Below are 230,686 nucleotides of genomic sequence, written 5' to 3' on the forward strand. Positions count from 1 at the left end.
GACGCAGCCGGGACAAGTCCCAATCCGCCGCATTTTCCGGTTTGTACTGGGCCAGAAAAAATTTATACCCGAAATTGGGTGAGCAAGTCTGGGTAACCTTATGCTCCGACGCTTTCTTCATCCACAAAGACGGGCGCCGGATAAACAGCGCGGTCGGCATAATAAGCTGCCTGGTGTTGGACATGACGCAGGTCAGGTGAAAAGCGATCAATCCCATGTCATGCGTGAGCGGCATCCAGCCGAGATAGGCATCCGTTTCGTCCATCTCCGTTTGAACGGCCATGTCCCTCGTGTTATAAATCAGATTTTCATGGGTCAGCATGACCCCTTTCGGATCTCCCGTCGAACCTGACGAAAACTGGATAAACGCCAGATCGGACGCCTTCGCCTCATGAATAACCCCCTTATCCCCAGTGGAATAATGTACTTTATCCGTAAAAAGAGACACCTCTCTGACCTTTTCGAACACCTCCTCTTTTCCGTTTTGGAGGGCATATTTCTCCAGATTGTCCAGTGCTTTTCCTTCGGTGATCAAGTAAGGATTGTTCAGGGTATCCCATATTTTAAACAGTTTCATCTTGTGCTCGTCATTATTGCCGACCGTTACCGGTACCGGGATAATTCCCCCCAGCAGGCAGCCCCAGAACACATTCAGAAAAGACCTGTTATCGTCGATTTGCATAAGAAGCTCGTCGCCCGCTTTCATGCCCGAGCTTTGGAGATGGTGAAGAACGCCAAGCGCGTCTTCAAGCAGCTCTCCGTAAGTAATACTTTCTTCGTTCTGGTCACCGTTAATAAAGATTATTCCGCTGGACTTCTTGTCTCCCCTGTCCCGGATAACGTCAATCAGTGTCAGAAATTGTTCCACGTTCATCCCTCCGCAGTTATCCCCTTGTCACAAGCTTTTTGTAAAAGAGTCCGTAAACAACCGGCGAATCGTCTCGTCTTGTTCCTTCTCGGATATCTTCTTAGTCCGAAGCACTTGCCGGACGCTTTCCTGTACATCTTGCCTCAGACCATAGGCATCCCGGACGGAACCGTTCATTTCCGTGTATGAACTCAGCATTTCACGCACGCGTCTGACAGGCTCAAGCACTCCCTGCGCATACTCTTCCTCGTTCCAGTTCGCATTGGGCGCCGAAACCGCGGCAGAGAATCCTGCCTCGATAAACTGCCGGACCGGAAACAAGTCCGCCAAACTCTCCGCATCCGCTTCCCGGTCGTAAGCGTAAGGCCGGATCTGCCCTGAGCTATCCCGGGTCAAGTTTTTCAGAACCGTTCTCGGACCCAGTTCAACGGCCAGTTCAACGCCTTCTTCCGCTAAAAACCGAACGGTTTGCAACCACTTCACCGGTGTGGTCATCTGATCGACAAGCCCCCGGCGGATAGCCGCAGCATCCGGATAAGGAAGCGCCGTGGTATTGGAAATGACCGCCCAGCGGCCCTCCTTGAATGTGACCTTGTTCAGCGCTTCTTCCAGGCTTTCCGCTGCGGGCTGCATAAGCACGCTGTGAAACGGTCCGCTGACCGCGAGCCGGGTCACTTCGATGCCGAGCCGCTCCAGTTCCTCCGCGGCGCTTGCCACTGCGTTCCGGTGGCCGGAAACGACCAATTGGCTGCCGGAATTGTACCCGGCAATGGCCGCCGGCTGCCCGTCGGAAGAATGCCTGCGGCACAGCTCCTCCAGCATAAGCTGATCGGACGTGCGGACAGCGATCATGGAGCCGAGGCCGGCTTCCGCCGCCTCCTCCATAAACTTGCCCCGCTGGATGACCAGTCCGAGCGCCTCCGCAAATGTGAGGACGCCGCTGCTCACGAGCGCGGAGTATTCACCAAGGCTGTGCCCGGCCGAGTATCGGGGTTCGATCCCGATCTCGTGCAGGTATACCCGGCTTGCCAAAACGCTTACCGTCAGCAGCGCCGGCTGTGTAAAAGACGTTCTGGAGAGCTGGGCGGCGCTTCCTTCGAAACATAAAGATTTCATATCGTAGCCGGCCAGATCACTTGCTTCTTCGAACAATGCTTTCGCCCCGTCGTAACGGGCGTACCAGGCGGCCCCCATGCCGACATACTGGGAACCCTGCCCGGGAAATAACCAGGCGGTAGTAACCATGCCCCGCTCCTTTCTTACGCGTACAAAGATGAGTAACGGATTCCCAGGGAAGCGTGCAGGATATCCACGATTTCTTTCTGGAAGTCATTGATAAAAAAATGCCCGCCGTCAAACGAATGAGCCGTAAAAGCGCCCGTCGTATGACGCCTCCAGTCGAGCACATCCGTTTCCCGCATCGTATCCCGCTTCCCTGCCAATACCGTCATGGCGCAGTCCAGCTTCTCCGCTTTCTCGGCGTAAGCGTATGTTTCGACAAGCCGGAAATCCGCCCGGAGAAGAGGTAAAAACAAATTCATTAGTTCTGAATTTTCAAATAATTGAGGAGGGGTTCCCCCCAAATCCGCAATTTTCGTTTTGAACAATTCCGGCTCCATCCCGTGCAAAGGAGGCTCTGTGCGCTGTATATGAGGAGCCATCCTGGCAGCCGCAAAAAAATGCAGCGGGTTTTGTCCGTGCTTCTCCCTAATGCGGTGGATGAGTTCAAAGGCAATCAGGCTGCCCATGCTGTAACCGAAAAAAGCAGCCTGACCTTTGTCGAGATAAGGTTCCACTACGGGCAGAAGATCATTTACGGCCTCGTCCACATTTTCGTAGAAAGACTCGTTAATGCGCCTTCCCCGGCCCGCCAGTTCCAGCGGCACCAGCTCAATGCCGGAATCCAGCAAGGGCTTCCACCTTGTGTAAATCACCGACGACCCGCCCGCATAGGGCAGACAAAACAAGAATATCTTTTTCATCCTGTCACCTGCCCCATTCGTAACCATTTTGTAAAAGCTTGCGGAAGGCGGTTAAAAATCAAACCGGCTCAAGCGTCGCTTCCTTGCGGGCGGAAAGTCCCGCCTGCTCGAAATAAGCGGCAAGCGCTTCTTTGACGATCTTGCAGCCCTGCTCCAGCAGCTCGGAATCAATCGTCAGGGCAGGCATCAGTTTCACGACTGTATCATTTCTTCCGGACCGTTCGATAATGAGACCCTGGTCGTAGCAGCGGGACGCCACGAATTTGGCTGCCTGCTCGCCGCCTTCCAATCCGCCCAGATCGATTCCCCAGATCAGGCCGAGTCCGCGGACTGTGATGGCCGGGTGCAGGGGAACGATTTCTTTTTGCAGATAGTCGCTGACCCATGCTTCCTTCTCTTTCACCGATTCCTCCAGGTTCGAAGAAATTCTGAACTCCAGCGCCGCCGTCGCACCGACGAAAGCAAGCTGGTTTCCGCGGAACGTACCGTTATGTTCGCCCGGTTGCCATACATCCAGCTCCGGCTTCAGGAGAAGAAGCGACATCGGGAGACCATAACCGCTGATCGATTTCGACAGCACGACAAGATCCGGCCGAATTCCCGCCCGTTCGAACGAGAAGAAAGATCCCGTACGTCCGCAGCCGACCTGGATATCGTCGACGATAAGCAGAATGTCATGCTCTTTGCACAGAGCGCTCAACCGCTGCAGCCACTCCGCCGGAGCCACGATTACGCCGCCTTCGGCCTGAACGGTTTCAAGAATGACGGCAGCCGGCTTCTCGATACCGCTGTTCGCGTCCGTAAGCACATTCTCCATATAGCCGATCGTGTCGAAAGACTCATTGAACCCGTAAGGATATGGCATGAACGTCACGTTGTGCAGCGGAGCGCCTGCGCCCCCGCGGTTGTACAAATTACCCGTTGCGGCCAGGGCGCCGTAAGACATGCCGTGAAAACCGCCGCTGAACGAAAAGATGCCTGTCCGTTTCTTCGCCTTTCTCGCCAGCTTCAGTGCCGCTTCGACCGCATTTGTGCCTGTAGGCCCACAGAACATCAGTTTGTAGTCCAGCCCTTTCGGCGCCAGAATCAGTTCGTTGAACGTTTCGATAAAAGTCCGCTTGGCCGTCGTGTACATATCCAGACCGTGAACTACCGCATCGGACCCGATATATTCCAGCAATTTCCCTTTGATAAAATCGGGATTATGCCCGTAATTCAAAGCCCCCGCTCCAGCGAAAAAGTCGAGAAAGCATTTGCCTTCTTCCGTAAACATCATGGAATTTTTAGCCGTGCGGAACACATCTCCAAATACCCTGCTGTAGGATCTTACATTTGACTCCAAAAGTTCGAACGAATTCATCATTTCATCCTCCATCTGTGTTTTTTTGCAGGACAAATAACCGCTGATAAAGCAGCATTTTAAAAAAATGCTCGAGGTCAGCTTCAATCCGAAAAGCTATTCAGGCAGTTCATGATGAGGGCAGAGCTTGTTCCAGTAATGTGGGCTGGGTTCTTGAGGTGTCCTTAGTCCAAACGCCCGACTAAACGCGAGACTAACGAATCATCTGAGGAGTTCTTGGAGGTCTAAAGTAGCAAAAGAAAGTCGAATTTACCAATTCTTTCATAAATTATGATAGAGTAGGTTTACAAATGTTGTCAATGCATTTTCAAATAATAAAAAATTGAAATTATTGTTACTTATTTTGTCTTTTAATTATTTAATTTTAAATTATAATTTTTTGGTAAATATGGTTTTTAGTTATAGACATTTCCATATTTCCTGTGTATACTTTTTCTTGATATCTTGGTTATTTTGCTAATATTTGTTAGATTTGAGGTGGCCGACATCCTACTTTCAATGAGCAATATCGGTAAGCAGTACCAGGAAAATGTATGGGGGCTCCGCCATGTCGATTTGCAGGTACAGCCCGGCATTCTAGGCCTACTGGGTCCTAACGGAGCCGGGAAATCTACTTTAATGCGGCTATTAGCCACCATTTCGGAGCCTTCCGAGGGCACCATTACGTGGAACGGAGTCGGCATTCGTGAAAATCCCGAAGAAATTCGCCGTATTCTCGGCTATCTTCCGCAAGATTTCGGCGTCTATCCGCATCTCAGCGCCCATGAATTTTTGAACTATATGGCGGCGGTAAAGGGAATAAGCGGCAAGGCCGCGGAGAAACGCATCGACGAACTCCTCGGACTGCTGCATTTGTATGACGTGCGCAAGAGAAGAATCGGCAGCTTCTCGGGCGGCATGAAACAGCGAATCGGCATCGCTCAGGCCCTTCTTAACGATCCCAAGCTGCTTATTATCGACGAACCCACAATCGGGCTGGATCCCGCCGAGCGCCTATCGTTCCGCAATCTGCTGACCGACCTGTCAGGTGAACGTCTTATTATTTTCTCCACTCACATCGTATCGGACATTGAAGCGACGGCGGACAGAATCGCCATCCTCTCCAAAGGCCGGCTCATCAGCGACTCCAATCCCGGGGAGCTTCTGCGGCATGTACAGGGAAAAGTATGGAACGTGGTCATACCCGAAAGCCAGCTCCAGGAAGCCCGCGCCAAGTGGCTCATCAGCGCAACCGTCCGTCGCGAAGACGGGCTCCTGCTCCGCGTGGTGTCGGAGACTCCGCCAAACGAGCAGGCGACAGCGGTTCATGCGGGAATTGAAGACGCCTACCTCTATTTGAGCGCAGGATAAGGAGGCGTGACGCGTGATGAACGCATGGAACATTACTTATCAGGTAGCCCTGGCGGATTTTCTGGAAAGAACACGGCGGTTCAGTTTTCTCGTTACGCTCGGTTTAACGATTCTAGCAGCTTATCTGTTCGTGCCTCCCTCGGATGCCGGATACGTTACGCTGTATTTCGAAGAATTCCGGGGGATCTATAACTCGGCTTGGGTGGGCGGAACAACGGCGGTTTCGACCTCCTTGTTTTTATCCTTCTTCGGCTTCTTTCTGGTCCGAAACGGCATCGAGCGCGATAAAAGAACCCGTGTGGGCCAGATCATCGAAGGCTCCTCGCTGAAAAAATCCCATTATCTGCTCGGAAAAGCACTCAGCAATTTTCTGGTTTTGGCGGTGATTGCCGCCGTTGTCATTCCCGTCGCGATCTGTATGCAGTGGGTCCGGGGCGAAGACTACACGCTTCACCTGGGTGCTTATTTGGCCCCGTATCTGTTTGTTGTAATTCCTGCCCTGGCGGTTGTTTCAGCCATGGCCGTCCTGTTCGAAACCCGTCCGGTGCTCAGGAGTCCGTTCGGCATCGTGCTATATCTGCTTTTGTTTACCGGCGTTACGATGTCCACGCTGTATTCGGGCATGGGAAACGACGTCATCACCAAGGCGATGCGCGAAAAGCTGCTGCTCACTCACGCCGATTATGAAGGTACATACGGGCAAGGAATTCTATTCCTGGAAAGTCCGCTTAAGCTATTCGTCTGGGACGGCATAAGCTGGACCTGGGACGTTGTGATCAAACAAGCGGCTCTGCTGCTTGTCGCGGTCCTGATCTGCCTGCTGGCCTCCCGCCTTTTCCGCGGCTTCAAGGAAAGCCCGGTCGTCGTCCAAGGGCCCAATGCCGGCACCGCCGCCGGTCAAACCGTACCGGCCCGTTCCCGCGGCGGCAGAGCGCCAGCCCCGGAGCAGGCGAAAAAAACGCCGGCGGAACCCGCTGCGGCGAAAAGTCCCGCCCTTGCATCGGCAGCCGGGCTGACGCCTGTGCGGGTGAACAACCGGTTTCTCCCCCTCGTCGGAGCGGAGTTCCGGCTTCAGTTCGCCGCTTTTCCACCCGGCTGGTATGTTGTGGCGGTGATTCTCGGTCTTCTGTGCCTGTTCCTTCCCTTTACGACGGCACTGAGATGGATTTGGCCGCTTGCCTGGATCTGGCCGATTTCACTCTGGTCTTCGATGGGCAATCGCGAATACCAGTACGGCACACTGTCCGTCCTCGCTTCGTCACCCGGCTATGTCAGAAGACAAATCCCTGCCGTGTGGCTGTCCGGTTTCCTGGCCGTGCTCCTTACAGGGAGCGGGATGCTCATCCGTTTTATCGTAACGGGCGATGTGGTCCATCTGATTTACGCTGTCGCGGCGGCGTTTTTCGTACCGAGTTTTGCCCTTGCTTTGGGCATATGGACGGAGTCCAAACGCCCCTTTGAACTTATTTACATGCTCCTGTGGTTCCTGGGTCCTTTCAACCAACTGTATTATGCGGATTTTATGGGCACCGCAGTACCCGCCGGCTCCGCCAACCATCTTACTTCCGCTTCCCTGCTTATTATTGGCGTTCTTTTGGCGGCATCGGTTCTGCTTGTTTTGGCGACGTATTCAAAACGGAAATTAAAGGTTAAATAAAATTGTTAACCTCACCCATATTTTGAAGGGGTATCCTTTTGGAGGTCGTCTAAGGGTTAAGAAAATAAAAAGAAGTAAGTGAAGGAGGCGTTTGAAAATGGCCGCATATATTTTCCGGTTTTTAAAGCCGTTTGTTCTGCTGGGAGTCATTCTTGGGGTTATCGTGTTTATTTTGAACGTGCTGGGTCTGGAAATTCCAATGGTCGTCGGAACTACGACCTACCGCGGTACAGAGGCTGCCATCATGGAGCTGATCGGAATTCCGGTCGCCCTCGTACTGTTGGGTACTATCATCGGGTCAATCGCTTATATGTCCAACAACAGCCAAAAATACTAGACACCGCCTCTCAAAGTTGGTGGCAAAAAAAAGCCTGGGAACCAGGCTTTTTTTGTTTGTTTTATTTTGGGACCGACGCGCTGCCGTTGATCCAAGCCGCGATATCTGCGATAACGGTCTCCGGTACACTCGCGGGAATTTTGTAATTCCCAATGCCGTTCTCCAATTTGCCTTCCGTAAACAAATGCGTCAACTTCGGGTACGTTTTATAAGTCACGGCCGGGTTCCCCGCGTATACTTCCTTCCACCCCTTCAGGCTCGCCAGCGGCACCTGGAAATCTTCTTCTCCCTGCAGTACCAGCATAGCGGCGCTGCGGAGTTTGGCTTCATCGGCCGGTGAATAACCGCGGATATCGTGCCACCAGTAAGGATTCGGCGGCAGCTCGAAAGCGGCTGGAGGCGACTTTGGATCGAATGAATCGGCCTTCACCAGCTCCAATTGCTTACGGTAATAGGCCAGCTGTTCTTTCGGAATCATCCCGCCGAGTTCTTCGTGCTCGTAAGAATCGATCTCCGTATAGCGAGGATCGGCTCCAGCCAGCACCACAGCTCCTTTGATAAGCGAGTCCGTGTCCTTTGCCAGCAGCCGCGGTATCATCCAGCCCCCTCGGCTGTGGCCTGCCGCGTATATTCGGCCGGGGTCGACGTCCGGATCTACACGGGCCGCCTTGACCGCCTCAAGTACCGGTTCCACGAACTCGTCTCCGATCGTATAATGACTGTTAAGCTGCGCGAAATGCTCCCGGGTCGTTTTGTCCATCCGGAGTGTCGCTACCTGGTCGTTTGCCAATCCGACGGCGAGATCCCGGAACGGCTTTTGGGCGAACACCGTGCTGTCCCGGTCCAGTTCCCCGTCGCCCTGCAAGAGAATCACCAGCGGAAACGGACCCTTTCCGGCCGGAACGGTTAAGGTGCCTTCCACGGCATGATCGCCGGTCCCGATAACCATTCTGCGCTCCTTATAAGCGTCGGGCTTGTCGTACGAAGGCCGCTGGTACCCTTCAAAAGCCATTCCGGCATAAAAATCGTCCACGCAGCCGTCTTTGTCGAACCGGATCTCCAGATCAAAATTCATCTTCGGGCTTTCAGAGGTGAGGATGACAGTCCGGTGGACTGCGTTGCTCTCGATCCGTTCTCGGGTGATCGGAAACTGTGCAAGCTGTTTGACCAGCTGGACCGTCCCTTCCGGAAGTCCGGCTTCCTTGAATGCATCGTTCGTCAGGGCGTCCGTGCCTGCACGGTTGTTTTTTTGAAGCTGCGTCACAAAGGCTCGGGCTCTTGCGGCGAGATCACGGGCGGGAATCTCCAGCTTTCCGCCGCACCAAGCCGCTTCAATGCCAAACGCTTTAACGGCAGTTTCCCGTTTAATATAGGCGGTGCTGTCAAGCAGGATCACTTCATCCGGTGCTAAAGATATGCCTTCCAGGTCGGCCGCCGGCATACCGGATTTCGCAAGAACGAAACTAAGAATATGCTTGTCTTTGGCGGCGGTTACGGTCCGCTTGGCTTCGTCCCAATGAATGGGAATGCCTACCCATTCGCAAAGCGCGCGAAGCGGCAAGTAGTCTTCTCCGGCAGCCGAAGCCTGTGAAGCGAGTGTCTGCGGGATTTTTCCGTCCTGGGAAGCCATGGCGGCTGCAGGCATGCAGCTGCCGATAATGGCGGCTGACAAGAAGATAGTAAGCATACGCGGTGGTTGTGATTTCATCGCTGACTGTACCCCTTTACTGGTATCGTGTTGCTTCCAGTGTAACGGATTCCAGAGGCAGGTCCCATCGATTTCCATGACAAAATACTGGGGGCAGCTTACAAAATTGTAAGCTGCCCTTTTGGGTCACTAAACAGCCAAAAACCTGCCGGATAAAGCCGGCAGGCTGCGAGACGATTTATTCGAGGATTTTAAACATGCGGTAATAGCCCGGGACAGGCACATAACCGAGCTTCCGGTTAATGGCAAGCATCGGCGCATTCTGGGAATCGTTGTTCGTCCGGATATAGCCGTAGCCCCGCTCTTTTGCCAAAGAGATAGACTTGCGTTTGAGCGCGAGAGCGATGCCTTTTCCCCTGTAATCCCCGTCCACACATGTATAGAGATTGTAAACGCTGTTGGTTTGCTTCATTTCATACAGCTCGGCGGCTCCGACCGGTTTGTCTCCGTCCAAAGCGAGCAGAAACAGCGACGGATCGAAGCTTTCCCGTTCCAGATTCTCTTTGCGCCACTGGCTGTACCACATAAATTCTCCCTCGGAGCCGGGAATGTCGGGGTGGGTTTTCCGGTAGAGCTCATAGACCCGCTTCTCCATCTCTTCTCCGGGAACTTGCGCCAGCGTGGTCAGCGTGATCCCTTCCGGCGTGTCTGCCGATCTGCCATCTGTCTCAGCCGCCAACCCGTCTAATTCGATGAGGGATTCAAACTGGTGACGGTCCCTGACAAAACCGCGTCCTGACGCGTAAGCTTGAGAATCCCGATCGTTATCGCGGACTTCGCCTACGATTTTACTGGCTCCGTTTTCGTCCGCATAGGCATCCAGCTTCGCGTAAATTCCGCGTCCTATGCCGTTTTTCCTTTCCGCCGGATCGACGAGGACCTTTTGGTACAACGTACCCGGAGCCGTCCAGGGAGCCCGCCAGGAACAGCCGTAGCCGATAATTTTACCCGATTCGTTTACGGCCACAAGACGCTGACGGTCATGACCGGTCAGTCTTCCGTTCTCGTCACGTGTCAACTCGCCCTTCTGCGGACTCGCGGCATCCTCTTCACGCATGCGCTGTACCGTAATCGGCTCGGAATAAAATGTGCTAAGCAAAACGGCCGTGCCTTCGTAGTCTTCAGGTATACACATGTTTCGGATCGTAATAACCATACCATTTCTCCTTAATGACTATTTTCCCAAATCATACCACGGCCATCGGCAAAAAAACGGGTGAATTTGATTTTACATAAAGTTTACTTAGGATGGGGGATTTCATAAAAAAAGCCTCTCTTCCGGATGAAGAGAGACTTTTTGCCTGATGGTACGGGGAGGCAATTTTCTTATTTAAACGAGGCGTACCCTTGGTCGACCATGACTACGCTGCCGTTAATGGCATCCGCTTCTTCCAGCGAAAGCAGGTAGACGGAGTTTGCTACCGTTTCCGGCTTCGTCAGCTCGCCGCCCATCACTTTCGCTTTCATGCTTTCGAGCATGCCGTTATCTTTGAAGCCTTGGATGATCGGTGTATCCACCGCGCCCGGCGCTATCGCAATGACACGGATGCCGTGAGGAGCAAGCTCGAGTGCCGCCGATTTCGACATCATGATAACGGCGCCTTTGGTCGCATGGTAGGCGAAGGTTCCGGGAGAAGCGAGGAAACCGAAAACCGAAGCGGTATTGATGATCACACCTTTGATGCCGAGCTCTTTCATCTTGTTCCCAGCGGCCATAATACCGTACGCGACCCCGTGCTGATTGACCGCGATCGTTTTGTGATACAAATCCATATTTTGAGTCAAAACGGGTCCGGCACCGCCGATTCCCGCATTGTTGAACATCACGTCGATACGGCCGAACTTGGCAACCGCTTCATCCACGAGAGCTTGTACGCTTTCTTGACTGGAAACATCGACTTTGACAAAAATCGCCTCTCCGCCTTCTTTTTTTATGTGCTCTACGGTTTCCATACCGGCCGCTTCATTGAAGTCCGCTACGACGACCCGGTCGCCTTTGCGGGCAAATTTTAAACAAGTTTGACGGCCGATACCGCTTGCGCCGCCTGTGATTACTGCTACACGTTGAGTGGTTGTCATATAAATTCCGCCTCCAAAAAAATCTTGTCTGGTATATATGTCGGTGGTGTGCGCTTTGTCACACGTTGACCTTGATTAGATCGTATCATATACTCAAGATTAATTATATTTCATATTAATTAACTAACCTTAACTTAAAGTTAATATCAAGGAGTCGTTAAAATGAATCTGGAACAGCTGGAATTCATCGTAGAGGTAGCCCGGGCGGGAACGTTGACCCAGGCTGCGCAAAATAAACATATGACAGTTGCGGGAATCAGCCGTTCGATATCTTTCCTGGAGAAAGAACTCGGCGTACGCATCTTCATCCGGTCGCGTACTGGGGCGGTTCCGACACCGGAGGGGCAAATGATTCTCGGTAAAGCGTCGGCCATTCTAAGTCAGGTCCATCAGCTGCAAGCGGAGGCGAACAGCTACGGAAAGCTGCAAAACGCGAGGCTCCGCGTGGCCACGATCCCGGGTCCTGTCTCTCTGCTCGTCGATACGCTGACGGAACTTAAAAAAGATTTTCCCGGCATCCGGCTGGAAATGATCGAGAAAGGCACCAAAGAAATTATCGACGATGTGCGCCATAACCGCGTCGATATCGGATTTGTTTTGTTCCCGGATACGATTCTGGAAAACGCGTGCCTGCATGCCGAACCGCTTGTCGAAGGGCGCATGGTCGTCGGCGTGAGCCGGCATTCCGCATTGGCCGCGGCAAAATCACTTTCGCTGAACCAGTTGGCCGCTCATCAGCTTGTGCTTTACCATGACGAGTATATTGCCCGCTTTATCGCCACGCTCGGCGATTCTGTGAACGTTCTGTTCACGAGCAACAATATCGACGCGATCATCAAAGCGGTCCGGGAGGGAATCGCCGTCACTCTCGGAACGGATTACACGTTTTACGGGAACCCGGATTACGAAAACGGCGATATTGTGATGGTTGACGCGGAGCTTCCGGGCGAGCAGCCCTCGTACCTTTGGTGCGTACATCCCAAAGAACAGCCCTACTCCCAAGCCGCCCATCTGTTCGTCAGTCGGCTCAAAATGCAGCTTAAAAGACGGCGGTAGGATCCCCGTACCCCGTACGATAAGAGACTTCCTGTTCAGCAGGACCATTCGCAAAGAGAATCAATCTTTCTTGAGGAAGTTCCGACTTTTCCGAGTAAAAAAAGACCTATGTCTATAGACATAGGTCTTTCGGTGTATTTCGGTTTACTGCCGTTTGCGAAGAACGCGTCCGAACACGAACAGAATGGGCAGCAGCAGGACCGCCGCGGTCGTAAGCGACGCCCGGACGGACAGCCGGTTGCCGATCCAGCCTACGAACGGACCGCCCGCGGTTTGGCCGAGCGCATCGGATTGGCTCATCATAGATAGCACCGTCGCCCTCGCCCGGCTCTCAATGTTGAGATTGAGCCAAGTTTCGAAAAGCGGGGCGCTCACCGTACCGATGACTCCTACGGCGAGAAGGGAGACCAGAGCCCAGCCGAAATTCGGCGAGAAGGCAAACGACAGAACGGCTGCGATTCGCAGCGCCGTCAGCACGAACATGCTTTTGAACACGATGCGTTCATCCGTCGTATCCAGCCGCTTCTCGGCGATCCACATCGCGAGCATGCTCAGCAGAATCGTCAGGACGGAGATGAGCCCGAACCAGAGGGCGGCGGATATGGGCAGTTCGGCCGGAAACTTGATTTCCTTCAAAAGATGCGCTTCCCACAGCCGGTCGTAGCCTTCGGATGCCGCCCCGCTGAATACGGTCACAGCCAACATCATCAGCAGGATGGGCCGGGAGGAAATCTCTCGGGCACCGGTGAGCCAGGTAGACTTGAGTTCCGTCCAAGGTCCGCTTCCCGGCGGCCTCTCTTGACGGACGAACTTGGTCTCCTTCATGTGCAGGAGAAGGTAAACCCCCAATACGGCATACAAGAGGCCGCCTGCCAGAAACGGCAAGTTCGCAGCCAGCGTAGAAAGTCCCACGCTGATTCCGATTCCGAACAAAGCCGCAGTCAGCGTCCACCTTTTCGCACGCATAAAGACCGGTCCCGCATGCTCTTCACCGACTTCGTCGACGAACCAGGCGGTATCCGCGCCGCTGAGGAACGTTTCTCCGAATCCGCGGATAGCCTCGGAAATAAGCACCCAGACAAACAACGAGATAACGGGCACGACCGCACCCGCCCCTATCACGCTGCCTTCCAGGAAAAAGCTGCCGCTCATCACGAACATCCCGAGGATGACCGATTTCCTGCGGCCGTACGTATCCGCCACTACCCCGGTAATTCCTTCGAACAGGAGCACAGTCAGCTCCAGAACGGTTCCGACGAGCAGGAGCTGCAGCGGTGTCAGGCCCAGTGTCTGGATAAAATACACCGCATACGTTGTAAACATGACACTGTTGGCCAGTGCCAAGCCGAATTTTAATCTTAAATAAACTTGTGACGCGTGTACATTCATGAATAAGTCCGCCTTTCAGGCAGACGGCACGTCACGTTTTGTATCCACTTATCCGCTCATCGGCAAGCTTATCGCACGTGCCGTCTTCCCCACTTTTTGGTTTGTTCTTTTCTGCTCGGGGTTTCATTTGAGCTTTGTTGCATGAACGACACCTCCTGAATAGATTGTGTTCTATTTTATAGGGCATTTAACCAAAAGTAAGGCTAAAGTTTGATTATAATTAAAAAAGCCCGCCGGATTTAGGCGGACTTTTTCCATAGCTTATATGATAAGGGGCGCTGCGTGTCCGATTGTCTACGGTTCGTTTAGTTGCGATCACGCTGGCGGGCTCTTGCTTCGCCGCCTTTGCGACCGGCTTCTTCACGGCTCATTTTGCCATCGCCGCCGCTGCTACCGTTGTTTCCGTTGTTGCCGCGTGCTTCGCCGCCTTTTTGACCGATCTCCTGGTAGAAATCTTTGTCATGATTGCGGGAAGTGGCTTCGCCGCCCTTTTGACCGATTTCCTGATAAAAGTCTTTATCATGATTTTTTGAGGTTGTTTCTCCACCCATACGTCCTGCTTCTTCACGGCTCATTTTGTTGTCGTCATTACGTGCCATTTTGAATCACTCCTTACAGGTATTGAATTTTTTTGGCATTGTGGCGTTGCCTATGTCTTATTTACCCTCGGTCAATTTTTTGAAACAAGGTTTCTGTTTTCGACCGCACGGTGTTTCACCGGAACAAACATTTTCCCGGCAAACCAGCCGTAAAAGGAATAGTTGCCAATCCGCCGACTTTCTCCGAAAAGCAAAAAAGCAGGCCCGCAACCGCCTCCTGCTCCAATTTGCCCCGATATTCTATAAGCGGAAGCGATAGCCCGCGCCCCATACGGTTTCGATATACTCAGAATTCGAAGAGTCCAGCTCGATTTTCTCCCGCAGCTTTCGGATATGGACCGTAACCGTCTGAGAATCGCCGAGCGAATTCATGCCCCACAATTTCTCGAAAAGATGATCCTTGCTGAACACCCGGTTGGGATTGCGCGCGAGAAACCAGAGCAGATCGAATTCCTTCGTCGTCAGCGTAATTTCACTGCCGCGCAGAAAAACCCGGCGGGAATCGAGCTGGATGACAAGCTCCCGAATGGACACTTCCTCCTTGCTTTTAAGGGGACCGATCAGCCGCTCGTAACGGGACAAATGCGCCTTCACACGCGCGACGAGTTCGGCGGGTTTGAAAGGCTTGGTGATGTAATCGTCGGCCCCGAGGCCCAAACCCCGGATAATGTCGATGTCTTCTTTTTTAGCCGTGACCATCAGGATCGGAATGTCCTTTTCTTCCCGGATTTTCCTGCACACCTCAAACCCGCCGATGCGGGGAATCATGAGATCCAGGAGGATCAGATCGTAATTTCCGGTCAAGGCGAGACGCAGTCCGTTCTCCCCGTCCTCCGCGATATCGACTCCGAACCCGTGAACCTCCAGGTAATCTCTTTGCAGCTCGGCTATCAGACGCTCGTCTTCCACGATCAATATGGATTTCATACGGAATCACTCTCTTTATTCGTTCGGATCGGAAGCACGATCGTAATGCAGCTGCCCTCGTCCGGAAGGCTGCTTGCCCGGATCGTGCCCCCGTGGCCGTCGATAATCTGCTTGGAAATGGCAAGGCCCAGGCCACTGCCTCCGGTATCGCTGTTGCGCGACGGATCGGCCCGGTAAAATCGCTCGAAGATATGCGGAAGAGATTCGGGATCGATGCCCCGTCCGTTATCGGATAGTTCGATCCGGACCTCCTCTCCGGTTCCCAGAACCTTCAGCCCGATCTGTTTATCGGGTTTATTCATATATTTGACGCTGTTGTCGACGATGTTTACGAAAACACGCTTGATTTTATCCCGGTCTATCGCCAGCTCCGTGTGCGGTTTCAGCCTGATATCGGCCGAGTACCGGATGCCTTGTTTACCGAGCTCGAACTCCAGCTCCGAAGATAAATCTTCGATAAACGCATACAGATCGACTCTCTCGAAATTGAACGGAACACGATTTAAATCGAGTTTGGAGTATAAAAACAGCTCGTCGATCAGGTGATCCATCTCCTCCGCTTTGGTGGTAATGATGCCGATGTATTTCTCCCGTTTCTCCTCGGTATCCGCAATTCCGTCCCCGAGCCCTTCAACGTACCCCCGTATGGCCGTTAGCGGAGTCCGGATATCGTGAGAAATATTCGAAATGAGCTCTTTTCGGTTTTCTTCATATTGCAGCTGCGTCTGGATGGACGCTTTAAGCTTCATCCTCATCTGCTCGAAGGCCGCGCTGAGCTCCCCGATTTCATCCCTGCCCGAAGGCACGACCCGGGAATCGAGATCGCCGGCCTCTATCCGTTTCATGGCGGCTTTCAGCGTATTCAGCGGTTTAATGATGCTTCTGGAAACGAAATAAGTCAGCAGCGTATGCGTAAGAATGAGAATGACGATTAAAGCGATAAACAAGATCGGGAAAAATTTCCGGGCGAAAGTGACGAACGGGCTTACGGCCGTCACGACGAACAGGCTGCCTTTCTGACCGTCTTCAAAGTTGAAATCCGCATGAACGACTTCGACAAGCTGTTTGCCGATCCGCTCGGATTTGGACATCTTCACGTATCCCGGCTTCTCATATGCCGGCAGGTTCTTAAGAAGCTGCGGATAAGGAAAGGAGGCTGCCGCATAAACAATTTCATCGCCTTTGCGCAGGATCAGATTGGACTGGTTCCGCTGCAGCTCCCCGTCGATTTCCGCCAGGTAGGACGCATCTGTCAAAGCCGCGGGATCAATTTCCGTGGTGCGTTTGATTTCTTTGAGCAGCCGCTCGATGCCGTGATTCTCGAAGCGGCCTTCGCCTTCGCCGTACTGGTCTTTGATCGACTGCAAATCCCCGCGGAACACCACGACGAGAAGCATCGCCGTTATGAGCATCATAACAAGCGGGATAACGAGCATTGCGGCATACGAAAGCAGCAGTTTGAAACGGATAGACATAGGCTTTTCCCCGATCACACTTCTTTTCGATCAAATTTATAATAACCGAAGGCAAAAAACAAGAGGCTGCTGGAAAGCAGAAACAGAGAAGCCGTTATCCGTCTGCCCGCCGGAACCCCGTCATTCAGCCAAAGCAGATGCCAATCCGTGTAAGACACGGGCGAGAACGCCGGGAAAGATTGGACGAAGAAAGGAGCCAGCTTGGCGGCCGCATACAAAGCGATACCGAAGACGACGAATCCGCTGGCGCTTTTGAAAAACTGCGCGGCAAAAACAAATACGGCCGACAGGGCAAGCATGGAGGCAAACGCGGCCGCATACGCTTTGGCGGCTGACAATCCTTCGGCTAAGCCCAAGGGCGTTCCCGTGAACATCGCGCACAGCAGCGTAACCGCAAAGAGCAGCGCCAGCAGGACAGCGACGGCGGTTCCCTGGGCAGCCACCTTCGCGGTGAATATGTGAAAGCGTGTATGGGGACGCAGAAAAGCAAGTTTAAGCGTCCTCGAGGCAACTTCGTGAGGAAACTGGTCGCCCGTAAGCGTCAAAATAAAGAGGGGAATCCACAGCGCCGTGTAGAAACCGAGCATCTGGATCGGAAAAGAGCCGCCGACCGCCAGCAATCCAAGCACAGGCTCGAGCGCCTGTAACGAGACGGCAAACAGAATCGGAAGCAGGATGGAGACCGCCCCGAAGATGCCGGCCTTTTTCCGGTACAACAGCAAATAAAGCTCGTTCACGTAACCCGCTTTCCATCTATGCACCTTGAAGCTCCCCCTTCTCCCGGATTTGTTTCATGTAAAAATCTTCGAGCGTCCCGCCTTCCAGTACCAAACCGGAGACGTCCGCTTCTATCTTCAAACTGCCGCCGGCCAGAACCCCCGCCCGGCTGCAAAGCTGCTCAAGCTCGTGGATCATATGACTGGAAATAAGGAACGAGGTCCCTTCTTCCGCCGACATCCTGCGGATCAGACTTCGGAACATCACCGTTCCCTCGATATCCAGACCGTTCGTAGGTTCATCCAGCAGAACAAGCTTCGGCCTCGGCAGCACAGCGGCCGCCAACGCCAGCTTTTGTTTCATACCCGCCGAGAAGCCTTTGATTTTCTCCTGGCGAACCCCAAGCAATCCGACGGTATCCAGCACCTCCTCCATCCGTTGTTCCGTCACCTGCGGATAAAAGCGTGCGGACTGCCGGAGATACTGCCAGGCCGTCAGAAAATCGGGAAAATCGGCCGATTCGATCATACAGCCGACATTCGCCATCGCCTGCTCGTGATGGAGGCTCCTGTCGACGCCGAACAGGGTAACCGTGCCGCCATCGGCCCGGATCAGCCCCGTGATCAGCTTCAGCAGCGTCGTCTTTCCCGCTCCGTTCGGGCCGAGCAGACCATAGATGTCACCTGCCTCCAGCCGCAGGCTGACCTCTCTTATTCCGCGTCCGCTTCCGCGGTATAGCTTCGTTAAGCTGCTGACCTCCAAAATAGGTTGCATCCGTATCACCTCTTCCTTTTTCGTCCGGCAGCCGGCGGACGACGGTAACCCGCGTCCATCCGCTGCGGACGAAACAATATGCGGCCCGTTTAGCCGTTTTTGCCCTGCCATTTGTTCCGGTGCTTGGACTCTATCGGCTGTACGTTCTTGCCGTTCAGATCCACCGTATCCGGCGTGGTGCTATCGTATCCGGACAAATCCGCCTGAAGATGTACGACAACTTGATGAGTCTTGCCGCCGGCATCCTTGCCGGATACGGTCAGTTCCGCCTCCTGATGCTGAATATAGTTGGAAGGACTGATCGTCGCGTTAACGGCCACCTTCTCCAGGCGAATAGCATCGGTCAGCTCGGGTGCGGCTCCTTTCAGAAAATCATTGCCGAACGGGTTGGCCGCGGTGTCAGCTTTCTTTTTCTCCGGCTCTCCGTGCTCCTTGGCTCCCTGCTTGATGACAATCGGCGCAATCGCCTGAACGACAGCCGGCAGTTGAGCGCCGTCCAGCTCCGCTGATACGCGTTTGCTCCCGTCCTCTTTCACATCGATGGCGACATAATCTTTCAGATTGCCGACCAACGCGTCGACCACGGTTTCCACTTGCTGCGGCATTTCTTTGTCCGCGGAGCCTTTAAAGCGCTTATGCGCTTCGGCCGCCGCATCTTTTACATAATACACATCGCCGCTTCCCGGTTTGAAAATCGCTTGGTCCCCCTGCTTGTAAAATTGAAACGATTGTTTCACGCCGCTCGCAGAAATTTCACCCGAACCGCTTGCCGAGCCGCCTTCCCGGCTCATTTTAAACGTGCCGTTTGCACTCAGGGCCACATTCCCGTTATCCTGCAAAGATCCTGCCGCCTGAACGGTCACACTTTGCACGGTCTTGGTGTTCTTCAACGCGGACTTGTAGGCGTCATACCCTGAAGTTCCCGCCATGGCGCTAATTCCCGTCGTGACCATCATGAGACTGCTGATTCCGATTACGCTTCCCAGCACAAGCCATTTCTTGTTCATCTTCTTCCTCCTGAACCCTTCGTATTTTACTGCCACTGTCATCATAGGCAAAAAAAATAAACCCCTTATGAAACATCTATTAAAACTTTCTTAAATCACTTCTCTGTGACCAATTTCAGCTTAATCGCATAAAAAAAGCCCCTTTCGCAGGGGCTCATTTTATTCCTTCCATCCAGTCAGGCGGCTCTTATCGGCGCTGTTCAAAATCGGATCGGAAAAGAAGGGTTATTTTTTATGTACTTTATCGGGATATAACCCTTCCGCCAGCGTCTGCAGAGCGATCGGGGCGCGGATTCCTTCGGAAGCGGCCGACAGAGGAAGAACGAGCAGCCGCTTGTTCTTAATCGCCGGAATATCGGCCAGCTCCCTTTTACCGAGGAGAAGCTCTTTCTTCTTGTCTACCGGCGTATCGCCGTAATCCATAATGACAATCACGTCCGGGCTGCGGCTGACTACCTCTTCCCAGCTGACTTCGACCCAGCTTTTCTGAATATCGTCGAAAATATTTTTGCCGCCGATCATGTTGATCAAGCTCGTAATGTAGGTGTTGGCCGCCGTAAAAGCTTTGTCTTCACCGTTGTCGTAGATGAACACCTTCTGAGGAGTCCCGACCGTGCCGATTTGCTCTTGAATGTCTTTCAAGCGCTGCTTCATGCCGTCCACAAGCTCATTCGCTTTGGCCTCCACCCTGAAAATGCGGCCGATGTTCAAAATATCCTGGTACACATCCTCTAAGGTCGGAGCGGCTTTATTGGAAGATTCCTGCACATAGGTCTGAATCCCCTGTTTGGCGAGTTCTTCCCGGGTGCCCAGACTTTTCTCCGTAAACGCGCTTTTCCAGCCCGCATAGGCAAAATCCGGAGCGGCCTCCGCGAAAACTTCCTTGGACGGATACGTTTTGGCGAGAACGTGAACTTTCTTGTACGCCTCCTGCAGCTCCGGCAAGATCTGATCGTCCAGGTATGCGGTGCCGGCCATATTTTTCTCCAGGCCAAGCGCAAGCATCACTTCCGTAGCATGCTGATTTAAAGACACGGCCCGTTTGGGCGCTTCCGAAAAATGAAGCTTTTGTCCCATATTATCAAGTTCTACGGCTGCCGCCGGTGTTCCCGCCGACTCCGCAGCCCCTCTCGGTACAAGTTCTTTGGTTGAATCGGCAGCGGAGCAGGCGCTTATAGCGGCCATGCAGACAAGAGCCAGGCATACGAATAAAGAAAGTTTAAGAGATTTCATAAGGTTCAAAAGGATTCCTCCGTCTGTTTTAGTCCTTCGTTATAAAAAGATTCCGGCAAGTATGTAATGACAGGCTTGCCTGTCAGGGCATGCAGGTTCACCTCGGCGTGAACGCCGAATATGTCCCGGAGAACAGCAGGGACGAGAAGCTCCGCAGGCGTTCCTTCCGCCGCAATCCTTCCCTCGCTGATGATGTAGAGACGGTCGCAATAGTAAGCCGCCATATTCAGATCGTGAAGAGCGGCCAGCGTCGTGATCCCCAGCGAGCGGACCAGTTCCATGATCTGGAGCTGGTAGCGGATATCCAGGTGGTTCGTCGGCTCGTCCAGAATCAGAAACTTCGCCTGCTGAGCCAGCGCCCGGGCGATAAGCACCCGCTGCTTCTCTCCGCCGGACAAGGTCGCGAAGCTGCGTTCTCCGAAGTGTCCGAGTCCGACCGTTTCCAAGGCCCGGAGGCATATTCCCCGGTCTGCCTCCGTATCACTTTCGTACCATTTCTTGTGGGGATATCTTCCCATCAGAACCATGTCCGCCACGCTGAAATCGAACTCGACGGAAGATTCCTGGCTGACGACGGCCATCAGCTCGGCCGCTTTTTTGTAAGGCAGATTCAGCAGCTCCCGCTCATCCAAAAACACCTGTCCCGCGTCGGGCTTAAGCTCGCGGTAGACCGTTTTGAGCAGGGTCGATTTCCCGCTCCCGTTCGGGCCGATCAGGCCGATAAACTCGCCTTCGCGAACGTTCAGGGTTACGGAATCGAGTATTTTCTTGGCCCCTATGCTCAGGGAAAGATGATTCGCTTCCATGTTCATTTTGAAGTTCCTCCGAACGCGTATGAGCTTCTGCGGAGCAGCCAGATGAAGAACGGGCCGCCGCATATCGCGGTGACGATGCCGATCGGCAGCTCTTCCGGCGCAAGCGCGAGCCTGGCCAGCACATCGGCCCATATGACGTAGACCGCCCCGAAAAGGACGCTGACCGGAAGCACCTTGCGATGGTCGGAGCCAAGCACCAGCCGGACGATATGAGGAATCATCAGGCCGACAAAACCGATGGAGCCGCTGACGGACACGATCGTTCCCGTGATGAGCGCGGTCACGATCACCAGACAGGTCCGGAACGCGGGCACATTGACCCCCATCGTTCCCGCTGCGCCTTCCCCCACGAGAAGAGCGTTCAACGACCGGTGCTGAAAGAGCAGGAAAAGGATACCGGACACCACGATCAGAGCCGGTGCGGTGAGGTATTCCCACTTCGCGCCGGCCAGGCTGCCCATCAGCCAGTAAACGACGGAGCGGATGCCTTGGGCGTTCGGGGCCATCGTGACGATAAAGCTCGTAAACGCCGACATCATACTCGCAACGGCTGTTCCCGCAAGCAGCAGCCGGGTGGTCGAAATGCGGCCTCCTACCTTGGCGAAGGTAAAGACAAGCGCCATCGCGACGAGGGAGCCGATAAAGGCCGAAACCGGCAGCGCGTAAGCGCCAAGAAACGAGAAGCCGCCGAATAGCAGAACGAGGGTAGCCGCAACCGACGAGCCCGACGATACCCCGAGTATGTAAGGATCGCCGAGCGAATTGCGGATCAGCGCCTGGATCGTCACTCCGACCGCGGACAGGCCCGCTCCTACGACAAGACCGAGCAGGACGCGGGGAAAGCGGATGTTCCAGATAATTTGCTCCTGCGCTTTCGTCCAATCCCGCTCGATCAGGCTGCCGATTCCCGGCATATGAGACAGTGCGATCTTCCAGACCGTGACGGGCTCGATCCGCACGGAACCGAGCATGACGGCTGCCGTTACGGAGATCACAAGGAAAAGCGACAAGCCGCCCAGGAGGAGCGGAAAAGCGGTTAAAGCGCGTGCCTTTCCGTATTTTTTGGCAGATGCGGAGCGTGCGTCCCCGATCTCCCGTACCGATTCTTTATTGCAAACCGACTGCAAGTCCTCACCTCGATCCTTGATATATTTAGGACTGACCATGCAAAAAAGCGCCTCCCCCTTCGTTTGCAGACAAAGGGAAAGACGCTCGTAATTTCAGTACGGAACGCATCTAACACCTCCCTATCTCCCGTAGGTTGATCGTGTTACGGATACAGGCAGGTCTCCTGGCTATCAGCGTCATCATCGGCAGCAGTCTTCCCGGTACGGATACCAGTGACTATGGTTGCTGCGACTCTTCTGTTACAGTGGCGGGACCGCGCCGGCATTGCACCGGACTTCCCTATTAAGCTGTACCGCGGCAAAATCTCTGCGGCAAGCACCTGTACCGAGTTATTCAATTCATCGTCCGGCCGTATTTTACACGAAATACGGAATGTGAACCGGAAGCATCTTGTCTATCATAGCGGATACGACAGAAATCGGCAACATCTTCCATCCCGCTTAATCCGGCAGCAGGCCCCGGATTTGCTCTCTGATTGCGGGATTGTCCAAATCAAGACCGAGAACGGACACCATGCCCCGGTCGTCGCGTGACCGGATTAACCGCCCGATGCCCTGCCTCAGTCGGAGCAGCATGTACGGCATGTCCACGTCTTCGTACGGCTGAGCCGAATCTTTCCGCTTGGCCGCAAAGACGGGATCGTTCGGAGGAAACGGAAGCTCCCAGACGATAACATGGGACAAGGAGGGCCCCGGAATATCTAATCCTTCCCACAGCGTTACCGCACAGAGGACGCTTTCCTCGTCGTTTTGAAACGACGAGATGAGGTGACTGATTTCCGCCGAGCCTTCAAACAAAAACCGGTAATCGGCAGATTCGGGATACAGCGCCAAGCTCCCTCTGAAAGTTCCCAGCGCCTCGCGGGACGGGAACAGAATAAGCGCACGTCCTTCGGATTGCTTGAGCAGTTCCAGAACACGACCGGTCTTATCCTCCTCCGGCTTGTCAGGATACAGGTTCGCCTTCATCTGGGTGCTGTAATCGTAAGGCGAAGGAACGGAGAACGAAAGGAAGCTCTCGATACCGAGGCTGCCCGCCATGTAGTCAAAAGAACCGTTGACGGATAAGGTCGCCGATGAGAACACGACCGGCATTTTTTTCGAGAACACGCGGTCTCTTAAAATCTCCTTGACCATTTTCGGCATGATGACCAGGGTGATGCCGTCGGAATCCTCCGTAACCCATGAAATGAGCTGGCCGGGCTTATCGAACAAGCTCAAAGCAAGCTGAATCATTTCCAGATGCTCCTCGACGATTTTGAGCTGGTAATCATCCAGTGTGGACAGTCCGCTCTCGAATACGAGCTCTTCCTCGATCACGTCGATCAGCTGCCGGAACCGGCTTACTTCCCGTTTCAACTCTTCGCTCCAGGCGAATTCTTTCCGGTCCGAGGCCGGGACGGAATAGCTGCTCTCATCCAGCACGCGGAACAGCGTTTCACTCTGGACGATGGCTTCCTCGATGGCCAGGGCCAGCGTTTCTCTGATCTCGCCTTCCAGAAGCCGGATGACGATGCTTTCGAACACCGCATGCTTCAATTTGTACGTGAGCGCGTTCTGAGCGGCCGTTTCAAGCAGATGCCCTTCGTCGAAAACAACGGAGCTGTGCTCCGGCAGCAGAGGAAGCTGGCCTTCCCGCTTTCGGGCCTCGTAGGTCCAGACATGTTCCATGTAGAAATCATGGGAACAAATAATCAAGTCGGCGGACTTGCGGTAATGCTCGCGCGACAACGTCTGGCCGCAGCGATGCCGCTGGCTGCAGACGAGGCAGTCCTGGAACACGTCCCAGCCGATTCGTTCCCACTGCTCGTCCGTCAGCTCAGGGTACTCCTTACGGTTGCCGTACGGATAGAAGGACTGGAGCGTGTCCGGATAGTGGACGAACGAAGGAAGGCCGTGATAAATCTCGCTGAAGACTTCCTCGTCGTCAGAACCGCCGCCCCGGGTGTCGTCCAGCTTATTCAGGCAAATGTATTGATGCTGCGACTTGCCCATCCGGGCGTCAATCGTCAGATCGAGATGCCGGGCGAGCTTGGCGATATCCCCTTCGGGTTTGACCAACTGCTCGATCAGCGACTCGTCCGCACAAGCGATAATCGCGGGTTTTCTTGTATATCGCGCATACGTAAGAGCGTAGAGCAGATACACCAGCGTTTTCCCGGTTCCCACTCCCGCTTCCGCAAAGATGGTCTGTTTCTCCTGGTAAGCCCTCTCCAATTGAAACGCCATATAAATTTGTTCGTCTCTCACTTCAAAACCGGCTTCCGGCAGAAGCTCGTAAAACACGTCGGCAATCCAGTCGCTTGCCTGCTGAATAAAAGGTTTCGTCGGATCAAATGCAAATGGATAATTTCTCAATCTGGCCGTGCCTCCACATCATCGTTACGTACATCTGTCCATTATACCGCAAAAGATCCCCGTGCGAATCCTCCTTTTCTTAGAAGCGCAAAATAAAATCCGCCCGGAGGCGGATCTCGTAATTCTAACTTGCCGGCTCAGTCATTGAAGCTTTTGGTAAACAAGCTCGGAATCGATCACATATTCCTCACCGGCCGCTTGCAGATCCCCGCCCGACAGATCTTTCGTTTCGGTGGTCCGGACCTTTTTCGACGCGATGTCATACGCGGTTATGGTCACGCTGCCTTTGGCATAGTCGGTTTCCGCCCAGAGCAGCTTCGATTCAGAGGCCGGGAGCAGCTTCACAGGCCGCGCGGAATTCGTCTCGTCACCGACAAGCGTATACAGGGCGCTCCCTGCATCCACCAGCATGAGCGCACCAGACTGTCCCAGGACGGGCTGCGGATTATGCAATTCGGCAAGCTTCGCCTCGCTTAGCTTCGTCAGCTTCCCGGTTGCGGGCTGAACGAGATGATAGACCGAGTCCGTTTTCCTCGGCTCGCGGTCTTCCGCTCGCTCCAGGGTATAGCTGCGAAGAATAGCCGCGTTGGGGCTGCTGCTTCTTTCGGCGTTAGCGGTGCTACCGGCGCTCAGGGCGCTGCCGATGCTTTCGCCACTGCCGCCGATCCAGCCGCGAAGCTCCAGCCGATCCCCGTGCTTCAGCTCGCGCGCATCGGTACTCCACACCGGTTTTCCGTCCCGGCCGAAAATCTTGATCCCCTGCGGAGCAATCACCTTGCGATCTTCTCCGCCTATCACGTTCTCATCGCTTTTCGTGAACGTATAATCGTAAGCGGCGTAGCGGCTCTCCGGGCTCCATTTGAACGCCGGGTTCGAATGCAAACCGGTATCCGCCGGCAGATCGGCCAGCTTGACGCCTTTACCGTCATACAGCCGGTAGCCGTCCTTCTCATACCAGAAGCGCTCCCCGTCCGGCGATTTGAACAAACGGAACACCGGCCACGTGTGGCTGAAAGTACCATCGAGCGCTTTGACGCCGCCGCCCGCAAGGTCCGCGATCCACAGCTTGCCCCCGCGGTAGCTGTTCAAGTACAGCTTGCTTCCGTCCGCGTTTAACCAGCCGGATGCCAGAAAATCCGGGGACAGATCGGGAGGGACGTTAGCCGCCAGCTCACGAAGCCGTCCGCTGCCGACGTCCAGCGACACGATCCGGTAGCCGATTCCCGCTCCGCCCGCCTTCCCGACAGGCTGGATCATAACGACATGAGAATCGTCTCCGAAGCCGTATCCCATGGCCAGCGTATCGGTCGAATAAGTGTCTCCCATTTGCAGATCGGCAAACGAAAACACCTTGAACGTCTTCTTCGCAGGCTGCATGGCTACGAGATCGAGCCGGTACCGGATTCCTCCTTCGGCCGGGGATGTCCTGCGGACGAGGTGCAGGACGGTTTTTCCGCTATCGGGAGAAACGAGAGACTGCATCACAGTTGCCGTCGTATTCTTCTCTTCAGCCAGTTTTAGCCGAAATCCTCCCTTTTTCTCTTCCAGGGTTACGTTGAGAGAACTGGAAACTCCAGTGGTTTCCGAAGCTGACACGCCGGATTCCTGAAAAGACGGATGAGGAAGCTGCCTCGCTTCCAACGCGACGGGAAGTTCGCGCAAACCGCTTTCGGAAGCCTCGATTTCGGACAAGCTCAGCAGCTTGCCACTGGATGCGTCGATGTAATAGACTTCCTTGTTTCCGGATTCGAATTTCGCTTCCGCCTTCCAAACCTTTCGTTTCTCCGTGCGTGCCGCAGACGATCCGCTTTGTCCGGCTTCTTCTCCAAACAGCTCGGGAGGATACTGCGTTAAGCCGACCTTCCATTCCGCCTTCCGGTCCGAAACATGACTTTGGGCGATAGATAATGCCTGCTTGGAGCTTATTCCCGAAGCCGATTCCGGAACGGATGTGGAGATCGTGTTAACCGCAAGAAGGAAGACCAGCAGAAACGCCGTTTTCATTGTGATTTTCCACCTTTCCTAAATCCTACCATTTAGACTCTATAAGTTGGAAAAAGTTGCATGACAAAGGCGGATACAATGTCTTTAACACGACCCTAAAAAGGCAGCCGAATGAATAGCGTTCACGCTTGCAGCAAAAAAAACCTCCCGTCGCCGGGAGGCTTTCTTTCTATACCTGCATGATTTTAATCAAGTTCGTCGTTCCCGTCTTGCCGATCGGCACTCCCGCCGTGATGACGGTGTAATCGCCGCTTTGGAGCAGCCCCTGCGCAGTGCCGCTGGATACCGCGGCCTTGAACATGTCGTCGGTCGTCTGGACAAACTCGCCTTTCACAGGAAAGACACCCCACAGCAGGCACAGCTTGGTCAAAACTTCGTCGCTCGGCGCAATCGCGATGATCGGCGCCTTCGGTCTGTGCTTGGACACCATCCGCGGGGTGTACCCACTCATCGTCGGCGTCAGAATCGCTTTCGCTCCGATTGCCTCCGAAGCGCTGACGGCCGCCTGACTGATAATCTCCGTCACGTTGACCTCCGCGGGAACGCCCGCTTGCCGGCGGCTCGCCTCCGCCATGTATAGCCCCTCGGCTTTCTTGGCAATCGTAGCCATCGTGCGCACCGACTCGACCGGATACTTGCCGGCCGCCGTCTCTCCCGACAGCATGATCGCGTCGGAGCCTTGCAGAACGGCGTTCGCGACGTCGCTGACTTCGGCCCGGGTCGGGCGCGGGTTGACCTGCATCGAATCGAGCATTTGAGTGGCGACAATAACCGGCTTGCCCGCCCGGTTGCAGGATTCGATCATCACTTTCTGGATGACCGGGACATCTTCGACCGGAATTTCAACCCCCAGGTCCCCGCGGGCCACCATGATTCCGTCCGACGCTTCCACGATAGCTTCCAGCTCGTCTACGCCTTCCTGATTTTCGATCTTGGAGATGATCTGGATATGACCGCATCCTTGATCCTCCAGAAGCTGCCGGACCGTAAGCACGTCTTCCGCTTTACGCACGAAGGACATGGCGATAATCTCAATCTTTTCGCGAATGCCGAATTCGATATGGCGGATGTCCCGCTCCGTGACACCGGGAAGCGTCGTATGCACGCCCGGCAGGTTTACCCCTTTGCGCGGCTTGATGACGCCGCCGTTAATCACTTCGCACGACACTTCCGTTCCCGCCGCCGAAACGACTCTCAGCTCGATCAGACCGTCGTCGATCAAAATTTTGTCCCCAGCCTTCACGACCTGCGGCAGTTCCGCATAATTAACCGAAATGCGTGTGCTGTCTCCCGCGATTTCTTCGCTTGTCAGCGTGAGGGATTCCCCCGTTTTCACTTCGCACGACGCTTCCTTAAGCAGGCCGATCCGTACTTCCGGTCCTTTGATGTCCATCAGCACCGGTACGATGGCGCCCATTTCTTTCGCCGCCTGGCGGATCCGGCTGATCTGCAGGCTGTGATCTTCCAGCTCTCCGTGAGCCATGTTAATTCTTGCCACGTTCATTCCGGCTGCGATCAATTCCTTCAATACCTCGACGGAGCGGCATGAGGGCCCCATGGTGCAAACAATTTTCGTCTTCCGCATATGATCGGTCCTTCCTCTTCTTTGGTTGTCCCTATTGTAATTCGTTTCCGTTCGGGAGAAAATGAATTATAGTATTGCAATTGTACTATAGTATGTTTTATGAAGAGGGAACCATGATCAAATTGACAAATATCCGGCACGACCGGCTGGCGGAATGGTACGAGGAAAGCGGGCCCGGCGGCAATACGGCCGCTTCGCTGATCATGCTGAGCTACGGCCGCTGCCTGTACTGGATCGAAAACGACAAAATTATGCTGGAGAAAGGCGACCTGCTCCTCATTAGAGAGGGTGTAACCTACTACGGCAAAAGCATTCCGACCTTCCTGCACAACAAATATGTCGCAAGCTTTCATCTTACGGATACGGGTCACGAGCTGCCGCTATTGAGTAAACCATGGATAAAAATCCGCTCCGGCATGGCTGAATTTTTGCTTGAACGGACCCGTAAGTGCTACTCCGATTGGAAGGAGAACGAACCGTACGCGGCAATTCGCGGACAAGCCATTCTCCTGGAAATGCTCGCTCTGCTGAGCCGTGAAGCGGATCAAGCGGCGGTATCGTCCGAAACGGGAAAACATGCGGAACGGATGAAGCAGTATATCCGCGACCATTACCGCGAGAAAGTGACGAAAGACGAGCTCAGTGAGTTCATCTCGAAAAGCCCCAATTATACCGCCGCTCTTTTCAAAAAAGTAACGGGGCAAACGATCAGCGAATATGTCCATTCCGTACGGGTGAAGAAGGCCGTCTATATGCTGATGGATTCGCTCCTGACGATCGCCGAAATCGCCGAATTTGTCGGGTACGAGGATGTTTCGTATTTTCAGCGGATTTTCAAAAAAACGACCGGCCGCACCCCTTCCTCCTATATGAAGGAAAGGCCGCCGAGGAATTGACCCGCACGTGCGGAAGCGTATACGGATAAATCGAATGTTCACGGCGGGTGCCGACCGGTAAATGTGCCGCGCTCCAACAAAAAAAGCCCCCGAGGGGCTTGGGATATTTATGCGTTCCGGCCGATTTTTTCACAGATAGAGGGCCGTGCTGTTGAACTTGTTTTACTGACCCAGGTTCTGGATCTTCTCGGTAAGCTGCTTCATTTCGTTCACCTGCTGAATCACCGGGGACTGGAGAAGCGATTGATAATCGAGCACCTGGCTGTTAAGCTGCTCCAGATGTCCGTTAATCGTGCCCAGCATCGTTTCGTTATATCCGACGATCTGCTTATGCAGGTCTTCGGCAAAGCCCGGCGCGTCCAGGCCGTTAAAACTGGAAATATTCTCTCTCATCGCTTCCAGTTCTTTTTTCACTTTCTCTCCAGCCTGGGGATCGGTTGCGGCATCGCGGGCGGCGGCGGGCAGATTTTCGGCGAAAGCGGCCGCTTCCTGGAGATACGTTTTCGCTTCTTCCCCATAGTTCAAGGTACTGTTTACGCCTTCCAGAAGCGAACAGCCCGATAGCATCAAAACGGTCAAAACCGCAAGGACAAGTCTGATTTTCATGAATCGAAAGCCTCCTTTTGTTTCCGTTTATACGGTAATACCGTTTTGAGCGGGATTCGGTTTCACTATGCGGAGATTCTTACGTGCATGCCTTGATCTGTTTTAAACAAAAAAAGAGCTGCACAACGCAGCTCTTGGTATATAGACGGCTGATTCCGGACATTCTTTCCATTCTTTTTGTCCGCCTCTTTAGCTCTGGCACGCCGCTTCGCACACGGGAGATGCCTTTCGGTATATCCCGTTCCGCGTTCTTCGTTGACACGACACGATGACTTCCCTATTTTCCAAGCACAATGCCAATCCGGCCGTCCTTAATTTCCAGTTCGTATTTCTTGACCCGGGTCCGGTCGCTGAACAAGGACTTCCCGGTTTTGATATCGAATTCCCAGCCGTGCCAAGGGCAGCGCACAATTTCACCTTGGCGGCTGTAATCGTATTCGTAGACGTCCGACGGAAGATTCGTCCCGGAAACAAGCCCCGCGCACATCGGCGCCCCCTGGTGCGGGCAGTAATTGTGAAGCGCGTAAAATTCCCCGCCGATCCGGTAAATGCAAATTTCCCGCCCCTCCACCTCGACCAGGACACCCCCGCCTTCGGGAACGTCTGCCGCATCCAGCACATCGTGTACCGCCATAATCAAACGCCCCTCCGTTTACGTTAAGTTATAGAGCTTTTTCGCGTTCTCGTAAAAGATTTTGCGCCGGGCTTCCGGCTTCAGCTTGCGCAGAATCATATCCGGCGCATCGAAGTCCCAGTGCGGATAGTCGCTGGAATAGAGAATCATGTTCTCCGCGTCGAACATGTTGAACAAGTCGACCAGATGCTGCGGATTGTCCGGCTCCTCGATCGGCTGCGTCGTCAGGAAGCAATGCTCCGCGACGTATTGACTCGGCATCTTCGTCAACCACGGAACGGTGGAGCGGAGCGCCTTGTAGTTCTTGTCGAGCCGCCACATCAACGGCGGCAGCCAGGCGATGCCGCCCTCGACGAGCACAACCTTCAGGCGGGGGAACTTGGCGAATACCCCCTCGCATACGAGGCTGACCAAATGGGCCATGAACATTTGGGACAAGCACGTATGCCACTCGATGTATCTCGCCGGATACCCGGCCGCCGTAGGCGCGGTCGAGCTGCCTCCTCCTTCGGCACCCGGATGGATGGCGACGGGCAGGCCGTGCCGCTCCGCCGCTTCGTAGATCGGGTGATAGAAGCGGTGCCCCAGCGGCCAGCGTGCGGCGCTGGAGATGATCACTTCGACGATGTCGGGATGATCCCCGACCCGGTCGATCTCTCTGGCGGCGAGCTGCGGGTCGAGCGTCGATACCGCCAGGGCGCCCTTGAACGCCTTATGCTTGCCGAGCCACTCGGCGATAAGGAAGTCGTTGTAGGCGGAGCAGATAGCCGCCGCGTAATCCGGGTCGTGCGTCGTCGAGATGTTGTAGACGACGCCCGTCAGGACGGCGTACTCGACGTTGTAGCCTTCGATAAGCTGCTTGATCATGAAGTCGGGATCGGAACCCGCTTTGTCTCCTCCCGGCGGAATCGAGTCCTTCTTCATCACGCCGATCGGCGAGTAATAACCGGAGCCCGAGTAACCGATGCCCGTTGCCGCGACTCTGGATTTCCATGGCTCCGGCAAATACGGAATCAGGGCCGAGTCGTTCTGTTCGTTGTGAACGTCGGTATCGATGACTTTCAGCTTTTCCGCTGCTGCCACAGCTTTCCCTCCTTCGTAGTGATGCTGTCCTTGTACTCGGCTCAAAGTCTATTTCTTGCCGTACGTCCGGGTATAGGCCGTATTGTACATGTTCAGCAAATCGTCGGCTCCCATCTTCTTAACCTGATCCAGGAATTGCTGGTAAGTCGTATCGTTGATCGGTGTTTTTCCGATGACGAACTCCGTTAATTTCTGTTCCAGGAATTTGTTCAGGTTGTTCAGCTTCGATTTTTCCAGTTCCAGCTCTTCCTCCGTTTTTACGATCTGTTTCGGGGACGGCACGATAAACGGCTCATACCGCTTGTTGATATCCTTGCTCTTGTCGCTCAGCCCTCGTTCCCAAACTTCACGCGATTTCGCATTGTCCAGGGTGATCAGGTCGTACCAGACGCCCCAGTCCTTGCGCAGCGTATTGAACGGAGAAGCGCCGAATTCTTTCATATAAACGGGCTTGCCGTTTTCCATCGTGTAGGTTTTGCCCTCGATTCCGAGGGACAGGTAGTTCGAGCCTTCCTCGCTGACGAGATAATCCAGAAACTGGACCGCCCGGTCCTTGTCTTTGACCTTTGCGGAAATCGCTCGCCCGACGGCTCCGATTACGGGACGGGAGAACTGGTAATTTTTGATACCCTCCGCGGCAAATTGCGGGATCGCATCGAGCTCGAAGGTGGAGGTGCCCGCTTTACGGCCTTTGTCCGTCAACGATTCCAGATCCGCTTTCCAGAAGTAGGTCACGAGCGACTTGCCTTTCAGAATGCGTTCCTCCCACTGGGCCTGGGTAAGCAGGGAGTACTCGGGATCGAGCAGCTTTTCGGTATACAGCTTATTCAGGAAAACGAGCGAGTCTTTGTAGCCTTTGTGATACGGGGCGAACGCATATTTATCGGTCGTCGGGTCGATGTTGAAGAAGCCCTGGATGCCCGTAAACGCCCGGCCGAACACCGTATACAGCCCTGTATCGCCCACAATCGCATTGGGAATGAGCGGATACGAGCTCGGTTCTTTTTCCTTATAGGACTTCAGGAACTGGTAAAATTCATCCAAGTTTGTCGGCGGCTTCAGCCCATACTTATCCATGAGATCTTTGCGGGTGTACCAGATGAAGTTAAAGCCTTTGCCCTCGGCGTCCCCTTCGATTACGGGCACCGTATAAATGCCGCCGTCGGCTCCGCTCGCGACCGCTTTCGCTTCCGGGTATTTCTCGTAGAACGCTTTCAGATTCGGCGCTTTGTCCAGGTAGTCCTTCAAGTTCAGAAACACTTTGTCGGGACCGTGCTCCCTGCCCTCCTGGGTGCTCACCTGGATAAAATCCGTGACGGAGTTCGTGGCGATCATGATCTGTCTTTTCTCGGTGAGTCCTTCCTGGCTGACAATCTGGAAATCGACGCTGACGCCTGTCTTTTTCTCGATTTCTTTGAAAATTTCCCAGTCCTGCCGCACTTTTCCCTCTACCCGGTCATACGCCAGCCATGAAAATTTAACGGGTTTCTTGGCGTCCGATCCTCCGCCATCCCCCGGTGAAGCCCCCTGATCCTTGCTGGAACATCCCGCCGCAACGACACCGGCAAGCAGAGCGACAGTCAATATCACGGCAAACGGTCTTTTTTTCATTTCCAAACCTCCCCATAATGGTAGCTTCTGGTCTGCTGGCTAGCTTTACTGGTCACGCTGGTCCTTTTAGTCCTTTTAGTCCTACTAGTCCTGTTGGTTCTGTTGGTCTTGCTGGTCACGCTGCCCGTACCGGAAGCACGAGCGCTGCCGCAGTTGGCAGGGCGAACTGTACTCATGTTTTTTGCTGCTGCCCCGCGGATCGCAGACTTTACTCTATAGTCATGAATTCCGACGGGAATTCAGAACTATCTCCATATCCGTCTAGCCTTTGATGCCGCCGATCATGCTGCCCTGAACGAAATATTTCTGGATAAACGGATACACGCACAAGATCGGAAGGGTGGCGATCATGATCATGGCGTATTTGAGCGTCTCCAGGTGATTCAGATCTCCTTCGCCCTGAACGCTCGTTCCGGCGATAAGAATATTGCGCAGCATAATCTGCAAGGGATACATGCTCCTGTCATTCAGGTAAATCAGCGCGTCGAAGAAAGCGTTCCACTGATTAACCGCGGTGAACAGGCCGATCGTGGCCATAACGGGCATGGAAAGCGGCAGAACGATCCGCAGCAGCACCTGAAAAGAACTGCAGCCGTCGATTGTGGCGGCATCTTCCAGCTCCTCGGGCAGCGCTTCGAAAAACGTCCGCATGATAAACAGGTACCACGTCGAAATCAGGGACGGCAGGACGATGGCCCAGACCGTATCGAGCATGCCGAGCTTTTGAACGACCAGGAAGGTCGGAATCATCCCCCCGCTGAACAGCAGCGTAAACGCGGCCAGGAGCAGAATGGTCCTGCGGCCCGGAAGCCATTTTTTCGATAAAGGATAAGCCATCGCCGCCGTCACAATCAGGGTAAGCGCCACATGAAGAACGGTGTAACGGATCGTATTCCAGTAGCTGATCCACAGATCGGGATTGGTAACGAGCCGTTCGTAGGCGACCAGCGTGACCTGCTTCGGAAAAAGCAGCACCTCTCCGCTTGCCACCAGGGCGTTATTCGAAATCGACGCCGAAAACACGTACACCATCGGGTAAATCATAACGACGACGAGCAGCAGCATCAGAATGATGTTGAGTGTGTCAAACACTCTGGAGCCCAGGCTGGTTTTGATTTTCATCACGGTCCTCCTCCTACCACAGACTCGTTTCGGAATATTTGCGGACGATCCGGTTGGCCGTTACGACCAGGATAAGCCCGATGATGGACTGGAATAGGCCGACAGCCGTCGCGAAGCTGAAATCGGAATCGAGAATACCCCGCCGGTACACGAAGGTGTTGATGACATCCGATGTTTCATAGTTCATCGAGTTGTAGAGAAGCAAAATTTTCTGGAAGCCCGTCTCCATAAAGTGACCGAGCGTCAGGACGAACAGAACGATCATGACCGGCAGCATGCCGACGAGCGTAATATGGCGAATCTGCTGGAACCGGTTCGCTCCGTCCATTTTGGCCGCTTCGTACAGCGTGGGATCGATGCCGGCGATGGACGCCAGGTACAGAATCGTTCCCCAGCCGATCTTCTGCCAAATTTCGGAGCTTACGTAAATTGTCCGGAACCACTCGGGGATGCCCAGGAACATGACGGGTTCCGCTCCGAATACCTTCACGAGAAAGTGGTTGACGACCCCGGTCGTCGGAGACAGAAACGTCACGAGAATGCCCGCGATCACTACCGTGGAGAGGAAGTGAGGCATATAGCTGACGCTCTGGACAAATCCCTTGAACCATTTGTTCCGCAGCTCGTGGAACAAAATGGCCAGCACGATCGGAGCCGGGAAATGGAACAGCAGATCGTACACGTTGAGCATGACCGTGTTGCGTATCAGCTTCCAGGAATCCGGCGTGACGTAGAAGAATTCGATAAAATGCTTCAGCCCTACGAATTTGCTTTCGAGAATGCCCCGGCCGATGGAAAAATCCTGGAAAGCGATGATGATGCCATACATGGGCACGTACTTGAAAATGATATAGTACAAGATCCCCGGAAGCATCAGCAGGTAGAGCGCTTTGTGTTTTCTGACGAGATACCAGAAGCGGGCACTCTTCGTCATGGCCTCTTCCTCCTTTCAAGTAAGCGCTTGCAAAGTGGTGATGGCCTAACTATAAAGAACCCGCTCTTTCCGGTAAAGCGTACATATTTTGGCCCGGGTACCGTTTCCTCTCTGCCTTGAGAACCGTGGCTTTCCGGGTATGTTCAGGAAAAAAAAGAGACTCCGGAAAATTAGGAGTCCGGCCGCATTCACTGATGAATCGTCCGGTATTTCGCGGGGGTAATGCCTTCGTATTTCCGGAACATCCGGATAAACGAATTCCTTCCCCAGTAACCGACTTTTTCGGCGATATCGTCCATTTTCAAATCCGTTTGAAGAAGCAGTTCTTTTGCTTTGACCAGCCGGTATTTGGCGATGTACTCCACGTATTTCTCCCCGACTTCTTCCTTGAAGGTCCGGCTGAAATGACCCACGGACATATTCATGGAATTCGCAAACTGTTCGATCGACAGCTCTTCATCGTAATGCTCATGAATATACGCCAGGATGTCGGTAAATTTGCCGGCCCGCTCATCCCCCTTGGCAGGCTGGAAAAGCAGCTCGTGAAACTCCCGGAAGCAGCGCTTCACTTCCTCCAGCGTCATGCAGGCGTTGACCTTATCGAACAGCCCCGCATAAAAAGGCACGTTGAAATCTTTGCGTTCGGTTTCCACCGCCCGCACCCATGTATTTAAAATGTCCGTGCACAAATATTTGATCTGAACGGCCGTGGCGTTTTTGCGTACGGCTTCTTCCACCATTTCGTATGCCGATTGGAGCAGCTTGTCGTAGTCGCGCGTTTTGCAGCGGTTCAGAATGCGCCCCACCTCCTGCACGCTCAGGAATGTATCGCACTGGGTCGAGTCCAGCGCGCTCTGCCCGCTGCAAATTTCGACGTTGGCGTTCAGTCCGCGGCGCTGCAAAACCGACACGGCCTGCTCGTAGGACAAGTGAAGCTCCTCAATGCCGTATACCGTCCTGCCAATGCCAATCGTCGCTTTAAAATAGCTGCCGTACAGCTGCAGAGCCGCCCGGATCAGGTTCGCCTCCTCCTCCGGGCTCCGGCTGAGGAATGGATCCTTTTGAATAACGCAGACGAGCAAGTCAGACTTGATTCCGCACAGCCAAATCGTCGAGGGCACGAGCTGGAGAATGCGCTCTTTCAGCTCCGCCATCAGGAACGATTTGGACGTCTCCGAAAGCCGGCCGTACACGTCCGGATCGTAATGCAGCGCTATGCCGAGCACGGTCCGCGCCGCTTTTTTCGTATAAGTAAAACCGATTTCCCCGGCGTACGTCTCGATGGAGAGGGCGTCCCTGTATTCACCCAGCAAAATTTTGGTCACAAAATGCTCCTGCACGATCGGAAACATGCCCGTCACCCGCTGGTTAAGCTGTTTGTTTTCCGAAATGATCAGCTGCGAAAACCGTTTGATCACATCGTAATCGTTCCCGTCGCTTCGCATTTGCAGCACCTGGGCAGAACGGTGCGATTTGAGGCCCTCTTTGATCTCCAGGATGGGCCGGTACATGCGGCGGCTCAAATAATACGAGACGAAACTCCCCACCACAATGAAAAAGGCAAGAAAAATCCAACTGATAAGCCGCGTAAGATGGGCAGGTTTCATGAGCGTAGGCAAATCGACAAGGCTCAAATAATAGGACGTGTCATCAAAACCCGATTTGACCAGCGAAATCGCTTTGTCATTCGTAATCAGAAATTTGGACTCGCCCGAGTCGGCCGCCAGCGGCGACGGAATCCGGCTGATACCGTCCGACACAACCCCGTTCGAGCTGATGATTTCTCCCCGGCTGCCCACAATCGCGGTACCGGCCACCCAGTTTTCCCGTATGTTGATCAGCCGCTGCAATTTATCCCTGCTCACGTCCACCACCAGATACACTTCGGGAACATTTGTATTAAACGGGTAGCTCATCAGGGCGGACAAGGCCGAGCCATCCGGCTTCGGTTCCGTAAATTCCATCATTTTTTTGTTTGTAAACTTGGCCAGGTATGCCGCCTTCTCCTCCGCCCCCATCGGATAGCGGAAATCGAAATAGTACGACTTATCGGTATACGTATCCACATCAATGACAAGATCATGATGAGCGAACACCAGATACGCTTTCGTCACCAGCTCATCCGATTGCAGCTTAATCAGCTGCTCCCGCAGAGCGTGGATCAGCTCCATACGCTGGGTGTTCTCGCCGGACAAATCGCCGGCTTCTTTAAGCAGGCTGCGGATATTGGAGGTGCTAAGCATGTTAATCATATTCGTTTTCAGGGAATTAAAAGCGGTATCCGTCTGTTCGGAAAAACGGCTCATAATGACGCGGTTTAATTTCTGCGCGTCCTTCTCGATCAGGGAAACGACGAGGAAATGGGCCAACGTGCAGGCGACGATAACGGGAATCAGAATGACGACGAAATAGTTGGCGAAATGACGCCAGAACAAGGCGATACGGAAAGAACGCGGTCTCGGAATCGGAATCATAGTCTGCCTACCACCTTTTCACGGAAGGTTGAAAGAAAGGAATACAGGAGAGAAAACGGGGACAAGAAAGCACGGGGGACGAAAACCCGCATCACCGGAAACGGTCAGATAAAGGTACGGCATCCCGGCAAGATTGAATGAAAGCGTTCTCACAATTCCCTTTAGTTGTATTATAGTGGGGGTGAAATAATAATTCTACAATTTTGTGAATTTTGAAATATTATTTTTTGTGCAACCTGAAAAAACCTATTTCCTCCGGGGGAAATAGGTTTTTATGCGTACCGTCAGGCTATTCGTTTTGCTGCTGCGACAGACATGTCATAAAGGAAGGGTCATCGTAATCGTTCTCGGAGCGAAGCCCAGCGACTCATACAGATGAAGCGCATGATTTCCGGCATACACGCTGAGGCGTACTTCGGGATAGCCCAGACTTTTGAGCTGCTCCACCGCTTCCTGCATGAGTTTTCTGGAGACGCCGCGTCCTCTGAAATGTTCGAGCACATAGAGCTCGTATACAAACCCGATAACCCGGTCGGTAAACGAATCTTTGCTCTCCCCAATCAGCACCCATCCGGCCAGCCGCTTCTCTTCCGCAGCGATCAGATAATAGCAACCTTTTTTCAGAAGGGGATCTACAAGCTGCCTCACTTTGTCCCGGTCCGGTTCGGCCTTTCCAAGCGTTCCCTCCGATAGGGCCTGCGGCGAAAGCCTCCGAATCTGCTGAATCTCCTCCGGAATCGGTTTGCGGATTTCCATCTCGTTCGCTGCCCCCTTTGCGGTCCCTTTTGTCGGGTTCCTTCTCTTCCCTACGTTATAACATACGACCCCGCAGAGCGAGTTCCTTCTTTTAAACGTAAAAATCGAGCAGTCTGCGCACGTTGAGCTCCAGCGTATCCCCATTCGTACGGATAACCAGCTCCGGATTTTCCGGTACTTCGTAGGGGTCGCTGATGCCGGTAAAAGCCGGGATCTCGCCGTTTCGCGCCTTCGCGTACAGCCCTTTCACATCCCTGCGCTCGCACTCCTCAAGAGGACAATCCACGAACACCTCGATGAAACGCGGCAGGTTCTGCCTGGCGTACTCCCGCATTTCGCGGTACGGGCTGATCAGGCTGACCACGGTCGTGATGCCGTTGCGGTTAAGCAGACCGCTTATGAACACGGCCCGCCGGACATTCTCCATCCGGTCTTCCCGGCTGAAGCCGAGGCCCGTTCCGACCTGCCGCCGGAGCTCGTCCCCGTCCAGGCATTCGACGGCGTGCCCCAGGGCCGCAAGCTCCGCGGCAAGAGCCTTGGCCGTCGTGGTCTTGCCCGAACCGGAAAGTCCCGTCAGCCAGTAAGCGAGGCCGGCCGGTGCTGTTTTGTTAAGCGTGTGCGTCACAACTCTCCACTCCTTCTTCGTAAACGCGCGGCATTCGCCTCTGTGAGCCGGCTCCTGCGATGCGTTCGAGCAGCCCGTCGCCATACCGCTTGCGAAGCTGCAGGTCCGGCATATGAATGTAGCCGATATAGCAGTCGCAGCAGTCCATCCCGCACGGGCGCGGCTGAGAAAGCGCGTCCAGGCCGTCCCGGTACAAATGGCCGATGACCCGGCGGTCTTTGTAGCAGCGCTTCACTATGCCGGGACCCTGCACGTAGAAAACGTCGAAGCCCGTACCGCACGCCCGTCCCAGGCTTTCGTAATCCTCTGCGTTCAGGTCGAAAAGCGGATCGAGGCTCCTCAGGAAAGTCCGGTCTTCATCCGTGTAATAATCCCGCTTGTCTTTGAACGCATTGACCCACATATACACGTCGGAAGGCAGCGAACGGCGTAGCGACTCCAGCCGGCCGAAGGCGCTTTTGACTCCTACCGATCCGACGCTGAACGGAATGCCTCTGCGGTAAAGCTGCAGAACCTGCTCCAGAAATTTCTCTTCCGTCGTCTGCCCGGGATGATACGTGACCCAGAAGGCGGTCTTCTTCGGGTTCAGTTCACCGGTCCAGGCAAGACCGGCGGACAAATTCGTCTGGATCGCCACTTTATCCACGTGCTCCATGTGCGAGAGCCGGACCATGGCCTCCTTGTACCAGCGGTGAGTCAGCCCTTCCCCGTAAGGATTGAAGAAAACCGACAGGCGATGGCCTTCGGCTCCCTGGCTCTCTGCCCAGTCCGTAAAAGTTTCAACCTGCCGCCGGTCCTTCGCCAGCGTGGCGGCACTGTCCTTGTTCTTGCTGAACGGGCAGTACGGGCAGTCGTAATTGCACGATGACAGGCTCCCCCGGTAATACAGCGTCGCCTTCATCTGAAGGTGTATCCTTCCATCCGGGCGCGGGTCTCCGGGGAGATGAACCAGTCTCCGATGGAATCGGAGAGGGCGATCCCGTCGTCCGTCAGCCGGAAGAGGCTGCCGTCTTCGCCTGCCCCGGTCCCCGGGACATGCTCGGCCAGCCCCGTCTCCGTCAGCCGGTTCAGCTCCGGATAGTCCTCAAGCGCCTTCGTGCCGAACCGGCGGGCGTAGGACGCGAGCTCCAGCCCCTCGCGGTGGAGGAGCGCTTTCAGAATAAAGCGCCGCTTCCGCTCCCCTTCGTCCAGAACGAAGCCGTAATCGATGAGGTCATGACGCTCCGCAGCGACATAGTCGGCGATAATGCCGGCCGTCGCGCTGCGGCTCACCGCATAGCGGGTCGCGTAGTGGACGTTCTGCGTATACGAGCGTGCGCCGCAGCCGAGACCGACCATGCCTTCTTCCTGGCAGCCGTACGGCAGAAGCGTTTTGGGCGACGAGGCGCTCGCTCGCGCGAACCTCCTCATCGAATACTGCGTATACCCTGCGGCCAGGAGACGGTCGCGCGCCGCCGTGTAGCAGGCCATGCGGATATCCGCTCCCCGCTGCCGGATCTCTTCGGGCTTGACGATCGTATGCTCGCGCGTATACAGCGGGTAGATGAAGATTTCCTCCGGCTCGTAGGCAAGCGCCCGTTCCAGGGAGTAAAGCCAGGTGTCCACGGTCTGGCCCGGCAATCCGTAAATAAGATCGAGATTGAGAATCGGAAACTTGTACCGCTTCAGCTGCTCCAGCGCCTTCTCGACCACCAGGGGCATTTGCGGACGGTATATGGCCGCAGCCTCCGCATCCACAAAGCTCTGGATACCCATGCTCACCCGATCCACCCGGTGAGCCTGCAAAATATCCAGGCGCTCTGCGGTGACCGTCTCCGGCGAAGTTTCGACCGAGATGGAAGCTTCTCCGCTGTCCAGCCCCATAGCGTCCTCCGCGATTCGGAAAACGCGGTCCAGCAGCGCCGGTTCCAACAGCGTAGGGGTTCCTCCTCCGACGGCAAACCGCGCGAATTTCTTGTGCGCGACATGTGGAGCCCACTCGCGGGCTTGACGTTCCAGCGCATCCACATACTGCTCGTGGGCGCCGGTGCGTTTATCCGGCAGGGTAAACAAATTGCAGAAGCCGCAGCGCGCCCCGCAGAACGGGATATGCATATATAAGAAGAAGGTTTCCGCCGGCTCGTCCGTCCACAGCTCCTGCAGCGGGATTTTTCTGTCCAGCTCGCGGTAAGCCGTCTTGTGCGGATAGGAATACAAATACGAGCGGTATGGCGCCGAACGAAGATTTTCTTCCCAAGCGGAAACGGACATTTCTTCATCTGACTGCACCGGTTGGTTCCTCAATTGAGAAGAGGTCATCGGCCGTTCACTTCCTTTACGTCAATTTACAAAACAAACTCGCGGTAAGGCACGTTCCAGACCGCTTCATGCGCGAGCCGGTGGCCTTCATAGCCGTCTTCGCCGTAGCACGTTCCGTGGTCGGAGAAAGCCAGACAGAATACGGGCCGCTCCCGCTCTCTCATCGCTTCGAACAGACGGCCCAACTGGCCGTCCACGTAACGAAGCGCGGCCCTCTGGCTCTCGACCGAATCTCTTTTCGCGCCGGGAAGGAAATAATGATTGGGCCCGTGAATCGCCGAAACGTTCAGGAACATAAACAGCTTCTCGCTTTGTTCCGTCCGTTCGAGAAGCTTGAGGGCATGATTGACCTGATGCTCGGTCGAGCGCGGGTTCGTTACCCCGAAGGTCATCCGCCAGTAGCTTTCCTGGAAATAGCCGGGGAGTACCCTGGCAAGCGGAACTTTTTTCGTAAAAAAAATTACACCCCCGATACAGATCGTCCGGTAGCCTTCTTCCTGAAGACCGGACACCAGATCGGGTGTGTCGAAGAGCCATGTATGGGGATGGGTTTTAAGCCCCGTGTTCTTGGAGTGAAAAAGCCGGATATGCTGCGATTTGTCCGTTGTCGCCGGAGTCGGCAGAAAGCCTCCGAAAAAAGCGTGATGCGCCGCATACGTAAAGCTGCCGGGCGTGTGGCGCTTCTCCCAGGAGCCGCCGCCGCACAGATTCGGGCAGTTGGCTTCCTCCAGCACGGCGGCGTCGTAACGCAGCGTATCCAGCGTGATCATCAGGATATCGTGGGTGCCCACGATTTCGTTCATATTCATCGTAGCGTTCCTCCCTCGCCCGGAGATCCCGCTGCGCCTCCCGGTTTCCCGGAATTCCCGGCTTCGGAAAATCCGGCGGAAGCGGCGGAACCCGTAGGGTCGGCAGCCCCGGAGGCTGCGGACCTTGAGGACTCTTCCGCAGCTTCAGCCGTACCGCCTGTGAGCCGGCTCATCTGCCATTCGTAAGGGTCCATTCCCTTGTGAACGACCCGGTACAGCAGATCTCCGAACGGATTCATGTCAAGTATGTAAGGCGCATGCGTCGCGCTGTCGAGCAGAACATCGACTCCCGCTGCAAGGGAGCGCGTAAAAGCGGCCAGCGCTTTTACGGCGCAGGCCGCAGCTTCTGCCCGGATGCCCGGCGCCAGACCGAGGTCATCCACGCTCACCCTTTCGCTGCGCAGGTGCAGGTTCGTGATCGGCGTCCGGCTGACCCGGGCGATGCTGTGGCAAGCTTCTCCCGCCACGACAAGCTGACGGATATCGAACGTCCGGTCGCCGTAAGCAGCTTTGGCGATCCACTGTTCGACGTGGGCGCCGTGTCTCAAGAGCCAGTTCAGCACCTGGCGGATCGCGGATTCGTCCGTGTAACGCCGCAGCTTCATCGCGTTATAGAACACCGGGGCGCGGGCGCCGTAATTCTCGACGCCCACGGTCGTAACCGCCTGCTCCGCGCCCGTACGCGGGTTGATGCGGTAAGCGACGACGCCGCAAGCGCCGGAGCCGGAAGCGAGCTTCACGAAGACCCGGTGAACCCGCCGGGAGAGCATCAGATCGCGAAGCGCCTCGTAGCCCGCGATCTCCTCCGGCGGAGCCAGGAGGCGGGGCACCGGCACGCCGGCAGCGGACAGGACGCGGTGCGTCTGCCGCTTGTCGAACATGCCGGCGATGTCCTCCGGCGCGTTCGTCCATTGCGGCTGCGGCCACAGCTCCACCGCTTCCCGCCGCAGCCGGGCGAGCAGCCGCGCAAAGCCGCGGAACCATTGGGACGGGTGGTACTGCCGTCCCTCTTGCTCCGCGAGCGCGAGCGCGGACCGCACGGAGAGCGGCTGCGGATCGCTGCGGTGCCCGAACGGAAGCAGGCGGTCGCCGTGCGCCGCCTCTTCGTGGTCGGGAGCGCCGAGGGCGATTAGCCCGCGCTCCACCGCGAAGAGCTCGCCGGGTGCGTCCAACCGCAGCAGCGGGGCCGGTTCGCCCGCCGGCTGCGACGGCGCCCCGGCGAGGCTTGCGGCCTGCGCGAGCGAGGCTGTGCCGTCCAGCAGCCCGGCGTACGGCAGCACGACGGCCGGGGGCAGCCCCAGCTTCGCCCGGGCGTTCTGCAGCCCCGCCGTGCGGCGGTTGTCCGGGTTGCCGATCAGGATCATCCTCTGCGGCACGGCCGTTATTCCGTAAGCGACGGGTACCGGTAATCGTCGTCTTCGTCCATATCCTGCTGGTCGTCCGTGTTCACGTTAAGGCCGGACGATTTCCAGCGGTTTACCATTTCATCGGACATATAATGATGGCTTAAGTCCAGATATTGAAGTTTCTTCACTTTTTCGCTGTTTAAGAGCGCTTCCGCCCCGGTATCGGACAAAGTTCCGTCGGACATGTCGAGCGTGTGCAGCCCGTCCAGAATCGGCGCATCGGCCAGCGCGATCGCCAGCTCGTCCTGAATTTCGCTGTTTTTGAGACCAAGGTAAGTGAGTTCCGGGAATTTGCCGGGCTCCGTCAGCTTGAGCACATCTTCCAGGCCGCCGTCGAACCCGTATTCGTCCACGCCGAGATACAGTTCCAGCTTTTTCAGACGAGGGAAAGACCCTTCGTAAATTTGATGAATCACGTCCTTGCCGAGGCCGCCGCAAATAATGGTCAGCTCCTCCAGGTTTTCGTGGCGGGCCGGGTTCAGATCCAGTCCCGTGCTTCCTTTGATCGTAAACGACCGGAGTGCCGGGTAAGCCTCCAGCAGAGGAGCCAGGTTAGTCTGCATAATCCAGGACACTTCGCATTCCTCGAAGCTCATATCGCCGATAAACAGACTCGTCAGTTTCGGAAACCGGCCTTTCAGCGCGACAAGCGTCTCGACGGTTTCTTCGGAATCGTTTTCGTAAGCACCGCCCCAATCGCCGATAATGAGGCTTGTCAGTTCCCCGCTTTGCGGGCTGTTCGCAAGTTCCTCGAGCAAATCTTTCATTTTCTTGCCGTCTTCATACTGGTCGTAATCGATTGATAGTTTAACTTCGGACATCTAAGTCCCTCCCATGTCAACTTTTTCCTTCTATGTACGATATAATCCTTACTATATACGATACTAAAAAAGACTTGCAAACATTTCTGGGCAACCGTGCACGTCTCCCGTCTTGTTTTCCTTTCGTTTTTTAAGGTCGATTTCGTATGGAAGCCCCACCAGATGCCGGTTTTGAGCGATGGATAACTTCTTCTTCTCCTGGATCTATTCGTAAAAAAAAACGCCGTGTGGAGTGCACGGCGATCGAATGGACTGCCGGGCGAAAAGACAGTAGCCGCACCGACAGGCAGCAGCTCCCCCGAGAAACCGGTAACGTTACGGTTTGCTTTTCTTAGGCGCCAGCCCGTCTTTTTCCGTCAGTACCTCGATCTTGAAGCCGTCGGATATAAGCGGAATATTTCCGTTCAGCCCGGTGGAATACACGTTTACGTTTTTCTTTTCCAGCCGCTCCTTTAAGTTCGGACTCTGGAAATTCCTCTGGATCATAACTACGATTTTCGGGGAGACGGCCGCACGATTGGATGAAGATAATAGAGGTTAACCCGACAAAAAGTATCGCCGCAAAATAAAAAATCCGCTCCCTAGCGGATTCCAAAACATTCACTAAAATGCTAAGAAAAAGGCTAACGACCTTATCGGCAGCCTTTTTCCATAGCCTTTCGGCTCCTTTATTACACGGCCTTTAACTCCGAAACCGCACCTTCTTCCGCATTTTTCTTCTGGAATATCATCCCTTTATCCTTGAAGAACAGGAAGAACACCAGCGCGACGACAGCCGCCACGACAGCGGGGTAAATCCAGAACTGCTGCCACTGCTTCAGTGCAGCCGCCCCTTGATCCACGACCGTATGATTGAAGATATAACCTGTGACCGAAGAAGCGAACAACAGCCCTAGCCCGTTCGAGATCATGAACTTCAAGCTCTGTGCCTGCGCTTTAATCGTCACGTCCGCTTTATTGTCCACATAGATGTCTCCCGCCGTGAAGAAGAAATCCCAACAAATCCCTTGCAGTGCCAGCGCAATGACGATGACGAGAATGCCTGCATCGACTGCCGCGAAGGAGAACAACAACGAACGAAGAACCCACGTGATCGCGCCCCACAGGATAATCTTTTTAAATCCGAATTTGAAGAGAAACAGAGAGAGTAAGAACATAAAGATAACTTCCGTTGCAATACCGATTTGCATAATTGTAGCTGCATTATTAAACCCTAGCGCGCCCAGGAATACCGGCACATAAGCACTGTAAGCTGTTTTAGGAATCATCAAGAAAATCGTACAGCCCATGAATACCGTAAAGTTCTTATCCTTGAACAATGCGAGCGCATCAAGACAGAGCAGGTCCTTTATCAGGAACTTCTTACCCTTGCCGGCTGCCGGTGTATTCGGAAGCGTGAAGCAATAGATCCCGAGCACAATGGCAGAGATTGCCGCAATTTTGAAGGTCATAATACTGCCCGAGAAGCCCATCTGTCCGAGCAGGAACCCGATCACCATAAAACCGAATGTTCCGAACACCCGAATCACCGGAAATGTTTTAGCGCCGTGAATATGTCTGAAGCTGATGCTATTCGACAGTCCCGTCGTAGGATAGAACAACACACCGACGATAAAGAGCAATACGAGGAACATCGTCGCGTTGCCCGATTGAATCTGAGCCGGAATCGCTAACAACACACAAGCATTAACAATATGCAGGATGCCCATAATTTTCTGGGAGGCGATGAACCGGTCCGCGACCATCCCGATGAACAGCGGCGACAGAATCGTCGCGATGCCGAGCAATGCATAAGAAGTACCGATGATGGAAGATAAGCCCGATGTGCTGAGAACTAATCCTAAAGTCATATTCCAAGCGCCTTGGACGAAATATTGCAGAAACATCATAATTAATAGTCTCGGAACGATAGTAGTCTTCATGTGTAATATCCCCTATTAAATAAATTTGATGAGACCGTCGTAAGCCACTTCGATACCGTGAGGCTTGAATATGTCCACAAGCTCGTCATGCATGAAACCGCTGTTATGAGATAAATGCGAGACGATGATCTGGCTCGTTGCCGAGTGAATGCCGCTATCCAGCAATCGCTTCTGTGTCTCCAACACTGTCTCAATGCTCATATGCCCATCGGAATGCGGATTCTGATTGTAACCATGTGTGCATTCGAGTACCGTCAGATCGATATGCTTGTCCGCAAGCCACGACCACGTCAATTCCGGAAACCATCCTGAATCATGACCATACAGCAATGTCTTGCCTTCCTTTTCGATAAAATAGATCAGACACGTCTCCCACTTCGCATGATTGGCGAGAAGCGGCGTAATGCGCGCTCCGCTGGACTCTACTGTCACGAATGGAATCATCCGAGTGAATTGAAACCGCTCCGGACTATAACCGGACAACACATCCAGACAACCATTAACAGCACGATCATTCCCGAAAATATGCAGCGGATGCGTAACGTGGTGACCATACCCTTCCATCCGACTGAACAAATCTCCTGCGTTAAAATGATCGGGGTGCGTATGCGTGAAGAGCAGTTCCGAAATACGAGTAACACCCACATCATCCCGCATGACTTGGTAGCTGTATTCTGGCGGGAAATCAATCTGCATCGTATCATCAACAATCGCAGCTGACCGCGTTCTTATATTCTTCCCTTTCTCGCTTCGCGTCTTCTCGCAAACCTCGCATTTGCAAAATGGATTCGGTATCCCTTCCGACGCGGCAGATCCTAGAAAATGAACTTTCATACAAATATCTCCTTTTCGATTCGCAGATATGCAGGAATTCAGATACATTCTTTCTCTTGTTGTTTCCTGGCGGCATCATTGCCGCTTCTTGATTTCCGATCATCTCCCGGGTTGTTCATCGGAAGAAATCGACTGATTCTTGCGAGGAAAAAAGTTAAGACGACGGAGAAAATAACGATGCCGTAATACCCCGCTCCAATGCCAATTCCGACTCCGCCTGAGAAAAATATCATGGCCGCCGATGTTAACCCCTTAACCCGTTCCCCATCCTTAAGAATGACTCCCGCTCCGATAAATCCTAAGCCGGATACGATTTGAGCCGTTAGCCGCATCGGATCGGCGCGCATGAGTTGACCCGCTTCATTGTAATGACTGGCGGTAGAGATGGAAATAATCGTAATTAATGTACAAGCCACTGAGGTATAGGTATACGTCTTCATACCGGCGGGCTTATGTTTATGTGATCGATCCCAGCCAATAAACAGGCCCATCAATGCACTCGCAAGGATTCTGACATACATCTCCCAATGTCCGAACATCTGGCCATATTGGATTGGATCCACAGCGTTCCTCTCCCCCTTAATCATGATGTCGTGAAAATCTTGATCAACCGCGCTGACAAACGATCAATCCATATGGGATGTTAACGCTTTCTTGAATAGAATTCTAACATATTTTTGGAACGTGTCAATAAATATTTAAGAGTTTTTTCACTGTAACGCAATGTATATGCATAAAACACCATAAAAACAATCCTTTAACGTTTGTTCGGGACACTTTTAAATATTGGAACGTGTCAAAATTAGTGGGTGATGGCATGTCAACAGAAGACCCGATATAATTAATTTATCCAAATATCATCAAAAAGGGGTAGGATGAAGCATGCCTACGATCAAAGATATCGCCAAAGCTGCGGGGGTGTCGCATGGAACGGTATCGAATGTGCTGAACGGAAGAGGAAATGTAAGTCTGGAGAAAATCAATCTCGTGGAAGAAGCCGCTCGTAAAATGGGTTACCAGATCCACGCGCGGGCTAAATCTTTACGTGAAGGAAGCACGACAACCGTCTCCCTCATCTTGCCTAACATTTCATCGGATTCCTACAATAAGCTATATATCGCAATCCATAGCACCCTTCTCCGTGTGGGGTACACGACAAATTTATATCTCACACAAGATCAGAAAGAAAATGAACAAGCTCTTCTGCAAGAAATTGCTGCTAATCGAGACTGCGCTGTAATCACGGTCTCCTGTTTGGACGATGCCATGGAATATTATGACCTGCTCGGCATTCCACGGGAGAACATCATTTTTGTCTATCGTAAATTGCAAAACACAATGAAATTCGCCAGCTTCGATGCAGATGCATCCGGACGAGCGATTGCTCAGAAAATAAAAGAAAAAGCGCATCGGAAGATCGGAATATTCACCGATTTGCTCCGATATTCCTGTGATCGGGATTTTAGAAATGCCATCATGGAAGAACTATCCCCTCAGGATTTGCGCATACATACGATTGCTGCCGCGCAATCTACGGCCTATAATCATGCATTTGATTTCTTTGCGGGGGATGGCTTCGATTGCATTGTGACCAGTGATCTGGAACGTGCACGCTATATCAAAAATGCTCATTTCTTAGGGAGTACGGGCCAATGTCCGGAGATATACAGCTTAGCCGATTCGGAGTTTTTAACCGAGGATTTCATTCACAAGTATCACATCAATTATCAGTGGCTGGGCAAAGAAATTGCCGAGACGATACTACGTCATGAGACGACGGACCAGCGTGACGGAGCCCCGATCATCGGGTTGAATAGAGGGTTTATGTTTGAGGACCAAGCGCTCGGTCATCCAACGGCGAACAAAACGCTGAACATTCTGACGATCCCGAGTCCAACCACGGATGCGCTCAAGAAATTAGCGCCGCATTTTAAGAAGACGACCGGTATTGATCTTCGACTTGCTGTCTATTCGTTCGAAGAAATTTACGACATCTTATCCGATATCGACAACCATAAACATTACGATATCATTCGTGTTGATATGGCCGGGCTATCTTGGTTCGCGGGCCGAACTTTAAAGCCGTTAAGCCCGGAGATGCGGGAGCTGCTGAGGAATTATCCTCCACAGCTTATTGATCGGTATGCTTATGTGAACGAGATCCCTTACGCCGTACCTTTCGATCCGAGCATTCAAATGCTCTTCTACCGTAAGGATATTTTCGAAGATACCAAAGTGCGAAGAATGTTCTATGAGCAGTATAAAGCCGAACTGCGAACACCCTCAGACTTCGAAGCGTTCAATCGGGTTTCTGCATTCTTCTCTCGAGCGAGTAACCCCGAGTCGCCTTTATCCCATGGATCCTGCGTAACGACGGGAAATTCAGAGATTATCGCTTCCGAATTTTTAGTCAGGTATTATGCCGAAGGCGGACATTTGATCCAAGAAGACAACAAGCTGGCTCTATTCAAAGAGATTGCGATTAATGCCTTTCATAGCTATATCGATCATTTATCCATAGCTAAGAACTTACCTGCCAAATGGTGGGACGAGTCCATCTCGTTATTCGAAGACGGTCAGATCGCGATGCTCATCGTGTATATGAACTTATTCTCGAATATCGCCCACAGCGAGATATCCCCGCTCGTTGGGTTCGCAGAGGTCCCGGGCCAACAGCCGCTGCTCGGCGGAGGCTCGCTGGGCGTATCAAAATATTGCCGGAAAGACGACGAAGTCTCCGCCTTCTTCCGTTGGTTCTATGATCATGAAATTGCCGAGCAAGTCACGCTGCTCGGCGGCGCTTCGGTCAACGATTTCATCTACAGCAACCAGAATGTCATGGATCAATATCCTTGGCTGAAGTTCGCCAAAGACTTGGAGTACCGCGGGGTTCGAGAATCCGCCTTCCCGACGGGACATAACTTCAATCTGCGGAAAGTCGAGAAGATTATCGGTCTCGGCGTGAAAAATGTGATGAATCAGATGATGAGCATCGAGGAAGCGATTGATTATATTAATGCAAGGTTATCCGAAAAAGAGTTTCTTGCTCTATAGGAGATGCAGCTCTTAAAAACAGGAAGAAGACAGGTCAATGATCGCCGCGATATGGTTATCCCCCGTCAAGTAGACGCGAATAAAAAGACATGTCATTAAGCATCAGCCGTTTCCCGCTATTCAACCGGGGAGCGGTTGTTTAATTTTTTCTGAAAACGACCATTATTGTAAAACAACTCTAAAATTATGGCAAGCAGTAACAGCAGCTAACCCTTCAAATGCACCTCTTCCCTTCTATGATGTTAATGTAGTCCATTGCAATTGCTCATAATGACTAATCTGTTCTTCTTCGCCGTCACTAGCTTGTGTTCTTTCCAGACCAATTCGAACGATGCCGGCAAGCCTCGCCTCCCGGGCCATTTGAATATCGGCTTTCGTATCGCCGAACATGAGTGTGCGCTCCGGTGCAATCTGAAGCTTAGCGCAGGCCGCAATAGCCAAATCCGGATGCGGCTTCCCATTTACATGGCCGTCACTGCCAAGAATAACCTGGAAATGTTTGCGCATCCCAAGCCACTCCAGATGCTTTACAGCGGCTTCGGTATCATCCGATGTGACAATTCCGATCGGAACACCCTCCCGGCTCAGCTGTTGTACGAACGAGAAAACACCAGGCATAGCCCGAACTGGACGCAGCTCGTCGATCTGTGTGGATACATGCTTCATATCGGTCAATACTGCCGTAATCGCCTCATTCCATGCCAGGCCGGAAAGGTACAAGTGTCCTGCAAGCAGAGCCGCGATTTCCCGGTTGGAACCCATCGCAAGCGGGCCAAGAGGGTCGTAATGAAATTTCTCCCCGTCACGACACAAGCCAAGAACAGTCTCCCAATTTACACCCAGCGCCCTGTGACGTAATCGGTCCATTAGCAGACTGCTCCAAGCCCCCCAAAGATATGCAAAATCAAGCAGTGTTCCATCCTTGTCAAACAGAACCCCATCCACCTCCCACGATGATGCCCCGCATTGAATTCGAATACTCATAGCTCTGCGTTCACTTCCTCCCACGTCAATGAAGAACATCCGATCGGATTGGCATAAATGGGGTTGATAAAAGCTAACAGTGTCCCATATTCTGATCTGAGCTCCACTCTTAACCAGCGATAGGCTTCTCCCGTCCATTCTGTCTCATATACGTAAGGTCCATCCTCATTAACAACCGCTTCAAATACGGGCAAACCATTCAATAACCAGATCAACTTACCTTTCTCCTTTATACCTTTTACAGCAATGCTATAGCGGATCGGGACTGCCGCTTGTGCATCAATACTTACTTGATCTCCCGGCAGTATTTGCCTTCCTCCGCTATAAATGCGGGGCTCAAGCTGCGGTCCTCTAGATACGATACAGCGCCCTTTCTTTACAGCGTCCAATAGCTGAACTTCGCTTAGCTCGTCACAGTACACGTAAGTGGCCGGATCGCCTACCAGAGAAGGAGGTCCTCCTTCCATGTAGCTTTCATGCGGCAACAGATGCGTATCACTGCCTCCGATCCCTGCCAGACGCAGTCCTCTCGCCCAGCAGGCGTCCCACAGCATCAATGCGCGTTCTGCCGCTTCGGCGTTGCCTTCATAGGTCGGATCATTCCATATTTCAATCGCGTGGAACAAGCTCAGCTCCGCCCTTCCGAAACGCCAATCCCATGGAGCCAAATAAGGATGATTCAAGCTGCATACCGCGCCTTGCTCGCGCGCTGCGGCGATAATTCGATTCATTCCTTCGGCGTCTTCCATTGTAAGAGTCCCCTTCTCATCATACAAAGGAAGCCAATCCGTGATTCCCAGTACATTCCAGTGGCCTTGAGTCGCCGTCACTTCCATTCCCGGCAGCGCAAGGAGTCTGTCATGTGAAGGCCACGCCGTATGCCGATGGTTATGCTCAGTCACTACGATGAAGTCCAACTGCTGCCTCAATGAGGATTCCATCAATTGCTCCGGAGACTGCTTGCCGTCAGATAACGATGTATGCATATGGAAATCGCCTTTATACCATCTTGCGCCGCAGTTGAGCCGCTCCTGCTCATACCGAGCATCACCGTCTAACGTTACCCAAGGTATCCCGATTGCAATCGGGACGGTAGACGATTCCGCCGACACGCCTTTTCCGTGCATCCATTCCAGCTTGAACATGCTATCTTCATCTCTAGCATAGGCAATCACCTCTGCCTTCCAGGTTCCCGCTCCAACATCTCCCGGTACAGAGCCGATAGAGCAATTCTCTTGCAGCCTTCCTAGCAAAATTCGTTCCGCCCGCTTCTTGCCCGTATATTGCATTCGGATGAATCCACCAGGGTCCTTCACGAATACTTGCATCCAATCCAACTTCTCATACGTTATAACAAGAGAAATCCAATCCATCGGCTCTTTCATGCTAAATGAATATGTCAGCAAGGAAGGACCGGGAAGCAGGCTTGCTTCCCGGACTTCAGTGCAGATTACCGTACTCATCATCGTGTTACTTCACTCCTGTCACTTTATCGAGTTCTTCCTGCGCTTTTTGCCGTGCTTCCTTCAGCGCATCAGCCGCAGGAACATTCTCGATTTGCACTTTATCTGCTGCGATCTTCAGCGCATCATCAATTTTGCCGCCTGTCTGGTCAATAAAGGCGCTGCTTGCTGATTGCGCCTGCATCAGCGGCACTTTGATTTGCGGGTTTTGCTCGCTGAACGCTTTGTAGTCCGGATCTTCAAGTGCAGAGGAACGAACTGAGATATATCCTGTGTTAATGGACCATTTGGCGGTATTCTTCGTATTCGAGAAGAAGGTCAGCCATTCATAAGCAGCCTGCTTCTGTTTATCTGAAGCCAGAGCCGGGATACCAGCCATCAGCGCTCGTGCCATAGGCGCTGGTGCACGGTTCGCCCAGCCAGGCTGCGTATGCGCAGCTACAACATTGAAATCCAGATCACCTTGGTCGCCGCTAGAACCTGTATAGCCTGCAGCTCGTCCCTGCATAACGTCATCGATAGTTTTGTACCAATATTCCCAGCCCTGACCACCGGAGTGGATCCCCATAATTTTTTCTTCATGAATCCACTTTCGGAATTGCTCCCATGTTTCGATCCATTCCGTGCTGTCAATCATTACGGTTTTGCCGTCTTCACTCAAAATTCTGCCGCCGCGGCTCAATGCCGCGTCCATCATATTCTCGCGGCCCCACATCGGCATCCAGCCGAATACCTTCGTTGTATCGCCTTTCTTTACCGTCATCTTAGCTGCTGCATCTGCCAGAGTCTCCCATGTATTAAACACATCTTCCGTCAATCCAGCCTTCTCCAACATATCCTTGCGGTAATACAGTACCTGCGTCGTGCCATACATCGGCAGGAAGAACTGCTTATCATCCACAACACCTTGCTGCAGAAACGCCGGAATGAAATCGTCCTTGTTAAAATCGACATCAACCGTAATATAGTCGTCTAATGCTGCAAAGTAACCTTTGCGGGCCCAGTCATTGTTTTGTGTCAATACAGCCGCAGGCACTTTCTTCGAGGCAATAGCCGCCTGCAGCTTCTGTTGTGTCTCCTCATAGTTGCCTTGCGCTACACCTTTAACAATGACGCCATCCTGAGATGCGTTGAACTCCTTAATCAACGCTGCTACATTCTGGCCCAGCTTGCCGCCGAGTGCATACCAGAATTCAATTTCGACTGGCTCTTTCGCTGCCGTCTCTGCATTCACCGGCTTCACATTCCCGTTGTTTGCGTTTTTGCCACTATTGCCGTTTTCGCACGCCGCCAAGAACATTATTACGATGGCGGTCATCAGCAGAATTCTACCTTTTTCCCATGTCTTTAGCATGCTTCTTTCCTCTTTCTTCTCTCATAAATTTTTAACATCAACCTATATTGCCTTCTCATTCAAACTAGCCTTTATTGACGCCGTAAGACTGGCTCACCCCCTTCATAATGAATTTTTGAGCGAATATAAACAGGATAAGCAGCGGCAAAATAGTAAATGAGCTGGCCGCCATCACCTGCGCCCAATTCATCCCGTAAGCCCCGCCTTCGATGAAGAAGCTGCGCAGCCCGGCAGACACAAGGTATAGATCGGGATTATGGGTAATTAGCGACGGCCACAAATAGTTGTTATACATTTCAATAAAAGTAATAAGACCCGTCACAACAAAATACGGTGCAGTCAGCGGAATCACCATAGTCCAGAGAATTCGCCGGTGGGGAGCGCCGTCGATTTTCGCCGCTTCCACCACCTCCCTCGGAATTTGCCGGAACGCTTGATAGATCATGAAGATCGTGAATACACTCACCGAGTTGGAAATAATGAGCCCTCCGTACGTGTCGATTAATCCGAGATTCGATAAAATGATGTAACCCGGCAAGTAGGTCGCCGCACCCGGCAGCATATAGCTAACAAGAATGATTGCCAGCAGCGGCCGTCCCAATGGGAAACGCATATGGACAAGTGCGTAAGCCATCATCGCGGAATTCACCGTCTGAATCAATACGATACATACCGATACGAATACGCTGTTGAATACATAAAGATCGAAAGGCGCCGCATGCCATGCCTTCGAAATATTCTCCCACAGCAGCTTGTCTGGAAGCAGGACAGGCGGATAAGCCCAAATCTCATCATTCGTCTTGAACGCACTGGTGATCATCCATATAAAAGGAAACGCCATAATAAAGCTAAATGCAGCAAGTATGACATGATGCAGCGGGCGCACTATCATTGATCCGACTCTCATTTGGAATTCCTCCTATTGCAAATAATGAACGGAGCGGCGGCTCATCGTCACGGAAACTAAAGAGAATAAGGCAGAGATGAACACCAGCACAAGCGCAACCGCCGAAGCTTCTCCGACATTAAAGCTGTCAAAAGCAGATTGATAATACATATACAACAGCGTGCGCGTGGAGCCGGATGGTCCTCCTTGAGTCAGAATGCTGATCTGATCATAAGCCTGGAACGACTGCAGCCACAAAATAATAAATAGGAAGAAGGAGGTCGGCGAGATCAACGGCAGCGTAACACTTTTGAAGATGCTCCATTCGCCGGCGCCATCCATGAAAGCTGCTTCCCGCAAATCCTTCGGCACCCCTTGTAATGCAACCAAATAAAAAACCATTGCCCAGCCGACATATTTCCACACGCTGACAATAATGACGCAAAGAAGCGCCCACTTCGAGCTTTGCAGCCAGGGCAGACCGTCAGCCCCCAGTCCAATCAAGATCGAATTCGCTAAGCCTGATCGCGGTTCGAAGATCCATGACCATACAATCGATACGGCTACCGTCGGTGTAACCCATGGTGAGAACAAAATTGCCCGGTATACGCCGGCCCCTCTTCCTTGCCTGCTAAGAATAAGAGCCAAAGCTAATCCCCCGGTCATTGTCGGAATGACCATCCCAAGACCGAATAGCAGCGTCACCTTTAATGCTTTATAAAACTCTTCATTCGCAAACAATTCCTTATAGTTTTCAAATCCTACCCAAGTCTTCACTGGACTCATAAAGTCCCAATCCGTAAAGCTTAAATAAACGATATACACCATCGGAGCCAGCCAGAATAAAGTGAGCGGCACCATAGCAGGCAGCACGTAGAAGTAAGCTGCAGGTTCACCCCATCGCTTAAATTTTTTCATAGCAACCTCACTTTTGTTCAATTTTATTTGAATATAGTTTATTTTTTGATATTTTACCTTGTTTTGAATAATGTTCTGGTGATGTAGGTCTAAAGATAATTTATCCCAAGGAATAAAATGGATTCGCTCGTTTTGATATTCAGTTTCGCCATAGTAAAACTCTAAAGGAACCTCTTCAAAGTTGTTTTTCACAGCGATTATTAGTTTGTTTATAATCTCTCGTAGACGTTTTATTTGGATTGTATCTGAAGTGAACTTGTGCGCGGATTCTGGGAAGTAAGGGGGCCACTGCTGAAGTTTCATCTTTTCTCGTTTTTTGTGCAGATTCTATGGCATTCTTTCTTGCATCATAATCACGATTATCAAAAGGAAAATCAGGAAGTGTGTATTTAGAAAAGTAGCTCTGTTCTTCAATTGACAATTTAGATTTTATCCATTTTGTAACATTAAACACAAAAGATCTATAGTAGGTTACAAAAGTCTGTCTCTGTTGAGATGAATGATCATGGTGTACTTCACCATCCAAATATTTGTTAATATGAACATAGCTCATTTCGCCCATCGTTTTTATTTCTAACGCTGTAAAAATGTCACGGAACCTTGCATTCAATGCAGTCAACATATTAAATATTGATCCAGGAGATAGATCTCTGTCCGTTAAGCATATTAGAGCCAGAGCAAAATGGTTGGACCAAGGAGTCTCACAACAATATTTCAGAAAGTACCGTACAGATACTTCGTCAAGTACATCCCAGAAATAAAGTTCATTAAAAAGTGCTCATACACTAATTAAATTTCAGAAAGGTTCTACAGTACTTTTTAGTTGAGTCCGTAAATTTTTTTGTAAAATATCTTCTCCCAATAAATGAAGAGAGCCATATTCAAACTCCTCAAGTTTGTCGAGACAACAAACTAGTGAGGTAGATTTGAAAATGGCTCAATATCAGATTAGCGCAGATTCGAATATTTTGCATTTATTTGCCCGATACCAACGTAGCGAGCAAACTTTTGTATTTGTTGAATTCGTTTTTTTCATTCAGTTCATTTATTACAGGAATGGATCCTATCCTACTTTGTTATTATCTTATCTTTCAAACTGACATGCTGGACAATCTGAATCCATCTTGAAAACAACGATTGAATATAATCCGAATTGAGGGTACGATTTAAAATCTTTGCCTCAAAATAAACAGCTTCTTCATTCATAGTAAAAGAGAATGAGAAATCACAGTATTCCGTATAGCCTTTATCTCCTGTGAACTGATATAAAAACATCGGAAATAACCCATTTTGCTTGTAATCAATAATAAATTTCGCTTGTGTACATTTTGGAGCTGCTTGCTCCTTGTTTTTTACGTTCTCCAACAATACATTCAAATCGTCGTGATTACTGATCTCGAACGATGCAAAAGTATTATTCGCCCCATAGCAAACCGACAGCTCCTGCTGACCTGTCGCCTCGATAACACTATAGGTGTACAGAAACAATAGCCACGACTCCAGTGCTGTCTCGCTCTCTGATTGCATTTCCTTCAGTGCATGAAATAAATCACGATTATCTTGGAAATGGAATACGAATACCTTATTCCTACTACCTAACAGATACGAATCTGGGAACGGAACTTGTGCACATCTCATTGCCGTTTGACTGCTTACATCAATGAACGTTGCCAGTTGAGCGATAGTAGAATTTGCGAATATATCGCCCACTTTTACAATCCCCGGGTACCTTTCTTCGATTCGTGCCAACATACTCATGATTAATAATGAATTTCCGCCTAGTTCAAAGAAATTATCATGAATGCCGATTTGCTCACTCGCAAGAATATCACGCCAAATAGTTACAAGTTCCTTCTCCCTATCGTTTTGCGCGGCAACAAATGTATCGTGTCCCATAAGGGCACGCACGTTTGGCAAAGGCAACCGATGTTTATCCACTTTCCCTGAGCGTGTGACAGGAATTTGCTCCAATTGCATAATAAACGATGGAATCATGTATGACGGAAGGATCTTCTTTAAGTGTTGTTTAATCTCAAATGGATCAACCACTGTATGAGATACTATATACCCACATAACGATTGGATTTCATGATTATTAGTTGCAATTACAACCGCATCTTGGATCCCTTCCAGTTGCCGCAGCGCATTTTCCACTTCTCCCAGCTCTATCCGGAATCCCCTGATCTTCACTTGGTCATCCATACGGCCTAGATAAGCTATGTTCCCGTCCGGCAGCCATTTGGCTAAGTCTCCCGACCGGTACAATTTCCCCTCCCCGTATGGATTCTCAATAAACTTCTCTGCGGTTAGTGCCGGAAGGTTCAAGTATCCTTTTGCCACACCGCTGCCTGCAATGCATAACTCCCCTGGTACACCTATCCCGCATAGCTTCATGCCATCCATAATATAAATCTGCGTATTGCTCGTTGGTTTCCCAATAGGTACAGGATAGGGAATGTCACTCTCTCCATCGTATTCCCAACCAGTTGCCAATACTGTACTTTCCGTCGGTCCATAGGCATTGATATATAGTGTACCGCTCCCTGCCTTTTTGATCATTTCCGCGTTTGCTGCCGATCCCCCAGTCGTCAGTACCCTTAGTCCGCTTATATCCGTCTGCAGATAGTATTGCGGCGGGAGCAACGTCAACGTGATTCCGTTTTTCTTAATAAAGGCGTTAAAGCTGCTCACATCCGATAGAACCCCTTGGGACACGAGGGTTAGCTTTGCACCCAGCAAAAGCGACAGGGTCATCTCCCATACGGAGGCGTCAAATATATAGTTGGCAAACTGAAGCACGTTATCACGCTTCGTCACTTCATACTTCTCCTGCAGGTAACTCCTCATCGCAACTACGCCGCTGTGCGCTAACATCACCCCTTTCGGCTGCCCCGTCGTTCCGGATGTATAGATAATATAAGCCAAATCATCGGGGCCGTTGACTTGCTCCGGATTCTCGTCTTGCCCTTCCCAGAGCTTATCGGCCGCCAGATTAATCGTCGGCAAATCCGTTTCAATCGTAGTTTTATACACAAGCACTGCCTTTGGTTTGCAGTCATTTAGGATAAACCGCATACGCTCTGCCGGAATTGTAGGATCGACGGGCACATACGCACCACCTGCCTTGATGATGCCATACATCCCGGCAATCATCTCCACGCTTCGCTCTGCCACGATCACCACGCGGTCATCAGGTTTAATGTGCAGTCTGCGAAGCGCCCATGCCACTTGGTTGATTTTTCTGTTTAACGCGTCATACGTCACATGGTTGTCTTCATAGACAACGGCGGTTGCATCCGGTCTGTTAGCAACCTGCTCTTCCCATAATGCTGGAATCGTTTTATCCTTTGCATACGGTAAGTACGTGTCATTAAATACACCTAGTATCTGTTCTTTTTCTTCCTCTGTTATTGTCTCAAGTTCAGATAACTTCATTTCTGGGTTTGCTGCTAAGGCATGCAACACATGTTCTAGCCGCGCAAGCATTTGTACAATGTCCTCATTCGCATACACATTCGGATTGTAAAGTATTTCACAGACTATTTTCTCTCCCGACTCGTATGCGCATAACGTCAAGTTGAACGGGGGTTGGTCGCGGGATGACGTAATCTCGTACGTGAAATCTGTTAGCTTATCCTCATCCACATAATAGTTTTCAAACGCATAGAGCACTTGAATCAAGTGCTGTTTCTGCTCCGTCTGTGCTTGAATCTCTGCAAGCGAACAATAGGCATATTGTTCACTTTCCGACCCTTGCTGTTGCATTTCTTTGAGCAGCCTCATTACACTCATGCCTTCTTTGCTCGCTACACGCACGGGGATCGTATTAATAAACAGACCGACGATATCTTCTATTCCACGCACATCGCTTTGCCGTCCAGATGTTACTTTCCCGAATACCACATCTTTTTGTCCGCTGTATGCTTGCAAAACAACTCCCCAGGCCGTTTCCACTATATTACTCACCGTCATTTGATGGGCGGATGTCAGTTCTTTTATCCGCAATCTGTCCTCGGGAGTTAATGTGATCGCTAGGCGCTGTACTTGCTGTTCGCTTTCTTGCGGTGTATACACCGGTTTAATCTCGGCAACTTCTTCATACCCTGCTAATACGTCTGACCAGTAAGACAGCCCTTTTTGTTGATCTTGTTTTTCTAGCCAATTAATATAATCTTCGTAGGATGTCTGATCCTGCTTGTCCTTTATTACCTGCTTCTTTAGATCAGATGTCAAAGCACCTTTTTGCAGCGCTGTATAGAGTCGGTTGAACTCTCCGTATACCGTTGATAGGCACCAACCATCCATAATAATGTGATGAAAATTCCAGATCAATTGATAACAGTCTTTTGACAGTACTACGTGATGTACACGCAATAACGGGTCTTGTGCTAGGTCAAAACCTCGCTGGATTTGACCGTGTGCGATCGCCTCCACCATTTCTGCCTGCACGACTGCTTCTACTCCCGTTAGGTCCGTTCTTTCGTATTCCACTTCCCTCTCTCGGATCACGACTTGTTTCGGCATCGATATATCTTTATGAATAATCGCCGTACGCAGCACTTCGTGCCGTATCGCAAGAAGCCCTAGTGCTTGCTTCACCATGTGCTCATCGGCATAGCCTTGCCCTATAAAAATATTCTGGTTTCTATAGGCTGTCGATTCTGGTTCGGCGATGCTATGGTATAGCATCCCTTTCTGCAATGAAGTGAGTCCGTATATTCGCTCTACCTGAGATGAATCCCCGACTGTTTGTTGAATGACCGATAAATCCGTTCGGGTTAAATCCGCTGCCCGGTAGTCAGACGGTGTCCGAACCGATTCTTTTATCGCTATACAGTGGTCTTTTACCGCAAGTAATGCTGCCATGTATCGTTCACTAAAGGATTGCATCCGATCACTGGATAGATAGGACCGGTTATACCCGATCACCAGCTGCAGCTTTCCATCCAGGATGCCCCCGTTGACGATAATCTTGCGGAAGACGGTATTTTCATCGGCTGACCCTTTGCCCGAACTAAAAAAGTGTAGTTTTCTCCCCTTCGCCTCAGCGTCCATTTGTCCCATGTAGTTAAACATGACTTCAAGCGGTCTGACCGGCAATTGTTCCTGTAATAGACCATATCCAAGGCCTCGGTTCGGGATTTTACGCAGCATCTCTTTGGTTGTAATGATACTTTCTGCTATCTCCTCATGACACGGTACCACCACCGGATATATACTTGTAAACCATCCGACCGTCCGGTCGATATCGATCCGCTTATGAATCGGCTCTCTTCCGTGTCCTTCCATGCCTATCGTTACATCCCTTGCCCCTGTCAGCTTCCTCACGGTCATTCCCAGGGCGCTGATGAGCAAGTCATTGATCTCGGTATTATACGCTCGACTTGCCTGGTGGATAAGCTGTGCGGTTTCTTCCTTATTTAAATGGATCGTGCAGCTGCCATACCCGCTTTCCCCCGTCTGTTCGTCCATCCTTAGTTCGCCTGCCGCCATCTGCGCGGCCACTTGTTCCCAGTACGGCCGTTCTTTTTGCAATAGATGGCTGTCCTTATATTCTGCCAGTGCTTCTGCCCATGCCTTATAGGACGCTGTCTTTGACGGGAATTGGATCTTTGTCCCCTCTTTTACTTGCCGGATGGCTGTGCTGATATCTTCCTGCAGGATACGCCACGATACACCGTCCACCACAAGATGATGGATCCCTAGAAACAGCAGGTTCCCTGCCACTGTCCGGAACATCGCTGCCTTCACCAGCGGCCCTTCTTCTAAGTTAATGCTGCTATGCAGATCCGTACATGCCGCTTCCATGAGCTCTGCTGCTGCTTGTTCTTCGCTATAGTCATACACCTTCAGCTCATACGCTTTGCTGTCTCTCACCTTTACGATCTCTAGCTGACCTTCCCGGTAGACCGATCTCAGGATATCATGATGCGCCATAAGGGCATCCAGCACTTCCCGAAGCTGCTTCTCCTCTTCCAGCTCAATCTCCATCAGCATGTCCTGATTGAAGTGGTGCGGCTTAAGAAGATTCCAGGATGCAAACTCCCTGATGATCGGCGTCAGCGGTACGATGCCACTCACTTCAGCTTGCTCGTACTGTTCCTCTAGGGCAGACTTTTGCGCCGCGTAGCTGATTGCCTCAACCGTATACTTTTGCATAATATCTTTGATTGCGATATGGTACCCTGCGCTTCTTAACTTCGATACGATACGTATCGCCTTGATCGAGTCTCCGCCCAGCTCAAAGAAACTGTCCTGCGTGCCGACCCGCTCTACGCCTAGGACTTCACTAAAGATACTGCACAGCTGCGCTTCAAGTTCGTTTTTCGGAGCCGTGTATGCCTTCTCGCTTACTGCCACGATCTCCGGCAATGCCCGTTTATCCAGCTTGCCATTGCGCGTCACCGGCAGTTGTTCGATCTGCATCATATACGCTGGTACCATATAAGCCGGCAGCACTTCCTCCAAGTCCCGTCTCACCGCTTGCAGCTGGACGACATCTTTCGATATGAGGTAAGCAAACAGCGCTTTCTCTCCATCATGGGTGTCCCGCACGATGACCGCCGCATCTTGGATTCCTTCCAGCTGCCGTAGCGCATTTTCCACTTCTCCCAGCTCTATCCGGAATCCCCTGATCTTCACTTGGTCATCCATACGGCCTAAATAGGCGATGTTCCCGTCCGGCAGCCATTTGGCTAAGTCCCCCGACCGGTACAATTTCCCCTCCCCGTATGGATTCTCAATAAACTTCTCTGCGGTTAGTGCCGGAAGGTTCAAGTATCCTTTTGCCACACCGCTGCCTGCAATGCATAACTCCCCTGGTACACCTATCCCGCATAGCTTCATGTCATCCATAATATAAATTTGCGTATTGCTCGTTGGTTTCCCAATAGGTAGAGGATAGGGAATGTCACTCTCTCCATCGTATTCCCATCCAGTTGCCAATACTGTACTTTCCGTCGGTCCATAGGCATTGATATATCGTGTACCGCTCCCTGCCTTTTTGATCATTTCCGCGTTTGCTGCCGATCCCCCTGTTGTCAGTACCCTTAGTCCGCTTATATCCGTCTGCAGATAGTATTGCGGCGGGAGCAACGTCAACGTGATTCCGTTTTTCTTAATAAAGGCGTTAAAGCTGCTCACATCCGATAGAACCCCTTGGGACACGAGGGTTAGCTTTGCACCCAGCAAAAGCGACAGGGTCATCTCCCATACGGAGGCGTCAAATATATAGTTGGCAAACTGAAGCACGTTATCTTGCTGCGTCACTTCATACTTCTCCTGCAGGTAACTCCTCATCGCAACTACGCCGCTGTGCGCTAACATCACCCCTTTCGGCTGCCCCGTCGTTCCGGATGTATAGATAATATAAGCCAAATCATCGGGGCGGTTGACTTGCTCCGGATTTTCACCTTGCCCTTCCCAGAGCTTATCGTCCGCCAGATTAATCGTCGGCAAATCCGTTTCAATCGTAGTTTTATACACAAGTACTGCCTTTGGTTTGCAGTCATTTAGGATAAACCGCATACGCTCTGCTGGGATTGTAGGATCGACCGGCACATACGCACCACCTGCCTTGATGATGCCATACATCCCGGCAATCATCTCCACACTTCGCTCGGCCACGATAACCACCCGGTCATCAGGTTTAATGTGCAGTCTGCGAAGCGCCCATGCCACTTGGTTGATTTTTCTGTTTAACGCGTCATACGTCACATGGTTGTCTTCATAGACAACGGCGGTTGCATCCGGTCTGTTAGCAACCTGCTCTTCCCATAATGCTGGAATCGTTTTATCCTTTGCATACGGTAAGTACGTGTCATTAAATACACCTAGTATCTGTTCTTTTTCTTCCTCTGTTATTGTCTCAAGTTCAGATAGCTTCATTTCTGGATTGTTGGCGAAAGAGAGTAAGACAGCTTGTAAGCGCAATAACATGGCTTCTATTTCCCTTGATCCATAATGATTTGACGCATACTGCATCTGAAAACGCAAATACCCGTGTTCATTATTTACGATTAAGACTAAATCATAATTAGTTTGCTCCCGATAAGCTTCTATTTTTAACCCAAGTCCCTCACTGTGCTGTGTCAATAAAGTCTCATCAAGCTCATAATTTTCAAAGGCATATAAGTACTTAATCAACTCTGATTTTTGCTTCGTTAAACTCATAATCTGTTGTAAGGGACAGTAAGAATAAGCTGTACTTTTCGTCCCTTGTAGCTGCGTGCTGCGCAAAACTTCAACAACCCTATCCTCTTCTTTATACCTGATTCTTGCGGGAATCGTCACGATAAATGGACCCACAATTTTTTCAATTCCTCTGATTGCAACATGCCTGCCTGAAATTACCTTGCCATAAACAACATCTTTGGCACCAGTATACGCTTGCAGTACAATTCCCCAGGCTGTTTCCACAATCGTATTCATTGTAATATGATGGGTCGCAACGAGATTTTGCAAACTTGCCGTCTGTTCTTTAGATAATTTCATTTCACTCAAAGAAACGGTTTCCACCTCTAATGGCGTTTGCTCCATTGACTTTATATCCGCTGTTCCATCATAGTCAGATAATAATTGTTCCCAATACGCAATTCCTTCACTAGCATTTTGCTGCTCCAGCCACTTCACATAATCTCCATATTTTTCGATTCTCTTCTTGTCAGTTTCCACTATCGACATGATAGATGGCAAGCTCTTTCCATTTTCAAGCATGTCATAATACGTTTTGAAATCACTGAACAAAATAGATAAACTCCAACCATCAATAATGATGTGATGAATAGTCCATAACATCTTATATTGGTTTGCTCCAAAATGAACGAGCTTAACCCTTAATAAAGAATCGCGTTGTAGATCAAACCCGCGCTTCACATCAAGTTGCGCAATCATATCCATTTCATTGTTTCGATCATATGCCGCAATATCCGATAAATCTATCCGTTCATATTCTATTGTCCGGTTCTTGAGTATAATTTGTCTTGGCATAGTCAATTTCTCATATACGATGGAGGTTCTTAAAACGTCATGCTTCATCGTTACAAGTTGTATTGCCTCTTCTACCTTTTGTTCATTAATCAGACCGTTCAGTTCAAAACGATGCTGAACGACATAAGCGGTAGAATCACCATTCGCCAGCTTATGATACAGCATCCCTTCCTGTACTGGGGTAAGAGAGTAAATATTTTCAATATTAGAACCTAAAACCATTTTTGAACTCATGTCCGCTCTCCACCTTATAATAGATTTATTCTAGATCGAATAGCTCATTTATCACCTGGAGATCGTCTGCAGCCAAATCTGTGGCATCCGTATCCGAGATCGTGATGGCAACCTCCTCCTGTGATGCACAAAATTGAATCGTAGCCATTAAGCAATCATGGAACGTTTCAATAAATAGTTGTATCTTCCCAGCAGACAACTTGCTCTTGTCATAGACAAAACTGAAATGCAACTGTTCTTTTAGCAAGCTTCCGTTAATATTGACTTTACGGTATACAATATTTTCATCGGCTGATCCTTTGCCCGAACTAAAAAAGTGTAGTTTTCTCCCCTTCGCCTCAGCGTCCATTTGTCCCATGTAGTTAAACATGACTTCAAGCGGTCTGACCGGCAATTGTTCCTGTAATAGACCATATCCAAGGCCTCGGTTCGGGATTTTACGCAGCATCTCTTTGGTTGTAATGATACTTTCTGCTATCTCCTCATGACACGGTACCACCACCGGATATATACTTGTAAACCATCCGACCGTCCGGTCGATATCGATCCGCTTATGAATCGGTTCTCTTCCGTGTCCTTCCATGCCTATCGTTACATCCCTTGCCCCTGTCAGCTTCCTCACGGTCATTCCCAGGGCGCTGATGAGCAAGTCATTGATCTCGGTATTATACGCCCGACTTGCCTGGTGGATAAGCTGTGCGGTTTCTTCCTTATTTAAATGGATCGTGCAGCTGCCATACCCGCTTTCCCCCGTCTGTTCGTCCATCCTTAGTTCGCCTGCCGCCATCTGCTCGGCCACTTGTTCCCAGTACGGCCGTTCTTTTTGCAATAGATGGCTGTCCTTATATTCTGCCAGTGCTTCTGCCCAAGCTTTATACGACGCTGTCTTTGACGGGAATTGGATCTTTGTCCCTTCTTTTACTTGCCGGATGGCTGTGCTGATATCTTCTTGCAGGATACGCCACGATACGCCGTCCACCACAAGATGATGGATCCCTAGAAACAGCAGGTTCCCTGCCACTGTCCGGAACATCGCTGCCTTCACCAGCGGTCCTTCTTCTAAGTTAATGCTGCTATGCAGATCCGTACATGCCGCTTCCATGAGCTCTGCTGCTGCTTGTTCTTCCCTATAGTCATACACCTTCAGCTCATATGCTTTGCTGTCACTCACCTTTACGATCTCTAGCTGACCTTCCCGGTAGACCGATCTCAGGATATCATGATGCGCTGTGAGGGCATTCAGCACTTCCCGAAGCTGCTTCTCATCCTCCAGATCAATCTCCATCAGCATGTCCTGATTGAAGTGGTGCGGCTTAGGAAGATTCCAGGACGCAAACTCTCTGACGATCGGCGTCAGCGGTACGATGCCACTCACTTCAGCTTGCTCGTACTGTTCCTCCAGGGCAGACTTTTGCGCCGCGTAGCTGATCGCCTCGACCGTATACTTTTGCATAATATCTTTGATTGCGATATGATATCCTGCGCTTCTTAACTTCGATACGATACGTATCGCCTTGATCGAGTCTCCGCCCAGCTCAAAGAAACTGTCCTGCGTGCCGACCCGCTCTACGCCTAGGACTTCACTAAAGATACTGCACAGCTGCGCTTCAAGTTCGTTTTTCGGAGCCGTGTATGCCTTCTCGCTTACTGCCACGATCTCCGGCAGTGCCCGTTTATCCAGCTTGCCATTGCGCGTCACCGGCAGTTGTTCGATCTGCATCATATACGCTGGCACCATATAAGCCGGCAGCACTTCCTCCAAATCCCGTCTCACCGCTTGCAGCTGGACGACATCTTTCGATATGAGGTAAGCAAACAGCGCTTTCTCTCCGTCATGGGTGTCCCGCACGATGACCGCCGCATCTTGGATTCCTTCCAGCTGCCGCAGCGCATTTTCCACTTCTCCCAGCTCTATCCGGAATCCCCTGATCTTCACTTGGTCATCCATACGGCCTAAATAGGCGATGTTCCCGTCCGGCAGCCATTGGGCTAAGTCTCCCGACCGGTACATCCGCTCCCCGGGTACAAAAGGGTTCGCTACGAATTTTTTATTCGTTAGCTCCGGTTTGTTAAGGTAACCTCTTGCGACGCCGACGCCTGCCACGCACAATTCCCCGGGCACACCAATCCCGCATAGCTTGTCCCCATCTAATATATAGATCTTGAGAGTAGGAAGCGCCTTACCGACGTCGTTTCCATCTAGCGCAATATCTTCTGCGGTGATCGCTTTGTACGTTACATGGACAGTCGTCTCTGTGATACCGTACATATTTACGATGTCCATCTCCGGATACTTCGCCTGCCATGCCTTTAATTTCCCTACCTGCAGCGCCTCTCCGGCAAAGATCAGATGTTTGACGTACAGTCTCTCCCCTGCTTCTGCCAGCTCTACTTGCATCAGATTATAAAAAGAGGACGGAACTTGGTTCAGTACCGTCACCCTTTTTTCGCGTAATAGATCTAACAAAGCATAGCTGTCCTTTTTGACGTCGTTGGGTATGACGACAAGGTGACCTCCGTATAATAGAGCCCCATACATTTCCCATACCGATACGTCAAAGTTGTAGGCGGCAAACAGGCTCCATACATCCTCTTCATGGAAATGAAACGGCATGTCATCGTTATGCATCAACCGGACGACACATTCATGTTCGATTACCGTTCCCTTCGGCTCACCGGTCGTGCCTGACGTATAGATGATATATAGCGCATCTTGCGGTGCGACGGCTACATCTGGATCAGCTTTCAGTTCTGCCCCCCATGCCGCATCCGGTTCATCCGAATACAACTGCTCTATCGCATACACATTTCCTTGCGGAAGTGATACCCGATGTTCTTTTCCTTGATTGACGAGAAGCAAGCTTGCTCCACTGTCTGCCAGCGTATACTGGATACGGTCTTGCGGCGCCTCCGGATCGATTGGCACGTAGACATATCCGGCCTTCACGACCCCGAGTATTCCGATGACCATATCCATATTACGCTCTAACAGCAGCGCTACCATCGTTTCGCCTTTGCCTGCTTCGCTTCTGACTTTAGCCGCAAGCAGCCGATTGGCAACGATGTTCGCCTTCGCATTTAACTCCGCATACGTCAGTTGCTCCGTCCCGCAAGATATCGCTATCCGATCCGGTGTTTTCTTCACCTGCGCCTCAAATAAGTTTTTGATCGATTCCTTGTGCGGATATTGGGTTGGCTTGGTTTGAAACGCACCTAGTATCTGCTCTTTTTCTTCTTCTGTTGTCGTCTCGATTTCAGATAACTTCATTTCTGGGTTTGCTGCACAGGACAATAATACATTTTGTAGCTTTGACATAATATTGACAATGTCTTCTGCTGCCAGCTTTCTAGGATCATACAATACATCAACATGTAGCTGACTGATATCAAGATACGCTTTAAACGTGGTCGTATAATTGGTTTGCTCCCGTCCATCCTCTACGGTAAACCGAAAAGCTGAAGTTTCACTTTGGCGTACTTCATCCCATGAATCATCGTTATCAAATGTAAACAAAACTTTAACTAAATCGGTGTTCTGTTTGGTCAGTCGTTGTACTTTGGCAAAAGAACAATGTCCATGCTGATCACTTAGTATCGCTTGTTCTTGAGTTTTTCTCCAAATATCGCATATGTGCATTTCATCATCACAACAAATACGAATGGGAATGGTGTTAACAAATATTCCGGCAATATGCTCTATCCCTCTTAAATCAGCATTTCTTCCGGAGACCACCTTGCCAAAGACAACATCTTTTATGCCGCACAATTCCTGTAATACGATACCTAAGGCCGTCTCTATCATAGTATTCAGCGTAATATTGTACGTTGCAGCCGTATTAAGAAGTTGTCTGGTTACATCAACAGGAAGTTTATGATTAATTCGCTTCATCTCGCTAGATGTTTCTTCAGGTTGACGGAGCGGCTTAATGTCAGCAGACTCTTCATAGTCTAGAAGGAGCTCTCTCCAGTATAACAAGCTCCTTTCTTCATCTTGTTTTTCCAACCAGTTAACGAAGTCCTTGAAATTTAAGCTCTTTTCCTTCTCTTCCTCTAACCCTTGCTCAAGCTCCACAACAGACAAGCCTTGTTGCAGCTTTTCGCATAGTTGAATAAAGTCATTAAATATAACGTTGTCTGACCACCCATCCGAGATGATGTGGTGAGAACTCCATATTAATTTCCCTTCTGTTCTACTTAACATGATATTGGTAACCCGTAACAATGCTTCTTGCTGTAGATCAAAACCCCGTTGCAGTTCAGAATCAATCCATGTAGAAATATGAGAAGCTTGTTCTGCACGATCCTTGCCCGACCAGTCCAAAACTGCATATTCGATTTCACGACTACGCAAAAGAAGTTGTCTAGATTTATCGCCATGGTCATATACAATTGCAGTGCGAAGTACTTCATGTCGTTTCGTTAGCAATTTCAGCGCTACCTCAAACGTATGTTCACTTTGATTACCGTTATAGTGATACACCATTTGTGTAACATAGCTGGTTGATTGCCGATTCAATAAATAATGGTATAAGATTCCTTCCTGCATCGGAGTTAGCGTATAAATATCATCAAGATCCTCTTTATCAGCAATGAACTCCTGGATCCGTACTAATTCATCACTCGTCAAGTCATCGCAGGAATAATCAGAAGCCGTCTTCACCGGTTTGTCTTGTACACAGCAATAGGTGATAATGTCGCTAAGCTTTTCCTTATATAATGCCGCAAAACGCTCTACAGTCTTCCTATTATATTTACTGCGGTCGTAGCGGATTATAAAATGTAGCATATTTTGTACAATATACCCGTTCATATCAATTGCGCCTTCGGTACTATTCGAATTCGCTATACTCTTGTTGTTCGTAAACAGGGTAGCATCCGATTCTGTATCCAACTGCCCTAAATAATTGAAGTAAATATCGGACTCAATCGCCAAATAATCACCTTGCAATAAGCCAAATCCCAACCCGCGTAAAGGTACTTTCCGTAACATTTCTTTTGTCTCAATTATACTCTTCCGTAAATCATCATGACACGGAACACTAATTGGGAACTTAACCGTAAACCATCCTACAGTACGATCGATATCTACTTTCTTGTGTATCGCTTCTCTTCCATGGCCTTCCAGACAAACCGACACTTTGGATTGTTTCGTCAACGCATGTGTTGCAGCGCCGATTGCACTTATAAGTAAATCATTGATTTCGGTACCAAACGCTTTTCCTGCTTGCCTTATGAGCTGTTCTGTCTTGTCCTTACGGAACGTTATTGTCACATCTTCAAACCCATGATCATGCGGATCGTCATCTATAAACAGTTTCTCTTCCTGCATGGCCGCAATGATTGTATTCCAATAATTCGCTTGGGTAGTAATCTCGTTTGTGTTTTTATATTCTTCTAATGATTCCGCCCAGTCTTTAAAAGCAAGCGTTTTTGATGGTAACTTTATTTCCTTCCCGTCTTTAAGCTGCTGGAGAGCAGTCTCTAAGTCTTCAAGCAAAAATTGCCATGATACTGCATCAATGACAAGATGATGAATACACAAGAAAAGATAATTGGCAGACTCGGTTTTGAAGAGTGCCGCTTTCATCATAGGACCTTTGTTAATATCCATGCTTCGATGAATGATAGCGGAAGCGTTTTCAATCCACGTCGAACCGTTAAGATCCGCAGGAACCTCAAACACTTGTAACTCATAAAGTTTACTGTCCGTACTACTTAAAATTGTCAGACTGCCATCCCGGTAAATTGCCCGTAATATATCATGGTGAACAGCAACAGCTTTCAAGGCTTCATGAATGTGCGACTCATTATCCGTTCTAACCGTCAAAAGAGCATCTTGATTATGATAGTTAGGATTAGCGTAATTTCTTGCACAAAAATCATGTAAGATCGGTGTATTCAGGACCTGACCCGTAACTTCGCCCTGATCATACTGGATCTCTGATTCCCTGCCTACTGTGTATGCAATCTTTTCAACTGTGTATTGACTTAAAATATCCGGTACCGAAATAAGATAACCGGCGCTTCTCATCTTCGATACAATCCGGATAGCTTTTATGGAGTCTCCGCCAAGTTCGAAGAAACTATCTTTTATACTAATGCGTTCAACACCAAGTACCTCTCGGAAAATATTCGCAAGCACCGATTCGGTTTGATCTCTCGGAGCAACATACTTATTCCCCCTCCCCTTACGATCTGGCTCAGGTAGGCTGCGGCGGTCTAGTTTCCCATTATTCGTAATAGGAAACTGCACCAGTGGAACGATGTATGCTGGGATCATATAATCAGGTAAAACTTGGCGAATATCTTCTCTAATTGCTTCAGTATCCAATGTCACTTGATCATTTGGCACCACATAGGCGCATATATAATCGTCCCCTACCGCATCTTCTCTAACCATCACAACAGCATTCAGCACGTCAGGTTGTTTTCGCAGGACATGCTCAATCTCGCCCAGTTCGATGCGGTAGCCTCTAACCTTTACTTGATCATCGATGCGGCCAACATATTCAATATTACCGTCTGGAAGCCAGCGGGCAAGATCACCCGTGCGATACATCCGCTCACCCTGCAAAAATGGGTTGTCAACGAATTTCTCTGCGGTAAGATCACTCCGATTAAGATATCCCCTGGCAACACCCGCTCCGCTGATACAAAGCTCACCTGCCACACCGATCGGAAGCGGAAATCCGTACGAATCTAATATAAATACTTGTACATTGACAATCGGTTTTCCAATCGTAACTTTATCATGTAAATGAATTTCAATCCCAGTTGCGTCTACCGTTGCTTCCGTCGGACCATACACATTGAACAAACGAATATTCCAATTTTCAAGCAAAGCGGTAGCCAAATCATCCGTTAATGGCTCTCCGCCGACAACAATTACTTCCAAACCATGTAATGGATGAACATCCCGAACTTCATCCATAAGCATCTTCATCCGCGTCGGTGTCCCCTTCATGATGTTCACGTCATATTGCTCAATCAATTGCAAGAGTAACTTTGGATCGTGTTGTGCCTCCTCATCGGCAATTATAATCTGCATTCCTTTGAGCAAGGCAAATAGTGTCTCATAGACTGTGCCGTCGAAAGAAATATTCGATACACATAACATTGTTTTCATCGAATCCAAGTTTTGTAGCTGATTTAGACCTGCAATCAAGTTACTAATCGAACGATGTTCCACCATTACCCCTTTTGGTTTGCCTGTAGAGCCTGAAGTATAGATGATATAAGCGATATCGGTTGCGTCTACAATCGTATGCAGATTATGACTAGGTTCATCACACCCATCTTGATCCACATGAATGCGTCTTACATGGGAAGGCAGCTCGATCGTGTCATCGTATTGCCTCTGAGTCAATACGGTCGATAACCCGCTATCTTCCACCATATACTGAATCCGCTCCAAAGGATATGTCGGATCTATTGGCACATAAGCCGCGCCTACCTTTAACGTTGCGAGTATTCCAACCATCATTTCTATACTGCGACCGAATAAAATACCGACAAAATCTCCGCGGCGCGTACCATGAAGTAGCAGTGTTCTCGCAAGCTGATTCGCTCTCACATTTAACTGTTCGTATGTCAGAGCCTGATCTCGAAAGCGTAGAGCTGTTTTCGCCGGCATAGCCTGTACGATCTGCTCAAATTGTTCATGAATGGGTGTCGTCACATCATAAACACAGGACGTATCGTTAAATGAGGTTAGAATGTGCTGTCTTTCTGCTTGCGTCATCATTGGCAATTGACATATTTCAAGTTTAGGGGATTGCGTAACTGCTCCCAACAACGTTTCATAATGTTTCACCATTCGGCGTACGCTTTCTTCCTGGAACAGACTTGTTGCATAGCGTACTTCGATGCGGTAGCCACTTGCCATTGGCGTCACTTCTAATGTTAAATCAAATTTAGCCGAACTGTGCTGTAAACTATATTCATCATGAACATTCGTACTGTTTATGCCATAAAAATCAAAGTCTGCTTCTTCATTATTCTGTAATACAAACAACACATCAAAAAGCGGATTCCGGGACATATCCCGGTGCAAGCCCATAAGATCAACCAGATCTTCGAGCGGAAATGCTTGATGCTCTATCCCTTTTAGACATACTTCTTTCATCTCCGACAGAAAATCCACGAAATTCTTCTTTCCCGATGGTTTTCCACGTAATGCAATCGTATTCACGAACATACCGATTACAGGCTCTGTATCATAATGTAAACGTCCATTAACAGGGCAACCTACGATAATATCTTCCTGACGGCTATATTTACTCAACAAAATCATCCATGTGCTCAGTAGTATCATATACTCGGTTGCACCCGACATCCGGCACAATGCTGTTACAGCTTCCCGTAACTCTACATGACTCACGACTGCTTTCCCTGTATACTGTTGTACTTGCGGACGTGTAAAATCTGTTGGTAAATTCAGTACCGGTAGTTCACCTTGCAACGAGTTCAACCAATACGTCTCATGTCCCGTCATGTCTTGAGTCTGCAACCATTCGCTATAATCTTTATATTGAATCGGCATTGCCTCAAGGGGTTCGCCATTATATAGCTTGGACAAATCCTGCATTAGATTATTAATCGATGTCCCATCAGAAATGATATGGTGCATATCGAAGGCCAGGAGATAACCATCTTCTTTTTGATTGATTACTTTAACACGTATTAATGGTGCTTGAGACAAATCAAATGCACGCACAAACCCTGTAACATCATCATCTTTTTCCTCAGTAATCAGAAGCGTAAACGGCACATGGTCATGAATACGCTGTATTGCTTCTCCGTTCTCCATATGAAAGCTTGTTCTTAAGCTTTCATGCCGTTGTATGAGTTGCTTCAGTGCTAGCTGAAGTCGTTCACTATCAAGGTCTGCATCCATTCTGCGCAATAACGTCATATTATAAGCCGTACTATGCTGATCCATCTCTTGAATCGCATAAAGACGCTTTTGAGCGGAAGACATCCGATATGTTTCTTTCTGCATAGCATGCGGGATGGGTTCAAACACAGCCTTCGGATATAAGGTATTGTGCGAGGTATTCCCCTCACTGATTAGTTCAAGGTGCTGACTGAGCGCTTTAATATGCGGATTCTCAAACAATGTTATTATCGGTAAACGTATTCCAATCATCGCTTCAATCTGATTTATAACGCGTACAGCATGTAACGAGTGACCTCCTAGCGCAAAGAAATCATCATAAATACCGACACGATCAACAGAAAGTATATCGCCGAATATCTTACAAAGGATAAATTCCTGTTCAGTCGTGGGAGCCGTGTATTGCTGCTCATGCACGATTTGTATTTCAGAAAGCGTTCGCTTATCTACCTTTCCGTTTCGTGTCATAGGAACTTTCTCAATCTGTACCATATGCTGCGGCACCATATAAGCAGGAAGTGTCTTACCAAGAGAATTCCGAACATTATGCATCTGAATCTCTGTGCTAGATACCAGGTATGCATATAGTTCATTTTCACTTCCATCTTGTTCACGGGCGATGACGATCGCATCTTGGATACCTTCTAATTTTTGAAGAGCATGCTCTACCTCGCCCACTTCAATCCTGTACCCTCGAATTTTCACTTGGTCATCAATACGTCCAATATACGCAATATTTCCATCCGGCAGCCACATCGCAATATCTCCGGTACGATACAGCCGCTCACCAGGAATAAGCGGATTCTCAATAAACTTCTCCACAGTAAGTTTTGGTTGGTTCATATATCCTTTCGCTACGCCGTCGCCGCCTACAACAAGTTCCCCTGGAACACCAATACCGCATAGCTGCATCTTTCTATCCAAAATATACGCTCTACTATTGCTGATTGGCTTCCCGATGGGGATATTGAAGTAATCCGTTTCTATTGCATACGTAACGGAAAAGGTCGTATTTTCTGTTGGACCATAACCATTAGTCACTCTGAGTGTCGGATGCTTTTCCCTTACCGCTCTGATATGTTTCGCCGATAACCTTTCTCCTCCCACCAATAAATACTGTAATGGTTGAAAAACTTCGCATCTAGTATCTACCATATAATTGAAAAGCTGTGCAGTCATCCACATCATCGTAATCTGGTGCTCGTATATCAACTTTCCTAACATGTTCCCGTCTGTTATGTTTTGCATATGGGCTAACACTAATTTCCCGCCATTGAGAAGCGCACCCCATATTTCAAATGTCGACGCATCGAAGGAGAGTGCTCCGGTTAACAAAATATGTGCCCCATTTAAATCAGCATAGTTCGTTTGCTTCACAAGCCGTACGACATTTTGATGTGTAACACAAACACCTTTCGGATATCCTGTCGTACCGGATGTATACATGACATACGCCATATCATCTGCCCTTACTAAGGCACGCTCTGTCATAGCCGCATAACTTCCATTTAGATCAATGACGGTGCAGTACTCTTGGAGGACATTAATCATATCCCCTTTTACATCACCGCACAGTACGATATTCAAATCGCAATCTTCCAAAATAAAGCGCAGGCGGTTATCCGGTTCATCCGTATTAATTGGTACATAGCCACATCCTGCCTTGAGTATCCCCAGCAGCCCTACAATCATGTGCACGCTTTTCTCACATACGATGCCAATTAATTGACCTGATGATACCCCCCTTTTTCGCAATTCGGTGGCAATACCTTGCGCGGCCTTGTCTAATTGTTGATAGCTTAATTGTTCCTTATCACATACCACACAAATTTGATCGGGCGTAAGTTGAACCTGTTCTTCAAATAAATCTGGAATAGATTTATGTTTCGGATATGTGCTTGCCGTATTGTTGAATTCACCCAGTATTCGTGCCTTATCTTCCTTGCGAATTAATTCAACATCGAAAATCTTCTTCTCAGGATACTCAGCAAACGCACATAATACATTGTTTAACATGCTGAGCATCATCTCTACTTCTTCTAAAGCATGCTTGTTTGGATTATAGAGAACTGTAAATCGTAATGCCTTGTCCTCTACAGCAGCCAATAGATTAAGCGGATAGTTTGTTTCATCTCTCGAAGAAACAAGCGCTAATTGCAAACCATCTGTATGTTCACTTTGCTGTTCTTGTGCCAAATGATTCTCAAAAACAAAAAGCGATGAAATCAAATCTGATTTTTGTGCGGTTTGTTCTTGAATTTTAACCAGTGAACAGTGAGCGTGCATCGTACTTTCAATACCTTGATCTTGTAATTCCTGCAAAAGTGCTAGAATCGTTGTATCCTCGTCTGCGCTCACCCTTACCGGTATCGTGTTAATGAAAAGACCTACTATTTTTTCAATTCCTCTTACTTCGGCATGCCTTCCCGAAATCACTTTGCCGAACACGATATCATTTGTAAAGTTGATCTGTTGTAATACGATTCCCCAAGCTGCTTCGGTGATTGTATTTATCGTTATCTGATGCGCTTGTGCAAGAAGTAACAAACTGTCTGTTAATTCAACATCCAGCTGCTTTTTCACTTGAGCCAAGTTGGAACTGGAATATGGAGGATCGAAATACGGACGGTATTTGTATGTTAGGTCATAATCACGAAGTCGTTCGCGCCAATACGTGAGCGCAAGCTCTTCATCCTGATTCTGAAACCACTGAATATAATCACCGTACGTCGCAACCTGGAACTTCTCTTGATCAATAGCTTGTTCTACATCGTGTGTACTATACCCATTTTGTAGCAAGTTATAGTAATTTTTTAAGTCGTTACATAATAATTCACTACACCATCCATCTGCGATAATATGATGAAAGCTCCAGATTAATTGCGTGCAATTAGTGGATAGTTTAATATTTTTTATGCGAAATAGCGCATTAAGCTGCAGATCAAATCCCCGCTTGACATCCTGCTCTATCAGTTCATTTAATCTAGCTAGTTGTTCTTTCTCATCGTATGTGGTTAAATCAATTTCTTCCCAATCAAGTGAGCGATGTGACAGTATGATCTGTTTCGGATGTTTTAACCCTTCATACACTATCGCCGTTCTCAACGCATCATGCTTTTTAAGTAAACATTGAAACGCACTGCGCATGAGATCATTATCTATATGTTGATTAATCTGATAAATAAACTGGGTAAGATACTCAGAACCACTGCTTTTTAGGCCATGATACAAAATACCTTCCTGTAGCGGCAATAAATCAAATATATCCTGTATATCATTTTTCTCTGGATAGAGCTGATGCAGGACACTCAAATCTTCATCCGTAATCGAAATTGCAGAATAGTCAGACGGTGTCCGAACCGTTTCTTCTTGCTGCATACAATGGGCAATCATAGACTGAGTGCACGCTTTATAGATCTCAGCGAATCTTTGTATCGTGCTGCTGGAAAAAAGACCTTTATTGTAACGGAAAGTAAACGTTAATCTTCTTTCACTTATCACACCGTTGATAAACAATTCCGACAGCATTTTATTCTCATCCGCTAAGCCTTTACCCGAACTAAAAAAGTGTAGTTTTCTCCCCTTTGCCTCAGCGTCCATTTGTCCCATGTAGTTAAACATGATTTCAAGCGGTCTGACCGACAATTCTTCCTGCAATAGACCATACCCAAGTCCTCGGTTCGGGAGTTTTCGCAATATTTCTTTGGTAGTAATGATACTTTTTGCGATCTCATCATGGCACGATACCACTACCGGATACACACTTGTAAACCATCCGACCGTCCGGTCGATATCGATCCGCTTATGAATCGCTTCCCTTCCGTGTCCCTCCATGCCAATCGTTACATTTCTAGCCCCTGTCAAATTCTTCACAGTCATCCCCAAGGCACTGATAAGCAAGTCATTAATTTCGGTATTATACGCCCGACCTGCCTGGTGAATAAGCTGTGTGGTTTCTTCTTCATTTAAATGGATCGCGTAATTGCCATACCCGCTTTCTCCCGTCTGTTCGTCCATGCTAAGTGCTCCGGACTCCATCTGCGTTGCTACTTGTTCCCAGTACGCCCGTTCTTTTTGCAATAGGGGGCTGCTCTTATATTCTGTCAGTGCTTCTGCCCATGCCTTATACGACGCCGTCTTTGCCGGAAACCGGATTTTCGTCCCTTCTTTTACTTGCCGGATGGCTGTGCTGATATCTTCTTGCAGGATACGCCATGATACGCCGTCCACCACAATATGATGGATCCCTAGGAACAATAGATTCCCTTCACCCGTCCGGAACATCGCTGCCTTCACCAGCGGTCCTTCTTCTAAGTCGATACTGCTATGCAGATCCGTACATGCCGCTTCCATTAGCCCCGCTGGTTCTTGTTCTTCGCTATAGTCATATACCTTCAGCTCGTACGCTCTGCTGTCACTCATCTTTACGATCTCTAGTTGACCTTCCCGGTAGATAGACCGGAGTATGTCATGATGAACTACGAGGGCATCAAGCACCTCCCGAAGCTGTTTTTCAACTTCCAGATCAATTTCCATCAGCATATCCTGATTAAAATGATGCGGATTAGAAAGGTTCCAAGATGCAAACTCTCTGACGATCGGTGTCAGCGGTACAATGCCGCTCACTTCATCTTGCTCGTACTGCTCCTCGATGACAGACTTTTGTACCGCATAGCTGATCGCTCCAACCGTATTCCTTTGCATAATATCTTTGATGGCGATATGATAACCCATACTTCTTAGCTTCGATATGATCCGTATCGCTTTGATCGAGTCCCCGCCCAACTCAAAGAAGCTATCCTTCATGCCGACCCGCTCTACGCCCAGGACTTCACTAAGGATAGTGCACAGTTGCTCTTCAAGTTCGTTTTTCGGAGCGGTGTATTCCCTTTCGCTTACCGCTACGATCTCCGGCAGCGCCCGTTTATCCAGCTTACCGTTGCGCGTGACCGGCAGTTGATCAATCTGCATCATATACGCTGGCACCATATATGCCGGTAGTATTTCCTCTAAGTCCTGCCTCACTGCTTGCAGCTCAACTCGATCTTTCGAAACAAGGTAGGCAGATAGCGCTTTCTCTCCGTCATGGGTCTCCCGTACTATGACCGCCGCATCTTGGATCCCTGCCAGCTGCCGCAGCGCATTTTCCACTTCTCCCGGCTCTATCCGGAACCCCCTGATCTTCACTTGTTCGTCAATACGACCCAAATAAGCAATATTCCCATCCGGCAGCCATTTAGCTAAGTCCCCGGTCCGGTACATCCGCTCACCTGGTACAAAGGGGTTCGTTACGAATTTTTTACTGGTCAGTTCCGGCTTGTTGAGGTAGCCCCTTGCAATGCCGTCGCCCGCCACGCACAACTCCCCTGGCACACCAATCCCGCATAATTTGTCCCCGTCAAGTATATATACATGATTATTTGCAATCGGTTTACCAATCGGGATGTTGTTTGGCACGTCACTTATCCCATCATATTCCCAATACGTAGCCTGTACCGTACATTCCGTAGGACCATAAGCGTTACAATACCCGCAATCATTATTTCGTGTTTGTTCAATAACCGACTCATTGGTTGCGGCTCCAGCCGTTGTTAACCATCTAACTCCAGTAAACGCCGTCTGAAGATAATATTGTGGCGGTAGTACAGCTAACGTAATCCTGCTTTCTTGCATAAAAGAATTAAAACGTGTTACATCCGCTATTATGGGTTTTGATACCAATGTTAGCGTAGCCCCTAGCAATAAAGATAATGTCATCTCCCATACAGAAGCGTCAAAAACATAGTTTGCAAATTGAAGCACATTATCTTGACTTGTAACGTTATATTGCTTCAGAAGATGAGACCGTAAGGACACAACACCCCCATGCTCTAACATTACGCCCTTCGGTTGCCCCGTAGTCCCGGATGTATAGATTATATAAGCCAAATCATTGGGGCGATTGATTTGCTTGGGATTAACGCTCTTCCCTTCCCATAGCATATCGTCCGCCAGATTAATCGTCGGCAGATCCGTTTCAATCGTAGCTTTATACACAAGCACTGCCTTTGGTTTACAGTCAGCTAGGATGTACTGGATTCGCTCTGCTGGAAACGTAGGATCGACCGGCACATATGCAGCGCCTGCCTTGATGATGCCATACATCCCGGCAATCATCTCCACACTTCGCTCTGCCACGATAACCACGCGGTCATCGGGTTTAATGTGCAGTGAGCGAAGCGCCCATGCCACTTGGTTGATTTGTTTGTTTAACGCGTCATAGGTCACATGGTTGTCTTCAAATACAACGGCGATTGCATCCGGTGTGTTAGCAACATGCTCTTCCCATAATGCTGGAATCGTTTTATCTTTTGCATACGGTAAGTTCGTATCATTAAATGCACCTAGTATCTGTTCTTGTTCTTCCTCTGTTATTGTTTCAAGCTCAGATAACTTCCCTTCAGGGTTTGCTACGATAGCATGTATAACATGTTCTAGCCGTACAACAATTTGCGCTATGTCCTCACGTGCATACACGTTCGGATTGTATATTATTTCACATACTATCTTCCCTTCATATTCATAAGCGCATAACGTCAAATTATAATTGGTTTGGTCCAAGCCATACTCAATTTCGTACATAAAATCTGTTAGCTTGTCCTCATCCACATAGTAGTTTTCAAACATATAGAGCACTTGGATTAAATGCTGCTTCTGCACCGTCTGCGCTTGAATCTCAGCGAGCGAACAATAGGCATATTGTTCACTTTCAGTCCCTTGCTGCTGCATTTCTTGGATCAGTTCCAATATACTCATGCTTTCTTTGCTCGCTACACGCACCGGGATCGTATTAATAAACAGACCGACGATGCCCTCTATTCCGCGCACTTCGGCCTGACGCCCGGACATTACTTTCCCGAACACCACATCTTTCTGACCGCTATATGCTTGTAAAACAACTCCCCAAGCCGTTTCCACCACATTACTCACTGTCAATTGATGGGTAGCTATCAGATCCCTCAACTGCAAGGCATCTTCAGTAGATAATGTAATCGCCATGCTCTGTACTTGCTGTTCACTCTCTTGCGGTGTATATATCGGTTTAATCTCGGCAACTTCTTCATATCCTGCTAATACATCTGACCAGTAAGACAGCCCTTTTTGTTGATCTTGTTTTTCTAGCCAATTAATATAATCTTCGTAGGAATCCTGGTACTGCTTTTCTGTGATCACCTGTGTCTCCAGCGTAGATGTCAAAGCACCCTTCTCAAGTGCTTTGTAAATCCGATTGAAATCCCCGTAAATTATCGGTAGACTCCAACCGTCCAAAAGAATGTGATGAAAACTCCAGATCAATTGATAACGGTCTCTTGCCAGCACTACGTGGTGTACCCGCAATAACGGGTCATGTTCAAGGTCAAATCCTCGCTGGATTTGGTCCTGGGCGATCGCTTCCACCTGTTTAGCCTGCACAGATGGTTCAACTCCCGTTAAATCGGTTCTTTCGTATTCTACTTCCCTTCCTCGGATCACGACTTGCTTTGGTATCGATATATTTTTATGAATAATCGCTGTACGGAGCACTTCATGCCTCATTACAAGCAGCTTAAGCGCTTGCTTCACCATGTGCTCATCGGCATAGCCTTGCCCTATAAAAATATTCTGGTTTCTATAGGCTGTCGATTCTGGTTCGGCGATGCTATGGTATAGCATCCCTTTCTGCAGTGAAGTGAGTCCGTATATTCGCTCTACCTGAGATGAACCCCCGACTGCTTGTTGAATGACTGATAAATCTGCACGTGTCAAATCCGCTGCATGATAATCAGACGGTGTCGGAACCGATTCTTCCACTTGCATACAATATGTAAGAGTAGACTGTATACAGCCTTTATATACCTCAGCGAATCTTTGTATCGTATCATTTGAAAAGAGACCTCTATTGTAACGGAACGCAAATGATAATTTCCCTTCACTTATCACACCGTTGATAAACAATTCCGACAGCATTTTATTCTCATCCGCTAAACCTTTACTCGAACTAAGAAAGTTTATCTTTTTACCTTTCGCTTCAGCATCCATTTGCCCCATATAGTTAAACAATAAGGTTGGTAGCTGACTGCCCGTTAATAGATCGTATAATAGGCCATACCCAAATCCGTGGTTCGGTATTTTGCGCAGCATCTCTTTCGTTGCAATGATACTTTCCGCCATTTCGTCATGACACGCCACCATAATCGGATAGACGCTCGTAAACCATCCTATCGTCCGGTCGATATCGATCCGTCTATGAATTGCTTCTCTCCCATGCCCTTCCACACCAATCGTTACTACACTTGCTCCTGTCAGTTTCTTAACGGACATTCCCAAGGCACTGATAAGCAAATCCGGTACTTCAGTACGAAATGCTTTTCCTGCTCGTTGCAACAGGCTTTCCGTTTCTTCCACACTTAAATGGATCGTGTAGCTGTCATACCCGCTTTCTCCTGTCTGTTCGTCCATCCTTAGTTCGCCTGCCGCCATCTGCGCGGCTACTTGCTCCCAGTACGGCCTTTCTTTCAGCAATAAATGGCTGTCCTTATATTCTGCCAGTGCTTCTGCCCATGCCTTATAGGACGCTGTCTTTGACGGGAATTGGATCTTTGTCCCTTCTTTTACTTGCCGGATGGCTGTGCTGATATCTTCCTGCAGGATACGCCACGATACCCCGTCCACCACAAGATGATGGATTCCTAGAAACAGCAGATTCCCTTCACCTGTCCGGAACATCGCTGCCTTCACCAGCGGTCCTTCTTCTAAGTTAATGCTGCTATGCAGATCCGTACATGCCGCTTCCATGAGCTCTGCTGCTGCTTGTTCTTCGCTATAGTCATACACCTTCAGCTCATATGCTCTGCTGTCACTCACCTTTACGATCTCTAGCTGACCTTCCCGGTAGACCGATCTCAGGATATCATGATGCGCTGTGAGGGCATTCAGCACTTCCCGAAGCTGCTTCTCATCCTCCAGATCAATCTCCATCAGCATGTCCTGATTGAAGTGGTGCGGCTTAGGAAGATTCCAGGACGCAAACTCCCTGACGATCGGTGTCAGCGGTACGATGCCGCTTACTTCAGCTTGCTCGTACTGCTCCTCTAGGGCAGACTTTTGCGCCGCGTAGCTGATCGCCTCGACCGTATACTTTTGCATAATATCTTTGCTTGCGACACAATATCCTGCACTTCTTAACTTCGATACGATACGTATCGCCTTGATCGAGTCTCCGCCCAGTTCAAAGAAGCTGTCCTGCGTGCCGACCCGCTCTACGCCCAGTACTTCACTAAAGATATTGCACAGCTGCTCTTCAAGTTCGTTTTTCGGAGCCGTGTATTCCTTCTCGCTTACTGCCACGATCTCCGGCAGTGCCCGTTTATCCAGCTTGCCGTTGCGCGTCACCGGCAGTTGTTCGATCTGCATCATATACGCTGGTACCATATAGGCCGGCAGCACTTCCTCCAAGTCCCGTCTCACCGCTTGCAGCTGGACGATATCTTTCGATATGAGGTAAGCAGACAGCGCTTTCTCTCCGTCATGGGTTTCCCGTACGATGACCGCCGCATCTTGGATTCCTTCCAGCTGCCGCAGCGCATTTTCCACTTCTCCCAGCTCTATCCGGAATCCCCTGATCTTCACTTGGTCATCCATACGGCCTAAATAGGCGATGTTCCCGTCCGGCAGCCATTGGGCTAAGTCCCCCGACCGGTACATCCGCTCCCCTGGTACGAAGGGATTCGCAACAAATTTTTTATTCGTTAGCTCCGGTTTGTTAAGGTAGCCTCTTGCGACGCCGACGCCTGCCACACACAATTCCCCGGGTACACCAATCCCGCATAGCTTGTCCCCATCTAATATATAGATCTTGAGAGTAGGAAGCGCCTTACCGACGTCGTTTCCATCTAGCGCAATATCTTCTGCAGTGATCGCTTTGTACGTTACATGGACAGTCGTCTCTGTTATACCGTACATGTTCACGATGTTCATCTCCGGATACTTCGCCTGCCATGCCTTTAATTTCCCTACCTGCAGCGCCTCTCCGGCAAAGATCAGATGTTTGACGTACAGTCTCTCCCCTGCTTCTGCTAGCTCTACTTGCATCAGATTATAAAAAGAGGACGGTACTTGGTTCAGTACCGTCACCCTCTTTTCGCGTAATAGATCTAACAAAGCATAGCTGTCCTTTTTGGCGTCGTTGGGTATGACGACAAGGTGACCTCCGTATAATAGCGCTCCATACATTTCCCATACCGATACGTCAAAGTTGTAGGCGGCAAACAGGCTCCATACATCCTCTTCATGGAAATGAAACGGCATGTCATCGTTATGCATCAACCGGACGACACATTCATGTTCGATTACCGTTCCCTTCGGCTCACCGGTCGTGCCTGACGTATAGATGATATATAGCGCATCTTGCGGTGCGATGGCTACATCCGGATTAGCTTTTAGTTCTGCCCCCCGTGCCGCATCCGGTTCATCCGAATACAACTGCTCTATCGCATAGATACTTCCTTGCGGAAGAGACACCATTTGTTCTTTTCCTTGATTGACGAGAAGCAAGCTTGCTCCACTGTCTGCCAGCGTATACTGGATACGGTCTTGCGGCGCCTCCGGATCGATTGGCACGTAGACATATCCGGCCTTCACGACCCCGAGTATTCCGATGACCATATCCATATTTCGCTCTAACAGCAGCGCTACCATCGTTTCGCCTTTGCCTGTTCCGCTATTGACTTTAGCAGCAAGCAGCCGATTGGCAACGATGTTTGCCTTCGCATTTAACTCCGCATACGTCAGTTGCTCCGTCCCGCAAGATATCGCTATCCGATCCGGTGTCTTCTTCACCTGCGCCTCAAATAAGCTTTTGATCGATTCCTCGTGCGGATATTGGGTTGGCTTGGTTTGAAACAGGGTTAAGATTTTATCTCTATCCTCATCGCTCACGAATGAAATATCACGCACCTTACTTTCCGAATTCTCAGCAAAGGCACACAAAGCAAACGTAAGCATTGTTCGTATATTGTTTATTTCAGATTTGGTGTATTTTGATTCATCAAAACGAATCATTACGTTCAACTGATTACAATCAAAAGAAAAATGAAGGAGCAAATCAGGTGGATTATGAGATAATTGATCCTCAAGGGGAAGGTGTATCAATTGTTTCCCATTGTCCGTTCTATCCTTAATTATACACACCGTTTTAATCAAGTGACTGATTTTTCGGGGTAATATATCACAATGCGCATATTTCCTACTTTCCGCTTCTTGTTCTTTTAGTTGCTGTAATAGATCAAATAATACGTCGTCTCGATTACACTTCATTCTTACCGGAATCATCACACTGTTCAAATGAGGATCGTCGATTATTTTTCCAAACATGACATCATCAGTATAGTTATACTTTTGTAAAACAAGTCCCCAGGCAGCCTCTATAATAACGTTCATAGGGATATTGTGTTCTCGGCTAAGTTTTCTAAGTTTTTCGCATACATGTTGCGGGAATACCCAGTCCATTTGATTCGTACCCACTGTCCGTTTTGAACTCGGTCTGTATGGAAAAAGGGGCTTAATCGCAGTCGAACTATCATCATCAAGTAAATATGTCCAATAAGAAGACCTGTCTTCTTCATGTTTTTTGTTTGGAACGAATTTTCTCATAATGGCTCTCTATCCTTTCAATTATTTTTTCTTCTGGTTTGCAGTTTGCATACCGCCGATGATAAGCATAATAACCCCAATTACTGCTAAAATAATCCGAACTAAGAATGGACTCAATGAAAACAAGGTTTCACCTTGCAAGTGCAATCCGAACAACCTTTCATTCAGCCCCGCAATCGCCATTATTGGCTTAAGAAACAAACTCAGTGCTAATAGTACTATCCCCCATATAATCTTGCTATTCATAGATTCAAAACCTCTTTTCCAATTAAGATAAGAGAAGATTATTTTACAATAAAACGATCTATCCTTGCCTTTCTAGAATTTTGTCCGATATTGTCAATGTCTGCTTGATAATATCCACAACAGGTCCATAATTCTCTGTAATAAAAAAGTGACCACCATCTACCGTATGAAAATTCGCTGCCCCACCTGCATAATATTTCCACTCGGCCATGTCATACCTTATAGCACTGTGGTCGTTGCGACCATTAATGATTGTAATATCACAAGCGATCTTATCTTTTTTCTCTTGGTAACAATATGTTTCTGATATCTTAAAATCAGCGCGCAATATCGGTAAGAATAAATCAAGCAACTCTGGATTTTGAATTATTTCATGCGTACTGCCCCCATAACTCATAACCGCATGCAAAAATTGCTCGTCTGGCAATAGATGAATTGAAGTTTGGTTATGCATATTTTGTGGTGCGTTACGTCCGCTAAAAAAAATATGCTGCGGTTTATGAACACCGTTCTCGATTAACTTGTAATAGGTTTCAAACGTAAGTAATGAACCTAAACTATGTCCATATATCGCATAATCGTCGTTCGAAGTAACATTGCTTGCTATCGTAGCAGTGATATCCTCCACAATACTATCTATGTCGTCCTTAAGTGGCTCAAATATTCTCTTGCCACGACCCGGCAATTCCACAGGGAATAATTGTATCTCGCTATATAACGATTTGCTCCATTTGCGATATACTTCGGCGGATCCCCCTGAATAAGGAATGCAAAACAGTTTAATCTCATTGCCCATATCAATAACCCCTTTCTACAGTTCGACATCCGAGATATGATGAAACAATCATGTATCATTTGTTACTTTTAATTACTTTGATCGCTTCATCTAAAGAGGATACATTGCCTTTTTCCACATTGTCTAACATTGACATAATATCGTCATCTGACAATTTATAATCCGGTACAATAAACGCCTTGTCATCGGATTGTTCTTTACCGATACCGCGCTTCTTATCAATGAGCCCCGCTAATTCTTCTACGGAAGAGTGCGTAAAAATATCCGTAATATCAATCGTTCTAGGATATATCGCATTTAGTTCCTTTAAAAGCTCCATCGCATGAATTGAATCCCCTCCGAGAGAATTAAAACTCTCATAGATATCAATCTCCCTTAAATCCAAAACGACAGCATAGCGGAACGCCACTTCATTCTCTGTGGTCGTATAATTATCATTTTTACCTATAACGTGTATATCTTCTGGTGTAATCGTTTGTTTTGCTACTTGTTTTCTCTGTGTATTGTGACGACTCATATGACGATCAAGGTTTTTCTTCAACCATGCCGACAGTCTAAATGGAAGATTGTTCTCCCCTATTTGTTGAAGAATGTCGTAATTGATTTGCCCTGGTAAAACATTACTTAAATCGTACTTTATGATCTCATTTAGCGCCTGAATAGCTACTTCCGTCTCCAGTGAACGGAATAAGGTAACGGCATCAGCAACCTGATAATCTACTGCCATACCCACTTCACTCCATCCTGGCCAATTCACAGTTTGCGCAGGTATACCTTTTTTCCTAAGGTACGGTGCATATGCATCAAGGAAAGCGTTCGCCGCGGTATAATCACTTTGCCCCGGTCCTCCTAATAAAGCCGTCATCGAAGAAAACAGGATAAAGAAATCAAGCGTCTCTTCTCTCGTCAGAGCGTCCAATACTACCGTACCATTAATTTTTGGTCTTATGACATCATGAAATGTATTCATATTTTTGTTAAACAGGAATCCATCTCCTGCCATTCCAGCGCAGTGGATAATGCCATTAATAGGACCATATGCGGTTTTTAGCTCTGATAGAATACTTTCCATTTGTACCCTATCACCAACATCCGTATAGCGAAGCAAAATGGTACACCCTAGGTTTTCGAGATATAAGATCGATTCAATCAGGGTTTTAAGTTTACGATCTCCATTCGAAAGTAATGTTTGCCACGTTGACCGGTCAGGCAATGCTTTACGAGCTAGAAGGCAGATTGTTCGTGCTCCCCTATTTCCTAAATCTATTGCCATTTGCAACCCTAATCCACCGGTACCTCCTGTAATTAAATAGACGCCTGTTGGCTTAATCTCCAGCTCCCTTATCGATTCTGGTTTCTGTTCGATCACAGTAAGTGCCTCCGTGAATCGTTGATTGTTTCGATATGCGACGCGGAAGGTTGGATTCTCCGTCAACACCTCATCTAGTACAGTTTCCATATCTGTTGCCTCATCTATGTCGATACAACGATAGCGAAGATTAGGATACTCTGTCGCAGTCGACTTGGTTACTGCTAGAAAGGCTGCGTGTGCAGGCTTGATACAAGCTTCTTCCCCTGTTACTTCATGTGCATAGTCAGTCATCAACACAAACTCGACAGAATCACGGATCGTTCTAAGTATCGCTCTGGTCAAATAAACCACACTATAGAGACCTTGATGTAATTCTTCTCCATATTGCTCCGCCGAAACGTCTGTTCGTGTAAAGTTAACGGTACTGAAGTGATAGACTGAACAAAGGTTGTTCACACCAATCGCAGCAAGCAGTTTGTCATAATCTTCCTCGTCCTCACCGACAGTAAACTGGGTTGCATCAATTTGGCTAAATTTATTGCCGATTGAGACAAAGAACAACCGACTGTCTGGATGCTGGATTCGTTCTGCAAGTGCACGAGCATAATATTCACCCTGGTCACAAAAAACTAATATATTACCTTGCACATTCTGAGTTTTTTGTATCGTTGTAGGTTGCAACATCCAGTTTACGCCGTAAAAGGCGTTCTTTTTAAACTCATTCATTTTGCTAATTTGCCTAAGCGTGACTTCTTCCGCCTCTGCGATCACATTGCCGGATATATCCACGAGTGAGACGCGGAACGAGAAAACTTCCGTGTTATTATCCTTCGTCAAAATAGTAATCTTACTATAAAAATGATTAGGAACCCGGCGATAGAATTTTAAGTTTTTATACGAGAAAGGCAATAGTTTACGCCCACCCGTATAAAGTCGGATAACGGGAATATTAATGGCATTGTCAACCAATGCCGGATGGAAAGAAAAATGGTCTAAATCAGACAAATACTTGTCTGGAATTTTTATCTCGGTTATAATCTCATCCCGATCACCATTTGCCTTGGTGAAGAAATTCATTATGGATTCCCAACGCTCACCAAAATAATTATCACTTTCCCAACTATTAAGAATTAGTTCTTTTTCTTCCAATCCTTGTTTAATACTAAACTTTTTCAAAGCGGGATCTGATTCTATTTCTGAAAATTGCAGCTGCTTAGGCGGCGTATCATCATGCATACTAACCGTACCCTTGGAATGTTCTATCCACACGTCCCCAGTCGATTCCTCATGCCTAGATACAACCGAAAAATCTGCATTAACGTCATTTTGGGTAATAACAATATGGATGTCCATATCCCCCTCATAAGCCAACAATGGAGCCATAAAAACGAGATCCTGAATCACAATATTTGCATTGTTAAAACAATGCTGGCATGCTTCTTTAATCATTTCAAGATATGCCGTTCCGACCAGCAGATGGGTGCCCATAAGCTTATGGTCGGTAACAACCCATTCTTTTGTTAGTTCGGGATTAATGAGATACACACTTTGCTTCATCGAATCAACAATACATTGATGAACAAGCGGATGTAATATCGTATTATCCGGTTTCCTAGTAATAGATTGTGCCATTGTAATCGGTTCAGCCCAATAATGCGTTCTATCAAATGGATAAGTTGGTAAGGAAACGCGCTTATATGAACCGTTTTGATACAACTGCTTCCAATCAACTGTGGCTCCTTTTACATATAGTTCACAAAGCTTGGAAAGTTGTGAAATGTTTTCACTCACCTCTCTCCCTGTTAAAACAAGTTTTTGCGCTTCTTGTGTTATCCGAGATAGCTCACTAGTTGAAATATCGCCTTCATTTATACTTTGCCGCTTATCCGATACGACATGATTTTTTCCATAGTAAATGCTATGATTGACCATATTTTTTAAATCGTTTTGTTTCAGAATAGCAAGTTTGTCTGTTAGGTCTTTGAGGGTATTGAATACAATAGCGATTCGATAGGTATAATGCCCCCGGCCCGTGTTCGCCGTATAGCATAGGTTACCGACCGGTATATCTTGTTCATTCTCAAGAAATTGTTCATAGTTATGAATTAAGTTTATTAAAGCGGTTTCAGTTTTTGCCGATAGAGTAAGTACATTATTTGAAGTCGTGTCCGGTAACAGATCAGAATCCTTATAATCTTCTACGATAATGTGGCAATTGGTTCCACTAAAACCAAACGCACTTATTCCTGCTCGCAGCGGCATTTCCCCGCTATCCCAATCCATGCATTTATCGACTACATATAGAGGTGAATTGATAAAATTAATGTATGGATTCGTCTCCTCAAAATGAAGACTCGGTGGTAACATCCGGTGTTTCATAGATAGAAGAACTTTTAAAAGATTTGTAGGACCGGCAGCACCGACCGTATGTCCGATGTTTGTTTTCACAGAACCAATTCCACAGAATTGCTTTTTATCCGTAAATTTTGAAAAAGCATTAGATAAGCCAGTAACTTCAATCGGGTCACCGAGCAACGTTCCAGTACCATGTGTCTCGACGTAACTGATAGATTCTGGTGAAACGTTAGCTCTTTTCCACGCATTAATGATGACTTCCTCTTGGGCAAGCGGATTCGGAGCAGTGATACCGTTTGAAGCCCCATCATTGTTTACCGAGCTCCCCTTTATCACACCGTAAATGTGGTCGCCATCTTTTATCGCTTTCTTTAGTGGCTTCAATAAGAATACAACAACACCTTCAGAGAACACCGTACCACTACACTTCTTATCAAAGGTGCGGATGCGATAGTCCTTGGATTGGACGGTGTCCATAATACTCATATCCTCATCTGATGTTTCTTTGTTATCACTATCTTGCATGTTGAAACCAGTGATGCCGAGGTTAATTCCACCCGCCAGTGCCATGTCACACTCTTGATTGCGAAGAGCGCTGCACGCTTCATGTATTGCGACAAGTCCGGAAGAGCAGGCAGTATCAAGGACGAGAGCGGGCCCTTTTAAGTTAAACGTATAGCTAATACGGCTTGCTAAGATCCCATTCCAAAATCCACTTAGTTTCATCTGATCATCTTCGGTCAGGTATTTATAATGGATAGAGTTCGTTTCATCTTTTCCTACAAATACACCCATGTTCGAATTGGTTATCGACGGAATGCTATAACCGGCATCTTCGATGGCCGTCACCGCAGTTTCCATGAATACCCTTTGCTCAGGTTCGATATAGCGTGCTTCCCGGGGAGGAATTCCGAAAAAGGCTGCATCAAATTTATCCCAATCCGTAACATAACCACCTTGAAACTGTTCAAGTTTGTCATAATTTTCTGGCGAAGGTGTATAGCCGATATACTCGGCAAAAGCACTATTCTTTAAGAGCATTTTGTCAAAAACGAGCCTATCTTCAGGTTTCGGTACAAAACAAACCCTACTATTTACCAAGTTACCCCAGAATTCTCCTGGATTTTTTGCCATAGGCAGCCTGTTTGCAACGCCAATGACCGCTATTTCGGTTAATTTCTCTTCTTCATTTTGTTGAAGCTTCGCTAACAAATTTACTGCTTCTGTTTGGGAAATATGCTTCATGCTGAGTTGATCTAAAATAAATCTCTTTACAGTGTTCATAACTAAATCCCTCCTTTTAATTGTCCTTATCAAGTAAGGCTAGCACCTGCTCCATATCCATATCACCTGAAACGAATTGGTCAACCATATCCTGTATGTTATTACTACTTTCTTTCTTAACTGTTATCTTGTCGCTCTTCATTGTCTTTGCCTCAATATATTGCGCGATTTCTACTACTGTAGAATACACAAACATATCCGTAATCACGATGATACCGGGGTAGAACTTATCCAGTTCTTTTTGAAGATATGCAGCAAGCAATGAATTGCCACCCGATTCAAAAAATTTAGCATAGATATCCACTTGATCTTTACCGAGAGTTTGCGACCAAGCGTAGATTACATTTCTTTCAATATCCGTAATATCGCTCATACTCTTCCCGATCACAACGATCTCTTTATCCTCAAGGCTAGTCCCCTTACTCCAATGACTCTGATCGTTACCTCTATGATTGCTGCCATTCTCAAACAAACTGATGATAAGATTGTCATGTTCTATTTCTAATGCTTTGTAATCAATATCTCCGATCAGTACCTGTGGCAGCTTTGTTTTTAAGGCATGCCAGAACGCGGCGGCTCCTTCTTCATCATTAAGGAATCGCACATACACCCCTTCTTCGCGTATGCCACTTACTACCGCCATCCCTGATTCACGCCACCCTGTCCAGTTAATGGTCAAACTAGGCAACCCTAATGTACGGCGGTAATATGAAAAACTATCCAGAAACGCATTCGCAGCGACATAATCGCTTTGTCCTGCTGCACCGAATATGGAGGCGTAAGAAGAACACATCACAAAAAAGCTTAACGGATCATCGCGCGTCAGTTCATGCAATACCCAGGTTCCGGCAATTTTAGGCCTTAAGACCGATTCATACGTATGCCATGTCTTATTCATAATGAAACCGTCTCCAGCAATACCGGCAGCATGTATTACCCCGCGGATCGCTCCATGTGCATCTCGTAATTGCTGTAATGCATCATCCATTTGTACATAGTCAGCAATATCAACCTGCATAATATCCAATGAATATCCTTGAGACCAAAGGCTTTGTACCTGCTCCAGTTTCTTACGCAGTGTTGGATCAAGAGGCTCCGATAGAAGCGAAAATGTATCTCTTGAATAGGTCCTGTTAAGCAATACGATATGAATAGTGGGATTAAGGCGGAATAAGTACTGGGAAATGGCTAACCCCATGCCACCTAACCCTCCTGTGATGATATAAACCCCGTTATCGACTAACGTCATTTGTTCATCATCAAGGGTTGTTCCATGTGTGACATTGTTAAGTTGTTGCATATACTTCACATTTTTTCGATAGGACACAGCATGCAACAATTCATTGCTAAGCATGTCTTCGATTAGAACATCTGCAGACGTATCGTTATCAATATCTATTACGCGTGTCTTTATGTTCGCATACTCTCTGCCGATCGTATTGACCATCCCACTCAATCCGTAGCTCAACGGTTGAATCCGTTCTTCCTCACCGGTTACTTTCGTTGCATTTGAGGTGAATATAACCAAGTTTATTGAATGACGAACATCTTGGTTAAGTAAGGCCTTTATCAGATTAAATGTGCTTTCGAAGAGCAACTCCATCTCTGTTATAACCTGTGAGACTGATTGCATCTCTTCATGAATAAGCGAAGCAATATGAACAATATATTTAATATTCTCCTTCGCCAATGAAGATAGAATGGTATCAAAATCACAGGTCTCATTTAACTCTACAGCTATTATCCGCTTTCCAAAGTACTGACGTATCTCCAACATCAAAGACGAATTAAGCTGCCCTCGACGATACATTATGAGTATGCAATCGTCTTCCTTCACAACATTCACCGTTTTATCAATGGGGTCAGAGCAAGCAATCCAGTGTGTCGTTCTATACTGTTGTTGGGAGGACTTCATAAAGTTCTCCTCGTCATGGATTTTTTTAATAACATAATTGTTCAGCTCCCCAATGACATGAAAATCCTCGTCCAATAGCGTGACGTCAAAAGCCGCAAACTCCTGAGTTACACGTTCTTGCTCTTTTAGTTTAATATAGCTATACATTCTAGGCGGAAGAGGTTGATAGAAGCGCGCTTGTTCGCAGGAGAACGGCAAAAATACATCATTAATAATCAAATTTCCAGAATTAATTGCCGGATCTAGTAAAGACGGAAACAGTATATATTGATCCACTTCTGCTAGTAATGTTTTATCAACTGAGAAACAAAGTAAAAGTTCTTTATCATTTTTATAAAGCGCCGATAGATTGTTCCACTTATTACCTGTAATTTCTACAATTGATTTAGGTGCCAACGATGTATGCTTATCCATTACCTCACAACGAGCTATAATCGAAGTGATATCGATTGACCTATTTTTAGGGGATGCATGTTTTCTTGTGCGCACAGATACTTCTAAATGATGGATCCATTCAACTTCCTTATCGTTTTTGCTAAAGCAATTTACCGTAATGACATCATGCTCCTCCCTTATGATGGTATGAATCGTACGAGTTTCATCCCTGCCACAAGCAAATGGAACACAATATAATAGATTCTCAATATCAAATTGAGCATGTTTTAAATACCGAGTACTTACGAATACGGCCATTTCAAAAAAAACAGTGCCAGGTAAAACATGAACACCATTTATCATATGACATTTTAATTCCCAGCATTGTTCAACATTCATCTTTGTCATATATACATGCATACGATGGGTATCTAACACACATGTATGAACTAATGGATGAAGATTCTCTTTGCGAGATTCGAATAATTCTTTTTCTTGTCTAGACGGTAACGAAACCCAATATCTTTTGTGATCGAACGGATAAGTAGGGATGCTCAATTTACGGCGTTCTTCTTTTCCATATAATTGTTCCCAGTCAATAGCCGCACCTTGGACATATAGTGCAATTAATTCATTTAATAACTCCTTATGGTGCCCTTCGTCCGGCTCATGGATAATTTGCTGCGTTATGTCAGCAGCTTTTTGCGAAAGTAATTGCACCGTATCGCGGTGAATATATCCATCCGTAATATCGGAATCCGTTATTTTATGTTCGCCAAAGACATACCGGTTATCGTTAGCATGCTGTGTGAAACTAATCGCAAAAAGATCATCCGGAGAATGAAGAATCATCGCAAAACGACATTCAAAATGAACTCTCCCGACATTGGCGGTATAACATAAATCATCAAGATTGCAGTTTGGCATTTGCGTCAAGTGTTGCTTATACAGCTCAATGTAACGGCGAACAGTCTGTTCATCTTTGGCTGAAACTGTAAATATCCGAGACTGTTTTGGACTATCTATTACACTCTCTACTTGGGGGGCTTCTTCTAAAACGAGATGGCAGTTTGTTCCGCTCATGCCGAAGGAACTAACGCCACATCGTCTTGGATAATGCGTCGGCTCCCAATAACGTAACTTATCATTAACATAAAGAGGAGATGATGAAAAATTAATCTTTTGGTTAGGTGCCGTGAAGTGAAGCGTTGGAGGTAATTGCTTATGCTTTAGCATTAAAACTGCTTTAAGCAGCCCTACCGCTCCTGCTGCACTATCAAGGTGGCCCACGTTACTCTTTACAGATCCGATTGCACAGAATTGTTTCTTGTCCGTCACTCGGCTGAACGCACGTTCTATACCGTTAATTTCAACAGGATCGCCAAGTTTTGTTGCTGTACCATGCGCTTCAATATATGATATCGTCTCAGGATTGATTCGAGCGTCTTTCCATGCGCTTCTTATGACAGAATCCTGAGCTTCGGCATTTGGTGCAGTAATGCCAATCGAAGCTCCATCTTGGTTGATACTTCCTCCTTTAATAACCGCATAAATATTATCGCGGTCGCGGACCGCATCGCGTAACGACTTCAGGATAAAACATATAACACCTTCTCCTGTGCCTGTACCGTCTGCATCATAGTTAAACGTCTTCGTTCTCGAAGAAGAAGATTCAATCCCCATCTTGTTCTCAATCACTTGTGGTGCGGGTGTTAGTCTGAAGCGAACAGAACCCGCAATCGCCATTGTAATGCTGCCATTAATGATTTGCTCACAAGCCATATGCACAGCTACCAAAGAGGATGAGCAAGTCGTATCAATATTAACTGCCGGTCCTTTTAGATTTAATAGGTAGCTAATTCTACTTGCGATAATGGCATCCACATTCCCAGAAACTGAAATTCCGTACGTATGCGCATCACTCTCTTTCAGCAACGAACGGTAGGAATCAGGCGGACTTGTATAGCCTAAAAACACACCTGTCGGACTTCCTTTTAAACAACCGCCACCATAACCTGCATCCTCAAGCGCTGTCCAAGCCGACTCCAAAAACATACGCTGCGCTGGATCCATGAATTCAGCTTCCCGAGGTGAGATATTAAATACACTTGGATCGAATAAATCGATTCGTTCCATATAAGCACATTGCCCTAAACCTTCAGGCATTTCCTTCTGTTGCATGCACTGATATGATCGAACCGCATCCTGATACCGTTGTTGCGGAAAATCAGTGATCAGGTCCATCCCATCGCGGATATACTCCCAAAACTCATTAACATTGTTGGCTTTTCCAACTTTTGCATGTAAACCAATGATCGCTATATCTTGAGCAGAAGGTTCATGACAATCGGAATCGGATAGCGAATACGGTATTTGCTTAATCATATTCAAATCCACTGGATAGCCCCCTTCTTTTGTTAGATTGCATTGTAATCAAAATGCTCGAAAATGGTTTCTGTATTGGAATCTCTGAATAACTCTTTTAATCTTGCGATCTGTTCTTCCCGGCTTGTTTGTTTCGTTTTGAACATCGTTAGTAGCATCGTAATAGCCTGTTGCATCTCATCTTCAGTAGCAATTCTTCCTTCATTTTCAATCTCGCTCTGAAGTGCACTTAACTTGCTATAGGGTTCAATAACCCCACGTTGGTATTGTTCACTATCCCAATTATTATTACGGGTAGCCGCAAAAATACCTAAACTTCTGGACAAAAACGGAATAGCAGTATTCTGAATGTGTTTTTCAAGTTTTTCGATATCATTAGTATGGTCATACGCAAATATAGGCGTGTCACCGAAAATGTTATTCATCAAGTTCTTAAGTACATGTCCCGGACCTACTTCCACGCCATACTGAATCATATATTTTTTAGCATAGAGCATGCAGTCTACCCAGCGAACAGGTGTGTAAATTTGCGCTGTAAGATTAGGAATGATATCTTCACTGCCAAGGTAAGGCTTAGCTGTTACGTTAGAAAGCACAGGTATCGTGAAATTTGTAAACCGGTATTTATTAAGTTCTTCTTCAAAGAGCGTTGCGACTGGTTGCATAATGCCACAATGAAATGGAGCGCTTACATTGAGATAAACAGATTTTAGCCCCTCTTCATTCAGTAAAGTTACAACCTTATCAACAGCTTTACGATGTCCGGAAATCACGGTTTGCGTGCGTGAATTATAATTAGAGATACTTACCAACTCGTTTGATTGAGTAACCGAATGACAAATATGCTCAAGTTTCTCCACATCACGCGTCAACACTGACACCATGCAGCCTGCTTCCGGTGCAACCGCTTCTTGCATCAACTCTCCCCGTTTACGCACAATTCTGACCGCATCAGCAAAATCGATGGCACCTGCGCAAGTGAGTGCAGTAATCTCACCTAAACTATGTCCGGCCATTAAGTCAGGTTTAATCATATGCCTATCCATCAGTACACGAAACATGGCTACACTTGTTGTTAAAATCGCAGGCTGGGCATTTTGTGTTAATGTTAAATTCGCTTGATCACTTTCAAAACACAGCTTCTTTAGATCAAATGACAATGCATCACTCGCTTCCGCAAATACATCTGAAGCGATTTTAGAATTTTCACATAGTGTTTTCCCCATGCCAACATATTGTGAACCTTGTCCCGGAAAATAGAATGCTTTTCTCATCATAATAATTGATTAGAACGTTCATTAACGCCCTAATCTACCCTCCTATCCAACATTTCGATTGTGTAAAACAATAACCTGGAACATCAATCAATCTGGGTTGTTCATCATGAAACAATATATTAAAATCAATGGCATAACCGTTTACATAGTACTCAGCGATTTCACGCATATCATACCTGGCAAAAGAAGACAACATGCCTTGCTCTACATTACGATTTTCTGCAACGCTCTTTCTTCTTTTCTCATCATAGTAAATATCATGACTGGATCTGTTTTGAACGATCCATTGGCTTAAAGTATCATAGAGGTCATCAAATGTACGGTAAACAACCGCTAGGCGATACGGACTATAATGCTGCCGACGTGCCAGAACCGTATAGGAAAAATCAAGCGCGTTAGCCGTCTCCGTATCCTTATATTGCTTTACAAATTCCGTAAATTTGCTGATTGTCTGTTGCAAGGAAACAAGCGTGTGCCCCGAAATACAAAATAAATAGCAGTCTTTAATCCATGGCTGTAAATTCCGTTCATCAGGAATATACTCTTCATATATGGTAAGTGCATTCCCTCCGCCATACCCACTAGAAAACGATGCAACGATACGTTTTTTCCCTTCCTCAACTTCCCAGTCTTTTAATTTGTCGTTAATATAAAATGGCGAATTGATTAAATCCAAATAGGAGGAAGGGGTATCAAATTTATAGACAGGCGGTATCTGTTTATTTTTTAAGGCAAGCACAGAACACACAGCATTACTAAAACCTAGCATTGCTTCTGAATAGCCTAAATTCACACTCGTTAGTCCAAGTGCACAATATTGTTTTTTCTGTGTAGAAGTTTGAAAGCCATTAATCAATCCTTTAACTTCTAACGCTTGTTCAATTCTTTCACAATACCCTTCACCGTCAACATACGTAATATCTTCCGCGCTTAGATTCGCATCAATAAGCGCTCCCTGTACGACTTGTGTAATCATTTCCGAACTTGTTTGCAGAAAGTCAATGGTCGCCCCACCACTGTTATTTGTATCTATCCCCCGGATAATCCCATGTATCCGGTCTTGATCCGCCACCGCCTTATCAAGCGGCTTTAAATACAAGGCGATTGCTCCTTCTCCTACATAGTTACCACCAGGCTCATCATCAAAGCCTTTACTCGCAATATCCGGCGCATGATGAAAAACTTCATTCAATACGATTCTTTGATCAAGCAAATGCGAAATATTGATTCCCCCGACAAGTGCTGACGTAATTTTACCCATTTCAAGCAAATTGCAAGCTTCATAAAGCGCTACTGCACCACTAACACAGCTATTCTCAATTACAGTTGAAGGACCTCGCAAATCAAATTTATTTGAAAGGCGTGTAGCAAGAAAGCTAGTCCAATTCAACATATACGATTTCATGTTAATATCATCGATATGCTTAAGATAATTAACTAATTGGTTAGCAGTAAAATTAGCGGCGATATACACCCCTGTAATCTCATTTCTGCGGTCTGTGCCAAGATAACCGGCATCTTCAAGTGCCCGGTATGCAGCTTGAAGCATGATTCTATGGCTAGGTTCCATCAATGATGCATCTTCATGCGATATACCAAATAACTCATAATCAAACTCATCGATATCTGATAAGATGGCACCATAATGATAATTACGCTCATCAGTATCTAATCCACCCAACAATTGCGCGGCACGTGTTATTCTATCCTTTGGACATGCCTGTACTAACGTGCGCTTGTTCGATATTACATCCCATATGTCGTTATAATTATCCGACAAAGGAGATTTCCAACCCATCCCAACTATAGCAACCGGTGTCTTTTGCGAATTCAGTCCCTTTAACAATTGACCCGCTTCTGCTTTATCTATTCTTCCGTCTTTAAACATCGAGATAACAAGGTCCATTGCATTCGTCTTTTTAGTTGTTACCATATTGTCGCTCCTTCCTTAAGACATACCACTAACCGGTGTGCCCTTTGCTAGTAACGTGGTCTTATTCAAATCAATGAACATATCGACTTCTTCGATGAGAGTTTCTTCCTGGAGATCGGATAGTCTTAGGTTTATCTCATTGGCCTCAGTCTTTTTTCCATGCATAATTTGCATAAAATAGCGGCTTGCATCTGCCATATCCGAGTCGGAAGGTTGTTCATTGGTGGACGAGTACTTATCATAGATGTCTTTCAACTGATTGTAAGGCGTAACGACATTTTGAAGATAATCCCTATCGTCAAAATTATTGTTTGGTACACTAACTGCAACTCCTAACATCCTTGACAACAAATACGTCTTATTAAATAACTTTCTTTTCTTGAACAGTTCCGTGGAATAATAAGGGTCGCCTTCATAATCCACCGTAAGAACACGTGCTGCAGGCTCAACATCTAAAACCTGAGGACGCAACATGTTGGAAGGACCTATTTCAATGTAGCGATAAATACCTTGGTTCGTCATATATCGAATCGTATCTTTCCATCGGGTCTGGGTATAAGGTTGTAACATTAACCTGACAATATCTTCACTGTCCGTATATATTATGCCATCTACAGTGGTGATAACGTTTTCAACATGCCTTTTTAAAGTTAGTTTTGAAATAAGTTCCTGTAACCGAAATGATATTTCTTCCTTATTTGATGCATCGTTTTGGGACAAAGTAATTTGACTATGTTCTACGAGAAAATTAAGTGCATCTGAAAAATCGATTGCCCCTGAACAAACTAATGCCGACAGTTCTCCTATATCGTGACCTGCATAATAAGCCTCCTTAATATTAAATACGTCTTGAAATACAGTGAAAAACGCAATGCTCGTTGTCAAAATAGCTGCCGGCACAAATGTTTTATCATTGAATTCCTTACTATCACCGTACATAATTCGTTCCCGCAGATGATAACCTAGACACTCGTCAGCAATATCAAAAATCCTTTTTGCTGATGCATAGTTGTCATACATGGATTTTCCCATTTTTAAATATTGTGATCCTATGCCTGGCAGTAAGATCGCTATGTTGGACATAAACGCAACACTCCCTCCTTGGATGTTAAGACAGGTCGTAATCCATTGGATTACGACCTGTCTTTGCATGTCATTTACTTTTTTGATCTACCACAATTGTTTGTATGTTCACATCACGTCCTTACCTTTTCATTTCTTACGATAAAGGAAACAAATATAAGTAAAGCTGCAAAACAAAGCAAATATATCAGTTGCTGTGAAGCAGCAGCAATACCTTTCCCGGCTATAACATCTTTACCTGCTTGCAAAAACCATGTCGTCGGAAAAAAATCTCCGATCTGCTGCGCAAATTTAGGCATAATCTCCCGCGGCCAAAAACAGCCCCCCAGCATTAGCATAGGAAAGTAAATTAAAGTCGAGAGCGACCCAGCCATTAGGCGGGTGTTCGAGAATCTACTGATTGCTATACCTAGAGCGACACAAACTAGGGAGAAAGCCAAGCATACGAGCAACACTTCTTGTTTCTGCTCAAATGTCTGCCCGAATGGAAAATCTACTATGCTAGCTATAATGCTCAGTAACAATACTGATTGAATAGCAGCGATCACAAAACATGCCAGCATATTTTGTAGGAGATAACTAAATCTCGATATGGGCGTAACTGCAATACGATCATACACACCTGATAATTTATCTTGCAAGATTAAACTGGTGGAGAATGTCATGAGAAATATCATACCACTAGCAATAAATCCTAATGATTTTACCGCATTGCTGACGTCTCGTTCTGAACCTGCATAGTTAAGCGAACTTTCATAGGTAACGTTAAACGCGCTGTTCTTGTAATAGTCCATGCCTTGGTAAAAAGTCTTCTCATCACCTCCAGACGCACTTGCAATTTTTTTCGCAGAAGATACATAGCTCGACACATACACTTTTACAGGACCAAAGATGTCAGTACCTGCTATATCATAGATTAATACAGAGACGTCCTCACCATCCAACAAGCTTTCGGTGAAGCCCTGCTGAAAAAGCAATCCACCGTCTAGTTCTGAATTAATAACCTTACTTTTGATATCATCATTGCTTGTCAGATTGATAATCTTGTACTGCCCCTCCAATTGTTCTATAAAATCTTGAGTAAACAAGGTATTGTCTTCATCTATTATCCCGATTTTATATTGAACTTCCTGAGATTTCACCACAATCAAAAAAACAATCAGTATAATCGGTATAACAAAAATAAACAACAAACTCCAACCCTTCTGGAAAACACGTTTAATGCAATTAAGAAATATTGTCATTCTACCGTCCTCCTCGAAGCAACCAAACTTACAAGCACGAATCCGATACAAATTAGTATCATTACTCCAATATTAATAAGTGCCTGTTCCACTTGATTCCCATATACGACATTGAAAAGAGCAGTCTTAGCGTAATAGCTTGGTGATAGATAGGCAACTGATCCAAAGTCCGCGATTACAAAACCGCCAACGATGAAAGTCCCCCCCAGACTTATAAAATTGGATATTGATTGTGCTTTTTGAATACTACGTGTAATAATAACCAGCATCAACCCAAGTAGTGTAACGAGTATGGATAATATAAACAAAGTAAGAAGTACAACCATAATATGGTTTCCCCAATCCACACCATATACGTACTTTGTAAACAAGAGTAAGATGACCCCTTGGAGAAATGTCACCAATGACAAACCAAGTCCTTTGCCAATATACTGTACATACGGTTTCACAGCAGACAAGCGCATTCGATTACCTAAAGGGCCCAAATAGTCTTCAGACGCCATAAAAATACCGTATTCTTGCCCGTATAATAATAGCATCAGTATCATCGCTATGCTGTAATACCCCATCGCAGTCGTCGCTTGCAAACTTGAACTTGTTAAGGATTGTTCTTTGACATTCTCTTCATTATTTTTCTGCAGCTCGGAAGCCATCGCATCGACTTCTGTTTGTCCTGTTATCTTATAAATAACACTAGACGTATTCATCATATTAGTTAGACTACTTACAATGTTCTTAACAACCATCGTAGGTACACCATAATCTGTTGATAAGTAGACTTTGACGACATGGGGGAGATCTTTATCGTCTGAGAAATTATCAGGAATATAAATAATGACATCTGCTTCGTCCTTATTAATAAGAACTTTGCCATCATCTAATGACATAACCGGCTTTAGTTCCGCCAGCTGAGTAACATCATTTGAATGTAAAACAGCATCAACAATAGCGCCATTCCTGCCTGAATCAAGGTTTGCATAAGCTATTGTGACCTTCCCCAATGACTTTTGTATATCATATGTACTACCGAATACCGAACCCAAAATGAGAATAACGATAGCATAAGTAAGCAAATTAATCAAAATTGCTTTTGGATTCATGATCATCCGTTTAACCGCATAGAACATCTGGAACAAAATATTCATTGCATATCCTCTTTTCCGATTCAATCACGCAACTTTTTACCTGTTAATTGGAGGAAAACAGTTTCTAAATTCGGTTTTTCTACTGCCATATATTTTATATTAAAGTGTTGCTTGATTAATTGTTCCAATATAAGAGGAATACGACTGTCATCTTTGTCTAGTTTAATTTCTAATATCTCTTCGTTAACACTAAAGGACAAAACTCCATCAAAGGACTCGATTACTTTGACAGATTCCGCTGCATTAGCAGTGAATTCCAATCTTAGGCACACTTCGTGGATATGGTCAGCGATTAATTCGTCAATTGTCCCAAGTGCAATTAACTGACCAAAATCCATGATAGCAACACGGTCACAGATTGCCTCGATTTCTTCCATATAGTGAGTCGTATAAATGACCGTCGTGCCTTCTTTGTTCATTATACGGATAGATTCCAAGATATGATTGCGTGATTGCGGATCAACCCCAACCGTCGGTTCGTCCATAAATAGAACACGCGGTTTATGCACAATCGCACAAGCAATATTGAGCCTTCGCTTCATGCCGCCTGAAAAGGTGCTCACTTTCGATTTCCTTCTGTCCCAAAGACCAGTAAACTCCAGTGCCTTCTTAACCATTTGTGCTAACTCATTTCCTCGCAGACCATACAATCTGCCCCAATAAGTGACATTATCTATCGCATTTAACGTTTCAAATACAGCAATTTCCTGAGGAACGTAACCAATTTTGCGTTTAATCTCTGTTGCATGTTTTGAAAAGTCTTTGCCGAGTATCTTCACTGAGCCACTGTTAAAACGTAAAAGTCCTAAAATCGTATTCATCAACGTAGACTTCCCAGCCCCATTCGGTCCTAGCAGCCCAAATATCTCACCTTCACGTATGCTCAGAGTAACCCCTTTCAACACATCGAGATTATTGTATTTTTTGACCACGTCTGAAACTTCGATTATCATACGCACATCCTCCATAATACAGGTCGTCATGTTCTACCCCCACATTAATAGTAAATGCATCAATTTAATAAATCTGAGTCCTTGATATAACAAGGTTCTTTAGGCATAAAAAAGAGCACCTCCCCAAATCTCGAATAGGTTAAGCGACTAAGCAAACCAAAGAGACGAGGTGAACTCCCTATGCCTTATATTCCGGAAACATCGATTTGACATTATATTTTCAACTCTAGGTATCTCATCGATCCTGAGTTTAGTCAGAAAAAAGTCGCGTCACGGAGCGCCTGTTGAAGTTGAAAAAAAGAAAGCCTAAACACGAGCGTGAAGCTTGGTTAAAAAAAGCAAATGGAGGACGAACAGAAATCAATCTGCGAAGAAGAATTGCAGCTCAACTAACCGGTACTTATTTTACGTTAAGAGACGAGATACCCATCGAGCCTCGATGAGGAATCAAGAAAAGTAGTTAGGGGGAAACATCTATTTTAATATGGATTTAAAGGGTTCACTTTACAGTATCTAAACTACACATTTAAGTATGCAACTATGGATTCAAAAATGAAGTTGATGAAATTGGAGGAGTCTGTTGCTCTTTAAGGCAATGCATTATGAAATTCATTCAAATATAGAAGATTCGAATGAATTTCATCAATAATGATCTATTTGATCAAAGCTTCACATTGTGTAACTCAATCCACAAAAAAATAGCGACCTATATCCATTTAAATACAGGCCGCTTACTCTTATGTATTTTTTCCTAATTACTCCTTGTGAAATTTTCGACATTTTTCACAAAAAACCCAGCTTCGCCCTTTCGTCCAGCCATATTTTCACCGAACTACTGAAGCTACTTGTTATGTTTCCTTATGACCAATAACGTGCCGAAACATCGATTATTGCCAGTCAGGTATTGTTATATTCATTTTATTAATATCTTTAATAATGTTAATATGTTATAAAGCGATATATCATGATCAAATAATACTCCCGTACACAAAATTTGTCAATAGTTATCAAAATATAGGACGATGGTGTAAAGTTATTCGTTTTTTTCCATGCTAGATATTATTTAGATATTAAAAGAAATGAATTTGTTTCTTACTTCTATAACATAAATCCAGCAAGGGCTAGAGGCAGCTTTTCGCGGGATTTTTAATTTGAAGGTTCATAGGAACGTGGATTTAATTTGTGAATAATTTCAACTCCGACATCTACCAGTTTTTCGTTTCCCAAAAAGTTCAGTGCAATCTTAGCTCTATTTTTACGGCTATCTACTTTTTTAATGATTCCTTCTAATCCTTTTAGAGGCCCTGAAGTGACAAGTACTTTTGATTTAACAAGATAAATGCTAGAATACTCCAATGTATCTCTATCACCAAGCAATTTAATAATGGGTTCGATTTCTTGAGGCTCTATTTTACATTCCTCTTGATTAAAGCTCTTTCCATTATGTACGATACGGTAGCAGCGGGGGATTCTCTTAATTTTATAGTAGATTTCGTCGGTCAACCTACAATTGATCAGAACATAGCCAGGGAAAAGTTTCTTTATAACATGTTGAATCTCGCCGTTTTTTCTCTCGGGCACTCTTCGCTTAGGAACTACGGCGTTTAAAACGGAGCAGTCAAAATGCAGATTAAGATGTTGGAGCACTATTTCTTCTTGATTGGATTCAACAAATAATGCGTACCAGTATTTCATTTCCCTCTCCACCTTTAATTTGGATAATATTATAGCTATAGCATACAACCTTTATCCTAAAAATTTTGTAATATTTTGTAGTATAAAGTTTGTATGCGCTTTATTTTATATTCGATTTAATAATTGGAAAAACAACATCCTGTGTAAAAAAAGGATTTTAAATCAAAATATGTACCATGCCTGTTGATTAACCGTATATTTAACTTTCATCTATAGTAATTAATCGCTCTCTCTTATTAAGAAAAGCGAGTTTTACAACTAAAGCAACATAAAGTTGGCCATAGACCGCATTTTCAGATGTGCCAAACAAGGTCGGTACGTTCAAATGTTGGTGGATCCAACGGAAAAAAAGCTCAATTTTCCAGTGAGCTTTATACATGTCAGCAATTTGTTCCGGCGAAGTACCTAGTAAATTGGTAACCGCTCGAATCTCACGTCCATGCCCATCATCAAACATGACTACGCGATGTCGCCAACGAGAGCGACATTGCTTGGTTCCAAACTGACAGGTAATGTCACGTGTGACAGGCGAATCGTTTGGTTACTGCCTCCGTAAGGCGCAGGGTTTTTCCAAGTGGACATTTTCTTTTAATCGAATTACAAAATACTGACTTTCTGAAACATAGTGATCGAACCGTTCAATCTTTCCGTAGGCTCGGTCTTGCACGAGAATAAACGCTTGATTTGCAAGCTTTTCACCAACAGGACCATCATGCCGGGAGGCTGTTGTCTCTTCCACATCCGCAGCCACATTCGCTCCGTCCAAACCAACCCCAACGTCTAAAATCTACGGACAGAGTTCCAAACCTCCCAGAGTACAGCCATTTCATAAAAATCCCGTTTATCTTCGTAAGTTACTATTTCCCATTTCAATTTCACTCAGATTCCCTTGAGAGATTCCCATACTTTTTGCAAACTGAGATTGGTTTAGATTATTTTCTTTACGAATACATTTTATTCTATATCCACTATCACTCATTTATCCCCCACCTTTCATCAAGTTCCATACAAATTGAATGTTCATTTATTAAAAAGAAGGCAGCCTGGACAGTAAGGGGATATTACCAATATTCGCCGGGTGTCTGACCTGTCTTTTGTTTACATACAAGCATGAAATGCTTGGGGCTCTGGTACCCGGATAACCTCGCTACATCGAAAATTTTCATCGTGGTCGATTGGATAGCAACTGCTTCGCGCGTTGTATCCGAGCAGCTGCGGTATAATCAGATAAATTCAGCGACATCACCTGTTTGAACCGCTGGCCTAGATATGCCGCGTTCAGATTCACGTATCGCGTCTACCTTATGCGCGGACAGATAATCCGGCGACGGGACATGAACCATTCCCCTTTCTTCCTTACCGGGCTATAAAAAAAGAGAAGGACGTCACGTCCTCCTCCCGCTCTGCCTCAAACCCTTACTTGCTGCTTTTATACCGCTCGTAAGACTGCTTGTAAATCTTCATATATTCGTCCACGCCCATCTTCTGCACGGTCGCCACGTATTTGTCCCACTCGGACATCGGCTGGGAGCCGGTGATGAATTTCGCTTCCATTTCGCCGATGTACGTTTCCATATCCTTGCCCACTGTCGAGCGGAATTCGGTCTCTTCTTCGGTGAAGTTGAAGTTGTTCCACAGCTCCTTCACGGCGTAAGGCTCCGCTTTTTTGCCCGTTTCCACGGATTCCGGCAGCGTTTCCGAGCCCTTGAAATATTTCTGCTGCACGTATCCCGGATAGCTACCCCCGAGCCACGTGATGTATTTCGCCAGAGCTTGGTCCATCGTCAGGCCGTTCGGGTTTTTCGTGATTTCCTCGACGAATTCGAGCTTGCCGTCCGCCGTTTTCGTATAAGTCTGGCCTTCGATTCCCATGAAATAAAACGTCGCGCCTTCATCGCCGTAAAAATGGTCGATCCACCGCACGGTCGCTTCCGGATTCTTGTTCTTGTCCGTAATGACGAACGCGCCGGGCCATACGGCAGGCACCTTGACGTGCGAGTACAGCTGGTCGCCGTGAGGGCCTTTCAGTGCGCCAAGCCCGAAATAGCCGGTCTGGTTCATCTGGGTTTTCGGATTCGGATTGATGGTGGCGCCGAATACGCCTTTCTGTCCTTTCGCGAACAGGGCCGCCGTCTTGATCGTAAAGATTTCTTTATCGATCAAGCCTTCGGTGTACAGCTTGCGCATGTACTCGATCACTTCTTTGTAACCCGGGTCCGTCCGGAAAAACCGCAGGTCGCCGCCTTTCGGGTCCACATCGACGAATTTGTGGCCGAGACCGCGGTTTCCGAAGCCCCACGCCCCGCGCAGCTGCTCGATCAGCGGGTTGATTCCCTCTCCCGCATATGGAATTTCATCCGCCTGCCCGTTCCCGTTCAGGTCGGTTTCTTTGATCTTTTTCAAATACTGGTAAAACTCCTCCGTCGTGGCCGGCTCCTTCATGCCCAGCTTATCCAGCCAGTCCTGCTTGACCCAGAGCGGGGTCCCGATCAGCATCGGAAGAAATTCCGGGCTGTAGAAGGAAGGGAACGAATAAATGTTGCCGTCCGGCATCGTCAGCCCCTTCTTCAAATCCGGGTATTTCTCCATCAGTTTCTTGAAGTTCGGAGCGTACTGGTCGATGAGGTCGTTCAGCTTGACGAAGGTTCCCTGCGCCCCGTATTTCATCAGGTCGGAGGAAGGCACGCGAGCCGAATAGAACGCGTCGGGATAATCTCCTCCGGCCAGCGCGAGATTGCGTTTTTCCGTCAGATTTTCAAACGGGACGAGCTGGAACTTGATGTTCATGTTGGTCATTTTGGCATATTCTTTCCAAACGAGCGTTTCTTCGAAGTTATTGCCGTTCGTCGCCGCCTTCCCCGTGAAGAAGGTGAGCGATACCGGCTCCTTGGCGATGGGCATTCCCGTCGGATTCAAATTCGCCACTTCTTTCTTGCTGTCTTTGCCGTCCGCGCTTCCCGCGCCTTCGTTTCCTCCGCTGCATGCCGACAGTACGCTTACGGCCATGGCAACGGTTAACGTCACGGCTGTCCATCTCATTTTTCTCATCAGCAAATCTTCCTCCCTTAATCCATTGTATCTATCGGCAGCCGGGGTGTCAGCCCCGGCGGACCCGAGAAGTTTTCCGTTCATTCAAAATCAGCCTTTGACCGAGCCGATCATGACACCTTTGACAAAATACCGCTGCAGGAACGGGTACAGCATCAGCACCGGCAGATTGGCCACAATGACGACGGCATATTTGATCGCTTCGCCCTCCATCACATTCCGGGCATGAGAATCGTCTCCGACCCCGAGCATTTCCTGCATCTGCCCCTGGATGAGAATTTCGCGCAGGAAGAGCTGGAGCGGATACTTGTCGCGGTCGGTCAAATACATCAGTCCGCTGAAATACGAATTCCAGTGGCCCACGCTGTAAAACAAGATCATCACGGCAATGATCGGCATCGAAAGCGGCAGCACGATTTTCCACAGAATGCCGAGGTTGGAGCAGCCGTCGATCGAGGCCGCTTCCTGCATTTCGCCGGGGATCGAGCTCTGGAAAAAGGTGCGCATGATGATGATGTTATACACGGACACGGCCCCCGGGATGACGAGCGCCCACATCGTGTTGAGCATGCTCAGGTTTTTCACAAGCAGATAGGTCGGAACCATGCCTCCGCTGAAAAACATCGTAAACACCATGAGGGCGGAAATCGCGTTCCGTCCGGCAAAATCTTTGCGCGAGAGCGGGTAAGCGGCCGCAACGGACAGAATCAGATTGATCGCCGTACCGACGACCGTATAGACGATCGTGTTCAAGTACCCCGTCAAAATTTCGTTGTTCTGAAAAATTTTCGTATAGCCCATCCACGTGATGTCCTTGGGCCACAGCCACACTTCTCCCCGCATGACGGCTTCGGGACTGCTAAAGGAGGCGACCAGAACGAAGACAAGGGGATACAGCACAATCAGGGATACGATCGTGAGCAGCGCATACACGGCCCAGTCGAACGCTTTTTCCCGGGTGCTTTGAATGGTATTCATCGGGCAGTCCTCCTTTCTACCACAAGCTGGTGCTGCTGACTTTGCGGGCGATCCGGTTCACGGTTAGCAGCAGAATAAAGTTAATGACGGAATTAAACAGGCCGACCGCAGCCGAATAGCTGTATTGACCGTCGATAATCCCTTTCTGGTACACATGCGTGGAAATGACGTCGGATGCCTGCATGTTCAGCGAATTTTGCATCAGATATACTTTCTCGAATCCGACGCCGAGCAGAGACCCCATATTCAGAATGAGCAAAATGGTGACTGTCGGCATGATGCCCGGCAGATTGATATGCCGGATGCGCTGCCAGCGGCTTGCCCCGTCCACCCTCGCCGCCTCGTGCAGCTGCGGGTCGATTCCCGTAAGGGCAGCCAAATAAATGATGGAACTCCAGCCCATCTGCTGCCAGACGCCGGACAGGACGTAGACGCTTTTGAACCAGGCGGGATCGGTCAGAAAGTTAACGGGTTCCCCCCGGAACCACGTCACGGCCATATTCAGCAGGCCGGTCTGCGGCGAGAGAAAGATAAAGACCATGCCCACCAGAACGACCGTGGACAGAAAATGCGGCGCGTACGTGACCGTCTGGACGAACTTGCTGAACTTTTTGGAGCGGACTTCATTGATCATCAGGGCCAAAATAATCGGAACCGGAAAACCGACGACAAGCTGGTAGAGACCGATGCCCAGCGTATTCGTCAGCAGCCGCCAGAAATAATAGCTTTCGAAGAACCGCTCGAAATGTTTGAGGCCCACCCACGGGCTGCCCCAGATTCCTTTGGTCGCGATAAAATTTTTAAAGGCAATTTGTACGCCGTACATGGGAAAATACTCGAACACCAGGAAGAAGACGAGGACCGGCATGATAAGCAGATACAGATCCCAGTTTCTCCGGACCCGTTTAAAGAACGCGGATCGTTTCGGTTTACGGACGGCCGAAGCGGCCGGGGCCGATGCCGGAGCCGCTGTTTGTGACGATGACGCTTCTTGTGACAAATCCCCACCCCACTTTTCATGTATTCTTTCCGGAGCATAGCAAACGGAGCCGCCGACGGGTATTTACACTTCTTTATCTCCTTGGCCCCAGATTCGCCGGATAAAAAAAAGATAAGAATCTAAAAAAAGGCTTATTTGTCCTCCGGCTTTCTTTAGATAAAATAAGAAGACAACACGGAAAGGGAGCTTGATGCGCTTGAAACGGGTCCTGCTTAACCGGCATTCGCTGGTCTACAAACTATTTTTCAGCTTTCTCGGCATTCTGCTGTTGTTTTCCGTTTTTAACGGAGTGTCCGTCTATTTCTTTAACAAAAGCATGCAAAACGAAATTATCCAGTACAACCGACTGATGCTTAAAAATACGGCCGAACGGTACGAGACCCATTTCGAACGGATCAAAACGATGCTGTTCGACCTCTATTCGAACGAAACGGTCGTGGCGTTCAACCGCCAGCTGCTGACGAAGGCAGAGCCGGACATCGACTATTGGAAAGCGTCCGAGGTTCTGAAAACGGTCCGCGCGCAGGCTTACAATCCGATGTTTTACTTGAATAATCTGCTGGTGTATTACGATTCGCATTCGCTGATCGTGGAAAAAGAAGGCAGCGTAAGCGCGCCGATGCTGTTCGAGCGCTTTTACCGGAGCGCGGATTATCCGCTTGTTTATTGGAAGGAACAGTTTGCGCGAAGCGGCAACTACGTGCTGCATCCGCAGTCGTCGTTCAACGTGACAACCTTAAACTCGTCGGTGGATGTCGGGCTGATCCCGTTCTCGTTCCGCATGCCCGGCTCCAATTATCAGATCGTCGCCCTCCTGGACGCCCGAGCTCTGCAGGAAGCGTTCTACGGTCCCGGAGACAGCCGGGAGTTTATGATTCTCCGAGAAGACGCCTCCCTGCTGTACCGGTCTTCCTCCGCCTTCGGCGCCGGAGATATCCCTTCCTTCGGACCGGAAGGAGCCGGGTATGCGAAGGCGGGCGACACGTATTTTTTTGCCGAAAAAGACCCGCTCACCCGGCTTACGTATGTCACGGCGCTGCCTTACGCGAATATCACGGCTAAAGTGCGGAACGCGAGCCTGACGCTGCTGCTTATTTTTGCCGTCGCCCTTCTGCTCGGCATTGCGGCCTCGCTGTTCTTCAGCCGCAGAATTCACCGGCCCGTCAAACAGATGCTCAGCTCCATTGTGAGCCGGGACCCTGTCCGGCCGAAGAGCGCGATCCGCGAATTCGACCTGATCCATCAGAACCTCCACGAGCTGATGCAGGAAAAAGAAGCCGTCCAGAAGGAGCTTCTCGGAAAAAAGTCGCTTCTGACCAGCTTCGGATACATCAATAAATTGAAAGCGATTACATCGAATATCAACGACTGGCAGGACATCGCGGAAATGGACGACCCGTTCCGCCTCGTGCTGGCCCAGCTTCATTTCAAAGAAGGGACCGTTCCCGAAAGCCACTCGCGGCCGGACCGGATCGCCTATTATATCCGGGAGTATATCAACGTCGTCATGACCGAGCATCTCCCTCATTCGCACACGTTTCAGATCGACACGAATCAGATTTTGACACTTGTAAAAGGCGGGGATGAGCCGGAAAAACTCGGAGAAGCGCTGGAAAAGCTGAAGCCTATCCTGGACCGGGACAAAGATTATTTTCTCGTCACGCTTGCCGTCGGTTCGGTTCACCAAGGCTCCAGCCAATTCAACGCCGCCTACAGGCAGGCGCAGGAAATGGCGCAGCAGGCCCGGCCTCTGGACGAGTGCCAGATTATCCGCAGCTACCGCGTTTCACCTCCTTATGCGCCGACCCCTGCCCAGGAGCAGGAGCTGTTCCGGCACATCCAGGCGGGAAATCTCGCCCACTGCGTGTCGCTGACGGAACGCGTCGTGGAGCAGATGGAGAAGAAAGACGCGGGACTCGCGCAGTACCGGCAAATCGCCGAGAGCATCCTGCTCCGCGCCGCGAGAGCCGTCGAGCCGTACGGCCGCGCCGCCGCAGCCGCTGTGGCGCGGCCGGATTCGGGCGCCGATCCGCGCCAGGCGTCTCCTGCGACGGATGCGAGCGCCCACCGTCCGGCGGAAACGCCTCCGGACGGGGGCGCGGCCGAAAGAGCCGCCGCAGCCGGAAAAGGCGAGGGCACCGGCGGAGCCGGCCCTGCGGTGTCCGGGACGGCCACTACCTGCGGCGGAGATCCTGGCACGCCTTGCGAAGCGGCCTGCGCCTGCGGCGGGGCTTGCGGCCCGGAGGAAGCCCTCTCCTTCCAGGAGCGGCACCGGCGCCGGCTGAGAACCTGCTACACGCCCGACCAGTTCAGGCGGTTCTACGCGCAGATGTTCAAGGAGGCGGCCGGGATTATCGCGGCGGGCAAGGAAGAGCGGGATTCCGTCATCGAATTCGTGATGAACGAGCTGGAGAACAAATTCGCGAACGATATTTCGCTCGATCTGCTGGCGGATAGGCTGAACTTGTCGGCCGCCTACTTATCCGTCTATATCAAGGAGAAGACGGGCGCCAATTTCAGCGAACAACTGAACGCCATCCGCATCCGCAGGGCGAAGGAACTGCTCGGCGGTACCGGTTTGAGCGTGCAGGAGATCAGCGTGAGAATCGGCTACCGCAACGTCACCTCCTTCAACCGGATGTTCAAGAAGATGACGGGACTTCCGCCCGGCGAATACCGCAAGAGCCAGGTCATCGGCGGGGAGTTTGGCGGTTTATAAAAAGAAAAAGCCGCATTGGCTGCGGCTTTCCTGATCTCATTTATGAACCCTACGGGTTGTTTTGGATGGTCAAATGGCTGCTTACCGTAGCCCCTTCGGGACTATACTTGTAGTATTCCGCATAATAGGAACATGCGGCGCTCATCCAGAAGTTGTTCGTTCCGACTCGATTATTCGTTTCGCCCTGAGATGTATTCGTGATGCCGATCGCCTGAGGCACTCCCTATATGGAAATATTCGGAATTGACGGCGAAATGACGGTTGCCCCGTTCTCTCTCACTCTCACTTCACGGCCCGTACATGCTATACTGGATCAAAAAAAGAATCGGGGCTGAATCATGACGACGTACCTCGCCTTATTGAGAGGAATTAACGTAAGCGGCCAGAAGCTGATCAAAATGGCCGAACTCAAGAACATGTTTGAAGCGATGGGCTTTCTCGCGGTAAAAACCTATATCCAAAGCGGCAACGTTCTGTTCCGTTCAGACCTCGCGAATTCTGAAGAGGCGCTCCGGGGGCGGATTGAAGATGAAATCGCCGCCGTCTTCGGCTTTCAGGTCTCCGTTATTATACGAACGGCGGAAGAATGGGAGCAGATTATCCGGAACTGTCCCTACGACGCGGCAGACCTGAAAGAAGGCGAGAGCATTTACGTGACGCTGCTGGCAGACCGGCCTGCTCCGGAAGATTTGGGGCGTGTGCCTGAGCCGGACCCCCGCCTGGAGGAATATCAGACGGCAGGACGCGACGTCTACCTTCTGTTTCATCAGAGCATTCGCGATTCCAAGCTTGCCGCCAGCCTGCACAAGCTGAAAACCCCCGCAACGACGCGGAACTGGAACACGATGAACAAGCTGCTTGCGTTGTCCCGTTCCCTCTAAGCCCTCACTTTCCGAAGGCAGCCTTATCTCCCGCCCGGCTCTCGGACGGGTCGGGACGAATGAGGTCTCCCAAAACGAAAAAAAGCCGCCTATCGGCGGCTTTCTTTGTTCCGTCCTGCGGCGTTCCCGCAGCTCCCGGCACTCGGAAGAGTCCGGGGGCCGGCGGAGTAACACTCATCCGAAACGGATATGTACATGCACGCGAGGTGCATTTGTGTGTCTTATTGGCCTGCTTTGCCGATCTTTCTCTTTTTCAGCTCATAGGAATTTACGCTGGTAGAGATAATATACTCAGGCTTCGGCTGTCCTCTGTTCTGGCGGTGCCCCTGGATATGCTCTTCGCTCTTCTCCCAGTTCTTCCAGGCCTCTTCCGACTCCCAGCGGATCAGGATCAGCACTTCCTCGTTCTCTTTCTTCGAACGGTTAACCATCACGCTGACGTCGATAAGACCTTCGCGGCTGTCAATGGCGCCTTCTTTGCTGAAACGCTCGACAACCTGCTCGGCATTTCCTTTTTCCACTACGACGGATCTCGTTTGAATGAACATGAAGATACACTTCCTTATTTATGAAATATAGCTTCATTGTAATTGATAAAGATTATCATTGTCAATTTGATCCACTTTTCCACAGACCGCCGGGGCACGGCTGAAACCCGCTTTTGTCGTAAAAAGAAGCATCGTGTACTTCGAAATCCCGTATCGGCAAATTGATTTTCACTTTGCTATTCCTGTGCGACTCCTTTGTTTACCTGCCTCTTTGCATCCCGCCGGTTACCGGTCCGTAGACAGTAGTCCTTGTCTATTTTAGACGTTATTCCATCATTTTTCCTAAAACCTGTCCGGAAAGGACATAGATTTTCCACTTCCTGCAAACCCTATGGAAGCGGCTGTGTAGCAGCCCGTTATCACTCGGGGAAGGCGGTGGTCCTATGGCACAATCAGGCGGCAAAATATCGTTTTTACAGCTCGCCATGCTTCTTCTGCTCGTTAACGGACTGATGAATCACGTTATTCTCAATCCCATTGTTCTGGATGCTTCAGGCCGGGATGCCTGGCTCGTTCCCATTTTCTCCGCCTTGTTCCTTCTCCCGTGGTGTCTTCTTCTCGTTTATTTCATGAAAAAATCCGGGCAGCAAAAACTTCAGCCATGGCTGGCGCAGCGGACGCATCCGGTCGTCTCCTGGATTCTAATTGTCCCGTTGTACATTCAAATCTACCTGATCGGCATGACGACGCTGCTGCACACAAGCATCTGGACGGTTACGAATTACCTGCCGGCCACTCCGCACTTCGCTTTAAGCCTAACTCTCATTGCGGTGTGCGCGTACTGCGCGATATCGGGGCTGCGGACGATCGCGATCAGTGCGGGTGTTCTCCTGCCGTTCGTGATTGTGCTCGGTTACTTCGTCATGATAGCCAACATGCCCAACAAAGAATACGATCGGCTCTTTCCCATGCTGGAGTTCGGCATGAACCCGGTTATGAACGGGATGATTTATGCAGGCAGCGGTTTTATGGAATTCGTTCTTATCCTTACCCTTCAACAGCATTTGAAAACGAGAATCAAGAGCTGGCAGCTGCTCGTCCTGGCCCTGCTGTTCATTCACATCATGCTGGGTCCCCTCGTCGGCGCCATCACCGAGTTCGGGCCTGAGGAGGCCGCGAAGCAGGCGGAATCGCCCTATGAACAGTGGCGGCTCGTCAAAGTGGGAGACTCCATCGAGCATGTCGATTTTTTCTCCGTCTTCCAGTGGCTGGCAGGAACTATGGTCAGAATCAGCTTATCCTTGTTTCTGCTCGGGGATCTGCTCCCCTTTAAGCGGGCGAAATACCGGAACCGCTTTATCGCCTGCATGGCGTTAAGTTACCTGCTCATAACCCTGCTGCCGATTACCCAACAAAATCTGTATGAATTCATGCACCGGTATTACTTTCACCTGTCTCTTATTGTGATACTGGGCTCGACCCTAGTATGGACGCTTATATCCGTCACGACTAAAACGGGCAAGGAGGGGACTTCCTGATGGTACCAAGCAGCGGCAATGCCGAAATATGGACAGCCGGACAGCTCGAGCATTTGTTCGACCAGAGTGAAGATGTCGTTCTGCTTCCCCATACTTTCGGGGAAAACGGCCCGAACTCTGCGGAAGTTCTTCTACTGTACGGCGAGGCTACCAGCAACAGCCAGCTCATCGGCGAGCTGGTTTTGCCCGGGCTTGAAATGGCCTTTGACAGGGATCAAGGCTTCCCGACGGCCGGGACCGTCCTAAGCTCTTGTCTGCCGCTTCTTCCCTTTGCCGGTCCCATTACGGCCGATACGATCTCGGAGAGCTTGTTTGAAGGCAAGCTGCTGCTTGTTTTCCCGCATCTTCGCTCGGCTTTCCTTATGAATATAAGCAGTTTGCCGGAGCGGAAGCCGGAAGAATCCAATACGGAACTGTCCATTAAAGGACCGAGGGACGGTTTCGTGGAGAACCTTTCGGTTAGTATCGCCTTAATCCGCAAGAGAATCCGCAGCCATACGTTGTGCTGCGAGAAATTTGTGATCGGCAGAAGGACGAAAACCAAGGTGGCCTTGATGTATGTCCGGGACATCCTCTCGCCCGAAGTGCTCCTTGAAGTTCGCAGCCGGCTGGAGTCCATTGATGTAGACGGCATCTACAGCATTTCCCAAATCGAGGAGATGGTCACGGACCAGAAGTTTTCCCTGATGCCCCTGATGGATTACACGGGACGACCCGATTTTGCCGTCAGCGCTCTCCTCAACGGCCGATTCGTCCTGATTGTCGACGGCAATCCTATGGTGCTGATCGCGCCCTCAACCATGGCTATGCAGATTAAATCGCCCGAGGATCTGCATAATAATTTCTACTATACGTCTTTTTCCCGTCTGGTTCGGATACTCAGCATTTTCCTGTGTGTACTGCTGCCGGGTTTCTGGGTTTCGCTGGCCGCTTTTCATCAGGACCAGGTTCCGTTCAGGCTGCTCGCCACCATCACGATCGCCCGTCTCGGCCTGCCCTTCTCCGGGCAGTTCGAGCTCCTGATCCTCCTGATCCTGCTGGAAGTTTTCCGCGAAGCGGGAATTCGTCTGCCCAGCGCCATCGGTCAGGTATTGACCGTAGTGGGCGGCCTCATTATCGGCGACGCAGCCATTCGGGCGGGGCTCGTCTCCCCTTCAGTAGTCGTAGTCGGCGCCATTACGGCCGTAAGCAACGCCACCCTGGTCAACCAGAACTTAAGCTCAGCCGTCAGTCTGCTGAGGTTTTTCCTGTTCTTCCTTTCCTGCCTGCTCGGCATGTTCGGACTTATCATGGGGATTATCGTGGTGACGGTTTATTTGTCCAAGCTGAGATCGTTCGGGGTTCCCTATCTGTCCCCGTTCTCGCCGCCCATTTACAGCAACTGGGTGCCCGCCTTTATGCGTCTTCCCTGGTCCTTGATGACCGGAAGGCCCAAAAATCTGCATACGCAGGACAAGAACCATAAGAAGGAGGATAACCCGTGAGTATCGTAAAAAGGAGCGCCTGGCTGGGTATCCTTCTGCTGCTGACCGGCTGCTGGAACTCCAAAGACCTCCAGACGATGGCTTATGCGACAGCCTTGGGCATCGATTACGCAGACGGAAAATATATCACGTATGTCCAGATCCTGAACTTCTCCAATATTGCCAAAAGCGAAAACAACCAGGTCGGAACCCGTATTCCGATCTGGGTCGGCCGCGGTGAAGGGAAGACCGTATCGGAGTCGCTTACGTCCATCTACTCCACCTCTCAGCTGCGCTTGTTTTGGGGACATGTCAAAGCCGTCATCGTAAGCGAAGCTTTGATGAAAAAAGGGCTCCCGGACGTCTACGACATGCTCAACCGGTACCGCGAGATCCGGTACAACATTTTGTTCTACGGCACGAACAAGCCCCTGGATAAGATGTTGTCCCTGACGTCCATGCTTAATTTTTCGCCGATCGAGTCCTTATTGACGCGTCCCGAGCAGTACTTTTCCCAAAAATCATTGATCCTGCCCGTTTACGGGTACAAATTTATAGCCAATCTAAACGAAGCCGGCAATTCGACCATGCTGCCTTCACTCACGGCCAACTCCGTCGTATGGGAAGAGGACCGGTCGAAAGTTTCCTTATACGAAATAAACGGCGCTTATTTTTTCAACGGTACCAAATACACCGCTTGGCTGTCGCAGGAAGACTTGAAAGGAGCACGCTGGCTTCAAACGAAACTGGAGCGTACCCCTCTAAGCGTTCCCAAAGAACACCCTATCGTCGCGCTTATTTTGGAAAGCCCCAAATATAAAGTCGACGCTCATGTCGTAAACGAAAAAATACGATTTACCATTTCAATGGAAATCAAAGCGTTTATCGACGAATTCCGGGAGCGCGCGACGGAGGCGGAAATTGAAACCGCAGCCGAGACCGACATCAAAAACGAGATCCTTATGTCCTTCCATAAAGGAATCAAAAAGCGTGTCGATGTACTGAAGCTAAGCGAAACGCTGTACCGCAAATACCCGGACGTATGGAAAACGCATTTTAAAGGAAAAGAATTTCCGCTGGACAAAGACTCTATAGAGAAGATCGACGTGAAGGTAAACATCTCTCATACAGGCAAGTATAAAGAAAGAAAATAGCGAGGGTTGAATCTACTCGGGAGGCTGCGCATTGCGGAAACGAATCACCGAAAAAAGCGAAACGGACGAAGCCAAAAGAGCGTCGCGCAAGGGATTCAGATTCGGCACAATCCGCAGTTCGGCTCCCGTCGCCGCCAGCTTGTCCAGCAGATCCCCAACCGGCTCGACGGACACAGGCGTTACCGGCTCTTCGGCCGTGTAATAGCCCGCTGTCGCATCGAGCAGACGGAAGTCCCGCTCTTCGAAGGTGTACCGGTACAGAACCGTTTGTCTCAGCCGCTCCAGCCAGGCGCTCTCGATCGCGATGACCGTATCGGAGGCAGCCGGCCCGAACAACAGCCGCTTATCCTCCTCGCCGACATCGCCGGTTAGCGTATAGACGATGCGCGGGCACTCTCTAGGGAAGTAGTATAGATGCGCGTGGCCTTCGTCCACCGCCCAGACTACAGGCGGCAAATCTTCGCATCCCTGCGGCTTCCGGGGAAGGAAAGCCGGGATATCGGGTTCTTCGCTGAAATGATACAGCATCGGGCCGCCTCCTCTTCTAGGTTGTTCAAAAAAATTCATCCAGCCAGATGTAATACTTGACCTTGTCCTCGTCCAGCCCGTCTAGTCCGTAAAGTTCCAGGAAGAGCGCTTTGTAGCGGTCGTCGCCGTAGTCGTGCCGGAGGCTGCGGATCGCCAGGCTGATGTCCTGATAACGGTCCGCCACGCCCGCACGTCCGAGATCGATAAACCCCGTCAGCTTCTCTCCGGCGATAATCAGATTCGGTGCACAGTAATCTCCGTGCGCAAAAACCGGATCTTCGGTTGCCGGCTTTTTGGCGATCAATTGTTGATACAATTCCTCCGGCGTGCAATCGTACTCCTCTTTTATATCGGTCGGGTCCACCAGGCTCTCATCGACGATCCTTTTCGCATCCCGGAGCTTCTTCTCCAGCCCGTTCGACAGCGGACATTCGCGGATATCGAGGCCGTGTATGTTTCGGAGCCCTTCCGCGTACAGCTTCACAAAAAATTCCGGCTTCGCCTGGATCGTTTCGTGAGAGCCGTCTTTTCCGGGGAGCGCCTCCATCAGCAAGTAGTCCATCCCGCCGTGTTCGGCCGTGTATAGAATTTTGGGGACCGGGAGCTTCCCGTCCAGCCAAGCGAGCGCTTCAATTTCGGGCTGGAGCGTTCTCCACCAGATGCTGGGGGCGATTTTCAGAAAGGCGGGGGCTCCCTTGTACTCCTTCACATGATAGACGTGATCTCCGGAGTATCCGATCTTATTCACGGTTAATTCCGTCTGCCCGAGAAGCTCAAGAAGCTCCTCCGGCCAATTACGCGTACTTTCGTTCATTGGTTAGTTCCTCCTTAAAATTCGGCTGCTTACGGATCTTGATCCGCCTGCACGGCCCTATTCATTCTCCGGCCCTTCTCCGCTTTGAAAAATGTCCCGTCTTTAAACGGAAATTACTGTTATTCGCCGTTAGGAACAAAATTCCTTTTTAAGATCCATTTTCCAGATCTGAGATTTAGAAATCTTTAGAATAGGACGGCTGCTCCTGTCTTGCTATACAAACGGATGCCGTTTACTCGAAAGCCGTTTTAATTCTCCTTCTTCGTGCTCTAGTTGCCGCCATAAGCCTGTCGCAAAATTATACCTAAAGTCTGATTCCGGAAGCAAACGGCGGGATCGGGGCAGCTAATCATACGGCTTATTGGATCATAGAGGAAAGAAACCGGTCCCTGGCACGTTTTAAACCTATCCTCGAAACATCGCTGTTTGTCATCCTGTTATCGGTCGCGTTGTATCCGCTCACCCTGAAGGACGAAATTCGTGAATCGGCTGAAAACGCACTATCAAAAAGGCGCATACCTGAGTGGTATGCGCCTTTCCGAGCTTAAACCGGCACGTGTGCCGACGGAGCCTTATGTGCGCAGAAGCGCTTAGTTCACGAAACCGGCTGTCTGCAGCAGCCGTTTCAGTACAGCCGCGCCTTCCGCGCGGGTAGCCGTGCCGCCGGGCACGAAGCGCCCGTCCCCGCGCCCGTTCAGCAGGCCGGCATCCACCGCCTGCGAGACGGCACCGGCCGCCCAGCCGGAGATTTCGCCCCGGTCCGCGAAGTCCGCCAGCACGCCCGCCGCGGAGTCCGCCGTCCGGACACCGGCCAGCTTCATGGCGCGCATGAGCAGCACGCTCATCTGCTCGCGTGTCAGAACCTCCACGGGGCGGAACTCCCCGGTCTCGAAGCCGTCCGCGAGCCCGGCCTGAACGGCCGCGCCGACGGCACCGGCATACCACGCGTCACCGGGGATGTCGGTGAAGTCCGCCGCGGCCGGCGCCGCATCGAGCGCGAGCGCCCGCGTCAGCAGGGCCGCGAACTGTGCCCGCGTCAGCGCTTCGTCCGGCAAGAAGGCGCCGCCTTCCATGCCGTCGACGATACGCTTCGCGGCCAGCAGTTCGACATCCTTGCGCGACCAGTGGGACGCAAGGTCGGAGAAACTGACATCGGAGGTAACCACCGCGTAGGTTCCCCCGCTTCTGTCGCGGATCACGGACCGCTGCGCGCCCCCGGACGTTTCGAAGCGGGACGGCACGAAGCGGAACATTCCTGTGGCCGGGTCCAGCTTCACCACCGTGGCGCGGTCAGGATCAACCGCTCCCGGCAAGTTTACGGTTCTTCGGACGTAGCTTCCGAAGCCGCCGATTTCCTTCGTTTCGCCTCCGCTTTTCAGCGAAACGCGGAAACCAACCGGCATGCCCTGTACCTGCATGCCTTCTTTCGCCGCCCGGGCGGCAATTTCCGCGGTCTCTCCCGCTGCCGTCCTTGCGATCTGCACAAGCAGATCGAAGCTGCCATCTGCGGGAAGGTCCGCGAGCAGCAGGCCAGCCGGAAGCTCGATTGCGCCGAGGTGCGATCTCACGCTGAGGATCGCGTCCGGTGATCCGGCAGCCGCCTTGCGAAGCGCCGTCCCCGGCAGCGATACGATCCCCACAGGCTCGCGGCCCGGGATCTCATAGGAAAGGACCGGGTCCGCCTTTCCCTGAAGCGCCGCGATTTCCGCCTCCATCACGCTGGCATCCGCGGATACGATCGTCGTGTTTTGCCCGTCGGAGCCTTTCGTCTCCGTCACCGACGTGCGCTCCGGTCCGGACGGGGCGGTTCCGCCTCCTCCGGCTGACCCGCCGCCGGAACCGGAACCTGTGCCGGAGTCCGTGTCCGAGCCGCCGCCGGTGCTCCCGGAGGTTACGCTCACCCGGGCCGTAGCGGTATGGCCTTCGTATGTCGCCTGAACGGTGCCGCTGCCTTCTTTTAAAGCGGTGAGCCGCCCGGAAGCGTTCACGGAGACAACGGACGGGTCGAGGGAAACATAAGCCGCCTGTCCCGTCACGTCCTTGCCGGAATTAAGGTATTCCGCGGTGACGGCCAGTTGGAGACTCTCGCCCTTGTTCATGCTGTACGTGCCGCGGTCCAGTTTCAATGATTTCGCCGCCGTTTCATCCCCGATGATCGTGACGGTTTTCTCATTCGTCTTGAACCCGTCCACCCGAACGGTGATGACAACCGGATTCGCTCCCGGACGGATGGCTGTATCGGCCTGGAATGTCCCGTCTTCCCGAAGCGCCGCCTCCTGCCCGTTTACGGTGACCGCTGCCTTGCCCGGCCCAAGGACGTCAACTTTGCCCCGGAGCGTCACTGTCTCGGCGGAAGTCCTGAGCCCCTCGTACGGCAGGAAGCCGCTGAGAGCCGCCGATCTTACGGAGTCGCCGATCTTGTACGCGTTCGCGACAAGCTGCCGCTTAGTGCGGATCCCGGAAGCGTCAAGCGTCGATACGACGAAGCCGCCTTTCGGGATGACGCTGTTGGTCTCTTCCGGCTTGCCCCAGTTCCACGTCATAGCCTGGGTTTTGTTCGGCACAGCCGTTACTTTGCCGGAGCTGTCCACGACCGCTTCCACGCCGAAGCGGCTGTTGCCGGTCGAATAGCCGAAGGTGTCCGTGAGCACGCCGATATTATTTTCGATCAGATTCGTGTTGTAGTAACTTCCCTCTAGGAACGAATCGGACGAGTCCGGAAGGGAGATGCCGAGCTGATAGTCTCTCACGTAAACGAGATTGCGCAGAGCCGCGCCCGCCACCGGCCAGTTCACCTGTGACGCGTCGAAAAGCATAAGCCCGTGCGTATTTTCCAGACCCGCCTGGAAAACTTCCCGCTGGAGAGCCGGTTCCTGCACATTCGTAAGGGCGATGCCGGCGTAGAGCGGCACTTCCCCGTTCGTTACGATATTGCCGAGTGTTATGTAATGCTCGATTTCGGGAGCGGTCGTCTGATAGGCGCCGATCATGATAAAATCGAGATTTTTTACGTAACCGCTTTCATAGTAACCCGGCGTGTAAACGGATTCGTCTTTCATCCGCAGACGCTCGTCGTAGCGGAATTCCGTGCTGCCCCAGTGTACCCCGTTCAAGTAATACGATTCGAACCAGGAGCCTACATAGGCGGATACGTCGATCTTTTTGCCTTTTTCGGCTTTATAACGGTCGGCCAATTGCCTTACTTCGGAGGTAAAGCCTTTGATCGTTTTCGACCGGAATTCCCACCAGTCCCCGATAAGCGGACCGTCTTTGCGCTCATTGCCCGCGTAAGTGAACACGTCTTCCGGCCAGTTTTGAAGCTGTTTGCCGCGCGCGCCGAGGAACGATTCGAACTTGGCTTTCGTCAAGTCACTGAAATCCGCGCTTTCATTGTCATACCGGGCACGGTCCAATACAACGCCGTCCACGTCGTAATTTTGCAGCACTTCCTCGATTGTTTTGAGCTGGAAGTCGCGCACTTCGTCATTGGACGGATTCACGAATGCGACTGCGCCCTGCTTGGCCGACTCGCGGAGACGTTTGATCTGCCCTTTGTCCGCCGCATTGTACACACGTTCTTCCCAGTCGAGATGGCTGTTCAGCAGCGCGTATTCATTGCTGGCGATAGATCCCTCCGCGAAAATGTTAAAGGCGACGTGGATATCGAGCCCCAGCTCGCGGCTGTAGCGGATAAATTCCTGGAGCAGATCCAGATCGGGATTGGAGCCCGCTTTTTCGGGCGCTTTAATTTCGCTTACGTACGGACGGCCGGTCAGCGTACTTTTCTTGTACGATACGTACCCCTCCACACCTTTTACGTCAAAAACGACGGAAGTCACGCCGTTCTCTTTCGCAGTCCGCAAAAAATTCCCCACATTGTCACTGGTTTGGAATTTCCTTGCGTTCGCGGCCTGATCGACCCACAGGATCACCTTCTTCTCGGTCGAAAAGCCCGGACGGCTGTAAACGACCAGATCCTTGGAGTCCTGCTCTTTGCCTTCCTTCGTAACCGCGAGGTCGAGGTAATTGATGCCTTCGGCAAGTGTGTACGAAGTCTTGAACTTTCCGTCCGGGCTAAAAGGAATCGGAGTCCCGTTTACCGTTAACGCGATTTTCGAAGGATCGTCCATATTCGTAATCGTTCCGGATAGCTCGGTGGACGGCTTCGTCTCCGTATACATCGCGTAATTGTCGAGCGTCAGCCGGGCAATCGGCCCTCCCGTTCCCATCAGATCCTTGACCGGGACCGCGAAGCCATTCTTCCGGAGCTTGATCGCATCCCCGACTTTGAAATACGTCGCCAAATATTTCTTGATGTTTTTGCTGGCGTAGCTCGTGTCCTGCGCGACCAGCACATAGCCTCCGGGCGGAATTTCAAGGTCCGTGGGACCGGTCCAGGCCGGGGTTTTGCCGTCTATCGAAGGGTTGATGACCTTCGTCACTTTGCTCCCCGCGTCCACTTGAACCGCAACGTTAAACTGGGGAACGGTAATCTGCGGCCCCCAATCGTTCGTGAAGAGCGCCACGGTGTCGTCGATTCCCGCGATATCCTGGTCCACGTAGCCGATCGCGTGGCGCGGGCCTTCGATGCTGATCGTAATGTCGATCGGCGCCGCCTCGACTTCTATCAGATCAGCCGGCTGCTGAGCGTCATTATACGTAACCGTTACTGTGGACGTCACGATCTCCCGGCCGTCTTTCAGCAGCTTGACGGGAATGGCGTTCGTCCCCGCAGTCAGCCGGACCACGCTTTGGAAAGCTCCATCCGCCTTCAGCGCGGCTTCCGTCCCGTTCACGGTCAAGGAGATTCCCTGTCCGCTGCCGTAGCGGATCACCTGCCCCGATACCGTAAAATCAGGCGATGTAACCGTCGTGCCGGATGCCGTCACGAGATTCAGGCCCGGGTCCGGGTTCAGAAAATCGCCTGCGTGCACAACTTGTCCTCCTTTATGTAAAGACACGGTGTCTCCGGTTTTGTAATGCTCGAAAAGCGGTTTCCGGGTTACGGATGTCCCCCAGGAAGAATCGTTGGCGAGAAGTACGTATCCGCCCTCCGGTACGGGCAAGTTCTGGTTCTCCTCCCACGTGGAGCCCGTAGGCGGCACAGCCGTCGGCCCGATGACGCGGATCACCTGATCGTGCTTATCCACGGCAATCGCCGTGTTCGTCTTCTTGACGAATACTTTGTCGGTCTCCGGTGAATTCGTCACCTGGGCTCCGCTCGTAAACAGGGCCACATAGTTCGTCTTCTGGGGCGGCGCATCGACATTGACGTTGATGTGCCCGACCGGCAGCCGGAACGTACCGTCCTGCGACAGGACGTACACATCATCCGTCACACCGGCGGCGGCTTGGGGCCGAACTCCCCCGTTCTCTTGCCCGAAGCTTTGTGCCGAGGCTTTTCCCCATGCGGGAGTAAGCAAAGAAATCACCAAAGCGATAATCATCATCCCATTCCACTTGCGCAGCAAGCTTTTCATAGCGGCTCCCTTCTTTCTCTCAAAGTGTAGAGTCGAACCCGGCCGTGGCCGGTGAACAAAACGGCAGCCGCTCGTAAGCCGCTGCCGGATGTGAATGATTCTGGATGTGTGTTATTTTTTGGCGCTTTTGAACCACTCGTTGGCCGCTTTAATCATCGCATCGCCGCCATCGGCCTTCCATTTGGCCAAGAATTGATCGTAATTGGACAGCGGATCCGCTCCGCTGATAAATTTCAGCATGCTGTCGGTCTGGAACTTGTCGAGCTTCTGCTTGCTTTTGGAGATGTCCGCAATCGGCGGCGCCTTGGCAAGCGGATCTGTGACGATGATGCCTTCGGCGTTTTTGTTGATCTGTTCGAAGAACGCTTGCAGAACGGGATCTTTACGAACACGGGCCTGCCAGTAGTCGGGATATTTCTTGTAATCGACACCCGTCAGGAAACCGCTTCCATTGTTGAGCTCGTCGTTGAACTTCGGCAGAATCGGGTAGTATTTGCCGTCTTTAATCTCATGGTGCTCGCCCTGCTTGCCGATGGCAATTTCGATGAAATTATCCGGCTTCAGCTTCAGATCCAGAAATTTCATAGCATCTTCCTTATGCTTGGAAGCCTTCGGAATGGTGACGAACCAGGTCGTGTTCGCTTTGACGAACGTGGACGCTTTGCCGGATTTGTCCTTCAGGAAAGGAATGATGGCCGTTTTTGCGTTCGGATCGTTCTTTTTAAGCGCTTTCTCCGTCGTTCCCGCGTTCCAGTAAGCCTGTTTGAAAATAGCCGCTTTGCCGCTGGAAAACTTTTCGATCGCTTTGGCGCTCGTATTGATCGGCATTTCCTGATCGATCAGGCCTTCTTTGTACAGCTTGTTCATGTAAGTCAGGAATTCTTTCATCGCCGGTGTCTCTACCTGATGGACGAGCGTTCCGTTCTGGTCCACCCAGTCCGCGGTAACGCCGAAGGCGGCGCCGATATCGCCGATAATGGATTCCTTCGAGTCTTTGGAGCCTGTAAGCGGGGCGATGTTTTTCTTTTCCTTGATCGTTTTCAACACCGTATACAGCTCGTCCGTGTTCGTCGGCGTTTTCAGACCCAGCTCATCCATCCAGTCCTGGCGGACAACCAGTTCTTCCCCGACCGCGAGCCCGGAGCCCGTTTCCGGAATGGCGTAGATTTTGCCGTTAACCTTGGCGCTTTCCCACGCAGCCGGGTCGATGGCCGCTTTAATGTTCGGAGCGTGCTTTTCGAGCAGGTCGTCAAGCGGCTCCAGGGCACCCGATGCAGCCAGCTTCTCGAATTGAGGCGCGCTCAGCTTCATCACGTCGTATTCTTCTTTGTTCGCCATCAGCAGGTTCAGCTTCTCATCCGGATTTTCAGCCGGAAGCATCTCGTAATTGACCGTATAGCCCGTCTTCTCCGAAATCGTTTTGGCGGTGAATTCTTTGTTCGGATCGAAATTACCGTACTGCATAAGCTGGCGCATGGCCGGCTTGGCTCCTCCTGCCGGTGCCGGCGAAGTACCGCCGGTCTGGGTCTCTTTTCCTCCGCCGCATGCCGCCGTCGTGACGCCAAGCGCTGCGACTGTGAGCAGAAGCGCTGCTTTTTTTAACATAGATGTAAACCTCCCTTTTAGTTGAACAACAAGACCGAACCGAGATCGCAAGCCTCAAAAGAAGGGCCTCACCGCCTTTCAGGATGGAGTGTCGTGTTAGCCTTTGACGGAACCGACCAGAACGCCTTTCACGAAATATTTCTGCAGAAACGGATAAACGAGCAGAATCGGCAGCGTAGCCAGCAGAATCGAGGCCGCTTGAATCGACTGCGGGGTCGTATTCATGGAAGAATCCAGATTGTTATTCCGCAGAAAATCGCCGGTGGACGAAATGAGCAGTTCTTTCAGGAACAGCTGCATCGGCTTCAAACTCGGATTCGTAATGTAAATCATGGCGGCAAAATAATCGTTCCAGAAATACACCGCGAAGAACAGCGCAATCGTAGCCAGAACCGGCAGAGAAAGCGGAAGCATGATGCTGAACAAAATGCGCAGGTTGCTGGCCCCGTCCATTTTTGCCGATTCCTCGAGGCTTTCGGGCAGCCCTTCGAAATAGTTTTTGATGATGAGCATGTTATACACGTTCACCATAGCCGGCAGGAAAAGAGCGGGCAGCGTGTTGACCAGATTCAAGTTCTGCATGAGCAGGTACATCGGAATGAGTCCGCCGCTGAACAGCATCGTGAAGATGAACACCAGCAGCAGCCATTTCCGGCCCCGCAGCCTTGTTTTCGAAAGCGGATATGCCGTAATCGTGGTCAGAAAAAGACTGAGCAGGGTGCCGACGACTGTGATTGTGATGGATATTTTAAACGAATTCAGGAACATCTGATCCTGCAGCACATAGGCGTAAGTGCTTAGCTGAAAGCCGACCGGAAACAGGCTCACCTGCCCGGATATGACAGCGGATTCATCGCTTAGCGATTTGGAAATCAGGTTAAGGAACGGTAGCAGCGTGGCCAGTCCGAACAGGATAAATAGGGTGTAATTGATCAGATGGAACAGCTTCTCGGACCAGGTCGTCTGGGGTTTTCTCCGTTTGTGCGGCTTTACGGCAGGCAGGGCTGCGTCTGTATTCATATGTGTCTCTTCCTCTCTACCAGATTCCGCGCTGCAAATATCTGCGGCTCAAATAATTGCCGGTGATGACAAGCGAGAAGGCGATCACCGATTCGAAAAGTCCGACGGCGGTCGTAAAGCTGTAATCCTGGTTGCCCAGACCCATCCTGTACACGAACGTGCCGATCACGTCGGAAACGTTGTAAACCGTCGGGTTGTACATTACGAGAATTTGTTCCGTGCCCGCTTCGAGAACGGAGCCCAGCCGGAGGATGAACATCAGCAGGATCGTCGGCAAAATTCCGGGCAGCGTAATGTGCCAGATCTGCTTCAGACGCCCGGCGCCGTCCATTTTGGCGGCTTCGTAAAGCTGGGGATCGATCGTAGAGAAGGCGGCAAGGTACACGATAATGCCCCATCCGGTTTCCTTCCAGCCGGCCGACGTGATAAGGACGCTGCGGAATACGCTGCTGTCCATGAAGAAGGCGATCTGTTCCAGCCCGAGGCTCATCAGCACTTTGTTGACAAGCCCGCCGTTTGTGGACAGCAGGTCGATGAAAATTCCGCTGACGATGACCCAAGACAGAAAGTGCGGCAGGTAAATGACCGTTTGGATGGTGCGCTTGAACAGCATGTTTTTCATTTCGTTCATCAGAATGGCGACGACAATGGGAAGCGGAAACAGGATGACGATTTTCAACAGAGAAATAATGAGCGTGTTGACGAAAACACCGCCGAACTCCTGCGAGGTAAACAGTTTTTTGAAATGCTCGAGTCCTACCCACGGGCTGGCCGCCATTCCGTCGAAAATATTGAAATCCTTGAACGCGATGACGAGGCCGTACATCGGCGTGTATTTGAACAGTAAAACAAACAAGATACCCGGCACGAGCAGCAGATATAAATCCCAATCCTTGCGGATATCCGACCCCAATTGCCTGGAATAACTTTGTTTCGACCGGGAGACGTTTACTTCAGAAGCAGGCTGTCTCATCGAATCCCCCCTTATGCGCTTTCGCTTTTGTATAGTACTAAGTGTAGAACCTGCGCGAAATCCGTAGTAGAGGACACTCATTACTATTTGTGGTACTTTCATGGCGGGCTGATGCTTCCCAAGCCGTTAGAGGCCGGCTAAACAGGCAAACAAAAAAAAGGCCGTCCGGCCGAAGCCGGGCAACCTTTTTCAATCCAAATGCTTATATAAAAGCGTGAAGCAGAACATAGTTCGCCAGAACGAAGAAAAGAACAAGTCTGGCCAGCGAGCCGTAATTTTTAAAGATTCCTTTAAAACCGCGTGTATGGTAGCCGGACTGTTGGAGCAAGTACAGCATACCCGCCAGCACGAGGACACCGGTGAGCAGCGCAGCGGCATAAACCCGCTTTCGTTCCTTTGCGGGAATCAACTCGTTCCATGCCCGTTTTTTTCTATCCGCATGAAGGAGGGTATTCATCTTCGGCAGCTCCCTGTAGTACGACGTTTTCATCAAGATAACAGGGCGGCCTTAAACGAAGCTGAACACAAGATTAAAGTTTGCTGAGAGTGCGGGTAAACAAGCATGTCACTGAGGTTCCGCCTGCGATGCCCCGGCAGCTCCCCTGCGTGTTACGGCTTCATTTCGCCCGGAGTAACGCCCCAATATTTGCGGAACACTTTCGTAAAATAGCTGACGTCCCGGTAGCCGACCAGTCTGGCCGCATCGTACACCTTGGCGCCTTCCAGCAGCGCCGCCTTGGCGCGGTCCATTTTCCGTTCCAATACGTACGTGGAAAACGCGACACCCATTTCCTGCTTAAACAGACGGCTCAAGTACGAGGAATTGACATAAAGCCGGTCCGCCACGCTGTGGAGGGTGATGTCGCTTTCGATCTCCTTCTCGACTATAGAAAGGATCGTTTTCACGACCCCGTGGCTCGTCGTTTTGCGCTGTTCCTGCAGATAGGCCGTGTAATGGAGCACGGAACGCTCCAGCCAGGCACGGATCTGCTGCTTCGTGCTCAGCATCGTGACGTCCCGGTAGTACGGATAGTCGTCCTTCGCGACATCCCGCACGCTCCAGCCCTGCTTATGAATGAGCCGGATCATAAGGCTCGTCCAGTACATCAGCGCTTCGTGCATGCCCGCAGCGGTCTCCGTTCCTTCCATCGCCTGATCCCACAGCTCCGAGAGGGTATCCATGGCCTTGTCCTCGTCGCCGGTTTCAAGCGCGATCTCCAGCGTCTTCTCCAGGCCCGGAGAAAGCGGCACCGATGAGCCGGCCGCCGGCTTGTCCCGGTACGGAACCGCGATGTCGGCACCGTACACGATGCGGTCCTGCAGCGCCTGGTACGCCTGAGCGTACAGCTTGCTGATCTCCGTGAGGCCGCCGGTCCCTCCGCTGATCCCCGCGCTGCAGGTGACCTTCAGGCATTCCTTGGCCTGGGAGAGCAGCTTCACGACCGCGGCATGCACGCGTAGCATCACGTCGTTGGGCGAATCGTCCGCCGGCATGGCGAAGAGCACCAGCGTGTACCCGCTTGCGTCCGTATTCACCCAGCACGAATGCGGCTGGAGAAATTCGCGGGCGACACACTGCAGCGAGAAGCGCAGCAGCGGCATGTCCCCGCTTTTGTAGCGGGGCTCCCCGGGGCCGAGCGGATCGACGTCGGCTACGGCTACGGCGTACTGCATGCTTTCATCCAGATCGAGCAGATAGTCCCTGCTGATCTTGCGGATTTCCCAGAGGGCGTACTTGCCGCCGATCAGGTTTTGGAAAAACGCGCTCTGCAGCTGAGGCAGATGCTCCGACCATTTCTCCTGGAGCTCCGCCTGGCTGTGCCAGCGCTCCAGTTCCTGCCGGAGCTGTTCGGCCGCGCTCAGAACCGCCTCCAGAATTTCCCCGTCCCCTGCGGGCTTAAGCAGGTACTGGGAAACACCGGCTTCGATCGCTTTCTGGGCGAAGCCGAAATTGTCGTGCCCGCTGAGAATAATCATCTTCACGAAGGCATCCTTCTCGCGCAGCTTGCGGGCCAGCGTAAGCCCGTCCATCTCCGGCATCTGGACATCGAGCAGCACGATGTCCGGCTTTTTCCGCTCGAACAGAAACAGCGCTTCCGTCCCGCTCGCCGCCTGGGCAATCACTTCGATTCCGTTCTCTTCCCACGGAATATTGTTTACGAGCGAAGTGCGCAGACGCACTTCATCCTCGACGATCATTACATTCATGTTCCCGTCTCCTCCTTGTAGTCGATCATGCTGTCCGCACCGGGACTGAAATCTTCTCTGCAGCGGACCAGGGGAAGTTTAAGCGCCGTGCAGGTGCCTCCGCCTTCCGCGCTGTCGATGCTGAGCTCCGCGCTTCCGCCGTAATACAGCTTGATCCGGGACACGACGTTCCTGAGCCCGAACAGATCGTCCACGCCTTCCTCATCCAGCGAGTATAGCTTACCCTTGCGCCTGTGCAGCTTGCCCAGCTCCTCCTGGATATAGGCCAGCCGCTCCTGCGGGATGCCGCTTCCGTTGTCCTTCACTTCCAACACAAGAAACCCTTCCTCCAGCCGGGAGGAAACAACGAGGCGGCCCCCGTCTTCTTTACCGTCCATACCGTGGAGAATGGCGTTCTCCACCAGCGGCTGGAGCAGCAGCTTGAGAAGCGGGACCCCTTTCGTCGCCTCTTCTATCCGGTACTGCACCTCGAAGTTTTCGAGAAACCGGATCTGCTGAATCCGGATATAGTAATGCAGGTGCGCAAAGCTTTCTTCCACCGAAAAAACTTCGCGGCCTTTGTTCAGGCTGAGCCGGAAAAACCGCGACAAATTCAGAACCATTTCACTGATTTCGTCCGCCTCGTAGTTTTTGGCCGTCCAGTAGATGGAATCAAGCGTATTGTACAGGAAATGGGGATTGATCTGCGACTGCAAAAATTTCAGCTCCGTCTTGGCCAGCCTCAGCTCCTGCTCGTAATGATCCTCGATCAGATGCTTCTGCTGCTGAGCCATCTGGTTGAACGCTTCCGTCAAATAACCGAATTCGTCCCTGCGCCTGTTTTCCAGCTGGATGCTCAGCTTGCCGCTGCCGAGCCGCTTGATCCCGTGCGAGAGCTTCTGAAGCGGCGATGCGATGCCCGTGTAGACGATCCAGGAAATCCATAGCGCGAGCAAAATACTGATCGTAATAATGCCGTACGTATACAGCTTGACCTGCTCCGTTTTGCTGTATAACTCGCTCTTCGGCTGCATCATCGTCAGCTTCCAATTGGACGTGTTGGATGTAATCGTGACCGACAGCATGTCCGGTTCGGAGGGCAGGTATTTGTCCCGGGTCTCCCCTTCCTGGCTGATCCCCGCGATCAGGTTGTTGTTGGCGTTGGTCAGATAGATCTTAGTCTGTGGTGAAGGAAGCAGCGGCTTGATGAGATTGAGCAGCCGCGTTTTGTTCAGTGTGACAAGCAGTACGTTCTGCTCCCGCAGAGGGTTGTACAGGTCCATCGAGCGGACCAGGGTCACGCTGTCCGAATTCATCAACTCTCCGAAGGTGGTGCTCCCGTATATGATTTCGCCGGGCAGCATATACAGGATACCCGTGCCGTTTCGGAGCGTCATGCTGTGCATAAACTCCTGCTGGCTCTTATCCAGGTCTCTCGGGCCGTAATTCGTGGAAAACATCCTGGTGGACGGATAATGGTAAATGGAAATCTGGGCGGCAATGTGATTGATGGAGTTCATGTTAGCCAACTGCTTCATCATTTGCGAAAAGTCCATCACGTATCGGGGAGTCAGCTCCCTGCCGTTGCGCGACAAAGTGCCGATCAGCTCTGAGTCCGTCGAGATCAGTGTCGACAGCTCCTCGACGCTCTGCAGCGTCAAATCGATGTAGTCCATCGCGGAATTCAAAGCCAGCCGTGATCTTTCCGCAGCCTGCTCGACGAGAATCTGCTGGGAACGCTCATTGGCGAAGAGACTCACCAGCACGAGCGGCAGCAGAATGAGCAGAAAGTAGCAGGTCAGCCGGACTTGTATATTCCGCTGAAACTTGTCCCGCAACCATCGCAGCGTCTTCCTCATCGCGCACCCTGCGGGATGCCCTGCTTCTTATACCACTCGTTCACTTCCCGGGTCATGTCATCTCCGCCTTCTTTCCTCCACCGTTCCACAGCCATTTCGAACGAGTCCAAAGGCTCGACGCCCACAATGATACGAACGAAATGCTCCATGAGTTCTTTCCCCTTGATGTTGTAGTATTTGCTCATCGACGGGGTCGGCGAGCCGTAGAAGGCGTTCGGGATGAGATGGCCTTCAATTCGCTTTAAGTTGTCGTATAAATGAAAATCGCCCAGAGCATCGAGCCGTATTTTCGAGGTCTCTTTGTCTTGAACATCCTCCATCGCCTGATAGATGCCACGATACAAATGCTTGTTGTGTTCCTCGAAGTTGATCACCATCTTCCCGTTCTGCATCGACCAAATTTCGTTTTCGAAACCCAGTTTAAGTGTCTTGTAGCCGTCGCCCGCAATGAAATTTAAGTACCGGATTACGCCCTCGGGATTGGCACTCCCTACCGGAATCACGTTATACGAACGGACGAGGTTGGTCGCGTAGACGCCGCTGTGCCCTTCCGGACCCCTGGGGAATTCCAGCGGAATCCAGACGGCGCGGGGGTCTTTCTGCATATTGGCGGCAATCGGCCCCCGCGTATCGTACCAAGCGGCGGAGAACAGGCCGACCTTGCCGTTCTTGATTTTGTCCATCATGCTTGGATTGCGGTTCAGCGGAAACTCGGGGTCCAGCAGCTTTTCGCGGTACAGCTTGCGCAGAAAAGCGAGCGCTTCTTTCGTCTCCGGCAGCGTACTCGTGTAAGCAAGCTCCCCGTAGCGGTCCGCCCACTGATCGAGCTGCACGCCGAACGCTCCGAAGAAAGGCGCGGAACGGACCAGAGACTCGCCGAACGTCAGCCCGATCGTGTCGTTAATCCCGTTGCCGTCCGGGTCGTCCAGCGTAAAAGCGCGGATCACTTTGTAGTAATCGTCCAAGGTGACGGGCGGAGCGAGTCCGAGACGGTCCAGCCAGTCTTTGCGCACGTACATCAGCTCCAGCCCTTTCACTTCGTTCAGACTCGGAACCGCGTAAATTTTGCCGTCGACGGTGACCTGATCCCAGGCTTCTTTCGGAATCTTCTCCTTGAGGTCTTTGCCGTAGCGGTCGATCAGCTCGTCCAGCGGCATCAGTTTGTTCTGTCTGGCGTTATCGTTCATCCATACTTTATCGGAATAATTAATAAGATCCGGCGTGTTGCCCGAAGCCATGATGACGTTCAGCTTTTCGGGATACACATCCTGCGGCGGCAGGGTCACCTTAATGTTCAGTCCGGTGTTTTTTTCAATATAGCGCAGATAAGGATTGTTATTCTCGTCCAGCCCCTGGGGAAAGCTCATCCCGATCGCGTTCGTCACAATCGAGATGGAATCGGCGGGAGATGCGGAACCGGTCGGAATAAATCCGCCTCCGGCCGTCTCCGGCGAATGTTCACAACCTGCGGAAGCGGCGGCCAGCGCCCCCAGGAGGAGCGAACTTCTCAGCAAAGCAAGCGGACGAAGCGAACGGTTGCCGAGTCGGCTCGATATGAACATCCGCTGTCTCACTCTGCCTGCAAGCATCGGTTAAATACCTGGAGAAGTCCGTCCGCCATCCGTTTAAAACCGAGATCGGTCGGGTGAATCCCGTCCACCGTACACTCGTCCCCGTCTTCCCCGAGAAGCGCCGATCCGTCGAAGAACGTGATGAACGAGTCTCCCTTCGCGATCCGGTCTTCTACGGTCTGTCGCTGTATAACCCGCCGGTCGTCCAGCTTCTTGCGGACAGCCGGGTCAAACCCGGCAGCGGCGAACTCGATGCAGGAGAGAACGAGAATCGGAACTTCGGGGTGCTTTTCCCGGTACAAATCGATAAAAACCGGCAGTGTGGCCCGGATACTCTCCGGCTCGCCCGTGTTGGCCTCATAATCGAGGACCAGCAGAGCGGGATTCCCGATCTCGCGGATGACCTCGGCTACTTCCGGCTCGCCTTTGCCGCTGCCCGAAAAACCGAGATTGATAAACTCCCGGTTGATTTGCCGGCTCAAAATGCCCGGATAGCTCATGCCCGGCCGGTTCGCGCAGCCGCCCTGGGTAATCGAGGTGCCGTAGATGATTATCCTGCCCGGACTTTCATAGGGAAGCGGTTCCGCTACACGGGCATCCTCGTCCGTTCCGATCCAGACCTCCTCGACCCCTTGGTAGAGAGGGAAATTCAGCGTGATATGCCGCATCCGCTTCTCCCCGAACCGGTAGAGCCGGGACGTGTACTCGCTGTCTCCCGGCTTAAAGGAAGCGGTTGCAACATATCGCTGATTGCCCGGTTCCCCGATGTAGCAGTCGAACCCGCACTGGCCCAGTGCCGTCATATGAGGCATGGCGGCATGACCGCCGAGCCGGACGCGGACGGACAACTGCGCCGTATCGCTACTAAAGCGGATCTGCCCGCCCGCCGTGCAATCCGCGAGCCGGTCGACCGCCTCGGGCAGCTTGCGGTCCGGACGTACGGGCAGTCTCCGGTACCGGCCTTCCGTCTTCAGCCACGGAAACCCCGTAACCGTAAACGGAGCCCGGCGCGGATCATGCCACACGGCTGCCTCATCGGCCATTGTATCCGTTTGTAAGTTCTTGTCGTACCGGGCGATATCTATTTTTCCCGCTTGCTTCACTTCCACTTCCATCACTCCCCCGTTTGATTGAAAGGTCTTTCTCTAAACTTACCTTTGACTTTCCCAACGTGTAAAGAGGTTTTTGCAAATCTCGTTCCATTCAAGAAATTCTTGCCCCATTACGGAAAAAGGACTCCAGTCCCTTCATGCTCTTGCTTTCCACGAGTTCGCGGATAATGTGGTCGCTGTATGGGACAGAAAAAACAGGATGAGGTCCCGGTCCCCATCCTGCGCCGCAAAAAAGTATTATTCGTTAAATCTCCCCATCATGAGGGTGTTGTAATAGCTGCCGTCCGAAAGAATTTTGTCCTTTTTCAGGACCCCTTCGATTTCAAAACCAAGCTTACGATAGAGCTGTGCCGCTTTCTCGTTCGTTTCCAGCACCGTCAGGGTCATTTTCTTGATCCCGTTGGAATCGGCCCAATCGATGGATGTCTTTAATAGATTTTTTCCGATGCCGCGCCCCCAGAACTCCTTGAGCACGCCTACCCCGAATTCGACTTTGTGGGAGAAGCGGATCAGCTGATTTCCTTCGCATCTGGAAAAGGCGACAATCCGGTCCTCCACGGCCGCGACCAGAAACAAGTTTCTCGGGCTGTCCGAATCCGCTTGAATCAGCCGCTCAAAGCCGGGCGTGTCGATGAACGCCTCCCCCTGTTCCCGGTCCATATTTTCGGTTTCTCCGTCGATTTGCACTCTTAGCCGGGACAACTGCTCCGCATCTCGGAGGGCTGCTGACCGGATCGTATACGATAACCCGTTCACGTTAAAGGGTCGTTCGGCGATAATCATGGCGATCTCCAATCATCCTGTTTTCTGAAAAATAAACTTTCGATAAAGATAGTTTATCACATCTCTTTCCAGTCAGGCGACGGGTGGGCCGGATGTTTTTATAAATAAGCTGCAAGATTCCGTACCGTGTAAGGAGAAAAGGAAAACCGCTCATGCTCATGAGGAATTGCCGGGTCCGGCTATGCGAGCATAATCCGGCCGCGCTTGTGCTCACGCATAAGCGTATCCGTCAGCCGCAGAAAATCCATCGAAGCCTGCAGATCGTCCGATTTGGGCCGGATCCGGTAAGCTTCGCCGGTGAGCAGGTTGTACGCTTCGATCTGGCCCGGCAGCCTGCCGAACGCCTTGTAGGCGAAAACGAGCGACAGCTGAAGATACGCCTTCACGACGGACCAGTCCTCGTCAAGATAGTACCGCTTCAGCGTATAGGACCCGTTTGCCCATTCGCCTACATGCAGGTGCATGACGAGCTCCAGGTCCAGTTCTTCGACCTGTACCGACAGCGTCTCGAAGAGGAACAAAGGAGGGTCCGTCTTCTCTTCCTGAAACAGGGCGAGAATCAAATATTTCGCCAGATTCTTCTTCATGCGCAAATAATCTTCCATGACAAGCCCCGACTCTTCCGGACCGATCAGGTACATTTCCAGCCTCTCCAGGATAATGTCCGCCGTCCGCCGGGAAGCGTCAATGCCGTAAAACTCGCGGATGATCCGGTCGGCCGACGTTCTCGCGCTCTCGCGCCACGGCTCGCTCTCCTGACAGTTACCGCCGGAGTAAAAGCAGCCGGGGCAGCGGATAAACTGCTCCAGCCGGCCGTCCTCCATCCGGCTTGCCGCCGGCGCGCCGCTCACAGGGCCCCCTGGAGGCGGAGTACCGCCTGCCGTCCGAATTCTCTGCACGCTTCGCGTTCGGGAGCCGACGGACAGAGCTCGATTTTCAGCCCCTCCTGCATCGCGCAGCCGAGGGATTGAAGCTTCTCCGTCAACAGATCGACGGCCGCTCCGTACTGAGCGTAGCTGGAATCACAGGAGCCGAATACCGCCCCGATTTTGCCGTTCAGCTTCAGCTCATCCATCTCTTCGTAAAAGTCCAGAAACTCGTCGGGCAGCTCTCCGTCTCCCCATGTGTAAGCTCCGAGCACGATACCGTCGTAGGCTTCCAGTTCAGCCGCGCGGGCATCCAGAATGTCCTTGACCGTCACCGCTGCGCCGGCCTGTTTGATCCCTTCCACCACAGCGTCCGCCATTTCCTCCGTATTGCCCGTTAAACTTGCGTAAACGACTATAAATGTGCTCATCCGTCACACATCCCTCCATCTATGTAATTTGATTATGACTGGTCTCATTTCATTGATAATGATTATCATTTTCATAATTAGTATAGAGGGTCTCCGTTCCGTTTTCAATCCCTAATTGAAAATTATTCTCAGCGAAAAAACAAAAGAACCGCAGTTTCTCTGCGGTTCTTCGTTTATCCGTCTATCCGACGGCTCTGTCGTATTCTATAATTCCGCAACCGATTAACGCCCGGCTTCCCGCTTTCGGACCGCATAGCTCAAACAGTCCGTTTTCATTATGACCGGCGTTTCGCCCCGGTTGATTTCGATATCCAGCGGCTTATGGGATACCTCAAGCTCCTCCCACCCGGCGTATGCCTGCCGGAGTTTTTCGAGCGCCTGCTCTTTCGTCAAAATCAGCTCGATTAGCGTTTCGCGCCCTTCGCCGGTTTCCGCGTCCACTTCTCTTATGTTCGTATTCATGAGAATGAAGTTGATGCCCCCGTCCTTGGTCCCCGCCGCAAGTCCTGCCAGCACCTTATCCAAGGCGGATTCGGAACGGACATGCTCAAGACTGGATGCCGCGAGGATATAATCGAACGTGTTCCCCGGCACCTCGTATTCGCTGATGTCCGCCCGTCCGGTTTCGATAACCTCTTTCACGCCGTACTTGCCGCCGTTTGCTTCAAGCTGCTCAAGCGCTTTGTCCAGCAGATCCACGCAAACGACTTTTCCGCCTGTCGGCTGGAGCTTCCGGGCCAGCGGAATGGAATTCCGTCCGACCCCGCATCCCAGATCAAGCATCCGCAGAGGTTTCCCGTCCTGAAGCATCTCTAAATACTCCAGAACCCGTTCATCCGGCTCTTCCAGCCAACTGTCTTTCTCATACAAATCGTGCTCTTCAAAATACTGCTCGTGATACGCCTTTTCTTCGCGCCGGATACGCTGTAAGCGTGCCGAATTCATGCTCATCATCCTTCCGCTGCTTTTTCGCTACCCATGCTTACCCCAAAAAATGCCGGGTTGAAGCGTCTAACGCGCGGAGCGGAAAGAGAGCGGCTTCGTCCGGGAAATCAATCCGGGACCGATGTCGGTTACAGCGCCGTTTTTCTCGTCCGAATCGCCCGGACAACAGCGGCGGTCTTAAGCAAACCGGTACAAACCAGCAGGATCGCCATAAAATACAGCCCCTGCGACAGCCCCGGCAGGAAAACCATCAAGACCGGCCAAGGCGCATGAAGCAGCTTGGGCAGCAGCAGGATGCAAGCCGGAAGCAGCAGGTGAATCCCCGCAATTCCCGCTGCGCTGAGCGCGATGCGGCCGGCCGTCGGCTTTACGCGTTTTTTCCTCCGGAACAGGCTGTAAAAACTGCGGACGGCAAGCACAAGCACGGCGGTGAGCGCCATATCGGCCAGCGCATACGTCCGGATGTAGTTCGGCAGCGACTCGACGGGGGCGTCTTCTCCCTGCAGAATCCCGTATATCCCCATCACGATCTGATCGTAAGGCACGAGATAATCCATCGTGTTGAGAAGCAGAATAATGCCCGTGTCTCCGTGAATAACCATAAACGAATACGTGTTTTCGGTCGCTCCGTCATGAAAAAGAACCCCGTTTTTGACCGTCCATCCCATCGCGTAGGAAGCACCGCCGCCCATGGAAGCTTCCGGTTCGTGAAGCGCCGCGTTGCTCTTTTCGCTCCAGACCGATTTCTCTTTGTAACGGCCCCCGTTCATCTGCGCGCTGAGATAATGGGTCATATCTTCCGCCGTGGAAATCAGATAGCCTGAAGGCACCGTGCCCGTATGCGCAAGCTGCCGAGTCGGAACTTTGAAGCCGAAAACCGATTGATACCCCGCCGCCATGTCCGCCATGTCCGCCCCGCCCGCCTCTTCCGGCGAACTGAAGCTGCTCTTCATTTCGAGCGGTTCGAAAAGGTGGTCTTTTACATAAGCTGTATAGGACGTTCCCGATACTTTCTCCACCAGGCCGCCCAGTACGTTGTAATTCAAGTTCGAATATTCGAAACCGGTTCCGGGATCCCGGACAAGCGAAATTTTATTTAAACCGCCGATATGGGCTCCGATTGTCGAATCCCCCTGCGTCAGAGCGGCCACACCGTCGTATTTCGAAAACCCGCTCGTCTGGTAAAGCAGATCCTTTACCCGTATCCGGTCGGACCGCTCGGGGTCAGCCGTTCTGAAGTCCGGCAAATAGCGACGTACCGGCGCCTCCAGATCGATCTTCCCTTCCTCCGCAAGCTGCATCACGGCCGCAGCCGTTATCGATTTGCTTGTCGATCCCAGCACGAAAGCGGTTTGCGGGGTCGTTTTTGCTCCGCTTGGACCGCTCGTGCCGTAGCCCTGAAGATAGAACGTATCGCCGCCCTCCTTCACGATGCCAAGCGCCGCGCCGGGGATATGCAGCCTGTTCATGGCCGCTTCCATGTAAGCGTCGATCCGCGCGGTCGTATCCGGCTTACCGGAAACGCTCCCCGCCGCTTTGGCGGGTACCGGCACCGCAATAAGAAGTGCCGCGGCCGCCGCAAGCAGGGTTCGCGCCCCTATTCTCATTCGCACTTTCTCGCTTCTCGTAAGTTTGGTTATAGCTCCTAGGTTCATCCTCATCCAGTCTCCTCCGGGATTATCATTTCCGCTGATAGAACCAGTTTAAGGCGATAAGGAGAGATGACCCATCGATTTCCCTTGCAAAACACACGTTGCCGGCTTACAAAATCGTCACCTGAGCGGGCTTCCGTCTTTCATCAGATCCCTGAAAAACCAAAAAGCCGCCAGATATCCTGACGGCTTAAAATAAGTTTGATTTTGTTAAGTATGCATGGTAAAATAAAAAACCGCTGTCAATACTAGTAATTAAAAGTATTGAGCGCTTTTATCTAATATTATCGTATCACCTTAGCGCAGCTTTGTCAACTTTTTTTGAATCGCCGCTTATGCGGGTTGTTTTTTCACGTTTAAGGAGGGGTTTTCGTGTCGGTTTCCAAAGAAGAATGGCAGCATGAACAGCAAAGGATCGATCTTGTCCGAACCAAGCTTCGGAAGCAGCTGAGTAAAATCGAGCCCGATGTCGGGCAGCTCAAGTCTCAAGTTGTCGATATCCGCAAACATTTTTGGGATGAAGTGACCGTCAATCTGTCTCATGACGACGATATCCTGGATACGTACCTCAGCCTGAGGCAGCAGGCCGAAGTTTTATCCGAGAGAGAGAGAACCCACCGGCAGCTCAAAAGACAGGCCGACCGGATGAATCGTCTTCTCCCCGCCCCTTATTTCGGGCGGATTGATTTTAAAGAAGACGGCGCGAACCCGGCCGAGCGCGTATACGTCGGCGTGTCTTCCTTTCTCGATGAGGACGGCGAAACCTTCCTTGTCTACGATTGGCGGACGCCAATCGCGAGTCTTTACTACGATTATGCGCCCGGTCCGGCCGAATACAATACGCCCGGCGGCCTTGTGGAGGGCGAAATCGAACTCAAGCGCCAGTTTATCATCCGTGACGGCCATATCCATTTCCTGTTCGATACGGGGCTGATGATCGGCGACGAACTGCTCCAGCAGGTGCTCAGCAAAGGAGCGGGCTCCCAGATGAAGACGATTGTCGCCACCATTCAGAAGGAGCAGAACCGTATTATCCGCAACGACAGCTCACGAATGCTTATCGTACAAGGCGCCGCCGGCAGCGGCAAAACGTCCGCGGCTCTCCAGCGGGTCGCCTATCTGCTGTACAAACACCGGAAAACTTTGACCGCCGACCAGATGGTGCTCTTTTCGCCCAACCCGCTTTTCAACAGCTACGTGTCCACCGTTCTGCCCGAGCTTGGCGAGGAAAATATGCAGCAGACGACGTTTCAGGATTATCTGCACCACCGGCTCGGCAGACGTTTCAATATCGAGGATCCGTTCGATCAGATCGAATATGTGCTGGCCGACGAAAAAACGCCCGGGTATGCCGCAAGAGTGAGCGGAATCCGCTACAAGGCTTCCACCCGCTTCCTGCACGTCATACAAGCGTATAAAGACCAACTTCTGAAGGAGCATATGCTGTTCAAAGACATCATTTTCCGTGATCAAGTAATTGTATCCCGTCAAGCCTTATCGGACCGCTTTTACGGCTACGATCCCGCTATCCGACTGGCCAACCGCATCGAGCTTATGAAGGAATGGCTGCTGGAAGAGCTTGCGGCCTATCAGGAGCAGGAAATGCAGGAGGACTGGGTCCGCGACGAGCTCGATTTCCTCGATAAAGAGCAGTACCAACGGGCCTACAATCAGCTGCGCAAACGGCGGGGGCGCGCCGAAAGCTTCGACGATGCGGACGCGGAAGAGCAGCTTCTGCGGAAAATGATCGTCCGGGAGCATTTCAAGCCCCTGCGGTCACGGGTAAAGCGGCTCCGCTTCGTCGATGTTCCCGGCCTGTACAGGCAGCTGTACGAGAACAAGCTCCTGTTTCAGTCCCTGCACCGGACGGCTGCGGCGGCGGATACCCCGGTTCCCGCGGAGAACGCCGACGACAGGGACGGACTTCCCGCCCGGTGGGATGAAATCTGCGCGTACACGCTGGAGCGGATGAACCGGGGCGATCTGCCGTACGAAGACGCGACTCCGTTCCTGTATCTGCAGGAACTGACCGAAGGCTTCCGTACCAACACGATCGTCCGGCACGTTCTGATCGACGAAGCGCAGGACTATTCCCCTTTTCAGTTCGAATTTCTGAAAAGGCTCTTCCCGCGCTGCCGCATGACCGTGCTCGGCGATTTCAACCAGGCCGTGTTCGCCCAGGCGACGACGCTGGAAGGAAGCACGCCGGTTGCCGGTCTGTACGGTCCCGGCGAGACCGAGCAGATCGTGCTGCACCGCAGCTACCGGTCGACGAGGGAGATCGTCGAGTTCACGCGCGGCATGCTGAAGGACGGCGCCCAGATCGAGCCGTTCGACCGGGAAGGCGGCAAGCCCGTTGTTTTCACGAGCGCGGGCGCGGGTGCGGGCAAGGGCACGGACGCAAACACATGCGCGGACGCTCTCGTTCGCCGGATGACGGCGGAAATCAAGGCGCTGCAGGCGGATGGCAGCACGTCCATCGGCGTCATCTGCAAAACCGCCGCCGAAAGCGAGCGCGCCTTCGAAGCGCTGAACGGCCTGGATGAGCTACGCCTCATCCGCAAGGATACGCCTTCGTTCGAGAAAGGCGTCATGGTCATTCCGGCTTATCTCGCCAAGGGGGTCGAATTCGACGCCGTTCTCATTTACGACGCCTCCGCCGTCGCCTACAGCCGCGAAAGCGAGCGGAAGCTGTTTTACACGGCTTGTACGCGGGCCATGCACAAGCTCCAGCTCTATTCGGCGGGAACGCTGACCCCATTCGTCGCGGAGCTGGATCCGGCCGTTTATACAGTGGAGACTGTGGAATAACTCCCCCCTGATTAGGCCAGCGGACAGGTCGGTGAAGCCCGCTCGGCAGGCTTGTTTGAGAGTAGGATTCGCTCTGTGATAAAGTAAAGAAGCGAAGGCCTCTTCCCTTCCTTATTTTTCTTACACAGGCGGTGTATGTTAACCATGCTCAGCACTCCCATCGGGCGCTTGCGCGTGATCGGCTTTCTCGAAGGAATTTCATTCCTCCTGCTGCTGTTCATCGCCATGCCGCTCAAGCATTTCGCGGATGTCCCTCAGCCCGTCACGGTCGTAGGAGGCTTGCACGGACTGTTGTTCGTCCTCTTCCTGCTCGCCGTCGCCCACGTCACATTCGTCCACCGCTGGTCGATTCTCAAAGTGTTGACCGCCATCCTGGCCTCCTTCCTGCCGTTCGGCACCTTCGTGCTGGACGCCCGTTTAAAGAAGGACGGCTGGTCCTGACCCGTAAAAAAACGAACGACCAAAAACCTGCCGAGGCATGCCTTGGCAGGTTTTTTTATGGAGCGGAGTTTCCGGCAGGCGGATTTTTGCGGAAGTTGCCCGCAAGCAGGAGCAGAAAAGAAAAGGCGACAATCGCCCCCGTCCAGCACCAGGCGAGCGCATAGTCGCCCGAATCGACAGCGGTATAAATGGCCGTCGGTACCGTCTGAGTCCGTCCCGGGATATTTCCCGCGATCATGATCGTGGCCCCGAATTCCCCCAGCGCCCGGGCAAAACCGAGCACAAAAGCGGTCGCGAGCGCCGGTCCGGCAAGCGGCAGCGTAACGTGGAACAGAACCTGCCGTTCGCCGGCTCCCATAGACCGGGCGGCTCCTTCCAGATCCGGGTCGATCGTCTGGAAGCCCGTTTTGGCCGATTGGTAGACAAGCGGAAAAGCGACGACCGTCGCCGCGATGACTCCCGCTCCCCAGGAGAAAACGACCGGCTGGTCCCAGAGCCATTCCGCCAGACGGCCGATCCAGCTTCTCCGGCCGAAAGCGAGCAGAAGCAGAAAGCCGATGACGGTAGGCGGCAGGACAAGAGGCAGCATAAAGACTGTTTCCAGCAAAGTCCTCCCCCTGAACGGTCGTTTATGTACGAGCCGGGCAGCCAGTACGCCGAATACGAACGCCAGCATTCCCGACAACAGCGCGATTTTCAGCGACAACCAGACCGGAGAGAGGAACATTTCCATGTTCACCGGCATGGCTCAGGGACTTTTCAGGCCGAAACCGTACCGGGTGAAAATATCCCGCGCCTCCGCTCCGGACAGGTACTCGTAAAACTTCCGTGCTTCCACCGTCTGCTTCGTGCCCGAAACGATTCCCGCCGGATATTCGATCGACGAAATTCCCGCCGCTTCTTTTGCCGTATACACCGTTTTCACTTTGCTTGAAGCAAGGGCATCCGTTTTGTAAACGAAACCCGCGTCCGCATTTCCCGATTCCACATAAGCCAGCACTTGGCGGACGTCTTTCGTCCACACGATTTTGGGCTGCAGCTTATCCCAGATCCCGGCTCCGTTCAAGACCTCTTGCGTGTAACTGCCCGCCGGAACCGTTTTGGGTTCCCCGACCGCGATCTTCTTCACCGGCTCTTTCAAAAGATCTTCCGGACCGGCGATGCTGGCCGGCGAATCCCCCGGCACGATCAAAACCAGCTCATTGGTCAGCAGGACGCCCGAATGGTCCTTGTCGATGAGCTGCTTATCCTGCAGAGCCTTCATCTGCGGCACTCCAGCCGAAATGAAGAGATCGGCGGGAGCTCCCTGCTCGATCTGTTTCTGCAGAGTGCCCGATGACCCGAAATTATAGAGCAGCTTAACGCCGCTATTGGCGCTTTCGTAACGCCGGCCGATCTCCTCCAGCGCATCTTTAAGACTCGCGGCTGCGGATACGGTCAGTTCCGCCGCCTTCCCGTTTTCTTCCCGGCTCGAGTCCGGTTTGCCTCCCTGGCTGCCGGTTTGTCCAGCGGAGCATGCGGCGAGTCCCAAGAGCAGGACTCCTGCCGCAATCGCTTGCCCTACCCGCTTCATAAGCACAGCGGCACCTCCATTCTTTTCCTAACTTAAAACTTCGTTTGTTCGATTACGAGACTTCCGGTCGGTCAGTGCCCGAAATACCCCATACGGCAGCCAGCTTGCCGCCGTCTTCCGTGACGACAAACTTCATTTTCGGATTATGGAACATTTCGTTCCACTGATGATTCAGGTCCTCACTTGGAGGAATGACGGAGTCTTCCGTATGCAGCTGCCGGTACAGCTCCAGAAGCCCGTCCAGCTCGTCGTGCCGGATTAGCCGGATGATTGCCGTTTCGTTCATATACGTACCGCCTATTCGTCTGTCTTCGGACTATTTGCGCGGCTTCGCCCGGCTGGTCGGAATCGCTTCAAGCGGATCGTCCGGCCAGTAATGCTTCGGGTAGCGGCCTTTGAGATCTTTTTTTACTTCAAAATAAGCCTCTTTCCAAAAGCTCTCCAGATCGCGCGTAACCTGCACCGGCCGCTGTGCCGGAGATAACAGGTGAAGGGTCAAGGGCACGCGTCCGCCGCCGATGGCCGGCGTAGCTTGAAGCCCGAACATTTCCTGAAGCCGGACATACAGAGCCGGCGCTTCCGGCGTACTGTAATCGACCGGGATGCGGGAGCCGCTCGGCACGGTCAGATGGGTCGGCGCCTGCTCATCCAGCAGCCTCCGCTGCTCCCAGGTGAGCATCGCTTCCAGCACGGCCGCCAGATTCAGACGCTGAAGATCTCCCCGGCTTTTCATCCCGTACACGTGCGGACCCAGCCACTCCTCCAGAGCGGCAAGCAAAGCTTCGTCCGAGACATCCGGCCACCGCGCATCATGATGCGCCATAAAGCTCAACCGCTCGCGGAGCTGCCTCGCCTGTTTGCTCCAGCCCAGCATTTCCAGCCCTTGGCTTCTGATCCCCTGAAGAAGGGCATCCTTTATAAGTTCGGGGTCCGGAGCGGCAATAGTGCTCTCCCGGAGGGTGAGCATGCCGAGCGACGTTCTTTTCCGGGCCCGTACAGCCTGAGCATCACGGTCCCATCTCACCGTTATTTCCTCGACGATTTCATGGGCAAAATGCTCTTCAAGCTCGTCCCGCCCCACGGGAGCTCCCAAATAAATGGTACTTTCCGCGCCCTGATCGTCCAGGTCGGCGCAAACGAGCCAAGGCGCAGACGAGAGCAGCTGCATGTCGGGCAGCACGGCCCCTCTGCCGCTGCTGAGAGTAAACCGCCCGGGCGACCGCTGTCCCGCAATGCGGTCGGGAAAAGCGAACGCGAGCAGCAGGCCTGTCCGTTCCGTACTGCCGGATTCGTCCTCCGGCACACCGAGCTCCCGCTTCCAGCGGGCCGCATCGCTGCCGAGACGGCGCAGCACGGAGACATCCGCGCTCCCCGGCGCAGACACGTCCGCGAAGCTTGCCGGCTCCGCGGCGGCTGTGCCGGCGGCACCGCTGTCGTGCGGCGGCCGCTTCGTCCCGCGCCCCGGACCGCTGTAGGCCCGCAGCGCCTCGGCGCGCGGCCGCAGGTCCGCGTCCCGGGCCGATGGCGTGCCGCGGAGAATGTCGCGCTCGCCGAGCAGCGCCGCCAGCTCGCAGGCAAGCCCTCCCGCGCCCAGCGGAAGCGCCGTCAGCGCCATGTGCGCCAGACGCGGGTGCAGGCCCAGCGCGGCGACCTTGCGGCCGTGCGCCGTCACGGCGCCCGCTTCATCGAGCGCCCCGAGCCTGCGGAGCAAGCTGCACGCCTGCGCGTAAGCGGCCGCCGGAGGCGCGTCGAGCCAGGCCAGCTCGTCCGGCCGGGCTCCCCACACGGCGAGGTCGAGCGCCAGCGGAGCCAGATCCGCTTCCGCGATTTCGGGCCGTCCAGCAGGGGCCAGGCGCCTCTCTTCCTGCTCCGTCCACAGCCGGTAGCAGACACCCGGCGCAAGACGGCCGGCGCGGCCGCGACGCTGATCCGCGGAGGCGCGGGAGACCGCCGTCGTCTCCAAGCGGCTCATGCCCGTGCGCGGCGAGAAGCGCGGAACGCGCACAAGGCCGCTGTCAACGACGATGCGCACGCCTTCGACGGTCAGGCTTGTCTCGGCGATCGTCGTCGCCAGCACGATCTTGCGCCTTCCCTGCGTGTCCGGCAGAATCGCGCGGTCCTGCTGCTCCTGCGTCAGGCTGCCGTACAGCGGCGCAACAAGAGCCTGCCCGGCCGGCAACCGGGCGGCGAGTTCCTTTTCCGCCCGCCGTATTTCGGGAGCTCCCGGCAAGAATACGAGAAGATCCCCTTCCTCCTCGCGCCAAGCTTGCAGAACGGTATCCAGGACGGCCGCCGCCACGGGCCCTTTTACGGCTTCCCGCCTGTAACGGGTTTCGACCGGATACATTCTGCCCTCGCTCGTTACGACGGGAGCACCGTTCATCAGCGCCGCCACCGCGTCTCCTTCTAAAGTTGCGGACATAACCAGAAGCTTCAGGTCTTCCCGCAGCAGAGACTGGGATTGCAGGCAGAGGGCCAGGCCCAGATCGGCCGCCAGATTCCGCTCGTGAAACTCGTCGAATAGCACGATCCCTGCTCCTTCAAGAGACGGATCACGCTGAAGCATGCGCGTAAGGACTCCTTCCGTAATGACCTCGATGCGTGTCTTCGGCCCGACCTTCGTATCCGAGCGCATCCGGTACCCGACCGTCTCGCCCGTCTTTTCCCCCAGCAGGGACGCCATATAAGCCGCGGCGGCCCTTGCCGCAATTCGCCGCGGCTCCAGCATCAGGATGCGTTTGCCGTCCAGCCAGGGCTCCTTGAGGAGAGCAAGCGGCACACGTGTCGTTTTACCCGCCCCTGGCGGGGCGATAAGGACGGCGTTCCGCTCCCGCCTCAGCACATCCAGCAGTTCCGGGAGTACTGCCTCCACCGGTACGTTCATATCTGTATCCCCCGTTTAATTCATCAAAAGTCAACGATTGCTTTTTTCAATGATGCTTTGTTCTATTATAGAAGCGATTCTAAAACTGGCTTTCCGTGTACCCTTACAGCCCGCCGAACTTTAAGAGTTCATCCCGCCCAGGGTATGTATTCATGGCAGCGGCTACGAATGGCCTCGTCGTTTTTCCCGCAGGCAAAATCTTTTTATCGGCAGGGTCGCAGTCATTCGCAGCCGAATTGCGGCCGATCCTGTTTACTACCCGGCTTGCAAGTTTGCGCCGGATCGTTTTTTCCAAAACGCGAAAGAACCGCTCCGCTGGCGGCCGGCCTTGTACCCGGTTCAATCCGGCAAAGCAAATAACCGGAAGTAAAGTTCTTTTCACAGCATAAACCAAATGACCGCTTCCCGTCCATTCACCCGATTGCACAAAAAAAGAGGACGATGCCATCGTCCCCTTGGAGCGAACGCCTTGTACGAGGTCCGCCTCCTAGGCCGTAAACCGGTCGCTTCCCGTGAAGCCCGGATCCGGCAAGTAACTAAATCCGCGTTCATCTACCTGATTCCATACCTTCTAAATCCGGCCGCTCTCTTTAACCTTCTTCTCAAAGAGCGGAGGCGACATTGCTTTTGGCAGTCGTGTTGGGGGTTGGCACAAGCTTCGGAAGGATAGAGCCCAAAAGCAGCATGCCCGTCAGGCCAGTTGCGAAGAGCACCAGGGCCATTCCCCACGCGGGAAGGAACCCGCCGATCACGACATTGATGGCGCAGATGAAATGGGCGCCGCTGTACAGCATGCCGTTGACCGCCATATACGAGCTGCGCGCATGATCCGGAACGATGTTCACGAGGAACGCCTGCTTAATCGGAACATAGATCAGTTCGCCGATGGTGGCGATCAGCATCAGGACAAGGAGCGCCCAAGGATGATTGCCCATGGCCAGGTAGCTGTAGCCCGCAATGTTCAGGAAGAGGCCGACGAACATCGTGCGGGTACCTCCGTATTTTTTGAGCAGATAACCGGTAAAAAGCGATAGGACAACGATGGCGAACGTATTCTCGGTCCTCAGAATGCCCAGAAGCTCAAGACCGTTCAGGCCGGTCATGCCCGGCAGCAGAACAGCTCCGTGAATGTCTCTCTCCAGGCGGATTCCGATGTACTCCGTTAAATTAAACTCCACCGAAACCATAAGGAGGCTGGCCAGGACGTAAATCATAAACGTCCGGTCCCGGAATACTTCTCCATAACTTTTCAGAATATGAAAAGGTCCACCGGTTTTCGGGACGCCTCCCTGCTCTACGTGCCCGGCCGCCGGCTCGAGCGTTTCAGACAACCAGATCAGGGTAACGAGGTAAGAGATGAACGTAACCACCGATGCCCCGAGCAGCAGTTCGAACAAGTACGAACTGAACAGAAATGCCCCGATAATACCCGCGATCGAGATCGACAAGTTATTCAGCCAGTACGTAATGCGATACATGAATTTACGGGCCCCGGGCTCCGTCACGTCGATCAGCATGGCGTCCGCCGCCGGCTTGCTCAGTCCCCAGGCCGCTCCGATGACAAGGCTCATCGCCAGGGTCAGGTACGGCGACACGTACCAGGGCGAATTCGCGACCGCCATCACGGCATAAGCCGCGGTACAGACAAGTTCGCTGATCAGCATCAGTTTTTTGCGACCGATGCGGTCCGCATAATACCCGCCGATAAACGTCGCGGCGACTCCTGCGATAATGTTGCCCATGACCGCAAGTCCGGCTGTCGTCGTTCCGAGCGTTTTGGCGAAATAAACCGCCATGAACGGAAGAACCATACCGCTTAGGATGCCCGTCACAAAGTGCATCGTTATCCGTATTTTTACATTGGGGTGAAAATCTCTGAATCTCATATCCGTTTCCTCATCTTCCGTCGGTACTGGGTGCTTGTTTTGATTTTCCCAGTTTACCAAATCGTTCCGGACTAAAAAAGGTAAAAGAACGGAAACGGATTTCCCCTTTTCTGAACCGGTTTACTTCTTCTGTTCGTATTACTAAAAAACACGAAACCACACCAGGAGGTCTGGCCATGCACCCGACGGAAACCAAAGACGAACTTCTCATGCGGCTCAACGAAATCGACAAATGGGAACAAGAGCAGAAAGATATCTTTTTCTGGGAAAAGCTCGGCCGCCTTCCCTTCGCCCTGCTGGACAAGGTTACCCCGCGCTTTCTGCAGGACCGCATCGGACAGCTTATCGATGAGATCGGAAGCTACATTCAAACCGGCGGAAAATATCTCGTTTCGGAGAAAGGGATGCTTGAACATCTTTCCAAACATACGGCGGAGGAAAAAAATTTCCGTCAAGACGTCCCATCCATCCGGGAAGCCGCGCATCTTCCGCTTGCCGTTATGGACCGTGCCGCGGATTCCCTGGCCGAATCCAGATCCGCGCTCGCGACCGTGCAAGGGGCCACCACGGGTTTCGGCGGCATTTTTACACTGGCGATCGATATTCCCGCCCTGCTGGGCCTTTCCCTGAAAGTGCTCCAAGAGATTGCCGTCTGCTACGGTTATGACCCCAACGACAAGAAGGAACGTATTTTTATTATCAACTGTCTGCAGTTTTCGTCCTCCGATATCGTGGGAAAGAAAGCCATCCTGGAGAAATTGTCCGCTTACGATGCGGAAGGCCGGCAGTCCGTCTCCCAGCTCCAAGGCTGGCGGGAGGTCGTCACCACGTACCGGGATAATTTCGGCTGGAAAAAGCTGTTTCAGATGATTCCGATCGCCGGTATGCTGTTCGGGGCGTATTTTAACCGGGGGACGATACGGGACGTTGCCGAAGCCGGCAAAATGCTGTACCGGAAACGCCGCATTCTCGAAAAGTTGAACGATGCCGCTTAAAGGAGTATCTTCATAGATATCTCGTATGAAAGGGGCGTAACCACAATGAGCTCAAACATAGTACGGGGGCGCTTCGCCCCTACTCCGTCCGGCGAACTTCATATCGGCAACGCCCGTACCGCCCTGCTCGCCTGGCTCCAAACCCGGGCGGCGGGCGGTACGTTCGTCCTGCGGATGGAGGACATCGACAAGCCCCGCTGCCGGCCCGAGCTGGCCGAACAAATCACCGAGGACCTGCGGTGGCTCGGCCTCCACTGGGACGAGGGCCCGGAAGCAGGCGATCCTTTCGGCCCTACGTGCAGAGCGCCAGAGGGCACCTCTACGAGGAGGCGCTCCAGACGCTGCGTGAACGCGGGCATCTGTATCCCTGCTACTGCAGCAGGGCCGAGCTTCACGCCATCTCCAGCGCTCCGCACGGCCTCTCCTCCGAAGGCCCGTCCTATCCCGGCACGTGCCGCTTCCTGACGGAGACCGAGCGTGAGGCGCGCGCGGCGGTCAAAGCGCCCGCGCTCCGCTTCGCGATGCCTGCGGAAGACATCGCTTTCCGCGATCTGGCCGCGGGAGCGCAGGTTTTTTCCGGCGGGGCCGGAGGGGACTTCGTCGTGCAGCGGGCGGACGGCATCGTGGCCTACCAGCTTGCCGCCGCCGTCGACGATGCGGCCATGGGCATCACCGACGTCCTGCGCGGCTGGGATCTGCTCGACTCCACCCCGCGCCAGCTGATGCTGCTGCGCGCCCTGGGTTGCGAACCGCCGCGCTACACGCACGTCCCGCTGCTCTACGGGCCCGACGGCCAGCGTTTGTCCAAGCGGCACGGCTCCTTGTCCGTGTCCGCCATCCGCCGCGCGGGAGTCCCGGCCGAGACACTGCTCGGCGTCCTCGCCTGTCGGGCTTGACCGACCGGCCCGAACCGGTGCAGGCTGCCGAGCTGACGGGGGATTTCCGGCTCGCGGCATTCCCGCGGCATCCCGTGCAGCTAAGCCGGCAGCTCCTTCGGCTGCTTTCCGCGGGCTGAAGCCTCGTCCGCTCTCACCCGTTCGGGGAGCCGCGAGAGACGCCTCCGGCCGGCAGGATAAAACTCCTCTCCTCTGCACAAAGTATTCCTAGCTTTGGCGACCGGATCACCGGAGATTCTGAGGAATTCTGACCGAGGAGAGTGAATCCGCCTTATGGAGGCGAAAAAAAAATGGGATCTCATTTCTGTGGCATCCATCCCGCTGATCATGACTCTTGGAAACTCCATGCTCATTCCTATTCTGCCTTTGATCCGTGAAAAGCTTCACGTGACCTCGTTTCAGGTCAGCCTGCTCATTACGGTTTATTCGATTGCAGCGATCATACTTATTCCCGTCGCGGGGTTCCTGTCGGACCGGTACGGCCGTAAAATCGTTATCATTCCCAGCCTGATTATCGCCGGCATCGGCGGCGCCGTTTGCGGAATTGCAGCCTGGTTTATGCCTAATCCTTATATGACGATCCTGCTCGGCCGTCTGCTGCAGGGAATTGGAGCCGCCGGCGCGGCACCTGTCGCCATGCCTCTCGTCGGAGACATGTTTGTGAAGGAAAGCGACGTCAGCAGCGGCCTGGGTATTATAGAAACGGCCAACACGGGAGGCAAAGTACTGAGCCCCATTCTCGGGTCCGCGCTTGCCGCCCTGGTCTGGTTCCTGCCTTTTATGGCCATTCCCGTTTTCTCTCTGACTTCTGTCCTGATGGTCCTCTTTCTCGTCAAAAAACCGCAGAAAAGCGGCAACAAGGTAGCCGGCCCGGACCAAAATCGCTCGAAGGCGGTAAGCAAAGCGGCAGACAAAAACGGAAAGCCGCAAGCGAATTCCCCCAAAGAATCGGGTAACACCGACGGAACGCCGATCTCGCTTCCGGTTTTTCTGAAAGATCTGAAATGGATCTTTTCCAGGAAGGGCAGGTGGCTGTACGCGATTTTTGCCATCGGCTGCATCTGTATGTTTTTGCTTTTCGGGGTTCTTTTTTATTTGTCGGAGCTCCTCGAAGAGAAATACAATCTGCACGGCATTCTGAAAGGATTCGTTCTGGCGATCCCTTTGACTCTGCTCTGCCTGACGTCTTTTATTACCGGCAAAATCATCGGTCAGCATAAGAAGCGGATGAAATGGCTGACCTTTATCGGCAGCCTGCTTTCTTTGGGCGCGACTCTGGGCTGCCTTCCCTTCAACTCGCTATATGGCCTGCTAACGATGCTTTCCCTGCTCGGAATCGGAATCGGGCTCGCACTTCCGTGTCTGGACGCCTTCATTACCGCGGGAATCGACAAAGCCCAGAGGGGCACGATCTCTTCCTTCTACAGTTCTATGCGGTTCATCGGCGTTGCGGTCGGTCCTCCAGCCGTGTCTGTTCTGCTGTCCAGATATCCGACTATTCTGTTCTATGTACTCGGTGCGGCCTGCCTTCTGGCGGCTATTCTCGCTTTATTCGCCATCCATCCGTCCACGGATGAAGAGCCCCGGGCCAAACCGGAGCCTTCTCCCGCCTAAATTTGAATAGGCTTGTCTTCAGGGACAAGCCTCCTCTTCTACGGAAACCCACATTCTCGGAACGATCCTTCCTTCTCCTTCCTTCTATCTTGCTGCTCACCTCTCACTCTTTTATCCAGGCGACTTTTAAATTCATCTCTTCTATACAATGCGATTCGTCCAGTTCCAGGTTGGAAATGGCGGGCGTGACGGGATAGGCTTCCATCGCTTCGGCCGGAAAAGGCTTGAGCAGCGGGATCAGCCGGTCGGTATCTATCGCCCCCTGTGACATCCACTCTCCGATCGAATGCTGATTCAAAATAACCGGCATCTGGTTATGGAAGGAAGTGATCAGCGAGTTCGATTCCGTCATCAGCAGTGTACAGGTCCGAAGCTCTTTCCCTCTCGGGTCGCTCCATACATCATACAAACCGGCGATGCCGAAAACCTCACGATTCCGGGGCACCACGCGAACGGGAAAGCTTTTCTTCCCCTCCGTTTTCCAATAATAAAAGCCCGAGCACGGAACGATACAGCGCTGACGCATAAAAATTTTACGGTAAGCGGGGTCCTGGTGAACCGACATCCCGTCCGCATTAACCGCATCTCTCGCCCAAAAGGGAACGAACCCCCACCGGTATTCATCCAACACAAGCTCCCCGTTTACGGAAACGATTACAGGCACATGCTGTCTGGGCGAGATGTTATACCGGGCTTTGTACGGAACCGCTATCTTGTTCACTTGGAACCGGTTCTGAAGCTCGGCTAGATCGGCCGTCAGCGAATATTGTTTGCACATGGAACTCACCATCCTTTTGCGCTTTATTGTGCCGCGTCCCAGGAAATATATTCTAATTTATCTTCCTTTTTTAGACAATTACCGACATTTTCAGACAAAAAAATTGGTCATTTCCCCTTTTTGGGGTACAATAGTCCAGAAGAATATGGGGTATATCGGTCTCTTGTTAATAAATAGACTTTTTCAATATGAATGGGCATTTCATCAAATAAAGTCTTATATCCATGATTTGGGTTGACATGAAAAGGGACTCGTTCATAATTCCTTAATATTTTTCTTGTATAAAAGTATAGATCGAAAGGAAAGGAGCCTATTGCATGAGCATTCGATGGAAAGAATGGTATAAAAGCATGTTTGTTTGGACGATCGTGCTGCTGCTTGCCAAAATGGCACTGTTCCGGATCTTGGTCTATGACAAACTGACTCTGGACAAAATTTTAATAGACGCCTTCGATGTGGTGGTAATAGCCTGTCTAATCGAGCTTTTCCGGCCCGGGCGTGTAAAAACAGCACTTTTTTGGATTTTCAATCTCTTAGTCAGTTTGGCATTGCTCGCATCCGCTATTTACTTCCAAAACTTTGGAACAGTCCCCATCTACACAACGTTAAAGCAGCTGCATCAAGTGGGACAAGTTTCTTCATCCGTACGTTCGATTATGAGACCGGAGGACCTCTTGTTCTTCGCGGATATTCTCATCGTTCTGCTATTCAAACTCGTCGTGCGCAAAAAACCGAAAAGAAACTACGTGCCTTTCCGGCTTCCGTCACCGGTTACATACGCTCTCATGATCGTGAGCGTTTTGCTGGCCTCCAGTTCCATAGCGGCCGCTTCCGGCACGAAAAACGAACTGAAAAAAGGAGAAGAGCTCGGATTCTTCGCCTATCAGGCCGTTTCGTTGTTTGACGGACTCCGCGCCAACAGAACCAATTACGCGGACATTTCCGAGGTGAAACAAAATCTGACGGAGCTGGAAGCTTCCTTCCCTCGCAGCGCCCCGCTCGCGCCAGGTGCGGCGCCTAATTATTTCGGCACGGAGAAAGGTAAAAACGTGATCGTGGTCCAACTGGAGGCGTTCCAGAACTTCCCGATCAATCTGGAAGTGAACGGCCAGGCGATCACACCGAATATGAATGAGCTGCTCAAATCCAGCTTCTATTTCAACAACTTCTTCCAGCAGGTCGGGCAGGGCAACACTTCGGACGCCGAGTTTATTTCCAATACGTCCATTTACCCGACAGCTACCGTGGCCATGTCCAGCGGCTTCAACAACCGCGAGCTGCCCGGTCTGCCGAGAGCGCTCAACGCCCTTCAATACGAAACGAATACGTTTCACGTGAACGACGTCAAATTTTGGGACCGGGACAAGATGTATCCCGCACTCGGATTTAAACAGTATTTCGACAAGCCGTCCTTTACGAACGATAATTTCAATGCCTTCGGCGCTTCGGACGAAGAGCTGTACAAGACCGGCATGAAACGGCTCGTTGAGCTGAAGAACGAAAATCAGCCATTCTACGCCCAGTTTATTTCGGCCTCCAGCCACCATCCGTTCAAAATACCCGCGGATAAACAGACGCTGGATCTGCCGGAGAACATCAAGGGCAAGCAGCTCGGTGACTATCTGGAAGCCGTCCATTATACGGACTATGCCCTCGGAACCCTGATCAATCAGCTCAAAGAGAACGGCATGTGGGATAATACCGTTCTCGTTCTGTACGGAGACCACTTCGGCCTGCAGCCGCAGGATAACGATCCGAAGATGGTCAGCGAGGCGCTCGGAATCGATTACCACGAGCAGATTTCCCGCTACAACATCCCGCTCATTATCCATGCCCCTTCCCAGAAGGAAGGCAAGCAGATCGAAACGGCCGGCGGCCAGCTGGACATTATGCCGACCGTAGCCAATCTGCTCGGCATCCGGCTGGATGAAACGGGGATTGTGCCGTTCGGGCACGATTTGCTCAACGTGACGAAGAACGTTTCCGGAATCCGGTACTACCTGCCGACCGGCTCCTTCGTCAATAACGATATCTTGTTCGTTCCGGGCGAAGGCTTTGACGACGGGACCGCGGTCTCGCTCAAAACGCACAAGCCCGTGGCTGATTTCAGCCAGTACCGCAAAGATTACGACTACATCATGGACCTGATGCAGCTATCCGATGAATATGTGAAGCTGCTTCCCGTCCGCAAATAATGTATCATCAGGTAACAGGAGCCGGGACATAACGCAGGCACCTGTACAAGAAGGCGGCGCCCTCCAAGGGCGTCGGCCTTCTTTCTTTTTGGCCCGAAAGCAGCCTAGAGACGATTGGAAAGATGTGGAGAATCTTCCGTTTTGATTTGTTTGACATGTGATTTGTTCCGTAGCATAATATTTACTATAGAATGTTTCACTTGTGAATCATTAAACAGTGCAACGATAGGAGGCGAGAGCATGGAGAGCCCGCTTTACCCCATCTATACTTCTTTTCGTGAAGTTAATCAGACGATCAAGCGTATCCTTCGCACGAATGCGGAAGCGATGGGGTTATCCCATGTGCAGTTCACGATTCTTCGGCTCCTGAGTAATTGTCCCGGCACGAATGTGACGGAGCTTGCAGAGCGCATGCAGCAGACAAACAGCTCGGTCAGCGTGGCCATCGAACAATTGGTCGGGATGGGACTTGTGAATCGAATCCGCAGCAAAGAAGACCGCCGGAACGTCAAATTAAACTTGACCGATAGAGGTACGGAGAAGGTAAGGCTTTCAATGAATGAAGATTCGCATCTTTATAAACAGCTTGTGCGGATCTTGGAAGTCCCGCCTCAGGAGATTCAAAACATGCTGGACACGCACCAAAAAATTTTAGATCGGCTAAACGCCAAGGAGGAATAAAGTAAGATGGGTTACACCAGAATCGTTATCACCAACGTAGTTGTCATTATTGTTTTAATTGTCGCCGCTGTTACCGGCTATTATTTCTATAATCAGTCGACCACCTATATCAAAACCGAAAATGCGCAGATCGCCGGCCAGCAAATGCTGATTACCGCTCCTGCCACAGGAAAGCTTGAAGACTGGAAAGGCAAAGTCGGCCAAGTTTTTAAAGCCGGCGACGTGATCGGTACCGTTCAAACGGCCGGAGCTCAAGGAACTACCGCCGTGAACGTGTCTATGCCTGCAGACGGCACAGTCGTACAGACAAGCGCTTATGACAATGAAACCGTAGCTCCCGGCACACCGCTCGGTTATGCCTATAACATGGGAAGTCTTTTCGTAAATGCCAATATTGAAGAAACGCAGCTCAAAAACGTCAAAGTCGGCCAGACCGTCGATATCTATGTCGATGCTTTCCCGAACAATACGCTGACCGGAACCGTGAATCAGATCGGCCAGGCTACTGCCGGTACGTTTTCCATGCTTCCGCAAAGCAACAGCAACGCGAACTACACGAAAGTCACTCAAGTTGTCCCGGTTAAAATTATGCTGACCGATAATCAAGGGGTTGCACTCGTACCCGGTATGAGCGCCGAGGTCCGCATCCATAAGTAAGGAGCGATTAAGGAATGTCTGAAACAAAAGCATTAGTTGTCTATAAGGAGAAAGAACCCGAAGAAGACATGACGAAGCATCGTGGTACGGTGCTTCTCGTTTTAATTCTGGGTGCCTTCGTCACCATTCTTAATCAGACGCTTCTCAATGTGGCCCTGCCCCATTTGATGAATGATTTCAACGCGTCTGCGGACACCATTCAATGGCTGTCCACCGGTTACATGCTGATTAACGGGATCATTATTCCGATTTCCGCATTCCTGATCGGTACGTTTACGACCCGGCAGCTATTCATCTCCGCGATGATTTCATTCACCGTCGGCAGTTTGATATGCGGCATGGCGCCGAACTTCACCATTATGATGATCGGCCGTATCGTACAGGGCGCGGGCGCCGGTATTATTATGCCGCTCATGATGACCGTTATTCTGAACATCTATCCCCCTCAAGTAAGGGGACGTGCCATGGGTATGATCGGGATCGCCATGTTCTTTGCTCCGGCGATCGGCCCTACTCTGTCGGGCTGGATTATCGAGCACTGGACTTGGAGAATCTTGTTCTACGTCGCCATGCCGATTGCCATCCTCGATATTATTTTTGCATTCCTTGTGCTGAAAAACGTCACGAAAGTAACGAAGCCCGTATTCGACTTCCTCGGATTCGTTACGTCGACGATCGGTTTCGGCTCGCTCCTGTACGGAATCAGTGAAGCCGGCAGCAAGGGCTGGGGTTCCGTTACGGTCGTCTCTACCATTGTCATCGGCATTGTCTTTATCGCCCTGTTCATCGTTCGCGAGCTGACCGCCAAAAACCCGCTTCTGAATTTGCGGGTTTTCAAGTACAACATGTTTTCTCTCAGTACCGTCGTCAGCTGTATCGTGAACATGGCCATGTTCGGAGCTTCTATCCTCGTTCCGATCTATGTCCAAAACATCAGAGGGTACAGCCCGATCGAAGCGGGTCTGCTTATGCTGCCCGGCGCGCTTCTGATGGGGGTCATGTCGCCTATTTCAGGCGCCTTGTTCGACCGGTTCGGCATCAAGCCGCTCGCCTTTATCGGCCTTACCATTACGGCCATCACAACTTGGCAATTCGCCCATCTTAATGCGGATACGACCTATTCGACCCTGATGTGGCTGTACACGATCCGCATGTTCGGCATGTCGTTCATTGCGATGACGATTATGACGACCGGACTCAACCAACTGCCGAGAGAGCTGGCCAGTCACGGCACGGCGGCATCCAATACGGCGCGCCAGATAGCTTCTTCGATCGGTACGGCAGTTCTGGTTACCATCATGACAAATCGCACAACCTATCATGTCGGACAATATGCCAACGACCTGTCTTTATCCAACCCGAACTACAATCCGTCAGGGCTGGAAAGCATGGGCGCGGCATTCGCCCAACAGATGGGCCAGTCCCTTGCGGCAGGCAAAGCGTATGCCAGCCAGATGCTGTACGGGCTCGTTACGAAGCAGTCTACGATTCAAGGTATCAATGACGCCTTCGTCGTTGCAACTGGACTCACGATTATCGCATTGGTTGTCTCCTTCTTCTTCCGCCGCGTCGCTCACGGCAAATCCGCCAAGAAAAAATTGGCCGAGAAACCGGCAGAACCGATTGAATTGACGGATTCGAGAGGGCAAACAGCGCGGGTGTAACATCCGCGCTTTCTCATTTGATCTTGTCAGGAAAGGAAGTCTATTATGAAAATTTTTGTAGTTTACGACAGCGAGAGCGGCCATACCGAAGCGCTTGCCCGCTCCATCGCGGAAGGCGCCGCCGCTCATCCGGAGGCCGAGGTACTCCTCCGCCACGTCAACGAGGCGCAAATCAGCGAGCTGGAAGACGTGGATGCGATCATCTGGGGCTGTCCGGGCCATTTCGGTACGATCAGCTCCGGGCTGAAGAGCTGGATCGATAAGCTCGGCTACATGTGGGCCAAAGGCGAGCTCATCGGGAAAGTCGGCGCCGCGTTCTGCACAACGGCGACTGTCCACGGCGGCATCGAAATGACGCTTTGGAACTTGATTACACCGATGCTCCACAACGGCATGATCATCGTCGGCCTGCCGAGCAACGTACCGGAAAATGTGCTTTACGGCTCCTATTACGGCGTCGGCATCACTTGTCCGGTCGAGGCGTCCAAGGATGCCCCTCCCAACCTGCCGACCGAGTCGGATCTGGCTCTGGGACGCGCCCTGGGCAAACGGGTTGCCGATATCGCCCAAAAGCTAGCTTAAAGCGTTAAGGAAAGGATGATACCCGTTGGACTTATTTTATTTTCTGGCCATTGTGGTCATCGGCCTTCTGGTGCTCATCCCGGTTAACTTGAAGTTGTTCCGCAAGTCGGCGCAAAGCCAGCAGCCGGAGAAACCGGCCGAGGAGCCAGCTTCCGGTAGCCGGGTCAACAACTTAACGGACGGACACGCTCCCGAAACCGCCGGGCCGCATGGAGAAGTTCCTTCTGTACATGCCGGAGCGGAAGCCGCTGCGCCTGCAGCCGCTCCGAACCTTGCGGACGCGGCCCGTGCCGGCACGCATCCCGAGAGTCTGGAAGAAGATCGCGCACCGGAAGTGACCGTTCCGGGCGCTTCTTCCAGGGAGCCGGATCCCGCCCCCGCACGGCCGGGCACGGCTGCCGCTTCCGCTCCTGCTCCCGTAGAGCAGGAGGAAGCACGCTTCGCCCCTGCGGCCGAGGAGACGGCTTCCTCCGCGCAGCCGGAGGCCGAGCCGGAACTGCCTCCGCGCAGCCAGCGGCACGCGGGCCACACGCACGGCCGCAAAGCGTCGCTGCGCGGCAGCAGCATCCGTCCGGGTGCGCAGACACCGCGCGCCGAGGCGCCGCTGCCGGCGGAGCCGCCGCATGAAGCGGCCGAGCCGTCCGCAGCCGGAGCGCTTTCCGAGGACGCCGCAGGAATCAGCGCTGCAGCCGCGGCCGCTTCCGCCGGGGAAGCGCCGCGGCTGCAGCTGCACCCGTTCGCGGACCGCAAGCGCAGCCCCGAACCGCCGCACGTGGAAGATGCAGCCAGCCTTCGGGCGGACGAAGCGCCGGCGGAACACCCGGCGCCGTCCGCTCCTGCGGCCGCAGCCGGCAGCACCCCGGCAGCGGATCGCGCACCGTCCGGCGTTCCCGTGCCGCTTGCCGCCGAAATGGGCGCCTCGGCTCACGCGGCCCCGGCCGCAAGGTCCGGATCGGCCGGTGAAGACGGCGGCGTCCACTCGGACGTGGACTACCGCGAAGCGCTTCGCCGCGGACTCCGCCCCGAACCGGAGCCGGAAATCGTGCCGGAACCGCGAAAGGACGAGAAGTACGACGACCGGAAATACCGGGACACGCTGCGGGATATGTTCCGCGAAGCGGCGAAAAACGCCGGAAACGGCGATACGGACAAGCGCAAGTAAGGCCCTGACCCAATAGACGCACAAAAAACCCGCATCCGGAGATTTTCTCCGTATGCGGGTTTTTTTCGATGCAAGCGAGGCCTTAACGATAAAAATTTCTCAGTTTCCGCCGCCGTACACACGGTACGCCGAATGAAGCGTCGGACCTACGTACTGGTTCAGCGGGAACGAATGACGGATCGCTTCGGTGATGAAAGCTTTCGCCGTGCGAACGGCTTCTCTCACGGACTTGCCTTTGGCCAGCTCCGCCGTAATCGCCGCCGAATATGTGCAGCCTGCGCCGTGCGTATTCGCCGTTTCGATGCGGTCGGACTCCAGCAGCTCGAACGTTTCGCCGTCGTACAGAACGTCGACCGCTTTGTCGTGCTGCAGCTTGCCGCCGCCTTTCACGAGCACAAACTTGGCGCCGAGCTTCTTGATCGCCGCAGCCGCTTCCTTCATGTCTTCTACGGTGCGCAGAGGAGCGTGTCCGCTAAGCTGGGCCGCTTCGAACAGGTTCGGTGTCACGATCGTGGAACGAGGCACCAGGACGTCGCGCAGGCTGACAGTCGTCTCGGGATGAAGCGCCTCGTCGTTGCCTTTGCAGACCATAACCGGGTCGATCACGACATTTCCGACGTTCTCCCGGTCGATGGTGCGGCCTACGAGTTCGATGATTTCAACCGAGCCGAGCATGCCTGTTTTCATGGCGTCCACGCCGACTCCGTGAAGAACCGTCTCCAACTGCGGCGCAAGCACCTCAGTGGAAATCGGGAAAACCTGATGGGCCCAGCCGTTGTGCGGGTCCATCGTGACAATCGTGGTCAGGGCGGTCATTCCGTATACGCCGCGCTCCTGGAATGTTTTCAGGTCGGCTTGGATGCCGGCTCCTCCGCTGGTATCGGAACCCGCAATCGTTAATGCTTTGTACATAGTCTTGTCCTCCTTGCGATAAGGTCTTAGGTGTCGAATCCGGGATGCGGTTTATAACGATCCAACTCGAAAATCGTCTACTCTCTATCCTACGGCACGGTGTGAAAATGTGCAATATGCCCGAGAGCCTACAGGAGTCGACAGGTGCTGCCCTACTAAACCGAAAACGAAAAAACCGCCTTTCGGCGGTCTTTCGTGTACCCGCGTTCCTTGAATGGAACACCTTATAGCAAATTTTTGAAATCGTCCGCGGATATGCCCTCTTCCACCGCAAACTCGAAATCGTCCACATCGTAAATCTGTACCGGAATTTCCGCCTGAATGATTTTTTCCACCAGTTCGACCTGATCGGTCAGCATAGGCACTTTTTCGTGCAAGGCGGTCAAAATCAGTTCGGTTTCCACCGGATCGAACGATTCCCCGTAATGAGCGTTGTCCACGGAATTCACAACCGTGAAGGATACCATATCGTTCACGAGGATCGGCGGGCTTTTACGCCAAGGTACAGTCAAGGCCCGTTCGATTTTTTTCTTGTTCAGCGGATCCTCGAAAAAAGTGATCAGCTCTCCGATCATCTCTTTAACATGCGCGTCCTCCTGCGGTTCGGGCATAACCGGCTCCGGGCTGTCCTTCAACTCGTACAACTCGGCAACGGTGGAGTACGGCAGAATATATTCTACCGGACGCCCGGGCACCAGCAGTTGTCCATATATGGCAACCAGGACGGACTCGATAATAAAGCGTCGGCCCATCGTTTCTTCCCCCTTTGTAAATCGGCACAGCCAAAATAGTCAACTACCATCATAACACTTCCTGTAGGGTCCTTCCAGCATTATGGGAATATTTTGTCCGGCCGGGGGTGATGGCAAGGAGCTGCTCTCTCTTCAGGCAAGCACGGATTCGATCAAGGCCAGCTCTTCCTCGGAAAAGTCGAGATTGGCGACAACGGCCGCGTTCTCTTCGATCTGGCCGGGCCGGCTTGCGCCGATCAGCGCCGAGGTCAGGCGTCCCTCTCTCAGCACCCAGGCAAGCGCCATCTGGGCCAGAGTCTGCTTGCGGTCGCCGGCGAGCTCGTTCAGCCTGCGGATTTGTTCCAGCTTCTCGTCCGTCACGTCTTTTTCTTGAAGAAAGACCGACGGTTTGGCCGCGCGTGAATCCGCCGGGATTCCGCCCAAGTATTTGGTCGTGAGCAGCCCCTGCGCCAGTGGGCAGTAAGCAATACTGCCGACGCCATTGTCCCGCAGCACGTCCTGCAGGCCGTTTTCGATCCACCGGTTGAACATGGAATACGACGGTTGATGGATGAGCAGAGGCGTCCCCAGCTCTTTCAGAATGCGGATCGCATCGGCCGTCTGTTCCGCCGTATAATTGGACACGCCGACATAGAGCGCTTTGCCTTGTCTGACCATCGAATCCAGCGCCATCATCGTTTCTTCGAGCGGCGTTTCGGGATCGAAGCGGTGGGAATAAAAAATATCCACATAATCGACCCCCATCCGCTTCAGGCTCTGATCCAGACTGGCCGTCAGATTTTTGCGCGACCCCCATTCTCCGTAAGGGCCTTCCCACATAAGATAACCGGCTTTCGAAGAAATGATGAGTTCGTCCCGGTAAGGCGCAAGGTCCGTTTTCAGAATCCGGCCGAGATTCTCTTCCGCCGAACCCGGGGGAGGCCCGTAATTGTTCGCGAGATCGAAATGGGTAATTCCCAGATCAAACGCTTTTCTGATCATCGCACGGCCGTTCTCATAGGAATCCGATCCGCCGAAATTGTGCCAAAGGCCCAGCGAAATAACCGGCAGCTTCAAGCCGGAGCGGCCTGCCCGATTGTAAACCATCGAAGCGTAGCGATCTTTATCCGCCAAGTAATGCATGAATATTAGCACCTCCGAAGATTGCGTGATAGAAACGCCTCAGGTACTGCGGAACTTTTTGCAAAGCTCCGCAGTAAGTCGGTACATTCAAACATACGCATAAACATTTACGTTAAAAGTGTTCCCCCTTACCCCACCCCAATGAAACGCATTGCATGAAGAAAGCTTGTGCTCCCCCTGTCTCATGTTGTTCCCTCCTTGGGCAAAGGCTCTGTACATTGAAATTCGCCCGCAAGCTTCATTTACCTGCCGAAGCGCTACATATAAATCAGGTTAGAATTTAAAAAAAGAAGCTGTCCCTTCATCACTTTCGTGACTTCGGGGCAGCCTCCTGACTTTTATCCGGCCATCAGATTTTTGGCATCTTGGGGACTGTAAACCGAGATGTGATCCACCTTGCCGGTCGATTTAGGGATAACGAATTTCAACTGATACTGGCTTCCGGCTCCGTACGTATAAATCGTGTCGTCGCCGTTGACCGTTACTTCCGCAGGCTCGCCGAGCGTCTGTTTGATATCCGCCAGAGCAAGCTGCTGTAGCGCTTTGTCATAGGAACGGACATCGAAGATCAGCATCCCTTTGTTAAAGCCGAAGGTCACTCCGCGCTTCGAATAGGTCGCATACTGGCCTTTTCCCGCGCCTTCCTGCTTGTCGGGCTTGCCCCATTTCTTCTCTACGTCGTCAAAAAGTCCCGTGTGGGCGGCATATTCCACGCCCGCAATCTGACCTTTGCGCGCCAGCTCCATGATTCCTTTAACTTGCGCGGCTTTATCGGAACCGGTCGAGCCTCCTTCACCCGGCTTGGCCGTTGGAACCGGGGCCCCGCTCGGTTCCGGGCTTCCGCTCGGACTTGCAGACGGGGTCGGTGCGGCGGATACGGTCGGCGCGGCCGTGGGACTGGGCGCGGGTTGCGACTCCGAGCCACACGCCGACAGGGCAAGCGGCAGGGACATAACGGCTGCCATCATCAGCATACGGCTTTTGTGCGTTAAGTTTGAGTTCATGGCTTCAATCACTCCTCGGATCGTTTCAGGGAGTTGCGCTCCCCTTTCTTTTCCGGGCTGCGGTCGGCGGATCGAACATGTACCGGGTCCGGTTTATGGCTTGCCGGGCCGGTTCCGGCTTCGGATCAGTTCGGCGTCCGGTTCGGCCGATTCCGCTAACTACCGGTTCTCCCTGCCGATTTGATCTCGGACGGGAGCTTGACTATACTATAGGCTGGATACACCATCCAGATCCTATGTCGAGTATACTCCAGGAGGACAACCATGATCAAACAAGCGGGCACGATTGCGGTTTATGTGGATGACCAGCAGGCATCCCTCAAATTTTGGACGGAACGGGCCGGGTTCGCCGAAGTGGCCAACCATCCGATGGGTCCGGATGCGGCTTGGATAGAAGTGGCGCCGCCCGGCGCCCAGACACGCCTCGTGCTTTATCCTAAGGCCATCATGCCGGGGTGGGAAGAGCAGAAAGCCGCCGTCGTTTTCGAATGCGACGATATTCAGGAAACCTACAAGACGTTGTCCGCCAAAGGCGTCCGTTTTCTGGAAGCGCCGAACCAGATGCCATGGGGAACCTACGCGCGTTTCGAAGATATCGACGGGAACGAATTTTTGCTGAAACAATAGAATTTCAGGAGAATCCGGCTGAACCATCCGGCCGCACAAAAACACCCGCCTTTACGGACGGGTGTTTTTTATTTTTGTCAAAACCAAAAGGATACTTCAATAACAATAATAATAAAATGCAATACAATATAAAATTATTGTAAAACGATAAATCATTTGCTAAAATCATGTTGTCATAAATAAGTGAGGTGTTTTAAATGAATGTTAAACGAGGTTCGACCCATTTCTTAAAGGTAATTATTTTTCTGGCTGGAATTGCAGTGCTTGCTTTGTGTATCTATTGGTTGCCTGAAGCAACGAGGAGAGATGCCCTAGCAAATCCAGATTACCATTACCAGGTTTACCCCTTTTTAGTATGCGCGTATGGAATCTGTATTACGTTTTCTGTTGCAATGTATCATGTTTTTAAGCTATTAACTTATAGCGAAAGGAACAATGCTTTCTCCGAGTTATCCCTCAAATCTTTGAAGGTTATAAAGAGATGTGCCTTTACTGTCATTTTCTTCATTTTGTTAGTGCTAGTAAACTTAATGGTGCTTGCTAAAACCACAGGAGATGACGCAGCGGGTCCGATATCGCTAAGTCTAATGGGTATTTTTGCAACAAGTATTGTTGCAGTCATTTTAGAAGTTCTTCAAAAACCAATAAAAAATCTCCTGGATAAAAAATAAAAAAGAGGTGTTATAAATGAAAAAAGCATCCACATTGTTTTTAAAATTAGCGGTTATTCTTATGGGGATTCCAGTTCTTGCTATGTGTATATATTTAGTGCCTAATGTAGCGAATTTTGCATCCGAATTATACCCAACTATCGCTTCAATGAAATATCTCGTTTTCATCCTTATGTATGGAGCGGCTATCCCTTTCTATTTTGCTCTCTATCAAGCTTTCAATCTTTTGCGTTATATGGATAAAAGCAAATCATTTTCGCAATTATCAGTACATGCATTAAAGAATATAAAACATTGTGCGATTACCATCAGCAGTTTATATGTATTAGGCATGCCACTCATTCATTTTATAGCAAAGAAAGTTGACCCTCCTATTGGATTATTGGGACTCATCATCATTTTTTCTTCGTTGGTTATCGCCTTTTTTGCTGCTGTCCTACAACGGCTTTTGCAAGAAGCGATTAACATAAAATCAGAAAATGATTTGACGGTCTGAGGTGAGGATATGGCAATTATTATTCATATTGATGTGATGTTAGCAAAACGGAAAATGAGCGTAACGGAGCTTTCGGAGAGGGTTGGAATTACTATGGCAAATCTTTCCATTCTGAAAAATGGGAAAGCAAAAGCGGTTCGTTTTTCAACATTAGAAGCGATATGTAAGACTTTGGATTGTCAGCCAGGTGATATTTTGGAGTACAAAAGCGACGAAGACACTCAATAAAAACAGACAACTAATTAATTTAATTAACGGGTAAGATAGCTTAATAAACCGCCCTTTACGGGGCGGTTATATTTTAGTTTGAAAAACAACATTGAGAATTAACATAGCCTTATTTTTTATAAAACGGACCACGATTTGCCGCCGTCTTTGGTCTGTACAAGAACGGACCTCTTCTGATCCTTCGTTTCGAGAAGAATCCAGCCGACATTTTCCGAAACAAATTGGAGCTGCGTCAATTGAGGATATTTGCTCCATGTTCTGGACAAAATTTTGTCCTCGTTCAGCGGTGCCCACGTTTTACCTTTGTCGGACGTATGGTAGACGATATTTTTATCCAGGTACCACCCGTCGGTCTCGCTCAGGAAAAAAGGCAGCGTGAAGGCGTTGGACTCTTTGTCGGTTCCGACTTTGAAAGGCGCGTAACTCCAGTTGACGCCCCCGTCGTCTGTGAACAAGCCGTGGAACTGATCCGCCTCGCTGCTCGGGCAGCTGAACGGAATCCAGCCTTTGCTGCGGTCCGATCCGAAGAATACCGGTTGGAGCACGTCCACAACCTCGCAAGCTTCGCTGCTCCGGGCCGCGGCGATCACCTTACTTTCCTTCCAGGTCCGCCCGCCGTCCTCGCTCCGGTACATTTTGGGCTGTCCTTTCACTTCCATGGAGAGCCAGCCTGTCCGCAGATTCTGAAAAGTCAGCCCGGTAATGGTCCCTTCCTGGGGAAGCTGGGCATCGGCGGCCCGCTGCCAGGTCGATCCTCCGTTGGAGGTGGAATACAGGATGCGGCCGGAGTCCGCCTTGGACGGGTCCGTGATGCTGAGCATCCAGCCGTTCTGCGGCGTCTGAAAATCCAGCACGACGGGATTCATCTGTTCAGGCAGATCCACGGCTTTCCAGCTTCCTCCCCCGTTCTCCGTCTGCCAGATCGTGGACTGCTTACCCTCCAGGTCGCTGCGGACGATCCATCCTCTCTGCTTGTCGAGGAAGGATATCGCTTGCCCGTAGCCCGGCGAAAATTTAAAATTACCGGCTGACGGCGGAGATACGTTCTGCCAAGTCTGCCCGCCGTCCAGCGTCCGGTACATGCGCAAAGACTGATTCGTCACGCCCCAGGCGTAACCCGTCCTTTCGTCGATCAGATGAAAATCGAGCAGCCTCGTCTGGATCTGAAACTCGGAAGGCGTATCCTTCTTGGTATCCGCTCCCGGTTTTGCCGTCGGCTGCGGTTCCGGAGTCACCGTAGGTTCCGGCGCCTGCGGCGCTTTGGCCTCGTTGGAGCCGGTACTCAGGCAGCCGCTTAACATGCCTGCAAGCAGCAGGCCTATCAGGAGCAGGGTGCTTCTGCGAATCATGCTGATACCTCCTTACCGATCAAATACAACCCTTTGTATCACTCACTTGGTGGGCCTGTTGGTCGGCCTCTTTGTATGCCGTTTTGCCGGCAATCGGCGCATTTTTTAATGGATAACATCCCTCTATAAAATTTCGCGGGGTTAAATACCTCACTCTATTGTAAAGAATTTTTCGCTTTCATTCCACCCCTCGGCGAATAAGGTGCCTGAACAGCGCGCCTTTTTCCTCTCTACGAAAGTTGTCCGGTACCAACATAGTGGACCCGGCCCATGTTTTCAGCCAGGGGTAAACACTGTTTCTCTAGACCCACACGGGTATCGTCCGGTACGATAGAAGTCCAGAACTAAGCAGGGCAATGGAGGCAGCGCAAGTGGAAGCATACAACGACTTAAAACAAGGCGAACGGGGTGCCTGGACATCCATTGTCGCCTATATCGCACTGACCGTGCTTAAACTCGGTATCGGATACCGGGCCGGTTCGGAAGCGCTCACTGCCGACGGCCTCAACAATGCCACGGATCTGATCGCTTCCGTGGCGGTCCTCATCGGGCTGCGGATCTCCCGCAAACCGCCTGACAGCGATCATCCTTACGGCCACTTCCGCGCCGAAACCATCGCGGCGCTTATCGCTTCCTTTATCATGTTTGCCGTCGGCATTCAGGTATTTATCCAAGCGATAAGCTCTTTCACGGGACCGAAGCTGGAAGCCCCCGGCATGCTTGCCGCTTGGGTCGCTTTGCTGTGCGCGGCGATTATGTACGGAGTGTACATCTACAATATCCGGCTTGCCCGCAAGATCAACAACAAGGCGCTGCTGGCCGCCGCTTACGACAACCGTTCGGACGCTTTCGTCAGCCTGGCCGCATTCGCGGGCATTATCGGCGCGAGGCTCGGGCTTCCCTGGCTCGATCCCGTCGCGGCCGTTCTCGTATCCTTGCTGATCTGCAAGACGGCCTGGGGCATTTTCATCGATGCCGCCCACGCCTTAACGGACGGCTTCGACGACAAGAAGCTGGCGCTCTATAAACAGACGATTGCCGGCACACCCGGTGTGGAAGCCATCGAAGACGTCAGAGCCCGCGTTCACGGCAATCAGGTGCTTCTCGATGTCGTGATCGTCGTGGATCACCAGTTGACCGTCGCCCAGAGCCACGATATCGCGGAGGACGTGGAGCAGCGGATGCTCCGCAAGCACAAGGTCGGTCATGTGCATGTGCACGTCGAGCCGACCCCGATGTAAACCGGGACGATTATCTCTTGAACTTCACGCTGCGTCATGTGTTATTCTCCATGCATAGCCATGAAGCAGAGGTGATATTCGGTTGTTAGATTTTATTTTGCAGTATAAGTGGGCGTTCTTTATCGGGGGAGAAGCGGTTTTCTGGGGCAGCATCGTGTGCTTTCTCCTGCTTCGCTACGTCTGGAACTACCGGAAACTGAGCAAGGTGTTTATCCTGTTGTTCCTGCTGAGCGATTTGTGGATGGCGACCATCGGCTACCTGGATTACAGACGGACCGGACAATTCGAGACCTTTCAGCTGGTGATCCTGATCTTTCTCGCTTACGCGCTGTTCTTCGGACGGGGCGATCTGCGCAAGCTGGATGCCTTTATCGCCGGAAAGACGGCCAAATGGCGGGGCATACCGGAAAACGAACTTCCTCCCCCGGAGCTTAAATTAACGGGAGCCGCACATACACGCCGCGAGCTGAGAAATTTCTCCGTTCATTTCATTCTCTATGCCGCCGTTACGGCCGTCCTGATCGTGACGTACGGAATTTTGCCTGCGGGATCACTCCCTCCCGAACCTTCGGGTCCGCCGGCACTCCGCCTGGTCTTGGCAGGCATCGTGAACCACGAGACTGCGGCCTCCGTTTTGAAAGTATGGAGTCTCATTCTGGCCGTTGACGCCGCCATTACGTTGTCGTATGTCATTTTTCCCAAAAAGCCGAAAAAGACCGCGACTCCGGGATAGCTTGTTTCCGCGATGTGGCCGTTATAAAGGCCAGGGCGCATGTCCGGCCGCTTGAAAACAGCTCAAAAAGCCCTGGATTAAGCAGGGCTTTTGTCTTTTTTTGCAGAACCGCTGCCGCAGGGCGCCGCACCTATCCTCAAATTCGGCCGGGCCCGCAGGTGTGCAGAATGACGCGTGAACATCAGATCACGAAATCGAGCACCTCACGGTAGGGCAGGTACGCTTTCGTTCCCGTTAAGGGAGGCGAATACACGTGAAGGCTTACAATCCGTTCCTCATGTTCGTTGCGCATTTCGTGAATTTGCCCGCGTGGAGCATACATACACTCCCCGCCCGTGACGGGAGCCGCCATAAAAGGCTCGGGATAACCGCCCCGGTCCAGTTCATACCACACATTGAGCATCTCGCCTTCAATAACGCGGGCGCAGCCGATCGAAGACCCGTGGTCGTGAATAGCCGTTTTGCTGTGCCCCGGCAGATGGATCACGACGACCTCCACATCGGCAGTCCGAAGCAGGACATGCCGTCCGTAGGCCAGCCGCTCCGGCTCGGTAACGTACGGGGAGATTTTGTCCCTCGTCAGAGACAAAGCTTCCAGCCCGGCCCTCAGCTCGTTCAGCGTCGGTTTTTTTAAGCCGCCGAAGTGTTGTTCAATTAATTGAAGCAGATTCATGCCGCATCCTCCTGTATATCAGGTATTCTTATGGAATGAATAACGGGAATTGATATCAGGATATGGGCAGAACAGCAGGTTGGTGCCTGATTGTGGAAGCCGAATATTCAAAGGAGTCCAGCGTGCGGGACTCCGCATCGTTAAAAAGCCCGTCCGGGTATCCCGGACGGGCTTTTTCGCGTTATTGTCGTTGGCCGTCATCGTGCCGGACCGGCCACAGGGTACTGCGCGCCGGGTAAGCCCGAATGGGCGGCTTTTCCCGCAAAACGCCTGCGGACTCCGCAGGATCACGCTCCCACCCGCGGAAAGCTTCCTTGGCGCGGGCGGGATTACGCTCCGGCCGGGTCCGCTCCGGCTGACGAACACCGCCGGCTGTCCTGCGACTGCAGGAACGGACGGGGCTGGCTTCGAAAGCCGGGAAGCTTCGGCCGTACGGCGGCCCGGCCGTCAGACCTGCGCTTCCACCGCCTCATTGCCGCGGCGGCTTCGGTTGTGCTCCAGAACGGCCGTCACCATTTCCGCCACCGACGAAGTCGTATGACCGGCCCCCGCTTTTACCTCATCCTGGCTTTTGATCATCGCAAAGCTGTGAGGCGTCAGGGCGAACATCGGCAGATCGTTGTAGGAATCGCCGACGCAGGCGGCCTCGTCATGCTTCAGCCCCAGCTCCTTAAGCAGCCGGGCCAAGCCTATTCCTTTGGAAATCCCCGCAGGCATCAGGTCCATACAGTCATGATCGGAAATGACGGCTTCCACGCTTCCCGCATATTTTTCCATCAGTTCCTCGCGAAAAGACAGAAGCTTCTCCATATCGCCGAACAGGGAAAATTTGCAGGGCTTCACCTGCCCCGAGCGAATCTCCCGGCCGATATCGGCCTGATGAACGGCGGGGCTGAGCAGACGCTCTTCATAAGGCCGGGAAGCGTCCGTACTTTTATGAAGGCGAATCGTTTCGTCCGAGCAGCAGACGAAGAATACGATTTCCCGCTTCGAGACAATTTCGAACAAGTCGGACGCGCGGTCCGCCGGGAAATGCGAAGCATCCACCTGCTCCCCTTCCCGGGTGTAAACCGCGGAGCCGTTCTGGCTGATGCCGTATGCCTTCACCCCGACTCGGTCCATAATCATCCGGATATCGGGATACAGCCGGCCCGATGCGATGCAAATCTGCACGCCCTGTCCGGCCGCCTCCCGCAGCATACGGGCATCCGCGTCCGCAACCTCCAGATCGGCATTCATGAGTGTACCGTCCAAATCCGTTACGATCAATTTAATCATGCTGATTGTCCCCCTCTACGATGAGCAGCTCCACATCATGCCTTTCCAGCAGGCGGAGCATACTTTCTTCCGGTTCCCGGTCCGTCACGATCACATCCAGATCGTCCAGACCCGCAACTTTATAAAACAACTGCTTGCCGAACTTCGTATGATCCGCCAAAACGACGACACGGTCGGCTCTGCGGATCATTTCACGTTTGATGGAGCCGTCCTCTTCATGCGGATAGGACAATCCGTCCGGACTGATTCCGCAGGCGCCGAGAAAGAGCGTATCGACGTAATAATCCGCCAGCTGCGCCAGAGCGGTCGCTCCGAACAGAAACCGGTGCTCCAGTTCCAGCTGGCCGCCGAGCATATGCACCTTCAAGCTTTTGTTGTCCGCCAGTTTCGCCGCAATATCGATGGAATTCGTCACGATCACGTTGCCCGTCGTCCGAATGTGCTCGGCGACCGTCGCAACCGTCGTGGACGTGTCGAGAAACAAGTAATGCCCGTCGCGGATCAGCTTGGCGGCTTCCCGGCCGATCTGCCTTTTCTCGTCCGTAGCCCTCTGCATCCGGTCCTTATAAGCGGTTACCGCACGGTTAAGGGTCGGCAGCATAGCCCCTCCGCGGGTCCTTACGATTAGCCCGATTTCATCCATACGGACGAGATCCCTGCGGGCGGTGTCCCGCGACACGTCAAATCTGTCGCAGATTTCCTTGACGTCCATCCGCTGATGTTCCCTTAAGTATTCCATAATCGCTTCGATTCGTTCTTCCTGAAACATATCGGCACACCCTTAAGTGAATTCATGCAAAATGATAATTGTTTATAAGTAATTATAAGTTTTGTTAAGCGAATTTGTCAATTCAATCGTCCATTCCCTTAAAAAATACTTACGGCATACAAAAAAACGGCTGATAGCCAGCCGCTTTTTCAACGTTTTATTCACTTGTTCTACACTTGTTCATGTCTCTGCGCTTACAGGCGTTCCGAAATCGAATCGATCATTTCCCGGATCTTGGCTCCCGATTTGCGCAGCTTGTTCTCTTCCTCTTCGCTTAAGGGCAGCGTGACGACCTCCCGCACGCCCGTACGGTCCACAATACACGGAACCCCGAGATAAACGTCGGACAACCCGTGGTAATTGGAAACAAACGTCGAGACGTTCAGCACCGCGCCTTCGTCGCGCATAATCGCCGTACAGATCCGGTCGAGCGCCAACGCGATCGCGTAATACGTCGATCCTTTCGCCTCGATAATCTGGTAAGCCGCGTCCCGCGTATTTTGGAAAATCTCGTCCTTATCCTCTTGATTCAGCTCGAGAGGCAGTCCGGCAAAATTAGCCAAGCTCCATAGAGGCACTTCCGAGTCTCCGTGCTCCCCGATAATCGCAGCGTGAATGCTGCGCGGGTCCACTTGAAGCTTCTCGCCGATCAAATAGCGGAAACGCGCGCTGTCCAGCAAAGTTCCCGAGCCGATGACACGGTTAACGGGCCATTCCGATTTTTTCCATGTAAAATAAGACATGATATCGACCGGATTGGTCGCCACCAGAATAATGCCTGTCTGGTTGTACTTCGTCACATTCTCGACGATGCCGTTAAAAATGTCGACGTTGCGCTTGAGCAGATCGAGACGGGTCTCCCCTTGCTTTTGCGCGACGCCCGCACAGATAATGATAATATCGGCGCCTTCACAGTCGGAATAGTCCCCCGCCCATACTTTCACCCTGCCCGTAAACGGCAGGCCGTGGTTCATATCCAGTGCGTCCCCGTTCGCTTTCGCATGATTATAATCGATGAGGACAAGCTCGGACATCCGCTCTCTGAGCAGCAGGGTATAAGCCGTGGTGGAACCTACGGCACCGGTTCCGATGACAACGATACGTGATTTTTTAAGTGTTTCCTGGTTGTTCAATTCGTTAGTAGACACGAGAACCTCTCCTTTCAGGGGAATTCTGGTATTATTGTAGGCGAACTCCCCCTCAAAAGCAAACGTTCCGTTCTATATAACGACAAAATAAGCCCGAGATTTTTCAAAAAGCACCGGCTGATCCAGCTGAAATCCGGTTCCGGCTATCCGCTCGCTGGCCTGCAGGGAAGCAAGGCGCGCCGGTTCGGGGTTGCCGCCCTCTTCCAGCCAGTCCGCTCCCAATACCGCAGCTGTATGCTCCCATAAGCAGCAGGCCGGACCGATCAAATAATCTTTGTGCATCGCCAGCGCCATTCCTTCCTGCCGGAGCATGCACGCGTTGCGCAAATCGTCCAGCAGAGAGCCGCAGCAGCCGGGGTGAAGTTCCCGCCCGGCTTGGAAGAGCCCGCTTACCGGAAACACGCGGTCCGCCACAGTGTGTCCGAAGCCCGCCGTCTGTCTGACGCGAGAAGAAAAGGGCGATTCCGTGTCCGGACAAGGGCCGCCCCCGACACTTCGGGCGGCAGCCGTTTCCAGGTGGAAGGAGCCGTTTTCGGAACGTCCGGAATGTCTGGCGCTTCTGAAACTTCCGAAGCTGCCGAGGCCGCTGAAGCTTCCGAGAACGTCCACAAACGGTTTGCGCTGCGATCGGGCCTTCAGATCGTACAAGGCCATTTCCACCAGATCCGCCTTGACATTCCCCCAGAGAACACGGTACAAACGGACAGTGTCAAAAGCTTGCGTCAGCGTGCTTTTTTGAAAGCGGTACAGAAACCGGGCCCAATTCACAAGATCGAAATGCTTCTCGCCCACAGACATCAAACATTCTCCCCAGCCTGTCTCTCCGCCCTCGTCCGTGAGTTTGAGCAGCCCGTACCTGCAGTTCTCGAGCTTTCCTCTGGCATGATGGTAACAGCAGGATACATCGAATTCAAACAATTCAATCCGGATAATTCGTCGGTCCATTTCTTCCTTTTCACTCCTTTTCTCCCAATGACGCTTGCGAGGTTAGCTGCCGGGTTCGGATTTGAGAGGCCCCTACGGAATAAACATTCCGATTCACCCCAGTTCGTGGGTCCCCCGCTTCTCTTACGAGAATTAAGCGCGCAGATGAAGATGATGGTTAGGCCGCAGCCGGCGTCCGGACATGGTGTCCGAAGCTTGATCTGACGGACCATGAGAGTATGTTACCCCCGCTAATCGGGCCTGTAAACAATCCCGGAGGACAGCCCGCTGCCATTCTCTGCCATGTAACCCTATTCATTTGAGTGTTACTTCTTCAAGCTGATTCAAGCTCATTCTTTCTCCGTTTAATAAAAAAAAGCCCCGGATACCCGTGGCTTTTTTGAAGATCTTTTATTGTCCGATCAGATATGGGCGCGTGTCTTGCCTCCACCGAGGGTAGGGTTTGCGCCGTGATCTCCGCGATGGCGAAGGAGCTTGCGGAGGTAAGGAAGGATGTAATAGTCGGCTCCGAACTTGCCGGCGTTGGCTCCTGCGGCGATGACGATGACACCGAGCAGAATCATCCAAGGGTTAGTGCTTACGGTACCTGCGAAGAGGAACATGAAGTTCATCAGGACCCCGAAGAATGCTGCCGCCGTAGTCAGTGCGCCGAGGACAAGACCCAGTCCTACCAGAAACTCTCCGAGCGGAATCAGTACGTTAAACAGTTTGGCGTTCGGCAGTGCGAAGTTTTCCAGGAATGCGGTGAAGGTCGGATAGACCAGCTCATTGGTCGCTTTATCCATAACCGGCTTCGTTACCGCGCCTTTCAGGAAGCCCGTGGCGTCAAATCCGCCCGTCAGCTTGTGCCATCCTCCCGTAATCCATGCGTATCCGAGATAGAAGCGGAGGATCACCATCAGACCTGCCGCATAAACGTTCGTTCTCAACCAGTTAAACATATGAATTTCCCCTTTCAAGCTGCGTATTCTGTATTGGATGTTGAGTGTGTTTCCTTTATTTAGAGCCAGTACTGCTCGATCAAGCCGCATTCCGCTTCCAGAGGAAGAGGAAGTCCGGTTTTGCCTGCTTTTTGCGCCTTGGCGGTTTGCCAAGTCTGCACACAGTCGAAGCACAAATCCTTATAACCCTCGGGGTGTGTCTGAAGCCGTGCTCCGCATGCCTGACAGTGTGCGGGTGCCGCGTTTACAAGATGAAGGGCGGTCATGGTACTCGCATCCTTTCGTTTATCCCGTATTTTATTGTGAATATTTTCACATTGTTAGCCGTAAAAAGCTTTCCCCTTCTTCCTCCTGAATCATTCAGGAAGATCGGATGAGCCGGCGGAGCCTTCAACTCCGGATACCAGAGGCTTTAACCGGCAGTCTTCGCAAACCCAGGCGGACACTGTTTCTTTGGCAGCGAGGATACGGGAACCGCACTGTGGGCATCTTCCTTGTTGAACTTGCGGGTCAGCTGTCTCTTTCATGGCTCCTTCACCTTCTTTCGTGTGTTGTTCTCTCTTTCTGACTTTAGTATAGTCCTGCCCAAGAGTTATGTATGTGATATTAATCACACTTAGCCCAAAATAAGTGATTATAATCATGTTCAAACATTCTTCATAATGAAAACCGTTACTTAATATGTACATGTGAATAATATCACAATCACTTAAAACAAGAAGTTCTATACTTTCTTTAGATAGCTAAATTCCTTTAACAGCCGCATCCAGACAGGTTTGGCTGCTTGCGTTTCTTCTATAAGAATAAAACCAAATTTGCACAAAGCGAGATGACCCCTATGCGAAACCCGACTGCCGTGTATTTTACCAATGTCCGTTTTTTCCTGATTCTGCTCGTTGTTCTGGTCAACCTGCTGCTTACCCTGCCGCCTCTGCCGGAGGCAGCGCAAGCTGTCGTGACCGCCATCTTCACTTTTCATCTGCCGGTGTTTGTGCTGGTAACCGGTTATTTCGCCAAAAAGTACTGGCAGACACCCGAGGCGGCAGCCGGCATGCTGCGGATCGCCCTGCAGTATCTCTTCTTTCAAACGCTGTACTCGGTCCTGGATCTGTTCTGGCTCCACAGCCCCGGCATCCGGCATTCGTTCTGGCTTCCGTATTGGATGCTCTGGTTTCTGACCGCGCATTTCGGCTGGAAGCTTCTGCTTATCCCGTTCGCCCGGCTCAAGCATCCGGTGGCCGCCGCCGTCCTGCTCGGCGCCGCGGCCGGCTTCCTGCCGGCGGAAGCGGGCGCGTGGCTCGGCTTGACGCGCACGCTCGTGTTCTTCCCGTTCTTCCTCGCCGGATACTACTGGCGGGAAGAACGGGAGCCCCGCCGGCGCACGGCCCCGCAGCGCCGCGCGATCCGGGCCGCCGCGGCGCTACTGCTGCTGGCGCTGCCCGCGTTCTGGCACGCGGCGGGTGCAGAGACCGCCGCGCAGTGGCTCGCCGGCGGCAGCAGCTACGCGCAGCTCGGCGTGCCCGCCGCGGCGGGCACGATGCTGCGCCTCGGCTGCTATGCGGCGCAGGCCGCCGCATCGGCCGCGTTCCTGCTGCTGCTCCCGCGCGCGGAAAGCCGCTTGACCGTCCTCGGAGGACGGACGGTCTATGTCTTCCTGCTGCATGGCGCCGCCATCAAGCTGCTGGGCGCAGCCGGGCTCCTGCAGCTGCTCGCCCGGCTGATGGACGCGGGAGCGGCGGGGACTGCCGCGGCTCTTGCGGCGGGATGCGCGGCCGCAGCCGTGATCGTGGCCGCGCTGTCGGGCCGCCGGTTCGCCGCGGTCATGCGGCCCTGCATCGAGCCGGACGCGGCCCGGGCCCTGCGCTGGCTGCAGCGGAGGCTGCCCGGCCGGCCGCGCAGCACGTACTAGCCGCCGCACGGGACCCTCGGCTCGGCGGCTAGGAGTCTCCGCATCGTTCGTGCTTCCAGCGTGGTGCGGCCCAAGCGGTACGCGGAGTCTCCAGCCTGCCATGCGGCCCCAAGTGGCGTCAGGTTCCATCGCCTACCGAAGCCGCGCTTTCGGCACCAGCCGCGGAGCCAAATTGTATTCCGATTCCGCTTTCAGCAGGTCATGAAGCTAACTTTGCACGCCGCAACAGATCCGCACCGCGAACAAGCCCGGCCTGAATGATTCAGGCCGGGCTTGTTCAATGCCGTTATGTTAACTTCTGTATGTGCCCCGCTAACACCTCATCGTTCGCGGTATCGTACAGCGTCTTTTTCAACTATTCTTTAGAACTTCGTTACTGTCACGACTGAGCCCCACGCACACGCTTTCTTTCCGCGCCGGGTTATGCCCATATCGCTTATTTTGAAGCTTCGTTCATCCCGCAAGGTGGGATCTGCTTCGTCTTTGTACTAGGCTCTTCCGCCGCTTAATAAGATATCGGCTGATCCGTTTTGCCTTGAAGCCCAGCCAACCTCATCAGAACGATGGCCGCCTGCGCCCGCGTCACTGCGTCCTGCGGTCGGAATTCGCATCCGATATCCTGCAGCAGGCCCAGCTTCATGACGAGGAAAACATCGGCTTTGTTTGTGATGCGGCCTTCATCTGTGACGGCAAGTTTGCCGAGCGGCTTATCCAGCAAGGACGACAGTTTCTCGTACCGGAGCTCGTTCACAAGCGCCGATGCCAGCTTCTCCCGCGTCAAAGGCTCATCCACGCCGAGCTTCCTGTCCGGGTCCGGCTGCAACCGGTTAATATCCGTCAGCAAACTGACGGTCCGGTAGTACGGGCTCCCCGGCTGCACATCCGCATAAAACGCCTCAGCCGTGCGGTAGTTCTCTCCGTAATACGAATCCGGTCTGATTCCGCGGGCGAACATCGTCAGCCAGTCTCCATAAGTAAGAACGGCATCCGGGTTCAAATTCCCGTCCGCGTCGGGAACGAGAACTTGGAGACGGACGAGCTCCGCCAACTCTTTTTGCGCCCAGTGACCCGTAATATCTTTCCCCTCGGACGGCTTAGGGACAGCCGGGATCGGCCTCAAATCACGCAGCTTACCCGACGCGGCATCGAGCACCTGCGGGGCCGACTCCGCCTCGGAACCTTGCCGGTAAACAAGCAGCAGTTTTCTTTCCTTATCGTCGCCGCCCGTGTAAAACGCCCCGTTCATCGTATAGGACAAGCTCATCCGGCCGTCAGCCTGAAGCCGCTTCGACGCCTCTTCCTTCGTTACGGCGGCAGGTTTCACCGCCTTCAACGCCTCCTCAATCGCCTCCTGCTCATATGGAAGCTGAAGGGTGTAGAGATTTCCGTCTCCGTTCAAGTTAAGGATAATCTGCTGATCCTGTACGGGAATCCTGTTATAGAACCGCTGAAACTGGTATGTAAACGGTTCGTTTTTCTTAGATGAGACGTTGTCTTTTCCCGCACTGTTCTTCTTCACCAGTTTCCAATTTTCAGAAGCCTGCGGAACGAGCTCGTCAAACCATTGGAGCGCTTTCGCATCCGCGGATTCCGATGTAATGCTTCGCGGCTTCACATTCGGATTTTGGTTCCAGGGCGGATAAATCCCGTTCTCGCTCAGTTCCAGGATTTGACCCGTCCGGGTGTCGACAATCGCATGGGTATCGCGTCCGTTCTCGTTCTTCCAGTTCAGACTCCAGACGAGCTGCCCCGGCGTACGCCAGCCTTCCTGCTCGGACTTCTGGGCAAGCTTGCTTCCCTCCGGAACGTACCCCGTCGCTTTTACGAGTTCTTCGGCTTGCTCCGCACTTAACGGTCCTCCCGTATGCGCTTTGAAAGAAGCTCCTGTTCTCGGGACATCCGCGTAAGCCGAAGTGCCGTACGCGGCATACAGCCCATGAAATACATACTCTCCGGTTTGAGCGTCGACAGGGGCATAAAATAACGGGTTCCGCACATAACCGAGTATCCATTCTTTTGGGCCCGATCCGTTCTGAAGCTTCACATATTGCAAGTCGACCGCAAAATCTTTCTTATATTTGGCGGCGGCTTCCCGCTCGCTTATTTTGGGAGTCGGGGAAGGATACGAGCTTTTGTGCAAACTGGCGTGCAGCCCCGTAACCCGGCCGTCCCCCCTCACCTGGACGTTGATGCCTTCGAAATCGACAAACAGCCCGTTCACTTTACGTCTGAATGTAAAATCGTACAGGACCGGACCGAAAAGCGCGCTTTGCGAGCCGTAGGAAAGAAAGGATTCCAGCGTATCGTTTTGCAAGGACGGAATCGCCTTTTTCACAAGCTCCAGCGCGATCTGGGCAGCTTTCTCCTGGTTGACTGCCGGCGGATAAAAACTCTCCTCCTCTTTAAGCCAGGCCCCGGGAAATGAAGTCGACCAAACATCTCCTGTCCGGGCATCCACCTCACTGTGAAAGGAAGAAGTGGAATTCCCCTTGGTCACGGACCAGGAAATGGTCCATACAAGCCTCGGAACAGGGGGATAGCGATCCGTCGACTCACCCAGACTTGCCGACGATACTTCCGTATTTTTCAAGTCGGGAAATAATTCTCTCAGCCGGCCGATCGCCTGTTCCTTTGTAATCTTCGCCTCTTTTTCCAAAATGGCGCTATCCGAGGATTCGGACGGCTGGGCCGGACCGCTTCCGGACACGATTTTCGCATCCTCCTGAAACCTATACGCCGGAGCGGAGTCATTCGCCGCATTTGTAATTCCAGGCAGCAGAAGACCGACTCCAAGAGAGCCGGCCACCGTGAGCATACCCGCTTTACGCAATCGTGAAGCGCGTTTATCGTACATCTATATCCCTCTCCCCGACTGTTAGAGTTTTCCATATTATTAAACGCATGGAAGAAGGAATAGTTTCGTTACAAGAGAGAGACCGTCTTGTTTTCGTCTACCAGATTTTCGTGCCGATGCTCCAGTTCTTTGCTGAATTTTTCGGAGATCTGCTTTTTGTTCCCGTATACGTACAGAACATCGCCTGCTTCAAGGCGGGTATCGGAATTCTCGCCCCGTCTCCGGATTCTTAACGGCCCCCGCTGGACAAAGAGCAGGTTAATATCTTCATTGGCCGTACATAGATCGTCGATATGACAATGCTCGAACTCGGATTTTTCGATAACGGGAATATCAATGATCCAGTCTTCTTCGTCGTTATACAAAAGTTCGCTTACCGGCAGCTCCTCCACGCCTTCATCTTCCTCCAGAGGCGCATGAAGTTTTTTGCTCAGCCGTTTTTGCATCGGTTTCAGTTTTAAAACGAACAGCAGAAAAACCAGGATGCCCGTTATGATCAGCAGCTCCGGTAGTCTGAACCGCTTTTCGAGCAGGTTGGACACCAACGTAATGATGACGGCAAGAGAAAACACGCCGAATAAAATCAAAAAAATACCGATTCGCCTGCGAACCGGATGCCGGATAATGAGCTCGGATTCCTGTGTAGTGAAACCCGTGCCTGTCAGCAGGGAAGTGACTTGAAAGCGGGCAATTTCGTTGTCAAGCCCGGTGAGCATCATCAATACCGCCGAAATTTCGATAACGAGCAGGACGATCCCCAAATAGATGACGATTAACAGTAGCTCCATGATACGCCTCCCAGCCTCTACACCTTTTCAATAACCGCTCCTGCGGGTATGTGAAACTAACAGCATTTACCTTTCAACGGTCACGTTTTCCATTTCCCGAGGCGCTTATACAGCCCGCCCCGCCGGGAATTTCCCGGCCGATTGACGTGGCCGCACCTGCAATGCGATAATGAGTTCGTCATCTCGAACCATCTGAAGGGAGTTACTGCATGTGACGTTCGGAGCCAGAATGTTAAAGACGGGCATGGCCGTCACTCTAGCTTTGTACTTAAGTATGCTTTTGCATACGACCGCCCCGGTTATTGCCGCGGTTGCCGCGATTTTCGCCCTGCAGCCGTCCATTTACCGGTCCTGGCGTTATTTTCTCGATCAGCTGCAAACCAACACACTGGGAGCCGCGCTCGCCCTCGTCGCCGGTACGTTTTTTCCCAAGCACCCGATCGCGATCGGGATCGTTTGTATTCTGGCCATCATGATCTGTCTTAAAATGAAAATGGAAGCGAACATCGGCCTCACCCTCGTAACGGTAATCGCCGTGATGGATGCTTCCGGCGGCCACTGGTGGTTCGCCGTTAACCGGTTCCTGCTCACCTCGCTCGGGGTCGGGTCCGCTTTCGTCATTAACGTGCTTTTTTTCCCGCCTAATTGGCAGAAACGGTTTATGGAAGAAGTTCACGGGGTCTTCAATCAGATATCGCCTCTTCAGAGGACGGTCATCTCCAATGAAATGAAAGAATCCGTTTTTCAGGAAACGAAAGACGGTGTCGTGGGCGCGCTGTTCCGCCTGGAGGAGAAATACAAGCTCTTCGAAGAAGAGCAGAAAAAACTCAAACGGCTGAAATACAGCCAGTCCAAGCGTCTTGTCGTCTACAAGCAGATGCTTCACACCCTGCGCAAAGGCGTGGATATCCTACAACTGGTCGAAGAGCATTATTTCCAAGCATCGCGCACTTCAAAAATGAACGAGTTCGTCGACGAGCATTTGGAAGCCCTTACTCAATACCACGAGTATGTCCTTATGAAATTCGAGAAGAAATACAAGAACGAGTCCTACGAGAAGCTCGAAGCGATGGATCTCAAAAACGACGCTTTCCTGAGGCTCATTACGGACGCCTCCAGCAGTACCGGTGACCTGCACCGGCTCGTTGTGGTCGCTTCCGGGATCTATGACTACGGCCACCAGATCGTGCGGCTGGATAAACTGGTCGAGCAGTTTTTCAAAGGCGCGGAAGAAAACGAAAAACAGACGGGACTTAAGTTTTTTTAATGTCCCGCCTGTTTTTTCTTTTATATAATCCGTATGGATACGACACATACTAAATCCGATCACGGCCTCCCTGCGGAGGTTTTTTAAAAGGAGATGATGTCTATGACCGACAATCACGATCCCAATTTCGAACTGGGTGCTCCGCGTTCCTCGTTGGATTCGGCGGAAGCTTCATCCGCGCATGGAACGGAACTGACCAGAGAGCAGTTCCTCCAGTCTTACGAAGCCGGAACCATCGAAGACGACGGTGGCTTGGGCGAGGAGGCGCAAGCCGAAGCCGGCTACCGGCCCGAGTCCTCGTCGGACAGAGCCTGAACCTTCCGCTGTAGACGGCATACGCGCTAGCCGGACAAGGCACGGACGCTCCGAACGCCGGAACCGGCTATGCAAAAACCCCCGCAGTTTCAAGGCCGTAAGGCTTTGAAACTGCGGGGGTTTCGTATGTGCCGGCTGTTCCCGGCGCTCCGGATCGCAAGCGCTTGCGCTTGCGCTGCGACGATTACTCGACGGCGTGAAGACCGCTCAAACGCGAGACGGTGAGCAGCAGTTCGTCGCGCAGCGGAACGATGAATTCCACCGCGCCCATCGTAAAGATGCCGCTACGGTTATGAAGCCTTAGGCCGCTGACGCTAAGCCTGTAATGCGGAAGGCCCGCTGACATCGAGGTCAGCTCACTCCCGCCTCCGTTCCGGGAAGAGAACGTGAGCGTGCGTCCTTTGGCTTCGAACGGCACGATGCTGAGAATCGCCTGCAAAGGGATATAGTAATTGACGTGGGGTTTCTGGACGATGAGTTCTTTCGTCGTGACCGTAAGTCCCAGACCACTTTTCTTATGGGAATATTTCAATTCGCCGTCTGTCATCTGGATGGAAATAAAATCGGGATTCATTCCGTCTGGCGCCCCCTTCAAAAAAAGGATGTATGTCCACCTTATCATACCGATATTGGACTGACAACCTGACGAGGATTCAATTCGAACGAGTCAAAACGGGGAGAAAGCCGCTACGACGCGAGCATCAGCACCTGAAAATCCATCTCGATGCTTTGAGCCGACATCAGTCCGCCCAGCAATAGTTTGGCCTCCGTCAAACGGGCGAGATCCCCTCGCAAAATCAGATGGGACCGGTGTCTCTTCCCGGGCGTTTTCCAGGCCACCAGCGGAGCCAGCATATGTTGTTTTAAGGTTCGGATCACCGTATGTAATTGTTCCTGTTCCGCCACTTTGACGATCAGAAATGTATGGTCCATCACGATCTCCTCCGGTCGTTAAAAAGAATGTGCGTTTCCGGCCGAAACCAGGGCGCATCGCGCCGAGAGCCGGGGATTAAAGTCCACAGCATAAAGCCATCCGCGAGCAGCAGCGGACGGCAGCCTTTCCATCATAGGGTGTTTGGTTCAAGGAGTCAAGTCGGATGGCTTACTTCCCTGCTCTTCCGCCGGTGCCTCATGAGGCTTCCCGGCTTAACGACTGTCACTGTACCTGTGTAATCCCGTTTGAAACAGTTTCTATGTATTTTTTTATTCTACCACATCAATTGGAGTTTTTCTTCATTATTCTTCACACGGAGTCAGTCCCGTTTACCCGGCTCTCCCCGGTATGAAACTTTACTCCCCCACAAAACGGAACAGCTTCCAAAAAACGATCACATTGACGATCAGCAGAAGCGGAATTCCGTATTTGAACGTAAAATGTCTGGTTTTGTGCTTGTAGGCATACATGCCCGCCCAGATACCGGGAGCCCCCCCGATAAGAGCCGTCAGGAACAACCGCTTCTCCGGTACCCGCCATTCCCCGCTGCGCGCTCTGCGTTTGTCGGCGCCCATCCAGACGTATGCGACAAGATTAACGACAAGAAGATATAGGACAAGAATCTTGATGGAGAACACCTCTTCTTTAGTATAAAGTCCCTTTCTCTATTAGTTTACAATTTTTTGGGTAAAAAGCGAAGACCGGAGCGAGAAGCTCCGGTCTTTCTATTCTTCGTACATCATTTTGCGGGTCATGCCTCCGTCAATGACAAGATTCTCTCCGGTAACGAAGTCGTTCGCGGGATCCGTCAAATAAAAGCAGGCCCTGGCGACGTCGTCGGGTGTGCCGACGCGGCCGGCAGGGTGCTGCTTATGATCGGACGGCTTCAGCGCCTCGTAGTCCCCGGTCTCAATCCAGCCGGGGCTGATGCAGTTCACGCGGATGCCGTCCGGGCCCAGCGATATCGCGAGCGCATGCGTCAGCGCCGCGATCCCTCCCTTCGAAGCGGCGTACGCTTCCGAGGACGGCTCCGACATCAGCGCCCGCGTGGACGCGATGTTCACGATGCTGCCGCCTCCGGTCTCACGCATCCGCTTCGCCGCTTCCCGCGCGCACAGGAACGTGCCGCGCAGATTCGTGTGGAGGACGCGGTCCCACTCCTCCACCGTCAAGTCGTACGGCGACTTCCAGTCGGAGACGCCGGCGTTGTTGATCAGGCAGCCGATAGAGCCGTACGCTGCGGCTGCCCGTTCGATAAGGCGGACGATGTCGCCGGGCCGGCTCATGTCCGCCGGGACGAACAGCGCTTCTCCGCCTCCTTCGCGGATCGTCCGCGCGTTGTCTTCTCCGCGGGTCTCGTCCGTATCCGCCAGGACGACGGCGCTTCCCCGCTCGGCATAGCGGCGCGCGATTACGCGGCCGATGCCGGATGCCGCTCCCGTCACAATAACGGCTTTGCCGGCAGGCTCTGTTTTCATGATGGAAACCCTCCCGGGATCGATTTATTTTTGAGACTGTTCGCTTTCGCTCCGTACCCGCTTCTTGTATAATCAGGAGAAAATTCTCATGTAAAGGCGGGATCGGGATGCAGATTACCCATCATTATCTTGAATTGTGCCGAGCGTACAGCGCGGTGCCGCAAGGGCTTCCCGTCTCCCTCACCCTGGAGGAACTCGCCGAACGGCTCCACTGCACGGTGCGCAACGTCAAACTCGTGATCCGCAAAATGTCCGAAGCGGGCTGGATCACCTGGGTTCCCGGCCGCGGCCGCGGGAACAAATCCGAGCTCCACTTCCATTATACCCTGGAAGAAATGCTCATGAAGCAAACCGCCGAATTTGCCGAGAAAGAACAGTATCAGCAAGCTTTCGAATGGATACACCAGTATGCGGACACGCCTTTAATGAAAGAACAGCTTCTCCAGCACGTCTCCCGCTACTTCGGATACAAGGCGAAAGTCACGGAGCAGGATGCCGACGTGCTGCGGCTGCCCATTAACAAAACCTACCGGACGTTCGATCCGGCCGCCCTGCTCTTTGCCAATGATGTCCATTTAAGCCGGCAGGTATTCGATACCATCGTGCGGTACGACAGAGCCGCAGGCGACTTTGTGCCGAGTCTCGCCCATCACTGGGAATCGGACGAATCGTGCACGGTCTGGACGTTCTATCTGCGCAAAGGCGTGCTCTTTCACCACGGCCGCGAGCTGGAAGCGGCCGATGCCGCCTATTCCATCCGCAGGCTGCTGAGTCCCGAGGTGTTCTCGCCCCAGCGCTGGATGCTCGAAGATGTCCGGCGGATCCGCGTCCTGAACCGGATAACCATCCAGTTCGTGCTGGATAAACCGCACGTGCTTTTCCCGCACTGTCTGACCTCGCCGTCTGCGGCAATTCTGCCCCGGGAACTTTGCGAAGCGGACCCCGCGGCCTACTTCGCCTGCCCCGTCGGTACCGGTCCTTTCCGGCTGGAGATCCGGCCCGGCTACGGGTATCTGCTGCACGCCAACGAACGCTACTACCTGGGGCGGCCGTTCCTGGATGTCGTTGAGCATATCCTGCTCCGGGATTCTCCTGAGCTTGTCGTGATGACGGACGCCTGCAATATGGTTCAGCGCGCCCCCTACGCGCCCCGCTCCAAGCCCGAGCATGACTGGCAGGCGGTAGAATGCATTTCCTCGGGATGTGCGCTACTTTCGTTTAACCGCCGCAAGGAAGGCCCCTTGCAGGACGCCGGACTCCGCCGGTACGTGCGTTCCGTGATTCAAGCTTGCGCGATGGTCGAAGAATTGGGAGAGAGCCGGGCCATTGCGGCCGCGAGCTTTTTGCCTGATAAAAGCCTGCGGATAGGCTGTGACCCTTACCGGGACGAGAAAGAAACGGCCGATATTCCGTACTCCTCCGCTTACGCCGGAACCGAACTTACTCTCCACTGCAAAGATTCCTACAAAACGTACGAAGACATCGACTGGATCGTAAACCGCTGCCTCAAAGCCGGACTTCACATCAAGGTGGCGCTCCATGAGCGGGATGAATTCCTCACACCCGATGTCATGGATGAGGCCGATCTCGTTCTGTATGAAGTCGTATTGGATGAAAGCGAGACGCTCTCTTTGCTGGAGCTGTTCATGCAGGAGGAAGGATCGATCCGGCGCATGTTCGACGATCCGCTGCGCGCGGAGCTGAACCGGAGAGTGGCCCTCCTGCTTGCCGAACCCGAACCCCGCAAGCGGCTGGATCTTTTCGATAAGCTGGAATCCCTTCTTACGGAAGACTGTTCGATCCATTTTCTCTATCACCGGAGAATGCAGACCACTTACCACAAAAGCGTACGCGGGCTAAGACTGAACGCCTTCGGCCATATCGATTACCGTCATATCTGGTTCGAGCCGCAAGATCCGCTTACCGGACAGACAGCCTCGGCGGACACAAGCTCCCCGTTCATGACGATTCACTGAAAAAGGCGCCCGCAAGAGGCGCTTTTTCTGTCGGTGCCGATATCTGTTCCTGACCGGATTCTCAGGCATTGGGCCGCCATACCGCCTCCTCGATCAGCCAGGAATCTTCGGTCGCCCGGCCGTCACCGGTAATGGGAATCACTTCCCCCAAGTAAGTCGGCTCCGGTTTGAAGAACCGGATCAAAGCGAAATCTTTGCTTCTTGCCGCCATTTCGCGGGCTTTGAATTTCGCCATGCCCCGGTACTCCTGACGGTCCGCCGCCACGCCGTACGCCTCAACGCCGAGTCCTTCCGCATCATACAGCGCCCGCGCCAGATGATAATCTTGAGTGACGACGATGGCTTTGCGGATCTGAAAAATAGCCTTGGCCCGGTACATGGACTCATACGTATTAAAACCGGCATGATCCATAAAAATGCGCTCTTCCGCAATCCCCCGCTCGAGCAGAAAATTTTTCATCGCCCTTACTTCGTTATAGCCGAGTGTTCCATGATCGCCGGACACGAGGATTTTGTCCGCCTTTCCGTTCTCATACAGCTCCGCGGCCGTGATCATCCGGTCCTTTAACATATCCGAAAGCCGCCCGTCCGGATGCACTTTTGCTCCAAGCACGATAATCGCTTCGGCAGAAGGCGCCTGTTCCGCGCTTATTTTACGGGCTTCCCCTTCTTTTCTCACTTCGTAATCCGAGGTAAACAACCAAATCCCGCCTGCAATCGCGGCAGCCCCAAGGCCGTATGCCAGCCCTTTCCAGCGCAGTTTCATTCTCAGCTCTCCCCGTACCATAATCTTGTCTTAACATCGATCCGGCTCTAATGAAGTGATGAGGATACCGGGGTAATTATACCTTAATTTTCCTTTTCGACGCTATACCATATATAAAGAGCGTTCCTACTTATCCAGCGCGGCTTTAGACCTTTACAAGCTGGACGCAGCGTCCGGACAGCAAAATCCGCTTCTTATCGGCTCGTCAGAAATTTTGTCGATTTTGTAAATTTTACCTGCCTTTGCGGCCGGGCATTTTCTATAATAGAGAAAACCGTTAAAAACGGCGGAAAGGAAGAATGTTTACATGAACATCCGGCTTGTCAACCAGGAAGAGATGCGGGAGGCCGCCGCTTTGGCGGATTCGATTTTCCGGGATTCCGAGCAGATTTCGATGGCTGAAGGTTTCCCGTTCCTCTTCTCCGCTCTGCATTCCCAATCCGTGGGTGCTTTCGAAAACGGGCGGCTCGTCGCCTTCATGGGCCTGCTCCCGTCTGTCATCCGCATCGGTCCCGCACGGCTTACGGTCTACTCGCTTGGCTCCGTGTGTACGCACCCGGAAAGCCGCGGAAAAGGCATCGCCGGCGAACTGTTCGCCGCCGTTCGCGGGCAAGCGGCGCGTTCGGGCGGCTCCCTGCTGCTCGTCTCCGGCGGCCGCTCCCTCTACACCCGCGCAGGCTGCCGGCCGTTCGGCTCCCTCCGCCGCTATGCGCTGGGAAGCGGGGCCGCCCAGCAGGCGGAAGAGTCCGCAGGGGGCTACCGGCTGCGGCCGTACGAGCGGGGCGACCTGCCGGCCATGAGCAGACTGGCCGCCGCCCGCCGCTCGGCTTTCGAGCAGAGCCCGTGGGATCTCGGCAGCCTGATCGACGCGCATGCTTATGCCGCCTGCCTGAAGCTGCGGCACGAGACGTGGATCGCCGAGAAGGACGGTGAGCCGACGGCCTTTATCGTCGCGGCCGTGCCGGACCCGGCCGTGGCGTCCACGCGGTTCCCCCGGCTGATCGAGTGGGCCGGTGAACCCGAAGCGGCCGCCCGGCTCCTCACCGGTCTTACCGCAAAGCTGGGGCTGGCCGAGTTTCAGGCGGCGGTCCCGTTTTATGAAACGGGACTGCACGAAGCCCTGCGAAGCTTTCCATCGGAAGAAAGCCCGAATGAAGGGACGCTTCTCGTGACGGACGCGCCGCTTCTTCTGCGACAGCTCCGTCCCTACCTGGACGAGCAGAGCGGGAACAGGCTCGGGGAGCGGCTCGGCGTACGGGAAACCGGAGAAGGCGGCGTACGGCTAACGCTGAACGGACTGCCCGATCTTCTCCTGAGCGTAGACGACTGGATGGCGCTGCTGTTCAATCCCGACGCCGCTGTCCGGATTGTCCCTGCCCGGTGGCAGGAAGAGCTGAAGTCCGTCTTCCCGCTTCCTTTCCCGTATACGGCAGGGCTAAACTACATTTGAAGCTGTACAGCACGGCGGCTTGCAAGAAGTACGCTTCACGCGCTAAAAGCCGTTTGAACCGCACGGAAGGAAGACAGAAAACGGCGGTTCAGAAACACAAACGGTTTCCCCGCGCCAGTCCCTGTTTATTCCACACAAAAAGTCCCGGCTCGTGCATGCAGGATACTGCACGAGCCGGGACTTTTTTTCGGCCAACCTGTCTGAATTCCCAAGCGGGCGGCTTCCGTTTTATTCGGAAAGACTGTTCTGGACAATCCGCTCCCACTCGTCCTCGGTTAGAATCCCCTTCTCGACGACGAGCTGACGAAGCGGCTTCTGCGTTTTCAGCGACTCCTTCGCGATCTCGGCCGCTTTGTCGTAACCGATAACCGGATTCAGCATCGTTACCAGGGACAAACTGCGGTCCATCCAGTAACGGCACTGCTCCTCATCGGCTTCGATCCCTTTCACGCAGCGTTCGCAGAACGCTTCCGCCGCGGTGCTCAAAATGTGAGCCGACTGCAGAACATTATGGGCGATGACCGGCATCATGACGTTGATTTCAAGCTGGCTGCCTATCATCGCGGTCTGCACCGCCGTGTCGTTGCCGATCACTTGGCAGCAGACCATATACAGCATCTCCGGCAGGACCGGGTTCACCTTGCCCGGCATAATGGAAGAGCCGGGCTGTACGGCAGGCAGCCGGATTTCGGCAAGGCCCGTCTGCGGGCCGGAATTAAGCAGGCGGATATCGCTGGACAGCTTGATCAGATGCACGGCCAAATCCCGGAGAAGCCCGCTTACACGCAGAGCCGCCGACGGGTTCTGCATAAAGGCGAACCGGCTCGGGGCCTGCCGGTAAGGTGTGCCTGTGCGGCGTCCGATCTCCGCCACCATCCTGGCGGCATATTCGGGATGGGTGTTCACGCCCGTGCCGACGGCATTGCCGCCTATGCCCAGCTCCAGGAGGCCGTCCGCGGCCTGCTCCAGCTGCTTTCGCATCTGGCCGATAGTGGCCGCGTAGCCTTCGAACTCCTGTCCCAGGCGGAGCGGAACCGCGTCCTGTAAATGGGTGCGGCCCGATTTTACGACCAAATGGAACTCCCTTGACTTGTTCGCGAGCTCGCCGATCAGCTTATCCAGGGCGGGCAGGAGCTTCCGCTCCACGGATTCGTGCACGGAAATGCAAATTGCCGTCGGAATCGTATCGTTGGTGGACTGGCCTTTGTTCACATGATCATTGGGATGGATCTTGTCCTTGCGGTCGCGTTCCAGCCCCAGTTTCTCAAGCGCAACATTGGCGATCACCTCGTTGGCGTTCATGTTCTGCGACGTTCCCGCCCCGGCCTGAAAAGCGTCGACGACAAACTGGCTGTCCCACCGCCCTTCGATCACTTCGTCCGCCGCCGCCAGGATGGCATCCGCGATCTCGCCGTCCAGCTCGCCCAGTTCTTTATGTACGGCAGCGGCCGATGCTTTAATAATGCCCTGGGCTTTGATAAACTCCCTCGGCAGACGGTATCCGCTGATCGGGAAATTCAACACCGCGCGCTGAGTCTGAGCTCCGTAATAGGCATCGGCCGGGAGCTGAACCTGACCCAGAGAATCACCTGCGGTGCGCAGCTTCGTATTTTGCTCCATAGATGGTTGTTGTTCGGTCATGATTTCACCCTTCCTTCCGTTCAATCTTCTTCGGTCTCTCGTGACAAGAGCGCGTTGACGGTTCCGGTAAATGCCGTGCTTATTTGCTCTTAGTCCTGCCGGACGCCTTACCGGTTTGCGGTAAAAGCCTCCTTTCATAGATACCCGTTTTAGCTGACGCTGATACCCGCAAGTTGGAAAGGATCCGCCGCTTATGATAAAATCCCCCAATCCCCCTGGGATATTGAGGCATTTTCCACGGGCTGTTTCCCTGCCGCAAACCCGCGAAAGCATTGAAATAGAACCCGCAGGAGGCCCGGTGTGCGATCGGCTTTTGGAAGGGGTATAATACATTAGGGATACCGGCTGGCGAAAAGCTTTACGGGCTCCGCCTGCTTTCATTTGCCCGGCATTCACCTCATGTATGTTTTTCCGAAAAGGCGATTTTGCGCCTTTTTTACTGCGTAAGCTTTTTTTGTAACAAAAAGGAGGAGATCTTCATGACTACGACAACTTCCGGCAGCACTTCCGAACGCTGGCTGAATTACGTGAACGGCCAATGGATCGAAGCGGACAGCGGTAAGACGATTTCGGTCGTTAACCCTTCCACTCTTGGCGAGATTGCGACCGTACCGGATTCGGGGGAAGCCGAAACGAAGGCCGCTATCGAAGCGGCACACACCGCTTTTCAATCTTGGAGCACTTTATCCGCTTACGAGCGTTCCGATATGCTGATGCGCTGGTACCACCTGCTGATGCGGCATCAGGAAGATCTGGCCAGAACGATGACGGCCGAACAGGGCAAGCCGTTGTCCGAAGCCAAGGGCGAAATCGCCTATGCGGCCAGCTTCATATCCTGGTATGCCGAGGAAGCCAAGCGGCTTTACGGGGACATCATCCCGGCGACCAGCTCGGGCAAGCGGATGTTTGTCCTGCGTCAGCCCGTTGGTGTCGTGGCCGCAATCACGCCTTGGAACTTCCCCGCCGCCATGATTACGCGCAAGGTAGGTCCGGCGCTCGCGGCAGGCTGCACCTGCATCGTCAAGCCTGCGGAGCAGACGCCGTTAACGGCGCTGTACATGGCCAAGCTGGCCGAAGAAGCCGGAATACCCGCCGGGGTAGTCAACATCGTGACCGGAGAAGCTTCCGTGATCGGCGATACGCTGTTTGCGGACTCCCGGGTAGCGAAAGTGACCTTCACCGGATCGACGGAGGTGGGCAAGCACATCATGCGCGCTTCCGCCGATACGATGAAGAAAATATCGCTGGAGCTGGGCGGACACGCCCCGGTGATCGTGCTGGACGATGCCGACGCGGAGCTCGCCGCCGAGCAGACCTTGCTGTCGAAGTTCCGCAATGCCGGACAAACCTGCGTCTGCGCCAACCGGATTTACGTCCAGAAGGGCATTCGCCCGGCGTTCGAGAAGCTGCTGGCGGATAAAATCCGGGCCCTGAAAGTCGGCGACGGCATGAACCCGGACTCCGCAATCGGGCCTGTCATTGACGAAGACGGCCTGAACAAGATTCAGAAGCACGTGTCGGATGCCGTGGAACGCGGAGCAACCGTCATTACGGGCGGCGGCCGGAGGGAAGTGCCTGAGCGTGCCGGCTACTTTTTCGAGCCGACTCTGCTGACAGGTGTGGATAGCTCCATGTTGATCATGAAGGAAGAAACGTTCGGCCCCGTCGCACCGATCGTCGAGTTTACAGATCCGGACGATGCCGTCCGGCAGGCGAACGATTCCCCTTACGGGCTCGCGTCCTACGTGTTCACTTCCAACATCAATCACGCCATCCGCCTCGCCGAACGGCTCCAGTACGGCATCGTCGGCGTAAACGACGGCCTGCCTTCTTCCGCCCAAGCCCCGTTCGGAGGCATGAAAGAAAGCGGCCTCGGCCGGGAAGGCGGCAAATACGGGATCGAGGAATATTTAGAGATCAAATATATCTCGCTCGGCCTTTACTGAACGAAGGGCAGGCGCTGCCTTCCGCTTAAATAAGAAACGTCCTGCAGCGATCCGGAATTCACCGGTCAGCCGCAGGACGTTTCTTATTTGTTTTTATACGCCATGCTTCCCGTTCTCACACCGTGGAAATGGTCCCTCTTCCCGTGTCCGCCGACCGGGAGCCTTCCGGCCTTTCCTCGAAATAACGGATCACCTGATCCTTCAGGATAGCAAAATCGTTCTCCTTGCAGGAAAGCCGTACGGGGTCCATCTCACCCGCCACAATAATATGGATGACAGGACCGTTTCCTTCCGTAATTTCGTAAGTGATCAACCTGCTGCGCTTGTAAAATTTCGTCCCGGTTTTAAGTCCTTCCGTACCCAAATAAAACAGTCTAACCCATTCCAGATAGAAGATGAATCCGCATAATGCGGCAAACCACAAGCCGTCTTGCCCCATCAAAAGAACAACGACAAGCATGCTGGCAGCAAAAACCCAAAAATCGAGTGGATACATGTGTCCCTTCGCCACCACAACGCCTACCTTCTTAAAAGCCTGCCGGGCTTGATAAGTCTTCCAGGCCACGAAGCCCGACAAAAGCAGACCAACCACCGTGCCGGTAACCACTATGAAGATCACATCCCTGATTAGATGATTCCATAATACCTTTATTTGGAATTTTTGTTAAGCCCTAATTATACGGTGGCCGGCATCTAAAAAAATAGACCGCTTTCGCGGTCCGGTCTGCTCCTCAGGATGTAGCGGGTTCTTTAATCAGGCCCCCGGTAGAAACGAGCCAGCTTATCACGTCTTCCATCACTTCTTCGCGGTTCACTTCGTTCAAAATCTCGTGACGTTTGTTCTCATACAGCTTGCAGTCCACCTGCTCCAGCCCCAGTTTACGGTACAAGGCCGCAAGACGTCTCACGCCCTTGCCCTGCCCGCCGACGGGATCTTTATCACCGGCCAGAAGGAGGACCGGAAGGTGCTTCGGAATGCTCCGCATATGACGTTTCAGATGAATATCGGACAGATGGATAAAAAAGTCTTTAAAAAATCCCGTTGTGCAGACGTACCCGCAAAGCGGATCTTTCACGAATTTATCGACCTCCGCCTCGTCCGTGCTGAGCCAGTCGAATTCCGTCCGGTTCGGACGGAAAGGCCGGTTAAAGCTGCCGAGCGCCGTGTGGCTCAGAAACTTGCTGCGCACGCAGTCGCCGCTGCGGGTAACGAGCAGTTTCGCCAGCAGAACGCCCGCTTTCAAAATTACGCCTTTCGGTCCGTTCGTCCCGAGAAGCGCCACGCCTTCATATAGCTGCGGAGCCCGGTACATGACTTTCTGGGAAAGGAACGAGCCCATGCTATGCCCGACCAGATACAGAGGCAGCCCGCCCTGTTCCTCATGAATCCGTCTGCCCAGATCGATCATATCGTCCGTCATCCCCGCGAACCCGTCAGGCCCCGGGTATCCCAAGTCGTTCTTGTGGGCGGCCGTTCTTCCGTGCCCCCTGTGGTCGTTCGCGTAGACGATATAACCTCGGGCCGTGAGCTTCTCCGCAAACCGCTTGTAGCGCAGCGCGTGTTCCGCCATGCCGTGCGCGATCTGTACGGCGCCTCGAAGGGGAGTGCCCGGTTCCGGCTCCCACCGGTAAACAAAGACAGGCGTCTGCGTCTCTTCGTTTAAATGAAAATGACTTTCTTTCATCCGATCACCCTTGTTTTTCGGTTTGAGCGGAACGGGGATCAGCCATGGAAAAATCCGATCTGCACGATAAACAGCGCAGCGAACACGTAAAGCACAGGATGGATTTCCTTGAACCGTCCCCGGGCCGCCTTCAGCACAATGTAAAAAATAAATCCGATCCCGATGCTCGTCGATACGCTGTACGTCAGCGGCATCGTAACGAGAACGAGAAAAGCCGGGAAAGATTCTTCGAAATCTTTCCAGTCGATATGCAGCAGGTCGGTAATCATATAATACCCGACCACAATCAGCGCGGGCGCCGTGACCGACGGCAGGTTAGCCAGCGTTTCCGCTACCGGGGCCAGAAATGACGTGGCGGCCAGCAGCGCGCAGGTGACGACCGCCGTCAAACCCGTCCGGCCCCCTGCGGCTATTCCCGAGCCCGATTCGATCAGCGTCGTAACCGGACTTGTTCCCATTACGGCACCGGCCGTAACGCCTGCGGCGTTCGCCATAAGCGCGCTCCGGGAACGGGGAAAAACGCCGTTTTTCATGAGTCCCGCCTGCTCCGCCAGACTGACCAATGTTCCCGTCGTATCGAACACCGAGATCAGCAGAAACGTAAACGTGACGGCAAACAGCCCCTGCTCGAATACGCCTTTCACGTCCATCTGCATAAACGTCCCCGTCATCGTTCCGGGCCAAGCGAACCAGTGATCCGGCAAAATCAGCAGCCCCATCAGCCAGCCGATCGCGGCCGTCAGCAGCATTCCGATAAAAAGCGCCGCACGGACGCGGTACGACATCAAGACCAGTGTGAGCACAAGTCCGATAACGGACAGCAGAGCCGCCGGCTCGTGCAGGCTTCCGATTGTGACGAGCGTATCCGGTGAAGCGACGATCAGCTTGGCGTTTTGCAGCCCTACAAAACAAATAAACAATCCCGTGCCCGCTGTGATCGCATATTTTAGCGAAGCCGGAATGGATTCGATCAACAACCGGCCGTGCCGGCTGAGTGATATCAGCATAAAAAGAAGTCCGGCCAAAAATACGGAGCCCAGCGCTACCTGCCAGGATACCCCCGCTCCCTGAACGACGCCGAAGGCAAAGAACGCATTAATGCCCATGCCGGGAGCGATGACGATCGGGTAGTTGCCCGCCAGTGCGATAATAAGCGTCGATAATATAGTCGTCAGGATCGTTGCGATGAACACCGCATGAAAATCCATACCGGATGCGCTTAGAATGCCGGGGTTCACGATCACTACGAACGCCATCGTCATAAACGTCGTGCATCCCGCCAGCACTTCCGTGCCGATCGTCGTCCGGCGCTCTTTTAACTTAAACCATGCTTCTGCCTTGTCCAATCAATTCCAGTCCTTTCCTTGCCGCTAATCAAGAATTGTATCATGGATTGAGATAGACTTCACGCTGAATTTATTTCACGCTTGAATGGCCGTACCTTCTTTTCGATTCCAATATCTAACATTATTTCCCGTACCCCTTAGTTTCAAGCCATAACAACGAAAAAGACCCGCTATCCCTATGGATAACAGGTCTTCATTAAGTACAGGATTCAAGAAAAAGGAGGCTATCCCCTGCCGTCGCTCGCTTTGCGTTCGATATGCAGCTTGGCTTCGGCGCCTGCCGCGCTCCGCTTCGTCTCGTTGTCGAAACGTTTCCGTTCCGTCCGCTCGATTTGAGCAACCCGACCGTCATGAATAATGATTTGAACGGTTCCGTACTCCAATCCGTTAATGCTTTGAATGATCCGGTCAATCCAGACTTCATTCAGTTCAACAGGTTTGGCCATAATTCTCATCCTCTCTACTCTCGATTCAAATCATCCAATCGTACCATTCTCTTTTACGCTTCTGCAGGTCTACCAGCCAAGCGGACGTTTTGCCTATTAAAGTAAAGGTGGCGTCCCGGTTCGAGAACGTGTGGTCGGCCTGGAAAATGAGTTCCAGATCGCAGCGTCCGTCCGCCCGGAGCCAGAACATTTTTTGATAAAGCGGGGCGTAATCTACCGGTATGTCTTCGTCCGCCGTGCCGTGTGCGATGAGAACATCTCCCCCGAATTTGCGCAGCTGCTCGAACGGTTGATGCTTGGAGAGAGAGTCGAAAAAAGCCGGGGTAAGCAGATACCCCTGATAGTCGATGCCTTTGTCCGGCTCCAGCTGACGATAAGCTTCCTTGCCGACAATTCGTACAATATCGTTGTGCGGGTGGGCTACGGCCGACCACATCACGAGGGTCCGCACGCGGTGATCGGATGCGGCGGTCAGCAGGGCGACCGCACCGCCCAGGCTGTGGCCCAGCAGCGTCACGCTGCCGGGGTCCACGCAGTCCAGGCTGAGCGCGTAATCCAGCACCCGGCGTGTCTGGGCGATCATCGGATCGAGTCCTCCCGCTCCGTAATCGCCGGTGCTTTCGCCGCAGCCGCCGTAATCGAAGCGGAGCACCATGTAGCCTTGGCTGCTCAAAGCCCTCGCTGTCTTGACGAACAGCCGGTCGACGCCGATCCGGTTGCCGATAAAGCCGTGGCAGATAATGACCACCGGCCATTTGCCCGCGCCTCCCCGGCAGTCGGCGGCCTCCCCGTCCGTCGGATAGTGCAGCGTAGCCGCCAGTTCTAAATCCCCGCTCGGGATTGTGATGTGATGTTCCATAGCCCTAGTCCTTTCTGCAAGTGCGCTTCTGTGTGGTCCGGATCAGATATGAACCGGCATGGGATCGTTTTTTAAGGCATTTTCAACGGTTTTGGTCTGGTTACCGTCGAAGATGTACAATCGGTGGACCAGAACATGGACATGGTCCCCCGCTTCCAGTTGGGGCAGTTCCAGCGAACGGTAACCGACCAGTCGGTAAGGTCCGCTCTCCACTTCGACCTGCCAGTTTGATCCGCGGAAATAGGTGCTTCTGACAACGGCCTCCGCCGATGCCGTCTGGCGGCTGATTTCGCCGGGCAGCCCGATCTCCACGAACTCCGGCCGGACGATAGCGGACGCCTCGCCCGCATCGGCGAACCCGATCAGGGAGCCGGCCTCCTCCAGCGGCGAAGATTCACCGATAAAGGAAGCGACGAACGGAGTCAGCGGTTCGCGGTAAATGTCGATCGGCGAGCCTTTCTGCTCGATCCGGCCTTTGTTGACGATCATAATTTCGTCGGCTACCTCGACCGCTTCTTCCTGGTCGTGGGTGACGAAGATCGTCGTGATGCCGACCCGGGAAATCATTTCCCGCAGCCAGCTTCGCAGCTCCTTGCGCACTTTCGCGTCAATCGCCGCGAACGGTTCATCCAGCAGGAGCAGCTGAGGCTCGGGAGCGAGCGCCCGGGCGAAGGCCACCCGCTGACGCTGGCCGCCGGACAGCTGGTGCGGCAGCCGCTTCTCCAGACCCGCCAGGCCGGTCAGCTGCAGCAGTTCATGGACGCGGGTGCGGATCTCCGCTTTGCCGCGCTTCTGCACCTGGAGGCCGAAAGCGATGTTGTCGTACACGGACATGTGCTTGAACAGCGCATAGTTCTGAAAAACAAACCCGATATGGCGTTCCTGCGGCATAAGGGCATTCACCTTTTCGCCATGGAACAGGATCTCCCCAGAATCGGGCGACTCCAGTCCGGCAAGCATCCGGAGTATCGTCGTTTTGCCTCCTCCGCTCGGTCCCAGAAGGCCGATCAGCTTGCCCTGCTCAATGTCGAACGAGATATTTTTGGCGGCTTCGTAGGAGCCGAACGACTTGTTGATTCCTCTTACACTGATATGCATAGGTTAACTCCCCTCCGTTGCCTGGTTTAAGCCGGAATCGGCATGCTGCCGGTTGGACTGATGGAACTTCCATTCGGCCAGACTTTTCACGATCAGCGTCAGCACGGCCAGCATAACGAGCAGGGAAGCAACCGCAAATGCAGCCGAAAATTGATATTCGTTGTATAAAATCTCGATATGGAGCGGAACGGTATTCGTCTTGCCCCGGATATGACCCGAGACGACCGAGACGGCGCCGAACTCCCCCATCGCTCTCGCATTACATAAAATAATTCCGTACAGCAGTCCCCACTTGATGTTGGGAAGGGTCACTTTCCAGAATATGCGCCAGCCTTTGGCGCCGAGTGTCGCCGCCGCTTCTTCCTCCTGTGTGCCCTGAGCCTGCATAAGCGGGATCAGTTCCCTCGCAACGAACGGGAAGGTGATGAAGACGGTCGCGAGCACGATGCCCGGCAGGGCAAACACGATCTTGAGATCGTGATCGGCCAGCCACGGACCGAACCAGCCTTTCGTCCCGAACAGCAGGATAAACATGAGACCGGCAATGACGGGCGAAATGGCGAACGGAAGGTCGATCAGCGTAACCAGCACATTCTTCCCGCGAAATTTAAACTTCGTGATCGCCCAAGCGGCCGCCACGCCGAACACCACGTTCAGGGGCACGGCAATCGCCGCAGTCGTCAGCGTCAGCCGGATGGCCGCCCACGCCTCCTTCTGGGTCAAGGCCGCCAGATACACTTCGGTGCCTTTTTTGAAGGCCTGGATAAAAACGGTCGCAAGCGGCAGCACCAGAAGCAGGGCGAGAAAAAGCAGGGCTCCCCCGATCAGAAGCCACTGGACGACCCTGGGTTCGGTGATATGCTTCGCCGGTTCTGACGAAGGTCCGTTCAGATTTGCAGCTACGTTGCCTGCCATTATGCTTCAGCTCCTTTCGCGGTCATCCGCTCACCCGCCGGTTGGATTTCATCTGCAGCGCGTTGGTGACGAGCAGCAGCACGAACGAGATGATCAGCATGACCAGAGCAATGGCCGTCGCTCCGGCATAGTCGTACTGCTCCAGCTTCGTCATAATGAGCAGCGGCGTAATCTCCGTCTTCATCGGCATGTTGCCGGAAATGAAGACGACGGAGCCGTACTCGCCGATCGCCCGGGCGAAGGCGAGGGTGAACCCCGCCAGCAGCGCGGGCACGAGCTGCGGGAAAATGACGCGGCGGAACGTACGCCAGCGTGAAGCGCCGAGGCTCACGGCGGCCTCTTCCGTTTCGTGCTCCAGCTCCTGCAGCACGGGCTGCACGGTGCGGACCACGAACGGAAGCCCGATAAACGTGAGCGCGATGATGATGCCAAGCGGCGAATACGCCGCCTTGACGCCGAGCGGAGCGAGCAGGCTGCCGATCCAGCCGTTGTCGGCATACAGGCTTGTCAGCGCGATGCCGGCCACGGCCGTCGGAAGCGCAAAAGGCATGTCGACCAGCGCGTCGACGAACCGTTTGCCCGGAAAGCGGTAGCGCACAAGCACCCAGGCCACGAGCAGGCCGAATACGGTGTTGACCAGCGCAGCCGCTAAAGAAGCGCCGAAGCTGAGCTTGTAGGAAGCGACCACCCGTTCATCGGTGACTGCCTGCCAGAACTGGTCGAAGGTCAGCCCCGTCGTTTTCCACACGACCGCGGAAAGCGGGAAAAGCACGAGCAGGCTCAAGTAAAGCACCGTAAAGCCCATCGACAAGCCGAACCCGGGTAAAATACGTTTCGTTTTGTTTCGTCTTCCCATTGCGAACACGTCCCCTTGATCGCAGACCGAGTGGTGCCGGTTTGTACCGTCGCACCCGGGCACGCATAATTATTTCGGTTTGTAAATCTGGTCGAATACACCGCCGTCGGCGAAGTGTGTTTTCTGGACTTTGGCCCAGCCGCCGAATTCGGGATCGTCGATTTTAAACAGGTTCACCGGCTTGAATTGATTTTCGTACTGCTTCGCGACGGATTCCAGACGCGGCCGGTAGTAATTTTTCGCGGCGATTTTCTGTCCTTCCTCCGTATAAAGGTAGTCCAGATACGCCTGGGCCACTTCTTTCGTGCCTTTCTTGTCGGCATTCTTGTCAACTACCGCTACCGGAGGCTCCGCCAGCACGCTGATCGAAGGCGTTACGATCTCGAACTTATCCTTGCCCAGCTCGTTGAGCGACAGGTAGGCTTCGTTCTCCCACGCGATCAGGACGTCGCCGAGGCCCCTTTCCACGAAAGTGGTCGTTGAATCGCGCGCTCCCGTTCCGAGCACCGGCGCGTTTTTGAACAATTGAGTTACGAATTCCTTGGCTTTGGCTTCGTCGTTGTTGTTTTTCTTGAGCGCGTAGCCCCAGGCCGCCACGTAGTTCCAGCGCGCTCCGCCGGAAGTTTTCGGATTGGGGGTGATGACGGACACGCCCGGCTTGATGAGATCGTCCCAGTCCTTGATTCCTTTCGGATTGCCTTTGCGTACGAGGAATACGATCGTCGATGTGTATGGAGTGCTGTTGTCTTTCAATTCCGTTTCCCAGCCTTTATCAATAAGACCCGCCGCTTGAACCTGATCGATATCGTAAGCCAGCGCAAGCGTAACCACGTCCGCTTCCAGTCCGTCGATGACCGAGCGGGCTTGTTTGCCCGAACCGCCGTGAGACTGGCTGACCGTTACGGTCTGGCCTTTCTTTTCTTTCCAGTACTTGATGAAAGCTTCGTTGTATGCCTGGTACAGTTCTCTCGTCGGGTCATAGGATACATTAAGCAGTTCGACCGATTTTGGTGCAGAGCCGCCGTTTTCGGTTCCCGTTTTCGTAGATGTTGTTTCGTTTCCTCCGCCGCATGCGGTTAAACCGGTGAGCAGCGAAGTCAGGGCAAGGACGGAAACAGAGCGTCCGAGAACCCTTTTGAAAGAATGCGATTTTAAAGCAGCCATGTACATATACCCCTTTCGAATTTGGCACCTCGTTGTCTAGCTTTTCACATTCCCTACTGAACTTTGTCTTCGCGTCTCCGGTGATCCGGTGGACAAAATAAACAAATCCTATAAGTTTAGTAAGAATTATTTATACATCAATATAGCATCGCCTATAAATCGTGTCAATACGTTTTTTTGTAAAAATTGTAAGTGCCGGTCCGCCTGACTCCGAGGAAAAAAATCCCCGTTTCAAACGCGCTTGCAGCGTGTAAGAAAGGCGTGGGAGTTATGTTGGAAACAAACACGCAAGCTTTGAAATCACTTGCTTTATTGGAGGTCAAAGAAAGATGAACAACAATTTTACCGCTGACGCCGAACGCGTTCTAATCGTTTATTTGAATAATGATATCGTGGTGGAAAATGTACCGGGCGAAGTCGATGTGGACTCTTATCTCGACGAACAGGATTACGACGCACGCCAAGTCGAGTTGATTTCGATGGGCGAGTTTAATGAACGCCTGGATCAGATGCTGCTGCAATATTGATTAAAACAGAAGCCCCCGGGCTTTTCACATAAAAAGGCAGTTCCTTTCTGATGAAAGGAACTGCCTTTTTCAATGTGTATGCGCACGTTCGCTTCGCTGTGGACAAAGCGGAGCGATTAAGCGACAGGCTCCCCGCGCGGAACCTCTCGAAGCGCCAGCCGTTCTCTGAAAACGGGAACGCCCCGCTGCTTGGGGCTTTGGCCGCTCTAGTGCCTTTCGAACAGATTGCCGAGGCCCCCGAGCACGCTGCCTTCTTCCTTGCCCCGGATAGCTCCGCCGAGCACTCTCTCGGCCAGGCGGCTGAACGGTAAAGACTGCAGCCACACTTTGCCGGGGCCTCTCAAAGTGACGAAGAACAGCCCCTCGCCGCCGAAAACGGCTGTTTTGATGCCTTTTACAAACTCGATGTCATACTGGACGTCCGGCGTCATCGCAACGAAGCAGCCTGTATCGACACGAAGCACCTCACCCGGCTGAAGCTCGCGCTCCAGAATAGAACCGCAGGCGTGCACGAAGCCGAGTCCGTCGCCTTCCAGCTTCTGCATGACGAAGCCTTCCCCTCCGAAAAAGCCAGCTCCCAGCTTGCGCTGCAGCTCGATGCCGATGGATACGCCTTTGGCCGCGCACAGGAACGAATCCTTCTGGCAAATCAGCTTGCCGCCCAGCGCATGCAGATCCATCGGAATGATTTTGCCCGGATACGGAGCCGCGAACGTGACGTGCTCTTTGCCCCGCCCGTTGTTGGTGTACACGGTCATAAACAAGCTTTCCCCGGTAAGCAGCCGCTTGCCCGCTCCCATCAACTTGCCCATCAGACCCCGGCCGCCGCTGCCCGATCCGTCGCCGAAAATCGTTTCCATACCGATATTGCCTTCCATCATCATCATGCTGCCGGCTTCGGCAACGACGCTTTCCTGCGGGTCAAGCTCAATCTCCACGTACTGCATTTCATTGCCGTGAATGACATAATCAATCTCGTGAGCGTTCAAGCGCAAGCACTCCTTTGTTCATTGGAATAGGAACCGATATCGTTAGCACGTACTTTTACCTGTTGGTACGGCTCCGAAAGACGCCGGTTCCGCTTCCGGCGAAAAATTTAAGCACGCGCCGATTCTTCAATCGGCTTCCCGCTCCGCCTTGCGTTTCTTGCGCGCCTCGTAGCGTGCCGGGGCGGATTCGTGCAAGCGCTTTTCCCGTTCCGTCTCGGGTATGACCGCAGGGACGGGGGTCGGCCGGCCTTCATCATCCAACGCCACAAAAGTGATAAACGAGGTGGCTGTGGTCCGCCTTTCGCCGGTAAACATATTTTCGGCCACCACGCGCACGTAAACCTCCATGGAGCTCCGGTGCGTCCAGGACACGAAGGCTTCCAGCTCGATGGCTTCACCCAGATGCACGGGGGCCAGAAAGTCGAGACTGTCGCTCGAAGCCGTAACGACGCCCCGCCGGCAATGGCGCATGCTTGCGATTGTCGCGATCTTGTCGATATATTCCATTATTTTGCCGCCGAAAACCGTCCCGTGATAGTTGGTATCCAGCGGAAAAATTACTTCCGTCATAATGGAGCGGGAGACGCTCGTCGGTTTCGCTTCCATATGGGTCAAAACCTCCTTCTCGTCGGCCGGAGCGAAAGCTTGTAAACTTCATCTTCCGTCCCGGCTGTACGAAACGCTAACGTTTCGGGTACGGGCTTTATTCCCCGTACCGGATAAAAAGCTTGCCTGCCGCCTCGGCGGCCATGGCTCTGGCCGTTTCCGTGTCCTGCGCGGCGGCAAGGGCAACCGCCATCCGGCGGCCCGGTTTCGTTTCCGGCTTGCCGAAAACCCGCACCTGAACATCCGGTACGGCGAGCGCCTCTTCCAGCCCCCCGATTTGGAAATCGGTGCTGCCGCGGTCCGCCTTCAGCGTATGGGAAGCGCCTGGCGTAAGCAGGCGGATTTGCGGAATCGGCAGCCCGAGAATCGCTCTTGCGTGGAGCGCAAATTCGGAGAGGTCCTGAGTCGCCATCGTGACCATGCCCGTATCGTGCGGACGCGGCGAAACCTCGCTGAAATATACGCCTTCGCTCGTGAGGAACAGCTCGACGCCGAAGATTCCGTATCCGCCGAGCGCATCGGTGATCGTCCGCGCCATCTGCTCGGCTTCCGCGATATGGGACTCGCTCATCACGTGCGGCTGCCACGATTCGATATAGTCGCCTTCCTTCTGCACATGACCGATCGGGGCGCAGAAGGAAGTGCCGCTTACGGAGCGGACGGTGAGCAGCGTAATTTCGGACTCGAACGTGACGAACGCCTCGACGATGACGCGGGCTTTTTTCGCCCGTCCGCCTTCCAATGCCGTATTCCAGCAGGCTTCGATGTCCGCTTCGGACCGGCATACGCTCTGGCCCTTGCCCGACGAGCTCATGATGGGTTTGATGACGCATGGCGTGCCGATTTCCGCGACCGCGGCATGAAGTTCGTCCAGCGTATCGGCAAAGGCATACTTCGCCGTACGCAGACCGAGCTCCTCGGCAGCCAGCCGGCGGATGCCTTCCCGGTCCATCGTGAGGCGCGACGCGTTCGCGGTCGGAATGACACGGTAGCCTTCCTTCTCCAGCTCGACCAGCTCTTGTGTGGCGATCGCTTCAATCTCGGGCACAATCAGATGGGGCCGCTCCCGTTCGATGATTTCGCGAAGCGCCTGCCTGTCCAGCATGTCGATGACATAGCTGCGGTGCGCCACCTGCATGGCAGGCGCGTGATCGTAGCGGTCGACCGCGATCGTTTCGATTCCGAGCCGCTGCGCCTCCAGAATGACTTCTTTGCCAAGTTCCCCGGAACCTAGCAGCATGATTTTCTTCGATTTCCCTGATAGCGGTGCTCCAAACATACGGTGTCCTCTCCCCAGAGTGCAGCAGTGTGCCTCTATATTTTGTGAGCTTGCGGTTAGGCAAGTATTCCCATGTGTGATCACGTTCTTGACGGCGGGCGCCGAAAAAGAGACTACCGAATTATTCGGGATGACGCCCTACCCGCCGCTGTGCAGAAGCAGCTTGCGCAGGAGCGGAGCGAGATGCTCCGGCAGCTCGGCGGCGTGCGGGACCACGATCCCGTGCCTGCCGTAGATGTTGCGCATCGTGGTCCGCTGCGTCTCGTGAACCTCGCCGCTGGCGAGGAAGACGCTGATGACGTCGATCCCGAGCCTGCGGCATTCCAGGACGGCCTCGTACGTGTCGAGGATGCCGTCCTCCTGATATTCGGCGGCGGAAGGCTCGCCATCGGAGAAGACAAGCAGCACGCGCTGCTTCTCCGGGCGCCGCAGCAGCCGCCGGGCGGCGTGACGGATCGCGAACCCGTCACGGTTGTCCTGCTGCGGCTCCAGCTGCAGCAGAGCGGCGCCGCTCCGCGGAGCCGAGGACGAGCCGAAGTCGATGACCGTGTGGAACACGTTCGGCGCTTCTTCGGCCGTGACCCGGTCCGCGTCTTCCCAGAAGCCCGTCACCTCGTGCGGGATGCGCAGAGTCCGGAGCGTCTCGTGAACGAGCGAGATGCCCAGCTTCGTCTCTTCCATCTTATCGTACATGGAAGCGGAGCAATCGACAAGAAGCGAGAAGGCCGCATCGAGCTTGGGCGCGGGGTTCTGCTTCTTGGTGAAGAGCCGCGGCGCTTCGTCCGTCACGTAGCGCAGCAGCTGCCTTCGGCCGAGCCGCCCGTAGAGCAGATCGCTCCGCGGGGCGACCCGCTTGCGCTCCAGCGTCAGCCTCACCGTGCGGGTCAACTGCCTCGTCAGCGGCTCCACCGCACGGATCGCTTCGCGGTAAGCGTCTTCTTCGGCGGGAGTGGGCCTGCGCGGGGCTTGAAACTCGGCGACCGCGCGCAGGCCCGAGGAGCCCTCCCCGCTTCCGGCGGAGGCACCGGACGGTATGAACGGCGCGCTGCTGTCCGGCGGCGGCTCGGACTTCCGCTCGGAAGCGGCGGAACGCCCGCGGGCGGCGGCCGTCGCCTCTTCGGCCGTGTCGTCCCCGGGCCTCGCGGCCGCCCCGCTGAACCGTGCGGTCCGCGTGCCCCGCTCGACCGACTGCCGCAGCGCTTCCCCGGCGGTGCTCCGGGTCTCCCGGTGCCACATCGACTGGCGCTCGCTTCTGCGGTCTTTGTCCTGCCGGGGGCTAAGCCGCTCCGCATCGTCATTCGCGAGGCGTTTCGCCTTCTTGCCGGCAGGACGTTCTCCGCGCCTCAAGGGCGCGTCCGTACCGCTTCCGGGCTGGGCCGAGAAATACGCGACCGCCGCATCACGCTCCAGCCGGTATTCCAGCAGCTCCAGCATCTGCAGGCACAGCCGGGCGTTTTCTGCCGTCGTCTCCGCCGTTTCGGCCTCCTCCAGCAGCGGCTGCACAAGCCGGAGCAGTTCTTCTACATGCTTCGTCGGCGCAGCAGATTCCGCGAAAGTTTCGCCTATCCTGCTGCCCGTTTCACTATAGAGCGCATGTACGTCCGCCCCTTTAAACCAGAGGTAAACGGAAACGAACAGCGCGTCCGCAAACTCGTGACGGGCGAGGTGCGTTTTGAATTTGTGCGTGAAATACCCTTTGTACACGTCCGCTCTATCCTCAAACACAGCTGAGGTGCCGGGACGGATGCGACGGCAGATCTGTTCCAGCCGCAAGTCCTCGCAGAGGGCGAACAACTCATTCCCCAGCCTGGAAAGCGGCGACTCCGTAACGGACTCCAGGAACGCTTCGGTTTCCCGTCTTCCCGAATACCACGCACTGCCGAGCGCGCGGAGATAGACGTCGCTTTTCATGCCGGCTTCCCGCTGTGCCGGTTTCCAGTCCCGCCAGAACTGGCTGACCGTCAGCAGCGCCTTACTTTCCTCATAATGGGAATGAAAAGCGAGCTGAAGCTCCAGATCCCCGTTCCGGGTAAAGGTCCGGGCCAGATCCACAAGCTGCATAAGCACAAAGGCTTCCAGCCGGTTATCGAGCAGATTCAGCTTCCCGACGAACATCGCTAAAAGAGCGTCTCCGCCACGTTGCGCACGGCGGCCCTTTCGCGTTCGTCTTCCAGCTTGGCGGCAATGGCCCGTTCCACGGCTCTCCGGGGCGGCATGAACGCGGCGAGATCGCACGCGTCCAGCAGGGCGCGGACAGACGCCGCTTCGTCGGACAACTGACCCATCTGCACGAGAGCCAGCAAATCGGCGGACAGCGCCGCAAACGCTTCGAGAAGCCGGGTGTCCCGCAGTTCCGTACGTTCTGTCAGCAGGCCGAGGAGCGCATCTCCTTGAAGGTAAGGGACGTCGACGGCCACGAAACGATTTTTCAGCGCTTCGTTAAGCGGAACGGTCCCGATGTATCCTTCGTTAATCGCCGCAATAACGCGGAAATCTTCATGAGCCGTGACCGTCTCGCCCGTAAACGGATTGGTCAGCGTTCTCCGGTGGTCGAGAACTCCGTTAATAAGCGGCAGTGTCTCGGGTTTCGCCATATTTACTTCATCTATGTAAAGGATATGCCCGGCTTTCATGGCCGTAATGACCGGCCCCGGCACAAATTCAATCGTCGTGCCTTCCCCGGACCGGCTCAGGGTCTTAAACCCGAGCAAAGCTTCCGCGTCGAGATCCGTGGAACAATTGACGCTGTGCATCGGCTGGCCCGTCAGAAAAGACAAGTGCTCGGCCAGCTTCGTTTTGCCGGAACCCGTCGGTCCTTTCAGCAAAACGGGCTTGCCGAGCGCCAAAGCGATGATCGCATCTGTGAGCACTTCGGGCTGTGCGGGGACGAACCCCGGTTTTCCGATTAAACGGAGCTGTTCCTCTGCTAACTGGCCCGATTCGATCCGGCCGCGCAGTGTAAGGAGTCGATTTGTAATACTCTCTGGGAGTTCCCATTGCCGCATGAAATCGGCTGGTGTGCTGTTCATCCTGCGTTCTTCCTTCCCGTGTTGCGTTCTCTCTTTTTAACTATCTGTCAAAAGAACAAGCGGTGTCAAGTTCCCGGCTCCTCGATAAGCGCAAACGGATAAAAATGCAGATCATTTCCGCAGGAAGGACAGCTCATATAGGAAGGGATGTCATTGAGCATCAGCGCCATGGCGTAGGAAGACTCATGCCCGTTCTCCGTTCCCGGCCCGCTCTTTTTCGTAAGCGATCAAGGTGATCGGTTCCCCAGTCTGTTCCTGCAATTTGCTTTCCAAGCTGCGGATCTCTTCAATCAGTTCTTCTTTTCCGTTCAATTCGGCAAACGTGTATCCGTTCGTCTTCATGTGTTAAGCCTCCTGTCGGATCTGTCGGATGTCTTCCCGTCGAATGGTTTTCGGCTTGAGCCGTACCGCTTCTTATTCTTCCCACGCCTGTTCTTTTTTAAAAGTTATCCCTTCCCCGTTGCCGGGCTCCAAAAAAAGCAGCCTTGCAAGGATGCTTTTTCGTATAATTTGGGTATTCCGCCCCTTATTAATCAATTAATTTCCACTTATAATGTTAATTATCCGCAACTATTGTAAAAACCTGACGTATATAAAGTAACCAAAGCCGCCTGAATGGGTTTTTCAACTCCCGTTTTCAGGTGACCTAATCCCGAAGAGGAGTGAGAATGATTTGAAAAAGAAACTAGCAGCAACCGCAATCGGTGCCGCCATGGTGCTGAGTATGGGAACCGGAGTGTTGGCCGGGGCCAACCTACAGGAAATTAAAGCCTACCTGAACGGTTCCATTACGGTCAAATATAACGGCTCCCCTGTCCAACTGCAGGATGAGCAGGGAGCTGTCGTGCTTCCGATCACGTATGACGGCAACACCTATCTGCCTGTCCGGAGCATTGCCAAAACCTTGAACGTAGCCGTCAATTACGACGGAGCAACCAACACGGTCCTGTTAGGCGAGCAAGCGGAAGGGGTCGCACTGGCCAAGGACTTCAAAAATTCGTCCTATCACACGAAAGATCCCAATCTGACGACTTATGGCGGCAAAGATTACAAAGAAGTCTACTTCGACAACGCGAAGTCAAGCCGCTCCAGCAGTTTCATGCTGTACCCCAAAGGCAAATACCAGAAGCTTGTGCTTCAGGTGGCGGCTACCGGAAATGATATCGAAAGTTTTTATGTCCAAGACAGCAAAAAAGATATCAAACTGAAAACAACGACAATCGCCATCCAAGATGGCTTGAAGACCATCGAAGTCGACATCGCCGGCGTCGAAGAGTTGTTCGTCCACGCGGATATCAAGGAAGACGGCGGCATGTTCGTCCCTCTCACCACTTCGTACTTCAAATAATTCGTTCGTATCTATAAAAGATCTCCTTACGCTGCGGCGAATGGAGATTTTTTGTTTTCCTTCTGTCCTTGGAGGATGGCACCGTCCTGCCCGGGTACCCTCAGCCTTGGCGCACAAAAAAAGCGTCCCATGAGGGACGCTTTCCGTGTCGCTTATTTCAAGTCATCGAGCTCGCGAAAAAGCTTTCTTACCGCTTCTTCATCCACTTTGCCCGCCTGCTTCATTTTGAGCAGCCGTTCCCGGACTTCCCGGGCAAAATGTTCATCCACATCGGTATCCTCGGCGTAAGCGGGATCAAACCAGATGTAGAACCCTTCGGGACCGTTGCGCAGGAACGGCCGGTTCCAGGCGTCCGGATATTCGTACGGCTGATCCGAGAACAGGATTCCGAGCACATCGTCGCTCTCCACGGGGAGGAGCTGATGAAACTGTTCTTCTTCCCCCGTACCCGAAATTTGCCTGTGTTTGTACGCGTAATGCACGTAGTGCTCGCCGGTTTCCTTATCTTTGGACAAGGCGTACATCTCCAGCTCGCTCTGCTTCAAATCTTTGACCGTTTCCAGTCTTTCCTGCAGAAGATCCCCTGAAATTTTGCCGTGGGCCGAGAAAGATTCAGCTGACATCGAACTCTCTCCTTTCTTCCTGCAGCGCGGGAGGCCGCTGTTTGTTCGGCACGTCATTTTGCTGCAGCAGCGTCCGGAGAGAACGGCGCGGAAGCTTCCATTTGAAGATCACCGAGAACATCCGGGACACGACTACGATCATGAACAAAATAATCAGACCGAGCGGATTCTGGGGCCAGCCGATGCCGATAAGAAAGCCGGCCAGCATGGCCCAGACCGCGTAGATTTCATCTCTTAAAACGAGAGGCTTGCGCCCGGCCAGGAGATCGCGGATTACCCCGCCGCCGATTCCCGTGAGTACGGCCGCAACGATCGAGGCGCTTACAGGCAGCCCCTGATTGGACGCGTAGAGCGCCCCTTGAATCGAGAAGGCCGCCAGACCGATAGCGTCGAAGAACGATTCCCAGGATTTCCACCGCTTGATCCAGGCCAGCGGAAATATAAAAACCAGTGTCATTGCGGCCAGCGCAATCGTGAACTGGAACCCCTGCTGCCAGAGCATCGTCACTTTCTCTCCGATCAGCAGGTTGCGGACTACCCCTCCGCCAAATGCGGTTACAAAGCCCAGGACATAAACGCCCAGGATATCATAATCTTCTTCCATTGCGACAATCGCGCCGCTGACGGCAAACGCGATCGTTCCGATTAAGCTTAACGCCATCCAATCCACTTTTCTGCAGCTCCCCCGGGTTAGTTAGATAAATCCCAATCCAGTTCAACCTCTTTGCCGGTACGGGACGATTCGTAGATTGCATTGAGAATCAAGTTGTTCGTATAGCCCGACATGACGGATGTCAGCGGTTCGCTTCCGGTCCGGATGCATTCCAGAAAATGCATGTTCATCAGGAGGCGCGGATCGGTCTGCTGCTCGGGCAGCTGGAGCTCCACGTCGATTTCTTTATCGAACATTTCCGCAAACAGCTTACCGTAGGTGCTTCCTCTCAAGGTAGCTCCGCCTTCCGTGCCGAGAAGATGAATATACGGCTGATTGTCGGTTTCGGTCAGTGCCGCCCAGCTCACGTCGAGCGTCAGCGTGCTCCCGTTGTCCATCTTGATCAGGGCTGTCGCCAAGTCTTCCACGTCATAGCTGCCGCTCCAGTTCGGTTTGCCCCAACTGCCGATTCCGCGGCGTTTGGGACCGAATTCCGAGTAGGTCGCGCCGAAGACGGAAACCGGACGGGGATTTCCCATCAACGAGAGGGACAAATCCAGCATATGGACGCCAATATCGATCAGCGGGCCGCCGCCCGATTTGGACATCTGGGTGAACCAGGTACCCCAGCCCGGAATTCCTTTGCGGCGCAGCCAGCCGGTTTTGGCATGGTAGATATTGCCAAGCTTGCCGCGCTGAACGAGCTCCTTCACCTGCATATTAAGCGGTTCCCAGCGGCGCTGGTGAGAAATCATCAGTACCTTGCCGCTTTCGCGTTCGGCCAGAACGATTTCCTTGGCGGCCTTAACATCAATGGCCATCGGCTTCTCGAGCAGGACGTGCTTCCCGGCCTGAAGCGCTTTTACCGCAAGGGGTGCGTGCCATTCGTTCGATACGGCGATAACCACTGCATCTATGTCGGGATCATGGATCAAATCTTCACCATTTCCGTAAACTTTAGAGATCTGATGTTCTTTGGCCCGCGCTTCGGCAAGCGGAAGAAACACGTCAGCTACCGCCGCTACCGTAACGCCCGGGGTTTCAAGCAGCCCTAGTATGTGCACGTTACCGATATTGCCCGCGCCGATGACGCCGATTCTGATCTCATCATTGAGTGCCATTGTGCAAAACCCTCCGATATCACGTTAAAGTAAGTTCGGCTTTATTTTAACACAAATGAAGGACAGCATCAGCCTTCCGGCCATATTTTCAAAAAGGTTTTCTCCGAAAGGTTTTCGAAAGAATAAAACGCTGTCTTTTCTATACACGGACATATAAAGAACATTTTTACCGTAATATAATAAAAAAGCGAAATATTTTAACGTATGCAAAATTTATAAATCCGTCCCCGAAATGCCCATCCTAACGGAAAGCAAGGAGGAATGACGACATGACAAGTTGGAAAAAGCACGGCCCTGATCCACGGCGGAGCAAGGGAAGGCTGGTTCAAACCCTTACGCTGACGATTCTGATGACGTTCCTCGTTCACCTGTTGTCGGCCGTGCCCGCACTCGCGCAGGAAGATTTGGCGTTGTCCCCGCCCCCTCACTCCAAAGCGGCGGAGAAAAAACGCAAAGAAGCCGCCCTGAAAGGCCCTTCCATCCAGGTAGATCCCTCTTTTCCGTATTATCAGAACCGGTCGCCCGAAAGCATAGCCGACGAGCTTCTTCAGCGCGGGTACAAAACGGTCCATTATTTTGTCGTCAACGAAACCGATGTGAATCGCAGCTTTATCGAAGCCCTCCAGGCAAAAGGCATCGGGGTATGGGCGCTCGTCCTCGGTAACGGAAGTTACTCTACGGCACGTTTTCCGGCGGATTGGCCTTCGTGGCAGATGGAGCTGCTTAAGCCTCTGAACGACGGGTATTATCGGTTCTCTCCCCACAGCCCGGCTTATGTCCAGTGGAAAAAGCAGGCGCTGGCTAAACTCGTGCGCGATTATCCTTTCGACGGGATCGAGGTCGCCGAGCCCTACTTTCCCGAATGGGACGGAATCAACCGCGGCGTGTACGGAGACGTCGGGCCGCTCGCGCAGAAAGCGTTCCGCGACAAAACGGGCCTGGAGATGCCGGATTTCACCAACGCCTCCTCGCCCCGCTATTATTTAACCGACACGGCGGCCTACCTGAAGTGGGTCGATTTCCGGGTTGAAGCCGTGAACGATTTCCTGAACGAGCTGATGAACGGGAAAGGCGGAGTGCGGGAAGCCCGTCCTAATATACTGGTGGCGACCTGGTCTTTGGCTATAGACGCGGGCCCCGGTTCCTTCGACAAGTTGAGAGAATTGCAGGGCCTCGATGCCGCGGCCATGGTCGGCCGGGTTAAGCCGGACATCCACTTTCTTCAAACCCATTGGCCCGACTGGCTCAAACCGCAGGAGAGTCTTCCTCCCGATTACGTGAAGCATTACCGGGTTTTTGCGGATAAAATCAAAGCGGAGTACCCGGATCTTCCGCTCGGGGTTCAGGCGGATATCGGCTCGGCCCTGTCGATGGTTAAGGACGGCGGGTGGGTGAGCGCTTTTTCCGATTCCGTCCGCGCACTCGGCTATTCCACCTGGACCGCATACGAATACCATCTCGGCGGTTATATGTATAAGGAAGCTCCCGTCCCCGGCAAAGCGCAGCGGCTTTCACGCACGGAAGTAAAGATTCCTTTTCAAAAAAGAATCGACGAAGGCTCGGCGAAATCCGAAGGAAATGTGACGGTTTCGGCAGGAACGCAGAGCTTTACCCTTAATCCCGGAGAAATCTCGGTTGACGGCAGCAATCTGCTGATCCGGTCGGACCGCCTTCCCAAAAAGGAATTCCGGCTGACTTTGCGCGGTATTAAAGACACGCCTGGCTTCTGGTTCTATAACAAAACGCAAACGCCCAACGTAATCGGTGGGAATGTTGCCGTGGAAGTGCCCAAACAGTAGTCACCGCGTGAATACCCGCTCCAATAAATGAAACGAATAGCCTGTCACGGGTTTCTTCCTGAATACAAGGGATTGCGGGGCAGGGTTTGAACCTGCGGCCTTCGGGTTATGAGCTATGAGCCCGACGAGCTGCGAAACTTACTGGAAGGTGTTCAAAAACAGAAAAAATCCTGTTCATGATGTGTGAATACAGGATTTTTTCTTCTTTTATACGGATTTATTTACGCATGTTATCAGTTAATCACGGCTCTAAAACATGTACAGCGGCCGAATTACTGCGGGAAATATTCACGATGCAGTTCTTCCAGTTCCGCAATGGAACGCCTTGCCCATTCCTCCGTCTGATGCAGCATGTTCAGCTCGCGTTCGAGGGCCTGCTGGAGCGAAAGGGTGTAATCCGGCACATTCCCATGATAGGCATGGATGCCCGACAGCGGCATCAGCCCAATTTCCTGATAAGCCAGCGCGCGGCGCTGGTGAAAGAACGGGACATCCCCCTGCTGCGGATTATGAAGATCCCCTTGCGAAGGATGCTTAACGACCGCAAGAACCTGAACGGCTGCTTTTATATTGGACGGCGGTTCCACAATGCGGCCTATATACTCCCCTGTTTTGTAAGATGCTATGACCAGATCACCGACGGAAGCAGTGCTTTCGTTTCTATAGTTCATAAGTGGATGCTCCTCTCTGTTACGGAGTATTGTCCGGAAAATCCGACGACGCGACGACCCTCAAATGCTGCATCCCCGTCAAATGACGAAGCTCGGCCAGCAAATAGTCGACCGATTTCACGGCGTAAATGAATCGTGCGGCAGTTCCCTTCTCTACCACCACTATACAGGGGATGGACGAGATTTTCCACTTTTGCACGGATGCCCCCGCGTAATTCGCATTGCAGGCTTTAAGGGGCAATTCCGGCTCGATCGTCAGAGCGACGTCGAGCATCCGTCGGGCGACTTTGCAAGTTCCGCAAAATGGGGTATGAAAAAATACGGCGAACGACTGTTTTTCTATGAGGGCCTGCTTGATTTGGTCATCGTTCCATTCCTGCATACCAGTCTCCTTTCCATAAAAAAAGCCGTGTTCCGGCTGCCAAACCTCCGGATACATCTAAGACTAAGAAAATTCCTTAAAGGGCAGCAGCCTGGCGCAAAAGGAAGCGCTGCCCCGTTTCAGAAAGCATGGTTGTCCCTAAGCGCAGACAGCGACAATAACGTATGTTCCAGCAGCCCTTCGAAGTCGTCGAGATGGCTTTCGTTGACCTTGCGGCCGAACTCAAGCAAAACCTCATTGTGCCAGCCTTCGTTTTCGGAGCCGAACACGTAAGAAAGCGTCTGGGTGATGAGCGGCCTTCCGCTCCAGATGGATTCCAGGGACGATCCGACCGCCGGACAGTCCCGCGAGGGATCGCCGACAAGGAATCCGAATCTCACCGTAAGCGAACAGCCCGGCTCGGCTCCTTTGCGGCTCAACAGCTCCGCGGCCAAATCTTCCAGTTCAGCCGCCAGATGAAGCTCCGCCCACGGAGAAGCCGTGTTCTCTTCGCCGCCGCGGAGGACAAAACGGATCCGGTACTGGCGGCCCAAGCTGGATAAATCCATGACGTCTGACCGGTTCGTCACCAGAATCTCGCCGGACAGATCCAAATCGTAGACAGCGCCTTCCAAAACGACTTTTAAATTCTCGTAAACCGTCGGATCAAACATACCGGGCAGCTCCTTTTCGATCAGTGTTCATTGCGTTACGGCAGTGCGGAGCGGCAAACGGAAAATCCGTCTGCTGCCGCATCTCCGGAGCGCAGCAAAGGCGCCCGGATGATGAACATCCAAGCGCCTCTTCTGTGTATTCCGAACGCATGCCTCTACCGTTTAAGCGTAATACTCTTCACGCAGACGGCGTACATCTTCGTTTTCCAGATATTCATCGTAAGGCATCATCCGGTCAATCACGCCTTTAGGCGTAATTTCGATAATGCGGTTGGCAACCGTCTGAATGAACTGATGGTCATGCGATACGAACAGCATTGTGCCGTCAAAATCGATCAGCCCGTTATTGAGAGCCGTAATGGATTCGAGATCCAAGTGGTTCGTCGGCTCGTCGAGGATCAGAACGTTGGCGCTTGCGAGCATCATTTTGGACAGCATGCAGCGCACTTTCTCGCCCCCGGACAGAACGCTCGCTTTCTTAAGCGCTTCTTCACCGGAGAAAAGCATCCGGCCCAGGAAGCCGCGGATAAACGATTCGTCCTGATCTTTGGAATATTGACGCAGCCAGTCGACGAGGTTCATATCGACACCGTCGAAGTACTGCGAGTTGTCTTTCGGGAAATAAGCCTGGGTTGTGGTGACGCCCCATGTGTAGGTGCCTTCATCCGCTTCCGTTTCGCCCATCAAAATCTGGAACAGGGTCGTTTTCGCGTGTCCGTCCGGACCTACGAAAGCGATTTTGTCGCCTTTGTTCACGGTGATGGAAATATTGTCGAGAATCTTCTGCCCTTCAACTGACTTGCTCACACCGTCAATCGCCAGAAGCTGCTTGCCCGCTTCCCGCTCCGGTTTGAAGTTGATGAACGGATATTTGCGGTTGGAAGGCTTAATGTCGTCCAGAGTAAGCTTCTCGAGCTGTTTCTTACGGGATGTCGCCTGCTTCGATTTGGAAGCGTTGGCGCTGAATCTCGCGATAAACGTTTCGAGTTCCTTGCGCTTCTCTTCGGTTTTCTTGTTCTGCTCTCTGGCAAGCTTCAAAGCCAGCTGGCTGGATTCGTACCAGAAGTCGTAGTTGCCGACGTACATCTGAATTTTGCTGAAGTCGATGTCGGCGATATGCGTACAAACCTGGTTCAGGAAGTGACGGTCATGGGATACCACGATGACGGTGCCTTCGAATCTGGCCAGGAAGTTCTCCAGCCATTGGATCGATTCGAGATTCAAATGGTTGGTAGGCTCATCGAGCAGCAGAATATTCGGGCTGCCGAACAAAGCCTGTGCAAGAAGGACGCGGACTTTCTCGTTGCCGTCCAGATCTTTCATCTTCTGGTCGTGAAGCTCTTTCGGAATGCCTAGACCGATCAGAAGCTCGGCTGCATCGGATTCCGCCTGCCATCCGTCAAGCTCTGCGAATTCGCCTTCGAGCTCGCCCGCACGGATTCCGTCTTCTTCGGAGAAGTCCGATTTCGCGTAGAGAGCGTCTTTCTCTTCCATAATCTGAAAGAGGCGCGCATGGCCCATCATGACCGTTTTCAGAACATCGGTTTCGTCGAATTCGTAGTGGTTCTGCTTCAGAACCGCCATACGCTCGCCCGGAGCGATATGAACGTCGCCTTTGTTGGGCTCGATTTCGCCGGACAAAATTTTCAGAAACGTGGATTTCCCCGCCCCGTTAGCGCCAATCAGGCCATAGCAGTTGCCGGGAGTAAATTTAATATTAACGTCTTCAAAAAGAGCGCGTTTGCCGTATCGAAGCGTTACATCCGTTACAGTAATCATGAGTGCGGTTAACCTGCCTTTTTGTATAATCGTGGCTTCTTCCAAGCCAATTCCTTTTAGTATAGCATAAAAAAGGACTCCCCGCTCGTAATTGCGGGAATGAGCTTACTTGCCGCGCTCGATTTCCTCCACGAGCTCCGAGAGAATCGTCCAGCGTTCCATCGCCTGCTCCAGCTCTTCACCGGCGGCAATCTCCTCGGCGTACAGCTCCTGTACCCGGCTGTAGTCGCTTCCGGCCTTCGCGATATCGCTCTTGATCCGCTCCAGCTTCTCTTCCAGAGCCGCGATGCGGTCTTCGATCGTATCCCATTCCTTTTGCTCGTTGAAGGAGAGTTTTTTCTTCTTCGCGCGTTCCCCGCCGGAGACCGCTCCGGCTGTGCCGGTGGATGGAGCGGACGGGGCGGAGGCCTGGGTCCGGGCTTTTTCTTTTGCGTCGGGCTTAAGCTCGGAAGCTTCACGCTGTTGTTTGAGCTCCAGGTATTCGGAGTACGTTCCGATATACTGTTCGATTTCGCCCCCGCCCGTAAACGAAAACAGATGGTCGGCGGTCCGGTCCAGGAAATAACGGTCATGGGATACCGTAATGACGGCGCCGGGAAACTGTTCCAGATAGTCTTCCAGAATGGACAAGGTTTGAATATCCAGATCGTTCGTCGGCTCGTCGAGCAGCAGGACATTCGGCTCTCCCATCAGTGTACGCAGCAGATAGAGCCGGCGCTTCTCGCCTCCGGAAAGTTTCCCGATGGGCGTCCACTGGAGATTCGGCGGGAACAGGAATCTTTCCAGCATCTGCGCCGCCGTGATGCTCTCTCCGTCCTTCGTCCGGATGACCTCGGCCGCCTCGCGGACATACTCGATGACACGCTGCTTGTCATCCATCTCTACATTTTCTTGTGTGTAGTAGGCCAGTTTGACGGTGCTCCCCCGCTCGATTTCACCGCTGTCCGGGCTGAGGCGTCCGGCCAGCATATTCAGCAGCGTCGATTTGCCGCTTCCGTTGCGGCCGATAATGCCGATCCGGTCGTCCGGCAGCACGATGTAGCTGAAATCGTGGATGAGCTCACGGCCCTCGTAGCCTTTGCTCACCTGCTTCAGCTCGATGACTTTGCGGCCGAGGCGGCTGCCTGCCAGAGCCATATCGAGCTTAGCCGCAGGCCCGTCGACTTTGCGGTCGCGCAGCTCCTCCGCTCGTTCGACGCGGGCTTTCTGCTTCGTCGTGCGGGCTTTCGCGCCGCGGTGCAGCCAGGCGAGCTCTCTGCGGAGCAGATTGCGCCGCTTGTCTTCGCTGGCTGCCTCACGCTCCATGCGCTCAGCCTTTTTCTCCAGAAACGTCGTGTAATTGCCTTCATAGCTGTATATGCTGCCGCGGTCGAGCTCCAAGATGCGGCTCGTCACGCGCTCCAGGAAATAGCGGTCGTGCGTAACGAGCAGTAGAGCGCCTTTCCATTTGCTTAGAAACTGCTCCAGCCAGTCTACCGTCTCGTTGTCGATGTGGTTGGTAGGCTCGTCGAGAATAAGCAGGTCGGCGGGCTGGATCAGTACCCGGGCCATGGCCACGCGCTTGCGCTGGCCGCCGGACAGCTCGCCTACGGGCTTGCCGAATTCCGTGATGCCCAGTTTGGTGAGGACTGTCTTCGCCGTTGTGCCTGCTTCCCACGCGTCCAGCTCGTCCATTCTCGCCTGCACCCGCATCAGCTTCTGTTGGGCAGCCTCGTCTTCGGGGCTGTTTTCAAGGGCCGCAAGCGCCTGCTCGTAGTCGCGGAGCACCTTCATAAGCGGCGTTTCTCCGTAGAAAACCTGCTCCAGAACCGTTGAACGTTCATCGAACTCCGGCTGCTGAGGCAAGTATTCCACTCGGAAATGATTGGAATGAACGATCGATCCGGAGTCCGGCGTTTCCAAACCGGCCAAAATTCTCAGCAGGGAAGACTTGCCGGTGCCGTTGACACCGATCAGGCCGATCCGCTGTTTTTCCGAGATCGTAAAGGAAATATCGTCGAAGAGAACTTTCTCTCCGTAAGTTTTTACTAGATGTTCGGCATGAATAATACTCATGAGTTCCTCCGTCCTTAATCGCCGCGCCAAATGAACCCGGCTGCCCTCATGCCCGCCGTCGGGCGTACGGATGAGACCAGCCGGATGTATAATCGATTTCTATCGGATTTAAACCGGGCTGACCGGATTTTCCGGCTGTCCGGGGTCGCTCGCTGCCGCGGCCGGGTGCAGAATATATTGCAGCAGCAGAGAGGCCGTTCCCGCGATAGCGTCCACATGCGTGCGTTCCATGCCGTGCGAGGCATGAACGCCGGGACCGATCAGCGCGGCACGGATGTTGCTCCCTCCGCGAAGCGCCGCGGAAGCGTCCGAGCCATACTGCGGGTACACATCCACCACGTGGCGGATCCCGGAATGTTCCGCGAGGCGGATAAGCTGAGAGGTCATCGCGTAGTCGTAAGGACCGCTGGAGTCTTTTGCACAGATGGAGACGTCCTGCTCGGTGCAGGTCAGATCGTCCCCCATGGCTCCCATATCGACGGCAAGAAGCTCGTCAATGTCGGCCGGGATGTAAGAAGCCCCGTGACCGACTTCCTCGTAAGTGGTCAAAATGATTTTAACGGTGCAGGCCGGTTCGATCAGCTCGTTCTTCAGAAGATCCAGAAGGGCGAACAGTGCGGCCACGCTCGCTTTATCGTCCAGATGACGGGACTTGACATACCCGTTCTCCAGCATGCGGACACGCGGCTCGAAAGAGACGAAATCCCCGACGCGGATTCCCAGCTTCTGTACCTCTTCCTTGTTGAAAGCCAGTTCGTCCAGGCGAACTTCCATGTTCTCCTCGACGCGTTTATGGTCTCTCGCATCCGGAAAAACGTGAACAGAAGGCTTGGTGGTCAAAATAGTGCCTTCATAGCTGAGTCCCTGGCGAGTATGAACGCGGCAGTACTCGTTTTCGATGGCCGCCATCATAAAACCGCCTACCGACGTAAGGCGCAGACGCCCGTTGTCCTTGATGGACCGCACCATCGCCCCGAGCGTATCCACATGGGCCGAGAGCCCGATCGTGTAATCGCTCCGTTTGCCCGGAATCGTAATGATGCCGCAACCTTTATTCGTCAGTTCCAGCTTATAGCCCAGCTTCTCGGCCTCCGCCTTTACTTTATCCATAATGTGGTGGGTGTAACCGCTCGGGCTTGGCGTTTGCAAAAGCATGTCCAGCACTTCCAGCAGATACGTTCTATTTACTTGCTCCATAACTCAACCTCTCCTTTTCCTATCCCGGTACGAGTAGTGTCGCTCTGCTAACGAAACCGTTTAACGGTAAAGCTCTCCGCCTGACCGGCGGCCGGTTTCCGTTTCTGAGCGCTATGTAAAGACTTGCTTCTACTTAATACCCCGAAAATTCCTCTATCCATCAACCCTAATTGTCGCAGCGCAGATCCGCCGGGTTCTATCCGTCCGGACGGTTTTGCCGGTGCAGGTAAAGTTAACCGGTGAAGTTCCGTTTGAGACTCTCACTTATTTTACAATCTTGCAAGCTTTCCGTAAAAACGATTGTGAATACCGGAAATTTACGCCAAATCGGCGTGCCTGCAAAAGCGGTCTCTTACTGGTGATACTACACTGTTTCCCCGTTGTTTTCAAACGATAAACCCGTTTCGAGAAAAACAATCCGGCCGCGGTTGGAAAACTTTGTCCCGTGAAATCTAGCAAATCGCATGCTAGGATTAAAAGGCTTCTTCCGAGTGAGAGTGCAGAGCCGCGCGACATGCCCGCTCCTCTTCTCAGACAGAAAGCAAAAAAATAAGGCCGAAGCTTCTGCGGAAGCACGGGGGAACCCATATTTGGGGTGAAGCCATGATGTTCATGGCCGGGTGATTGCTCTTTGACCCGAATCCGTCAGCTAACCTCGCAGGCCGATAAAAGGAGAGATTTTAACTTGAAATCTATTAAAAAAGCAACTCTCGTTGGTGTTTTTGCCCTTACGTCCGTTTTCGGAGCAGGCGCCGCATCCGCATCCGCCGAGCCATGCAACGTTTCCGGCGGGAACACGCTCGCGACCCTTTCGAACAAATACGGCATTGATCTCGCCTCTCTTCTTACATCCAATCCGCAGCTCAATAATACGAATTTCATTTGGAAAGGCATGCAGATCGTCGTACCGGCCGCACCTCCCGCTGCGGAAAAACCGGCTGCCGAGGCACCGGCTGCGCCAACCGCACCTGAAAAGAAACCGGAAGCCCAGAAACCTTCCGCACCACCGGTAAAACCGAGCACGCCCGTTCCGGAAACTCAGGCACCCGTAAGCACGCCGAAACCGACAACCAAGCCGTCCGCACCTGTCGCGACTCCGGCACCGAAACCAACTGAAAAACCTGCTTCTTCCCAATCGGAATTCGCGGATCAGGTCGTAACGCTGGTGAACCAAGAACGTTCCAAAGCGGGATTAAAACCGCTTGCTTCCGACAGCGCGCTTGCCGCGATGGCTTTGGACAAAGCGAAGGATATGTATACAAATAACTATTTCGACCACAACTCTCCGACGTACGGATCTCCATTTGATATGATGAAATCTTATGGCATCTCTTATACGTATGCAGGCGAAAACATCGCCAAAGGACAGCGCACTCCGCAGGAAGTAATGAACTCGTGGATGAACAGCCAGGGTCACCGGGAAAACATTTTGAGCCCGAACTTTACCAAAATCGGAGTCGCTTACTATAACGGCGAATGGGTTCAAGAGTTTATCGCGAACTAATCCGATTTTCATTTTGTAAGTGTACGAATGCGAATATACAATTTATGGATATAATTTTGATCCTACAATCCAATCTAATGCAGCTATGAAAAGCAGCGGCCCGTTCCTGAAACTGGAACCGGCCGCTTTTTTTTGCGGAAAAACAGCCGGCTAGGAGCCTGATGCCCCAGGCAGGAGCAAGTAGTCATAATACAGAAGACCTGGGGGAAACTAAGCTGGACAAGTTATTGAAGTACGGTATCGGTTAATCCTTCGGCAACATTAAGATAAGGGGATTCAGAAGGAAAGCTTTATGCGGCCGCGTTATTTCGGATGGGGTTACAGTGGCATTTCGCTATTCGGAAAGGGGCCTGCGGCGTTGAATGACGTCGGAACATAGGAATTCGCTCACCTAGAAATGATGTTAGCTATGACTTTCACATCATGTGTTTTGCCGCCAGCTCCACCATAAAAAGAACCTGCCGCGAATAAAGGCAAGTTCTTACGGGTGTTAGTTGATTTTTTTCGATAAAATTAGCTTTCAAAGTCTACGCAAGGAGCGACGCCGTCTTTGGCTTCGCCCATATAGGCGAGCACATCCTGGTGGACGGGGTGCACATTATAAGCTTTGAGATCTTCAAGCGAGTTAAACTTTGTGATCAAAACCAGGTCGTAAGAACGTTCGGAATGGATCACATCCGCGCCCACTTCGATATGCAGCAGTTCGGAAATTTTGCCTTCCATGTTCTGCAGCTTGGCTCTTGCTTGTTCGACGGACTCCGGGCTGCGGTCTTTAAGCTTGAAAAACACGACATGTGTAATCATTGGACATTCTCCTCTTTCCCGTTTCTTCAACAACCCGTCCATTATACCATTTTCGTTCCACGACAGGAACTGGTCAGCCGAATCGGAAGCTAAATTCGGTGTGAATGATCCGCACCACATCCCCGTCTTTCAAAGCGACCATTTGATAAGGAACGAGCATTCCGTCGTTCAGAAACGTACCGTTTCGCGAACCGAGATCTTTGACCGCATAACCTTCCGGTGTCCGTAAAAATTGCGCGTGTATCCGCGAGATTCCGAGTACATCTTCGATATAGTCGGCATCTCCTCCACCTCGCCCGATAATAAAAGAATCCGCGTCGAGCAGAATCGTTTCCTTCCGCCCTTCCCGCATTACTTCGAGCACGGGATGGCGGAACTTCGCATGCGGCGGGGCTGACGCGGCACCGAGGAAGACGGTTTCATCCGCGTTGTTCACCGCAGATAGCGGCGGAGCCAGGAGCGTCGTACGTGCGCCCAGTCCGGCGTAGTACCGCTCGAGCGACTCCGGCTCCTGTGCCGCCGCAGGCGGATACGGGCTGCTGCCGGAGGGGGCCGCTTCTTTCAACTGGCTGTTACGCCGGCCCGGAAGGCCGATTGCCAGCAGTACGTAAGCGGCATCCAGCACCAGCAGCGTCGCTCCGCTGCTGATGTACAGCAGCGGGGGCCCAGGCGCGCTGAAATAAGCGTTCCAGATCATCGCGATGATCGGGAATGCGCCTACCAGCGCGAGGATTTTGCCGCGGGACCCGCGAAGCGGTCCTGCGGAGGTAGCCGCTCCGGCGGGCGCGGCTTGCGGCGGCTGCGGTGGCCGTGGCGCTGCGTAGGGCTGCGGCACTGCGTGCGGCGTGTCGTGGAGCTGCGGCGATTGCCCGGCCGCCTGCACGCCGGAGTCATCCGCAGCAATTTGCTGACGTCTTCGGATAAACTTTTCTGCAGCACCGCGCGGATTGGGATCTGAACGGCTTTCGCCCACAAGCCTATGAGGCGATCTAGTCCCGCCTTGGGGCACATGTGCGCTCTCTCTTCGCAAAAGTCCGTCACCAACATCATTACTTTCTCTCTGAAAATGCAGCGGGTCCGTTTCATGAATATCTTGCCCCAGCTTCTTCAAAACGGAAACCGCATAACCGCTCCGCTCACTGAACTCTGCTGAACCCTGCATTTCTGAGTTCGGAATGTTTGAAGCTTGAACAATCGGGTCCGACTCCATGCCTCCTTTCCCGATGTCCTCCTCAATACTTAGCCTATTTTCGCTTATTTCCAGATAAATTTGCCTTTTGAATTCTCGAACGGAGAAGCTTTCACGCTCGCAGTACTTGGCAAGTCTCTCGAGACTTCCACGCTCTTCCGCTTGGAGACGTCTGCCCAAGTCTCGAACAAGCGCGCTCCACATGACGGATGCAGATGCAGCCGGAATTTCCTTTATAGGAAGGCACAGCAGCGAGACGTCTGCCCAGCCCCTTTCGATATATATGTAATTTTTATCCACTACAAACTGAGCCTCATTCAGCATAAAATTGCCGCTATCGCTTACACAAGCCGCCGCTTCGTGCAGCAGTTGAAGACATCCGGCGGGATCTGGACTCCGCTCTTTAAGGATAGCTGCCAGAGACCGTCTGGAGGCGAGGTTATAGATCAGCCTGACATGACTATCGATCTCTTCCACCTTCAAAGACAGTACCCGCGGAATAGGGTTTTCTTTAAGCATCTTTAGCTGCAAGGGCGCTAGGTGTTCAATGTTCAGCCCTTCTTCCAAACCCACTTCTAGCCATCTGCCTTGCGACAACCGTACGCTTGCCTGCAATCCGAATATTTCCATAACTTCATCCTTTCACATCTCTGGCGGGCTTCTGTCAAAAAGCAAGGCTTCCGTACCAGTAAGCAGCCAGAACCCCCGGCAGTACCGCATACATAAAAGGAAAACGCAGTTGATCACTTTGTTTCAAGCTTTTCCAGAACGACAAATCTTTCAGAAACAAACCTAGGGCCAATCCCCCGAATAAGCGCCCGAGCCGTTTTACTCCTTCTTTTCTCGCAAGAAGCAAGCACAAGCCGATCGCTCCCGCGAACAATAAAGAATAAAGCGCGCACGTAAAAACATAGACCCCGCCCGTTAAAGCTCCAATCGCCCCGAACAGCTTAACGTCCCCCGCACCGAGCGCCCCTGCCGCATACAAAATAAAAAGCGCAATAAAACCGGTCATGAATCCCGCAACAGAGAAAACAAGTCCGCTCCAGCCATCTATAAGAAGATGGTACATCATTCCGATACCGGCGCCTGCGGCAGTCAAGACGTTCGGAATAATCGATTTTCGTACATCGGTTATAAACGCGGCCAGAATGAGAAGAGAAAGCAGCAGCTCCTCCATAGTGATGTCTCCTTTTACGCGCCCAGCCAGACCCGCTCCAGCGCTTTCTTTTTCAAAACAAGCGTCCGGTTGAAGAAAGGAACGGCAAGGGGAAAATCATAGGTAACTTCGAATCCCAGATAAGCCCGTTCCCGGCTAGTTAAACTGGGTAATGTCACCCCGCTGATGCGGAATCGCTCCTTCTTCAAAATCCGTTTGTCCGCAAAACTGTACACTATCGGCTTCATGGCATCACGCAGTGCCGAACTTGCCGATTCCTTTGCCCCATCCACACCGCTTTCGCCCGTTTGGCGAACCCATGACAGAAGTCCGATTACCGGATCCGGGAGATAGGCTTCAACCGAATCGATAAATTCTCCCGCTTGCGCGGCTTGTTCTCTTAAGTTTTGAAGAGTATCCATTACCTGCTGCCCTCCTGACGCCAGAGCTGTCTGATCGAAAGATTCTTTACCTTGTTTGTACAGCACCTCTGCCGGATAAAGCCCCGCGGCCAAAACCTTCGTGGACTCGCTTACCACAGACCGCAGCGCCATATCCGCCACCGCTATCTGGATGCATACGATAAGGGCGACGATAAAACCGACGAACATCGGCAGAATAAGCGCCGCTTCCAGCACCATTCCCCCTTGCTCACTTTTTCTAAACATGCGCATTACGCATCGCTCCCGTCCTGTTCGGTTCGCGTGTTTATATCTAATAGGCCAAATCCGCCCGACTGATAAAGCGGCACCGGTTTTCCCTTACTTCGCAGGAAGAAATGCCCGTCCCGTTCATCAGCTTCATTACACCGGGCAAAAACCATAAGGATACGGAGGATTCGGCGGAACCCTGTATGTACGTTACAGCGTGGTCCAACGTCCGCTCTGTATTCAGTTCGATCAAGGATTGAAGACGCGCCAACAGATTCGTGTCAGAGCTGTGCAGGAGAAGAAATATCCTCAAATAGTCTTTATAAGTGAAAGTAAACAAAGGATTCGTTAGTTTGCTTGATATCGGAACTGCTTTTCCATCCGTTAAGCTGTCCATGTCCGCCAGTGCTTTGACGGCTGCCTCGGCAGCACTGACCAGCAGTACCAGCAGCGGAGAACCTGCCTGAAGCAGTTCGTTTTTCGGGTCCATCAATTCTTCCACCATCCGGACTGCAAAACGGAAAGCGAACATTTCACCATAAGCCGATGACCTATTTTTGGCACAGGAATTGAATCCATACAGTAAATACTCGACTTCTTGGCCGGGAAGCTTATGGCCCGACGGCTCGGACATCGCGTGAAGCGGCTTTGGCTGCCCCGACCCGTCCACTTCCCTCCCGTACGTTCTATAGTTAAACAAAGACAAGGCATACTCGTTTACGAACAGCTCATTGCGAATACTTTCCCCCGTTTGGCCAAGCCGTTCAAGTAAACTCATGGCATGCTGAATTTCCGTGTCGGGTTTGCCCTCCAGATCATACACCGGGCTGCCGCCGGCATTCGAAGGACTCTCGTTTAGCGTCATATATTTTCCGTATAATCCGTCCTTCCCCTCCAAAGTCTCATAGAAAGCCGAAACCGAACCTGCCGTCTGATCCGTGCCGCAGTCTCCCATCGCCTGTCTGGCCCGGTCCAACGCCGCCTGTATTTTCGAGCGCTGCTTTTCTTTTTCTTTACGGATCGTTTCGTTCCGCTTGTTTCGCTCTGTTTCAATGACAAGTTGTTTTTGATAGATTTCGTCCATTTGGGCCTGATAGGCATCGTTTGCGGCGTGTATCTTTTGAGCGTTGGCATTCGTGAAAAGATTGATGCTTCCGATGCCGCTGCGAAAACCGCTGAACATTGCCGCGCTTGAAGCGATTCCCGTCTGATAAGTACGAAAATCGTCTTCGCTAAGAATTTTCAAGCTTTTGAACGCTTCGAAAACTTTTAGTTCATTGCCCGCAGCGGATGATACGCGTTTCAGCTCCGTGTTTAACTCATCGTTTGCTTTCTTCGCTTCTCCGAGCAGCTCTTGAACGGATTTTTGCAGGTTTTGTACTTTTTCATCGTCACTGACGATTTCAAGTTTGGTTGCCGCCAAAAGCCCGGTGTATTTCACAATATTATCAAGCAGCGTCTTCAGATCCGAAAGCCTGCGCTGCAGTTCGGTCAGCTGGTCCTGAAGCGAACGCATGTTGTCCATCATCCCTTGAATGGCCGCGGCCGCTTCCGGTCCTGCTGCGGCGGCAGCTGCAAGGGAGCCGTTCAAGCTTGAAATGGAGTCCGAGAGCGAACGGATTTGTTCTTCCAAGGTTTTGATTTGCGACCTTACCCCGTCCGCGGTGTTTAAGCCGATCAGCTCCGAAAGACGATTCAGTTCGGTTATTCGTGCCCGATAGGTATGGTGCCGGCCATTCAGCTCTTCCTTCAGTTTGACCGTTTCCATCCATGCCCGATCGAGCAGTTCTTCTCGCTTGACAAGCAGTTTTTCGATTTTCTCCGCATCTTTGGCGTATGCAGATCCGTTTGCCAGCGTTTTGACCGCACCGGGTTTTTGAAGCTTATCCGTTATCTCCAGCACGAATTCGATCGGCGCCGTGTATTTCATATGTTCAAGGATTTGTTCTTTAAACACCGTATGATTGGCAAGCGTGTATAGCGAGGTCAGTGATGCGTGCCCCTCTTCCGGCTTTGTATCCAACAATTTATAAAAACCACCGCTTGAACTGCCGGAAAGATTTTCTTTGTATATCATGCTAAAAAGGGATTCCGAGCTTTCCGGTTCTCCGGTAAGTCCGAACAGTCCGTATTTTTGAAGCTCCGTATCAAAAGCGGAAAGAACGGAACGGACCGCGGCCCTTGCTGCCGTATCCGCTTCTCTTTCAGCCGCCTTTACTCGTGCGAAATCGATCAGAACCGCTTGCAGAAAAAAGATAGGGACGAGAATAATGATCAAATAAATGGAAACGGCACCCGTCTCGGAGTTATAGAAGCTTCTCAAAACATACTCCTTTCCGGGCAGCCTAAGCCGCCCTTGTTTTATTCATGCAAAATGACGGAGATGCCGTTTTGAGCCAGCTCCCGCTGAATGGCTTGTGAAGGCGCCTTTCCCGACTTGGTTTTGAAAAAGTGCCACACGATCCCTTTAACCTGTGTCCCCTCCTTTTTCAGAAGAATGTCTTTACGCATTTGTTCCTTAAGGTTCTTCTCATTGAACGTGTAGAAAGCAAGATGTGCCGTACCGCCAGCATCTATTGCGTCAATCGTTCTTTTATCTCCCTCAGGGGTAATCAGCTCCGTTTTCCGTCCACTGACCAGTTTCCGGATATAAGCACTTGCCTGCGCTTCGCTCGTGATAGCGTTTGTCGGAGGGATAGCTTCGGCTGCGTGCTCTGTCAGCACTTCTCTGGCTTTTGAGGCGGTTATGCGGTTCTTTATCGCCGGGATGTAGCTGCGTGTCAGGTCAACAGTCCGGATAAGTTCAACGGGGTCCACTACGTGGGAAGCGCCTTGCCCCGTCACTTGATCGCGTATGACGTTCCCCGGCAGAAAGGAACGCGTGCGGAAAGGCTTTTCCAGCTCGGCCGAAACTTTCCGTTCCCAGATATGATTCACGTAAGACATTGAGCCATGAACCCCCGGCGGAAGAAGAGCGGCCGCACGCGACAGTTTACCCGCAGGACCGCTTCCAACAGATGTGTCCGGAACATGGACAACCGAGGATTTTCCGCTATAGCCGAAAATGCCGAGGATGCCGTCCTGCGTTAAACGCCAGTACAGCCCGTCACCGGCTCCCGGTGTAAAAGCTCCTGTCGCAGGATCTTTGCGGCTGTTGTTCCACGAAAACGCGGCTCGTTCGGAGGCTACGCCGGCTTGCTGCTGCAAGGCGACCCGATTGTATACAAACATGCCGAAAATGATAAGCGTTAAAGTAATTAAGATCACTACCGGAAACAGCAAAGTTCCTTCCAAGGCAAAATTACCGGCTTGGGAACGGAATAAGCGAATCCGGGCCCCATATATCCGTAATTCCGTGAGCTTCCACCTACGGCGTTTTAATGGCATCATCGCTTTTGGAATTGTTAAATTCCGTGTCCGCTTTACCAATCAGTTCATTGAACCATTTAATAATCCACTTCCGGAAAATAACAGCTACGGCTATGAGTACGGCGACGATGAGCAAAATTTCAAGCGTGCCCAGCCCTTCTTCGTCGTTCCAGAAACGGATCATGGACGTCTGTAATCGGTTTTTCATGGTTTATGACCTCCCAAAAAGTGTGGATCGGGTTTACCGTCATCCGTTTATGGACAGGACGGCCGGCGAAGCAACGATAATCATGACAACGAGAAAGATAGCAACCATCGGGAATACCAGCTTCGAGGAAGCTTCCTCGCCCAACTTGCGGGACTCCGCCTTGCGGCGGTCCCATAATTCCTTCGCGAGCGAACGCAGAGCGACCAGAAAATCTTCTCCTCCCCTCCGGTAGTTCAGCAAAATTGTCGTTGTGAACAGTGCCATCTCCTGCATGGCGCACCGTTTGCTCAAATCTTCGAGCACTTTGGGAAGCGAAACATTCATTTCCAGCTCAAGCACCGCTTGCCCAAACTCGGCATGAAGCGGAGATGCCCCCACCCGCGATGTATCCACACTGCGGATAAGCGCTTTCTGGACGGTTTCACCGGCATTAATGAGCAAAATCATCTTACTCAGCACTTCCGGGAGCTCCAGAACAATCCGGCGTTTTCGCAGCCTGATTTGCTGATCGAGCTGTCTCAGCATGAGCCAAGGAGTCAAACCGGCGCCCAATACACCCAGTAGAGCTACCGCAGGGTCTCCGCCTCCCGCAATTCCCAGCAGACCGGTCAACACCAGGACAATCAGTGCGGTCAGGAGCATGTCCCCCATCACAAGCTTGGCCATGACCAGCGTATCCTTATGGCCGTAAAGCGAACGGATTCGCTGCATAATCCGGACGCCCGCATCCGGGAAACGCTCCATGGTTTTGAACCGTTCAACCGCATACAGACCTGCGGGAGCCAGTTTTTTCATATGCAGCGTACAAGGATAGTCCGTCCTCACATCCTTAAAACGTCTGGAACCCAGGGCGTACAAGAGCAGCAGCGCTAAAAAAGAACCCATACTTAAACACAGCAGTACAAGCATGTCGT

175 protein-coding genes, 2 pseudogenes and 3 riboswitches (2 of these 180 running past the window's edge) are annotated in these 230,686 nt (G+C 52.0%); of the genes and pseudogenes, 38 read left to right on the forward strand and 139 right to left on the reverse strand.

The window, feature by feature from the left end:
• The 4 genes in view from PCH01S_RS06435 to ectB are tightly spaced (at most 58 nt apart) and all read right to left on the reverse strand, a layout consistent with a single transcriptional unit that may run on beyond the window.
• Positions 1–868 carry the 5' portion of a non-ribosomal peptide synthetase gene (locus PCH01S_RS06435; protein ID WP_042228837.1) on the reverse strand. Its footprint begins 11,870 nt before the window's first position, so the window shows 868 of its 12,738 coding nt (coding positions 1–868); the start codon lies at positions 866–868; its stop codon lies beyond the left edge, outside the window.
• A 27-nt stretch (positions 869–895) separates the two neighbouring features.
• Positions 896–2,113, reverse strand: a complete 1,218-nt coding sequence (gene fabD, locus PCH01S_RS06440) for an ACP S-malonyltransferase (protein ID WP_042227814.1) — start codon at positions 2,111–2,113, stop codon at positions 896–898.
• Positions 2,114–2,127: 14 nt separating this feature from the next.
• Positions 2,128–2,850, reverse strand: coding sequence for a thioesterase II family protein (locus PCH01S_RS06445; RefSeq protein ID WP_042227816.1), 723 nt, complete (start codon positions 2,848–2,850; stop codon positions 2,128–2,130).
• 58 nt (positions 2,851–2,908) lie between these two features.
• Positions 2,909–4,210: a diaminobutyrate--2-oxoglutarate transaminase gene (gene ectB / locus PCH01S_RS06450; protein ID WP_042227818.1), complete on the reverse strand. Its 1,302-nt coding sequence runs from the start codon at positions 4,208–4,210 to the stop codon at positions 2,909–2,911.
• A 498-nt stretch (positions 4,211–4,708) separates the two neighbouring features.
• Here ectB and PCH01S_RS06455 point away from each other — a divergent pair, with 498 nt between their 5' ends.
• The 3 genes from PCH01S_RS06455 to PCH01S_RS06465 all read left to right on the forward strand — a co-directional run bounded on the left by PCH01S_RS06455 (position 4,709) and on the right by PCH01S_RS06465 (position 7,554).
• Positions 4,709–5,560, forward strand: coding sequence for an ABC transporter ATP-binding protein (locus PCH01S_RS06455; protein ID WP_084706547.1), 852 nt, complete (start codon positions 4,709–4,711; stop codon positions 5,558–5,560).
• Positions 5,561–5,576: 16 nt separating this feature from the next.
• Positions 5,577–7,217: a hypothetical protein gene (locus tag PCH01S_RS06460; RefSeq protein WP_042227820.1), complete on the forward strand. Its 1,641-nt coding sequence runs from the start codon at positions 5,577–5,579 to the stop codon at positions 7,215–7,217.
• Positions 7,218–7,314: 97 nt separating this feature from the next.
• Positions 7,315–7,554 (forward strand): hypothetical protein, encoded by a 240-nt coding sequence (locus PCH01S_RS06465; protein WP_042227822.1) that lies wholly within the window; start codon positions 7,315–7,317, stop codon positions 7,552–7,554.
• A gap of 61 nt (positions 7,555–7,615) precedes the next feature.
• On the opposite strand, the gene PCH01S_RS06470 is transcribed toward PCH01S_RS06465, so the two are convergent.
• The 3 genes from PCH01S_RS06470 to PCH01S_RS06480 form a co-directional block, all read right to left on the reverse strand.
• Positions 7,616–9,262, reverse strand: a complete 1,647-nt coding sequence (locus PCH01S_RS06470; protein ID WP_084706548.1) for an alpha/beta hydrolase family protein — start codon at positions 9,260–9,262, stop codon at positions 7,616–7,618.
• Between the two features lie 178 nt (positions 9,263–9,440).
• Entirely contained in the window at positions 9,441–10,418 is a 978-nt protein-coding gene (locus PCH01S_RS06475; RefSeq protein ID WP_042227826.1) for a GNAT family N-acetyltransferase, read from the reverse strand.
• A 170-nt stretch (positions 10,419–10,588) separates the two neighbouring features.
• Positions 10,589–11,341 (reverse strand): SDR family NAD(P)-dependent oxidoreductase, encoded by a 753-nt coding sequence (locus tag PCH01S_RS06480; RefSeq protein ID WP_042227828.1) that lies wholly within the window; start codon positions 11,339–11,341, stop codon positions 10,589–10,591.
• Between the two features lie 162 nt (positions 11,342–11,503).
• Between PCH01S_RS06480 and PCH01S_RS06485 the strand changes: the two genes are divergently transcribed.
• Positions 11,504–12,397 (forward strand): LysR family transcriptional regulator, encoded by an 894-nt coding sequence (locus PCH01S_RS06485; protein WP_042227829.1) that lies wholly within the window; start codon positions 11,504–11,506, stop codon positions 12,395–12,397.
• A 144-nt stretch (positions 12,398–12,541) separates the two neighbouring features.
• Here the strand turns inward: PCH01S_RS06485 and PCH01S_RS06490 are convergent, their stop codons facing one another.
• The 13 genes from PCH01S_RS06490 to pyk all read right to left on the reverse strand — a co-directional run bounded on the left by PCH01S_RS06490 (position 12,542) and on the right by pyk (position 28,407).
• Positions 12,542–13,786, reverse strand: a complete 1,245-nt coding sequence (locus PCH01S_RS06490; protein WP_042227831.1) for an MFS transporter — start codon at positions 13,784–13,786, stop codon at positions 12,542–12,544.
• A gap of 305 nt (positions 13,787–14,091) precedes the next feature.
• Complete coding sequence (locus tag PCH01S_RS06495; protein ID WP_042227833.1) at positions 14,092–14,385, reverse strand: KGG domain-containing protein; 294 nt, start codon at positions 14,383–14,385, stop codon at positions 14,092–14,094.
• 240 nt (positions 14,386–14,625) lie between these two features.
• On the reverse strand, positions 14,626–15,312 hold the full coding sequence (locus PCH01S_RS06500; protein WP_042227835.1) for a response regulator transcription factor: 687 nt from the start codon (positions 15,310–15,312) through the stop codon (positions 14,626–14,628).
• Positions 15,309–16,787, reverse strand: coding sequence for a sensor histidine kinase (locus tag PCH01S_RS06505; RefSeq protein WP_042227837.1), 1,479 nt, complete (start codon positions 16,785–16,787; stop codon positions 15,309–15,311). The genes PCH01S_RS06500 and PCH01S_RS06505 overlap by 4 nt, the downstream gene beginning before the upstream one ends.
• Positions 16,788–16,801: 14 nt before the next feature.
• Positions 16,802–17,548: an ABC transporter permease gene (locus PCH01S_RS06510; protein ID WP_042227839.1), complete on the reverse strand. Its 747-nt coding sequence runs from the start codon at positions 17,546–17,548 to the stop codon at positions 16,802–16,804.
• Positions 17,541–18,278 (reverse strand): ABC transporter ATP-binding protein, encoded by a 738-nt coding sequence (locus tag PCH01S_RS06515; RefSeq protein ID WP_042227841.1) that lies wholly within the window; start codon positions 18,276–18,278, stop codon positions 17,541–17,543. Before PCH01S_RS06515 ends, PCH01S_RS06510 begins: the two co-directional genes overlap by 8 nt.
• 89 nt (positions 18,279–18,367) lie before the next feature.
• The gene (locus tag PCH01S_RS06520) at positions 18,368–19,285 is read right to left on the reverse strand and encodes a hypothetical protein (protein WP_042227843.1); all 918 of its coding nucleotides are present in this window, start codon (positions 19,283–19,285) and stop codon (positions 18,368–18,370) included.
• Positions 19,286–19,510: 225 nt separating this feature from the next.
• The gene (locus PCH01S_RS06525) at positions 19,511–20,518 is read right to left on the reverse strand and encodes an ABC transporter substrate-binding protein (RefSeq protein WP_042228840.1); all 1,008 of its coding nucleotides are present in this window, start codon (positions 20,516–20,518) and stop codon (positions 19,511–19,513) included.
• Between the two features lie 5 nt (positions 20,519–20,523).
• Complete coding sequence (locus PCH01S_RS06530; RefSeq protein ID WP_042227845.1) at positions 20,524–21,330, reverse strand: ABC transporter ATP-binding protein; 807 nt, start codon at positions 21,328–21,330, stop codon at positions 20,524–20,526.
• Complete coding sequence (locus PCH01S_RS06535) at positions 21,327–22,499, reverse strand: FecCD family ABC transporter permease (RefSeq protein ID WP_042227847.1); 1,173 nt, start codon at positions 22,497–22,499, stop codon at positions 21,327–21,329. Before PCH01S_RS06535 ends, PCH01S_RS06530 begins: the two co-directional genes overlap by 4 nt.
• 98 nt (positions 22,500–22,597) lie before the next feature.
• Positions 22,598–22,799: riboswitch (cobalamin riboswitch) on the reverse strand.
• Positions 22,800–22,901: 102 nt separating this feature from the next.
• Positions 22,902–24,818 carry an ATP-dependent DNA helicase gene (locus tag PCH01S_RS06540; RefSeq protein ID WP_042227848.1) on the reverse strand — a complete coding sequence of 639 codons (1,917 nt, stop codon included), beginning with the start codon at positions 24,816–24,818 and terminating at the stop codon, positions 22,902–22,904.
• A gap of 141 nt (positions 24,819–24,959) precedes the next feature.
• Positions 24,960–26,822 carry a TolB family protein gene (locus PCH01S_RS06545; RefSeq protein ID WP_042227850.1) on the reverse strand — a complete coding sequence of 621 codons (1,863 nt, stop codon included), beginning with the start codon at positions 26,820–26,822 and terminating at the stop codon, positions 24,960–24,962.
• A gap of 169 nt (positions 26,823–26,991) precedes the next feature.
• On the reverse strand, positions 26,992–28,407 hold the full coding sequence (gene pyk, locus PCH01S_RS06550; protein ID WP_042227851.1) for a pyruvate kinase: 1,416 nt from the start codon (positions 28,405–28,407) through the stop codon (positions 26,992–26,994).
• A 113-nt stretch (positions 28,408–28,520) separates the two neighbouring features.
• Between pyk and PCH01S_RS06555 the strand changes: the two genes are divergently transcribed.
• Complete coding sequence (locus PCH01S_RS06555) at positions 28,521–29,303, forward strand: helix-turn-helix domain-containing protein (RefSeq protein WP_042228842.1); 783 nt, start codon at positions 28,521–28,523, stop codon at positions 29,301–29,303.
• A gap of 162 nt (positions 29,304–29,465) precedes the next feature.
• Here PCH01S_RS06555 and PCH01S_RS06560 read toward each other — a convergent pair whose 3' ends face one another.
• The 18 genes from PCH01S_RS06560 to PCH01S_RS06645 all read right to left on the reverse strand — a co-directional run bounded on the left by PCH01S_RS06560 (position 29,466) and on the right by PCH01S_RS06645 (position 47,777).
• Positions 29,466–29,909 carry a DUF6376 family protein gene (locus tag PCH01S_RS06560; protein ID WP_042227852.1) on the reverse strand — a complete coding sequence of 148 codons (444 nt, stop codon included), beginning with the start codon at positions 29,907–29,909 and terminating at the stop codon, positions 29,466–29,468.
• A 277-nt stretch (positions 29,910–30,186) separates the two neighbouring features.
• On the reverse strand, positions 30,187–30,543 hold the full coding sequence (locus tag PCH01S_RS06565) for a Rieske (2Fe-2S) protein (RefSeq protein WP_042227854.1): 357 nt from the start codon (positions 30,541–30,543) through the stop codon (positions 30,187–30,189).
• Positions 30,544–30,561: 18 nt separating this feature from the next.
• On the reverse strand, positions 30,562–31,626 hold the full coding sequence (locus tag PCH01S_RS06570) for an amidohydrolase family protein (RefSeq protein ID WP_042227856.1): 1,065 nt from the start codon (positions 31,624–31,626) through the stop codon (positions 30,562–30,564).
• Positions 31,627–31,674: 48 nt separating this feature from the next.
• Positions 31,675–33,237, reverse strand: coding sequence for an extracellular solute-binding protein (locus PCH01S_RS06575; RefSeq protein WP_042227857.1), 1,563 nt, complete (start codon positions 33,235–33,237; stop codon positions 31,675–31,677).
• A gap of 261 nt (positions 33,238–33,498) precedes the next feature.
• Positions 33,499–34,359, reverse strand: coding sequence for a carbohydrate ABC transporter permease (locus tag PCH01S_RS06580; RefSeq protein WP_042227858.1), 861 nt, complete (start codon positions 34,357–34,359; stop codon positions 33,499–33,501).
• A gap of 13 nt (positions 34,360–34,372) precedes the next feature.
• Positions 34,373–35,293 (reverse strand): ABC transporter permease, encoded by a 921-nt coding sequence (locus PCH01S_RS06585; protein WP_042227859.1) that lies wholly within the window; start codon positions 35,291–35,293, stop codon positions 34,373–34,375.
• Positions 35,294–35,481: 188 nt separating this feature from the next.
• Positions 35,482–37,767, reverse strand: coding sequence for a helix-turn-helix domain-containing protein (locus PCH01S_RS06590; RefSeq protein WP_042227861.1), 2,286 nt, complete (start codon positions 37,765–37,767; stop codon positions 35,482–35,484).
• A gap of 318 nt (positions 37,768–38,085) precedes the next feature.
• Positions 38,086–38,523, reverse strand: coding sequence for a GNAT family N-acetyltransferase (locus tag PCH01S_RS06595; protein WP_042227862.1), 438 nt, complete (start codon positions 38,521–38,523; stop codon positions 38,086–38,088).
• 91 nt (positions 38,524–38,614) lie between these two features.
• Positions 38,615–39,148 (reverse strand): adenylyl-sulfate kinase, encoded by a 534-nt coding sequence (gene cysC / locus PCH01S_RS06600; RefSeq protein WP_042227863.1) that lies wholly within the window; start codon positions 39,146–39,148, stop codon positions 38,615–38,617.
• The gene (locus tag PCH01S_RS06605; RefSeq protein ID WP_042227864.1) at positions 39,132–40,049 is read right to left on the reverse strand and encodes an STM4011 family radical SAM protein; all 918 of its coding nucleotides are present in this window, start codon (positions 40,047–40,049) and stop codon (positions 39,132–39,134) included. The genes cysC and PCH01S_RS06605 overlap by 17 nt, the downstream gene beginning before the upstream one ends.
• On the reverse strand, positions 40,046–41,446 hold the full coding sequence (locus PCH01S_RS06610) for an STM4012 family radical SAM protein (protein ID WP_042227865.1): 1,401 nt from the start codon (positions 41,444–41,446) through the stop codon (positions 40,046–40,048). Before PCH01S_RS06610 ends, PCH01S_RS06605 begins: the two co-directional genes overlap by 4 nt.
• 26 nt (positions 41,447–41,472) lie before the next feature.
• Entirely contained in the window at positions 41,473–42,255 is a 783-nt protein-coding gene (locus tag PCH01S_RS06615) for an STM4013/SEN3800 family hydrolase (RefSeq protein WP_042227867.1), read from the reverse strand.
• Positions 42,252–43,619 carry an STM4014 family protein gene (locus PCH01S_RS06620; RefSeq protein ID WP_042228843.1) on the reverse strand — a complete coding sequence of 456 codons (1,368 nt, stop codon included), beginning with the start codon at positions 43,617–43,619 and terminating at the stop codon, positions 42,252–42,254. Before PCH01S_RS06620 ends, PCH01S_RS06615 begins: the two co-directional genes overlap by 4 nt.
• A 17-nt stretch (positions 43,620–43,636) precedes the next feature.
• Positions 43,637–44,482 (reverse strand): STM4015 family protein, encoded by an 846-nt coding sequence (locus PCH01S_RS06625; RefSeq protein WP_042227868.1) that lies wholly within the window; start codon positions 44,480–44,482, stop codon positions 43,637–43,639.
• A 315-nt stretch (positions 44,483–44,797) separates the two neighbouring features.
• Positions 44,798–44,968: a hypothetical protein gene (locus PCH01S_RS31275; protein WP_241688864.1), complete on the reverse strand. Its 171-nt coding sequence runs from the start codon at positions 44,966–44,968 to the stop codon at positions 44,798–44,800.
• A gap of 185 nt (positions 44,969–45,153) precedes the next feature.
• Complete coding sequence (locus PCH01S_RS06635) at positions 45,154–46,404, reverse strand: MFS transporter (RefSeq protein WP_042227869.1); 1,251 nt, start codon at positions 46,402–46,404, stop codon at positions 45,154–45,156.
• Between the two features lie 15 nt (positions 46,405–46,419).
• Positions 46,420–47,238 carry an MBL fold metallo-hydrolase gene (locus PCH01S_RS06640; protein ID WP_042227871.1) on the reverse strand — a complete coding sequence of 273 codons (819 nt, stop codon included), beginning with the start codon at positions 47,236–47,238 and terminating at the stop codon, positions 46,420–46,422.
• Between the two features lie 38 nt (positions 47,239–47,276).
• Positions 47,277–47,777 carry an MgtC/SapB family protein gene (locus PCH01S_RS06645; RefSeq protein WP_129112562.1) on the reverse strand — a complete coding sequence of 167 codons (501 nt, stop codon included), beginning with the start codon at positions 47,775–47,777 and terminating at the stop codon, positions 47,277–47,279.
• A 343-nt stretch (positions 47,778–48,120) separates the two neighbouring features.
• Between PCH01S_RS06645 and PCH01S_RS06650 the strand changes: the two genes are divergently transcribed.
• Positions 48,121–50,292 (forward strand): extracellular solute-binding protein, encoded by a 2,172-nt coding sequence (locus PCH01S_RS06650; protein ID WP_042227874.1) that lies wholly within the window; start codon positions 48,121–48,123, stop codon positions 50,290–50,292.
• 234 nt (positions 50,293–50,526) lie between these two features.
• Here PCH01S_RS06650 and PCH01S_RS06655 read toward each other — a convergent pair whose 3' ends face one another.
• From PCH01S_RS06655 to PCH01S_RS06760, 25 genes and pseudogenes are all read right to left on the reverse strand, one after another.
• Positions 50,527–51,315: an HAD family hydrolase gene (locus tag PCH01S_RS06655; protein ID WP_322786824.1), complete on the reverse strand. Its 789-nt coding sequence runs from the start codon at positions 51,313–51,315 to the stop codon at positions 50,527–50,529.
• Positions 51,273–52,742, reverse strand: a complete 1,470-nt coding sequence (locus tag PCH01S_RS06660) for a CehA/McbA family metallohydrolase (protein ID WP_042227877.1) — start codon at positions 52,740–52,742, stop codon at positions 51,273–51,275. The genes PCH01S_RS06655 and PCH01S_RS06660 overlap by 43 nt, the downstream gene beginning before the upstream one ends.
• Positions 52,743–52,746: 4 nt before the next feature.
• Positions 52,747–54,093: an ABC transporter substrate-binding protein gene (locus PCH01S_RS06665; RefSeq protein ID WP_042227879.1), complete on the reverse strand. Its 1,347-nt coding sequence runs from the start codon at positions 54,091–54,093 to the stop codon at positions 52,747–52,749.
• Positions 54,094–54,157: 64 nt separating this feature from the next.
• Complete coding sequence (locus PCH01S_RS06670) at positions 54,158–55,000, reverse strand: carbohydrate ABC transporter permease (RefSeq protein WP_042227881.1); 843 nt, start codon at positions 54,998–55,000, stop codon at positions 54,158–54,160.
• Between the two features lie 12 nt (positions 55,001–55,012).
• Complete coding sequence (locus PCH01S_RS06675; protein ID WP_042228844.1) at positions 55,013–55,897, reverse strand: carbohydrate ABC transporter permease; 885 nt, start codon at positions 55,895–55,897, stop codon at positions 55,013–55,015.
• A gap of 175 nt (positions 55,898–56,072) precedes the next feature.
• Positions 56,073–56,519, reverse strand: a complete 447-nt coding sequence (locus tag PCH01S_RS30310; protein ID WP_129112479.1) for a hypothetical protein — start codon at positions 56,517–56,519, stop codon at positions 56,073–56,075.
• 446 nt (positions 56,520–56,965) lie between these two features.
• The gene (locus tag PCH01S_RS06680; RefSeq protein ID WP_042227883.1) at positions 56,966–65,119 is read right to left on the reverse strand and encodes a non-ribosomal peptide synthetase; all 8,154 of its coding nucleotides are present in this window, start codon (positions 65,117–65,119) and stop codon (positions 56,966–56,968) included.
• A gap of 25 nt (positions 65,120–65,144) precedes the next feature.
• A complete protein-coding gene (locus PCH01S_RS06685; protein WP_042227885.1) occupies positions 65,145–85,685 on the reverse strand; it encodes a non-ribosomal peptide synthase/polyketide synthase in 20,541 nt (6,846 codons plus the stop codon).
• A 21-nt stretch (positions 85,686–85,706) separates the two neighbouring features.
• Positions 85,707–85,931 carry a hypothetical protein gene (locus PCH01S_RS06690; RefSeq protein WP_042227887.1) on the reverse strand — a complete coding sequence of 75 codons (225 nt, stop codon included), beginning with the start codon at positions 85,929–85,931 and terminating at the stop codon, positions 85,707–85,709.
• A 58-nt stretch (positions 85,932–85,989) separates the two neighbouring features.
• Positions 85,990–86,727 carry a thioesterase II family protein gene (locus PCH01S_RS06695; RefSeq protein WP_053228668.1) on the reverse strand — a complete coding sequence of 246 codons (738 nt, stop codon included), beginning with the start codon at positions 86,725–86,727 and terminating at the stop codon, positions 85,990–85,992.
• Between the two features lie 55 nt (positions 86,728–86,782).
• Positions 86,783–91,678 carry an SDR family NAD(P)-dependent oxidoreductase gene (locus PCH01S_RS06700; protein WP_042227889.1) on the reverse strand — a complete coding sequence of 1,632 codons (4,896 nt, stop codon included), beginning with the start codon at positions 91,676–91,678 and terminating at the stop codon, positions 86,783–86,785.
• Positions 91,679–91,694: 16 nt separating this feature from the next.
• Positions 91,695–96,365, reverse strand: coding sequence for a beta-ketoacyl synthase N-terminal-like domain-containing protein (locus PCH01S_RS06705; RefSeq protein WP_042227891.1), 4,671 nt, complete (start codon positions 96,363–96,365; stop codon positions 91,695–91,697).
• Between the two features lie 20 nt (positions 96,366–96,385).
• A complete protein-coding gene (fabD, locus tag PCH01S_RS29645) occupies positions 96,386–97,627 on the reverse strand; it encodes an ACP S-malonyltransferase (protein WP_218002295.1) in 1,242 nt (413 codons plus the stop codon).
• Positions 97,628–97,664: 37 nt separating this feature from the next.
• The gene (locus PCH01S_RS06715) at positions 97,665–99,563 is read right to left on the reverse strand and encodes a beta-ketoacyl synthase N-terminal-like domain-containing protein (protein WP_042227894.1); all 1,899 of its coding nucleotides are present in this window, start codon (positions 99,561–99,563) and stop codon (positions 97,665–97,667) included.
• A 15-nt stretch (positions 99,564–99,578) separates the two neighbouring features.
• The gene (locus PCH01S_RS06720; RefSeq protein WP_042227896.1) at positions 99,579–100,646 is read right to left on the reverse strand and encodes an ACP S-malonyltransferase; all 1,068 of its coding nucleotides are present in this window, start codon (positions 100,644–100,646) and stop codon (positions 99,579–99,581) included.
• Between the two features lie 113 nt (positions 100,647–100,759).
• Positions 100,760–101,890: an ABC transporter permease gene (locus PCH01S_RS06725; RefSeq protein WP_084706549.1), complete on the reverse strand. Its 1,131-nt coding sequence runs from the start codon at positions 101,888–101,890 to the stop codon at positions 100,760–100,762.
• The gene (locus PCH01S_RS06730; protein ID WP_042227898.1) at positions 101,887–103,035 is read right to left on the reverse strand and encodes an ABC transporter permease; all 1,149 of its coding nucleotides are present in this window, start codon (positions 103,033–103,035) and stop codon (positions 101,887–101,889) included. The genes PCH01S_RS06725 and PCH01S_RS06730 overlap by 4 nt, the downstream gene beginning before the upstream one ends.
• A gap of 20 nt (positions 103,036–103,055) precedes the next feature.
• Complete coding sequence (locus PCH01S_RS06735; RefSeq protein WP_241688863.1) at positions 103,056–103,988, reverse strand: ABC transporter ATP-binding protein; 933 nt, start codon at positions 103,986–103,988, stop codon at positions 103,056–103,058.
• A 1,146-nt stretch (positions 103,989–105,134) separates the two neighbouring features.
• Complete coding sequence (loaP, locus tag PCH01S_RS06740; RefSeq protein WP_042227902.1) at positions 105,135–105,683, reverse strand: antiterminator LoaP; 549 nt, start codon at positions 105,681–105,683, stop codon at positions 105,135–105,137.
• Between the two features lie 199 nt (positions 105,684–105,882).
• A pseudogene (locus tag PCH01S_RS31735) lies at positions 105,883–106,434 on the reverse strand (transposase).
• A gap of 90 nt (positions 106,435–106,524) precedes the next feature.
• Positions 106,525–106,662, reverse strand: a complete 138-nt coding sequence (locus PCH01S_RS29650) for a helix-turn-helix domain-containing protein (protein WP_084706551.1) — start codon at positions 106,660–106,662, stop codon at positions 106,525–106,527.
• A gap of 82 nt (positions 106,663–106,744) precedes the next feature.
• Complete coding sequence (locus tag PCH01S_RS31280) at positions 106,745–106,849, reverse strand: AraC family transcriptional regulator (RefSeq protein ID WP_241688862.1); 105 nt, start codon at positions 106,847–106,849, stop codon at positions 106,745–106,747.
• Between the two features lie 250 nt (positions 106,850–107,099).
• Positions 107,100–108,731 (reverse strand): type 2 periplasmic-binding domain-containing protein, encoded by a 1,632-nt coding sequence (locus PCH01S_RS06750; protein ID WP_084706552.1) that lies wholly within the window; start codon positions 108,729–108,731, stop codon positions 107,100–107,102.
• Positions 108,732–108,821: 90 nt separating this feature from the next.
• A complete protein-coding gene (locus PCH01S_RS06755) occupies positions 108,822–109,709 on the reverse strand; it encodes a carbohydrate ABC transporter permease (protein WP_042227907.1) in 888 nt (295 codons plus the stop codon).
• Positions 109,710–109,725: 16 nt separating this feature from the next.
• Positions 109,726–110,709, reverse strand: a complete 984-nt coding sequence (locus tag PCH01S_RS06760; RefSeq protein WP_042227909.1) for an ABC transporter permease — start codon at positions 110,707–110,709, stop codon at positions 109,726–109,728.
• Between the two features lie 190 nt (positions 110,710–110,899).
• Here PCH01S_RS06760 and PCH01S_RS06765 point away from each other — a divergent pair, with 190 nt between their 5' ends.
• Together PCH01S_RS06765 and PCH01S_RS06770 are read left to right on the forward strand one after the other, a co-directional pair.
• Positions 110,900–113,428 carry a helix-turn-helix domain-containing protein gene (locus tag PCH01S_RS06765; protein WP_042227911.1) on the forward strand — a complete coding sequence of 843 codons (2,529 nt, stop codon included), beginning with the start codon at positions 110,900–110,902 and terminating at the stop codon, positions 113,426–113,428.
• 338 nt (positions 113,429–113,766) lie between these two features.
• The gene (locus PCH01S_RS06770; protein ID WP_042227913.1) at positions 113,767–114,309 is read left to right on the forward strand and encodes a DUF1697 domain-containing protein; all 543 of its coding nucleotides are present in this window, start codon (positions 113,767–113,769) and stop codon (positions 114,307–114,309) included.
• 221 nt (positions 114,310–114,530) lie between these two features.
• On the opposite strand, the gene PCH01S_RS06775 is transcribed toward PCH01S_RS06770, so the two are convergent.
• Complete coding sequence (locus tag PCH01S_RS06775; protein WP_042227914.1) at positions 114,531–114,857, reverse strand: antibiotic biosynthesis monooxygenase; 327 nt, start codon at positions 114,855–114,857, stop codon at positions 114,531–114,533.
• Between the two features lie 383 nt (positions 114,858–115,240).
• Here PCH01S_RS06775 and PCH01S_RS06780 point away from each other — a divergent pair, with 383 nt between their 5' ends.
• From PCH01S_RS06780 to PCH01S_RS06790, 3 genes are read left to right on the forward strand one after another with little or no spacing between them, the layout of a single operon-like run.
• On the forward strand, positions 115,241–116,335 hold the full coding sequence (locus PCH01S_RS06780) for an endospore germination permease (protein WP_042227915.1): 1,095 nt from the start codon (positions 115,241–115,243) through the stop codon (positions 116,333–116,335).
• Positions 116,335–117,819 carry a spore germination protein gene (locus PCH01S_RS06785; RefSeq protein WP_042227916.1) on the forward strand — a complete coding sequence of 495 codons (1,485 nt, stop codon included), beginning with the start codon at positions 116,335–116,337 and terminating at the stop codon, positions 117,817–117,819. Before PCH01S_RS06780 ends, PCH01S_RS06785 begins: the two co-directional genes overlap by 1 nt.
• On the forward strand, positions 117,816–118,952 hold the full coding sequence (locus PCH01S_RS06790) for a Ger(x)C family spore germination protein (RefSeq protein WP_042227918.1): 1,137 nt from the start codon (positions 117,816–117,818) through the stop codon (positions 118,950–118,952). Before PCH01S_RS06785 ends, PCH01S_RS06790 begins: the two co-directional genes overlap by 4 nt.
• Positions 118,953–118,964: 12 nt before the next feature.
• On the opposite strand, the gene PCH01S_RS06795 is transcribed toward PCH01S_RS06790, so the two are convergent.
• From PCH01S_RS06795 to PCH01S_RS06870, 16 genes are all read right to left on the reverse strand, one after another.
• The gene (locus PCH01S_RS06795; RefSeq protein WP_042227920.1) at positions 118,965–119,480 is read right to left on the reverse strand and encodes a DUF6886 family protein; all 516 of its coding nucleotides are present in this window, start codon (positions 119,478–119,480) and stop codon (positions 118,965–118,967) included.
• Between the two features lie 25 nt (positions 119,481–119,505).
• Positions 119,506–120,294 (reverse strand): aminoglycoside O-phosphotransferase APH(3')-IVa, encoded by a 789-nt coding sequence (gene aph(3')-IVa, locus PCH01S_RS06800; protein WP_042227921.1) that lies wholly within the window; start codon positions 120,292–120,294, stop codon positions 119,506–119,508.
• 590 nt (positions 120,295–120,884) lie between these two features.
• Positions 120,885–125,774 carry an S-layer homology domain-containing protein gene (locus tag PCH01S_RS06805; RefSeq protein ID WP_042227923.1) on the reverse strand — a complete coding sequence of 1,630 codons (4,890 nt, stop codon included), beginning with the start codon at positions 125,772–125,774 and terminating at the stop codon, positions 120,885–120,887.
• A gap of 111 nt (positions 125,775–125,885) precedes the next feature.
• Positions 125,886–127,379: an extracellular solute-binding protein gene (locus tag PCH01S_RS06810; protein WP_042227924.1), complete on the reverse strand. Its 1,494-nt coding sequence runs from the start codon at positions 127,377–127,379 to the stop codon at positions 125,886–125,888.
• A gap of 96 nt (positions 127,380–127,475) precedes the next feature.
• Entirely contained in the window at positions 127,476–128,399 is a 924-nt protein-coding gene (locus tag PCH01S_RS06815; protein ID WP_042227925.1) for a carbohydrate ABC transporter permease, read from the reverse strand.
• Positions 128,400–128,415: 16 nt separating this feature from the next.
• Positions 128,416–129,372, reverse strand: coding sequence for an ABC transporter permease (locus PCH01S_RS06820; protein WP_042227927.1), 957 nt, complete (start codon positions 129,370–129,372; stop codon positions 128,416–128,418).
• Between the two features lie 202 nt (positions 129,373–129,574).
• Complete coding sequence (locus tag PCH01S_RS06825) at positions 129,575–129,829, reverse strand: hypothetical protein (RefSeq protein ID WP_042227929.1); 255 nt, start codon at positions 129,827–129,829, stop codon at positions 129,575–129,577.
• A 152-nt stretch (positions 129,830–129,981) separates the two neighbouring features.
• Positions 129,982–131,580, reverse strand: a complete 1,599-nt coding sequence (locus PCH01S_RS06830; RefSeq protein WP_042227930.1) for a response regulator transcription factor — start codon at positions 131,578–131,580, stop codon at positions 129,982–129,984.
• Entirely contained in the window at positions 131,577–133,418 is a 1,842-nt protein-coding gene (locus PCH01S_RS06835; RefSeq protein WP_042227932.1) for a cache domain-containing sensor histidine kinase, read from the reverse strand. The genes PCH01S_RS06830 and PCH01S_RS06835 overlap by 4 nt, the downstream gene beginning before the upstream one ends.
• A complete protein-coding gene (locus PCH01S_RS06840; protein WP_042227933.1) occupies positions 133,415–134,980 on the reverse strand; it encodes an extracellular solute-binding protein in 1,566 nt (521 codons plus the stop codon). The genes PCH01S_RS06835 and PCH01S_RS06840 overlap by 4 nt, the downstream gene beginning before the upstream one ends.
• A gap of 8 nt (positions 134,981–134,988) precedes the next feature.
• A complete protein-coding gene (locus PCH01S_RS06845; RefSeq protein ID WP_042227934.1) occupies positions 134,989–136,104 on the reverse strand; it encodes an SGNH/GDSL hydrolase family protein in 1,116 nt (371 codons plus the stop codon).
• A gap of 234 nt (positions 136,105–136,338) precedes the next feature.
• Entirely contained in the window at positions 136,339–136,884 is a 546-nt protein-coding gene (locus tag PCH01S_RS06850) for a GNAT family N-acetyltransferase (protein ID WP_042227935.1), read from the reverse strand.
• A gap of 179 nt (positions 136,885–137,063) precedes the next feature.
• On the reverse strand, positions 137,064–137,735 hold the full coding sequence (locus PCH01S_RS06855; RefSeq protein WP_042227937.1) for a hypothetical protein: 672 nt from the start codon (positions 137,733–137,735) through the stop codon (positions 137,064–137,066).
• On the reverse strand, positions 137,732–138,181 hold the full coding sequence (locus tag PCH01S_RS06860) for a flavodoxin (protein WP_042227940.1): 450 nt from the start codon (positions 138,179–138,181) through the stop codon (positions 137,732–137,734). Before PCH01S_RS06860 ends, PCH01S_RS06855 begins: the two co-directional genes overlap by 4 nt.
• 222 nt (positions 138,182–138,403) lie before the next feature.
• Entirely contained in the window at positions 138,404–139,126 is a 723-nt protein-coding gene (locus PCH01S_RS06865; protein ID WP_042227942.1) for a class I SAM-dependent methyltransferase, read from the reverse strand.
• A gap of 128 nt (positions 139,127–139,254) precedes the next feature.
• A complete protein-coding gene (locus PCH01S_RS06870; protein ID WP_241688860.1) occupies positions 139,255–140,787 on the reverse strand; it encodes a serine hydrolase domain-containing protein in 1,533 nt (510 codons plus the stop codon).
• 363 nt (positions 140,788–141,150) lie between these two features.
• Here PCH01S_RS06870 and helD point away from each other — a divergent pair, with 363 nt between their 5' ends.
• Complete coding sequence (helD, locus tag PCH01S_RS06875; RefSeq protein WP_042227946.1) at positions 141,151–143,589, forward strand: RNA polymerase recycling motor HelD; 2,439 nt, start codon at positions 141,151–141,153, stop codon at positions 143,587–143,589.
• 144 nt (positions 143,590–143,733) lie between these two features.
• On the forward strand, positions 143,734–144,030 hold the full coding sequence (locus PCH01S_RS06880) for a DUF3817 domain-containing protein (RefSeq protein ID WP_042227947.1): 297 nt from the start codon (positions 143,734–143,736) through the stop codon (positions 144,028–144,030).
• A 55-nt stretch (positions 144,031–144,085) separates the two neighbouring features.
• Here PCH01S_RS06880 and modB read toward each other — a convergent pair whose 3' ends face one another.
• The 5 genes from modB to PCH01S_RS06910 all read right to left on the reverse strand — a co-directional run bounded on the left by modB (position 144,086) and on the right by PCH01S_RS06910 (position 150,373).
• Entirely contained in the window at positions 144,086–144,775 is a 690-nt protein-coding gene (gene modB, locus PCH01S_RS06885; RefSeq protein WP_042227949.1) for a molybdate ABC transporter permease subunit, read from the reverse strand.
• 3 nt (positions 144,776–144,778) lie between these two features.
• Positions 144,779–145,609 carry a molybdate ABC transporter substrate-binding protein gene (gene modA, locus PCH01S_RS06890; RefSeq protein ID WP_042227950.1) on the reverse strand — a complete coding sequence of 277 codons (831 nt, stop codon included), beginning with the start codon at positions 145,607–145,609 and terminating at the stop codon, positions 144,779–144,781.
• 46 nt (positions 145,610–145,655) lie between these two features.
• Positions 145,656–145,889 (reverse strand): GNAT family N-acetyltransferase, encoded by a 234-nt coding sequence (locus PCH01S_RS06895; protein WP_241688859.1) that lies wholly within the window; start codon positions 145,887–145,889, stop codon positions 145,656–145,658.
• Between the two features lie 30 nt (positions 145,890–145,919).
• Positions 145,920–148,487 (reverse strand): ATP-dependent helicase HrpB, encoded by a 2,568-nt coding sequence (hrpB, locus tag PCH01S_RS06900; RefSeq protein WP_042227952.1) that lies wholly within the window; start codon positions 148,485–148,487, stop codon positions 145,920–145,922.
• Positions 148,488–149,089: 602 nt separating this feature from the next.
• Positions 149,090–150,373 (reverse strand): MFS transporter, encoded by a 1,284-nt coding sequence (locus tag PCH01S_RS06910; protein ID WP_042227954.1) that lies wholly within the window; start codon positions 150,371–150,373, stop codon positions 149,090–149,092.
• A gap of 176 nt (positions 150,374–150,549) precedes the next feature.
• Between PCH01S_RS06910 and PCH01S_RS06915 the strand changes: the two genes are divergently transcribed.
• From PCH01S_RS06915 to PCH01S_RS06925, 3 genes and pseudogenes are all read left to right on the forward strand, one after another.
• Positions 150,550–151,368: an EcsC family protein gene (locus tag PCH01S_RS06915; protein ID WP_042227956.1), complete on the forward strand. Its 819-nt coding sequence runs from the start codon at positions 150,550–150,552 to the stop codon at positions 151,366–151,368.
• A 45-nt stretch (positions 151,369–151,413) separates the two neighbouring features.
• Positions 151,414–152,383 (forward strand): annotated as a pseudogene (gene gluQRS / locus PCH01S_RS06920) (tRNA glutamyl-Q(34) synthetase GluQRS).
• Between the two features lie 154 nt (positions 152,384–152,537).
• Positions 152,538–153,878 carry an MFS transporter gene (locus PCH01S_RS06925; RefSeq protein WP_042227958.1) on the forward strand — a complete coding sequence of 447 codons (1,341 nt, stop codon included), beginning with the start codon at positions 152,538–152,540 and terminating at the stop codon, positions 153,876–153,878.
• Positions 153,879–153,981: 103 nt separating this feature from the next.
• Here PCH01S_RS06925 and PCH01S_RS06930 read toward each other — a convergent pair whose 3' ends face one another.
• Positions 153,982–154,656, reverse strand: a complete 675-nt coding sequence (locus tag PCH01S_RS06930; RefSeq protein WP_042227959.1) for an SOS response-associated peptidase — start codon at positions 154,654–154,656, stop codon at positions 153,982–153,984.
• A gap of 317 nt (positions 154,657–154,973) precedes the next feature.
• Between PCH01S_RS06930 and PCH01S_RS06935 the strand changes: the two genes are divergently transcribed.
• From PCH01S_RS06935 to PCH01S_RS06960, 6 genes are all read left to right on the forward strand, one after another.
• Complete coding sequence (locus tag PCH01S_RS06935) at positions 154,974–156,851, forward strand: LTA synthase family protein (RefSeq protein ID WP_042227960.1); 1,878 nt, start codon at positions 154,974–154,976, stop codon at positions 156,849–156,851.
• 240 nt (positions 156,852–157,091) lie between these two features.
• Entirely contained in the window at positions 157,092–157,532 is a 441-nt protein-coding gene (locus PCH01S_RS06940; RefSeq protein WP_042227963.1) for a MarR family winged helix-turn-helix transcriptional regulator, read from the forward strand.
• Positions 157,533–157,538: 6 nt separating this feature from the next.
• Positions 157,539–158,189, forward strand: coding sequence for an efflux RND transporter periplasmic adaptor subunit (locus tag PCH01S_RS06945; RefSeq protein ID WP_009672433.1), 651 nt, complete (start codon positions 157,539–157,541; stop codon positions 158,187–158,189).
• 14 nt (positions 158,190–158,203) lie between these two features.
• Positions 158,204–159,853, forward strand: a complete 1,650-nt coding sequence (locus tag PCH01S_RS06950; protein WP_042227964.1) for a DHA2 family efflux MFS transporter permease subunit — start codon at positions 158,204–158,206, stop codon at positions 159,851–159,853.
• Positions 159,854–159,898: 45 nt separating this feature from the next.
• Positions 159,899–160,435 (forward strand): NAD(P)H-dependent oxidoreductase, encoded by a 537-nt coding sequence (locus PCH01S_RS06955; RefSeq protein WP_042227966.1) that lies wholly within the window; start codon positions 159,899–159,901, stop codon positions 160,433–160,435.
• A gap of 25 nt (positions 160,436–160,460) precedes the next feature.
• Positions 160,461–161,597 carry a hypothetical protein gene (locus PCH01S_RS06960; RefSeq protein WP_042227968.1) on the forward strand — a complete coding sequence of 379 codons (1,137 nt, stop codon included), beginning with the start codon at positions 160,461–160,463 and terminating at the stop codon, positions 161,595–161,597.
• A gap of 99 nt (positions 161,598–161,696) precedes the next feature.
• On the opposite strand, the gene pdxK is transcribed toward PCH01S_RS06960, so the two are convergent.
• From pdxK to PCH01S_RS06980, 4 genes are all read right to left on the reverse strand, one after another.
• Complete coding sequence (pdxK, locus tag PCH01S_RS06965) at positions 161,697–162,509, reverse strand: pyridoxine/pyridoxal/pyridoxamine kinase (RefSeq protein ID WP_042227970.1); 813 nt, start codon at positions 162,507–162,509, stop codon at positions 161,697–161,699.
• A 224-nt stretch (positions 162,510–162,733) separates the two neighbouring features.
• On the reverse strand, positions 162,734–163,261 hold the full coding sequence (locus PCH01S_RS06970) for a hypothetical protein (protein WP_042227971.1): 528 nt from the start codon (positions 163,259–163,261) through the stop codon (positions 162,734–162,736).
• A 132-nt stretch (positions 163,262–163,393) separates the two neighbouring features.
• Positions 163,394–164,383, reverse strand: a complete 990-nt coding sequence (gene mgrA, locus PCH01S_RS06975) for an L-glyceraldehyde 3-phosphate reductase (protein ID WP_042227974.1) — start codon at positions 164,381–164,383, stop codon at positions 163,394–163,396.
• A 338-nt stretch (positions 164,384–164,721) separates the two neighbouring features.
• A complete protein-coding gene (locus PCH01S_RS06980) occupies positions 164,722–165,387 on the reverse strand; it encodes a YjgB family protein (RefSeq protein WP_042227976.1) in 666 nt (221 codons plus the stop codon).
• 264 nt (positions 165,388–165,651) lie between these two features.
• Between PCH01S_RS06980 and PCH01S_RS06985 the strand changes: the two genes are divergently transcribed.
• From PCH01S_RS06985 to PCH01S_RS07000, 4 genes are all read left to right on the forward strand, one after another.
• The gene (locus PCH01S_RS06985; protein ID WP_042227977.1) at positions 165,652–166,014 is read left to right on the forward strand and encodes a VOC family protein; all 363 of its coding nucleotides are present in this window, start codon (positions 165,652–165,654) and stop codon (positions 166,012–166,014) included.
• Positions 166,015–166,211: 197 nt separating this feature from the next.
• Positions 166,212–166,685, forward strand: coding sequence for a DUF2975 domain-containing protein (locus PCH01S_RS06990; protein WP_042227978.1), 474 nt, complete (start codon positions 166,212–166,214; stop codon positions 166,683–166,685).
• A gap of 16 nt (positions 166,686–166,701) precedes the next feature.
• Positions 166,702–167,181, forward strand: coding sequence for a DUF2975 domain-containing protein (locus tag PCH01S_RS06995; RefSeq protein WP_042227980.1), 480 nt, complete (start codon positions 166,702–166,704; stop codon positions 167,179–167,181).
• A gap of 9 nt (positions 167,182–167,190) precedes the next feature.
• Positions 167,191–167,409 (forward strand): helix-turn-helix domain-containing protein, encoded by a 219-nt coding sequence (locus tag PCH01S_RS07000; RefSeq protein ID WP_042227981.1) that lies wholly within the window; start codon positions 167,191–167,193, stop codon positions 167,407–167,409.
• Between the two features lie 116 nt (positions 167,410–167,525).
• Here PCH01S_RS07000 and PCH01S_RS07005 read toward each other — a convergent pair whose 3' ends face one another.
• Positions 167,526–168,758 (reverse strand): WD40/YVTN/BNR-like repeat-containing protein, encoded by a 1,233-nt coding sequence (locus PCH01S_RS07005; RefSeq protein ID WP_042227982.1) that lies wholly within the window; start codon positions 168,756–168,758, stop codon positions 167,526–167,528.
• A gap of 371 nt (positions 168,759–169,129) precedes the next feature.
• Between PCH01S_RS07005 and PCH01S_RS07010 the strand changes: the two genes are divergently transcribed.
• Positions 169,130–169,999 (forward strand): cation diffusion facilitator family transporter, encoded by an 870-nt coding sequence (locus PCH01S_RS07010; protein ID WP_042227983.1) that lies wholly within the window; start codon positions 169,130–169,132, stop codon positions 169,997–169,999.
• An 82-nt stretch (positions 170,000–170,081) separates the two neighbouring features.
• The gene (locus tag PCH01S_RS07015) at positions 170,082–170,732 is read left to right on the forward strand and encodes a hypothetical protein (protein ID WP_042227984.1); all 651 of its coding nucleotides are present in this window, start codon (positions 170,082–170,084) and stop codon (positions 170,730–170,732) included.
• 181 nt (positions 170,733–170,913) lie between these two features.
• On the opposite strand, the gene PCH01S_RS07020 is transcribed toward PCH01S_RS07015, so the two are convergent.
• The 7 genes from PCH01S_RS07020 to PCH01S_RS07050 all read right to left on the reverse strand — a co-directional run bounded on the left by PCH01S_RS07020 (position 170,914) and on the right by PCH01S_RS07050 (position 176,752).
• A complete protein-coding gene (locus PCH01S_RS07020; RefSeq protein ID WP_042227986.1) occupies positions 170,914–171,405 on the reverse strand; it encodes a cysteine dioxygenase in 492 nt (163 codons plus the stop codon).
• A 447-nt stretch (positions 171,406–171,852) separates the two neighbouring features.
• Positions 171,853–172,683, reverse strand: coding sequence for an HAD family hydrolase (locus PCH01S_RS07025; RefSeq protein ID WP_042227987.1), 831 nt, complete (start codon positions 172,681–172,683; stop codon positions 171,853–171,855).
• A complete protein-coding gene (locus PCH01S_RS07030; protein WP_042227989.1) occupies positions 172,676–173,452 on the reverse strand; it encodes a DeoR/GlpR family DNA-binding transcription regulator in 777 nt (258 codons plus the stop codon). The genes PCH01S_RS07025 and PCH01S_RS07030 overlap by 8 nt, the downstream gene beginning before the upstream one ends.
• Before the next feature lie 194 nt (positions 173,453–173,646).
• On the reverse strand, positions 173,647–174,600 hold the full coding sequence (locus tag PCH01S_RS07035) for an L-lactate dehydrogenase (protein ID WP_042227990.1): 954 nt from the start codon (positions 174,598–174,600) through the stop codon (positions 173,647–173,649).
• A 72-nt stretch (positions 174,601–174,672) separates the two neighbouring features.
• Positions 174,673–175,545 carry a hypothetical protein gene (locus PCH01S_RS07040; RefSeq protein ID WP_042227991.1) on the reverse strand — a complete coding sequence of 291 codons (873 nt, stop codon included), beginning with the start codon at positions 175,543–175,545 and terminating at the stop codon, positions 174,673–174,675.
• 16 nt (positions 175,546–175,561) lie between these two features.
• Positions 175,562–175,694: riboswitch (cyclic di-AMP (ydaO/yuaA leader) on the reverse strand.
• Between the two features lie 252 nt (positions 175,695–175,946).
• The gene (locus PCH01S_RS07045) at positions 175,947–176,486 is read right to left on the reverse strand and encodes a DoxX family protein (protein ID WP_042227993.1); all 540 of its coding nucleotides are present in this window, start codon (positions 176,484–176,486) and stop codon (positions 175,947–175,949) included.
• Positions 176,487–176,545: 59 nt separating this feature from the next.
• Complete coding sequence (locus PCH01S_RS07050) at positions 176,546–176,752, reverse strand: hypothetical protein (protein WP_042227995.1); 207 nt, start codon at positions 176,750–176,752, stop codon at positions 176,546–176,548.
• A gap of 572 nt (positions 176,753–177,324) precedes the next feature.
• On the opposite strand from PCH01S_RS07050, the gene PCH01S_RS07055 reads away from it, so the two are divergent.
• Positions 177,325–178,395 (forward strand): acyltransferase family protein, encoded by a 1,071-nt coding sequence (locus tag PCH01S_RS07055; RefSeq protein ID WP_053228671.1) that lies wholly within the window; start codon positions 177,325–177,327, stop codon positions 178,393–178,395.
• Between the two features lie 505 nt (positions 178,396–178,900).
• Here the strand turns inward: PCH01S_RS07055 and PCH01S_RS07060 are convergent.
• Together PCH01S_RS07060 and PCH01S_RS07065 are read right to left on the reverse strand one after the other, a co-directional pair.
• Positions 178,901–181,249: a PepSY domain-containing protein gene (locus PCH01S_RS07060; RefSeq protein ID WP_042227998.1), complete on the reverse strand. Its 2,349-nt coding sequence runs from the start codon at positions 181,247–181,249 to the stop codon at positions 178,901–178,903.
• Positions 181,250–181,317: 68 nt separating this feature from the next.
• Positions 181,318–182,037, reverse strand: a complete 720-nt coding sequence (locus tag PCH01S_RS07065; protein ID WP_042227999.1) for a hypothetical protein — start codon at positions 182,035–182,037, stop codon at positions 181,318–181,320.
• Positions 182,038–182,248: 211 nt separating this feature from the next.
• On the opposite strand from PCH01S_RS07065, the gene PCH01S_RS07070 reads away from it, so the two are divergent.
• A complete protein-coding gene (locus PCH01S_RS07070; protein WP_042228001.1) occupies positions 182,249–183,304 on the forward strand; it encodes an FUSC family protein in 1,056 nt (351 codons plus the stop codon).
• A gap of 102 nt (positions 183,305–183,406) precedes the next feature.
• Positions 183,407–183,619, forward strand: a complete 213-nt coding sequence (locus tag PCH01S_RS07075) for a hypothetical protein (RefSeq protein ID WP_042228003.1) — start codon at positions 183,407–183,409, stop codon at positions 183,617–183,619.
• 184 nt (positions 183,620–183,803) lie between these two features.
• On the opposite strand, the gene PCH01S_RS07080 is transcribed toward PCH01S_RS07075, so the two are convergent.
• The 4 genes from PCH01S_RS07080 to PCH01S_RS07095 form a co-directional block, all read right to left on the reverse strand.
• On the reverse strand, positions 183,804–184,193 hold the full coding sequence (locus PCH01S_RS07080) for a hypothetical protein (protein WP_042228005.1): 390 nt from the start codon (positions 184,191–184,193) through the stop codon (positions 183,804–183,806).
• 113 nt (positions 184,194–184,306) lie between these two features.
• A complete protein-coding gene (locus PCH01S_RS07085) occupies positions 184,307–184,552 on the reverse strand; it encodes a hypothetical protein (protein WP_042228007.1) in 246 nt (81 codons plus the stop codon).
• A 357-nt stretch (positions 184,553–184,909) separates the two neighbouring features.
• Positions 184,910–185,191, reverse strand: coding sequence for a DUF1294 domain-containing protein (locus PCH01S_RS07090; protein WP_042228008.1), 282 nt, complete (start codon positions 185,189–185,191; stop codon positions 184,910–184,912).
• Positions 185,192–185,278: 87 nt separating this feature from the next.
• Entirely contained in the window at positions 185,279–186,031 is a 753-nt protein-coding gene (locus PCH01S_RS07095; RefSeq protein ID WP_042228010.1) for an SDR family NAD(P)-dependent oxidoreductase, read from the reverse strand.
• Positions 186,032–186,138: 107 nt separating this feature from the next.
• Here PCH01S_RS07095 and PCH01S_RS07100 point away from each other — a divergent pair, with 107 nt between their 5' ends.
• Positions 186,139–188,007 (forward strand): ABC transporter substrate-binding protein, encoded by a 1,869-nt coding sequence (locus tag PCH01S_RS07100; protein WP_042228012.1) that lies wholly within the window; start codon positions 186,139–186,141, stop codon positions 188,005–188,007.
• A 61-nt stretch (positions 188,008–188,068) separates the two neighbouring features.
• On the opposite strand, the gene PCH01S_RS07105 is transcribed toward PCH01S_RS07100, so the two are convergent.
• Entirely contained in the window at positions 188,069–188,773 is a 705-nt protein-coding gene (locus PCH01S_RS07105; protein ID WP_042228014.1) for a SanA/YdcF family protein, read from the reverse strand.
• A 307-nt stretch (positions 188,774–189,080) separates the two neighbouring features.
• Here PCH01S_RS07105 and PCH01S_RS07110 point away from each other — a divergent pair, with 307 nt between their 5' ends.
• The gene (locus PCH01S_RS07110) at positions 189,081–190,223 is read left to right on the forward strand and encodes a GNAT family N-acetyltransferase (RefSeq protein WP_042228016.1); all 1,143 of its coding nucleotides are present in this window, start codon (positions 189,081–189,083) and stop codon (positions 190,221–190,223) included.
• A 228-nt stretch (positions 190,224–190,451) separates the two neighbouring features.
• Here the strand turns inward: PCH01S_RS07110 and PCH01S_RS07115 are convergent, their stop codons facing one another.
• Positions 190,452–191,864: a class II fumarate hydratase gene (locus tag PCH01S_RS07115; RefSeq protein WP_042228018.1), complete on the reverse strand. Its 1,413-nt coding sequence runs from the start codon at positions 191,862–191,864 to the stop codon at positions 190,452–190,454.
• Between the two features lie 479 nt (positions 191,865–192,343).
• On the opposite strand from PCH01S_RS07115, the gene PCH01S_RS07120 reads away from it, so the two are divergent.
• Positions 192,344–193,810: an NAD-dependent succinate-semialdehyde dehydrogenase gene (locus PCH01S_RS07120; protein WP_042228020.1), complete on the forward strand. Its 1,467-nt coding sequence runs from the start codon at positions 192,344–192,346 to the stop codon at positions 193,808–193,810.
• A gap of 115 nt (positions 193,811–193,925) precedes the next feature.
• Here PCH01S_RS07120 and PCH01S_RS07125 read toward each other — a convergent pair whose 3' ends face one another.
• The 9 genes from PCH01S_RS07125 to PCH01S_RS07165 form a co-directional block, all read right to left on the reverse strand.
• On the reverse strand, positions 193,926–194,417 hold the full coding sequence (locus tag PCH01S_RS07125; RefSeq protein WP_042228021.1) for a hypothetical protein: 492 nt from the start codon (positions 194,415–194,417) through the stop codon (positions 193,926–193,928).
• Positions 194,418–194,541: 124 nt separating this feature from the next.
• Positions 194,542–195,495 carry an alpha/beta fold hydrolase gene (locus PCH01S_RS07130; RefSeq protein ID WP_042228024.1) on the reverse strand — a complete coding sequence of 318 codons (954 nt, stop codon included), beginning with the start codon at positions 195,493–195,495 and terminating at the stop codon, positions 194,542–194,544.
• Between the two features lie 38 nt (positions 195,496–195,533).
• On the reverse strand, positions 195,534–196,841 hold the full coding sequence (locus tag PCH01S_RS07135) for an NCS2 family permease (protein WP_042228025.1): 1,308 nt from the start codon (positions 196,839–196,841) through the stop codon (positions 195,534–195,536).
• 224 nt (positions 196,842–197,065) lie between these two features.
• Positions 197,066–197,287 carry a YezD family protein gene (locus PCH01S_RS07140; RefSeq protein WP_042228026.1) on the reverse strand — a complete coding sequence of 74 codons (222 nt, stop codon included), beginning with the start codon at positions 197,285–197,287 and terminating at the stop codon, positions 197,066–197,068.
• Between the two features lie 25 nt (positions 197,288–197,312).
• Positions 197,313–198,146: an alpha/beta hydrolase family protein gene (locus tag PCH01S_RS07145; protein ID WP_042228027.1), complete on the reverse strand. Its 834-nt coding sequence runs from the start codon at positions 198,144–198,146 to the stop codon at positions 197,313–197,315.
• Positions 198,147–198,188: 42 nt separating this feature from the next.
• The gene (locus tag PCH01S_RS07150) at positions 198,189–199,244 is read right to left on the reverse strand and encodes a sulfate/molybdate ABC transporter ATP-binding protein (RefSeq protein ID WP_042228029.1); all 1,056 of its coding nucleotides are present in this window, start codon (positions 199,242–199,244) and stop codon (positions 198,189–198,191) included.
• 3 nt (positions 199,245–199,247) lie between these two features.
• The gene (cysW, locus tag PCH01S_RS07155; protein ID WP_042228031.1) at positions 199,248–200,159 is read right to left on the reverse strand and encodes a sulfate ABC transporter permease subunit CysW; all 912 of its coding nucleotides are present in this window, start codon (positions 200,157–200,159) and stop codon (positions 199,248–199,250) included.
• 22 nt (positions 200,160–200,181) lie between these two features.
• Positions 200,182–201,015 (reverse strand): sulfate ABC transporter permease subunit CysT, encoded by an 834-nt coding sequence (cysT, locus tag PCH01S_RS07160; protein ID WP_042228033.1) that lies wholly within the window; start codon positions 201,013–201,015, stop codon positions 200,182–200,184.
• Between the two features lie 69 nt (positions 201,016–201,084).
• Complete coding sequence (locus tag PCH01S_RS07165; RefSeq protein ID WP_042228035.1) at positions 201,085–202,179, reverse strand: sulfate ABC transporter substrate-binding protein; 1,095 nt, start codon at positions 202,177–202,179, stop codon at positions 201,085–201,087.
• Positions 202,180–202,508: 329 nt separating this feature from the next.
• On the opposite strand from PCH01S_RS07165, the gene PCH01S_RS07170 reads away from it, so the two are divergent.
• A complete protein-coding gene (locus tag PCH01S_RS07170; RefSeq protein WP_042228037.1) occupies positions 202,509–202,706 on the forward strand; it encodes a hypothetical protein in 198 nt (65 codons plus the stop codon).
• 206 nt (positions 202,707–202,912) lie between these two features.
• Here the strand turns inward: PCH01S_RS07170 and PCH01S_RS07175 are convergent, their stop codons facing one another.
• The 6 genes from PCH01S_RS07175 to PCH01S_RS30815 all read right to left on the reverse strand — a co-directional run bounded on the left by PCH01S_RS07175 (position 202,913) and on the right by PCH01S_RS30815 (position 208,951).
• Positions 202,913–203,695 (reverse strand): TIGR00266 family protein, encoded by a 783-nt coding sequence (locus PCH01S_RS07175; protein ID WP_042228039.1) that lies wholly within the window; start codon positions 203,693–203,695, stop codon positions 202,913–202,915.
• A gap of 126 nt (positions 203,696–203,821) precedes the next feature.
• Positions 203,822–204,301, reverse strand: a complete 480-nt coding sequence (locus PCH01S_RS07180) for an acyl-CoA thioesterase (RefSeq protein ID WP_042228040.1) — start codon at positions 204,299–204,301, stop codon at positions 203,822–203,824.
• 97 nt (positions 204,302–204,398) lie between these two features.
• On the reverse strand, positions 204,399–205,580 hold the full coding sequence (purT, locus tag PCH01S_RS07185) for a formate-dependent phosphoribosylglycinamide formyltransferase (RefSeq protein WP_042228042.1): 1,182 nt from the start codon (positions 205,578–205,580) through the stop codon (positions 204,399–204,401).
• Positions 205,581–205,718: 138 nt separating this feature from the next.
• The gene (locus tag PCH01S_RS07190; protein WP_042228044.1) at positions 205,719–207,695 is read right to left on the reverse strand and encodes a vWA domain-containing protein; all 1,977 of its coding nucleotides are present in this window, start codon (positions 207,693–207,695) and stop codon (positions 205,719–205,721) included.
• Between the two features lie 2 nt (positions 207,696–207,697).
• Positions 207,698–208,609 carry an AAA family ATPase gene (locus PCH01S_RS07195; protein ID WP_042228045.1) on the reverse strand — a complete coding sequence of 304 codons (912 nt, stop codon included), beginning with the start codon at positions 208,607–208,609 and terminating at the stop codon, positions 207,698–207,700.
• A 183-nt stretch (positions 208,610–208,792) separates the two neighbouring features.
• A complete protein-coding gene (locus PCH01S_RS30815; RefSeq protein ID WP_164977125.1) occupies positions 208,793–208,951 on the reverse strand; it encodes a hypothetical protein in 159 nt (52 codons plus the stop codon).
• Positions 208,952–209,282: 331 nt separating this feature from the next.
• On the opposite strand from PCH01S_RS30815, the gene PCH01S_RS07200 reads away from it, so the two are divergent.
• Positions 209,283–209,957: a stalk domain-containing protein gene (locus tag PCH01S_RS07200; protein WP_042228046.1), complete on the forward strand. Its 675-nt coding sequence runs from the start codon at positions 209,283–209,285 to the stop codon at positions 209,955–209,957.
• Between the two features lie 152 nt (positions 209,958–210,109).
• Here the strand turns inward: PCH01S_RS07200 and PCH01S_RS07205 are convergent, their stop codons facing one another.
• From PCH01S_RS07205 to PCH01S_RS07215, 3 genes are read right to left on the reverse strand one after another with little or no spacing between them, the layout of a single operon-like run.
• Positions 210,110–210,580 (reverse strand): hypothetical protein, encoded by a 471-nt coding sequence (locus PCH01S_RS07205; protein WP_042228047.1) that lies wholly within the window; start codon positions 210,578–210,580, stop codon positions 210,110–210,112.
• Positions 210,570–211,250 (reverse strand): trimeric intracellular cation channel family protein, encoded by a 681-nt coding sequence (locus PCH01S_RS07210; RefSeq protein ID WP_016424035.1) that lies wholly within the window; start codon positions 211,248–211,250, stop codon positions 210,570–210,572. The genes PCH01S_RS07205 and PCH01S_RS07210 overlap by 11 nt, the downstream gene beginning before the upstream one ends.
• Before the next feature lie 20 nt (positions 211,251–211,270).
• The gene (locus PCH01S_RS07215) at positions 211,271–212,353 is read right to left on the reverse strand and encodes a Gfo/Idh/MocA family protein (RefSeq protein ID WP_042228048.1); all 1,083 of its coding nucleotides are present in this window, start codon (positions 212,351–212,353) and stop codon (positions 211,271–211,273) included.
• Positions 212,354–212,622: 269 nt separating this feature from the next.
• Between PCH01S_RS07215 and PCH01S_RS07220 the strand changes: the two genes are divergently transcribed.
• Complete coding sequence (locus PCH01S_RS07220; RefSeq protein ID WP_042228049.1) at positions 212,623–214,152, forward strand: hypothetical protein; 1,530 nt, start codon at positions 212,623–212,625, stop codon at positions 214,150–214,152.
• Positions 214,153–214,424: 272 nt separating this feature from the next.
• On the opposite strand, the gene kapB is transcribed toward PCH01S_RS07220, so the two are convergent.
• The 6 genes from kapB to PCH01S_RS07250 all read right to left on the reverse strand — a co-directional run bounded on the left by kapB (position 214,425) and on the right by PCH01S_RS07250 (position 220,889).
• On the reverse strand, positions 214,425–214,823 hold the full coding sequence (kapB, locus tag PCH01S_RS07225; RefSeq protein WP_042228051.1) for a sporulation phosphorelay system protein KapB: 399 nt from the start codon (positions 214,821–214,823) through the stop codon (positions 214,425–214,427).
• Between the two features lie 19 nt (positions 214,824–214,842).
• Positions 214,843–215,205, reverse strand: coding sequence for a thioredoxin family protein (locus PCH01S_RS07230; RefSeq protein ID WP_042228053.1), 363 nt, complete (start codon positions 215,203–215,205; stop codon positions 214,843–214,845).
• A 119-nt stretch (positions 215,206–215,324) separates the two neighbouring features.
• Positions 215,325–215,858 carry a hypothetical protein gene (locus PCH01S_RS07235; RefSeq protein WP_042228054.1) on the reverse strand — a complete coding sequence of 178 codons (534 nt, stop codon included), beginning with the start codon at positions 215,856–215,858 and terminating at the stop codon, positions 215,325–215,327.
• Positions 215,859–216,020: 162 nt separating this feature from the next.
• On the reverse strand, positions 216,021–217,637 hold the full coding sequence (locus tag PCH01S_RS07240; protein WP_042228850.1) for an ABC-F family ATP-binding cassette domain-containing protein: 1,617 nt from the start codon (positions 217,635–217,637) through the stop codon (positions 216,021–216,023).
• Positions 217,638–217,742: 105 nt separating this feature from the next.
• Entirely contained in the window at positions 217,743–219,692 is a 1,950-nt protein-coding gene (locus PCH01S_RS07245; RefSeq protein WP_042228055.1) for an ABC-F family ATP-binding cassette domain-containing protein, read from the reverse strand.
• Positions 219,693–219,800: 108 nt separating this feature from the next.
• Positions 219,801–220,889, reverse strand: coding sequence for a M42 family metallopeptidase (locus tag PCH01S_RS07250; protein ID WP_042228057.1), 1,089 nt, complete (start codon positions 220,887–220,889; stop codon positions 219,801–219,803).
• 543 nt (positions 220,890–221,432) lie between these two features.
• A riboswitch (cyclic di-AMP (ydaO/yuaA leader) is annotated at positions 221,433–221,568 on the forward strand.
• Positions 221,569–221,574: 6 nt separating this feature from the next.
• Between PCH01S_RS07250 and PCH01S_RS07255 the strand changes: the two genes are divergently transcribed.
• Entirely contained in the window at positions 221,575–222,393 is an 819-nt protein-coding gene (locus PCH01S_RS07255; protein WP_042228059.1) for a CAP domain-containing protein, read from the forward strand.
• A gap of 513 nt (positions 222,394–222,906) precedes the next feature.
• Here PCH01S_RS07255 and PCH01S_RS07260 read toward each other — a convergent pair.
• The 9 genes from PCH01S_RS07260 to PCH01S_RS07300 all read right to left on the reverse strand — a co-directional run.
• Entirely contained in the window at positions 222,907–223,197 is a 291-nt protein-coding gene (locus PCH01S_RS07260; RefSeq protein ID WP_042228061.1) for a Dabb family protein, read from the reverse strand.
• A gap of 73 nt (positions 223,198–223,270) precedes the next feature.
• Positions 223,271–225,016: a DUF6382 domain-containing protein gene (locus tag PCH01S_RS07265; RefSeq protein WP_042228063.1), complete on the reverse strand. Its 1,746-nt coding sequence runs from the start codon at positions 225,014–225,016 to the stop codon at positions 223,271–223,273.
• 34 nt (positions 225,017–225,050) lie between these two features.
• A complete protein-coding gene (locus tag PCH01S_RS07270; protein WP_042228064.1) occupies positions 225,051–225,566 on the reverse strand; it encodes an A24 family peptidase in 516 nt (171 codons plus the stop codon).
• Positions 225,567–225,580: 14 nt separating this feature from the next.
• A complete protein-coding gene (locus tag PCH01S_RS07275) occupies positions 225,581–226,219 on the reverse strand; it encodes a hypothetical protein (RefSeq protein WP_042228065.1) in 639 nt (212 codons plus the stop codon).
• A gap of 40 nt (positions 226,220–226,259) precedes the next feature.
• Complete coding sequence (locus PCH01S_RS07280) at positions 226,260–228,518, reverse strand: hypothetical protein (RefSeq protein ID WP_042228067.1); 2,259 nt, start codon at positions 228,516–228,518, stop codon at positions 226,260–226,262.
• A gap of 38 nt (positions 228,519–228,556) precedes the next feature.
• Positions 228,557–229,489 (reverse strand): hypothetical protein, encoded by a 933-nt coding sequence (locus PCH01S_RS07285; protein WP_241688858.1) that lies wholly within the window; start codon positions 229,487–229,489, stop codon positions 228,557–228,559.
• Between the two features lie 73 nt (positions 229,490–229,562).
• The gene (locus PCH01S_RS07290) at positions 229,563–229,772 is read right to left on the reverse strand and encodes a Flp1 family type IVb pilin (protein ID WP_042228068.1); all 210 of its coding nucleotides are present in this window, start codon (positions 229,770–229,772) and stop codon (positions 229,563–229,565) included.
• 39 nt (positions 229,773–229,811) lie between these two features.
• The gene (locus PCH01S_RS07295) at positions 229,812–230,681 is read right to left on the reverse strand and encodes a type II secretion system F family protein (protein ID WP_042228069.1); all 870 of its coding nucleotides are present in this window, start codon (positions 230,679–230,681) and stop codon (positions 229,812–229,814) included.
• Between the two features lie 4 nt (positions 230,682–230,685).
• Position 230,686, reverse strand: a 1-nt sliver of a protein-coding gene (locus PCH01S_RS07300) for a type II secretion system F family protein (RefSeq protein WP_042228070.1). It continues 932 nt past the right edge of the window; a 1-nt sliver of its 933-nt coding sequence is all that appears in the window; its start codon lies beyond the right edge, outside the window; only part of the stop codon is in view: it crosses the right edge, with 1 base visible at position 230,686.

Origin of the sequence: Paenibacillus chitinolyticus NBRC 15660, assembly GCF_000739915.1 — a bacterium.
Classification (GTDB): Bacteria; Bacillota; Bacilli; order Paenibacillales; family NBRC-103111; genus Paenibacillus_F; species Paenibacillus_F chitinolyticus.

What these genes read in the sequence shown, in the direction of transcription:
- PCH01S_RS06670 (WP_042227881.1), bottom strand. Translation starts at nt 55,000, where the DNA reads ATGAGAGTCGGATCAATGATAGTGCGCCCGCTGCATCATGTCATACTT.
- PCH01S_RS31275 (WP_241688864.1), bottom strand. Translation starts at nt 44,968, where the DNA reads ATGATCCAGAGGAATTTCCAGAGTCCGAACTTAAAGGAGCGGCTGGAA.
- PCH01S_RS06755 (WP_042227907.1), bottom strand. Translation starts at nt 109,709, where the DNA reads ATGAATACCATTCAAAGCACCCGGGAAAAAGCGTTCGACTGGGCCGTG.
- PCH01S_RS06725 (WP_084706549.1), bottom strand. Translation starts at nt 101,890, where the DNA reads ATGACAATATTTCTTAATTGCATTAAACGTGTTTTCCAGAAGGGTTGG.
- PCH01S_RS06690 (WP_042227887.1), bottom strand. Translation starts at nt 85,931, where the DNA reads ATGAATAGCAAGATTATATGGGGGATAGTACTATTAGCACTGAGTTTG.
- PCH01S_RS06835 (WP_042227932.1), bottom strand. Translation starts at nt 133,418, where the DNA reads ATGAGGAAGACGCTGCGATGGTTGCGGGACAAGTTTCAGCGGAATATA.
- PCH01S_RS06935 (WP_042227960.1), top strand. Translation starts at nt 154,974, where the DNA reads ATGAGCATTCGATGGAAAGAATGGTATAAAAGCATGTTTGTTTGGACG.
- pyk (WP_042227851.1), bottom strand. Translation starts at nt 28,407, where the DNA reads ATGCGGAAGACGAAAATTGTTTGCACCATGGGGCCCTCATGCCGCTCC.
- PCH01S_RS06785 (WP_042227916.1), top strand. Translation starts at nt 116,335, where the DNA reads ATGGTACCAAGCAGCGGCAATGCCGAAATATGGACAGCCGGACAGCTC.
- PCH01S_RS06770 (WP_042227913.1), top strand. Translation starts at nt 113,767, where the DNA reads ATGACGACGTACCTCGCCTTATTGAGAGGAATTAACGTAAGCGGCCAG.
- PCH01S_RS06460 (WP_042227820.1), top strand. Translation starts at nt 5,577, where the DNA reads ATGAACGCATGGAACATTACTTATCAGGTAGCCCTGGCGGATTTTCTG.
- hrpB (WP_042227952.1), bottom strand. Translation starts at nt 148,487, where the DNA reads ATGAACGTACCGGTGGAGGCAGTACTCCCGGAACTGCTGGATGTGCTG.
- PCH01S_RS06495 (WP_042227833.1), bottom strand. Translation starts at nt 14,385, where the DNA reads ATGGCACGTAATGACGACAACAAAATGAGCCGTGAAGAAGCAGGACGT.
- PCH01S_RS07145 (WP_042228027.1), bottom strand. Translation starts at nt 198,146, where the DNA reads ATGGAACATCACATCACAATCCCGAGCGGGGATTTAGAACTGGCGGCT.
- PCH01S_RS06625 (WP_042227868.1), bottom strand. Translation starts at nt 44,482, where the DNA reads ATGTCCGAAGTTAAACTATCAATCGATTACGACCAGTATGAAGACGGC.
- PCH01S_RS06485 (WP_042227829.1), top strand. Translation starts at nt 11,504, where the DNA reads ATGAATCTGGAACAGCTGGAATTCATCGTAGAGGTAGCCCGGGCGGGA.
- PCH01S_RS07290 (WP_042228068.1), bottom strand. Translation starts at nt 229,772, where the DNA reads ATGAAAAACCGATTACAGACGTCCATGATCCGTTTCTGGAACGACGAA.
- PCH01S_RS06825 (WP_042227929.1), bottom strand. Translation starts at nt 129,829, where the DNA reads ATGAATACCCTCCTTCATGCGGATAGAAAAAAACGGGCATGGAACGAG.
- PCH01S_RS06880 (WP_042227947.1), top strand. Translation starts at nt 143,734, where the DNA reads ATGCTCAGCACTCCCATCGGGCGCTTGCGCGTGATCGGCTTTCTCGAA.
- PCH01S_RS06645 (WP_129112562.1), bottom strand. Translation starts at nt 47,777, where the DNA reads ATGTTCGGACATTGGGAGATGTATGTCAGAATCCTTGCGAGTGCATTG.
- PCH01S_RS06810 (WP_042227924.1), bottom strand. Translation starts at nt 127,379, where the DNA reads ATGTTAAAAAAAGCAGCGCTTCTGCTCACAGTCGCAGCGCTTGGCGTC.
- PCH01S_RS06780 (WP_042227915.1), top strand. Translation starts at nt 115,241, where the DNA reads ATGGCACAATCAGGCGGCAAAATATCGTTTTTACAGCTCGCCATGCTT.
- PCH01S_RS07060 (WP_042227998.1), bottom strand. Translation starts at nt 181,249, where the DNA reads ATGTACGATAAACGCGCTTCACGATTGCGTAAAGCGGGTATGCTCACG.
- PCH01S_RS07165 (WP_042228035.1), bottom strand. Translation starts at nt 202,179, where the DNA reads ATGGCTGCTTTAAAATCGCATTCTTTCAAAAGGGTTCTCGGACGCTCT.
- PCH01S_RS06830 (WP_042227930.1), bottom strand. Translation starts at nt 131,580, where the DNA reads ATGAATGTAATGATCGTCGAGGATGAAGTGCGTCTGCGCACTTCGCTC.
- PCH01S_RS06555 (WP_042228842.1), top strand. Translation starts at nt 28,521, where the DNA reads ATGATCAAATTGACAAATATCCGGCACGACCGGCTGGCGGAATGGTAC.
- PCH01S_RS06595 (WP_042227862.1), bottom strand. Translation starts at nt 38,523, where the DNA reads ATGGAAATCCGCAAACCGATTCCGGAGGAGATTCAGCAGATTCGGAGG.
- PCH01S_RS06870 (WP_241688860.1), bottom strand. Translation starts at nt 140,787, where the DNA reads ATGAGGATGAACCTAGGAGCTATAACCAAACTTACGAGAAGCGAGAAA.
- PCH01S_RS07025 (WP_042227987.1), bottom strand. Translation starts at nt 172,683, where the DNA reads ATGATTAAATTGATCGTAACGGATTTGGACGGTACACTCATGAATGCC.
- PCH01S_RS06750 (WP_084706552.1), bottom strand. Translation starts at nt 108,731, where the DNA reads ATGAGAAAAATGAGATGGACAGCCGTGACGTTAACCGTTGCCATGGCC.
- PCH01S_RS06955 (WP_042227966.1), top strand. Translation starts at nt 159,899, where the DNA reads ATGAAAATTTTTGTAGTTTACGACAGCGAGAGCGGCCATACCGAAGCG.
- cysW (WP_042228031.1), bottom strand. Translation starts at nt 200,159, where the DNA reads ATGGCAGGCAACGTAGCTGCAAATCTGAACGGACCTTCGTCAGAACCG.
- PCH01S_RS06565 (WP_042227854.1), bottom strand. Translation starts at nt 30,543, where the DNA reads ATGGCGGTACACGATGTGCTGGATGCGGCAGACGTTCCCGAAGGCGGG.
- PCH01S_RS07055 (WP_053228671.1), top strand. Translation starts at nt 177,325, where the DNA reads ATGCGAAACCCGACTGCCGTGTATTTTACCAATGTCCGTTTTTTCCTG.
- PCH01S_RS06980 (WP_042227976.1), bottom strand. Translation starts at nt 165,387, where the DNA reads ATGAACTCAAACTTAACGCACAAAAGCCGTATGCTGATGATGGCAGCC.
- PCH01S_RS06505 (WP_042227837.1), bottom strand. Translation starts at nt 16,787, where the DNA reads ATGTCTATCCGTTTCAAACTGCTGCTTTCGTATGCCGCAATGCTCGTT.
- PCH01S_RS30815 (WP_164977125.1), bottom strand. Translation starts at nt 208,951, where the DNA reads ATGAAGACGAACGGATACACGTTTGCCGAATTGAACGGAAAAGAAGAA.
- PCH01S_RS06990 (WP_042227978.1), top strand. Translation starts at nt 166,212, where the DNA reads ATGAATGTTAAACGAGGTTCGACCCATTTCTTAAAGGTAATTATTTTT.
- PCH01S_RS06635 (WP_042227869.1), bottom strand. Translation starts at nt 46,404, where the DNA reads ATGAAGACTACTATCGTTCCGAGACTATTAATTATGATGTTTCTGCAA.
- PCH01S_RS06720 (WP_042227896.1), bottom strand. Translation starts at nt 100,646, where the DNA reads ATGTCCAACATAGCGATCTTACTGCCAGGCATAGGATCACAATATTTA.
- PCH01S_RS29650 (WP_084706551.1), bottom strand. Translation starts at nt 106,662, where the DNA reads ATGAGTGATAGTGGATATAGAATAAAATGTATTCGTAAAGAAAATAAT.
- PCH01S_RS06945 (WP_009672433.1), top strand. Translation starts at nt 157,539, where the DNA reads ATGGGTTACACCAGAATCGTTATCACCAACGTAGTTGTCATTATTGTT.
- PCH01S_RS07040 (WP_042227991.1), bottom strand. Translation starts at nt 175,545, where the DNA reads ATGGACCGACGAATTATCCGGATTGAATTGTTTGAATTCGATGTATCC.
- PCH01S_RS07230 (WP_042228053.1), bottom strand. Translation starts at nt 215,205, where the DNA reads ATGCAGGAATGGAACGATGACCAAATCAAGCAGGCCCTCATAGAAAAA.
- PCH01S_RS06520 (WP_042227843.1), bottom strand. Translation starts at nt 19,285, where the DNA reads ATGAACAAGAAATGGCTTGTGCTGGGAAGCGTAATCGGAATCAGCAGT.
- PCH01S_RS06915 (WP_042227956.1), top strand. Translation starts at nt 150,550, where the DNA reads ATGCACCCGACGGAAACCAAAGACGAACTTCTCATGCGGCTCAACGAA.
- PCH01S_RS06640 (WP_042227871.1), bottom strand. Translation starts at nt 47,238, where the DNA reads ATGAAAGTTCATTTTCTAGGATCTGCCGCGTCGGAAGGGATACCGAAT.
- PCH01S_RS06530 (WP_042227845.1), bottom strand. Translation starts at nt 21,330, where the DNA reads ATGAACATGGAAGCGAATCATCTTTCCCTGAGCATAGGGGCCAAGAAA.
- PCH01S_RS06930 (WP_042227959.1), bottom strand. Translation starts at nt 154,656, where the DNA reads ATGTGCAAACAATATTCGCTGACGGCCGATCTAGCCGAGCTTCAGAAC.
- PCH01S_RS06680 (WP_042227883.1), bottom strand. Translation starts at nt 65,119, where the DNA reads ATGAGTTCAAAAATGGTTTTAGGTTCTAATATTGAAAATATTTACTCT.
- PCH01S_RS07180 (WP_042228040.1), bottom strand. Translation starts at nt 204,301, where the DNA reads ATGGAAGCGAAACCGACGAGCGTCTCCCGCTCCATTATGACGGAAGTA.
- PCH01S_RS06950 (WP_042227964.1), top strand. Translation starts at nt 158,204, where the DNA reads ATGTCTGAAACAAAAGCATTAGTTGTCTATAAGGAGAAAGAACCCGAA.
- PCH01S_RS06470 (WP_084706548.1), bottom strand. Translation starts at nt 9,262, where the DNA reads ATGAAATCACAACCACCGCGTATGCTTACTATCTTCTTGTCAGCCGCC.
- PCH01S_RS06730 (WP_042227898.1), bottom strand. Translation starts at nt 103,035, where the DNA reads ATGAATATTTTGTTCCAGATGTTCTATGCGGTTAAACGGATGATCATG.
- PCH01S_RS07115 (WP_042228018.1), bottom strand. Translation starts at nt 191,864, where the DNA reads ATGACCGAACAACAACCATCTATGGAGCAAAATACGAAGCTGCGCACC.
- PCH01S_RS06660 (WP_042227877.1), bottom strand. Translation starts at nt 52,742, where the DNA reads ATGATGAGTACGGTAATCTGCACTGAAGTCCGGGAAGCAAGCCTGCTT.
- PCH01S_RS06515 (WP_042227841.1), bottom strand. Translation starts at nt 18,278, where the DNA reads ATGCAACCTATTTTGGAGGTCAGCAGCTTAACGAAGCTATACCGCGGA.
- PCH01S_RS06490 (WP_042227831.1), bottom strand. Translation starts at nt 13,786, where the DNA reads ATGAATGTACACGCGTCACAAGTTTATTTAAGATTAAAATTCGGCTTG.
- PCH01S_RS06850 (WP_042227935.1), bottom strand. Translation starts at nt 136,884, where the DNA reads ATGATTATCGCCGAACGACCCTTTAACGTGAACGGGTTATCGTATACG.
- PCH01S_RS06820 (WP_042227927.1), bottom strand. Translation starts at nt 129,372, where the DNA reads ATGAGACAGCCTGCTTCTGAAGTAAACGTCTCCCGGTCGAAACAAAGT.
- PCH01S_RS07120 (WP_042228020.1), top strand. Translation starts at nt 192,344, where the DNA reads ATGACTACGACAACTTCCGGCAGCACTTCCGAACGCTGGCTGAATTAC.
- PCH01S_RS06500 (WP_042227835.1), bottom strand. Translation starts at nt 15,312, where the DNA reads ATGAAATCCATATTGATCGTGGAAGACGAGCGTCTGATAGCCGAGCTG.
- mgrA (WP_042227974.1), bottom strand. Translation starts at nt 164,383, where the DNA reads ATGCATTACTTGGCGGATAAAGATCGCTACGCTTCGATGGTTTACAAT.
- PCH01S_RS06700 (WP_042227889.1), bottom strand. Translation starts at nt 91,678, where the DNA reads ATGAACACTGTAAAGAGATTTATTTTAGATCAACTCAGCATGAAGCAT.
- PCH01S_RS07005 (WP_042227982.1), bottom strand. Translation starts at nt 168,758, where the DNA reads ATGATTCGCAGAAGCACCCTGCTCCTGATAGGCCTGCTGCTTGCAGGC.
- PCH01S_RS06480 (WP_042227828.1), bottom strand. Translation starts at nt 11,341, where the DNA reads ATGACAACCACTCAACGTGTAGCAGTAATCACAGGCGGCGCAAGCGGT.
- PCH01S_RS06610 (WP_042227865.1), bottom strand. Translation starts at nt 41,446, where the DNA reads ATGACCTCTTCTCAATTGAGGAACCAACCGGTGCAGTCAGATGAAGAA.
- PCH01S_RS07085 (WP_042228007.1), bottom strand. Translation starts at nt 184,552, where the DNA reads ATGGACCATACATTTCTGATCGTCAAAGTGGCGGAACAGGAACAATTA.
- PCH01S_RS06765 (WP_042227911.1), top strand. Translation starts at nt 110,900, where the DNA reads ATGCGCTTGAAACGGGTCCTGCTTAACCGGCATTCGCTGGTCTACAAA.
- PCH01S_RS06655 (WP_322786824.1), bottom strand. Translation starts at nt 51,315, where the DNA reads ATGTTCTTCATTGACGTGGGAGGAAGTGAACGCAGAGCTATGAGTATT.
- PCH01S_RS07240 (WP_042228850.1), bottom strand. Translation starts at nt 217,637, where the DNA reads ATGATTACTGTAACGGATGTAACGCTTCGATACGGCAAACGCGCTCTT.
- PCH01S_RS07140 (WP_042228026.1), bottom strand. Translation starts at nt 197,287, where the DNA reads ATGGCCAAACCTGTTGAACTGAATGAAGTCTGGATTGACCGGATCATT.
- PCH01S_RS07250 (WP_042228057.1), bottom strand. Translation starts at nt 220,889, where the DNA reads ATGGAGCAAGTAAATAGAACGTATCTGCTGGAAGTGCTGGACATGCTT.
- PCH01S_RS06795 (WP_042227920.1), bottom strand. Translation starts at nt 119,480, where the DNA reads ATGCTGTATCATTTCAGCGAAGAACCCGATATCCCGGCTTTCCTTCCC.
- PCH01S_RS06560 (WP_042227852.1), bottom strand. Translation starts at nt 29,909, where the DNA reads ATGAAAATCAGACTTGTCCTTGCGGTTTTGACCGTTTTGATGCTATCG.
- PCH01S_RS06620 (WP_042228843.1), bottom strand. Translation starts at nt 43,619, where the DNA reads ATGATCCTGATCGGCAACCCGGACAACCGCCGCACGGCGGGGCTGCAG.
- PCH01S_RS06985 (WP_042227977.1), top strand. Translation starts at nt 165,652, where the DNA reads ATGATCAAACAAGCGGGCACGATTGCGGTTTATGTGGATGACCAGCAG.
- PCH01S_RS06650 (WP_042227874.1), top strand. Translation starts at nt 48,121, where the DNA reads ATGCCTACGATCAAAGATATCGCCAAAGCTGCGGGGGTGTCGCATGGA.
- PCH01S_RS07270 (WP_042228064.1), bottom strand. Translation starts at nt 225,566, where the DNA reads ATGGAGGAGCTGCTGCTTTCTCTTCTCATTCTGGCCGCGTTTATAACC.
- PCH01S_RS06775 (WP_042227914.1), bottom strand. Translation starts at nt 114,857, where the DNA reads ATGTTCATTCAAACGAGATCCGTCGTAGTGGAAAAAGGAAATGCCGAG.
- PCH01S_RS06865 (WP_042227942.1), bottom strand. Translation starts at nt 139,126, where the DNA reads ATGAATTCGGCACGCTTACAGCGTATCCGGCGCGAAGAAAAGGCGTAT.
- cysT (WP_042228033.1), bottom strand. Translation starts at nt 201,015, where the DNA reads ATGGGAAGACGAAACAAAACGAAACGTATTTTACCCGGGTTCGGCTTG.
- PCH01S_RS06675 (WP_042228844.1), bottom strand. Translation starts at nt 55,897, where the DNA reads ATGAAAAAATTTAAGCGATGGGGTGAACCTGCAGCTTACTTCTACGTG.
- PCH01S_RS06615 (WP_042227867.1), bottom strand. Translation starts at nt 42,255, where the DNA reads ATGAATATGAACGAAATCGTGGGCACCCACGATATCCTGATGATCACG.
- PCH01S_RS06940 (WP_042227963.1), top strand. Translation starts at nt 157,092, where the DNA reads ATGGAGAGCCCGCTTTACCCCATCTATACTTCTTTTCGTGAAGTTAAT.
- PCH01S_RS06475 (WP_042227826.1), bottom strand. Translation starts at nt 10,418, where the DNA reads ATGGTTATTACGATCCGAAACATGTGTATACCTGAAGACTACGAAGGC.
- PCH01S_RS06665 (WP_042227879.1), bottom strand. Translation starts at nt 54,093, where the DNA reads ATGCTAAAGACATGGGAAAAAGGTAGAATTCTGCTGATGACCGCCATC.
- purT (WP_042228042.1), bottom strand. Translation starts at nt 205,580, where the DNA reads ATGTTTGGAGCACCGCTATCAGGGAAATCGAAGAAAATCATGCTGCTA.
- PCH01S_RS06465 (WP_042227822.1), top strand. Translation starts at nt 7,315, where the DNA reads ATGGCCGCATATATTTTCCGGTTTTTAAAGCCGTTTGTTCTGCTGGGA.
- PCH01S_RS07260 (WP_042228061.1), bottom strand. Translation starts at nt 223,197, where the DNA reads ATGATTACACATGTCGTGTTTTTCAAGCTTAAAGACCGCAGCCCGGAG.
- PCH01S_RS07030 (WP_042227989.1), bottom strand. Translation starts at nt 173,452, where the DNA reads ATGTTTCAGGAAGAACGAATCGAAGCGATTATGGAATACTTAAGGGAA.
- pdxK (WP_042227970.1), bottom strand. Translation starts at nt 162,509, where the DNA reads ATGTACAAAGCATTAACGATTGCGGGTTCCGATACCAGCGGAGGAGCC.
- PCH01S_RS06805 (WP_042227923.1), bottom strand. Translation starts at nt 125,774, where the DNA reads ATGAAAAGCTTGCTGCGCAAGTGGAATGGGATGATGATTATCGCTTTG.
- PCH01S_RS06895 (WP_241688859.1), bottom strand. Translation starts at nt 145,889, where the DNA reads ATGAACGAAACGGCAATCATCCGGCTAATCCGGCACGACGAGCTGGAC.
- PCH01S_RS06575 (WP_042227857.1), bottom strand. Translation starts at nt 33,237, where the DNA reads ATGAAAAAAAGACCGTTTGCCGTGATATTGACTGTCGCTCTGCTTGCC.
- PCH01S_RS07110 (WP_042228016.1), top strand. Translation starts at nt 189,081, where the DNA reads ATGAACATCCGGCTTGTCAACCAGGAAGAGATGCGGGAGGCCGCCGCT.
- PCH01S_RS06535 (WP_042227847.1), bottom strand. Translation starts at nt 22,499, where the DNA reads ATGGTCAGTCCTAAATATATCAAGGATCGAGGTGAGGACTTGCAGTCG.
- PCH01S_RS06715 (WP_042227894.1), bottom strand. Translation starts at nt 99,563, where the DNA reads ATGGTAACAACTAAAAAGACGAATGCAATGGACCTTGTTATCTCGATG.
- PCH01S_RS07080 (WP_042228005.1), bottom strand. Translation starts at nt 184,193, where the DNA reads ATGAATCCCGATTTTATTTCCATCCAGATGACAGACGGCGAATTGAAA.
- PCH01S_RS07170 (WP_042228037.1), top strand. Translation starts at nt 202,509, where the DNA reads ATGAACAACAATTTTACCGCTGACGCCGAACGCGTTCTAATCGTTTAT.
- PCH01S_RS06580 (WP_042227858.1), bottom strand. Translation starts at nt 34,359, where the DNA reads ATGAAAATCAAAACCAGCCTGGGCTCCAGAGTGTTTGACACACTCAAC.
- PCH01S_RS06735 (WP_241688863.1), bottom strand. Translation starts at nt 103,988, where the DNA reads ATGATAATCGAAGTTTCAGACGTGGTCAAAAAATACAATAATCTCGAT.
- PCH01S_RS06590 (WP_042227861.1), bottom strand. Translation starts at nt 37,767, where the DNA reads ATGATTCCGATTCCGAGACCGCGTTCTTTCCGTATCGCCTTGTTCTGG.
- PCH01S_RS07275 (WP_042228065.1), bottom strand. Translation starts at nt 226,219, where the DNA reads ATGCGCATGTTTAGAAAAAGTGAGCAAGGGGGAATGGTGCTGGAAGCG.
- PCH01S_RS06925 (WP_042227958.1), top strand. Translation starts at nt 152,538, where the DNA reads ATGGAGGCGAAAAAAAAATGGGATCTCATTTCTGTGGCATCCATCCCG.
- PCH01S_RS07245 (WP_042228055.1), bottom strand. Translation starts at nt 219,692, where the DNA reads ATGAGTATTATTCATGCCGAACATCTAGTAAAAACTTACGGAGAGAAA.
- fabD (WP_218002295.1), bottom strand. Translation starts at nt 97,627, where the DNA reads ATGAGAAAAGCATTCTATTTTCCGGGACAAGGTTCACAATATGTTGGC.
- PCH01S_RS07105 (WP_042228014.1), bottom strand. Translation starts at nt 188,773, where the DNA reads ATGAAACTGCGCTGGAAAGGGCTGGCATACGGCCTTGGGGCTGCCGCG.
- PCH01S_RS06455 (WP_084706547.1), top strand. Translation starts at nt 4,709, where the DNA reads ATGAGCAATATCGGTAAGCAGTACCAGGAAAATGTATGGGGGCTCCGC.
- PCH01S_RS06970 (WP_042227971.1), bottom strand. Translation starts at nt 163,261, where the DNA reads ATGGGCCGACGCTTTATTATCGAGTCCGTCCTGGTTGCCATATATGGA.
- PCH01S_RS07000 (WP_042227981.1), top strand. Translation starts at nt 167,191, where the DNA reads ATGGCAATTATTATTCATATTGATGTGATGTTAGCAAAACGGAAAATG.
- PCH01S_RS07075 (WP_042228003.1), top strand. Translation starts at nt 183,407, where the DNA reads ATGACCGACAATCACGATCCCAATTTCGAACTGGGTGCTCCGCGTTCC.
- modB (WP_042227949.1), bottom strand. Translation starts at nt 144,775, where the DNA reads ATGCCGGTGAACATGGAAATGTTCCTCTCTCCGGTCTGGTTGTCGCTG.
- PCH01S_RS06910 (WP_042227954.1), bottom strand. Translation starts at nt 150,373, where the DNA reads ATGAGATTCAGAGATTTTCACCCCAATGTAAAAATACGGATAACGATG.
- PCH01S_RS07235 (WP_042228054.1), bottom strand. Translation starts at nt 215,858, where the DNA reads ATGTTTGATCCGACGGTTTACGAGAATTTAAAAGTCGTTTTGGAAGGC.
- PCH01S_RS07205 (WP_042228047.1), bottom strand. Translation starts at nt 210,580, where the DNA reads ATGTCAGCTGAATCTTTCTCGGCCCACGGCAAAATTTCAGGGGATCTT.
- ectB (WP_042227818.1), bottom strand. Translation starts at nt 4,210, where the DNA reads ATGAATTCGTTCGAACTTTTGGAGTCAAATGTAAGATCCTACAGCAGG.
- PCH01S_RS06605 (WP_042227864.1), bottom strand. Translation starts at nt 40,049, where the DNA reads ATGAAGGCGACGCTGTATTACCGGGGGAGCCTGTCATCGTGCAATTAC.
- PCH01S_RS06585 (WP_042227859.1), bottom strand. Translation starts at nt 35,293, where the DNA reads ATGACGAAGAGTGCCCGCTTCTGGTATCTCGTCAGAAAACACAAAGCG.
- PCH01S_RS06445 (WP_042227816.1), bottom strand. Translation starts at nt 2,850, where the DNA reads ATGAAAAAGATATTCTTGTTTTGTCTGCCCTATGCGGGCGGGTCGTCG.
- PCH01S_RS07065 (WP_042227999.1), bottom strand. Translation starts at nt 182,037, where the DNA reads ATGGAGCTACTGTTAATCGTCATCTATTTGGGGATCGTCCTGCTCGTT.
- PCH01S_RS06995 (WP_042227980.1), top strand. Translation starts at nt 166,702, where the DNA reads ATGAAAAAAGCATCCACATTGTTTTTAAAATTAGCGGTTATTCTTATG.
- loaP (WP_042227902.1), bottom strand. Translation starts at nt 105,683, where the DNA reads ATGAAATACTGGTACGCATTATTTGTTGAATCCAATCAAGAAGAAATA.
- kapB (WP_042228051.1), bottom strand. Translation starts at nt 214,823, where the DNA reads ATGAACTATAGAAACGAAAGCACTGCTTCCGTCGGTGATCTGGTCATA.
- PCH01S_RS07130 (WP_042228024.1), bottom strand. Translation starts at nt 195,495, where the DNA reads ATGAAAGAAAGTCATTTTCATTTAAACGAAGAGACGCAGACGCCTGTC.
- PCH01S_RS07095 (WP_042228010.1), bottom strand. Translation starts at nt 186,031, where the DNA reads ATGAAAACAGAGCCTGCCGGCAAAGCCGTTATTGTGACGGGAGCGGCA.
- PCH01S_RS07050 (WP_042227995.1), bottom strand. Translation starts at nt 176,752, where the DNA reads ATGACCGCCCTTCATCTTGTAAACGCGGCACCCGCACACTGTCAGGCA.
- PCH01S_RS07020 (WP_042227986.1), bottom strand. Translation starts at nt 171,405, where the DNA reads ATGAATCTGCTTCAATTAATTGAACAACACTTCGGCGGCTTAAAAAAA.
- PCH01S_RS07190 (WP_042228044.1), bottom strand. Translation starts at nt 207,695, where the DNA reads ATGTTCGTCGGGAAGCTGAATCTGCTCGATAACCGGCTGGAAGCCTTT.
- PCH01S_RS06840 (WP_042227933.1), bottom strand. Translation starts at nt 134,980, where the DNA reads ATGTTCATATCGAGCCGACTCGGCAACCGTTCGCTTCGTCCGCTTGCT.
- PCH01S_RS07265 (WP_042228063.1), bottom strand. Translation starts at nt 225,016, where the DNA reads ATGGAAATATTCGGATTGCAGGCAAGCGTACGGTTGTCGCAAGGCAGA.
- PCH01S_RS07295 (WP_042228069.1), bottom strand. Translation starts at nt 230,681, where the DNA reads ATGCTTGTACTGCTGTGTTTAAGTATGGGTTCTTTTTTAGCGCTGCTG.
- PCH01S_RS06525 (WP_042228840.1), bottom strand. Translation starts at nt 20,518, where the DNA reads ATGAAATCTCTTAAACTTTCTTTATTCGTATGCCTGGCTCTTGTCTGC.
- PCH01S_RS06695 (WP_053228668.1), bottom strand. Translation starts at nt 86,727, where the DNA reads ATGGGCAATGAGATTAAACTGTTTTGCATTCCTTATTCAGGGGGATCC.
- PCH01S_RS07215 (WP_042228048.1), bottom strand. Translation starts at nt 212,353, where the DNA reads ATGGCACTCAATGATGAGATCAGAATCGGCGTCATCGGCGCGGGCAAT.
- PCH01S_RS07045 (WP_042227993.1), bottom strand. Translation starts at nt 176,486, where the DNA reads ATGTTTAACTGGTTGAGAACGAACGTTTATGCGGCAGGTCTGATGGTG.
- PCH01S_RS06845 (WP_042227934.1), bottom strand. Translation starts at nt 136,104, where the DNA reads ATGGAAGTGGAAGTGAAGCAAGCGGGAAAAATAGATATCGCCCGGTAC.
- PCH01S_RS07150 (WP_042228029.1), bottom strand. Translation starts at nt 199,244, where the DNA reads ATGCATATCAGTGTAAGAGGAATCAACAAGTCGTTCGGCTCCTACGAA.
- PCH01S_RS07100 (WP_042228012.1), top strand. Translation starts at nt 186,139, where the DNA reads ATGCAGATTACCCATCATTATCTTGAATTGTGCCGAGCGTACAGCGCG.
- PCH01S_RS06685 (WP_042227885.1), bottom strand. Translation starts at nt 85,685, where the DNA reads ATGAGAAAATTCGTTCCAAACAAAAAACATGAAGAAGACAGGTCTTCT.
- PCH01S_RS07220 (WP_042228049.1), top strand. Translation starts at nt 212,623, where the DNA reads ATGACAAGTTGGAAAAAGCACGGCCCTGATCCACGGCGGAGCAAGGGA.
- fabD (WP_042227814.1), bottom strand. Translation starts at nt 2,113, where the DNA reads ATGGTTACTACCGCCTGGTTATTTCCCGGGCAGGGTTCCCAGTATGTC.
- PCH01S_RS06815 (WP_042227925.1), bottom strand. Translation starts at nt 128,399, where the DNA reads ATGAATACAGACGCAGCCCTGCCTGCCGTAAAGCCGCACAAACGGAGA.
- PCH01S_RS06545 (WP_042227850.1), bottom strand. Translation starts at nt 26,822, where the DNA reads ATGAAAACGGCGTTTCTGCTGGTCTTCCTTCTTGCGGTTAACACGATC.
- PCH01S_RS07195 (WP_042228045.1), bottom strand. Translation starts at nt 208,609, where the DNA reads ATGAACAGCACACCAGCCGATTTCATGCGGCAATGGGAACTCCCAGAG.
- PCH01S_RS30310 (WP_129112479.1), bottom strand. Translation starts at nt 56,519, where the DNA reads ATGTTGACTGCATTGAATGCAAGGTTCCGTGACATTTTTACAGCGTTA.
- PCH01S_RS06860 (WP_042227940.1), bottom strand. Translation starts at nt 138,181, where the DNA reads ATGAGCACATTTATAGTCGTTTACGCAAGTTTAACGGGCAATACGGAG.
- PCH01S_RS31280 (WP_241688862.1), bottom strand. Translation starts at nt 106,849, where the DNA reads ATGAAAATTTTCGATGTAGCGAGGTTATCCGGGTACCAGAGCCCCAAG.